General features: G+C 69.1%; 225 protein-coding genes, 6 tRNA genes and 2 pseudogenes (1 of these 233 running past the window's edge). 126 read left to right on the forward strand and 107 right to left on the reverse strand.

The annotated features are described in order from the left end of the window. Positions 1-30 precede the first annotated feature (30 nt). A complete protein-coding gene (locus tag Q0568_RS06550; protein ID WP_298864170.1) occupies positions 31-372 on the reverse strand; it encodes a DUF4238 domain-containing protein in 342 nt (113 codons plus the stop codon). Positions 373-513: 141 nt separating this feature from the next. On the opposite strand from Q0568_RS06550, the gene Q0568_RS06555 reads away from it, so the two are divergent. Further along, complete coding sequence (locus Q0568_RS06555; protein ID WP_298864173.1) at positions 514-966, forward strand: hypothetical protein; 453 nt, start codon at positions 514-516, stop codon at positions 964-966. On the opposite strand, the gene Q0568_RS06560 is transcribed toward Q0568_RS06555, so the two are convergent. Then, positions 963-1,409 (reverse strand): hypothetical protein, encoded by a 447-nt coding sequence (locus tag Q0568_RS06560; protein ID WP_298864176.1) that lies wholly within the window; start codon positions 1,407-1,409, stop codon positions 963-965. The genes Q0568_RS06555 and Q0568_RS06560 overlap by 4 nt on opposite strands. A gap of 288 nt (positions 1,410-1,697) precedes the next feature. Here Q0568_RS06560 and Q0568_RS06565 point away from each other — a divergent pair, with 288 nt between their 5' ends. From Q0568_RS06565 to Q0568_RS06575, 3 genes are all read left to right on the forward strand, one after another. After that, positions 1,698-2,150, forward strand: coding sequence for a hypothetical protein (locus Q0568_RS06565; protein ID WP_298864178.1), 453 nt, complete (start codon positions 1,698-1,700; stop codon positions 2,148-2,150). A gap of 106 nt (positions 2,151-2,256) precedes the next feature. Beyond that, on the forward strand, positions 2,257-2,997 hold the full coding sequence (locus tag Q0568_RS06570; RefSeq protein ID WP_298864180.1) for a DUF6414 family protein: 741 nt from the start codon (positions 2,257-2,259) through the stop codon (positions 2,995-2,997). Then, on the forward strand, positions 2,987-4,141 hold the full coding sequence (locus Q0568_RS06575; protein WP_298864183.1) for an AAA family ATPase: 1,155 nt from the start codon (positions 2,987-2,989) through the stop codon (positions 4,139-4,141). The genes Q0568_RS06570 and Q0568_RS06575 overlap by 11 nt, the downstream gene beginning before the upstream one ends. A 7-nt stretch (positions 4,142-4,148) precedes the next feature. Here Q0568_RS06575 and Q0568_RS06580 read toward each other — a convergent pair whose 3' ends face one another. Continuing rightward, positions 4,149-4,757, reverse strand: a complete 609-nt coding sequence (locus Q0568_RS06580) for a hypothetical protein (protein ID WP_298864186.1) — start codon at positions 4,755-4,757, stop codon at positions 4,149-4,151. A gap of 133 nt (positions 4,758-4,890) precedes the next feature. Between Q0568_RS06580 and Q0568_RS06585 the strand changes: the two genes are divergently transcribed. Beyond that, positions 4,891-5,859 carry a diacylglycerol kinase family protein gene (locus Q0568_RS06585; RefSeq protein ID WP_298864189.1) on the forward strand — a complete coding sequence of 323 codons (969 nt, stop codon included), beginning with the start codon at positions 4,891-4,893 and terminating at the stop codon, positions 5,857-5,859. Between the two features lie 6 nt (positions 5,860-5,865). Here Q0568_RS06585 and Q0568_RS06590 read toward each other — a convergent pair whose 3' ends face one another. Next, entirely contained in the window at positions 5,866-6,030 is a 165-nt protein-coding gene (locus Q0568_RS06590) for a hypothetical protein (RefSeq protein WP_298864192.1), read from the reverse strand. 121 nt (positions 6,031-6,151) lie between these two features. Between Q0568_RS06590 and Q0568_RS06595 the strand changes: the two genes are divergently transcribed. From Q0568_RS06595 to Q0568_RS06605, 3 genes and pseudogenes are all read left to right on the forward strand, one after another. After that, positions 6,152-6,400 (forward strand): hypothetical protein, encoded by a 249-nt coding sequence (locus Q0568_RS06595; protein WP_298864195.1) that lies wholly within the window; start codon positions 6,152-6,154, stop codon positions 6,398-6,400. 210 nt (positions 6,401-6,610) lie between these two features. Then, positions 6,611-7,129 (forward strand): hypothetical protein, encoded by a 519-nt coding sequence (locus Q0568_RS06600; RefSeq protein WP_298864200.1) that lies wholly within the window; start codon positions 6,611-6,613, stop codon positions 7,127-7,129. Between the two features lie 23 nt (positions 7,130-7,152). After that, positions 7,153-8,252, forward strand: a pseudogene (locus Q0568_RS06605) (acyl-CoA desaturase). An 87-nt stretch (positions 8,253-8,339) separates the two neighbouring features. Here Q0568_RS06605 and Q0568_RS06610 read toward each other — a convergent pair. Beyond that, the gene (locus Q0568_RS06610) at positions 8,340-8,879 is read right to left on the reverse strand and encodes a TIGR00730 family Rossman fold protein (protein WP_298864203.1); all 540 of its coding nucleotides are present in this window, start codon (positions 8,877-8,879) and stop codon (positions 8,340-8,342) included. Positions 8,880-8,945: 66 nt separating this feature from the next. On the opposite strand from Q0568_RS06610, the gene Q0568_RS06615 reads away from it, so the two are divergent. Further along, the gene (locus tag Q0568_RS06615) at positions 8,946-9,242 is read left to right on the forward strand and encodes an antibiotic biosynthesis monooxygenase (protein WP_298864205.1); all 297 of its coding nucleotides are present in this window, start codon (positions 8,946-8,948) and stop codon (positions 9,240-9,242) included. Between the two features lie 97 nt (positions 9,243-9,339). Here the strand turns inward: Q0568_RS06615 and Q0568_RS06620 are convergent, their stop codons facing one another. After that, complete coding sequence (locus tag Q0568_RS06620; protein WP_298864208.1) at positions 9,340-9,804, reverse strand: cupin domain-containing protein; 465 nt, start codon at positions 9,802-9,804, stop codon at positions 9,340-9,342. Between the two features lie 83 nt (positions 9,805-9,887). Here Q0568_RS06620 and Q0568_RS06625 point away from each other — a divergent pair, with 83 nt between their 5' ends. Then, positions 9,888-10,391: a MarR family transcriptional regulator gene (locus Q0568_RS06625; RefSeq protein WP_298864211.1), complete on the forward strand. Its 504-nt coding sequence runs from the start codon at positions 9,888-9,890 to the stop codon at positions 10,389-10,391. A 49-nt stretch (positions 10,392-10,440) separates the two neighbouring features. On the opposite strand, the gene Q0568_RS06630 is transcribed toward Q0568_RS06625, so the two are convergent. Beyond that, complete coding sequence (locus Q0568_RS06630) at positions 10,441-10,755, reverse strand: hypothetical protein (protein WP_298864214.1); 315 nt, start codon at positions 10,753-10,755, stop codon at positions 10,441-10,443. Positions 10,756-11,004: 249 nt separating this feature from the next. Between Q0568_RS06630 and Q0568_RS06635 the strand changes: the two genes are divergently transcribed. Further along, the gene (locus Q0568_RS06635; protein WP_298864217.1) at positions 11,005-11,547 is read left to right on the forward strand and encodes a HutD family protein; all 543 of its coding nucleotides are present in this window, start codon (positions 11,005-11,007) and stop codon (positions 11,545-11,547) included. A 57-nt stretch (positions 11,548-11,604) separates the two neighbouring features. On the opposite strand, the gene Q0568_RS06640 is transcribed toward Q0568_RS06635, so the two are convergent. Continuing rightward, positions 11,605-11,799 carry a hypothetical protein gene (locus Q0568_RS06640; protein ID WP_298864220.1) on the reverse strand — a complete coding sequence of 65 codons (195 nt, stop codon included), beginning with the start codon at positions 11,797-11,799 and terminating at the stop codon, positions 11,605-11,607. Positions 11,800-11,996: 197 nt separating this feature from the next. Here Q0568_RS06640 and Q0568_RS06645 point away from each other — a divergent pair, with 197 nt between their 5' ends. The 3 genes from Q0568_RS06645 to Q0568_RS06655 all read left to right on the forward strand — a co-directional run bounded on the left by Q0568_RS06645 (position 11,997) and on the right by Q0568_RS06655 (position 14,439). After that, on the forward strand, positions 11,997-12,437 hold the full coding sequence (locus Q0568_RS06645) for an Hsp20/alpha crystallin family protein (protein ID WP_298864223.1): 441 nt from the start codon (positions 11,997-11,999) through the stop codon (positions 12,435-12,437). A 520-nt stretch (positions 12,438-12,957) separates the two neighbouring features. Continuing rightward, entirely contained in the window at positions 12,958-13,422 is a 465-nt protein-coding gene (locus tag Q0568_RS06650) for a hypothetical protein (RefSeq protein ID WP_298864226.1), read from the forward strand. A gap of 21 nt (positions 13,423-13,443) precedes the next feature. Next, positions 13,444-14,439: a pirin family protein gene (locus Q0568_RS06655; RefSeq protein ID WP_298864229.1), complete on the forward strand. Its 996-nt coding sequence runs from the start codon at positions 13,444-13,446 to the stop codon at positions 14,437-14,439. Between the two features lie 13 nt (positions 14,440-14,452). Here the strand turns inward: Q0568_RS06655 and Q0568_RS06660 are convergent, their stop codons facing one another. After that, positions 14,453-14,929: a carboxymuconolactone decarboxylase family protein gene (locus Q0568_RS06660; RefSeq protein WP_298864232.1), complete on the reverse strand. Its 477-nt coding sequence runs from the start codon at positions 14,927-14,929 to the stop codon at positions 14,453-14,455. A gap of 133 nt (positions 14,930-15,062) precedes the next feature. On the opposite strand from Q0568_RS06660, the gene msrA reads away from it, so the two are divergent. From msrA to Q0568_RS06675, 3 genes are read left to right on the forward strand one after another with little or no spacing between them, the layout of a single operon-like run. Continuing rightward, positions 15,063-15,620 carry a peptide-methionine (S)-S-oxide reductase MsrA gene (gene msrA / locus Q0568_RS06665; protein ID WP_298864236.1) on the forward strand — a complete coding sequence of 186 codons (558 nt, stop codon included), beginning with the start codon at positions 15,063-15,065 and terminating at the stop codon, positions 15,618-15,620. Positions 15,621-15,624: 4 nt separating this feature from the next. Beyond that, positions 15,625-18,102, forward strand: a complete 2,478-nt coding sequence (locus Q0568_RS06670) for an excinuclease ABC subunit UvrA (RefSeq protein ID WP_298864239.1) — start codon at positions 15,625-15,627, stop codon at positions 18,100-18,102. 9 nt (positions 18,103-18,111) lie between these two features. After that, positions 18,112-18,624, forward strand: coding sequence for a hypothetical protein (locus Q0568_RS06675; protein ID WP_298864242.1), 513 nt, complete (start codon positions 18,112-18,114; stop codon positions 18,622-18,624). On the opposite strand, the gene Q0568_RS06680 is transcribed toward Q0568_RS06675, so the two are convergent. Further along, positions 18,621-19,106 (reverse strand): Lrp/AsnC family transcriptional regulator, encoded by a 486-nt coding sequence (locus Q0568_RS06680; protein ID WP_298864245.1) that lies wholly within the window; start codon positions 19,104-19,106, stop codon positions 18,621-18,623. The two genes, Q0568_RS06675 and Q0568_RS06680, sit on opposite strands and share 4 nt — an antisense overlap. A 113-nt stretch (positions 19,107-19,219) precedes the next feature. Here Q0568_RS06680 and Q0568_RS06685 point away from each other — a divergent pair, with 113 nt between their 5' ends. Together Q0568_RS06685 and pepN are read left to right on the forward strand one after the other, a co-directional pair. Then, positions 19,220-20,413 (forward strand): PLP-dependent aspartate aminotransferase family protein, encoded by a 1,194-nt coding sequence (locus Q0568_RS06685; RefSeq protein ID WP_298864250.1) that lies wholly within the window; start codon positions 19,220-19,222, stop codon positions 20,411-20,413. A gap of 53 nt (positions 20,414-20,466) precedes the next feature. Further along, a complete protein-coding gene (gene pepN / locus Q0568_RS06690; protein ID WP_298864253.1) occupies positions 20,467-22,983 on the forward strand; it encodes an aminopeptidase N in 2,517 nt (838 codons plus the stop codon). Positions 22,984-22,994: 11 nt separating this feature from the next. Here pepN and Q0568_RS06695 read toward each other — a convergent pair whose 3' ends face one another. Beyond that, on the reverse strand, positions 22,995-23,633 hold the full coding sequence (locus Q0568_RS06695) for an MBL fold metallo-hydrolase (RefSeq protein WP_298864256.1): 639 nt from the start codon (positions 23,631-23,633) through the stop codon (positions 22,995-22,997). Between the two features lie 146 nt (positions 23,634-23,779). Between Q0568_RS06695 and Q0568_RS06700 the strand changes: the two genes are divergently transcribed. From Q0568_RS06700 to Q0568_RS06710, 3 genes are all read left to right on the forward strand, one after another. Then, positions 23,780-23,852: transfer RNA gene (locus Q0568_RS06700), tRNA-Glu, on the forward strand. A gap of 98 nt (positions 23,853-23,950) precedes the next feature. Further along, complete coding sequence (locus Q0568_RS06705) at positions 23,951-24,979, forward strand: LLM class flavin-dependent oxidoreductase (RefSeq protein ID WP_298865235.1); 1,029 nt, start codon at positions 23,951-23,953, stop codon at positions 24,977-24,979. A gap of 84 nt (positions 24,980-25,063) precedes the next feature. Beyond that, a tRNA-Glu gene (locus tag Q0568_RS06710) sits at positions 25,064-25,136 on the forward strand. A gap of 82 nt (positions 25,137-25,218) precedes the next feature. Here Q0568_RS06710 and Q0568_RS06715 read toward each other — a convergent pair. From Q0568_RS06715 to Q0568_RS06725, 3 genes are all read right to left on the reverse strand, one after another. Beyond that, entirely contained in the window at positions 25,219-25,932 is a 714-nt protein-coding gene (locus Q0568_RS06715) for a phosphatase PAP2 family protein (protein ID WP_298864259.1), read from the reverse strand. A 90-nt stretch (positions 25,933-26,022) separates the two neighbouring features. Next, entirely contained in the window at positions 26,023-27,273 is a 1,251-nt protein-coding gene (locus Q0568_RS06720; protein ID WP_298864262.1) for an MFS transporter, read from the reverse strand. 1 nt (position 27,274) lies between these two features. Further along, positions 27,275-27,811, reverse strand: a complete 537-nt coding sequence (locus Q0568_RS06725) for a helix-turn-helix domain-containing protein (RefSeq protein ID WP_298864265.1) — start codon at positions 27,809-27,811, stop codon at positions 27,275-27,277. 250 nt (positions 27,812-28,061) lie between these two features. On the opposite strand from Q0568_RS06725, the gene Q0568_RS06730 reads away from it, so the two are divergent. From Q0568_RS06730 to Q0568_RS06760, 7 genes are all read left to right on the forward strand, one after another. Further along, on the forward strand, positions 28,062-29,051 hold the full coding sequence (locus Q0568_RS06730; protein ID WP_298864268.1) for a TerC/Alx family metal homeostasis membrane protein: 990 nt from the start codon (positions 28,062-28,064) through the stop codon (positions 29,049-29,051). A 139-nt stretch (positions 29,052-29,190) separates the two neighbouring features. Continuing rightward, positions 29,191-30,612 (forward strand): 3-isopropylmalate dehydratase large subunit, encoded by a 1,422-nt coding sequence (gene leuC / locus Q0568_RS06735; protein WP_298864271.1) that lies wholly within the window; start codon positions 29,191-29,193, stop codon positions 30,610-30,612. A gap of 5 nt (positions 30,613-30,617) precedes the next feature. Then, positions 30,618-31,214, forward strand: coding sequence for a 3-isopropylmalate dehydratase small subunit (gene leuD / locus Q0568_RS06740; RefSeq protein ID WP_298864274.1), 597 nt, complete (start codon positions 30,618-30,620; stop codon positions 31,212-31,214). Positions 31,215-31,323: 109 nt separating this feature from the next. Further along, a complete protein-coding gene (gene murA / locus Q0568_RS06745; RefSeq protein WP_298864277.1) occupies positions 31,324-32,688 on the forward strand; it encodes a UDP-N-acetylglucosamine 1-carboxyvinyltransferase in 1,365 nt (454 codons plus the stop codon). A gap of 4 nt (positions 32,689-32,692) precedes the next feature. Continuing rightward, on the forward strand, positions 32,693-33,442 hold the full coding sequence (locus Q0568_RS06750) for a 1-acyl-sn-glycerol-3-phosphate acyltransferase (protein WP_298864280.1): 750 nt from the start codon (positions 32,693-32,695) through the stop codon (positions 33,440-33,442). After that, the gene (locus tag Q0568_RS06755; protein WP_298864282.1) at positions 33,432-34,568 is read left to right on the forward strand and encodes an NAD(P)H-dependent glycerol-3-phosphate dehydrogenase; all 1,137 of its coding nucleotides are present in this window, start codon (positions 33,432-33,434) and stop codon (positions 34,566-34,568) included. Before Q0568_RS06750 ends, Q0568_RS06755 begins: the two co-directional genes overlap by 11 nt. Beyond that, positions 34,474-35,562, forward strand: a complete 1,089-nt coding sequence (locus tag Q0568_RS06760) for a D-alanine--D-alanine ligase family protein (RefSeq protein WP_298864287.1) — start codon at positions 34,474-34,476, stop codon at positions 35,560-35,562. Before Q0568_RS06755 ends, Q0568_RS06760 begins: the two co-directional genes overlap by 95 nt. 3 nt (positions 35,563-35,565) lie before the next feature. Here the strand turns inward: Q0568_RS06760 and Q0568_RS06765 are convergent, their stop codons facing one another. Next, positions 35,566-36,039 (reverse strand): DUF3515 family protein, encoded by a 474-nt coding sequence (locus Q0568_RS06765; RefSeq protein ID WP_298864289.1) that lies wholly within the window; start codon positions 36,037-36,039, stop codon positions 35,566-35,568. A gap of 23 nt (positions 36,040-36,062) precedes the next feature. Here Q0568_RS06765 and thiL point away from each other — a divergent pair, with 23 nt between their 5' ends. Beyond that, positions 36,063-37,076, forward strand: coding sequence for a thiamine-phosphate kinase (gene thiL / locus Q0568_RS06770; RefSeq protein ID WP_298864291.1), 1,014 nt, complete (start codon positions 36,063-36,065; stop codon positions 37,074-37,076). Here the strand turns inward: thiL and rsmD are convergent. Further along, the gene (rsmD, locus tag Q0568_RS06775; RefSeq protein ID WP_298864293.1) at positions 37,043-37,627 is read right to left on the reverse strand and encodes a 16S rRNA (guanine(966)-N(2))-methyltransferase RsmD; all 585 of its coding nucleotides are present in this window, start codon (positions 37,625-37,627) and stop codon (positions 37,043-37,045) included. The two genes, thiL and rsmD, sit on opposite strands and share 34 nt — an antisense overlap. Positions 37,628-37,692: 65 nt before the next feature. Between rsmD and Q0568_RS06780 the strand changes: the two genes are divergently transcribed. The 6 genes from Q0568_RS06780 to mutM all read left to right on the forward strand — a co-directional run bounded on the left by Q0568_RS06780 (position 37,693) and on the right by mutM (position 42,882). Further along, a complete protein-coding gene (locus tag Q0568_RS06780) occupies positions 37,693-39,867 on the forward strand; it encodes an ATP-dependent DNA helicase RecG (RefSeq protein ID WP_298864296.1) in 2,175 nt (724 codons plus the stop codon). Positions 39,868-39,956: 89 nt separating this feature from the next. Next, the gene (coaD, locus tag Q0568_RS06785) at positions 39,957-40,454 is read left to right on the forward strand and encodes a pantetheine-phosphate adenylyltransferase (protein ID WP_298864299.1); all 498 of its coding nucleotides are present in this window, start codon (positions 39,957-39,959) and stop codon (positions 40,452-40,454) included. A 113-nt stretch (positions 40,455-40,567) separates the two neighbouring features. Then, positions 40,568-41,062 (forward strand): DUF177 domain-containing protein, encoded by a 495-nt coding sequence (locus Q0568_RS06790; RefSeq protein WP_298864302.1) that lies wholly within the window; start codon positions 40,568-40,570, stop codon positions 41,060-41,062. 2 nt (positions 41,063-41,064) lie between these two features. After that, complete coding sequence (rpmF, locus tag Q0568_RS06795) at positions 41,065-41,274, forward strand: 50S ribosomal protein L32 (RefSeq protein ID WP_013586329.1); 210 nt, start codon at positions 41,065-41,067, stop codon at positions 41,272-41,274. Between the two features lie 11 nt (positions 41,275-41,285). Beyond that, entirely contained in the window at positions 41,286-41,996 is a 711-nt protein-coding gene (gene rnc / locus Q0568_RS06800) for a ribonuclease III (protein ID WP_298865238.1), read from the forward strand. Next, a complete protein-coding gene (mutM, locus tag Q0568_RS06805; protein WP_298864305.1) occupies positions 41,989-42,882 on the forward strand; it encodes a bifunctional DNA-formamidopyrimidine glycosylase/DNA-(apurinic or apyrimidinic site) lyase in 894 nt (297 codons plus the stop codon). Before rnc ends, mutM begins: the two co-directional genes overlap by 8 nt. Here the strand turns inward: mutM and Q0568_RS06810 are convergent. Continuing rightward, positions 42,833-43,240, reverse strand: coding sequence for a DUF6508 domain-containing protein (locus tag Q0568_RS06810; RefSeq protein WP_298864308.1), 408 nt, complete (start codon positions 43,238-43,240; stop codon positions 42,833-42,835). The genes mutM and Q0568_RS06810 overlap by 50 nt on opposite strands. 53 nt (positions 43,241-43,293) lie before the next feature. On the opposite strand from Q0568_RS06810, the gene Q0568_RS06815 reads away from it, so the two are divergent. Together Q0568_RS06815 and Q0568_RS06820 are read left to right on the forward strand one after the other, a co-directional pair. Then, positions 43,294-43,869 (forward strand): GNAT family N-acetyltransferase, encoded by a 576-nt coding sequence (locus tag Q0568_RS06815; RefSeq protein WP_298864311.1) that lies wholly within the window; start codon positions 43,294-43,296, stop codon positions 43,867-43,869. Then, complete coding sequence (locus Q0568_RS06820) at positions 43,866-44,552, forward strand: SDR family oxidoreductase (RefSeq protein ID WP_298864314.1); 687 nt, start codon at positions 43,866-43,868, stop codon at positions 44,550-44,552. Before Q0568_RS06815 ends, Q0568_RS06820 begins: the two co-directional genes overlap by 4 nt. Here Q0568_RS06820 and Q0568_RS06825 read toward each other — a convergent pair whose 3' ends face one another. The 3 genes from Q0568_RS06825 to Q0568_RS06835 are packed head-to-tail and all read right to left on the reverse strand — an operon-like array spanning position 44,553 to position 47,043. Continuing rightward, positions 44,553-45,638 (reverse strand): GNAT family N-acetyltransferase, encoded by a 1,086-nt coding sequence (locus Q0568_RS06825; protein ID WP_298864316.1) that lies wholly within the window; start codon positions 45,636-45,638, stop codon positions 44,553-44,555. After that, positions 45,635-46,750, reverse strand: coding sequence for a GNAT family N-acetyltransferase (locus Q0568_RS06830; protein ID WP_298864322.1), 1,116 nt, complete (start codon positions 46,748-46,750; stop codon positions 45,635-45,637). Before Q0568_RS06830 ends, Q0568_RS06825 begins: the two co-directional genes overlap by 4 nt. Continuing rightward, positions 46,747-47,043 carry a hypothetical protein gene (locus tag Q0568_RS06835; protein ID WP_298864325.1) on the reverse strand — a complete coding sequence of 99 codons (297 nt, stop codon included), beginning with the start codon at positions 47,041-47,043 and terminating at the stop codon, positions 46,747-46,749. Before Q0568_RS06835 ends, Q0568_RS06830 begins: the two co-directional genes overlap by 4 nt. 497 nt (positions 47,044-47,540) lie before the next feature. Between Q0568_RS06835 and smc the strand changes: the two genes are divergently transcribed. The 3 genes from smc (at position 47,541) to Q0568_RS06850 (ending at position 52,648) form a co-directional block, all read left to right on the forward strand. Then, entirely contained in the window at positions 47,541-51,053 is a 3,513-nt protein-coding gene (gene smc, locus Q0568_RS06840; RefSeq protein ID WP_298864330.1) for a chromosome segregation protein SMC, read from the forward strand. Between the two features lie 180 nt (positions 51,054-51,233). Continuing rightward, entirely contained in the window at positions 51,234-52,109 is an 876-nt protein-coding gene (gene ftsY / locus Q0568_RS06845; RefSeq protein WP_298864333.1) for a signal recognition particle-docking protein FtsY, read from the forward strand. A gap of 38 nt (positions 52,110-52,147) precedes the next feature. Continuing rightward, entirely contained in the window at positions 52,148-52,648 is a 501-nt protein-coding gene (locus Q0568_RS06850) for a DUF2004 domain-containing protein (protein WP_298864336.1), read from the forward strand. 18 nt (positions 52,649-52,666) lie between these two features. Here Q0568_RS06850 and Q0568_RS06855 read toward each other — a convergent pair whose 3' ends face one another. The 4 genes from Q0568_RS06855 to lipB form a co-directional block, all read right to left on the reverse strand. Next, the gene (locus Q0568_RS06855; protein WP_298864339.1) at positions 52,667-53,347 is read right to left on the reverse strand and encodes a GNAT family N-acetyltransferase; all 681 of its coding nucleotides are present in this window, start codon (positions 53,345-53,347) and stop codon (positions 52,667-52,669) included. Then, on the reverse strand, positions 53,344-55,722 hold the full coding sequence (locus Q0568_RS06860) for a hypothetical protein (RefSeq protein ID WP_298864340.1): 2,379 nt from the start codon (positions 55,720-55,722) through the stop codon (positions 53,344-53,346). The genes Q0568_RS06855 and Q0568_RS06860 overlap by 4 nt, the downstream gene beginning before the upstream one ends. Positions 55,723-55,806: 84 nt before the next feature. Beyond that, positions 55,807-56,799: a lipoyl synthase gene (gene lipA / locus Q0568_RS06865; RefSeq protein ID WP_298864343.1), complete on the reverse strand. Its 993-nt coding sequence runs from the start codon at positions 56,797-56,799 to the stop codon at positions 55,807-55,809. Continuing rightward, a complete protein-coding gene (lipB, locus tag Q0568_RS06870) occupies positions 56,796-57,440 on the reverse strand; it encodes a lipoyl(octanoyl) transferase LipB (RefSeq protein WP_298864346.1) in 645 nt (214 codons plus the stop codon). The genes lipA and lipB overlap by 4 nt, the downstream gene beginning before the upstream one ends. 103 nt (positions 57,441-57,543) lie before the next feature. On the opposite strand from lipB, the gene Q0568_RS06875 reads away from it, so the two are divergent. Together Q0568_RS06875 and ffh are read left to right on the forward strand one after the other, a co-directional pair. Beyond that, a complete protein-coding gene (locus tag Q0568_RS06875) occupies positions 57,544-58,128 on the forward strand; it encodes a TetR/AcrR family transcriptional regulator (protein WP_298864349.1) in 585 nt (194 codons plus the stop codon). Positions 58,129-58,188: 60 nt separating this feature from the next. Further along, positions 58,189-59,742 (forward strand): signal recognition particle protein, encoded by a 1,554-nt coding sequence (ffh, locus tag Q0568_RS06880; protein WP_298864354.1) that lies wholly within the window; start codon positions 58,189-58,191, stop codon positions 59,740-59,742. Between the two features lie 64 nt (positions 59,743-59,806). On the opposite strand, the gene Q0568_RS06885 is transcribed toward ffh, so the two are convergent. The 3 genes from Q0568_RS06885 to Q0568_RS06895 all read right to left on the reverse strand — a co-directional run bounded on the left by Q0568_RS06885 (position 59,807) and on the right by Q0568_RS06895 (position 65,077). Beyond that, complete coding sequence (locus Q0568_RS06885; RefSeq protein WP_298864357.1) at positions 59,807-61,654, reverse strand: alpha/beta hydrolase; 1,848 nt, start codon at positions 61,652-61,654, stop codon at positions 59,807-59,809. A gap of 139 nt (positions 61,655-61,793) precedes the next feature. Next, on the reverse strand, positions 61,794-63,314 hold the full coding sequence (gene glpK, locus Q0568_RS06890; protein WP_298864361.1) for a glycerol kinase GlpK: 1,521 nt from the start codon (positions 63,312-63,314) through the stop codon (positions 61,794-61,796). A gap of 50 nt (positions 63,315-63,364) precedes the next feature. Further along, positions 63,365-65,077, reverse strand: a complete 1,713-nt coding sequence (locus Q0568_RS06895) for a glycerol-3-phosphate dehydrogenase/oxidase (RefSeq protein ID WP_298864364.1) — start codon at positions 65,075-65,077, stop codon at positions 63,365-63,367. 94 nt (positions 65,078-65,171) lie between these two features. On the opposite strand from Q0568_RS06895, the gene Q0568_RS06900 reads away from it, so the two are divergent. Next, a complete protein-coding gene (locus tag Q0568_RS06900) occupies positions 65,172-66,143 on the forward strand; it encodes a sugar-binding transcriptional regulator (protein WP_298864367.1) in 972 nt (323 codons plus the stop codon). Position 66,144: 1 nt separating this feature from the next. Here Q0568_RS06900 and Q0568_RS06905 read toward each other — a convergent pair whose 3' ends face one another. After that, positions 66,145-67,299: a glutamate--cysteine ligase gene (locus tag Q0568_RS06905; protein WP_298864370.1), complete on the reverse strand. Its 1,155-nt coding sequence runs from the start codon at positions 67,297-67,299 to the stop codon at positions 66,145-66,147. A gap of 200 nt (positions 67,300-67,499) precedes the next feature. Between Q0568_RS06905 and rpsP the strand changes: the two genes are divergently transcribed. The 4 genes from rpsP to trmD are packed head-to-tail and all read left to right on the forward strand — an operon-like array spanning position 67,500 to position 69,454. Further along, on the forward strand, positions 67,500-67,928 hold the full coding sequence (rpsP, locus tag Q0568_RS06910) for a 30S ribosomal protein S16 (RefSeq protein ID WP_298864373.1): 429 nt from the start codon (positions 67,500-67,502) through the stop codon (positions 67,926-67,928). A 6-nt stretch (positions 67,929-67,934) separates the two neighbouring features. Further along, positions 67,935-68,165, forward strand: a complete 231-nt coding sequence (locus Q0568_RS06915; RefSeq protein ID WP_298864376.1) for an RNA-binding protein — start codon at positions 67,935-67,937, stop codon at positions 68,163-68,165. A gap of 1 nt (position 68,166) precedes the next feature. Further along, the gene (rimM, locus tag Q0568_RS06920; protein WP_298864379.1) at positions 68,167-68,721 is read left to right on the forward strand and encodes a ribosome maturation factor RimM; all 555 of its coding nucleotides are present in this window, start codon (positions 68,167-68,169) and stop codon (positions 68,719-68,721) included. Positions 68,722-68,734: 13 nt separating this feature from the next. Then, entirely contained in the window at positions 68,735-69,454 is a 720-nt protein-coding gene (gene trmD / locus Q0568_RS06925; protein WP_298864381.1) for a tRNA (guanosine(37)-N1)-methyltransferase TrmD, read from the forward strand. Positions 69,455-69,489: 35 nt separating this feature from the next. Here the strand turns inward: trmD and map are convergent, their stop codons facing one another. Continuing rightward, complete coding sequence (gene map / locus Q0568_RS06930; RefSeq protein ID WP_298864384.1) at positions 69,490-70,272, reverse strand: type I methionyl aminopeptidase; 783 nt, start codon at positions 70,270-70,272, stop codon at positions 69,490-69,492. A gap of 101 nt (positions 70,273-70,373) precedes the next feature. Between map and Q0568_RS06935 the strand changes: the two genes are divergently transcribed. From Q0568_RS06935 to Q0568_RS06975, 9 genes are all read left to right on the forward strand, one after another. Next, on the forward strand, positions 70,374-70,859 hold the full coding sequence (locus tag Q0568_RS06935) for an MFS transporter permease (RefSeq protein WP_298864387.1): 486 nt from the start codon (positions 70,374-70,376) through the stop codon (positions 70,857-70,859). Between the two features lie 167 nt (positions 70,860-71,026). Beyond that, positions 71,027-71,374, forward strand: a complete 348-nt coding sequence (gene rplS, locus Q0568_RS06940; protein WP_298864390.1) for a 50S ribosomal protein L19 — start codon at positions 71,027-71,029, stop codon at positions 71,372-71,374. A gap of 121 nt (positions 71,375-71,495) precedes the next feature. Beyond that, positions 71,496-72,233, forward strand: coding sequence for a signal peptidase I (lepB, locus tag Q0568_RS06945; protein ID WP_298864393.1), 738 nt, complete (start codon positions 71,496-71,498; stop codon positions 72,231-72,233). Then, complete coding sequence (locus Q0568_RS06950; RefSeq protein WP_298864396.1) at positions 72,230-72,892, forward strand: ribonuclease HII; 663 nt, start codon at positions 72,230-72,232, stop codon at positions 72,890-72,892. The genes lepB and Q0568_RS06950 overlap by 4 nt, the downstream gene beginning before the upstream one ends. Before the next feature lie 12 nt (positions 72,893-72,904). Next, a complete protein-coding gene (locus Q0568_RS06955; RefSeq protein ID WP_285632578.1) occupies positions 72,905-73,231 on the forward strand; it encodes a DUF2469 family protein in 327 nt (108 codons plus the stop codon). Positions 73,232-73,354: 123 nt separating this feature from the next. Further along, a complete protein-coding gene (locus Q0568_RS06960) occupies positions 73,355-73,717 on the forward strand; it encodes a YraN family protein (protein WP_298864407.1) in 363 nt (120 codons plus the stop codon). After that, positions 73,714-75,243, forward strand: coding sequence for a YifB family Mg chelatase-like AAA ATPase (locus tag Q0568_RS06965; protein WP_298864409.1), 1,530 nt, complete (start codon positions 73,714-73,716; stop codon positions 75,241-75,243). The genes Q0568_RS06960 and Q0568_RS06965 overlap by 4 nt, the downstream gene beginning before the upstream one ends. Before the next feature lie 20 nt (positions 75,244-75,263). After that, complete coding sequence (gene dprA / locus Q0568_RS06970; protein ID WP_298864411.1) at positions 75,264-76,418, forward strand: DNA-processing protein DprA; 1,155 nt, start codon at positions 75,264-75,266, stop codon at positions 76,416-76,418. Between the two features lie 124 nt (positions 76,419-76,542). After that, on the forward strand, positions 76,543-77,445 hold the full coding sequence (locus tag Q0568_RS06975) for a tyrosine recombinase XerC (protein ID WP_298864413.1): 903 nt from the start codon (positions 76,543-76,545) through the stop codon (positions 77,443-77,445). Between the two features lie 111 nt (positions 77,446-77,556). Here Q0568_RS06975 and Q0568_RS06980 read toward each other — a convergent pair whose 3' ends face one another. Beyond that, the gene (locus Q0568_RS06980; RefSeq protein ID WP_298864415.1) at positions 77,557-78,144 is read right to left on the reverse strand and encodes a M23 family metallopeptidase; all 588 of its coding nucleotides are present in this window, start codon (positions 78,142-78,144) and stop codon (positions 77,557-77,559) included. Positions 78,145-78,459: 315 nt separating this feature from the next. On the opposite strand from Q0568_RS06980, the gene rpsB reads away from it, so the two are divergent. The 9 genes from rpsB to Q0568_RS07025 all read left to right on the forward strand — a co-directional run bounded on the left by rpsB (position 78,460) and on the right by Q0568_RS07025 (position 85,066). Continuing rightward, on the forward strand, positions 78,460-79,347 hold the full coding sequence (rpsB, locus tag Q0568_RS06985; protein WP_298864417.1) for a 30S ribosomal protein S2: 888 nt from the start codon (positions 78,460-78,462) through the stop codon (positions 79,345-79,347). A 41-nt stretch (positions 79,348-79,388) separates the two neighbouring features. Further along, a complete protein-coding gene (gene tsf / locus Q0568_RS06990) occupies positions 79,389-80,216 on the forward strand; it encodes a translation elongation factor Ts (RefSeq protein ID WP_298864419.1) in 828 nt (275 codons plus the stop codon). A gap of 98 nt (positions 80,217-80,314) precedes the next feature. Further along, positions 80,315-81,031: a UMP kinase gene (pyrH, locus tag Q0568_RS06995; protein WP_298864422.1), complete on the forward strand. Its 717-nt coding sequence runs from the start codon at positions 80,315-80,317 to the stop codon at positions 81,029-81,031. A 73-nt stretch (positions 81,032-81,104) separates the two neighbouring features. Then, positions 81,105-81,659, forward strand: coding sequence for a ribosome recycling factor (gene frr, locus Q0568_RS07000; RefSeq protein ID WP_298864424.1), 555 nt, complete (start codon positions 81,105-81,107; stop codon positions 81,657-81,659). A 5-nt stretch (positions 81,660-81,664) separates the two neighbouring features. Continuing rightward, a complete protein-coding gene (locus tag Q0568_RS07005) occupies positions 81,665-82,747 on the forward strand; it encodes a phosphatidate cytidylyltransferase (RefSeq protein WP_298864426.1) in 1,083 nt (360 codons plus the stop codon). Then, a complete protein-coding gene (locus tag Q0568_RS07010; RefSeq protein ID WP_298864428.1) occupies positions 82,747-83,331 on the forward strand; it encodes a DivIVA domain-containing protein in 585 nt (194 codons plus the stop codon). Before Q0568_RS07005 ends, Q0568_RS07010 begins: the two co-directional genes overlap by 1 nt. A gap of 65 nt (positions 83,332-83,396) precedes the next feature. Further along, on the forward strand, positions 83,397-84,056 hold the full coding sequence (locus tag Q0568_RS07015; protein ID WP_298864430.1) for a transglycosylase SLT domain-containing protein: 660 nt from the start codon (positions 83,397-83,399) through the stop codon (positions 84,054-84,056). Between the two features lie 9 nt (positions 84,057-84,065). Beyond that, positions 84,066-84,353, forward strand: a complete 288-nt coding sequence (locus tag Q0568_RS07020) for a hypothetical protein (protein WP_298864432.1) — start codon at positions 84,066-84,068, stop codon at positions 84,351-84,353. After that, on the forward strand, positions 84,350-85,066 hold the full coding sequence (locus tag Q0568_RS07025) for an alpha/beta hydrolase (protein WP_298864434.1): 717 nt from the start codon (positions 84,350-84,352) through the stop codon (positions 85,064-85,066). Before Q0568_RS07020 ends, Q0568_RS07025 begins: the two co-directional genes overlap by 4 nt. Here the strand turns inward: Q0568_RS07025 and Q0568_RS07030 are convergent, their stop codons facing one another. After that, on the reverse strand, positions 85,067-86,146 hold the full coding sequence (locus Q0568_RS07030; protein ID WP_298864438.1) for an AI-2E family transporter: 1,080 nt from the start codon (positions 86,144-86,146) through the stop codon (positions 85,067-85,069). A gap of 161 nt (positions 86,147-86,307) precedes the next feature. Between Q0568_RS07030 and Q0568_RS07035 the strand changes: the two genes are divergently transcribed. Next, a complete protein-coding gene (locus tag Q0568_RS07035) occupies positions 86,308-88,101 on the forward strand; it encodes a glycosyl transferase (RefSeq protein WP_298864441.1) in 1,794 nt (597 codons plus the stop codon). Beyond that, positions 88,098-89,030: a tetratricopeptide repeat protein gene (locus Q0568_RS07040; protein ID WP_298864444.1), complete on the forward strand. Its 933-nt coding sequence runs from the start codon at positions 88,098-88,100 to the stop codon at positions 89,028-89,030. The genes Q0568_RS07035 and Q0568_RS07040 overlap by 4 nt, the downstream gene beginning before the upstream one ends. Positions 89,031-89,049: 19 nt before the next feature. Here Q0568_RS07040 and glgB read toward each other — a convergent pair whose 3' ends face one another. From glgB to glgX, 3 genes are all read right to left on the reverse strand, one after another. Further along, positions 89,050-91,257, reverse strand: coding sequence for a 1,4-alpha-glucan branching protein GlgB (gene glgB / locus Q0568_RS07045; protein ID WP_298864447.1), 2,208 nt, complete (start codon positions 91,255-91,257; stop codon positions 89,050-89,052). Beyond that, positions 91,254-93,233, reverse strand: coding sequence for an alpha-1,4-glucan--maltose-1-phosphate maltosyltransferase (locus Q0568_RS07050; protein ID WP_298865242.1), 1,980 nt, complete (start codon positions 93,231-93,233; stop codon positions 91,254-91,256). The genes glgB and Q0568_RS07050 overlap by 4 nt, the downstream gene beginning before the upstream one ends. 147 nt (positions 93,234-93,380) lie before the next feature. After that, positions 93,381-95,450 (reverse strand): glycogen debranching protein GlgX, encoded by a 2,070-nt coding sequence (gene glgX, locus Q0568_RS07055; protein WP_298864450.1) that lies wholly within the window; start codon positions 95,448-95,450, stop codon positions 93,381-93,383. A gap of 109 nt (positions 95,451-95,559) precedes the next feature. On the opposite strand from glgX, the gene Q0568_RS07060 reads away from it, so the two are divergent. From Q0568_RS07060 to Q0568_RS07080, 5 genes are all read left to right on the forward strand, one after another. Continuing rightward, the gene (locus Q0568_RS07060) at positions 95,560-96,744 is read left to right on the forward strand and encodes a cysteine desulfurase family protein (RefSeq protein ID WP_298864453.1); all 1,185 of its coding nucleotides are present in this window, start codon (positions 95,560-95,562) and stop codon (positions 96,742-96,744) included. Positions 96,745-96,838: 94 nt separating this feature from the next. Beyond that, positions 96,839-97,936, forward strand: coding sequence for a tRNA 2-thiouridine(34) synthase MnmA (mnmA, locus tag Q0568_RS07065; protein WP_298864458.1), 1,098 nt, complete (start codon positions 96,839-96,841; stop codon positions 97,934-97,936). 55 nt (positions 97,937-97,991) lie between these two features. Continuing rightward, complete coding sequence (gene ligA, locus Q0568_RS07070; protein WP_298864460.1) at positions 97,992-100,307, forward strand: NAD-dependent DNA ligase LigA; 2,316 nt, start codon at positions 97,992-97,994, stop codon at positions 100,305-100,307. A 25-nt stretch (positions 100,308-100,332) separates the two neighbouring features. After that, the gene (locus Q0568_RS07075) at positions 100,333-100,767 is read left to right on the forward strand and encodes a GNAT family N-acetyltransferase (protein ID WP_298864463.1); all 435 of its coding nucleotides are present in this window, start codon (positions 100,333-100,335) and stop codon (positions 100,765-100,767) included. A 131-nt stretch (positions 100,768-100,898) separates the two neighbouring features. Further along, entirely contained in the window at positions 100,899-101,648 is a 750-nt protein-coding gene (locus Q0568_RS07080) for an ABC transporter permease (protein ID WP_298864466.1), read from the forward strand. A 136-nt stretch (positions 101,649-101,784) separates the two neighbouring features. On the opposite strand, the gene Q0568_RS07085 is transcribed toward Q0568_RS07080, so the two are convergent. Together Q0568_RS07085 and Q0568_RS07090 are read right to left on the reverse strand one after the other, a co-directional pair. Further along, the gene (locus Q0568_RS07085; protein ID WP_298864469.1) at positions 101,785-103,695 is read right to left on the reverse strand and encodes a DEAD/DEAH box helicase; all 1,911 of its coding nucleotides are present in this window, start codon (positions 103,693-103,695) and stop codon (positions 101,785-101,787) included. A 63-nt stretch (positions 103,696-103,758) separates the two neighbouring features. Further along, a complete protein-coding gene (locus Q0568_RS07090) occupies positions 103,759-105,459 on the reverse strand; it encodes a long-chain-fatty-acid--CoA ligase (RefSeq protein WP_298864472.1) in 1,701 nt (566 codons plus the stop codon). Positions 105,460-105,518: 59 nt separating this feature from the next. On the opposite strand from Q0568_RS07090, the gene gatC reads away from it, so the two are divergent. Genes gatC through gatB form a run of 3 tightly spaced genes read left to right on the forward strand, consistent with a single transcriptional unit; the run spans position 105,519 to position 108,858 of the window. After that, positions 105,519-105,818, forward strand: a complete 300-nt coding sequence (gene gatC / locus Q0568_RS07095; protein WP_298864475.1) for an Asp-tRNA(Asn)/Glu-tRNA(Gln) amidotransferase subunit GatC — start codon at positions 105,519-105,521, stop codon at positions 105,816-105,818. Positions 105,819-105,832: 14 nt separating this feature from the next. Next, positions 105,833-107,347 (forward strand): Asp-tRNA(Asn)/Glu-tRNA(Gln) amidotransferase subunit GatA, encoded by a 1,515-nt coding sequence (gene gatA, locus Q0568_RS07100; RefSeq protein WP_298864479.1) that lies wholly within the window; start codon positions 105,833-105,835, stop codon positions 107,345-107,347. Further along, a complete protein-coding gene (gene gatB / locus Q0568_RS07105) occupies positions 107,347-108,858 on the forward strand; it encodes an Asp-tRNA(Asn)/Glu-tRNA(Gln) amidotransferase subunit GatB (RefSeq protein ID WP_298864482.1) in 1,512 nt (503 codons plus the stop codon). Before gatA ends, gatB begins: the two co-directional genes overlap by 1 nt. 44 nt (positions 108,859-108,902) lie before the next feature. On the opposite strand, the gene Q0568_RS07110 is transcribed toward gatB, so the two are convergent. Both Q0568_RS07110 and Q0568_RS07115 read right to left on the reverse strand, forming a co-directional pair. After that, a complete protein-coding gene (locus Q0568_RS07110; RefSeq protein ID WP_298864485.1) occupies positions 108,903-109,496 on the reverse strand; it encodes a TetR/AcrR family transcriptional regulator in 594 nt (197 codons plus the stop codon). 65 nt (positions 109,497-109,561) lie between these two features. After that, a complete protein-coding gene (locus Q0568_RS07115; RefSeq protein WP_298864488.1) occupies positions 109,562-109,936 on the reverse strand; it encodes an SPW repeat protein in 375 nt (124 codons plus the stop codon). 126 nt (positions 109,937-110,062) lie between these two features. On the opposite strand from Q0568_RS07115, the gene dinB reads away from it, so the two are divergent. The 3 genes from dinB to Q0568_RS07130 are packed head-to-tail and all read left to right on the forward strand — an operon-like array spanning position 110,063 to position 112,236. Further along, the gene (gene dinB, locus Q0568_RS07120) at positions 110,063-111,316 is read left to right on the forward strand and encodes a DNA polymerase IV (protein ID WP_298864491.1); all 1,254 of its coding nucleotides are present in this window, start codon (positions 110,063-110,065) and stop codon (positions 111,314-111,316) included. Positions 111,317-111,353: 37 nt separating this feature from the next. After that, positions 111,354-111,671 (forward strand): hypothetical protein, encoded by a 318-nt coding sequence (locus tag Q0568_RS07125; protein ID WP_298864493.1) that lies wholly within the window; start codon positions 111,354-111,356, stop codon positions 111,669-111,671. Beyond that, positions 111,655-112,236, forward strand: coding sequence for a hypothetical protein (locus Q0568_RS07130; RefSeq protein ID WP_298864496.1), 582 nt, complete (start codon positions 111,655-111,657; stop codon positions 112,234-112,236). The genes Q0568_RS07125 and Q0568_RS07130 overlap by 17 nt, the downstream gene beginning before the upstream one ends. A 2-nt stretch (positions 112,237-112,238) precedes the next feature. Here Q0568_RS07130 and Q0568_RS07135 read toward each other — a convergent pair whose 3' ends face one another. The 3 genes from Q0568_RS07135 to Q0568_RS07145 are packed head-to-tail and all read right to left on the reverse strand — an operon-like array spanning position 112,239 to position 113,346. Further along, positions 112,239-112,718, reverse strand: coding sequence for a DUF2017 family protein (locus Q0568_RS07135; RefSeq protein ID WP_298864499.1), 480 nt, complete (start codon positions 112,716-112,718; stop codon positions 112,239-112,241). Then, entirely contained in the window at positions 112,715-113,005 is a 291-nt protein-coding gene (clpS, locus tag Q0568_RS07140) for an ATP-dependent Clp protease adapter ClpS (RefSeq protein WP_298864502.1), read from the reverse strand. The genes Q0568_RS07135 and clpS overlap by 4 nt, the downstream gene beginning before the upstream one ends. Then, positions 113,002-113,346, reverse strand: coding sequence for a metallopeptidase family protein (locus tag Q0568_RS07145; RefSeq protein WP_298865245.1), 345 nt, complete (start codon positions 113,344-113,346; stop codon positions 113,002-113,004). The genes clpS and Q0568_RS07145 overlap by 4 nt, the downstream gene beginning before the upstream one ends. A 133-nt stretch (positions 113,347-113,479) precedes the next feature. Here Q0568_RS07145 and Q0568_RS07150 point away from each other — a divergent pair, with 133 nt between their 5' ends. Genes Q0568_RS07150 through Q0568_RS07160 form a run of 3 tightly spaced genes read left to right on the forward strand, consistent with a single transcriptional unit; the run spans position 113,480 to position 116,310 of the window. Beyond that, positions 113,480-115,039, forward strand: a complete 1,560-nt coding sequence (locus tag Q0568_RS07150) for a glycosyltransferase family 39 protein (RefSeq protein ID WP_298864505.1) — start codon at positions 113,480-113,482, stop codon at positions 115,037-115,039. Beyond that, entirely contained in the window at positions 115,032-115,793 is a 762-nt protein-coding gene (locus tag Q0568_RS07155; RefSeq protein ID WP_298864508.1) for a polyprenol monophosphomannose synthase, read from the forward strand. Before Q0568_RS07150 ends, Q0568_RS07155 begins: the two co-directional genes overlap by 8 nt. Then, the gene (locus Q0568_RS07160) at positions 115,774-116,310 is read left to right on the forward strand and encodes a GtrA family protein (RefSeq protein WP_298864511.1); all 537 of its coding nucleotides are present in this window, start codon (positions 115,774-115,776) and stop codon (positions 116,308-116,310) included. Before Q0568_RS07155 ends, Q0568_RS07160 begins: the two co-directional genes overlap by 20 nt. Here Q0568_RS07160 and Q0568_RS07165 read toward each other — a convergent pair. Together Q0568_RS07165 and Q0568_RS07170 are read right to left on the reverse strand one after the other, a co-directional pair. Continuing rightward, complete coding sequence (locus tag Q0568_RS07165; RefSeq protein WP_298864514.1) at positions 116,202-117,611, reverse strand: HAMP domain-containing sensor histidine kinase; 1,410 nt, start codon at positions 117,609-117,611, stop codon at positions 116,202-116,204. The two genes, Q0568_RS07160 and Q0568_RS07165, sit on opposite strands and share 109 nt — an antisense overlap. Then, positions 117,608-118,300, reverse strand: coding sequence for a response regulator transcription factor (locus tag Q0568_RS07170; RefSeq protein ID WP_298864517.1), 693 nt, complete (start codon positions 118,298-118,300; stop codon positions 117,608-117,610). Before Q0568_RS07170 ends, Q0568_RS07165 begins: the two co-directional genes overlap by 4 nt. 232 nt (positions 118,301-118,532) lie before the next feature. Here Q0568_RS07170 and Q0568_RS07175 point away from each other — a divergent pair, with 232 nt between their 5' ends. The 3 genes from Q0568_RS07175 (at position 118,533) to Q0568_RS07185 (ending at position 120,830) form a co-directional block, all read left to right on the forward strand. Continuing rightward, positions 118,533-118,862: a hypothetical protein gene (locus Q0568_RS07175; protein ID WP_036283758.1), complete on the forward strand. Its 330-nt coding sequence runs from the start codon at positions 118,533-118,535 to the stop codon at positions 118,860-118,862. 131 nt (positions 118,863-118,993) lie between these two features. Continuing rightward, positions 118,994-119,245 carry a hypothetical protein gene (locus tag Q0568_RS07180; RefSeq protein WP_298864523.1) on the forward strand — a complete coding sequence of 84 codons (252 nt, stop codon included), beginning with the start codon at positions 118,994-118,996 and terminating at the stop codon, positions 119,243-119,245. Between the two features lie 154 nt (positions 119,246-119,399). Next, positions 119,400-120,830 carry an ATP-binding protein gene (locus tag Q0568_RS07185; protein ID WP_016465073.1) on the forward strand — a complete coding sequence of 477 codons (1,431 nt, stop codon included), beginning with the start codon at positions 119,400-119,402 and terminating at the stop codon, positions 120,828-120,830. A gap of 40 nt (positions 120,831-120,870) precedes the next feature. Here the strand turns inward: Q0568_RS07185 and Q0568_RS07190 are convergent, their stop codons facing one another. From Q0568_RS07190 to Q0568_RS07200, 3 genes are all read right to left on the reverse strand, one after another. Then, positions 120,871-121,545: a response regulator transcription factor gene (locus Q0568_RS07190; protein WP_033107200.1), complete on the reverse strand. Its 675-nt coding sequence runs from the start codon at positions 121,543-121,545 to the stop codon at positions 120,871-120,873. A 40-nt stretch (positions 121,546-121,585) separates the two neighbouring features. Next, entirely contained in the window at positions 121,586-122,218 is a 633-nt protein-coding gene (locus Q0568_RS07195) for a VTT domain-containing protein (RefSeq protein WP_016465075.1), read from the reverse strand. Between the two features lie 85 nt (positions 122,219-122,303). Beyond that, the gene (locus Q0568_RS07200; RefSeq protein ID WP_016465076.1) at positions 122,304-122,822 is read right to left on the reverse strand and encodes a PepSY domain-containing protein; all 519 of its coding nucleotides are present in this window, start codon (positions 122,820-122,822) and stop codon (positions 122,304-122,306) included. A 197-nt stretch (positions 122,823-123,019) separates the two neighbouring features. Between Q0568_RS07200 and Q0568_RS17190 the strand changes: the two genes are divergently transcribed. After that, positions 123,020-123,358, forward strand: coding sequence for a hypothetical protein (locus Q0568_RS17190; RefSeq protein ID WP_366941372.1), 339 nt, complete (start codon positions 123,020-123,022; stop codon positions 123,356-123,358). Between the two features lie 24 nt (positions 123,359-123,382). Then, complete coding sequence (locus Q0568_RS17195) at positions 123,383-123,850, forward strand: phosphatase PAP2 family protein (RefSeq protein ID WP_366941377.1); 468 nt, start codon at positions 123,383-123,385, stop codon at positions 123,848-123,850. Positions 123,851-124,244: 394 nt separating this feature from the next. On the opposite strand, the gene Q0568_RS07210 is transcribed toward Q0568_RS17195, so the two are convergent. The 3 genes from Q0568_RS07210 to Q0568_RS07220 are packed head-to-tail and all read right to left on the reverse strand — an operon-like array spanning position 124,245 to position 126,440. Beyond that, the gene (locus tag Q0568_RS07210; RefSeq protein ID WP_123046344.1) at positions 124,245-125,705 is read right to left on the reverse strand and encodes a multicopper oxidase family protein; all 1,461 of its coding nucleotides are present in this window, start codon (positions 125,703-125,705) and stop codon (positions 124,245-124,247) included. After that, positions 125,705-125,995 carry an SHOCT domain-containing protein gene (locus Q0568_RS07215; RefSeq protein WP_016465079.1) on the reverse strand — a complete coding sequence of 97 codons (291 nt, stop codon included), beginning with the start codon at positions 125,993-125,995 and terminating at the stop codon, positions 125,705-125,707. Before Q0568_RS07215 ends, Q0568_RS07210 begins: the two co-directional genes overlap by 1 nt. Positions 125,996-126,038: 43 nt before the next feature. Next, positions 126,039-126,440, reverse strand: coding sequence for a DUF302 domain-containing protein (locus Q0568_RS07220; RefSeq protein WP_016465080.1), 402 nt, complete (start codon positions 126,438-126,440; stop codon positions 126,039-126,041). Between the two features lie 156 nt (positions 126,441-126,596). Here Q0568_RS07220 and Q0568_RS17200 point away from each other — a divergent pair, with 156 nt between their 5' ends. Both Q0568_RS17200 and Q0568_RS07225 read left to right on the forward strand, forming a co-directional pair. Continuing rightward, positions 126,597-127,214: a cytochrome c oxidase assembly protein gene (locus Q0568_RS17200; protein ID WP_359917869.1), complete on the forward strand. Its 618-nt coding sequence runs from the start codon at positions 126,597-126,599 to the stop codon at positions 127,212-127,214. 76 nt (positions 127,215-127,290) lie between these two features. After that, complete coding sequence (locus Q0568_RS07225; RefSeq protein WP_016465081.1) at positions 127,291-127,518, forward strand: hypothetical protein; 228 nt, start codon at positions 127,291-127,293, stop codon at positions 127,516-127,518. A 180-nt stretch (positions 127,519-127,698) separates the two neighbouring features. Here the strand turns inward: Q0568_RS07225 and Q0568_RS07230 are convergent, their stop codons facing one another. From Q0568_RS07230 to Q0568_RS07255, 6 genes are all read right to left on the reverse strand, one after another. Beyond that, positions 127,699-127,980: a YgaP-like transmembrane domain gene (locus tag Q0568_RS07230; RefSeq protein WP_016465082.1), complete on the reverse strand. Its 282-nt coding sequence runs from the start codon at positions 127,978-127,980 to the stop codon at positions 127,699-127,701. Then, positions 127,977-128,354, reverse strand: coding sequence for a thioredoxin domain-containing protein (locus tag Q0568_RS07235; RefSeq protein WP_016465083.1), 378 nt, complete (start codon positions 128,352-128,354; stop codon positions 127,977-127,979). The genes Q0568_RS07230 and Q0568_RS07235 overlap by 4 nt, the downstream gene beginning before the upstream one ends. Positions 128,355-128,399: 45 nt before the next feature. Further along, positions 128,400-128,765, reverse strand: coding sequence for a rhodanese-like domain-containing protein (locus tag Q0568_RS07240; RefSeq protein WP_016465084.1), 366 nt, complete (start codon positions 128,763-128,765; stop codon positions 128,400-128,402). A 25-nt stretch (positions 128,766-128,790) separates the two neighbouring features. After that, on the reverse strand, positions 128,791-129,564 hold the full coding sequence (locus Q0568_RS07245) for a sulfite exporter TauE/SafE family protein (protein WP_033107195.1): 774 nt from the start codon (positions 129,562-129,564) through the stop codon (positions 128,791-128,793). 22 nt (positions 129,565-129,586) lie between these two features. Continuing rightward, complete coding sequence (locus tag Q0568_RS07250) at positions 129,587-130,999, reverse strand: MBL fold metallo-hydrolase (RefSeq protein WP_033107194.1); 1,413 nt, start codon at positions 130,997-130,999, stop codon at positions 129,587-129,589. Between the two features lie 175 nt (positions 131,000-131,174). Continuing rightward, positions 131,175-131,360 carry a hypothetical protein gene (locus tag Q0568_RS07255; RefSeq protein ID WP_016465088.1) on the reverse strand — a complete coding sequence of 62 codons (186 nt, stop codon included), beginning with the start codon at positions 131,358-131,360 and terminating at the stop codon, positions 131,175-131,177. Between the two features lie 98 nt (positions 131,361-131,458). On the opposite strand from Q0568_RS07255, the gene Q0568_RS07260 reads away from it, so the two are divergent. Further along, a complete protein-coding gene (locus tag Q0568_RS07260; protein WP_016465089.1) occupies positions 131,459-131,743 on the forward strand; it encodes a metal-sensitive transcriptional regulator in 285 nt (94 codons plus the stop codon). Between the two features lie 162 nt (positions 131,744-131,905). Here Q0568_RS07260 and Q0568_RS07265 read toward each other — a convergent pair. Together Q0568_RS07265 and orn are read right to left on the reverse strand one after the other, a co-directional pair. Continuing rightward, positions 131,906-131,978, reverse strand: a tRNA-His gene (locus tag Q0568_RS07265). A gap of 36 nt (positions 131,979-132,014) precedes the next feature. Beyond that, a complete protein-coding gene (gene orn, locus Q0568_RS07270; RefSeq protein ID WP_298864594.1) occupies positions 132,015-132,641 on the reverse strand; it encodes an oligoribonuclease in 627 nt (208 codons plus the stop codon). 47 nt (positions 132,642-132,688) lie between these two features. Between orn and Q0568_RS07275 the strand changes: the two genes are divergently transcribed. Then, positions 132,689-132,760, forward strand: a tRNA-Arg gene (locus Q0568_RS07275). A 7-nt stretch (positions 132,761-132,767) separates the two neighbouring features. Here the strand turns inward: Q0568_RS07275 and Q0568_RS07280 are convergent. Then, positions 132,768-133,031 (reverse strand): hypothetical protein, encoded by a 264-nt coding sequence (locus Q0568_RS07280; protein ID WP_298864598.1) that lies wholly within the window; start codon positions 133,029-133,031, stop codon positions 132,768-132,770. A 67-nt stretch (positions 133,032-133,098) separates the two neighbouring features. On the opposite strand from Q0568_RS07280, the gene Q0568_RS07285 reads away from it, so the two are divergent. Further along, positions 133,099-134,001 (forward strand): alpha/beta hydrolase, encoded by a 903-nt coding sequence (locus tag Q0568_RS07285; RefSeq protein WP_298864600.1) that lies wholly within the window; start codon positions 133,099-133,101, stop codon positions 133,999-134,001. Here the strand turns inward: Q0568_RS07285 and Q0568_RS07290 are convergent. Beyond that, positions 133,973-134,446 carry an Lrp/AsnC family transcriptional regulator gene (locus Q0568_RS07290; RefSeq protein WP_298864602.1) on the reverse strand — a complete coding sequence of 158 codons (474 nt, stop codon included), beginning with the start codon at positions 134,444-134,446 and terminating at the stop codon, positions 133,973-133,975. The two genes, Q0568_RS07285 and Q0568_RS07290, sit on opposite strands and share 29 nt — an antisense overlap. 167 nt (positions 134,447-134,613) lie before the next feature. On the opposite strand from Q0568_RS07290, the gene pdhA reads away from it, so the two are divergent. From pdhA to Q0568_RS07305, 3 genes are read left to right on the forward strand one after another with little or no spacing between them, the layout of a single operon-like run. Continuing rightward, complete coding sequence (pdhA, locus tag Q0568_RS07295) at positions 134,614-135,726, forward strand: pyruvate dehydrogenase (acetyl-transferring) E1 component subunit alpha (protein WP_298864607.1); 1,113 nt, start codon at positions 134,614-134,616, stop codon at positions 135,724-135,726. Position 135,727: 1 nt separating this feature from the next. Then, positions 135,728-136,747 (forward strand): alpha-ketoacid dehydrogenase subunit beta, encoded by a 1,020-nt coding sequence (locus Q0568_RS07300; protein WP_298864610.1) that lies wholly within the window; start codon positions 135,728-135,730, stop codon positions 136,745-136,747. Next, positions 136,744-138,114 carry a dihydrolipoamide acetyltransferase family protein gene (locus Q0568_RS07305; RefSeq protein ID WP_298864613.1) on the forward strand — a complete coding sequence of 457 codons (1,371 nt, stop codon included), beginning with the start codon at positions 136,744-136,746 and terminating at the stop codon, positions 138,112-138,114. Before Q0568_RS07300 ends, Q0568_RS07305 begins: the two co-directional genes overlap by 4 nt. A 43-nt stretch (positions 138,115-138,157) precedes the next feature. Here the strand turns inward: Q0568_RS07305 and Q0568_RS07310 are convergent, their stop codons facing one another. Beyond that, the gene (locus Q0568_RS07310) at positions 138,158-138,751 is read right to left on the reverse strand and encodes a TetR/AcrR family transcriptional regulator (protein WP_298864616.1); all 594 of its coding nucleotides are present in this window, start codon (positions 138,749-138,751) and stop codon (positions 138,158-138,160) included. 97 nt (positions 138,752-138,848) lie between these two features. Here Q0568_RS07310 and Q0568_RS07315 point away from each other — a divergent pair, with 97 nt between their 5' ends. The 5 genes from Q0568_RS07315 to Q0568_RS07335 are packed head-to-tail and all read left to right on the forward strand — an operon-like array spanning position 138,849 to position 144,767. Continuing rightward, a complete protein-coding gene (locus Q0568_RS07315; protein WP_298864619.1) occupies positions 138,849-140,402 on the forward strand; it encodes a carboxyl transferase domain-containing protein in 1,554 nt (517 codons plus the stop codon). A 5-nt stretch (positions 140,403-140,407) separates the two neighbouring features. Next, positions 140,408-142,318, forward strand: coding sequence for a biotin carboxylase N-terminal domain-containing protein (locus Q0568_RS07320; protein WP_298864622.1), 1,911 nt, complete (start codon positions 140,408-140,410; stop codon positions 142,316-142,318). Beyond that, positions 142,315-143,478 carry an acyl-CoA dehydrogenase family protein gene (locus Q0568_RS07325; protein WP_298864625.1) on the forward strand — a complete coding sequence of 388 codons (1,164 nt, stop codon included), beginning with the start codon at positions 142,315-142,317 and terminating at the stop codon, positions 143,476-143,478. Before Q0568_RS07320 ends, Q0568_RS07325 begins: the two co-directional genes overlap by 4 nt. Before the next feature lie 9 nt (positions 143,479-143,487). Next, on the forward strand, positions 143,488-143,967 hold the full coding sequence (locus tag Q0568_RS07330) for a MaoC family dehydratase (protein WP_298864628.1): 480 nt from the start codon (positions 143,488-143,490) through the stop codon (positions 143,965-143,967). Next, positions 143,964-144,767: a CoA ester lyase gene (locus Q0568_RS07335; protein ID WP_298864630.1), complete on the forward strand. Its 804-nt coding sequence runs from the start codon at positions 143,964-143,966 to the stop codon at positions 144,765-144,767. The genes Q0568_RS07330 and Q0568_RS07335 overlap by 4 nt, the downstream gene beginning before the upstream one ends. Before the next feature lie 7 nt (positions 144,768-144,774). On the opposite strand, the gene Q0568_RS07340 is transcribed toward Q0568_RS07335, so the two are convergent. Together Q0568_RS07340 and Q0568_RS07345 are read right to left on the reverse strand one after the other, a co-directional pair. Next, positions 144,775-145,359 (reverse strand): histidine phosphatase family protein, encoded by a 585-nt coding sequence (locus Q0568_RS07340; protein ID WP_298864633.1) that lies wholly within the window; start codon positions 145,357-145,359, stop codon positions 144,775-144,777. A gap of 9 nt (positions 145,360-145,368) precedes the next feature. Further along, the gene (locus tag Q0568_RS07345) at positions 145,369-146,181 is read right to left on the reverse strand and encodes a Sir2 family NAD-dependent protein deacetylase (RefSeq protein ID WP_298864636.1); all 813 of its coding nucleotides are present in this window, start codon (positions 146,179-146,181) and stop codon (positions 145,369-145,371) included. A 106-nt stretch (positions 146,182-146,287) separates the two neighbouring features. On the opposite strand from Q0568_RS07345, the gene Q0568_RS07350 reads away from it, so the two are divergent. Then, on the forward strand, positions 146,288-147,094 hold the full coding sequence (locus Q0568_RS07350; protein WP_298864639.1) for an RNA methyltransferase: 807 nt from the start codon (positions 146,288-146,290) through the stop codon (positions 147,092-147,094). A 51-nt stretch (positions 147,095-147,145) separates the two neighbouring features. Here the strand turns inward: Q0568_RS07350 and Q0568_RS07355 are convergent, their stop codons facing one another. Both Q0568_RS07355 and Q0568_RS07360 read right to left on the reverse strand, forming a co-directional pair. Then, a complete protein-coding gene (locus tag Q0568_RS07355; RefSeq protein ID WP_298864642.1) occupies positions 147,146-147,523 on the reverse strand; it encodes a hypothetical protein in 378 nt (125 codons plus the stop codon). 199 nt (positions 147,524-147,722) lie between these two features. Further along, on the reverse strand, positions 147,723-148,553 hold the full coding sequence (locus tag Q0568_RS07360) for an SGNH/GDSL hydrolase family protein (protein WP_298864645.1): 831 nt from the start codon (positions 148,551-148,553) through the stop codon (positions 147,723-147,725). Between the two features lie 114 nt (positions 148,554-148,667). Here Q0568_RS07360 and Q0568_RS07365 point away from each other — a divergent pair, with 114 nt between their 5' ends. The 5 genes from Q0568_RS07365 (at position 148,668) to Q0568_RS07385 (ending at position 154,026) form a co-directional block, all read left to right on the forward strand. Beyond that, the gene (locus Q0568_RS07365) at positions 148,668-150,407 is read left to right on the forward strand and encodes a DEAD/DEAH box helicase (RefSeq protein ID WP_298864648.1); all 1,740 of its coding nucleotides are present in this window, start codon (positions 148,668-148,670) and stop codon (positions 150,405-150,407) included. A gap of 107 nt (positions 150,408-150,514) precedes the next feature. Further along, positions 150,515-151,603 carry a VIT1/CCC1 family protein gene (locus tag Q0568_RS07370; RefSeq protein WP_298864651.1) on the forward strand — a complete coding sequence of 363 codons (1,089 nt, stop codon included), beginning with the start codon at positions 150,515-150,517 and terminating at the stop codon, positions 151,601-151,603. Positions 151,604-151,701: 98 nt separating this feature from the next. Beyond that, positions 151,702-151,786, forward strand: a tRNA-Leu gene (locus Q0568_RS07375). 62 nt (positions 151,787-151,848) lie between these two features. Next, positions 151,849-153,144 (forward strand): M20/M25/M40 family metallo-hydrolase, encoded by a 1,296-nt coding sequence (locus Q0568_RS07380; protein ID WP_298864654.1) that lies wholly within the window; start codon positions 151,849-151,851, stop codon positions 153,142-153,144. A gap of 51 nt (positions 153,145-153,195) precedes the next feature. After that, complete coding sequence (locus tag Q0568_RS07385; protein ID WP_298864656.1) at positions 153,196-154,026, forward strand: undecaprenyl-diphosphate phosphatase; 831 nt, start codon at positions 153,196-153,198, stop codon at positions 154,024-154,026. 1 nt (position 154,027) lies between these two features. Here the strand turns inward: Q0568_RS07385 and Q0568_RS07390 are convergent, their stop codons facing one another. Continuing rightward, the gene (locus tag Q0568_RS07390) at positions 154,028-154,870 is read right to left on the reverse strand and encodes a PAC2 family protein (RefSeq protein ID WP_298864659.1); all 843 of its coding nucleotides are present in this window, start codon (positions 154,868-154,870) and stop codon (positions 154,028-154,030) included. 108 nt (positions 154,871-154,978) lie between these two features. On the opposite strand from Q0568_RS07390, the gene Q0568_RS07395 reads away from it, so the two are divergent. The 9 genes from Q0568_RS07395 to lnt are packed head-to-tail and all read left to right on the forward strand — an operon-like array spanning position 154,979 to position 164,661. Continuing rightward, the gene (locus Q0568_RS07395) at positions 154,979-155,650 is read left to right on the forward strand and encodes an HAD family phosphatase (RefSeq protein WP_298865247.1); all 672 of its coding nucleotides are present in this window, start codon (positions 154,979-154,981) and stop codon (positions 155,648-155,650) included. Then, positions 155,647-156,657 carry a tRNA (adenine-N1)-methyltransferase gene (locus tag Q0568_RS07400; protein ID WP_298864662.1) on the forward strand — a complete coding sequence of 337 codons (1,011 nt, stop codon included), beginning with the start codon at positions 155,647-155,649 and terminating at the stop codon, positions 156,655-156,657. Before Q0568_RS07395 ends, Q0568_RS07400 begins: the two co-directional genes overlap by 4 nt. 10 nt (positions 156,658-156,667) lie before the next feature. After that, complete coding sequence (locus Q0568_RS07405; RefSeq protein WP_298864665.1) at positions 156,668-157,573, forward strand: peptidylprolyl isomerase; 906 nt, start codon at positions 156,668-156,670, stop codon at positions 157,571-157,573. Positions 157,574-157,626: 53 nt separating this feature from the next. Further along, positions 157,627-158,565 (forward strand): WYL domain-containing protein, encoded by a 939-nt coding sequence (locus Q0568_RS07410; protein WP_298865250.1) that lies wholly within the window; start codon positions 157,627-157,629, stop codon positions 158,563-158,565. Continuing rightward, positions 158,562-159,548 carry a YafY family protein gene (locus Q0568_RS07415; protein ID WP_298864668.1) on the forward strand — a complete coding sequence of 329 codons (987 nt, stop codon included), beginning with the start codon at positions 158,562-158,564 and terminating at the stop codon, positions 159,546-159,548. Before Q0568_RS07410 ends, Q0568_RS07415 begins: the two co-directional genes overlap by 4 nt. Positions 159,549-159,578: 30 nt before the next feature. Beyond that, on the forward strand, positions 159,579-159,839 hold the full coding sequence (locus Q0568_RS07420) for a twin-arginine translocase TatA/TatE family subunit (RefSeq protein WP_298864672.1): 261 nt from the start codon (positions 159,579-159,581) through the stop codon (positions 159,837-159,839). A gap of 54 nt (positions 159,840-159,893) precedes the next feature. Continuing rightward, entirely contained in the window at positions 159,894-160,658 is a 765-nt protein-coding gene (gene tatC, locus Q0568_RS07425; protein WP_298864675.1) for a twin-arginine translocase subunit TatC, read from the forward strand. Continuing rightward, positions 160,655-163,129: a DEAD/DEAH box helicase gene (locus tag Q0568_RS07430; RefSeq protein ID WP_298864678.1), complete on the forward strand. Its 2,475-nt coding sequence runs from the start codon at positions 160,655-160,657 to the stop codon at positions 163,127-163,129. The genes tatC and Q0568_RS07430 overlap by 4 nt, the downstream gene beginning before the upstream one ends. Beyond that, positions 163,126-164,661 (forward strand): apolipoprotein N-acyltransferase, encoded by a 1,536-nt coding sequence (lnt, locus tag Q0568_RS07435; protein WP_298864683.1) that lies wholly within the window; start codon positions 163,126-163,128, stop codon positions 164,659-164,661. Before Q0568_RS07430 ends, lnt begins: the two co-directional genes overlap by 4 nt. 1 nt (position 164,662) lies before the next feature. Here the strand turns inward: lnt and Q0568_RS07440 are convergent, their stop codons facing one another. From Q0568_RS07440 to Q0568_RS07455, 4 genes are all read right to left on the reverse strand, one after another. Beyond that, complete coding sequence (locus Q0568_RS07440) at positions 164,663-165,046, reverse strand: RNA polymerase-binding protein RbpA (protein ID WP_298864686.1); 384 nt, start codon at positions 165,044-165,046, stop codon at positions 164,663-164,665. Between the two features lie 116 nt (positions 165,047-165,162). Continuing rightward, positions 165,163-165,927 carry a glycerophosphodiester phosphodiesterase family protein gene (locus tag Q0568_RS07445; RefSeq protein WP_298864689.1) on the reverse strand — a complete coding sequence of 255 codons (765 nt, stop codon included), beginning with the start codon at positions 165,925-165,927 and terminating at the stop codon, positions 165,163-165,165. Continuing rightward, positions 165,924-166,853, reverse strand: coding sequence for an SPFH domain-containing protein (locus Q0568_RS07450; protein WP_298864692.1), 930 nt, complete (start codon positions 166,851-166,853; stop codon positions 165,924-165,926). Before Q0568_RS07450 ends, Q0568_RS07445 begins: the two co-directional genes overlap by 4 nt. A gap of 8 nt (positions 166,854-166,861) precedes the next feature. Continuing rightward, complete coding sequence (locus Q0568_RS07455) at positions 166,862-167,323, reverse strand: NfeD family protein (protein WP_298864695.1); 462 nt, start codon at positions 167,321-167,323, stop codon at positions 166,862-166,864. An 89-nt stretch (positions 167,324-167,412) separates the two neighbouring features. On the opposite strand from Q0568_RS07455, the gene Q0568_RS07460 reads away from it, so the two are divergent. After that, complete coding sequence (locus Q0568_RS07460; RefSeq protein WP_298864698.1) at positions 167,413-168,177, forward strand: SDR family oxidoreductase; 765 nt, start codon at positions 167,413-167,415, stop codon at positions 168,175-168,177. A gap of 64 nt (positions 168,178-168,241) precedes the next feature. Here the strand turns inward: Q0568_RS07460 and Q0568_RS07465 are convergent, their stop codons facing one another. Beyond that, positions 168,242-168,829: an HdeD family acid-resistance protein gene (locus Q0568_RS07465; RefSeq protein WP_298864701.1), complete on the reverse strand. Its 588-nt coding sequence runs from the start codon at positions 168,827-168,829 to the stop codon at positions 168,242-168,244. Positions 168,830-168,896: 67 nt separating this feature from the next. Between Q0568_RS07465 and Q0568_RS07470 the strand changes: the two genes are divergently transcribed. The 6 genes from Q0568_RS07470 to Q0568_RS07495 all read left to right on the forward strand — a co-directional run bounded on the left by Q0568_RS07470 (position 168,897) and on the right by Q0568_RS07495 (position 176,772). Next, a complete protein-coding gene (locus tag Q0568_RS07470) occupies positions 168,897-169,340 on the forward strand; it encodes a helix-turn-helix transcriptional regulator (protein ID WP_298864704.1) in 444 nt (147 codons plus the stop codon). 10 nt (positions 169,341-169,350) lie between these two features. Continuing rightward, complete coding sequence (locus Q0568_RS07475; protein WP_298864707.1) at positions 169,351-169,761, forward strand: VOC family protein; 411 nt, start codon at positions 169,351-169,353, stop codon at positions 169,759-169,761. Positions 169,762-169,816: 55 nt separating this feature from the next. After that, positions 169,817-172,165 carry an excinuclease ABC subunit UvrA gene (locus Q0568_RS07480; RefSeq protein ID WP_298864710.1) on the forward strand — a complete coding sequence of 783 codons (2,349 nt, stop codon included), beginning with the start codon at positions 169,817-169,819 and terminating at the stop codon, positions 172,163-172,165. A 93-nt stretch (positions 172,166-172,258) separates the two neighbouring features. Further along, positions 172,259-173,710: a sugar porter family MFS transporter gene (locus tag Q0568_RS07485; RefSeq protein WP_298864713.1), complete on the forward strand. Its 1,452-nt coding sequence runs from the start codon at positions 172,259-172,261 to the stop codon at positions 173,708-173,710. A gap of 161 nt (positions 173,711-173,871) precedes the next feature. Continuing rightward, positions 173,872-174,741, forward strand: coding sequence for an alpha/beta hydrolase (locus tag Q0568_RS07490; RefSeq protein WP_298864716.1), 870 nt, complete (start codon positions 173,872-173,874; stop codon positions 174,739-174,741). A gap of 132 nt (positions 174,742-174,873) precedes the next feature. After that, a complete protein-coding gene (locus tag Q0568_RS07495; RefSeq protein WP_298864720.1) occupies positions 174,874-176,772 on the forward strand; it encodes an HNH endonuclease signature motif containing protein in 1,899 nt (632 codons plus the stop codon). Between the two features lie 174 nt (positions 176,773-176,946). Here the strand turns inward: Q0568_RS07495 and Q0568_RS07500 are convergent, their stop codons facing one another. Beyond that, complete coding sequence (locus Q0568_RS07500) at positions 176,947-177,360, reverse strand: GNAT family N-acetyltransferase (protein WP_298864723.1); 414 nt, start codon at positions 177,358-177,360, stop codon at positions 176,947-176,949. Between the two features lie 37 nt (positions 177,361-177,397). On the opposite strand from Q0568_RS07500, the pseudogene Q0568_RS17205 reads away from it, so the two are divergent. Continuing rightward, positions 177,398-177,953: pseudogene (locus tag Q0568_RS17205) on the forward strand (GNAT family N-acetyltransferase). Between the two features lie 9 nt (positions 177,954-177,962). Then, a complete protein-coding gene (locus Q0568_RS07510; protein ID WP_298864731.1) occupies positions 177,963-179,291 on the forward strand; it encodes a nitrate/nitrite transporter in 1,329 nt (442 codons plus the stop codon). 6 nt (positions 179,292-179,297) lie between these two features. On the opposite strand, the gene Q0568_RS07515 is transcribed toward Q0568_RS07510, so the two are convergent. The 5 genes from Q0568_RS07515 to polA form a co-directional block, all read right to left on the reverse strand. After that, on the reverse strand, positions 179,298-179,942 hold the full coding sequence (locus tag Q0568_RS07515) for a hypothetical protein (RefSeq protein ID WP_298864733.1): 645 nt from the start codon (positions 179,940-179,942) through the stop codon (positions 179,298-179,300). After that, positions 179,939-180,694, reverse strand: a complete 756-nt coding sequence (locus Q0568_RS07520; protein ID WP_298864735.1) for an SGNH/GDSL hydrolase family protein — start codon at positions 180,692-180,694, stop codon at positions 179,939-179,941. Before Q0568_RS07520 ends, Q0568_RS07515 begins: the two co-directional genes overlap by 4 nt. Before the next feature lie 40 nt (positions 180,695-180,734). Further along, on the reverse strand, positions 180,735-182,084 hold the full coding sequence (locus Q0568_RS07525; RefSeq protein WP_298864738.1) for an MFS transporter: 1,350 nt from the start codon (positions 182,082-182,084) through the stop codon (positions 180,735-180,737). A 67-nt stretch (positions 182,085-182,151) separates the two neighbouring features. Continuing rightward, positions 182,152-183,825, reverse strand: a complete 1,674-nt coding sequence (locus Q0568_RS07530; RefSeq protein ID WP_298864744.1) for a DUF885 domain-containing protein — start codon at positions 183,823-183,825, stop codon at positions 182,152-182,154. Between the two features lie 59 nt (positions 183,826-183,884). Beyond that, positions 183,885-186,524, reverse strand: a complete 2,640-nt coding sequence (gene polA, locus Q0568_RS07535; protein ID WP_298864747.1) for a DNA polymerase I — start codon at positions 186,522-186,524, stop codon at positions 183,885-183,887. Between the two features lie 45 nt (positions 186,525-186,569). On the opposite strand from polA, the gene Q0568_RS07540 reads away from it, so the two are divergent. Then, positions 186,570-187,010 (forward strand): hotdog fold thioesterase, encoded by a 441-nt coding sequence (locus Q0568_RS07540; RefSeq protein ID WP_298864750.1) that lies wholly within the window; start codon positions 186,570-186,572, stop codon positions 187,008-187,010. Positions 187,011-187,061: 51 nt separating this feature from the next. Here the strand turns inward: Q0568_RS07540 and Q0568_RS07545 are convergent, their stop codons facing one another. The 31 genes from Q0568_RS07545 to Q0568_RS07695 all read right to left on the reverse strand — a co-directional run bounded on the left by Q0568_RS07545 (position 187,062) and on the right by Q0568_RS07695 (position 223,775). Continuing rightward, complete coding sequence (locus Q0568_RS07545) at positions 187,062-187,679, reverse strand: response regulator (protein ID WP_298864753.1); 618 nt, start codon at positions 187,677-187,679, stop codon at positions 187,062-187,064. A 23-nt stretch (positions 187,680-187,702) separates the two neighbouring features. Continuing rightward, positions 187,703-187,786 (reverse strand) — tRNA-Leu (locus Q0568_RS07550). 62 nt (positions 187,787-187,848) lie between these two features. Beyond that, positions 187,849-189,297 (reverse strand): pyruvate kinase, encoded by a 1,449-nt coding sequence (gene pyk, locus Q0568_RS07555; protein ID WP_298864756.1) that lies wholly within the window; start codon positions 189,295-189,297, stop codon positions 187,849-187,851. Between the two features lie 56 nt (positions 189,298-189,353). Then, complete coding sequence (locus tag Q0568_RS07560) at positions 189,354-190,820, reverse strand: glutamate synthase subunit beta (protein ID WP_298864759.1); 1,467 nt, start codon at positions 190,818-190,820, stop codon at positions 189,354-189,356. After that, complete coding sequence (gene gltB, locus Q0568_RS07565; RefSeq protein ID WP_298865253.1) at positions 190,813-195,318, reverse strand: glutamate synthase large subunit; 4,506 nt, start codon at positions 195,316-195,318, stop codon at positions 190,813-190,815. The genes Q0568_RS07560 and gltB overlap by 8 nt, the downstream gene beginning before the upstream one ends. Before the next feature lie 161 nt (positions 195,319-195,479). After that, positions 195,480-196,478, reverse strand: coding sequence for a prolipoprotein diacylglyceryl transferase (gene lgt, locus Q0568_RS07570; protein ID WP_298864762.1), 999 nt, complete (start codon positions 196,476-196,478; stop codon positions 195,480-195,482). Between the two features lie 10 nt (positions 196,479-196,488). Next, a complete protein-coding gene (gene trpA / locus Q0568_RS07575; protein WP_298864765.1) occupies positions 196,489-197,292 on the reverse strand; it encodes a tryptophan synthase subunit alpha in 804 nt (267 codons plus the stop codon). Beyond that, complete coding sequence (trpB, locus tag Q0568_RS07580; protein ID WP_298864768.1) at positions 197,289-198,497, reverse strand: tryptophan synthase subunit beta; 1,209 nt, start codon at positions 198,495-198,497, stop codon at positions 197,289-197,291. Before trpB ends, trpA begins: the two co-directional genes overlap by 4 nt. 1 nt (position 198,498) lies before the next feature. After that, positions 198,499-199,299 carry an indole-3-glycerol phosphate synthase TrpC gene (trpC, locus tag Q0568_RS07585; RefSeq protein WP_298865256.1) on the reverse strand — a complete coding sequence of 267 codons (801 nt, stop codon included), beginning with the start codon at positions 199,297-199,299 and terminating at the stop codon, positions 198,499-198,501. A gap of 2 nt (positions 199,300-199,301) precedes the next feature. Then, positions 199,302-199,532 carry an HGxxPAAW family protein gene (locus Q0568_RS07590; protein ID WP_298864771.1) on the reverse strand — a complete coding sequence of 77 codons (231 nt, stop codon included), beginning with the start codon at positions 199,530-199,532 and terminating at the stop codon, positions 199,302-199,304. Between the two features lie 34 nt (positions 199,533-199,566). Next, positions 199,567-200,166 (reverse strand): Trp biosynthesis-associated membrane protein, encoded by a 600-nt coding sequence (locus Q0568_RS07595; protein WP_298864776.1) that lies wholly within the window; start codon positions 200,164-200,166, stop codon positions 199,567-199,569. Beyond that, the gene (hisI, locus tag Q0568_RS07600) at positions 200,163-200,516 is read right to left on the reverse strand and encodes a phosphoribosyl-AMP cyclohydrolase (protein ID WP_298864780.1); all 354 of its coding nucleotides are present in this window, start codon (positions 200,514-200,516) and stop codon (positions 200,163-200,165) included. The genes Q0568_RS07595 and hisI overlap by 4 nt, the downstream gene beginning before the upstream one ends. Further along, positions 200,513-201,274 (reverse strand): imidazole glycerol phosphate synthase subunit HisF, encoded by a 762-nt coding sequence (gene hisF, locus Q0568_RS07605; protein WP_298864783.1) that lies wholly within the window; start codon positions 201,272-201,274, stop codon positions 200,513-200,515. The genes hisI and hisF overlap by 4 nt, the downstream gene beginning before the upstream one ends. Next, a complete protein-coding gene (gene hisG, locus Q0568_RS07610; protein WP_298864786.1) occupies positions 201,274-202,116 on the reverse strand; it encodes an ATP phosphoribosyltransferase in 843 nt (280 codons plus the stop codon). Before hisG ends, hisF begins: the two co-directional genes overlap by 1 nt. 39 nt (positions 202,117-202,155) lie before the next feature. Beyond that, positions 202,156-202,419 (reverse strand): phosphoribosyl-ATP diphosphatase, encoded by a 264-nt coding sequence (locus Q0568_RS07615; protein WP_298864789.1) that lies wholly within the window; start codon positions 202,417-202,419, stop codon positions 202,156-202,158. Beyond that, positions 202,416-203,096 (reverse strand): ribulose-phosphate 3-epimerase, encoded by a 681-nt coding sequence (gene rpe, locus Q0568_RS07620; protein ID WP_298864792.1) that lies wholly within the window; start codon positions 203,094-203,096, stop codon positions 202,416-202,418. Before rpe ends, Q0568_RS07615 begins: the two co-directional genes overlap by 4 nt. Positions 203,097-203,099: 3 nt before the next feature. Further along, complete coding sequence (locus Q0568_RS07625; RefSeq protein ID WP_298864795.1) at positions 203,100-204,488, reverse strand: transcription antitermination factor NusB; 1,389 nt, start codon at positions 204,486-204,488, stop codon at positions 203,100-203,102. Beyond that, the gene (gene fmt / locus Q0568_RS07630; protein WP_298864797.1) at positions 204,485-205,405 is read right to left on the reverse strand and encodes a methionyl-tRNA formyltransferase; all 921 of its coding nucleotides are present in this window, start codon (positions 205,403-205,405) and stop codon (positions 204,485-204,487) included. Before fmt ends, Q0568_RS07625 begins: the two co-directional genes overlap by 4 nt. 36 nt (positions 205,406-205,441) lie before the next feature. After that, positions 205,442-207,358 (reverse strand): primosomal protein N', encoded by a 1,917-nt coding sequence (locus Q0568_RS07635; RefSeq protein ID WP_298864801.1) that lies wholly within the window; start codon positions 207,356-207,358, stop codon positions 205,442-205,444. Between the two features lie 67 nt (positions 207,359-207,425). Beyond that, positions 207,426-208,622 (reverse strand): methionine adenosyltransferase, encoded by a 1,197-nt coding sequence (gene metK, locus Q0568_RS07640; protein WP_298864804.1) that lies wholly within the window; start codon positions 208,620-208,622, stop codon positions 207,426-207,428. Between the two features lie 114 nt (positions 208,623-208,736). Next, positions 208,737-208,991, reverse strand: coding sequence for a DNA-directed RNA polymerase subunit omega (gene rpoZ, locus Q0568_RS07645; protein ID WP_298864808.1), 255 nt, complete (start codon positions 208,989-208,991; stop codon positions 208,737-208,739). Between the two features lie 75 nt (positions 208,992-209,066). Then, positions 209,067-209,975 carry a guanylate kinase gene (gene gmk, locus Q0568_RS07650; protein WP_298864811.1) on the reverse strand — a complete coding sequence of 303 codons (909 nt, stop codon included), beginning with the start codon at positions 209,973-209,975 and terminating at the stop codon, positions 209,067-209,069. Further along, positions 209,968-210,828 (reverse strand): orotidine-5'-phosphate decarboxylase, encoded by an 861-nt coding sequence (gene pyrF / locus Q0568_RS07655; RefSeq protein WP_298864813.1) that lies wholly within the window; start codon positions 210,826-210,828, stop codon positions 209,968-209,970. Before pyrF ends, gmk begins: the two co-directional genes overlap by 8 nt. Next, positions 210,825-214,112 (reverse strand): carbamoyl-phosphate synthase large subunit, encoded by a 3,288-nt coding sequence (gene carB / locus Q0568_RS07660; protein ID WP_298864816.1) that lies wholly within the window; start codon positions 214,110-214,112, stop codon positions 210,825-210,827. Before carB ends, pyrF begins: the two co-directional genes overlap by 4 nt. Then, complete coding sequence (gene carA, locus Q0568_RS07665) at positions 214,112-215,284, reverse strand: glutamine-hydrolyzing carbamoyl-phosphate synthase small subunit (protein WP_298864819.1); 1,173 nt, start codon at positions 215,282-215,284, stop codon at positions 214,112-214,114. The genes carB and carA overlap by 1 nt, the downstream gene beginning before the upstream one ends. Beyond that, positions 215,281-215,787: a hypothetical protein gene (locus Q0568_RS07670; RefSeq protein ID WP_298864822.1), complete on the reverse strand. Its 507-nt coding sequence runs from the start codon at positions 215,785-215,787 to the stop codon at positions 215,281-215,283. The genes carA and Q0568_RS07670 overlap by 4 nt, the downstream gene beginning before the upstream one ends. Continuing rightward, positions 215,784-217,085 carry a dihydroorotase gene (locus tag Q0568_RS07675; RefSeq protein WP_298864827.1) on the reverse strand — a complete coding sequence of 434 codons (1,302 nt, stop codon included), beginning with the start codon at positions 217,083-217,085 and terminating at the stop codon, positions 215,784-215,786. Before Q0568_RS07675 ends, Q0568_RS07670 begins: the two co-directional genes overlap by 4 nt. After that, positions 217,082-218,047 (reverse strand): aspartate carbamoyltransferase catalytic subunit, encoded by a 966-nt coding sequence (locus Q0568_RS07680; RefSeq protein ID WP_298864830.1) that lies wholly within the window; start codon positions 218,045-218,047, stop codon positions 217,082-217,084. Before Q0568_RS07680 ends, Q0568_RS07675 begins: the two co-directional genes overlap by 4 nt. After that, a complete protein-coding gene (pyrR, locus tag Q0568_RS07685; RefSeq protein ID WP_298864833.1) occupies positions 218,044-218,574 on the reverse strand; it encodes a bifunctional pyr operon transcriptional regulator/uracil phosphoribosyltransferase PyrR in 531 nt (176 codons plus the stop codon). Before pyrR ends, Q0568_RS07680 begins: the two co-directional genes overlap by 4 nt. Positions 218,575-218,839: 265 nt before the next feature. After that, entirely contained in the window at positions 218,840-220,414 is a 1,575-nt protein-coding gene (locus tag Q0568_RS07690; RefSeq protein ID WP_298864836.1) for a Rieske 2Fe-2S domain-containing protein, read from the reverse strand. Positions 220,415-220,505: 91 nt separating this feature from the next. Beyond that, positions 220,506-223,775, reverse strand: coding sequence for an SNF2-related protein (locus tag Q0568_RS07695; protein WP_298864839.1), 3,270 nt, complete (start codon positions 223,773-223,775; stop codon positions 220,506-220,508). A 108-nt stretch (positions 223,776-223,883) separates the two neighbouring features. Here Q0568_RS07695 and Q0568_RS07700 point away from each other — a divergent pair, with 108 nt between their 5' ends. Continuing rightward, positions 223,884-224,519, forward strand: the 5' portion of a protein-coding gene (locus Q0568_RS07700; protein ID WP_298864843.1) for a DUF4349 domain-containing protein. It continues 315 nt past the right edge of the window; only the first 636 of its 951 coding nucleotides appear in the window; it begins with the start codon at positions 223,884-223,886; the stop codon falls past the right edge of the window.

Below are 224,519 nucleotides of genomic sequence, written 5' to 3' on the forward strand. Positions count from 1 at the left end.
CTACTCGAAGCCGGAGGATTCAGACCCCACCTACACCCTTGATTCCGAAGAGCCCTGAATGACCGCAATCTTTGACGGAGTGCGAAGATACTGAAACCCGACGAGTTCTGCGATAGCATTTCGTTCTGATTGGGTCGGATTTTTTGACTTTTCTAGCTTCTTCAGAGCTTGGCTCGCCGCGTCCTCGATCTTCCCGAAGGCTCGTTCGAGCGCGTAGCGCTCATCTCCTGCCACTGCCGAGAATGTATAAGTATGACGCGCGTGGGCGATGCCATAGGTCGTTCGTTCCTCGTACGAGTTTTGCTCGCGGGAATACCACCACAGCTTTTCCTTCCCCTTCTCCAGAAAGTTGCGCTGGATGGTCTGCGCCAAGTGATGGTGTCGTTTTGGGCTATTGCTCATAGTTACTTCTCAATATGGACTATTAGCGTTGCTTCGTAAAGATGTGTCATGTGTTGCTCATGCTTGCAATCGCGGGGGATTGGTTCATAGTAAGCACCTACTATGCCGCGATTGACCTCAAAGGACTACCTCGCTCAGCGCCGACTCCTCATCGAGGAGTGGTACGAGCATGACGCGATCGCCTTCGCCGAAGTGCCTCTCCGGGGGCAGCACGATCTCCACGACTTCTACGCTCCCACCGAACCGCTCAGCGATGCTGATGTGCTGAAGCACCGTGCCGCCATGACCAAAGCCTTCCCTTCCTTGCCGCAGAAAGCTGGTCGTGCACTGCAAGCGCTACTGCTCGGGCGGGAGGTCCACCTGCAACGCGTCGCGGTTCGACAAGTTGCGTCCACTCCTCCGAAGCGGACGTCGAGGACGAGTGGCGTACGCATCGCTGCTGTCGTGCGGCCGAAGACTGATCTCCGCCTTCTAGCGAAGGCGCTCGTTGAGTTGTCTGTCAGTGACACAGATGGATCGCTCCTTCGTGAACTGCAGCAGAAGCAGCGGCAGAGACATCTTTAGCGAGTTCGCGGTGCTTTCGCTCGCATATCTACTCCACTCTTGTGCAAACTCCGAAGTACAGCGCCATGCGATAGCCCGTGCCTTGCCTCGAGCTCGCGCACCGTCAGGCCGGCCTCGTACTCCTCCGCGAGCTGCCGAGCGGTCGCGTCACTCACCTGCTGTTTCCGAATCGTGACGCCCTGTGCACGCAACATCCGGGTCAGTGCGGAGTTGGCGACGCCAAGCTCATTGGCCAGCGACCGGGCGCTCTCACCTGCCTGTGCGCGGCGTACCAACTCCGCCACCTTTGCTTCACCCAGTCGCTTCGACAACTCCTGTGGTCGGTACGAAACTTGCTTGTTCAAACCATCGGAGCGCTGCCGAGAAAGGGCCAGTTTTCGCAGACCATCAGGGGTAAAGCTGCCGCGCGCAATGTTTGAACAGAGGTCGAGAGTGCCAGCCATAGACGCACTTATGTTTCAAAAATAGCCCCTCAACAGGGGTTATTTTTAGTTTGAACGGTACGCTCGGATTTGGCCCGTGCTGACCGATTTGCCCGCTGACCCCTGTTTTTCATGGTTCGAGTCCGGAATGGGGTTTGGTTATCGGTACACTTTCTTGTTCAAACCGTCACCTCTGTCGGATGTACCGATGGTGTTGTACGGATTGCAACGTAATCCACTCCGATTCCAAGCTTCTTGCTTCTGCTCACGCTTGCAATCCCAAGTGAGCGGTTCATAGTGAGTAGCAACATGCCGCGCCTGACCTCCAAGGACTATCTCGCTCAGCGCCGTCTCCTTATTGAGGAGTGGTTCGATCGTGATGCGATCGGCTTCGGAGACGTGCCCCTCCAGGCTCAGCACGATCTCCACGACTTCTACGCGCCGACCGAGTCGTTTACTGACGTCGATGCTTTGGAGCACCGCTTCGCCATGACTAAAGCCTTCCCTTCTCTGCCGCAGAAAGCCGGCCGTGCCCTGGAAGCGCTCCTGCTTGGTCAGGAGCTCCGCGAGCAGCGTCTCGCGGCTGCTCGCAAGATAGCGAGCCAACCTTCACCTCGGACCGCCAAGTCCCGTGGGGTTCGTATCGCCGCAGTCGTTCGACCCAAGCCGGACCTTCGTCTGCTCGCCAAGGCGATCGTTGAGCTGTCGATTAGCGACACGGACGGATCACTCCTGCGCGAACTGCAGGAGAAGCAGCGCTGACAGTCATCGTGCTTGCGCTTGACGTGTCGGAGGCGGCTGTCATAATCAGGGGCACTATGGGGAGTAAGAACTGATGGCTGCATCTAAGAGCGAACATTCAAAGAGGATGACGAAGGTCGTCTACTTCGACGAGGAGTCGGCGTCTGACTACCTCGACATCACAGCTGGCGGCCGAGAGACTGCCACCACTGAGAAGATCAAGGAACGTGCGAAGTCTGCGCATACTGACGTCGAAGCAAAGTTGGTCGCCAAGCTCAGCTGGCTGCCGTTTCTTGGAGGGTCTGCAGAAGCTGGAGCGGGAGTCGGCCTCTCCGCTGCTGGGCGCAGCATTCTGAGCAAGACGCTCTCCAATACGATTCTGACCGACTATCTCGAGAGGTCCCGGGACGACAAGAGTATCCAGCAGCTACGGGGTCTGCGAGTGACTGCGCCTAACGTTTCGATGGCGTTCCTGAAGATGTATGCGCCGTACATGATCGCGCTGAAGACTGAGGATGCCGTTGTCGATCTCTCGCGTCTCGACGAAGCTCTCGCTGGCGCCAAGGGCTACTACGAACTCATTGGTGAAGCCAAAGAGTCGGGCACGAAGTGCGTCCTCCGCTTCAACATTCGAGCGTTTCGCAACAACTACGGTCTTACCGACTTGAGTCGCATGGAACTGGTCTTCCACGGTGTTCGCGTCGGTAAAGCCAGCGAGGGCGGCCTCGACATGCAGGCGGAGATGTCTCAGGTGTCGGGCGCTGAATCGCTCTCTGCGAAGGACATTCTTGACGGTACTTCTACCACCGAGGATGCGCTTCTCGATGTCTACGACATCGTCCTTGCAGGGGTCGAGCATGAAGGGTGACGTGCAGGTCACCATCTACTACGGACCGCTCTCATGGTTCAAGGCGCAGCTGCCGAAGGGCAAGAATCACAAGAGTCTGCTTGAGATCGTCATCGAACGAGATGAGGCTAGCCGTCTCCACCGGCACCGCATGGAGGGGCAAGAGATCCCCGAGCCTGAAGCAGCCAAACGTCCCAAATATGTCGTTGCCGAGTCAAGCGACTACGCCAGCTTGAACGAGCACGTCATCACCAACTTTGCAGGACAGGTTCGCGCGATCAATCCGGAACACCTTTATCTCCACAACCCGCCTGTCGCCGTCCAGACCCAGATGCAGCGCGTCTTCGGACTCAAGAAGGACGACATCAAGCGCTACGAGTATCCCGTAGTGACACGCAAGACATTGGTTGAGGTCCACGATGGCTTCGCAAGCCATCTGATCGGTCAGGAGTCGGTCAAGGAGCAACTCCTCGCAGCGCTCTATCCACTCACTTCGGCAGGGCGAAAGAAGCCCGTTGTACTCATGTTCTATGGGCCGTCTGGAGTTGGCAAGACGGAGACGGCACAGTTTGTGAACGGACTTCTCGGTGAGCAGAACGAACTCATGAGAAAGCAGTTCTCGATGTTTCAGAACGACCGATTTGCGTCGTATCTGTTCGGGGGACATCACAACGAAGCCTCCTTTGCCCATGACCTCCTCGATCGAGAGTCAGGCGTCATACTCATCGACGAGTTTGACAAGGCCAATCCCATCTTCCACAGCGCGTTCTATCAACTGTTCGACGAAGGCGTGTTTGAGGATCGCAACTACCGGCTAGAAATCGGCCCCGCGCTCATCATCTGTACGTCCAACTACGGATCCGAGAACCAGATCCGACAGACATTGGGCGACGCGCTTTACTCACGCTTCGACGCCCTCATCCGCTACGAAGAGCTCAAGCCAGCGCAGATTGTGCAGATCATCGACAAGCTCTTCGATCGCAGACTGTCCCAGCTGGATGACGAAGAGCGTGGTCAACTCGATGAGGATGTGCTTCGAGGGGGCTTGCATCGCTTGGCCGCAAACGTGGGCAACGTTCGGAAGCTCGGTAAGCAGGTCGACGAGGTTGTCTCGCTGCAGCTGGTCCGATCAGTTCTTGCCGAAGAGCGTTCTGAGACGGCTTAGGGAGTATCTACCGCCTCCGAGGGGCACTTGCGCGCATCGTGACACCGCTGCGATGCAGACTGCGCAGCACCGCGCCATGCGACAGCCCGTACTTTTCCTCGAGTTCGGCCATCGTGGCGCCAGCCGCATACTCGCTCGCCAAGTTGGCTGCTTCGTCCTCGCTCACCTTCCGCTTCGTGATGGAGGCGCCCTGGGCGCGCAGCATCCGGGTCAAGGCCGAGTTCGCGACGCCAAGCTCCTGGGCCAATGATCTGACGCTCTCACCGTCATTGACTCGGCGCACTAACTCCTCAACTTTCTCTGCGCCAAGCCGCTTCGACAACTCCTGTGGTCGGTACGAAACTTGCTTGTTCAAACCGTCCGGACGCTGCCGAGGAATGGCCAATTTCCGCAGTCCATCAGGGGTAAAGCTGCCGTGCGCAATGTTTGAACAGAGGTCGAGAGTGCCAGCCAGACGGTTCTCACTCGAACCAAGGTCAAATGAACCAGTTTTTGACTTCTCTGAACTCCCTGCCTTCGGGCGGGGAGTTCTTGTTCTCCGCTCCTCGATTGCGCGCTGCCTCTGAGGTTCGCGGAGCTGGCGGTCGGCCTGGTCGCGCTCGATCGTGATCTGCACGCGATCGCCTTCTAGGCGGATGATCGGGCTTCGCGATCGGAAGAGTGCCGGTGGCGGCGCGCTCTGGTTCGTCCTTTGATTGAATTTCAGGTCGGCTCCTGATCGGTCCTGTCTGCGCGCGTACGCTCGGGGGATGCGGACACAGCGTGCGGCGGTCGTGTACAACCCGGTCAAAGTGCGCCTTGACCAGGTCCGCCGCGCTGTTGGCGAGCAGGAGCGTGCGCACGGCTGGGAGTCGTCTCGCTGGTATGAGACGAGCAGCGAGGATTCGGGGGTTCGTGCCGCCGAGGACGCGCTCGCCGGCGACCCGACGTTGGTGATCGTCGCCGGTGGAGACGGCACGGTGCGGACGGTCGCCGAGGTCGTGCACGGGACTGGTGCGCCGATGGCGCTGCTGCCCGCCGGAACCGGGAATCTCCTGGCCCGAAACCTCGGACTACCGTTGAATGACGTCGATGACGCGGTCGCTACGGCGTTCTCGGGAGCGACCAGAGCGATAGACGTGGGCGTGGCCGAGCTCGAGAACGAGACCGGAGAGCGGCGCACGCACCTGTTCCTGGTCATGGCCGGCATCGGACTCGATGCGGAGATGGCTGAGAACACGACCGTGCTGGCGAAGAAGCGCCTGGGATGGATGGCGTATGTGGCGCCGATCGCGCGATCGGTCATCGCGAACCGTCTGTTCCATCTGGACTATCGCGTCGACGCAGGGCATGTGCGGTCGACGCGTGCGCACACGGTGATCGTCGGCAACTGCGGGACTCTTACGGGCAACATGCTGTTGATCCCGAATGCGAAGGTCGACGACGGACTGCTGGATGTGGTGATGTTCCGTCCGAAGGGTCGACTGGGATGGGCGGGGATCGGGACCCGCCTGACCCTTCACGGCCTCGCGGGCCGGTCTCGGTTCGGTCGGAACGTGCTCGGCCTCGCACCGGACCTGAAAGCGCTGGGGTACGCGCAGGGCACGAGGTTCGACGCCCGGTTCGACACTCCGCGCGGGATCGAACTGGACGGAGATGGTTTCGGGCTGGTCACGCGCGCGCGGATCACCGTCAGAGCAGCAGCTCTCGACATCTGCACCCGGGCGGATGCTGCCTGACGAGACTCAGGCTGCCGTGCGCTTGGCCCGGTGACGGAGGATTCCGAAGATGAGCGTGCCGATGAAGAGCACGATTCCGATGATGGCCAGCCACAGCAGACCCTGGAATACGAATCCGACGACTGACAGCACCACCCATGCCACAAGCAGGATCACGAGTACTGTCCACATAGTCCTCACCGTACGCGTCATTGCAGGCAGACGGCCAGAACGGGACAGATTCACAGCAAGACGGTCTCCGACCGTCTCGAACCTGTGAGCGCATACATGTCGGACGCGTACGGTCCGGCAGATGAACAGTGAGAGTCTGCCCGAAGAGGATGCCGACCGCGAAGCGACCACACCGGCGAGCGACGGCGGAGTCACGCGCCGTCCGCGCGCCCCGGGCGAGGGGGAGACCAGCTGGGATCGTGCCGTGGGGCTGCACTGGCATCCGTACTCGGCAACCGCGGAGACTGCGGCGCGTGCGGATCTCGAGGATCGCGTACGGGCGTCGAAACCGAAACCCATCGACTCGCAGAGCCCTGACGAGGGCGGCTGAGAGGAAGACTGTCGGCGAAGCAGCGACCGGTGTGGTCTCGCGACTGAGCCACCGATTCTCGCGAGGAACTGGTGGCTCATCGTGGGGTGAGGGCTCTCACCGTGATGACGGTCGATGGGGACACGCGCGATCCGGTGGGGGCTCTTCGACATGTCCCACCGGGCGATGCTGCCTGTGAGCGCACACATGTTCGAGGCGTACCGTCGGTTCATGAACACACAAGTGAAGATCGCAGGGAACGACCCTGGACTGCTGGGACTGGGATCCGTCCTCGTCGGCTCGCTTCCCGCGACGCTTCTGACGGCTGAGGCGCCGGACCGCTACACCGTGGAAGCGGTGTTCACACGCAAGACGGATCGCGACGAGGTCACGGCGATCCAGGGAAGCCAGACGCGCGCGTACCTGTCGGCGAACGGATTCCCGACCGTCGAACTGCACGTCGCTGATCGGCGACTGGAGATCGCGAATACGAACCTGGAAGAACTCCGGGACGGGCTCGGCGCGGTGCTCGCCACTCTGCTCGCCGAGATCAGCGCCGGCCTTCAAGCCGAGCGGATGATCGCAGCGCACCGGTACCAGGACGCCTCGGACCGAGAACAGCAGCGTGCGGCATCCGTCGCCGCCCTCGCCGATTCCGTCACCTTCGTCCGTCGTCCGGTCGAGACTCCGTCCGATGACGATGCGCGCATCGCCGATTGGTTCGACGAAGGAGGCGCCGTCCGCATGTAGGACGACGCCGGAGAGAAGCCATCATGGACGGCGTCCGTCCGACGATCCGCACGCGGCCCCGCGAAAGCGGGACGCACGGGTCCAGCACATTCACCGAACTGGCCCAGCAGGTCCGCGACCGCGGGCTGCTGCGCCGCCGGTACGGGGCTACTACTGGTCGAAGCTCGTCGGCGCACCTCTCGTGCTGGCCGTCTGCCTCGGAGCCTTCGTGTGGATCGGGGACAGCTGGTGGCAGCTCTTCACCGCCGCGGTCCTCGCCATCGTCTTCACGCAGATCGCATTCCTCGGCCATGATGCCGCGCATCGGCAGATCTTCATCTCCGGCAGATGGAACGACTGGATCAGCCTGGTCCTCGGCGACCTGCTGGTCGGCATGAGCTATGGATGGTGGCAGCACAAGCACACGCGACATCACGCGAACCCGAACAAGCTCGGCTCCGATCCCGACATCGAACTGCCGGTCATCGCTGTCACTGCCGAGACGGCGGCCCAGCAGCACAACCCGCTGATCACCTGGATGCGCGCGCACCAGGGGGTGCTGTTCTTCCCGATCCTGTTTCTCGAAGGGATCTCCCTGCACGCGTCGAGCGTGCGGCGCGTCTTCGCCCGCGGACGCCTGGAGCGGCGCTGGGTGGAGATCACGTTCCTCGCGCTGCGGATGGTCGGGTACCTGGCGCTGGTGTTCATCGTGCTCTCGCCGGGAATCGCGTTCGTCTTCCTGTCGGTGCAGCTGGGGCTGTTCGGGTTCTACATGGGAGTGTCCTTCGCGCCCAACCACAAAGGAATGCCCGTCGTGCCACGTGAGATGAAGCTGGATTTCCTGCGGCGGCAGGTGATGATGAGCAGGAACATCCGAGGCGCCCGGTTCCTCGACATCGCCATGGGCGGGCTGAACTACCAGATCGAGCATCATCTGTTCCCCTCGATGCCCCGCCCGCACCTGCGCCGCGCCGCGCCGATCATCGCGGACTACTGCCGCGCGCATGACGTGCCGTACACCGAGACCGGACTGTTCGCCTCCTATGCGATCGTCATCAGATACATCAACCACGTCGGACTCGGAGAACGGGACGTCTTCACCTGCCCGCTGATAGAACAGCGCGCACACCTCACCGCGAACTGATCGAGTTCCTTCCCGCGGTTCGAGCAGGGCCCCTTATATCAGCGAGGTGGAAGCCCCCGCGATTCTGTTTCCTGAGGGATGCCGCGATCAGACGCCGGCCTGTTCGATCACGGCGAGCGCATCCGCCGGCTGCTCGACGAACGTGCAGAACTGGTCGAGGGGGATCGGCAGGAAGCCCTCCTCGTCCATGCGCACGAACTGCTGCTTCAGGCCGTCGTAGAAGCCGTCGGTGTTGAGCACGACGACCGGTTTGGAGTACAGGCCGTGCTTGCGCAGCTCGAGCACATCGGTCGCCTCGTCGAGGGTTCCGCTGCCTCCGACCATCACCACCACGGCGTCGCTGCGCATGAGCAGAGTCGCCTTGCGCTCGGCGAGGTCGGGGGCGATCGCCAACTCGTTCGGCGCCTGCAGCGCGCGGGCCCTGTCAGCGAGGAATTCCACCGAGATGCCGATCAGCCGGCCGCCGGCGTCGTCGACGGCATCCGCCAGCACCTTCATGAGTCCTGACTCGCTCGCGCCCCAGACCAGAGTGTGCCCGCGCCCGGCGATCAGCCGGCCCAGTTCACGCGCGGCGCTGGTGTAGCGCTCGTCGAGATCGGATGCGGACAGGAAGACGCAGATGTTCACGCTTCCAGCTTAGGAAGCCGTGCCAGGCTGGAAGCGCAACCCCTGCCCGTAGAAGGAGGTTCACCCGTGTCCGTGGTGAAGATCAATGTCCTCAGTGTTCCCGCCGGTGCCGGCCCGGAGCTCGAAGCCCGCTTCGCGGCACGCAAGCACTCGGTCGATCAGGAGCCCGGCTTCGAGGGCTTCCAACTGCTGCGGCCTGCGGGCAGCGGGGATCGCTACTTCGTGCTGACGACCTGGGCGACCGAGGAGGACTTCCAGACCTGGCGGGCCAAGCGCACACCGCACGCTCCGGCCGGACCGAACAGCCCGACGCTCTCGACAGCGGCGGATCTGCTCGAGTTCGAGATCGTCGACCTGGGCTGAACCGGCCAGGAGTCCGCAGGCCAGGACTCCCTGATGGCCGGCGCGTCATCGAGACGTGCTCCGGCTTCCCGGGATCTCGACGGCCCTCGGAACGCCGCTACCGGCTGGAGACAGCGCCGAGCACGCGCACCAGCATCCGTGCGGCGGCCGAGCTGGGGACCATCACGTCGGAGTGCCGGCGCAGGACAGCGGCCTGAGCGGCAAGGCTCGCCTTCCCGCGTCGGTGCAGCTCATCCAGGCAGCGGAAGAGCGACTCGACCCGTCCCGCGGGCGTGCTGATCCAGCGCACCGTAGCTGGCTCATCACCGGCGTTCCACATGTGATGAGCGATGCCTGCGCCGATGTCGAACGACTCGCCCGCGGTGTAATCGTGCTCGCTGTCCGCCAGACCGACCCTGAGAGTCCCGGTCAGCACGGTGAACTGCTCGGAGTGATTCGGATGCAGGTGCATCGGCGGCCGCGCACCGTGCGGGGCGTACGTGGCCTCGACCTCGAAGCGGTCCGGCGTGCTCTCGACGACGACGATCTGCTCGGAGCCGCTGAGCGTCAGCGTTTCGTTCATGAAGTCCTGCAGAAAGCTCGTGTCCAAGTTACTTCGGATAAAGTTAGTTGAGGAGCAACTCGTGTGCAAGCTAATATTCGAGCGTGGATGACAACGAGAGGATCGACACCGTGGTGGGGCAGTGGGCTGCGGAGCGGCCCGATGTCGACCTCGCGGCGATGACGCTGATGGCTCGCCTCAGTCACGCCGCGGACCTCGTGAACGCGCGCATCGAGCGCCTCGCGAAGGAGTATGGCGTGAGCCGTGCCGACGGTGATGTCGTGCTCACGCTGCGTCGCTCCGGCGAGCCGTACCGGCTCTCTCCGACGGCCATCGCCCGATCGCTGCTGATGACGACCGGCACCATGACGGGCCGGCTCGATCGACTCGAGAAGCTGGGTCTCATCGCGCGGGTGCCTAACGACACCGATCGTCGCGGTGTCGACATCCAGCTCACGCCGGAGGGCCTGCGTCAGTCGGACATCGCCATCACCAGGCACAACGACCTACTGAAGGAGATCTCGGGCCTGCTCACTCCCGCCGATCGCATCGAGCTCGATCAGCTGACGCGGCAGCTGGTCTCAGGGATCGGTGCGCTGGAACCGTGAGCGCACCTGAGGCTGTCGCGCATGCTGGCGTGTGCGGGTGCTGACGCCCTCATGGGCGCACTGACGTCCACACGATCGTGACGCAGACCATCAGCCCGACCAGCGCGACGACGGCCATGGCGAGCATGCATGCCGCCAGCAGGCGCAGACGGCTCTGCTGGGAGGCGACGGCGAAGCGCACCGCGAACATGGCCGCGAGCAGGCACACCAGCAGCGCCACCGCGACGATCGCAACGGGCGCCGGTGCGCCGCCCGTCACGATGACGCCGACGAGAGGGATCAGGCACACGACGACGAAGACGCACGAGCACACCAGCCAGATCGTGCCGGGCGAGCTGCGCAGCGCAGGCTGGTTCGTCACCATGGTCGGATCCGATCGCGAACCGGGAACAGGAGGCTGCCGTTCCCGGCGCAGAGACTCTTTCTCACTCATGCGAGGCAGTATCCGGCCGGAGTGTCCGACTGCGCCACGGGCTGGACAATGAAGCCGATCCATGTCACGGGTGGCACTGGCGTTCTGCACGCGTCAGTTCTGTCAGCCGCCACCGGAACGGCGCGATGCGACACGGAAGCCGCGGGTGCGAAGCCGTCGGATGCGGAAGACTGGGCCATCATGAGCGCGCCCGTCATCGTCCGGTACTCCGACATCGTCCCCACCCCGTGGAAGAACGGCCGCGGCATCACCCGCAACCTCTTCGACGACGCCGACGCCGCGGGGGAGTGGACATGGCGCGTCAGCATCGCCGAGATCACCGGGACCCAGCCGTACAGCCCCTACCCGGGCGTGCGCCGAGGGCAGGTCGCGCTGGGGCCCGGCGCCGTCGATCTGCGCATCGGCGGACGTGAGAGAGTGCTCGAGGAGGAGGCCGTCATCTTCTTCGACGGGGAGGATGCCGTGGATGCCACGCCTCGGGCATCCGGATTCCTCGATCTCAATGTGATGGCCCGCCGTGACCGTTGGACGGGCGCCGTCGAGATCGTCGACGGGCTGGGACGTGTCAGCGCGGATGCCGGGATCGTCGTGCTCGTCGCCCTCGGCGACACGGCATCCGTCGACGGCGACGGCCTGCGCCGTCTCGACGGCGTGATGCTCGAGCCGACCGTATCCGCCACGCTGACGGGGCGGTTCGTCGTCGCTGCGCTCGCGCGCAACTGACATGATCGGGGCGCCGGATGCCGCAGTATCCGACGCCCCGCCAGAGATCGCGTTGGCTCAGACCATCTCGCGGTCCTGGGCGATGATCCCCAAGTCGGCGGGCGCGTCGACCTTCAGGGCGGACTGCTCCAGCCCGATGATGCCCACGAGATCGAGCCCGGCTTCCAGCAGTTCGATGACCCGGCGGACGACCGACAGATCGTCCTCGCTGCAGCGGCGTGTCCCGCACGGAGTGCGGCTCAGCTCCAGCAATCCCCTGCGCTCGTGCAGCCGCGGCGGTGATGCCGTACACGCCGCGTGAACTCTCGCTCGCCGCTCGTGACTCCTCGGTCAAGATCTGCGACCACCGACTTGCTTTTTCTGTGATCAGTGATGTATAAAATCTGTATCACTCGTCACAGATAAGCGAGTGATCCGCAACCGACCAGTGAGATGGAGGAGTTTCAGAGATGCTGTTGCAACACGACCCATTCCGCGACCTCGACCGGCTCACTCAGCAGGTGTTCGGCACCGCCACCCGGCCGTCGAGCATGCCGCTGGACGCATGGCGCGACGGAGACGAGTTCGTCGTCGAGCTGGATCTTCCCGGGGTCGATCCGGACAAGCTGGATATCGACGTGGAGCGAAACGTCCTGACGATCAGAGCCGAGCGCCTCAGCCATGTGCCGGACGCCGCAGACGCGGTGGCCACCGAGCGCTCCTGGGGCGTCTTCAGCCGCCAGCTGGTGCTCGGTGATGCGCTGGACACCGACAAGGTCGACGCCGACTACACGGCCGGTGTCCTGCGCCTGCGGATTCCCATCGCCGAGCGCGCCAAGCCACGCAGGATCAGCATCAGCAGCGGCGACAGCGCCAGCGGTCAGGAGAAGCAGAAGAGCATCAGCGCCTGACGGACGCATCCGGCGAAGCGGAGAGAATCCGCTCGGCAACGGAGAGCCCGCTCGGCAACGGAGAGCCCGCTCTGCAACGGAGAGCCCGCTCTGCAACGGAGAGCCTGCTCTGCAACGGAGAGGAGGTGCAGACATGATCCTCGACGCCGGAACGAGGTGCGCGGATGATCCGACAGCGGTGAAGTCGGCCGACCTCGAGGTGCTGCTGCAGGATCCCGATTGGGTCGCGACGCAGTTCGCGGCGATCATCGAGGGTGCGGGATGGGACGATCGCGCCATGGCTGTCGGGGCCGCGCACGCGCCGGACACCGGCTGGCGAGGGCGGGGCGGCGACGGTTCACGACGCAGACCCGCCGCGGCGAGTCGGCGAACGCGGATCACGGAGAGGGTGCGCTCGCCCCCGCTCACGCCCCGCACGTGCACGAGAGGTCGCCCGGAGCCCCGCTGGAGGGCTCCGGGCAGTGCCGGCCTCCGGCCCTCGGCACGGCTCGTCCCTAGGAGCCGCGCGTAGATTCGAGGGGTGAGCACGTCAGCATCCGTCAGTCCCTCGCAGGCATTCCGCGTCGTCGGCGCCATCGCGATCATCGCGGGCGGCATGCTCGCCGCCGTCACCGGCCCGCTGCAGCTGGAGGCGGGCAGCTGGGCCGCGGCGTACCTCGTGCTGGTCGCCGGCGTCGCGCAGTACGTGATGGGCATCGCCGTGCAGCACTGGCACCGCACCGGACCCGCGCAGAACTGGTGGTGGTTCGCACTGTGGAACCTGGGGCACATCGGCGTGGTCGGCGGTACGGTCGTGCACTCGACGATCCTCGTCTTCGTCGCCTCCGGCACCCTCGTCGCAGCTCTCGTGCTGGCGTTCCTGGCGACGATCCGCACCTCCGACGTCGCGCACCGGATGCTGCTGATCGGCTACCGCATCCTGCTGGTGCTGCTGGCGATCAGCATCCCCGTCGGAATGGTGATCTCCGCGATCCGGAACGCCTGAGCTGCGGTTACGCTGTCAGGCATGAGCAACCAGGAGCCGAATCCGGCCGAGCGCGTCCTGGAGTCGGGCCAGCTGTGCACGGATGTCGAGGTGCTCACCCCCCGCGAGGTGCCGCTGGGCGGCATCCGCGCCATGACGGTGTACCGCACACTGCCGCAGAAGCAGCGCTCGCTGGTGGGCGCCTGGTGCTTCCTCGATCACTACGGACCAGACGACGTCGCGCAGACCGGCGGCATGGAGGTGCCCCGCCACCCGCACACCGGGCTGGCGACCGTGTCGTGGCTGTTCACGGGCCGCATCGACCACCTCGACTCGCACGGCGTCGAGGCCGCCGTGCTGCCCGGCGAGCTGAACCTCATGATCGCGGGGCAGGGCATCACCCACCAGGAGATCAGCACCCCCGACACCACCGTGCTGCACGGCGTGCAGCTCTGGTACGCGCTGCCGGAGTCCACCCGATTCTCCGCGCACGACTTCGCGCACTACGCGCCCGAGCCCGTCGCACTGCCGGGCGCGAGCCTGCGGGTGTTCATCGGATCCCTGGCCGGTTCCACCTCGCCGGTCGACACCCGCACCCCTGATCTGCTGGGTGCCGAGCTGATGCTCGAGCCGGGTGCCGAGGTGATCCTCGACGTCCGCAGCGACTTCGAGCACGCGGCGCTTGCCGAGTCCGGCACGATCACGCTCAATGGCACGGAGCTGCGGCACCGCGAACTGGGCTACACGCCGACCGGCGCCGACACCGTGCGCCTCGCGGCCGGACCCGAGGGCGCGCGCGTGATCCTGCTGGGTGGAGTGCCGCTGGGGGAGCGGATCGTGATGTGGTGGAACTTCATCGGTCGCAGCCACGACGAGATCGTCGAATTCCGCCGCCGATACCAGGCCGAGCTGGGCTTCGAGGCGGCCGATCCGCGGGATGCCGGCAAGCCCGAGCTGTTCGGCCCGTACGCGGAGGGCCAGCTGGCACCGCTGCCCGCGCCGCCGCTGCCGACCGTGCAGCTGCGACCGCGCGGCTAGCGGATGCCGCGGCTCAACCCGGCAGCACGGACCCATCGGCCCCGCGCGGGCGCACCGGGTGCTCGCTGAGGATCGAGAGCCGGTTGAACGAGTTGATCGTCAGCGCGACCCACTCCGCGGCGGCGAACGCAGCCTCTCCCAGCACGGCGAGCGCACCGGACAGATCTGCCTTGGACTCCTCGCTCAGCGGCATCCGGGTCGCCGCCTCTGCGACCGCCAGCACCGCCTTCTCGCGCTCCGTGTAGAGCGCGCTCTCCCGCCACGCCGGCAGCAGATCGAGCTTCTGCTGCACGATCCCTGCCTCGCGGGCGTCTCGGGAGTGCACGTCGAGGCAGAACGCACAAGCATTGATCTGCGATGCTCGCACCTTGATGAGCTCGGACTCCTGCGCGGACAGGCCGCTCAGCTCCGCGTGCTGCTTGACGGACGCGGAGAACGCGCCGATGGCCTTCCAAACCTCCGGCGCGGACTTGTCCAGGTACGGACGCATGACTCTCCTCGAATGCCTCGGGCGGGCGTGGACACCCGCGTTCTCCCACCAACCTAGAGCGGATCGCCCGCATTCCCCAGAACGAGAGGAGAATGGAAGCCGATCCCGACGAACCGACCCAGGAGCACAGCAAATGACCAGCGGCCTCAACGACACAGGAACCATCACCCGCCAGGAGGGTGCCGAGACGGCGGTGCTCGCCGGCGGATGCTTCTGGGGCATGGAGGACCTGGTGCGCCGCCAGCCCGGTGTGCTCTCCACCCGCGTCGGCTACACCGGCGGCCAGAACGACCACGCCACCTACCGGAACCACCCCGGTCACGCCGAGGCGCTGGAGATCGTCTACGACCCTGCGAAGACTACGTATCGCGACATCCTGGCGTTCTTCTTCCAGATCCACGACCCGTCCACGCTGAACCGCCAGGGCAACGACATCGGCTCCAGCTACCGCTCCGCGATCTTTCCCCTGGATGCCGAGCAGGAGCGCGTGGCGCGCGAGACCATCGCCGACGTCGACGCCTCAGGCCTGTGGCCGGGCAAGGCGGTCACCGCCATCGAGCAGCCAGGCCCGTTCTGGGAGGCCGAGCCCGAGCACCAGGACTACCTCGAGCGCTACCCGGACGGCTACACCTGCCACTTCCCGCGCACCGGCTGGGTGCTGCCCAAGCGCGGCGCCGCGGCGAACGCCTGAACGCGTGACGGGGGAGGACCAGCCGGAGCACATCGCCGTCCGCGGCGCGCGCGTGCACAACCTGTGCGGTGTGGATGTCGACATCCCGTTGCGTCAGCTGGTGGGCATCGCCGGCGTGTCGGGATCGGGCAAGTCGTCGCTGGCGCTGGGCGTGCTGTACGCCGAGGGCTCGCGACGCTACCTGGAGGCGCTGTCCACCTACACCCGCCGGCGGATGGCGCAGGCGCCGCACGCCGCCGTCGACTCCGTCGAGCACGTACCCGCCGCCCTCGCGCTGCGCCAGCGCCCCGGGGTGCCGGGGATGCGGTCGACGTTCGGCACCTCCACCGAGCTGCTGAACGTGCTGCGCCTGATGTTCTCGCGCCTGGCCTCGCACGTGTGTCCCAACGGGCACTACGTGCCGCCGACCCTCGACGTCGCGGCTGAGACGCCGTTCTCCTGCCCCGAGTGCGGGGAGCGTGTGCACGCACCCGGCGCTGAGAGCCTGGCGTTCAACTCCGAGGGTGCGTGTCCGACCTGTCAGGGCACCGGAGTGGTGCGCACCGTAGACGACGCCACGCTCGTGCCGGACCCCTCCAAGACGCTGGACGGCGGGGCTGTCGCTCCCTGGCGGATGTTCGGCTTCAACGTGCAGCCCGACATCGCCCGCGAGTTCGGCGTGCGCACCGACGTGCCCTGGTCGGATCTCTCGGATGCCGATCGCGAGATCGTGCTGAGCGGCCCCGAGGAGAAGAAGCACATCACGGTCACGAGCCGCAAGGGCGTGCACGAGCTGGACTTCACGTTCCGCAACGCCCGGCTCACCGTGACCGAAGAGCTCAAGCGCGCTGTCGACGAGAAGCGCCTCGCCCGCGTGAGCAGGTTCCTCGCTGAGAGCGTCTGCCCCGACTGCGACGGCACGCGGCTGAGCCCGGCCGCCCGAGCGCCGCGGATCGGCGACCTGGGCCTGGCTGATGTCACCGCCATGACGCTCGACGAGCTGCTGGCCTGGGCGCCCGGCATCGCCGACGGACTGCCGCAGGAGATGCAGTCCCTGGCATCCGACCTCATCGACACGCTGCTGGCCATGGCGCAGCGGCTGGTCGAGTTGGGCCTCGGCTACCTCTCCCTGGACCGCGCCGGCGCCACGCTCTCCACCGGCGAGCGGCAGCGCGCACAGTTGGCCCGAGCCGTGCGCAACCGCACCACCGGGGTGCTCTACGTGCTCGACGAGCCGTCCATCGGCCTGCATCCGGCCAACGTCGAGGGGTTGATCGGCGTCATGCGCGATCTGCTCTCCGACGGCAATTCGGTCGTGTTCGTCGACCACGATGTCCAGATCCTCCGCGAGGCGGACTGGCTGGTCGAGATCGGCCCGGGTTCGGGAGCGCTCGGCGGGCGGGTGATCGCCGAGGGCGCTCCGGATGCCCTGGGGACGGCGTCCCGGCTGGCAGGCTTCCTCACCGGTGCCGAGCCGGTGGTGATGCGGGAGCGCAGCGCAGCAGATGCCGTCTTCGCACACGGCTCCATCGAGATCGCGACGGATGCCATCCACACGGTTCATCCGCTGCAGGCGGCATTCCCCATCGGCCGGCTCACCGCCGTCACCGGTGTCTCCGGCTCCGGCAAGACCACGCTCGTGCTGGATTCCCTGGTGCCGGCGCTGAAGGCGGGCGGCGCCCGGATGCCTGCGCACGTGCGGACTTTCACCGGTCCCGAGCACCTGAAGGTGCATGTCGTGGATGCCACGCCCATCGGCATCAACGTGCGCTCGACCGTCGCGACCTACTCCGGTGTGATGGACGAACTGCGCAAGGCCTACGCCGCGACGGATGCCGCCGCGCAGGCGGGACTTTCGGCATCCGACTTCTCGTACAACACCGGCTCGCTGTCCTGCCCGCGCTGCGAGGGCACCGGCGAGATCTCGCTGGATGTGCAGTTCCTGCCCGACGTCGACATCGTGTGCCCGGAGTGCGAGGGCAGCCGCTTCGCACCGGCGGCCGACGCGATCACTCGTGGGGGCATCTCGCTGCCCGCACTGCTGCGGCTGACCATCGGCGAGGCGCTCGCGCACACGTCGGACCTGCCGCGCGTGCACAAGCGGCTGAAGGCGTTCGACGAGCTGGGCCTCGGATATCTGACGCTCGGCGAGTCCACGCCCGCGCTGTCCGGGGGAGAGGCGCAGCGACTGAAACTCGTCAGCCAGATGCACCGCGATCAGACGGATGCCGTGTTCGTGCTCGATGAGCCCAGCGTTGGTCTGCATCCGCTGGACGTGCGGACGCTCCTGGCGGTCTTCGACCGACTGGTCGCCCGCGGCGCGACGGTCATCGTCATCGAGCACGACCTGGATCTGATCGCCAACGCCGATCACGTGATCGACATGGGCCCGGGAGGCGGCGCGGAGGGAGGCAGGATCGTCGTGACCGGCACGCCCGAGCATATCGCCGCCGACCCGGCATCCGTCACCGGCGCTCATCTCGCTCATCACCTGCGGGGCTAGCATTCCGTCGTGACTCTCGAACCCCTGCTGCGCCGCCTCGACCGGATCGCCGGGGGACGGCACGCCGACCTCGAGGTGCCCGTCGAGATGCTCGAGCATCGCAAGACCAAGCGGGCGTTCACCTGGATCACCTGGCTGCTGGCCGTCGAGGTCCTGCTCGGCTTCGCCGCCGTGATCGTCGCCGTCGTCATCGCGCTGAACCATGGGCAGGTGCCGTTCGCGGTCTGGATGCGCAGCGTGGTCGTGCTCGGCATGACCGTGACGCTGTTCTACTTCTCGTGGCGGGCTTCGCGGGGCTGGTACTGGGCCTACCAGCGACTGCGCCTGTTCGCGCAGATCTTCCCGATCATCACCCTGGTGATGGCGGCCATCCCGAACCTCTATCCGGCGTGGATGGTCACCGAGCAGATCATCTTCAGCCTCATCATGATCGGCGTCGCCGACATCCTCATCGGCGACCACATGCGCACGGCGTTCCGCAGGCCCGACCGGCCGCAGGCGCGCGACGCGGCGACGGCTTAACGCGACAGCGACGCGAGGATGCCCGCACCCTGGCGGCGTTCGAACACCAGTTGCGTCTCGGTGGCGCGCACAACGTCGTGCACGGTGATGTGCTCCAGCACGATGTCGCGCAGCGCCACAGCGTCGGGGACGGCGACGTGGACGATGAAGTCGTCGGCGCCGGCGATGTGGAACACCTGCAGCACGCCCGGCGTGGCCGTGAGGGCGTCGAACAGGGCATCCACGCCGCTCTTGCTGTGGCTGGCCAACCGGACCCGGATCATCGCCTGGACGGCGGCGCCCAGAGCTGCCGGGTCCAGCTCCACCCGCAGACCCTCGATCACTCCGCGCGATCGCAGCGACCGCAGTCGGAACGCGCAGGTGGATGCCGGGATGCCGAGGGTCGCGGCCAGCTGCTTCACCGGCGCCTCCGGCCTCGCCGACAGCGCGGCCAGGACTCGCAGATCGAGCTCGTCCACTCCCGGGGGATGCGGTGCTGTCAACTCTCGCTCCTTCGTGGCCTCATCTGTTGCTCTGCCGACAACGCTAGCCGCTGATTCCGACATGCACGACAAGGATGCTGGAAACCGATCGTTCCGCGGCGCATCCTGGTCTCATGTCCGATCTGCCGCTGCATCCTGACACCGTCGCCGTCCACGCCGGGCGAGGTGATTTCGCCGCACTGGGCGTGCACGCCGCGCCCATCGACCTGTCATCGACCAACCCGCTGCCGGACATCCTGCACGGCGGCGACTCCTACGAGTCGATGGCGACGGGCGGGCATCCGCTGCCCGAGGGCGGCAACGTGTACGCGCGCCTGTGGAATCCCACGGTGGCGCGCTTCGAGGAGGCCCTGGCCGAACTGGAGCACGCGGAGGCGGCTGTGGCGTTCAGCTCGGGCATGGCGGCGACCACTGCCGCGATCCTGTCTCACACCACCGCGGCAGGCAAGCACCACGTCGTGGCCGTCCGGCCGCTCTACGGCGGCACCGATCATCTGCTGGACTCGGGGCTGCTGGGCGCCGAGGTCACCTTCTGCCACGAGGCGGAGGTGGGCGCGAGCCTCCGCGAGGACACCGGGCTGATCGTGCTGGAGACCCCCGCCAACCCGACGCTGGACCTCGTCGACATCGCAGCCGTCGTCGCGCAGGCACAGGGCGTGCCGGTGATGGTCGACAACACGTTCGCGACCCCGCTGCTGCAGAACCCGCTCGACCTGGGAGCGGCCATGTCGCTGCACAGCGCCACCAAGTACATCGGCGGACACGGAGACGTGATCGCCGGCGTCATCGCCTGCTCCGAGGAGACCGCCCGCGCTCTGCGCAGCGTGCGCGCCATCACCGGCGCACTGCTGCACCCGCTGGGCGCCTACCTCCTGCACCGCGGGCTCGCGACGCTGCCCGTGCGCATGCAGGCGCAGCAGGCAGCCGCGCACGAGCTCGCCCTGCGGCTGCAGCAGAACCCCGCCGTGGCCGAGGTCTTCTACCCCGGCTTCGACGACGCCCGCGGGATCGTCGGAGGGCAGATGCGCGGCGGCGGCGCCATGGTCTCGATCCGCCTCGCCGGAGGCTACGCCGCCGCTGAGGCGCTGACCGGCGCCGTGCGGCTGTTCACGCACGCGGTCTCGCTGGGCGGCGTGGACTCGCTGCTGCAGCATCCCGCCGCGCTCACCCACCGCCCGGTGGCGCCGGAGGCGCGCCCCGGGGCGGACATCGTGCGGTTGTCGATCGGGCTGGAGAACGTCGAGGATCTCGCCGCGGATCTCGAACAGGCACTGGCGAAGGCGGCATCCGTCGCTGCGATGGCCTGAGCACGGATCCGGGCGAGCCCGCGCGGCTGCGGTCGACGTGCCACGATGGAGCAATGAGTTCTGCGAACGTGACAGCCAACCTCAGCCGTGAAGAGACCGCCGATCGCGCATCGCACATCACGGTGCACGACATCCGGGTGGAGCTGGATCTCAGCGGCGCGCCGGAGCAGGCGCGCACCGGCTTCCCGTCGGTCACCACGCTGAGCTTCGACGCCGACGTCGATGCGACCTGGATCGACTTCATCGGCGAGACGGTCGCCGCGGTGACGGTCAACGGTGCGCAGCAGGACGTGGACTACGACGGTGCGAGGATCCGCGTCACGGGACTCGCGGAGCACAACGAGGTGCGTGTCGAGGCCGTGGCCGCCTACAGCCGCTCGGGAGAGGGGATGCACCGCTTCGTCGACCCCGTCGACGGCGAGACCTACCTGTACACGCAGTACGAGCCTGCGGACTCCCGCCGCGTGATGGCGTGCTTCGAGCAGCCCGACATGAAGGCCGCCTACACGTTCGAGATCACCGCGCCGGCCGGCTGGCATGTGCTGTCCAACCAGTCGCCGGTTCGCGTGTATGACGGCATCGGCGTGCAGTGCGTGGAGTTCGCGCCCACGCTGCCGATCTCCAGCTACATCACGGCTGTGGCCGCCGGGCCTTACGCGCGCATCGACGGCGAGTGGACGCGCGGCGAGCAGCGCATCGCCCTCGGCGTGCTGTGCCGCACGTCGCTGGCCGAGCATCTCGAGGCCGACGAGATCATCGAGGTGACGCGGCAGGGGCTGGACTTCTTCAGCGACGCGTTCGCCTACGCGTACCCGTGGGGCAAGTACGACCAGATCTTCGTGCCGGAGTACAACCTCGGCGCCATGGAGAACCCGGGGCTGGTGACCTTCACCGAGGCGTACATCAGCCGCGGCGCCGCCACCGACGCTCAGCGCGGGGCCCGTGCCAACACGATCCTGCACGAGATGGCCCACATGTGGTTCGGCGACCTGGTGACCATGAAGTGGTGGGACGACCTGTGGCTGAAGGAGTCGTTCGCCGACTACATGGGTGCGCACGCATCCGCTGCCGCCACGCGTTTCACCGACGCCTGGGCGCGGTTCGCCAACGGGCGCAAGGCGTGGGCGTACCGGCAGGACCAGCTCCCGACCACGCATCCGATCGTGGCCGACATCCCCGACCTCGAGGCCGCCAAGCTCAACTTCGACGGCATCACGTACGCCAAGGGCGCCTCCGTGCTCAAGCAGCTGGTGGCCTACGTCGGCGAGGACGCGTTCTTCGAGGGCGCCCGCCGCTACTTCGCCGCTCACGCCTTCGGCAACACCACCCTGGACGACCTGCTCTCCGAGCTCGAGGCGGTCTCCGGCGAGGACATGCACGCCTGGTCGCGCGCATGGCTTCAGACCAGCGGCGTCGCGGCCCTGTGGCTGGAGACGGATGCCGAGGGGCGCCGGTTCCTCGTGCAGGACGGTGGCGTGGCGGGGCCCCGCCCGCACCGCCTGCGCATCGGCGTGTACGACCTGAACGAGGGGCGCCTGGCGCTGCGCGAGCGCATCGAGCTCGGCATCCAGGGCGAGCGCACCGAGGTGGAGCTGCCGGATGCCGATCTCGTGCTGCTCAACGACGACGACCTGACCTACGCGAAGGTGCGGCTGGACGAGCGCTCGCTGGCGACGGTCTCCGATTCGCTCTCGACGCTCGAGGACGACCTCGTGCGCGGCCTGGTGTGGTCTTCGCTGTGGAACGCCACGCGTGACGGGGAGCTGAGCGCGGAGCGCTACCTCGACATCGTCCGCCGGCACGCTCCGGCGGAGCCGAACGTCGCTCTGCTGGGCGCCGTGCTGGCGAACGCGGCAGCCGCCGTCCGGCACTACGTCGCCGACGACGCGCGCGAGGGCCAGAGCCGGGCGTGGGTGGATTCGACGTGGACCTCACTGCAGTCGGCGGATGCGGGCAGCGACGCGCAGCTGGCCTGGGCGCGGGCGTTCGCCGCGGCATCCGCCTACGACGCCGGCCACAGGGATGCCGTGCGCGGCATCCTGAACGGCGACACCCCGCAGGGTCTCCCTGTCGACGCGGACCTGCGCTGGCTCATGCTGACGGCACTGGCGACCACCGGCGACGCCACGGCCGCTGAGATCAGCACCGAGCGCGCCACCGACGACACCGCCGCGGGCAGGACAGCGGAGATCCGCGCGCTGGCCTCGCTGCCGGATGCCGAGACGCGGGCCGCCGCATGGGAGTCCGCCTGGAACGACCGGACTCTCAGCAACGATCACCTCTCCGCGACGATCGCGGGCTTCCGTGCCGGCGGACGGCGTGACCTGATCGCCTCGTTCGACGAGGAGTACTTCTCGCGCATCCGCGAGGCGTGGGAGACCCGGTCGATCGAACTGGCCAAGCGACTGGTCGTCGGACTGTTTCCGGACACGACCGGCACCGAGCTCGTCGACGCGTGGCTGGAGCAGAACGCGGACGCTCCCGGCGCGCTGCGCCGTCTGGTGATCGAGGCGCGCGACGACCTGGCTCGCGATCTGCGCGTGCGGGCCGCGCAGCCCGGTCTCAGCTGAGGGCAGCCGTCTCAGACGTCCAGGACGTCGCCCGGGTTCAACGCGAGGAACTGCCCGCCATAGCCGTCGACGGCGCGCTGCAGGTGACCGCGGTGCATGCTGCGGCCGATGTCGGACAGCGGGATGTCGTGCGTGCCGAAGACTCGTCGGGCGTGGACCGCGGTGACGAAGTCGAAGGCGTCGCCGATGCGCAGCCACGGGGCGCTCAGCGGTGCGGCCAGCACGTCGACGTCGACTCCGCCCGGGACGGCGTACGAGTCGCCCGGGTAGTACACGGCGTCGTTCACCAGCACTCCGACGTTGTCCACCACGGGCAGTGAGGAGTGGATGACCTCGTGCGTGCCGCCGAAGAAGCGCAGGGAGAACGGCCCGGCGCTGACGGCATCCCCGGGGGAGACGACGGTGATGTCGTAGTCGCCGGCGGCGGCCGCCACGCCTGCGGGTGCGAAGATCTTCGCATTCGGCGCGGACGTCAGTACGGCATCCAGGTGCGCGGGCGTCCAGTGGTCGGCGTGCTCGTGCGTGATGACCACGGCGACGACCCGGTCGAGCCCGTCGATCGGCGCGGTGAACGAGCCGGGATCGATCAGCAGGCTGGCATCCTGCTCGTCGATGCGGAGGGCGGCATGCTCGAACTTGGTGATGCGCATGCCTCCGAGTCAACCGCACCTCCGCCCGTGGCGGCAAGCGGATGCTGCGACACGCCCGCCCGCGCGGAGGAAGCCGCGTGATTTGGATTCGGTCGATCGCTCATGACAGACTTGTGAGGTTGCCAGGACGTCCTCCGGGACGGATCGGCCCCATCGTATAGCGGCCTAGTACGCCGCCCTCTCACGGCGGTAACGCGGGTTCGAATCCCGCTGGGGTCACAGCGACACGAAGGCCCTCCGAGCGATCGGAGGGCCTTCGGCATATCCACCCGATTTCTATTCAACGGAATGAAACCCTCGAGGCGGAGGTTGTGCCCATCGTGACTGACATCGAATTCGGCCTGGACACCTTCGGCGGCGTGACGCACGACGCGAGCGGCGCGCTCGTGCCGCACCCGCAGGTGGTGCGCGACATCATCGACGAGGCCGTGCTGGCCGACAGCGTCGGCCTGGACTTCTTCGGGGTGGGGGAGCACCACCGCCCCGACTTCGCGGTCTCCGCTCCGGAGGTCGTGCTCTCGGCCGTGGCATCGCGCACCGAGCGCATCCGCGTCGGGTCGGCCGTGACGGTGCTGAGCTCGGATGATCCCGTGCGGGTGTTCGAGCGCTTCGCGACGCTGGATGCCGTCTCCGACGGCCGCGCCGAGATCGTCGCCGGCCGCGGGTCCTTCATCGAGTCGTTCCCGCTGTTCGGCTTCGACCTGCGCCAGTACGAGGAGCTCTTCGAGGAGCGCCTGGATCTGCTCTCGCAGCTGCTGAAGGAGGAGCCCGTCACCTGGCAGGGGAACACGCGTGCGGCGCTGGAGGACCAGCGGGTCTTCCCGACCACGGCGAACGGCCTGCGCACCTGGGTGGGCGTCGGCGGCAGCCCCGATTCCGTGGTGCGCACCGCGCGTTACAACTTCGGCCTGTTCCTGGCCATCATCGGCGGACCGGCCAAGCGGTTCGCGCCCTACATCGACCTGTTCGAGCGCGCGCAGGATCAGTTCGGCGTGGAGCGCAAGCCCGTCGCCGTGCACTCGCCCGGGCTGGTGGCGGAGACCGACGAGCAGGCTCGTGCGCTGACGTACGACGGATGGCTGGCCATGCGCACCCGGATGGGCCAGGAGCGCGGCTGGGCTCCGCCGGCAGTGGGGGACTTCGAGCGCGAGATCGAGAGCGGAGCGCTGTACATCGGCTCGCCCGAGACCGTCGCCCGCAAGGTCGTGGAGACGTTGAAGACGCTGCCCGTGAACCGGTTCGACTTCAAGTACGACCAGAGCCAGATCACCCATCAGACGATGATGGACTCCATCGGACTGTACGGCGAGAAGGTCGTGCCGATGGTCAAGGACATGCTCGGCTGAGAGTCATCCGGCTCGGCTTCGGCGGCGTCCGGCTCGATTTGGCGGGGCCGGATCGTCATGGCATACTTGAACGGTTGCAGTGACGGCCCCATCGTATAGCGGCCTAGTACGCCGCCCTCTCACGGCGGTAACGCGGGTTCGAATCCCGCTGGGGTCACTGACATGAAGAAGGTCCTCCGGGTCATCCCGGAGGACCTTCTTGCTTCTCGGAGCGGCCTGTCTCGTCCGTCCGGTGCGGTTCAGCGGCGCGCGGTCCTGGTGCGCACGGGAGTCCTGTCGGATGCCAGCGTCGGGGCGGGAACCGTCAACCGGCGCGCGATGACGTCGAACACAGCGAACGCGAGGACGACGCCGCAGACCGCGCAGCCGGCACCGGCGATCACGTCGATCGGGTAGTGCACGACGACGTACATCCGGGCGAAGGCGGTGATCACGACCAGGGTCGAACCACCGACGAGGGCCCACCAGCGGGCTCGTGTGCGCCATGCCAGCAGCACGATCGTCACGACGAGCGCGGTCGCGAACGCTGTGTGCCCGCTGGGGTACGAGCCATCGGTCTCCGGCGCGACGACCTGATGCACGGCATCCGTCCACACCGGCCGAGGGCGGTCGATCACGATCTTCAGCACTCCTGTGCACAACCACCCGATCGCGACCGCGGCGCCCGCCGCGAGGCCGGGCAGCACGCGACGCAACCGCACGGCCACGATGACAGCCAGCGCAGCACCGATCACCACCGCCGAAGTCGGCTGGAATCCCACCGCGACCGCCCGCGCGATCGCATCCCACGCGGGGGAGTGCAGCGAGTTCAACCACAGGTCGAACCCGATGCCGGCATCCGATCCGTGCACCGCGACGCCGACGACGACCGCGGCGGCGAGGCCGATCAGGGAGGCGATCACCGCGATGCGCAGTGATCTGCGCGTCCCCGGCCAACTCGGCAGTGCGTCCATGAGCATCCTCTCCGGCGCCCGCGATGAACCCCGCTTCATCCACCGTAGGAACGCGGGAACCACGGATTGTGAGAGGAGGCTGTGACGGGACTATGCATCGGCAGAAGCGCCGCCGCGCAGACGGATCGAGCGGATGCCGGGGTTGCGCAGCGGCATGATCATGAGCAGCGCCATCGCCCCGCCGTACAGGGCGAACGGCGCCCACAACGGCAGGATGCCTGCCAGCAGCCCGAACAGCGCCATGGCCGCGGGCATCAGGCAGTCATCGCCCAGCCGAAGGATCGATCCCAGCCGACCCAGGTAGTCCGGTGCGGCCGTCGCGGCGAACGTCGAGCTCAGCAGCGCCGACGCGAAACCGGCGGTGAAGCCGATGGTCAGGCAGCCTGCACCGACCACCACCGACGACCCGATCCCCAGAGCGATGATCCCCGCACCCTGCACCACCAGCGCGGCGAAGCCGCCGATGGCCTCCCGCTGCGGGCGCCGGCGCACCACGACCAGCGCGCCGATCATGGCGCCGCCGCCCACCAGCGCCTCGAACACGCCGACCGCCCCCGCTCCCCATCCTCGTGCGGTGGCCTGCAGGGGCAGCCCGATCGAGATGGCCGGACTCACCGCGAGGTTCAGCCCCGACAGGGCGATCACCAGCGTGCGCGTGGCCCGCTCCCGCCCCAGGTGCCGGAACCCGTCGGCCACCCCGCGCAGCACGCTCTGCTCGGCGGATGCCCGGGGGAGCGCGAAGCGCGGACGCAGCCACAGCACGATGAACACGATGACCACGACATAGGTCACGGTGTTGAGTGCGGCGCTGCCGGAGAGCCCGAACGCCGCCACCAGGAAGCCGCCCGCGGCGGATCCGGCCATGGTCCCGAGCCTGGACAGCGTCTGGCTGAGCGCCGAGTACGCCGGCAGATCCGCCGGTGCGACCAGCTGCCTCGGCATCGTGCCGGCGGCCGGCTCGAAGAACGCATCGCACAGCCCGAACGCGATCGACGCGATCAGCAGCAGCGCCACCGTCGGCGGCTCCGCCAGGCACCAGATCGCCACGGTCACCAGCACACCGACGCGCAGCACGTTGAACACGACCATGAGGCGGCGTGCATCCTTGCGGTCGGCGTACGCCCCGCCCACCAGCAGCACGATCGCGCGCGGCACGGTGCCCGCGGCGACCACGATCCCGGCCACCGCCGGCGAGGCGATCTGCACGGCCGTCCAGGCGAACGCGATCGTGAAGATGGCGTCACCGGCATCCGACAGCGCCTTGATCACGAGCCACGCCTGCACCAGGCGGTCTCGACGGAACGCCGGCGGTTCGCGCAACAGCGTGGGTTCAGCAGTCATCTCACGCCTCCGTCGGGAAGCCATGCGCGAAGAAGAACACCGGCATCCGCTCCTGGCCGTCCTCGCGGTCGATGCCGGACTTCCAGTCGTCCATCAGCGCGTTCACCCTGGCGTGCAGGTCGTTCAGCTCGCCCTGGGTGGCCCACGCCAGCGAATCCGTGCTGAAGCCATCGTGATCGCCGTGCGGCGACGACCGATGCCACCGCTGCAGCAGATCCAGCTGGTGCCGCACGTTCACGCGCATCGCCTCGCGGACCAGCAGTGCTTCGGAGGGGGAGTCGTAGTCACCGGTGGACCAGGTGAACGAGGTGCGGGCCAGCTGCCACCAGCTTGTGCGCCCGTCGCCGTCGGGCGCGTCGACCTGCTCGACCATGCCGGCCTTCTTCAGCATCCGCAGGTGATGGCTGATGCTGCCGACCTGTGCGTCCAGCGCGCGGGCGAGCGTGCCGACCTGTGTCGCGCCGTGCAGCAGCAGATGGTCGATCATGCGTCGCCGCAGAGGGTGCGCGATGGCGGTGATGACGGAGATGTGTTCCACGTGGGAAACGCTATGCGCGGGGATCAGAGCTCACAAGAGTTCTTGTATACCCCGGAAAGACGCGGATCTACCGATCGGTTGGGTCAGGGCGTCGGCAATCCGGTAGCATTGCCCGAGCGAGAGGGAGTATCCCGACATCGCGCAGATCGTCATCACGAGCACCATCAAAGCTGCTCCGGTCGCGCGACGCACCTCAGGGTGCGGGGAGAGACTTTCGGACTTCCGTCATCCCTCGAAAGGTCCTCCGCTCTTGGTCATCCCCATCTGGTTCGAGATCACCGCGATGATCGTGCTCACCGTGATCCTGCTCGGCGATCTGCTGCTGATCCTCAAGCGACCGCACATCCCCAGCACCAGGGAGTCCGCTCTCTGGGTGGTGTTCTACGTCGTGCTCGCACTCATCTTCGCGGGCGTGCTGTTCTTCGTCGGCGGCGCGAAGATCTCCCTCGACTTCCTCACCGGATGGGCGATGGAGTACAGCCTCTCCATCGACAACCTGTTCGTGTTCATCCTGATCATGACCCAGTTCTCGGTGCCACGCCGCTATCAGCAGGAAGCGCTGATGGCGGGCATCCTGATCGCGCTGGTGCTGCGAGGGATCTTCATCATCATCGTCGGCGCCGCCGTCGAGCATCTCAGCCCGATCTTCTACGTCTTCGGCGCGTTCCTGCTGTTCACCGCCATCCGGCAGGCGATGCCGGAGAAGGAGGCGGAGGATGCCCAGACCGAGAACTTCATCGTGCGGCAGATCCGCCGCGTGGTGCCGATCACCGAGGAGTACCACGGATCCAAACTGCGAGTGAAGGTCGACGGCAAGAAGATCTTCACCCCCATGCTGATCGTCTTCGTGTCGCTCGGCGTGACCGACCTGATGTTCGCGGTCGACTCGATCCCCGCCATCTTCGGCATCACCACGTACCCGTTCATCGTGTTCACCGCGAACGTGTTCGCGCTGATGGGCCTGCGGCAGCTGTACTTCCTGCTCGGCGACCTGCTCGAGAAGCTCAAGTACCTGCACTACGGGGTGGCCTTCATCCTGGGCTTCATCGGCGTGAAGCTCGTGCTGCACGCCATGCACGAGAACGAGCTGCCGTTCATCAACGGCGGGCAGCCCATCGAGTGGGCGCCGGACATCAACAACTGGGTGTCCCTGGGCGTGATCTTCGGCTCGATGGCCGTGGCCACCATCGCCAGCCTGGTCTCGTCGGCTCGCGAGAAGCGCGCTGCAACACGGGCCTGAGCGCTTCCGGTGCGCGGTAGACTGGCCCGCATGCGGCAGGTGGTTCTTCTCCTTAGCAGCCGCGGCGGGACCTCGATCTAGGCCTTCCTCGTCGCGGAGTCCATCGTGGGCCGACTCATCGAGCCATAAGGAAGACCGCATGACCATCAGCACGTCACCGCGCACCCTCGCCGAGAAGGTGTGGGACGACCACCTCGTCGTCAAGGGCGAAGCCGGCGAGCCCGACCTCATCTACATCGACCTGCACCTGATCCACGAGGTCACCAGCCCGCAGGCGTTCGACGGCCTGCGCGCAGAAGGGCGCCCGCTGCGCCGCGTCGATCTCACCATCGGCACCGAGGACCACAACACCCCGACGCTGAACATCGACAAGCCCATCGCCGACCTCACGAGCCGCACCCAGATCGAGACGCTGCGCCGCAACGCCGCCGAATTCGGCGTGCGGCTGCACTCGCTGGGCGACGTCGAGCAGGGAATCGTGCACGTCGTCGGCCCCCAGCTGGGCCTGACCATGCCCGGCATCACGGTGGTCTGCGGCGACTCGCACACCTCCACGCACGGCGCCTTCGGCGCCATGGCGTTCGGCATCGGCACCAGTGAGGTCGAGCACGTCATGGCCACGCAGACGCTGCCGCTGAAGCCCTTCAAGACCATGGCCATCAACGTCGAGGGCGAGCTGCGCCCCGGCGTGACCGCCAAGGACATCATCCTGGCCGTGATCGCGAAGATCGGCACCGGCGGGGGACAGGGCTACGTGCTCGAGTACCGCGGCAGCGCCATCCGCGCCCTCTCCATGGAGGGCAGGATGACCATCTGCAACATGTCGATCGAGGCCGGCGCCCGCGCCGGCATGGTCGCGCCCGACGAGACCACCTTCGCCTACCTGAAGGGGCGCCCGCACGCCCCTGCCGGGCAGGACTGGGAGGATGCCGTCGCGTACTGGCGCACGCTCCCCACCGATGCGGATGCCGTGTTCGACGCCGAGGTGGACATCGACGCGGCCGAGCTGGAGCCCTTCGTCACCTGGGGCACCAACCCCGGTCAGGGCAGTTCGCTGTCGGCATCCGTCCCCGACCCCGCCGACATCGCCGACGCCAATGCGCGAGCCGCCGCCGAACGGGCGCTGAAGTACATGGACCTCGCCCCCGGCACGCCGCTGAAGGATGTGAAGGTCGATGCCGTGTTCATGGGCTCCTGCACCAACAGCCGCATCGAGGATCTGCGCGCGTTCGCGTCGGTCATCAAGGGCAAGAAGAAGGCCGACGGCGTGCGCGTGATGGTCGTTCCGGGTTCGGCCCGTGTGCGGCTGGAGGCCGAGGCGGAGGGGATCGACAAGATCGTCGAGGACTTCGGCGCGGAATGGCGCTTCGCAGGCTGCTCGATGTGCCTGGGCATGAACCCCGACCAGCTGGCACCCGGTGAGCGCTGCGCATCCACCTCGAACCGCAATTTCGAGGGCCGGCAGGGCAAGGGCGGCCGGACGCACCTCGTCTCGCCCCTGGTTGCGGCGGCCACCGCCATCCGCGGCACCCTGTCCAGCCCGAGCGACCTGGAGGCCTGAGCACCATGGAGAAGTTCACCACCCACACCGGCGTCGCAGCCCCGCTGAAGCGCTCGAACGTCGACACCGACCAGATCATCCCCGCCGTCTTCCTCAAGCGCGTCACCAAGACGGGCTTCGAGGACGCGCTCTTCCACGAATGGCGCAAGGACCCGGAATTCGTGCTCAACCAGGCGCCGTTCCAGCACGCATCCGTCCTCGTCGCCGGCCCCGACTTCGGCACCGGCTCCAGCCGTGAGCACGCCGTCTGGGCGCTGCGCGACTACGGCTTCCGGGTGGTGCTGAGCCCCCGCTTCGCCGACATCTTCCGCGGCAACTCCGGCAAGCAGGGCCTGCTGGCCGCCACCGTCGACGAGGCCGACATCGAGCGCATCTGGGCGCTCATCGACGAGGAGCCCGGTCGTGAGATCACGGTCGACCTCGAGGCGCGCACCGCCACCGTCGCCGACTTCCAGGTCGGGATCGGGATCGACGATTACACTAGGTGGCGGCTCCTCGAGGGGCTCGATGACATCGGGCTCACCCTGCGCAACGAAGACAAGATCGCGCAGTTCGAGGCCCGCCGCGAGTCGTGGCGGCCGCGCACGCTTCCTGTTCGCTAGGACGAGACGTGCGGTGGGCCGGGGGCCAGAAGCCCCCGCGGCGCCAGCCGTGATTGGATGAGAGATCTGCGGCCACCGCCGCGTCTGTCCTGATGAAGAAGAGGCCCGAATGACGACACCGCTCCGCGATGCTGCAGTTGACGAGGCTCCGGTTCCCACCGGATCCGTGCTCGCGATCCGCGGAGGCCGGCCGCTGAGTGGCCGCGTCGACGTGAAGGGCGCGAAGAACCTGGCCACGAAGGCCATGGTCGCCGCTCTCCTGGGCGAGGACACCAGCACGCTGCGCGATGTGCCGGACCTCAGCGATGTCGCCGTCGTGCGCTCGCTGCTCGAGGTGCACGGAGTCCGCGTCACCCCCGGTGACGAGGAGGGCTCGCTGGTCTTCGACCCGCGCGATGTCGAATCCGCCCACTACGAGGAGATCGATGCCCACGCCGGCGCCTCCCGCATCCCGATCCTGTTCTGCGGTCCGCTGCTGCACAAGCTCGGCCAGGCGTTCATCCCCGACCTCGGCGGGTGCCGCATCGGCGACCGCCCCATCGACTTCCACCTCGACGCCCTGCGCAAGTTCGGCGCCATCGTGGAGAAGCAGCCCAGCGGCATCCGCCTCTCCGCACCGCACGGGCTCAAGGGCGCGAACATCCACCTGCCCTACCCGAGCGTCGGCGCCACCGAACAGGTGCTGCTGACGGCCGTGCGCGCCCAGGGCACCACCGAGCTGCGCAACGCCGCCATCGAGCCCGAGATCATGGATCTGATCGCCGTGCTGCAGAAGATGGGCGCCATCATCTCCTACGAGCCCAACCGCGTGATCCTCATCGAGGGTGTGGAGACGCTGCGGGGCTACGACCACCGGTGCATCTTCGACCGCAACGAGGCCGCCTCGTGGGCGTGCGCGGCGCTGGCGACCGATGGCGAGATCTTCGTCGGCGGCGCCAAGCAGCAGGAGATGCTCACCTTCCTCAACGTCTTCCGCAAGGCCGGCGGCTGGTTCGACATCAAGGAGGACGGGATCCTCTTCCGTCGCGCAGGCGAGCTGAAGCCGGTCGTCGTCGAGACCGACGTGCACCCCGGCTTCATGACCGACTGGCAGCAGCCGCTGATCGTCGCGCTGACCCAGGCCCACGGGCGCTCGACCGTGCACGAGACCGTGTACGAGAACCGGTTCGGCTTCACGCAGGCGCTGGTCAAGATGGGCGCCGACATCGTCGTGCACCCGCACGGACTGCAGGACGGGCCCCGTCGCGTCCCGCGCCGCGAACTGGAGCAGGCCGCGGTCATCACCGGTCCCACGCCGCTGCACGGCGCCGACATCGTCGTGCCCGACCTGCGCGGCGGGTACAGCCACGTGATCGCGGCGCTGACCGCGGAGGGCGAGTCGGTCGTCTCCGGTGTCGACATCCTCAGCCGCGGCTACGAGAAGTTCCTCGACAAGCTGCGGGCGCTGGGCGCCGACTTCGACGTCGTCCGGTGATCTGATGGCTGCTTCCGAGCGGAGCCGGCCGAGCCTGTTCTGGCCGCTGGCGGTGATCGTCATCCCGCTGGTGTCGATCCTGGCGAAGATCACGACGACGGATGCCCACAAGCTGCCCCGCGAGGGCGCGTTCGTGCTGGCACCCAACCACTACTCCGAGTTCGACCCGCTGGTGGTGGCCATCTCCGTGTTCCGCACGGGGCGGTTGCCGCGGTTCATGGCGAAGGAGAGCCTGTTCCATGTTCCCGTGGTGGGGTGGGTCCTGAAGAGGACCGGCATGATCCCGGTGGCGCGAGCGTCGTCGGCATCCGCCGCCAAGCAGACCATGAAGCAGTCCCGCGAGCTCGTCGAGCACGGGCGCGGCGTGATCGTGTACCCGGAGGGCACGCTCACCCGCGACCCCCAGCTGTGGCCGATGCGCGGGAAGTCCGGCGCGGTGCGCCTGGCGCTGGCCGGCGACATCCCCCTGATCCCGATGGCGCAGTGGGGCACCCAGCACATCATGGGCAGGTACCAGAAGGGACTGAGCCTGTGGCCGCTGCGCAAGCGCGTGCGGGTGCTGGTGGGAGACCCCGTCGATCTGTCGGACCTGAGGGGCCGGGCGGGCGAGCAGGCCGCCATCAACGAGGCGAACGACCGGCTGATGTCCGCGATCACCGCTCTGCTGGAGCAGCTGCGTGACGAGAAGGCGCCCGCGAAGCGGTGGAATCCCGCCGAGCACGGGCAGAGGGAGACGGGTCGCCTTGACTCCTAAACGCGTGCCGGCCGCGTCCGGCACGAGGGCGACCGTCGTCGGAGCAGGCAGCTGGGGGACCACCTTCGGCAAGATCCTCGCCGACGGCGGCGCGCAGGTCACCATGTGGGCGCGGCGCCCCGAGCTCGCCCAGGAGATCTCCGAGGCCAAGCGCAATTCGCGCTACCTTCCCGGCATCAACCTGCCGCGCACCATCACCGCCACGCACGAGCTGTCCCGGGCGCTCGACGGCGCGGAGCAGGTCTACCTGTGCGTGCCCAGCCAGACGCTCCGCGAGAACCTCAAGGCGCTGCGCCCGCTGCTGGCCGACGGCGAGCAGCCCATCGTCAGCCTCATGAAGGGCGTGGAGCGCTCCTCTGGCCTGCGCATGAGTCAGGTCATCGAGCAGGAGATGCGCTGCGACCCGCTGCGCATCGCCGTGGCCTCCGGCCCGAACCTGGCGCTGGAGATCGCCCGTGAGCAGCCCACCGCGGCCGTCATCGCGTCGCGCAGCCAGGAGACCGCGGATGCCGTGGCCCGCACCGTGCGCAACCGGTACTTCCGCTCGTTCGTGAACACCGACGTGATCGGCACCGAGTTCGGCGGAGTGCTGAAGAACCTCATCGCGGTGGCGATCGGCATCGTCGACGGCGTCGGGTACGGCGAGAACACGAAGGCGTCGATCATCACGCGCGGACTCGTGGAGATGACCGACTTCGCGGTCGCGAACGGCGCCCAGCCCGAGACCCTGCAGGGCCTGGCGGGCCTGGGAGACCTGATCGCGACCTGCCAGTCGCCGCTGAGCCGCAACAACACCGCGGGGCGCCTACTGGGCCAGGGCTACGGCTTCCAGGACGTGATCAAGCAGATGAACCAGACCGCAGAGGGCCTGGCATCCGTCGCCCCGATCCTGCAGCTCGCGCACGAGGCGGACGTCTTCATGCCCATCGTGGAACAGGTGAAGATGGTGCTCGACGGCAAGATGGATCCCCGCGACATCGCGCCGCACCTGACCACCGACGACGACACTCCGCAGGAGGAGAGAACCAATCATGGACAAGCAGACGGTGGCGGTGCTCTTCGGCGGGCGTTCCAGCGAGCACTCGATCAGTTCCGCAACGGCGGGCGGAGTGCTGGCGGCCATTGACCGCGACCGCTACGACGTGATCCCCGTCGGGATCACCCGCGACGGAGCCTTCGTCCTCGAGCAGGACGACCCCGCGCGCTTCGCGCTGGATCCCGAGCACATGCCCGAGGTCGTCGACAACGGCACCCGCATCCGCTGGCCGCAGCCCAGCGGCGATCGCACGCTGCGCGCGGTGCTCGCCGACGGCTCGTCGGTCGATCTCGGCGAGATCGACGTGGTCCTGCCGCTGCTGCACGGCCTGCACGGCGAGGACGGCGCCATCCAGGGATTCTTCGACGTGCTGGACGTGCCGTACGCCGGCGGCGGCATCCTGGACTCCGCGGTCTGCCTGGACAAGCACTTCACCAAGCTGGCGCTGTCGGCGGCCGGCATCTCGGTCGCGCCGGGCATCACCGTGCGCCAGGCGGAGTGGGATGCCGATCCCGAGAGCATCCGCGAGAAGGTGCGCGCGCTGGGTGAGACCGCGTTCGTCAAGCCTGCCAGCGCCGGTTCCAGCGTCGGCGTCTCGCGGGTCGACGGGGGAGAGGGGATCGACGAGGCCTTCCGCATCGCGTTCGACGAGGACGCCAAGGTGCTCGTGGAGTCCCGGGTGGCAGGACGCGAGATCGAGGTGGGCGTGCTGGCCGGTCGCGGCAGTGAGCGGGCACGGGCGTCGCTCCCCGGCGAGGTGGTGCTGACCACCCGCAGCTTCTACGACTTCGAGGGCAAGTACCTCGGCGGCGAGGGCGTGGACATCGTCTGCCCGGCCGAACTCGACGACGACCTCATCGCACGACTGCGGGAGACCGCCGTGCGCGCGTTCGAGGCCGTGGACGGCACCGGTCTGGCGCGCGTGGACTTCTTCGTCACTCCCGACGGCGAACTGGTCGTCAACGAGCTGAACACCATGCCGGGGTTCACCCCGATCTCGATGTTCCCGAAGTGCTGGATCGCCTCGGGCATGACCTACTCCGAGCTGATCACCGAGCTCATCGAGGCCGGCCTCAGCAAGTAGGGCCTACTTCGGCAGTCCCTCCGGCGCGATGCACGCGCTGGTCGCCTTGATGGTGCGGATGCCGCTGACGAGGCCGCTGTTGGAGAGCACCTCGTTGGCGCCGATCAGCTTGGTGTCCACGAACACCTGCACGGCGGGGTCGCGGCCGTAGGTGGTCATGCGCATCTTCGGCGCCTGGGAGTCGTCGACGAGCCAGTCGACGCCGTCCAGCGTGACGCACTGCAGATCGGCGGTCGGCCCCGGAACCGCGACGCCGCAGGCGACGATCACGGCTGTCGGCTCGCCGTAGGCGCCGGTGGCCTGGGCATCGGTCCAGCGCCGCTGCATGTCGCCGATGGTGTTGGGAAGCCGCACCGTCACCTCGGCGCAGGCGGGATTGTCGGCGTCCGGAGCGGGTTTCAGTGCGACCGTGCTCGAGCATCCGGTGAGGGCGAGAAGGGTCAGCGCCCCGGCTACCAGGGCGAGACGTCGAAGCATGATTCCAGGCTACCGTTGACAGCATGGCATCCGACCCAGACGGCGACCCTCGCATCGGCGACATCTCGGAGGGGACCGTGCTGCGGACCATCCTCGCCCGGACGTCGACGGCCGCGCACGCGCTGCTGGGACCGGGCGATGATGCGGCCGTGATCGCCGCTCCGTCGGCGTCGGTCGTCGCCACCACCGACACGCTCGTCGATGGCCCGGACTTCCGGACGGCGTGGTCCAGCGGCTACGACCTGGGCTGGAAGGCCGCGGCGGTCAACCTCGCCGACGTCGCCGCCATGGGTGCGGCACCCACGGCACTGCTGGTGGCGCTGGCGGTTCCCCGTGACGTCCGGCTGTCCTTCGTCGCGGCGATGGCCGACGGCTTCCGCGAGGCCTGCGACGCGCTGGCGCCCGGGTGCGCGGTCGTGGGCGGCGATCTCACGGTCTCCGAGCTGCTGATGATCGCCGTGACCGCGCTCGGAGACCTGGGCGGTCGTTCCGCCGTCACGCGCTCCGGCGCACGACCTGGCGATGTCGTCGCCCTCGCCGGCGAGTTGGGTGCGGCCGCCGCGGGTCTGGAGACTCTTTTCGGGGTGTTCCGCGACGGCGAGACGCCGATCGCCGTCGACCCGGATGCCCTGGACGAGGCCTCGCGCCGCGGGCTGGAGCGTCAGCTGCGCCCGCTGCCGCCGATCGCGCTCGGACCCGTCGCGGCGGATGCCGGTGCCACCGCCATGATGGATGTCTCGGACGGGCTGTCCATCGACGCCGGCCGGATGGCGGATGCCTCGGGGGTGTGCATCGACTTCGACGGCGCCGCGCTGGACGAGCTGTCCTTCGGCGGGAACCGCTCACGCGCACTGGCCGGGGGAGAGGACCACGGCCTGCTGGCGGCCTTTCCCGCGGATCGCCCGTTGCCTGCGGGCTTCCACCGCATCGGCACGGTCATCGCGCGCGGCGAGCACGGGCTGCTGCTGGACGGCACCCCGATTCCCCCCTCGGGCTGGGACCCCTACCGCGACTGGGACGGCGTGACTGCCGGCTGAGCCCACCAGACCGCGGTGTCGCCGTAGGTCTTCTCGCGCAGCAGGGTCAACCCCGCGGCATCCAGCTCTGGTGCGTTCGAGCGCTTGGCCCGCTCGATGACCACGACGGCGTCCTCGGACAGCAGCGGCGCGAGCGCCGCCAGGTCGGCGGTCATGGCCGCGTCGTCGAGGTCGTACGGCGGGTCGGTGAACACCAGGTCGAAGGGTCCGCTCGCGCGACCCAGGAACGTCCGGACGGCGCTCTGGTGCACCTTCGCCGCACCCGCGGCTCCCAGCGACTTCGCGACGGCGTTGACATTGCGACCGACGACGGATGCCGCCGGCCGTGAGCGCTCCACCAGGTCGACGTGCGCCGCGCCGCGGCTCCAGGCCTCCAGCCCCAGCGCGCCGCTGCCCGCGTACAGGTCCAGCACGCGGGCCCCGTCGATGGCATCCATCGACTCGAGCGCGCCGAAGACCGACTCCCGAACGCGGTCGCTGGTGGGGCGGGTGCCGGCGTCGGGCACGTCGAGTCGGATGCCGCGCGCGGCACCCGCGATGATCCTGGTCACGCGATCACGATACCGGCACGCCGGTTGCGCGGGCCGACGTCGGCGGCCCTCCCTAGACTCGGAGCATGTCCTTCTCGCTCGAGACGCCGCTGAGCACGGCCCTCGGCGCATCCACGGCCAAGACCCTGGATCGCGCCTTCGGCATGACGACGGTGGGCGAGCTGCTCGGGCACTACCCGCGCCGCTACGCGGACCGCGGAGAGCTGACGCCCATCGAGCACCTGCCCATCGGCGAGACCGTCACGATCGTGGCCGAGGTGCTCTCCACCAATCCGCGCATGATGAAGAACCGCCGTGGGGCCATGCTCGAAGTCATGATCGGCGACGGCGTCGGTCAGATGTCCCTGACGTTCTTCGCCAAGAACCTCGGCCAGGCGGAGTGGCGGGCGAAGGAGCTGCGCGTCGGTCGGCGCGGCATCTTCTCGGGCAAGGTCAGCGTCTTCAACAAGAGGGTGCAGTTCGCGCACCCCGACTACCAGCTCTTCGACGACGACGAGTCGGCTCACCGTCAGGCCGACGCGCTGCAGGACGTGCCGATCCCCATCTATCCGGCGACCTCCGCCATGCAGAGCTGGCAGATCGCGAAGGTCGTGGGTGTCGTGCTCGACCAGTTGGGCGACGTGCACGATCCGCTCTCCGATGACCTCCGCAAGCGGGAGGGGCTGCTGACCGCGCGTGAGGCGCTGATGAGCATCCATCGCCCGCACCGCAGGGCCGACATCGAACCCGCCGTGCGCACCCTGCGCATGCATGAGGCGCTGGTGCTGCAGACCGCGCTGCTGCAGCAGCGCAATCTGATCCGCTCGCTGGTCGCCACTCCTCGCGCGGCGGCAGCCGGCGGGCTGCTGGAGCGGTTCGACGCGTCGCTGCCGTTCACGCTCACGGCCGATCAGCAGCGTGTCGGCTCCGAGATCGCCGCCGACCTCGCGGCGTCCCGGCCGATGAACAGGCTCATCCAGGGCGAGGTCGGCTCGGGCAAGACCCTCGTGGCGCTGCGCGCCATGCTGCAGGTCGCCGAGTCCGGCGGGCAGTCCGCGCTCATCGCCCCGACCGAGGTGCTGGCCGCCCAGCATCTGCGCTCGATCACGCGGATGCTGGGCCCCGATGCCTCGGCCGAACTGATCCCCACGCTGCTGACCGGGCAGATGTCGGCTCCCGAACGCCGCCGGGCGGCTCTGCGCGTGGCATCCGGTCAGTCGCTGATCGTGATCGGCACGCACGCCCTGCTGTCCGAGAAGACCACTTTCGCCGACCTGGCGCTGGTGGTGGTCGACGAGCAGCACCGCTTCGGCGTCGAGCAGCGCGAGATGCTGCGTGCCAAGGGCACCGCTCCGCACGCCATCGTCCTCACCGCCACGCCCATCCCGCGCACGGTCGCGATGACGGTCTTCGGTGACCTGGACACCTCCGTCATCCAGACGATGCCCGCGGGACGCGCGGGCATCAGCACGTTCGTGGCGCCGCTGGCCGAGCATCCGGAGTGGTTCCAGCGGGTGTGGGACAGATCGGGCGAGGAGATCGCGCAGGGCAGGCAGGTGTTCGTCGTGTGCGCGGCCATCGACACGGCATCCGACTCGGTCGAGGCCGACGATGCGCCGCCGCCGGAGGATGTCGAGGGCAGGGGGCCTCGCTGGGGCGTGGTGCAGCTCGACCAGCTGCTGGCCACGCATCCCGTGCTGGGTTCCGTCCGTCGCGCCATCCTGCACGGCAAGATGCCGTCCGACGAGAAGGATGCCATCATGCGGGCATTCGCGCGCGGCGAGATCGACATGCTGGTGGCGACCACGGTCATCGAGGTCGGCGTCGACGTGCCCAACGCCTCGACCATGGTCGTGATGGATGCCGATCGCTTCGGCGTGTCGCAGCTGCACCAGCTGCGCGGTCGCGTCGGTCGCGGGGGAGTACCGGGGCTGTGCCTGCTGGTCACCGAGGCCGAAGCGGGAACTCCCGCGCGTGAGCGGGTGGAGGCCGTCGCTGCGACGCTGGACGGCTTCGAGCTGGCGGAGGTCGACCTCGAGCTGCGCGGGGAGGGCGATGTGCTGGGCGCCGCCCAGGCGGGAGCGAAGTCGTCGCTGCGTCTGCTGCGCGTGGTGAAGGATGCCGGACTCATCGCCTACGCGCGCGACATCGCCGCCGACATCCTGCGCGACGACCCGATGCTCACCGGGCATCCCGGGCTGCGCGTGGCCATCCAGGAGCGCGTCAGCGACGAGGACCGGGCGGCTCTCAGCAAGAACTGAGGGCGGCAGGGCCTAGGCTGGCGGTGTGCTTGTACTGAGCGAACGGAGAGAGTCGAAGTGCCTGTACTGAGCGAACGGAGAGAGTCGAAGTGAACAGCCGGATCGCCGTCGTCCCTGGTTCCTTCGACCCGCCCACACTCGGTCACCTCGATGTGATCCGTCGTGCGGCGCGGCTGTACGACGAACTGCATGTGCTGGTGGTGCACAACCCCGGCAAGGCGGCCATGCTGCCCATCGCCCAGCGGTTGAGCCTGCTCGAGCAGTCCATCGCTGAGGCCGGCGTGGAGGGGCATATCATCGTGGGCTCCTGGAGCATGGGCCTGCTCGTCGACTACGCGCGCGATGTCGACGCCGGGGTGCTCGTCAAGGGCATCCGCTCTCAGGTCGATGTGGCCTACGAGTCGCCGATGGCCATCGTGAACCGCCACCTCGCCGACATCGAGACGGTGTTCCTGCTGCCCGACCCCGCGCACGCGATGGTCTCCAGCTCGCTTGTGCGCCAGGTGGCATCCCTCGGCGGAGACGTCACGCCGTTCGTGCCGCCCGTGGTGGCGACCTTCCTCGACACCGGCGCTCGCGGACTCTGACGCACCGCTCCGGCGCCTCTCAGCCGGAGTGCCGGTAGTATTGCGGGGTGAGAAACCGCGTCAACGGACCATTCGTGCTGCCTGTCCGCGACATCGTCCGCCAGCCCGGCGAGATGCGCGAGCACCGCTTCTCGGTGACCCTCGAAGACAAGTGGGGCGAGGGGATCGTGGCCGTCGAGGCCGGCGAGACCGTCGACCTCGACGTGCGTCTCGAGTCGGTGCACGAGGGCATCCTGGTCTCTGGAACCGCGGATTCCGACTACGCCGGAGTGTGCGGACGGTGCCTCACTGACATCACCGCGCCTGTCGAAGTCGAGTTCCAGGAGCTTTTCGCGTATCCTGGAGACGAGGAAGCTGACTTCGAAGTTCAAGACGACCACGTGGATCTTGAAACTCTGGTCAGGGATGCGGTTGTATTGTCGCTTCCGTTCCAGCCGGTGTGTCAGCCGGATTGCCCGGGTCTCGATCCGAACACGGGTGAGAAGCTGGCCGTGAGCACCGACGCAGAGAGCCCCGCTCCTATCGATCCTCGATGGAGTGCGCTCCGACAGATCACAGACCAGGACGCCCCGGCAGGAAGCCGCGGCGCCGAGAAAGAAGAGAGCTAGTCATGGCCGGTAACCCCCCGAAGCGCAAGGTCTCCCGTTCCAACACCCGCAGCCGTCGCGCGCAGTGGAAGGCCGAAGCCCCCGCTCTGGTGAAGACCATCGAGAACGGCAAGGTCGTCTACAGCCGCCCGCACCAGGCGAAGGTCGTCACCGACTCGCAGGGCACCGAGCTGTTCCTGGAGTACAAGGGCCGCAAGGTCGCTGACGTCTGATCAGCATGATCATGGCGGAGGATTCCGCGGGAGCTCAGGCTCTCATTCAGAAGCTGGGCGTCGACATCGACGCCCAGCTTCTTGAACGAGCGCTGACGCATCGCTCGTACGCGTATGAGCACGGCGGCATCCCGCACAATGAACGACTCGAGTTCCTCGGGGACTCGGTGCTGGGCATCGCGGTCACCGTGATGCTGTTCACCGGCAACCCCGATCTTCCCGAGGGCCAGCTGGCGAAGCGGCGCGCGAGCGTCGTCTCCACGGTCGCACTGGCCGAGGTCGCCCGCAGCATCGGACTGGGCGCGTTCCTGCGCCTGGGGCGCGGCGAGGAGCAGACCGGCGGACGCGACAAGGACTCGATCCTGGCCGACACCATGGAGGCCGTCTTCGGCGCCACCTACCTGTCGGCGGGTCCGGATGCCGCGGAGGAACTGGTGCTGCGCCTGACCGAACCGCTGCTGGCCGACCCCGAGCGCTATGGCGCGGCGATGGACCCGAAGACCAGCCTGCAGGAGCTGGCCGCACGCCTGGGCAGGCCGGCACCGGTGTACTCGGTCGCCTCGTCGGGCCCGGATCACAACCGCAGCTTCACAGCCACCGTCACGGTGGGCGACTACACGAGCACCGGTACGGGATCGAGCAAGAAGACCTCCGAGATGGCGGCAGCTCTGACGGCCTGCCGCGAGCTCAGCGACCGCACCGCCGAGACCACGGTTGCCTGAGCTTCCCGAGGTCGAGGTCGTCCGCGCGGGTCTTGCGCCCGCCGTGGTCGGCGCGCTCGTCACGGCCGTCGACGTGCTCGACGAGCGCGCACTCACCCGGCATCCGCGGGGAGCGAGCGACTTCGTCGCTCGGCTGGAGGGCCGCACGGTCACCGCGGCCGCGCGCCGCGGCAAGTTCCTCTGGCTGCCGCTGGACGGAGATGCGGATGCCGTGGTCGCACACCTCGGCATGAGCGGGCAGCTGCTGCTCCGAACTCCGGACGCCACTGCCGAGCGCCACGAGCGCATCCGGCTGCACATCGAGCATCCGCAGCACGGCCGGTTGGCGATCGTGTTCGCCGACCAGCGCACCTTCGGGTCACTGGCCCTGGACGAGCTGCAGGACACACCGGACGGCGCGCCGGCAGGGCTCGGCACCGATGCGGCGCGCGTGCCCTCGCAGGTCGCGCACATCGCGAGGGATGCCCTGGACCCGGCGTTCGACGACGCCGCGTTCGTGGTGGCCGTGCGCCGGCGCGCCAGCGCGATCAAGCGCATCCTGCTGGATCAGACCCTGGTCAGCGGCATCGGCAACATCTACGCCGACGAGTCGCTGTGGGCCGCTCGCATCCACCCCGAGACCCAGGGCCGTGCGCTGTCCGCACAGGCGGTGCGCCGGCTCCTGGCCGAGGTTCGGCTGGTGCTGCAGAAGGCGCTGGCCGAAGGCGGCACGAGCTTCGACGCGCAGTACGTCAACGTCAACGGGCAGGCGGGTTACTTCGCGCACTCCCTGAACGCCTACGGTCGCGGGGGAGAGCCCTGCCCGCGGTGCGGCGGCCCCATTCGCCGCGAGGCGTTCATGAACCGCTCGAGCCACTACTGCCCGCGCTGCCAGCGGCGGCGCTGAGTTCGAGGAGCCGTTCGAGCATCGCCTGCAGCTGGCCGGACCGGATGAATCCTTCGATGTGTCCGTCGCTGAACCGCTCGCCGCGGAACAGGTAGGTGAACCAGGTGGCGAGATCGCTCGAGGATGCAGAAGCGATCGGCGTCCGGCGCACGGCCTCGATGTGCTCGAGATACTCGAAGTCGGAGCCGGTGACCTCGAGCGCCGCCATCAGCGCGACCATCACAGGCTGCGGGTACTTCGGCCATGCGAGCGTCCGGGAACCGTCTGCCTGCAGCACGGACGGCTGCCACTCCGGCATTCCCCGCCCATCGCGGAGCACAGTGAGCCCTCTGCCGATCGTCACGAGTTCTCTGCGCATCGCATCCATTCTCCCGCGCCCGGCGCGCAGGTCAGTCCGCATAGGCTGGTGCGGTGAGCGAGAAGTCCGGCATCCCCCTGGCAATCGACATCTTCGCGACGGCGGATGCCGCGGACGAGATCGTCTCCGTGATGCACCGCGCCTTCGCGGAGTACACCGCGAAGGGCGAGACGTCCGGTGCGATGCTGGAGACCCCGCAGACCCTGCGCGAGGAGCTCGCCGCGGGAACGCGCATCGCCGTGATGCGTGAGCACGGCGAGATCATCGCATCCGTCAAGCATGCGCCGGCGGGTGACGGCACGCTGTACTTCAGCCGTCTGGCCGTGGATCCTGCGCACCGGGGGCACGGCGTGGCGAGAGAGCTCGTCCGCGCGCTGCGCGCCCAGGCACAGGCGGAGAGCCTGCAGGGCCTGTCCTGCACCGTGCGCGCGGGTGAGGCGGGCAACATCGCCCTCTACGAGCACCTCGGCATGCGGATCACGTCGCAGGGGACCCGCGTCAGCCGGACGGGCGCGACCCTCGCCGTCGTGACGATGCGCGATGGAGACGGCAACTCGTCGGTCGGCGCCACGAGTCTGCACGGCGAATCCGCCACCGTCGTGCGCACCGCGGAGGTGCTGGGGCGATGACCCGGCACGCACTCATCACGGGCGCTGCGGGAGGCATCGGCCGCGCCATCGCCACAGCGCTCGCACCCACGCATCACATCCACCTCGTCGGCCGCAGCCGCGACCCGCTCGAGCACCTCGCCGCAGCCCTGCCCTCGGCATCCGTTCATGTCGCCGACCTCGGCGATGCGGCGCAGATCGCCGAGCTCGCTTCCGGCATCGCCACTCTGGATGTCCTCGTGCACAGTGCCGGAGTGCTGCACATGGGGACGACCGAGGAGCTCACTCCCGAGCAGTGGCGGGAGAGCCTGGAGATCAACGTGCTGGCTCCCGTCGAGCTGACCCGGGCGCTGCTGCCCGCCCTGCGTCGCGCGGCGGGTCAGGTGCTGCTCATCAACTCCGGCCTCGGGCACCGCACGATGCCGGGCGGCGGGGCGTACAGCGCCAGCAAGTTCGCGCTGCGCGCCTTCGCCGACACGCTCCGGCAGGAGGAGTCGCCGCACGGCATCCGCATCACCTCGGTCCACCCCGGCCGGGTCGCCACTCCCATGCAGGAGCAGCTGCGTGCCTGGGAGGGGCAGCCGTACGACGGCGAGGCGTGGATCCGGCCCGAGCAGGTGGCGGATGCCGCACGGACGATCGTGAACCTCGATCGCAACGCGGACATCACCACCCTCGACATCACTCCGGCGCCTCGTCGCTGATCAGTCCAGCCGCTTCTGCCAGGCGCCGCTGTACGCCTGGGGCACGAAGCCCATCCGCTCGTTGATGTCGAGCATCGGCCGGTTCTCCTCGGCGTTGAACGTGGTGATCTTCGGCGAGCGCGGTGCGATCTCCTGCTGGCGCAGGATTCCTGCGCACTTCACCACCGTGCCGAGGCGGTGACCGCGGTGCTCGCGCAGCACCAGCGTGCAGTACTGGTGCGTGACACCGGTGGGATCGGCGCCGATCACCAGCTCGTTGAACGCGGCGAGCGCGCCGGTGGGGACGTGCTGCACGGCGACGACCGACACGGTCTGCCCACCGTCGACGAACTGCGCGTCGCGACGGGAGATCCGGTCGGCATCCCAGATCTCCTCGTCCACGTCCAGACCGCCGCTCGGCACGTCGGTCGACATCCGCGACAGCGCCCACGCATACCCGTCGCGCCACTCCGGCGGCGTCGGCAGCGTCCACTCCACGACGCGATAGTCGTCCCCGGCGATGGCCAGCGCCTCCGCCAGCATCCGGCTGATCGGCGCGAGATCGGCGTGCAGATCGAAGGCACTGCTGCGCTCCACCTGCTCCAGCTCGAAACCGTTCTCTGCGAGCAGTCGCGCATGCGGGCTGTTCGACACCGACCCCCAGCCGGTCCTCGGCATCAGCGGATCGACGCCCGGATCCGTCTCGTGCAGCGTCCACGCCTGCATCACCCGACGCCCCAGCGCGCGCACCTCCTGCTCGGCGTGATCCAACAGCGCCTGCTCCACGCCGTGGCCCCAGTGCTCCGGCAGCACCATGATGTCGACCTCCGCACTGGTCGGCTCGGCCAGCGCGTGGCGGACGCGCACTGCCCCGACGATCTCGCCGTGGATGCGCGCGATGAAGATGCGATTGATGCTGTCCGTGCGGTCCTGCCACATCGGCAGCAGCTGCTCAGGCGTGTACGCGAAGTCGTCCAGGCCCGTGTCGCTGCGGCACACCGCGTTGTTCAGCCCGGTGACAGCGTGGAAGTCCGCGGCGTCGACGCTGTCCACCAGCGCGGGCACGGTCATCTCGGTGATGACCGGCCCCATGAGCGTCCTCGTCATGCGATCTCCTTCTTCCAGGCGCCCTCGTAGGCGAAGGGCGTGAAGCCGATGGCCTCGTTGATGTCGAGCATCGGCCGGTTCTGCTCGGCGTTGTACGTGATGATGCGACCGGAGGCGGGGAACCGCTCATGCCACGACAGCAGGCCCGCGGTCTTCACGAGCATCCCGAGCCGGTTGCCGCGGTGCTCGGCCAGCACGAGCGTGTCGTACTGGTGCCCGGTGCCGGCATGATCCGGTCCGATCGCGAGCTCGTTGAAGGCGCACAGTTCGCCGGTGTCCACGCTCTCGGCCGCCGTCACCCGCACGGACCAGCCGCGCTCGGCGAACCGGCCGTCCTGCTCGGCCACGCGTGCGGCATCCCAGATCTCCACGGGAAGATCCAGGTCGCCCTCGGGCACGTCGGTCGACATCCGCGACTTGAGCCATGCATAGCCGTCCACCCGCTCTGCGGGGGTCGGCAGCATCCACTGCACGATCCGATATCCGGCGGCGAGCTCCGCGGCCCGGGCGCGCAGCGCCTCCAGGCCGCGGAGACCCGCGGGAGTGAATATGAACTCGCTGCCGCGGTCCACCTGCTCCACGCGATAGCCGTGGCGCAGCAGGAACCGGGCGGTGCGGTCCGCGGGAACCTCGCCCACGCCCATCGGCGACGGGATGGGGGCGGCGCCCGTGCCGTCGTCGTGGTGCTCGGCCCAGTGCAGCAGCGTGCGCACGCCGTGGGAGCGCAGCTCGGTCTCGACGTGAGCATGGACTGCCGACCCGATGCCGGCGCCCCATGCGGACTTCAGGAGCGCGATGACGACCATGGCCGTCGTGGCCCCGTCGTCCTGCGGGATCGTGCGGGCCGCGCAGCCGATGACTCGACCGTCGCGCTCGATGGCCCACTGCCGGCGGTCTGCGGTCGCCGAGGAGCGCAGCACCGTCAGCAACTGCTCGGCATCGAGTGCGTCGTCGTCGCGGCCGGTGGTCTCCAGGATGGAGCGGTTGCGCACGTCGGCGTACTCGCGGATGAGCGGGGTGGGCCCCGCGTCCGCTCGGGCGGGAAGCTCGAGCGGACGCAGGGTGGCTCCTGCAGGCAGGCTCACGGCCTCGGTCGCGGCAGTGGTGCTCATCGCAGTCCTCTCTGCAGGTCGTAGGCGAGCAGGGTGATGGCCTCGTGCTCGCTGATGGCCTGCTCTCGGGCGAGAAGCGGCCGGTAGGTGGACGCGTGCCGCGTCCGCGGCCGCTGCGTGTGCAGTCCGCGCTCGAGCAACCAGAGCCCGAGACGCAGGCTCAGCCGATCGGCGAGCGGGAGGTGCCGCCGTGCCGTGTGGTCGGGGATGGTGAGGATCTGACGATCCTCGATATCCGGTGGATGGATGGACGTGGTGTGCCGCCGGTCGTCGGTCAGCAGAGTGGTGCTCACGATGTGTGCGCTTTCTGATCGGTGTTCTCGGGAACGGAGCGGATGCCGCAGCCGCACGCGCAGGCGTGGCGGGGAGCATCCGCGGCACGCGGGCGAGCGTGCCGGATGGTGCCCTGATGGGGCGGGAGGCCGACCGCGGAATGCGGGGCGACGATCAACGACCGGACGCGGGCGTCAGACGTGTCGTGAGAGAAGACGGAGCGGTGCTATGAGACCGTGCGTGCGAAGGCCACCGAAGTGCCGGGCTTGTGCGCCGCAGCGATGAATCCGCCTGGGATGTTCGTGATCATCATCGGTGACCTCCTCTCTTGTGATCGGTGAGTCACGCTAGTGGCTGGCTTCCAGGAATGTCAAGCATCCGGGCGTGTCATCGGCGTGTCGTGTCCCGCGGATGCAGCGCCGGCAGCGCGGTATCCCAGGTGTGGCGCGGGATTCCGGTAGCGTATGGGCGTGCCCGCCCCGATCGATGATGCGCCCCTGGTGCCAGGAGTGCGCGCATGCATCTGAAGAGCCTGACGCTCAAGGGATTCAAGTCGTTCGCGCAGCCGACCTCGTTCGTGTTCGAGCCCGGCGTGACCTGCATCGTCGGTCCCAACGGCTCCGGCAAATCCAACGTCGTCGACGCGCTCGCGTGGGTGATGGGGGAGCAGGGCGCCAAGACGCTGCGCGGCGGCAAGATGGAGGACGTCATCTTCGCCGGCACCTCCACGCGCGGCCCGCTGGGGCGTGCCGAGGTGCAGCTGACCATCGACAACAGCGACGGGGCGCTGCCCATCGAGTACGCCGAGGTCACGATCAGCCGCACGCTGTTCCGGAACGGCTCCAGCGACTACGCGATCAACGGCTCCAGCTGTCGCCTGCTCGATGTGCAGGAGCTGCTGAGCGACTCCGGACTCGGGCGCGAGATGCACGTGATCGTCGGCCAGGGGCGGCTGGACACCGTGCTGCAGGCCTCACCCGAGGATCGCCGAGGCTTCATCGAGGAGGCGGCGGGCATCCTCAAGCACCGTCGTCGCAAGGAGAAGACCCTCCGCAAGCTCGACGCGATGGAGACCAACCTCACGCGGCTCAGCGACCTGGCGGGGGAGATCCGCCGTCAGCTGAAGCCCCTGGGCAGGCAGGCCGAGATCGCCCGCGAGGCCGCCGGGATCGCCGCCATCGTGCGGGATGCCAAGGCGCGCATCTTCGCCGACGACGTGGTGGCGCTGCGCACCGCGCTGGCCGATCACACCCGCACCGAGCAGGAGCGTCACACCGAGCGCATCGTGCTTTCGGATCAGCTCGACACCGTGCGCATCGGAATCCAGCGGCTGGAGGCCGAGCAGAACTCCGCCGCCGTCGACGAGGCCCGTCGCGTCGCGTTCGGGCTGGAACAGGCACAGGAGCGGATGCGGAGCCTGTTCGCCCTCGCCAACCAGCGCCTCGCACTGCTGGGCGCCGACGAGGACACGGTCACGGCGATCACGGTCACCCAGGACACCATCGACGAGGCGAAGGACGAGATCACCCGCATCTCCGACGGCCTCGGAGATGCGCAGGATGCGGCGGCGCGCGCCAGCCGCGACGTGGTCGATGCACGCGCCGAACTGGACACGCTCGACGTCGACATCGCCGAGCAGAGTGCGCTGGTCTCGCAGTACGACATGCGGCTGACCGCCCTTCGCGGAAACGCGGATGCCGCGGCATCCGCCCTCGCCGCCGTCCGCGGCGCGGTGCTGCGCCAGGAGAACGCGCTCGAGGCCGCGCATATCCGCCGACGCGAGGCAGCGGAGGCCCTGGAGGCCCTTGCAGACGCCGAGGCTCCCGACGGCTCGGCGGCGGAGTACACCGCCGCCTACGATCAGGCGCAGAAGCAGGTCGCGGCTGCCGAAGCCGCGCGGGATGCGCTGCGCGAGAAGCTGCACGAGGCCGAGCGCGAGGCGGATGCGCTGATGGCGAAGGCGGCGGCCCTCGGGAGCGCGCTGGCGCTGTCGGGCGGGGCGGCGGAGATCGTGGCATCCGGGGCTTCCGGGGTGCAGGGGCTCGTGGGCGATGCCGTGCAGGTGCAGACCGGGTACGAGGCCGCCGTCGCCTCCGTGCTGGGGCCGCTGACCGAGGGCGTGCTGGTCGACGGCGTCGACGACGCCTTCGCGCTGGTCTCCTCGGGCGGCGCCCGCGGAGCCGTGGACTTCGTCATCGCCGAGAGCGCCGTGCAGGTCTCCGCCGTCTCGTCGGTGCCCGGAACCGTGTCGGCGGCCGATGTCGTCGATGCGCCTGCGGGAGTGCGCGGCATCCTGTCGTCGGTGCTGATCGCCGACGACCTGGACGCCGCTCGCGCGGCGCGAGCCGCGCTGGACGTGCTCTCAGACACCCGCACGACCATCGTCACGCGCACCGGTGAGGTCATCACCGCGCACACCATGCGCGCCGGGACGGGGGAGACCTCGCGTCTGGAGCTGGCAGCGGAGCGGGATGCCGCCACCGAGCGCCTGGTCGAGGTGCAGGTGGCCGTCGCGGAGTTGCGCGACGAACGCGAAGGATCCTCCGAAGCCGTCGAGGAGGCGCGCCGTCGGGCGAAGGACGCGCTGCACGCCCTGCGCGAGCATGATGCGGCGCTGGCGACATACGCCGAGCAGGCCAACCGCGTGACCGTGCAGCACGAGGCCGCTGTGGCCGAGTGTGAACGGCTCGAGGCCGGGCTCGCACAGGTGCAGGGCACCGTGGCGGATGCCGAGGCCGGCGCCGCACGCGCGAAGGCCGAGGTGGAAGCCGCCGAGTCGGAGCCGAGGCCGGTGCTGGATGCGTCCGCCCGGGACGGACTGCTGGAGACGCTCGAGGCCGCCCGCGAGGCGGAGGTGCGCGCGCGGCTGGAGGTCGAGACGCTCCGCGAGCGCGTGCGCGCCGCGCAGGCCAGGGTCGCCGGACTCGAACGCCAGCGCGAGCAGGAGCGCGAGGCGGCGGCCGAGGCCGCCAGGCGCGCCGTCATCCGCCGGGCGCAGCGAGAGGCCGCATCCGCCGTCGCCGAGGAGGTCCCGCGCGTGCTGGACTCGGTCTCGCGCTCGGTCACCGAGGCGCACGTCGCGCTGGCCGCAGCCGAGGCCGAGCGCTCGGCGCACAACGAGGAGCTCACCGCGCTGCGCACCCAGGAGGGCTCTCTGCGCGAACGCCTGGCAGGTCTGACCGAGAGCGTGCACGGGCTCGAGCTGCAGATCCACGAGAAGAAGCTGCACCTGACCGGCCTGTTGGAGCGCGTGGCATCCGAGCTCGCCCTGGATGAAGATATTCTCATTGCGGAATATGGACCGGATCAGCCGGTTCCCCGCGATCCTGGTGCTGAGGAGCAGGACGAGGATGCCGCCATCCCGTTCGACCGCCGCATCCAGGAGCGACGGCTGAAGGATGCCGAGCGCAAGCTCGCGCAGCTGGGGCGGGTCAACCCGCTGGCGCTGGAGGAGTTCGCCGCGCTCGAGCAGCGGCACGCCTTCCTCACCGAGCAGTTGGCGGATCTCACCAAGACCAGGCAGGACCTGCTGGCCATCATCACCGACCTCGACGAGCGGATGCAGGTGATCTTCGCGGAGGCGTTCGAGGACACCAGGCAGGCCTTCGGCGAGGTGTTCCCGCTGCTCTTCCCCGGCGGATCGGGAAGCATCTCGCTGACGAACCCCGACGACATGCTCACCACCGGCATCGAAGTGGCGGTACGCCCCGTCGGCAAGAAGATCGAGCGGCTCTCGCTGCTCTCCGGCGGGGAGCGGTCGCTGGCGGCGGTGGCGCTGCTGGTGGCGATCTTCAAGGCGCGCCCCAGCCCCTTCTACATCCTCGACGAGGTGGAGGCCGCGCTCGACGACGCCAACCTGGGCCGCCTGCTGACGGTCTTCGAACAGCTGCGCGAGAACTCCCAGCTGCTGGTCATCACGCACCAGAAGCGCACCATGGAGATCGCCGACGCCCTCTACGGGGTCTCGATGCGCCAGGACGGCGTCTCCGCCGTCGTCGGCCAGCGCGTCGGCGACCGGGCATCCGTCTGATCAGTTCCGGACCGGTGTCCGATCACTGACGCTCGGACGTGAGACCGGCGTGTCGCAGCTCGACACGCCGTGGAGCGCGGCGCCCGTCAGTGATTCGTCACGAGATCGGCCTCGATTCCGGCGGGACTCCCACGCGCCACGCTATCCGATCGCTCAGGGCGGGCGAACTAGGCTGGAGGCATGGCGGAGAAGTCCTGGTCCCTCGGTCGCGCGCTGCGCGGCATGTTCGTCAAACCCACCATCGACGAGACGACGTGGGACGACCTGGAGACCGCGCTGATCACCGCGGACTTCGGCCCGGACATCACCGAGCAGCTGATCGATGAGCTGCACGAGAAGGTCGACCGCTACCGCACCACCGACCCGAAGGATCTGCAGCGCATGCTGCGCGAGACCCTCGAGGAGCGATTCGCCAAGTTCGACACCACCCTCAAACTCACCGAGCGCCCGGCCGTGGTGCTGGTCGTCGGTGTGAACGGGGTGGGGAAGACCACCACCATCGGCAAGTTCACCAAGTTCCTGCGCGGGTTCGAGCGCAGCGTGGTGGTCGGCGGCGCCGACACGTTCCGAGCCGCAGCGGTCGAGCAGCTGGCCACGTGGGCGCAGCGCGGGGGAGCGGCCATCGTCCGCCCCCAGCACGAGGGGCAGGATCCGGCATCCGTCGCCTACCAGACCGTCGAGTACGCCCAGCAGCACGGCACTGAGATCGCGATCATCGACACGGCGGGCCGGCTGCACACCAAAGGCGGGCTGATGGACGAGCTGTCCAAGGTGCGTCGGGTCGTCGAGAAGCTCGCTCCGATCAGCGAGGTGCTGCTGGTGCTGGATGCCACCACGGGCCAGAACGGCGTGCTGCAGGCCGAGGCGTTCCTCGAGCACGCCGGCGTAACCGGACTGGTCATCACCAAGCTCGACGGCTCCGCGAAGGGCGGATTCATCCTGGCCGTGCAGGAGCGCACCGGCATCCCGGTGAAGCTGCTCGGACAGGGCGAGGGCATCGACGATCTCACCGGGTTCACGCCGCACGTGTTCGTGCAGTCCCTGGTCGGCGCGTAGGACTACCGGACGGGCGCAGAGGCTGGTTTCATAGCGATATGGCGATCGAACACGACTACTTCGGAGTCCTCTCCGCGGGACCCGACGGGGCCATCTTCTGGAGTGAGCGGATCGAGTTCGGCGACCAGTCCCTGACCGTGGACCTCACGGCTCCCGACCAGGACGACGTCTCGCAGGAAGCACTCGATGTGGCGGCGGGGCTGATCTCCGGCATCGAGAATCTGGATGCCGTGGTGCGGCGCGCCATGCTGGCCGAGGTCGACGATCGCACCAGCGAGGTGACGGAGTACATCCTGCAGCAGCAGGAGGCCTACGGCGATGAACTCGAAGAGGTGCTGGTCGATGTCAGCGGCGACGCCGCGGTCGACATCATCCGCTCGCTCAGCCTGATGAGCATGACGATCCTCGCCGACGAGCATGGCGGCACCGATCCGTTCGCCGTCATGGAGTACGCGCTGGATGCGGACGCCACCGATGACGTGCTGCTGGTCAACCTCGGATCCGACGGCTCGGTGCTGTCGGTCATGAGCGCGGACTGACCTCCGGCGCGGCTGAGGTCAGAGCGGGGAGCGCGCGATCTCGGGATAGCGGTCCAGTTCGAGTGCGCGCAGCCGGTCACGCGCGGCGGCGGCGCGCAGTCGGCGTGCGTCGGGGTCGTCCGCCGACTCGAGGATCTCATCCAGGTAGTGCCGCACGGCGCTCTGCTGACGCGCATCCAGCGCACCGCGATCGGAGATCGCTCCGTCCTGGTCGAAGACCGCCAGAAGCATCCCGTGCTCCCGGTCCGCACCCGCTGCCACGGGCGGCTGGAAGTACGGCAGGTCGAGCGCCAGCGCCCCGAAACGCGCGTAGAAGCGCAGCCGCGCCGTGGGGTCGCCGTGCACCGGATGCACCGGCTGCACGTCCGGACGGTCGAACTCCGCCAGTAGCACGGTGGCCGATGCTCCGCAGCCGGAGAGGACCGCGGACATCAGTCCGGAGCCGACGCCCTGCCCGCGAGCTTCAGGAGCAGTGACCAGGTACTCCAGCAGCACGGCACCGCCGTAATGCTCGATGATGGCGGCGCCCAGCATCGGACCGTCCTGATCGTGCGCGAGCACCGCTTGCGCACCGTGATCGAACTGGGTGATGAGATCGTCTTCGGACACCAGCTCACCCGGTCGGAACGACGGCGCCATCAGGGATCGGTGCACGGCCCGCAGCACCGGTGCATCAGAGCACGGCTCGAACGAGATCATCGGCGGGCTCCGTGCCGCTGGTGATGGCGACTGCCCGCACGGCGCGACATCACGAGCATGACCACCCCGGTCGACACGGCGATCGTCAGGATCGCTACGACGAACCACCACGTGATGCCGCCCCGCAGGTCGAGTCCCTCCTGCAGCAGTGAGGCTATGCCGGAGATGCCGATGACGGCGAGGATGACGCCGAGCACGCGCTCGACCCGCTCGGTGCGACGCTCGCGCTCGGCCTGCCTGTCGTCGAGGATGCGGCCGAGGCGGCGGTGGCAGACATCCAGCAGCGGCTGCAGGCGCGAGCCGAGCACATCCCGCACTGCCCGCTCGAAGCCTTCTCGGAGCAGGTCGTAGCGGTTCGAGGCGAGCACCGTGTCGAGGTCCACGCGCAGCGCCGGCGATGACACGATCGCGGGTGCCTCGATGAACAGCATGATGGCGTGCTTGGACTGCACGAAGGACTGCAGCTCCAGCTCGGCGCGCTCGATGACTCGGATGAGCTCGCCGAGCTGATCGGTCACCTCTCGCTGCGTCGCATAGTCGTCATCGGCGTTCGAGGCGTCCGCCGCTGCGAGCTGCCGTTCCACGTCGGTGAGCAGTTCGGAGATGCGCTCGGCGTGATCCCGCACGCGCACCTGCCAGGACTCGTACATGCCGTGCATGCTGTGCGCGAAGGTGAGGAAGCTCTCGATCTCGCTCACCGCGTAGTCGGGGGAGCGGAAGCTGGCGAGCAGCGTCACGTTCGAATTCGCGGCGAGCAGCTCGTCGTTGAGGTGCAGCAGTTCGAAGCGGTGCACCGCGTCGACGTCGTACATCGCCCAGTCCGCCACGCCGGAGGCGCCCGCGGGGAGCGGATGCAGCAGAGGCTGAGCTCCCCAGAGGCCCGCGATCTCCCGGGCCGACAGCAGCGACGTTCGCACCCCTGTGACGTCCCGTGATGCGCGTTCGATGGTCACGTGCACGCCGAACGAGCCTGATCGTGCGGAGATCGGATCCGCCGGTGCGTCGGGCGCGTCACCCGAGGGGTCGAGTCCCGGCTGCAGGAGCACGCGCAGGTCGTCCAGGATGGCCGCGGTCACGTCAGACAGCCGCGAGAGGTGCGTGCCAGGGGCCGCGCGCGGATGCAGGTGCAGCGCCTGCGGGATCTCGGTGAGGTCGCCGAACACCGGGGTTGCAAGATTGACGATCCTGGCGACCTCGAAGGCGGGCGCATCCACCAGGTCGACGTCGAACAGCACGGCATGATTGCCCAGTTCGGAGAGCTGGACCCGGGTGCGGATCCTCAGCGGCTCGGCATCCGTCCCCGGAACAGCGAGCAGCATGTCCTCCAGCTGGAAGGTCGAGCCGCGGTAGCGGCGGCCGAGGCTGTCCGAGCCCTGCCAGACATCGCTCAGGGTGAGCCGGCGCAGCACCTTCGCCACGCGCAGCGGGCCGAGCCGCCCGCGCTTCTCGCCGGCATCGGCGAGAAGGCGCACGGCATCGTGGTCGGCGGACAGCTCGTCGGCTCCGGGGCGCAGGATGCCGAACCCGTACACGATGCGCATGCGGCCCTCGTCCACATGCAGCCACGGCTGTGCGGCGGCGTCGTGCACGGCCTGCAGCGAGGCCAGATGGCCGCGCAGCTCGCTGGCGTCATTGGGCCGGAACCCGCCGCGGTCGATCAGGGTGGTGATCCGGGCGAGGTCCACATCGGCGGGGGTGCTGCGGCGGGTGAGCAGCTCCGAGGTCGCGACCGCGATGTCGTGGATGGCCCGGTAGTAGCGGTGCTCGGAGCGCGTCTCGGCGATCAGCCGGAGCCGACCCGGGTGCGCGGGGAGGTCGCCGGCGGACTGCCGGACCGCAGCGATCCGCGCCACGGCCTCCGCCGTCACGAGGACGACGGCGCGCAGATCACCGGTGAGAAGAGCGGTCTCGACGTCGAACTCCTGGTTCATGAAGCGCAGCAGATCCCAGGCGACCGCTTCGGCGCCATCGGGTGCCAGCGAATCCGCGGTGTCGACGGCCGCGTTGACGGCGGCGCGGATCAGCGAATGGTCCCAGTTGAGCTCCCAGGCCTCGTTCACGAGATTCCTGAGGTACATCGCCAGCACCACGCCGCCGAGCGGGAACGCGGATGCTGCTCGCACGGCGGCGGGCAGCAGGTTCCCCAGCCGGATTCCGTGGGCAGCATGGCCGTCGTCCGCGCCGTCGGCGACGGCGCTCTGCCACCAGTCCAGGCTGAGGACCTCCCGGATGTCCTCCTGCTGCTCGCTGGTCAGCGCGTACTCGGATCCCTCGCCGCGCTGCGCGATGAACGCCGCGGAGAGCCAGGCGCGAGCATCCTCGGCATCCTCGTTGGCCAGCGCGAAGATGTTCGCGTACTCCTCGTCCGTTCCCACGGCTGCCCCCAGACTGCGCGGTGTCCCGCGGTGAGTCCGATTGTGCACGAGATCACCGTGCGAGCGCCATGCCCCGGCGCGAACTCACACCGCCTGAGCGAAGCCCTTGTCGGCGCCCTCGGCGATGTGCGCGAGGTGTGCGGGGATCTCGCGGCCCTTGGAGATCATCGACTGCGCCCACAGCCGGCCGGCGCGGTACGACGACCGCACCAGGGGGCCCGCCAGCACGCCGAGGAATCCGATGCGCTCGGCCTCCTCCTTGAACTCGACGAACTCGCTGGGCTTGACCCAGCGATCCACCGGGTGGTGCCGGGGCGTCGGGCGCAGGTACTGCGTGATGGTGATGATGTCGCAGCCGGCGTCGTGCAGGTCCCGCAGCGCCTGCACGACCTCCTCGGGCTCCTCGCCCATGCCGAGGATGAGGTTGGACTTGGTGATGAGCCCCGCCTCGTGTCCCTGCGTGATGACGCCCAGCGAGCGCTCGTAGGTGAACGCCGGACGGATGCGGCGGAAGATGCGGGGCACGGTCTCGACGTTGTGCGCGAACACCTCGGGGCGCGCCTCGAAGATCTGGCCCAGGAACTCCGGCTTGCCGCTGTGGTCGTTGGCCAGCAGCTCCACGCCCGTGTTGGGGTTCTTCGCGTGGATCTGACGCACGGTCTCGGCGTTCAGCCACGCGCCCGTGTCGGGCAGGTCGTCGCGGGCGACGCTGGTGACGGTCGCGTACCGCAGGCCCATGCGCTGCACGCTCTCGGCCACGCGGCGCGGCTCGTCGGTGTCGTAGGCGGCGGGCTTGCCGGTGTCGATCTGGCAGAAGTCGCAACGGCGCGTGCACTGCGAGCCGCCGATCAGGAAGGTGGCCTCCTTGTCCTCCCAGCACTCGTAGATGTTGGGGCAGCCGGCCTCCTGGCACACGGTGTGCAGGCCCTCGTCCTTCACCAGCGAGTGCAGGGCGCGGTACTCCGGGCCCATCTTCGCCTTGGTCTTGATCCACTCCGGCTTGCGCTCGATGGGGGTCTCCGCGTTGCGGACCTCCAGGCGCAGCAGCTTGCGTCCGTCGGGGTGCGCGGCGCTCATGCCAGGGCTCCTTCCGTGGCGTACTCGGCGGCGAAGGCGTCGGAGACGGCCTTGACCATGTCGTCGGGGGACACGTCGGCCCCGATGACCTCGCTGATGGTGGTGACGCCGGCATCCGTGATGCCGCAGGGGATGATGCCGCCGAAGCCCGCCAGTGTGTTGTCGCAGTTCAGCGCGAAGCCGTGCATGGTCACGCCCTGCTGCACCCGCACGCCGATCGCGGCGATCTTGTCCTCGGACAGCGGGCGGCGCACCCACACGCCGCTCCGGCCGGCGACCTGGTAGCCGTCGACGCCGAGCGGCTTCAGGATGCCGATCAGCAGGCGCTCCAGCCGGCGCACGTGTGCGACCACGTCCATCGGCTCCGGCAGACGCACGATCGGATAGCCGACCAGCTGCCCCGGCCCGTGCCAGGTGATCTTGCCGCCGCGGTCCACGTCGACGACGGGCGTGCCGTCCTGCGGCCGCTCCTGCGGCTCGGTGCGCTTGCCTGCGGTGTAGACGGCCTCGTGCTCGAGCAGGAGGAGGGTGTCGGGTCGGTCGCCCGACACGACCTCGCGGTGGATGCTGCGCTGCAGTTCCCACCCGTCCATGTAGGGCACGAAGTCCGGTGCGAGTCCGGCGATGCGGATGTCGAGCATGTGCGCTCTCCCCAGGTTGTTGGATGCGGTGCAAGAATGCCGCGGGGTTCAGCATACGCCCTTCGTCGGTGAAGGCGCGAGGCCATGCCGGTACGCTGGCGGCATGGCATCCGAATCCCGTGCAGGCAGGCCTCGCGCCTCATCGCGGGAGACACTGGCCGAAGCAGCCTGCGAGCTGTTCCTGGAGAAGGGCTACGAGGCGACCTCGGTCGTGGACATCGCGCAGCGCGCCGGTGTGAGCCGGTCGAGCTTCTTCAACTACTTCGCGTCCAAGAGCGACGTGCTGTGGTCGGGGCTGGATGCCAGGATCGCAGCGGCCTCGGTCGCGCTGGCAGCCCTCGGGCGGGATGCCGACGGTCCGTCCGTGCGCGCGGCGGTGGAGCCCATCGTGCACGGCTTTGCGCCAGATCCACTGGCGCTCGCGCTGCGCAATGCCGCGGTGATGGGGTTGGAGCAGGAGCTGCTGCGCGACACCGGGCTGCGCCATGCGCGCATCGCCTCCGCCGTGGCCGGCGCCGCCCGCAGCGCGGGGATCGATGAGATCCGCGCCGACATCCTGGGCGCGGCTCTCGCGACGGCCGTGCTGTCGTCTCTGCGGGTGTGGGCTGAGCACGGCGCCGGACAGGCGTCGCTGGAGGCGCAGTTCGATCAGGCGCTGCGCAGCATCCACGATCTGCCCTGGGGCTGAGCGGAGCAGCTGCGGGCGGTGCTCGGAGTGGAGGCTTCGCTCCCGTAGAATCGAGGCACCATGGCTACATTTGGCACGCTCTCCGATCGGCTCACCGAGACCTTCCGCAATCTGCGCACGAAGGGAAAGCTGAGCCCGGCCGACGTCGACGGCACCGTCCGCGAGATCCGTCGCGCTCTGCTCGACGCCGACGTGGCTCTCCCGGTCGTCAAGGATTTCACCGCGAAGGTGCGCGAACGCGCGCTGGGCGACGAGGTCAACAAGGCGCTGAACCCGGCCCAGCAGGTCGTGCAGATCGTCAACGAGGAGCTCATCGCGATCCTCGGCGGCGAGCAGCGGCGCCTGGAGTTCGCCAAGACACCGCCGACCGTGATCATGCTCGCCGGCCTGCAGGGATCCGGCAAGACCACATTCGCGGGCAAGCTGGCCCGCCAGCTGCAGGGCGAGGGGCACACGCCGCTGCTGGTCGCCGCCGACCTGCAGCGTCCGAACGCCGTCACCCAGCTGCAGGTCGTCGCCGAGCGCGCCGGCGCCACGATCTTCGCACCCGAGCCCGGCAACGGCGTCGGCGATCCGGTGAAGGTCTCGAGGGCCGGCGTGGACTTCGCCCGCCGCCAGCAGCACGACGTGGTCATCATCGACACCGCCGGTCGACTGGGCGTCGACGCCGAGCTCATGAAGCAGGCGTCCGACATCCGCAAGGCCACCGACCCCGACGAGGTGCTGTTCGTCATCGACGCGATGATCGGACAGGATGCCGTCAACACGGCCAAGGCGTTCCAGGAGGGCGTCGACTTCACGGGAGTCGTGCTGTCCAAGCTCGACGGTGATGCCCGCGGTGGTGCGGCGCTGTCGGTGGCATCCGTCACAGGCCGCCCGATCATCTTCGCCTCCACCGGCGAGAACCTCGAGGACCTCGAGCCCTTCCATCCCGACCGTATGGCGAGCCGCATCCTCGACCTCGGCGACATTCTGACCCTCATCGAGCAGGCCCAGGCGGCCTTCGACGAGGAAGAGGCCATGAAGATGGCCGAGAAGCTCGCCAACGAAGCCTTCACGCTCGAGGACTTCCTCGACCAGATGCAGCAGATGCGCAAGATGGGCTCGATGAAGAAAATGCTCGGCATGCTGCCGGGCATGGGCCAGATGAAGCAGCAGCTCGACAACTTCGACGAGCGCGAGATCGACCGCACGGAAGCCATCATCCGCTCGATGACCCCGGCCGAGCGCCGCAACACCAAGATCCTCAACGGCTCACGCCGACTGCGCATCGCGAAAGGCTCGGGAATGACGGTCACCGACGTCAATCAGCTCGTGCAACGCTTCGAGCAGGCCGCGAAGATGATGAAGACCGTCGCCCGTGGCGGCACCCCGCAGATCCCCGGCATGGGCCCGATGGGCAAGCCCGGCGCGTCGGCCAAACGAGGCAAGAAGGGCACCAAGGGCAAGGGCGCTTCGCGTTCTGGCAACCCGGCCAAGCGCGCCGCCGAGAACGCGGGTCTCGCCACCTCGAGTGCTCCGGCCACCGGCTCGGGCTTCGGTCTGAGCGGAGCCAAGGGCGCGCCGACCGAGGCCGACCTGGCCGAGATCCAGAAGCTCTTCGGCAAGGGCTGAGTCCCTGCACGAAAGAAGGAGCGCCCCGGCTGAGCCGGGGCGCTCCTTCTTTGAGGGGAACCGGTCAGTATGTGACCACCAGCGAGTTGGACACCGACATCAGAACCACGACCGCAGCATTGAGCACACCAGCGATGTACGGGTTGTTCGTGGCGCGGTAGATCTTCCGGGAGATCACCGCGGTGACGGCCAGGATCAGAACGATGGGGAACAGCCAGATGCTGTAGATCCCTCCGAATCCTGGGATCAGCTCACCGGACGCGGCGAAGGTGATGTACTGAGCCAGCACGAGCACGATGGGTCCGAGCGAGTTGAACAGCGCAAGGGCTGCGGTGTTGAGCCACTCGCGCCCGCCGAGCGTGAACCGGTTGAACACATTGATCGCGACGGAGTTGGCGACGAAGTAGATCAGGAACAGCGGAAGTACGAAGAACCCGTACCAGATCTTGTCCTGGGGGAACCACTTGACCGCTACGACCCAGAGTCGGAAGTCCGTCTTGAAGAAGTAGTCTGCGATGAACACCAGCCCGAATGCTGCAGCGGTGACCAGGAACGCGAGCGCCACGCTCTGGAGCAGCTTGAACCAGCCGGGGAAAATCCCGAGGTCGCGGAGCCGGACACCGTTCTTCCTGCCGAACAAGTAGTAGGAGAGCACCATGATGATGATCGCCACGACGCCATTGAACGCCGCCCAGACTCCGATGAAGAACACCGAGCCGGTAGGGATAGGGCTGGGAATGGCGTTGTGGGTCAGCCCGGCGAGCCATGCCTGCTGGCTGAGCCAGATGTAGGACCATGCCGACACGATTGCCGAGACGATCATGCCTCCCCAGAACCATGCCGCACCTCGACGCCCGGCAGGACGTGCAGGTGTGATCTCGGTTGCGCGCAATCCAGCGAAGGCACGGGTGCCCAGCAGCAAACGAGTGAACGGCACCAGGAATATTCCGAAGCCGAGCAGACCGAGAGCTGTGAACGCCTCCTTGATCTGCCAGACCTGGGACGTCCCCTTCATGCTGTGCGGAGCATCCAGTGTGGTGTCGAAGAAGTCCACGAGGTTTGCGACCGTGTATTTGGAGATGGTCCCCCACGGATGCGTCTGCGCCGGAGTGTGCAGCACGCGGATCGCGTCGTGTCCGTCGATGGACTCGGTGTAGACCGTGTCGACCTTGCGCTTCTCGCTGCTGGCCGGGTCAGCGCCGAAATTCAGGAACGACTGCGCATTGTCGGTCTTGATGAAGTCGCGCGGGGCGGTCAGCGGCACGCCCTCGGCGCTGTAGCTGCGGAAGAAGAACTCGTCGTACTGGTCGGCGACCAGACCCACATCGCGCGTCCCGTAGAGGTTTGAGTACGTGCCCTCCGAGTCGCGGTACATCGCCTCGTTGTCCACCAGGAACACGGAAGAGATCAGAGGCTTGTCGGCAGCATTGTCGAGCGCGACGGAGAAGTTCGCGGCGCGTGCGCCATTCGAGTGACCGGTGACGCCGATTCTGGTGGAATCGACGTAAGGCAGGTCCGCGATCAGCTTGACGCCGTCGTACATGCCCGTTCCACCGACCTCCAGCTCGGCCGCGGGAAGCGGATCGGAGTTGCCGTGTCCGTACATGTCGATCGAGAGCACCACGAAACCGCGACGCGCCAGTTCTACGTAGTTGGCGTCCTGCATCTCCCGGTTGTTCCACCAGCCGTGGCTGACCACGACGGCCGGCGCGGGGTGCGCTGCTGTCGCGTCGTCGGGGACGAACAGCAGTGCATTGAGCATCCGTCCGGACGACGTCTCCCATTTCAGGTCCTTCACCGCGACCGAACCGGCCGCCGTCTGAACGACATGTGCGCCGATCGCAGAGATCAGGCAGAGCAGCAGCGACAGCGCAAGCCAGAAGCCGTTCCTCCGCACGAGTGGTTGATTCATCGTTCTCTCCTCAATGAAAGTGATTCACGACCGCGGGTGTCGGGAGCGCCCGGGTCTCTGGCGACACTATTGGCTGAATGAATGCTGAGAACGCCAGTGCGGGCAATTCTGCACATATGTGCACGGAGGGGTGCGACACTCAGAGCCTGCGCACGTCGTCGTCGACCCAGTCCATCGACTTGGTGACGGCCTTGCGCCACAGGCGCAGCTGACGCTCGCGCTCCGCGGTGTCCATCGCAGGCTCCCAGCGACGATCCTCCCGCCAGTTCGTCGACAGCTGATCCAGATCCTTCCAGAAGCCCACCGCCAGCCCTGCTGCGTACGCCGCACCCAGGGCTGTCGTCTCCGCGACGATGGGACGCACCACGGGAACGCCCAGCACATCGGCCTGGAACTGCATGAGCGCGTCGTTGGCCACCATGCCGCCGTCCACCTTCAGCTCGCCCAGTGTCAGATCGGCGTCGGCGTTGACAGCATCCAGCACATCCGCCGTCTGGAACGCGACCGCCTCGAGAGCTGCCCGTGCGATGTGGTTGCGGTTCGCGAACCGGGTGAGACCAACGATCGCTCCGCGCGCATCCGGGCGCCAATAAGGAGTGAACAGCCCCGAGAAGGCCGGCACGATGTAGACGCCGCCGTTGTCCTCCACCTGCGCGGCGAGCTCCTCCACCTCGGGCGCGGACGAGATCAGCCCCAGCTGGTCGCGCAGCCACTGGATCAGCGAGCCCGCCACGGCGATCGAACCCTCCAGCGCGTAGTGCGCAGGCTCGTCGCCGAGCTTGTAGCCCACCGTCGTGAGCAGCCCGTTCTTGGAGTGGACGATCTCATCGCCGGTGTTGAAGATCAGGAAGCAGCCCGTGCCATAGGTGTTCTTGCTCTCGCCCGCCTGGAACGCGGCCTGTCCGAATGTGGCGGCCTGCTGGTCGCCGAGGATGCCCGCGATCGGGGTCTCCCGCAGCAGCGACGAGCTCTCGGCGTGCCCGTACACCTCGGACGAGGAGCGGATATCGGGCATCATCGAGCGAGGAACGCCGAAGAGATCAAGGATGTCGTCGCGCCAGTCCAGTGTCTGCAGGTCCATGAACATCGTGCGCGATGCGTTGGTGACGTCCGTCGCGTGCACGCCTCCGTCCGTGCCGCCGGTGAGGTTCCAGAGCACCCAGCTGTCGGTCGTGCCGAACAGCAGCTCACCGGCGTCCGCCCTCTCTCTGGCGCCTTCGACGTTCTCCAGGATCCAGGCGATCTTGGTCCCGGCGAAGTAGGTCGCCAGCGGCAGTCCCACCACCGGCTTGAAGCGATCGATGCCGCCATCCGCGGCCAGGCGGTCGACCATGTCCTGCGTGCGGGTGTCCTGCCACACGATCGCGTTGTACACCGGTTCGCCCGTCCTCCGATCCCACACGACGGTGGTCTCGCGCTGATTCGTGATGCCGATGGCAGCGATGTCGTGTCGCGTCAGGTCGGCACGACTAAGCGCAAGACCGATGACCTCCTGCACGTTCCGCCAGATCTCTGCGGCGTCGTGCTCCACCCAGCCGGCGCGGGGGAGGATCTGCTCGTGCTCCTTCTGACCGGATGCCACGAGCCGACCTGCGCGATCGAAGATGATCGCCCTGCTCGAGGTGGTGCCCTGATCAATGGAAAGAACGTACTCGGCCATGCGGCCCTCCTTCGGCGGATCGTCGGCGACCCGCGTCGTAACAAGTCTGGTCAGCTGCGTGCGGGCACCGCGAGGGACAGGCCGTGCGCGTCGTTCAGCAGCTGCACGGTCGCCTCGATCTCGGCATCCCGCCGCTCGTCGTCCCATCCCATCAGAGGAGCCAACGCGGTTGCCAACTCGATGAGCAGGTCGCCGGTCACCTCGCCGATGAAGGCGATGTTCGAGCGGCGCAGCACGACATCCGCGAGCCTGACCACGAGCTCGTGCTCGACCATCCACTCCAGCTCACGCACGGACAGCGCGCCGTCGGCGAGCGGGCGGTCGTCCTCCTGCTCGATGTGCGACCACACCTCTGCGGCTCGGGTGCCGTAGCGCGTCAGCAGCGCATCGCCGCGCGCGGGTTCCGCGCCGGCGAGATTGGTGTTCTTCCAGGCGGCGCGTGCGCGGGTGGTTCGCGGGAAGCCGTGCCCGCCGCCGATCGGCAGGCCGCCGGTGGACACCGATCGGGTGCGTCCGAGCAGCTCGAGCACGCGGTTCGCCAGATGCTCGCCCAGCGCCCGGAACGTGGTCCACTTGCCGCCCACCAGACTGAGCACCGGGGTCGACCCGCTCTCGTCGAGTTCGATGCGGTAGTCGCGCGAGACGAAGCCGGGCGCGGTGTCCTCGTGACGGGGGAGAGGACGGATGCCCGAGAACCGGTACACGATCTGCTCGCGATCCACCTGGATCGTGGGGAACACATGGTGGATCAGGTCGAAGAAGTAGTCGATCTCCTCCTCCGTGCAGTGCGCCGGCTCGCGGGGGTCCGCGTCGATGTCTGTCGTCCCCACCATGACGCGACCCTTGATCGGGTAGATCAGCACGATGCGTCCGTCGGAGTGCTCGAAGAAGATCTCCCGGCCCGCTGTCGCGGCGAGCAGCTCGGGGTGATCGAGCACGATGTGCGAGCCCTTGGTGCCGCCGATGAACCGGGTGCTGTCGCCGAGCGCATCATTGGTGAGGTCTGTCCAGGGACCGGAGGCGTTCACGATCACGTCTGCCTGCACCGTGAACTCCTCTGCGCTCTCGCGATCGCGCAGCACGACCGCATCACCGTCGCGTCCGACTGCCTCGACGTAGTTCAGCGCGTGCGAGCCGGGATTCGCCGACCTGCCGTCCTGCAGCACGTCCAGTGCCAGGCGCTCGGGGTCGTGCATCGACGCGTCGTAATAGGTGGCGGTGTACTTCACCTTCGGGTCGAGCCGGGGCAGCTCGGCCAGCGACGAGGTGCGCCCCAGGAAGCGGTGGCGGGGCACCGCGCCGCCGTCGCGGGAGAAGAGGTCGTAGATGGTCAGGCCCAGCTTGATCAGCACGGCGCCGCGCTCCTGCGGCTTGCCGCTGCGGTGGGTCAGGAAGCGCAACGGCGCGGAGAGGATGCCCGAGAATGTCGAGTAGATCGGGATCGTGGTCTCCAGCGGCTTGACGTAGTGCGGCGCGACGCGCAGGAGACCGTTGCGCTCCTGGACGGATTCGCGCACGAGCCGGAACTCCCCGTTCTCGAGGTAGCGGATGCCACCGTGAATCATGTGGCTGGATGCGGAGGACGCGCCCCCCGCGAAGTCGCCGCGATCGACGATCACGGCATCCACGCCCTGAAGTGAGAGATCACGGAACAATGAGATGCCGTTGATCCCCGCCCCGACGATGAGCACAGTTGTCCGGCCGGCATCGCGGACAGCGGCCAGTTCATCCTGGCGTCGTGAGTTCCGGGTTCTCTGCAGCATGATCTCTCCTTCGGACTGACTCCAGCATCCGTCGTGTGGCAGGATCTTGCAAACCACTTGCACCTATGTGCAACGCTAGTGTCGGAGGTCAAACATGGTCGCTGGCTCGTCTCGAAAGGACACGAAGACCACTGCCGCGCTGACTGCGGCGAAGCTGTACTACTTGCAGGACATGACGATGGATGCGATCGCCGGCGAGCTTTCGACGTCGCGATCATCCGTGTCGCGACTGCTGTCGCACGCGAGAGAGACGGGTCTGGTCGACATTCGTATCAACTCGCCGTTCGAGCGGGTCGGGCGCATAGAGGACCATCTCCGGGAACGGCTGCGCGTCAATGCGCACATCGTGCCGATGCCGAGCACCGTGAACGACGTCGAGCGGCTGGAACGCGTGGCGCTGACCGCCGGACGCCTGCTGTCGCAGTTCATCGAGTCGAACATGGTCGTCGGCGTCGCCTGGGGTTCGACGATCAGCATGGTGAGCCGCTCGCTCGTGCAGAAGGAGGTGCACTCCAGCACATTTGTGCAACTCAACGGCGCCGGCAACACGCAGACCAGCGGCTTGGAGTACTCGAGCGACATCCTGCAGCGGTTCGGTGCGGCGTTCGGTGCCAGGGTCGAGCAGTTCCCCGTGCCCGCGTTCTTCGACAACCCGGCGACGCGCGAAGCGATGTGGCGCGAGCGGAGCACCAGACGCGTGCTGGCCTTCCAATCCACGATGGACATCGCCGTGTTCGGGCTGGGTTCTCCGCAGGCCGAGGTCCCCAGCCGTGTGTACGTCGGCGGCTACCTCAGCCGTGATGATTACCGCAGCCTCAGAGAGGACGGGGTGATCGGCGATGTCGCCACGGTGTTCTTCCGCGCAGACGGCAGCTGGAAGGACATCAGACTCAATGCTCGGTCTACGGGGCCAGGACTGGATCGACTTCGCCGCGTGCCGCGACGAATCTGCGTGGTCTCCGGCGCAGCGAAGCTGGGCTCGCTGCGTGCGGCGATAGCGGCCGGGATCGTCACCGATGTCGTGCTCGATGAATCGCTCGCGCGGTTGCTGGTCGACGCGGCCTGAGTCAGTCGACCGTCCCGTGCTCAGGGCCCTCGCGGAACTCTCGGATCAGGTGCTGGACAACCTCTCGCAGGTCGCCGCCGGCAGCATCCGCTGCCGTCAGCTGACGCGCGTAGCTGGCCCCGCCCCGCAGGATCGCACGCACACCGTCGAGCTCCCGTTCGCATGCCAGGTCGGCGGCGATGGGGCGCAGGTCGTCCACCACGGCGTCGAGGTGGTCCCGCACGGGAACCTGCGACCCCGCGGAGTCGACGATGACGCGCGCGTCCAGCCCGTAGCGGGCCGTGCGCCACTTGTTCTCGCGATGGAACCACGGCTGCAGTCCCGGCAGCGGGATGCCGACGTCCAGCTGCCGGGAGAAGTGCTCCACCAGGCACTGCGTGAGCGCGGCCACCGAGGCCAGCTCCGTGAGCGTCGACATGCCGTCGCAGGCGCGGATCTCGATGGTGCCCCAGCGCGGCGCAGGGCGGATGTCCCACCGCACCTCCGAGGCGTCGCGCATGACACCGGTGCGGATCATGTCGTCGAGATAGTTCTCGAAGTCCTCCCAGGTGCGGATCGGCCAGGGGAGTCCTGCTGTGGGCAGCTGCTGGAACACCAGGGAGCGGTTGGACGCGTAGCCGGTGCGCTCTCCGGCCCAGAACGGGCTGGACGCGGAGAGCGCCTGCAGATGCGGGAGGAACGCCGAGAGGGCGCTGATGATCGGCATGACCTTGCGTCGTTCCTCCACGCCGACGTGCACGTGGATGCCCCAGATCATCATGTTGCGGCCCCACCACTGGGTGCGCTCGATCATCTTCCGGTAGCGGGTCTTCTCCGTCACCCGCTGGTTGAACCACTGCGCGAACGGATGGCTGCCTGCCGAGAGCAGCTCGATGCCCGCGGGATCGGTGGCGCGCCGCACGGCTCCGATGGCCGCGGCGATGTCGTCCACGGCATCCTTCACGGTGCCGCCGACGCCGCTGGTGACCTCGATCGTGTTGGTGAGCAGCTCCCCGGTGACGGTGTGCCGCTCGTGGGCGCTCTGCGCCTCGAGCACATGCAGCAGCTCGGGCGCCCTGCCCACCAGATCGCCGCTGTCCGGATCGGCCAGCATGATCTCCCATTCCAGCCCGACTGTGGAGCGGGCGGAGGACGCGAATTCGGTCGGCACGCGCAAAGTCTGGCACGCGGGGTCCTCGCCGCGCACACGCCGTGTCGCACGGTTTCGCGCGCGGCCCCAGGATCTGGCAGAATAGAGGGTCGGACGGCTGCTCGACCCTCTATCCAGCTTTCGTCCCCCATCCAGAGCCTCCGCCGGGTTGTGCACCCCACTCTCCAGGCGTCGTTCATCTTCCTTTCCACACATTCAGGAGAATCGTGGCTGTCAAGATCCGTCTCAAGCGCTTCGGCAAGATCCGCGCGCCCTACTACCGCATCGTCGTCGCCGACTCGCGCACCAAGCGCGACGGTCGCGTGATCGAGGAGATCGGCAAGTACCACCCCACCGAGCAGCCCTCGTTCATCGAGGTCGACTCCGAGCGCGCGCAGTACTGGCTGTCCGTCGGCGCCCAGCCGAGCGAGCAGGTCACCGCGCTGCTGAAGCTCACCGGCGACTGGGGCAAGTTCAAGGGCGACAAGGACGCGAAGTCCACCGTCCAGGTCGCCGAGGCCAAGGCTGCATTCGAGATCGACTCGTCCAAGAAGTCGGTCATCAAGCCCAAGGTCGAGAAGAAGACCGAAGAGCCCGCCGCGGCTCCCGCCGCTGACGCGGAGGCCGCTGAGGCTCCCGCCGCAGACGCAGAGTAATCCGCTGTGCTCGCCGCCGCGCTCGAACACGTCGTCAAGGGGATCGTCGATCACCCGGAAGACGTCCGCATCACCGCATCCGCGTCGCCCCGTGGCGACCTGCTCGAGGTGCATGTGCACCCGGATGACCGTGGTCGCGTGATCGGGCGCGGCGGCCGCACCGCCAAGGCGCTGCGCACGCTCATCTCCGCCCTCGCCGACGGACGCCGTGTCCGCGTCGACGTCGCGGACGACTGACGTGGCGGGCGAGAAGAACCAGCTCCGCGTCGGCCGTCTGCTCAAGGCTCACGGCCTCAAGGGCGCGTTGAAGCTCGAGCTGTACACCGACAATCCCGAACGCCGTTTCGTGCCGGGCGCGGAGTTCACCCTGCAGGTGCCCGAGTCATCCGAGTGGCACGGCAAGACCGTCACCATCCGCGACTACCGCGTGATGAACGGCAGCTCCGTCGTCTTCCTGCACGGCGTCGAGGACCGCACCGCCGCCGAATCCCTCGTCAAGGCCATCCTGTGGATGGACGAGGACGACGAGGTCGAGGTCGATGCCTGGTACGCGCACCAGCTGGTGGGCCTGGACGTGGTCCGCGACGACACCGTCATCGGCCGCGTGCTGCGGGTCGATCACCTGCCGGCGCAGGATCTGCTGATCGTGAAGACGGCGGATGCCGAGGTCATGGTCCCGTTCGTCGAGGCGATCGTCCCCAGCGTGGACATCCCCGGCCACCGGATCGTCGTGACTCCGCCGGCCGGCCTCTTCGAGGAGCTTCCGTCCGCGGACGACTCCGCCTCGGAGTGATCCCGGGATCGTCATGCGCATCGACGTCGTCTCGATCTTCCCGTCGTACTTCGACGGTCTGACCCTCTCCCTGCTGGGGAAGGCACAGGAGACCGGCATCCTGGACCTTCGCGTGCACGATCTGCGCGACTGGACGCACGACCGGCACCGCACGGTCGACGACACACCCTACGGCGGCGGCGCCGGCATGGTCATGAAGCCGGAGCCCTGGGGCGAGGCGCTCGACGCCTTGGTTTCGGCCCCGGTCGTCAGGCGAGCGCAGCGAGACGGAACGCGGGCGAAGCCGACCATCATCTTCCCCTCGCCGGCCGGCGAGGTGTTCACTCAGGCCACGGCCCGCGATCTCGCGACCCGTGAGCACCTGATCTTCGGCTGCGGGCGCTACGAGGGCATCGACGAGCGCGTGTTCGAGTACGCCGCCGAGCTGGGCGAGGTGCGACTGATCAGCCTCGGCGACTACGTCCTGAACGGGGGAGAGGTCGCCGTCATGGCGATGACCGAGGCCATCGGCCGGCTCATCCCTGGCGTGGTCGGCAACCCGGAGAGCCTGGTCGAGGAGTCCCACGAGGACGGCCTGCTCGAGTACGGCTCCTACACCAAGCCGTCGGTGTGGCGGGACCTGGAGGTTCCGCCGATCCTGCTCAGCGGCAACCACGGAGCCATCGCCGCCTGGCGGCGCGAGCAGCAGCTCGAGCGCACCCGCGCACGGCGCCCCGACCTGCTCGAGGGCTGACCCCCGCCGCATCCGCTGAAGCGGCCGGGACCGCGTCAGTCGACGCCGAGGAAGCCGCGGTCGGTGAGGATGATCGGGCCGTCCTTGGTGACGGCGACCGTGTGTTCGGAGTGCGAGCCGCGCGAGCCGTCCGCACTGCGCAGCGTCCAGCCGTCGGGGTCGGTGATGAGCTCGTCGGTGGTGGCCAGCAGCCAGGGCTCCAGGGCGAAGACCAGGCCCTCACGCAAGGGGAAACCGCGTCCGGCGCGGCCGTCGTTGGGCACGTGCGGGTCGCCGTGCATGATGCGGCCCACGCCGTGACCGCCGAAGTCGGTGTTGATGGAGTAGCCCTCGCCGTGCGCGACGGCGGCGATGGCCGCGGAGATGTCGCCGATGCGGTTGCCGACCGTCGCGGTCGCGATCGCGGCATCCAGTGCACGGTTCGTGGTGTCGATCAGGCGCAGGTCCTCGTCGCGCGGTGTGCCGACCACGAACGACACGGCGGAATCGGCCACCCAGCCGTCGACCGAGACGGCGAAGTCCAGCGAGACCAGGTCGCCGTCGCGCAGCTGGTAGTCGTGGGGGAGGCCGTGCAGCACGGCATCGTTGACGGAGGTGCAGATGACCTTGCCGAACGGCCCGTTCCCGAAGGACGGGGCGTAGTCGATGTAGCACGACTCGGCGCCCGCCTTGCGGATGAGGTCGTGGGCGTGGCGATCGATGGAGAGCAGATTCGTGCCCACCTTGGTCTCCGCGCGCAGCGTGGCCAGCGTCTCCGCGACGAAGCGGCCCGCGGCTCGCATCTCGTCGATCTCGGCCGGCGTGCGCAGTTCGATCATGGGAAATCCTCTCGTCGGCATCCATTCTTCCAGTTCTCCGCCATCGCAAGCTCACAGCGAAAACCCGTGGTCCGGGATGCGGATGCACGTACCATCGGAGCATGTGGTTGCGTGAGGCGTTCTTCCGCTGGCTCCTCCCGGCGGCGTTCCTGCTGCCACTGTGGCTGGTCGTCGGCTGGATCATCTTCGGCCGCAGCGGGTGGAGCCTGCTGTGGGTGCTGCTGATGGCGGCGCCCGCAGTGTTCGCCGGCCAGCTGATCCTCACGCTGCTCACCAGGTCGCGCCCGTCGGTGCGGGCCGAGCGCGCGCTGTCGTGGTGGGATGTGCTGGGCTTCACTGTCTGGCATGTGCTGACCGTCTCGGTCGGCCTGTTCGTCGACGGTGCCTTCGGATGGCTGCTGACCGGCGCGATCGTCGCCGCCGCCGGGCTGTTCTGGCTGCAGTTGTGGCAGCTGTGGAACGAGGCTCGCGGCAGCGGTCTGCGCATCCGCGAGACGATGAGCTGGAGCGGGCCGCGCGAGGATCCTCCTGCGGAACGCGCGCAGCCCGATGTCGTCGTCATCGAGGAGCGTCCGCGCAGGGACTGACTCCGGTTTTGCCTGGTGTGCGGTTCATGGCAGAATGGATGCTTGTGCCGTGATCCGGTTCTGCCCCAGGGGAACCCGCGGACGCCTCGCGCGCCGCTCGGCACACACCCGTTCTTATTCCTTTGAATCATGCATCCGACCTGAGGCGAGTGCAGAGAGAGACGATCATGCAGATCCTCGACGCCGTCGATGCGGCTTCGCTCCGTTCCGACATCCCTGTCTTCAACCCCGGTGACACCGTCAAGGTGCACGTGAACATCACCGAGGGTTCGCGTTCGCGCATCCAGGTGTTCCAGGGCGTCGTCATCGGCCGCCAGGGCGATGGCGTGCGCGAGACCTTCACCGTGCGCAAGATCAGCTTCCAGGTGGGCGTGGAGCGCGTGTTCCCGGTGCACTCGCCGGTCATCGACCACATCGAGGTCGTCACTCGCGGTGATGTCCGTCGCGCCAAGCTGTACTACCTGCGCAACCTGCGCGGCAAGAAGGCGAAGATCAAGGAGAAGCGCGACAACTGACGCGCTTGAGCCTGTGCGGAACCCCGAGACACGATCGTCTCGGGGTTCCGTCGTCTGGGCATCCGTGTGCGACCCTTGTAGATGCCGCGTCGACGCGGTGCATGAGAAGAAGAGAGATCAGATGAGCCCGGATGCCGTCGAGCCTGCGGAGAAGTCCCCACGGCGGCGCAGCCTTCTGACCTTCCTGCGCGATGTGCTGGTGATCATCCTCATCGCCGCCCTGGTCTCGTTCGTCGTGAAGACCTTCGTGCTGCGCTCGTTCTACATCCCGTCCGGATCCATGGAGCGCACGCTGCTCATCAACGACCGCATCCTGGTCGACGAGCTGACCCCGCAGTGGACCGGATACGACCACGGCGACGTCGTGGTGTTCAAGGATCCGGGCGGGTGGCTGCCCCCGGTCCCGCAGGCTCCGGCCAGGCCGTTCCTCGTCGAGGCCGTCGACTGGGTTCTTACCTTCGTCGGCCTGTCGACCACGGATGCCCAGGATCATCTGGTGAAGCGGGTGATCGGCCTGCCGGGCGATCACGTGGTCTGCTGCAACGCCCTCGGGCAGATCACCATCAACGGCTCGCCCATCGACGAGATGTCCTACCTCGACCTGCCCGCCGGCGACACGGCGGCCTCCGATGTCGACTTCGATGTCACCGTCCCCGCAGATCGACTGTGGGTGATGGGCGACAACCGAGACCACTCGCAGGACTCCCGCGCGCATCAGGAGCTGCCCGGTGGCGGCTTCGTGCCACTCGAGAACGTCGTGGGGCGTGCGTTCCTGACCACCTGGCCGCTCGATCGGTTCGGACTCATCGACACCCATGACGAGGTGTTCCGCTCGGTGCCGGCGGCGAAGAGCAAGTGACCGTCGTCGCGCCCACGCTGCGCCTGGAACGGCAGCTGCTGAAGGACGAGTTCGACATCGTCATCGCACTCGACGAGGTCGGTCGGGGAGCGCTGGCGGGTCCCGTCGCCGTCGGCGCCGCCGTGATGGATGCCTCCGGCTCGCGCCGACGCGTGCCCGAGGGGCTGCGCGACTCCAAGCTGATCACCGAGCGTCGGCGTCCGCCGATGGCGCAGCGCGCGGCCGCATGGGTGCAGGCCTCCGCCGTCGGCTGGGCGAGCGCCGCGGAGATCGACGAGGTCGGCATCATGCGTGCACTGGGGCTCGCGGCTTCCCGGGCTGTGCAGGGTGTCGTGGATCTCGGCGCATCGCTGGACCGCGCCCTGGTGCTGCTGGACGGGAATCACGACTATGTCTCCCGCGTGCACCCCGTGGCGCTGACCGTGCGCACGGTGATCAACGCCGATCGGGACTGCGCGTCGGTGTCCGCGGCATCCGTGATCGCCAAGGTCGCGAGGGATGACTGGATGATCGAGCAGCATCCCCAGCATCCGGCGTATCAGTGGGATCGCAACAAGGGCTACGCGAGTGCCGAGCATCGTCGGGCGATCCGAGAGCTGGGACTGTCGCCGCTGCACCGCGCGTCCTGGGCGATCGCCGATGCCCCGACGCTCTTCTAGGATGGAGTCATCATGGATGAGGATGCCTTCGACGATTACGACCGCGAACTCGAGCTCGCGCTGTTCCGGGAGTACCGCGACGTCGTCGCGCAGTTCCAGTACGTCGTGGAGACCGAGAGGCGCTTCTATCTCGCCAACGAGGTGAACGTCGTCCGTCGCGACACCGAGAACGACTTCTACTTCGAGATCTCGATGACCGACGTCTGGGTCTGGGACATCTACCGGGCCGACCGGTTCGTCAAGGCGGTTCGCGTGCTGACGTTCAAGGACGTCAACGTCGAGGAGCTGCAGCGCCGGGAGTTCGAACTGCCGGACGAGCTGTCACTCGACGGCAAGTAGGTCGCTCCTCCCACAGTCCGCTCGGTGGCGACTTCTTTCCACAGTCTCTCGGTTCTGAGAAGTTCTGCACAGCGAGTGGGTTAATGGTGATCCGGCGTCGGTGCACCGCGTCAGGCTGTCCTCATGGCAGCGAAAGACGAGTTGGGGCGCGCGGGCGAGGAGCGCGCGGCGAGGCACCTGCGTGCGCAGGGATACATCATCCTCGACCGCAACTGGCGGTGCCGGCAGGGCGAGATAGACATCGTCGCTCAGCGCGACGACGTTCTGTGCGTCGTCGAGGTCAAGACCCGCAGGTCGGTGCGGTACGGGCATCCGTTCGAGGCCATCGACGAGCGCAAGCGCCGTCGACTCTGGCGGCTGGCATACGCGTGGACGGCTGCGCATCCCGATGCCGCACGCCGGCGTGAGATCCGCCTGGAGGCCATCGGCCTGATCGGAGCGGATGCCGACACCGCACAGCTCGAGCATCTGGTGGACCTGCTGTGAGCACCGCGCGCACCTGGGCGGTCGCACTGACCGGCGTGGACGGGCACCTGGTGGAGATCGAGGCGGACTTCTCGGCGCAGACGCCGGAGTTCACCATCATCGGACTGCCCGACAAGGCGCTCGGCGAGGCCGTGCAGCGGGTGCGCAACGCCTGCACCAATTCCGGGCTGGACATCCCGCGGCGCCGGCTCACCGTCAATCTTTCGCCGGCGAGCCTGCCCAAGCACGGCTCCGGCTTCGACCTCGGCATCGCCGTCGCGACGGCCGCTGCCGGGGGAATGCTGTCCGCCCGAGCCGTTCGCGGGACCGTGCACATCGGGGAGCTGGGGCTCGACGGGCGCGTGCGACCGGTGGCCGGTGTGCTCCCTGCGGTCTACGCGGCCGCGAGGGCGGGCTTCGAGCGGGTGATCGTGCCGCACGCCAACGCCGCGGAGGCCGCATTGGTGCCGGGCATCGAGGTGCACGCCGCAGCTTCGCTGGCGGAGGTGGCGGCGCTGCACGGTGCTGACGTGGAGGTGCCCGACGTCGACGCGGTGGAGCTGGCCGCGCCCGACGAGCCGGAGACACTGCCGCTGGATCTGGCGGACGTCATCGGTCAGGAGGAGGCCGTGGACGCGCTGATCATCGCTGCAGCAGGCGGTCATCACATGATGCTCAGCGGACCGCCGGGCGCGGGAAAGACGATGCTGGCGCGACGGCTCCCCGGCATCCTCCCGCTGCTGCTCGACGACGAAGCGCTGGAGGTCGCCGCGATACGTTCGCTGGTCGGGGAGCCGGTGATGAAACTGGATCCGGTCGTGCCGTTCGTCGCACCGCATCACAGCGCCTCGATGGCGGCTCTCGTCGGCGGCGGAACGCGCATGGCGCGGCCGGGCGCGATCGTACGGGCGCACCGGGGAGTGCTGTTCCTCGATGAGACTCCGGAGTTCCAGAGGGCGGCGCTGGATGCGCTGCGGCAACCGCTGGAATCCGGGCGCATCGAGGTGCACCGAGCGGGGTTCACCGCCAGCTATCCGGCTCGTTTCCAGTTGGTGCTGGCCATGAATCCCTGTCCGTGCGGCAACTACGGGGTGCGCGGCGCCGAATGCGCGTGTCCGCCGATGTCCATTCGCCGTTACGCCTCCAAGCTGTCGGGGCCGCTGCGGGACCGCATCGACATCGACCTGCAGGTCGCACGCGTGGCCGCGGCCAGGGCGACATCCGGCGAGCGCTCGCGGGTGACATCCGCGAGCGCGAGGGAACGGGTGGTGGCAGCCCGCGGCGCGGCCTCCGATCGCCTGCGCGGCACACCCTGGCGCGTGAACGGGGAGGTGCCGGGTGAGCGGCTCCGGCTCGGCGTGCTGCGTCTGCCGGCGACCGTCAGAGCGCCTCTGGACCGTGCGTTGGAACGTGGAACGGTCACGCTGCGCGCGTACGACAGGGTGCTGCGCCTGGCGTGGACGATCGCCGATCTGGCCGGTGCGAACTCGCCCGGCATCGATGAACTGGGCCGTGCCCTGTTCCTGAAGAAGGGCCTGCTGGCATGAGGACGACGACGAGGATCAGGATGCTGGACGATGCACGACTGCTGCCGCTGGCCGAGCGGCTGCGTCCGGGCGGGGATCCTGTGGAGACCCTGACGCGCGTCGCATGGTCGGTCCTCGTGGAACCGGGCGATGGGACAGCCGGAGCGCTGGTCGACGCTCACGGTGCGCAGGAGGCACTGGAGATCGCCTGCCGGGACGACGGCCTGTTGACGCCGGGCATCGTGACACCCGCAGCCCTCGCCGAGGCGCGCACGCGCTGGCGTCCGCGCGCACAGGCACAGGCGGTGATGGAGGCGATGACGTCGTGCCTGGACGTCGGCGGGCACCTGATGCTCCCGGGGGATGACGGATGGCCCGCGGGGCTGCAGGATCTGGGGCCGCATGCGCCGCTCGTGCTGTGGGCGCGCGGTGATCTCACCTCGTTCACCGCGGGTCCGGCGGTGGCGATGGTGGGCGCCAGGGCGGCATCCCCGTACGGCGAATCCGTCGCGGCCGACATCGCCGGTGACCTGGCGGGGGCAGGCGCGGTCGTCGTGTCCGGCGGGGCGTACGGCATCGACGGCGCCTCGCATCGCGCGGCACTGGGCGTGGGCGGCGTGACGGTCGCCTTTCTGGCCGGGGGAGTGGATCGCGCGTATCCGGTCGGGCACCATCAGCTGTTCGAGCGCATCCGCAAGGGCGGTCTGGTGGTGAGCGAGGTGCCCTGCGGCGGCGCGCCCACCAAATGGCGCTTCCTGCAGAGGAACCGACTCATCGCCGCCGCGAGCCTCGCGACGGTGGTCGTGGAGGCCGGGTGGCGCAGCGGCACGCTCAACACCGCAGGACACGCGGCCGCCCTGGGGCGGCCGATCGGCGCGGTGCCTGGACCGGTGACCAGCGCGGCCTCGGCCGGATGCCATCGGCTCCTGCGCGAGTTCGACGCGATCTGCGTCACCAACGCCCAGGAGGTGCGAGAGCTCTGGGACGACCGTGCGCTCGACGCGCCATCGCAGCCCCGCGTCGACCCGGACCGGGTCCGCCTGCTGGATGCGATGAGCACGCGAACGCCGCGGGATGCCCATGACCTGGCGCGCCGGTGCGGCCTGAGCGTGGACCGGGTGCGCAGTCTGCTCGGACTGCTGGCGCTCGACGTCGTCGTCGTGCAGACACCGGAGGGATGGCGCCGCGTGGGGTGAGTGAGCCCGCGTCGGAGCGCGTGCGCAGGCAACCGTCGGCGACCCGAGCCCGGCGACGGCAGGAGGACCGGCAGGATCGGCGCGGGAACCCACCGCCGGTTCACGTGGGCGGCATGCTGGAGGGATGGAGTACGCAGCGGCCGTTGAGGCGTTCGCGGTGCATCTGGCGCAGGTTCGCCGGCTGTCGCCCGCCACTGTGCGCGCGTACCGCGCCGATCTCGCCGACCTCGGCCGCACACTGCACGACGACGCGCTGGCATCCGTCGACCTCGAAGTCCTGCGCGAATGGCTGTGGCAGGCCACGCAGCGCGGGGACGCGCGCTCTACGCTCGCACGGCGCGCCGCTGCCGTCCGGTCGTTCTTCGGCTGGGCGCACGAGACGGAACTGATCGATGCCGACCCCAGCCTTCGACTGGTGGCGCCGCACAGATCGAAGGCCCTGCCCGTCGTCGCCTCCGCCGACGGCATGCGCGACCTGCTGGAGGCCCAGCGCATCGCTGCGGAGTCCGGCGACCCCATCCTGCTGCGCGACCACGCCATCCTCGAGCTGCTGTACGCTGCTGGCATCCGCGTCTCGGAGCTGTGCGGCGCCGACGTCGACGATCTGGATCTGCGCAGGCGCACGATCCGCGTGCTGGGCAAGGGGTCGAAGGAGCGCGTGGTGCCCTTCGGCGGCCCCGCCGCGGCCGCGCTGGGCGCCTTCCTCACACGCGCAAGGCCCGTACTGCTCGCGCGCGCCGCTGAACCCACGGCTGCGTTCTTCCTGGGCGCTCGTGGCGGACGCATCGGCCCGCGCACCGTCTACGCGCTGGTGTCCCGGGTGCTGGGGCCGGTGGTGGGTTCCGAGCATGTCGGCCCGCATGCGCTGCGGCACTCCGCCGCCACCCACCTGCTGGACGGCGGTGCCGATCTGCGCGCCGTGCAGGAGCTGCTCGGGCACGCGAGTCTCGGCACCACCCAGATCTACACGCACGTGTCCGCGGAGCGACTCACCGCCGCGTATCGCCTCGCGCACCCGCGGGCCTGACCCGGATCCGTTCGCCGCCCGCGTTCGCCTGGAGACGTCGAGGACATGCGCCCACCGGCCCAGTTCGGCGACCCGTCCGGACGCCCGGACCGCGGCACGCGAGGCGGGAGCTCAGCCTGCGCAGCACGGCAGCAGGATGGCACGCGGCATCCTGCCGAACAGGCCGCGCGGGTTCACGTACCGCCCGTCCGCGCGCACGCCGACATGCAGCGTTCCGCGCGCGGCATGCCCGCCCGCGGCCGTCGTCCCCACGTCATCTCCGGCGGCCACCACGGTGCCCGGCGTCAGCGTCGACGCGATGGGTTCGAGGGTCGTGACATATCCGCCGCCGTGATCGATCGTGATCAGCGGCCGGCCCGCCACATCGCCACGGAACGCCACCACGCCGGCCGCCGGTGCGTGCACGACGCCTTCGGGTGCGGCAGCCACGTCCATGCCGCGGTGTCCGGGGCCGTATTCATGTGCCGGGGCGCGGAACGCCTGCGTCACGGTGTGCGCGCCCTCGACCGGCCACGTCCAGGGGTAGCCCGGCGCGGCATCCGCGGCGCTCTCGGCCCCCGTCAGTCTGGTGCTGCCGCTCGCGCCCGCCGCCGGAGCCGGTGCGAGCACGAACATCGCGAGTACGAACAGCGCGACCAGCAGCGCCGCCGCGTGCACATGCAGGCGGTGGCGTCGCGCTTCGGTGCGGATCCCGGTCATGCCCCCACTCTCGCACCGCTCCGCGACGCCCAACCGCTCGATTCGCACTGCCGGTGGACAACTCCGCGCACTCGCAGGATGTGCAGGATGAATGGACCGGCTGAGGCCCGGCAGCGGCTGCCGCATCCTGTACACTGGAGGGGCATCCCGAAATCGGGGTGACTACGCGTGCCCAGAGCGACTTCGTCGCGGCATCCACTCCCACAGGTCCTTCTCCTCGAGAGGGCGGGTGTGCGCCGGGTACCAGGATCGTCGATCGCGAGATCGACGGGAAAAACCTCAACGGCGCGAGAGCGCCAGAAACAGGAGACGACCATGGCTGTGGTCACCATCCGTCAGCTGCTCGACAGCGGCGTGCACTTCGGACACCAGACCCGTCGGTGGAACCCGAAGGTGAAGCGCTTCATCCTCACCGAGCGCAGCGGCATCCACATCATCGACCTGCAGCAGTCGCTGGCGTACATCGACCGCGCCTACGACTTCGTCAAGGAGACTGTCGCCCGCGGCGGCACGATCCTCTTCGTCGGCACCAAGAAGCAGGCGCAGGAGGTCCTCGCGGAGCAGGCCGCCCGTGTCGGACAGCCCTTCGTCAACCAGCGCTGGCTGGGTGGTCTGCTGACCAACTTCTCGACCATCGCCAAGCGCCTCGCCCGTATGAAGGAGCTCGAGGAGCTCGACTACGAGAACCCGGCCGCGTCGGGCTTCACCAAGAAGGAGCTGCTGCTCAAGAAGCGCGAGCTCGACAAGCTGCACAAGTCGCTGGGCGGCATCCGCAACCTGTCGAAGACCCCGTCGGCCCTGTGGGTCGTCGACGCCAAGCGCGAGCACCTCGCCATCGACGAGGCCAAGAAGCTCGGCATCCCGGTGATCGGCATCCTCGACACCAACGCCGACCCGGACGACTTCCAGTACCCGATCCCCGGCAACGACGACGCGATCCGCTCCGTCTCGCTGCTGACGCGCATCATCGCCGACGCCGCGGCCGAGGGCCTGCAGCAGAAGCACAACCCCGAGGGCGACGCCGAGCCGCTCGCCGAGTGGGAGCAGGAGCTCCTGCAGGGCGACGCCGCCGAGGCACCCGCCGCTGAGGTCGCTGCCGAGGCCCCCGCTGCCGAGGCCACTGAGGTTCCCGCCGAGGCCCCCGCCGCCGAGGCCGTCGAGGCTGCTGCTGAGGCGCCCGCCGCCGACGCAGACGCCAAGTAATCCGCATACCCGCACAGATACGAAGCAAGGAGCCACCACACATGGCCAACTTCACCATCGCCGACATCAAGGCGCTGCGCGAGCAGCTCGGAACCGGAATGGTCGACACCAAGAAGGCGCTCGAGGAGGCCGACGGAGACGTCGAGAAGGCCACCGAAATCCTGCGCCTGAAGGGTGCCAAGGGCAACGCCAAGCGCGCTGACCGCTCCACCAGCGAGGGCCTGGTCGCCGCTCGCGAGACCGACGGCGCCGTGACGCTGATCGAGCTCGCCTGCGAGACCGACTTCGTCGCCAAGAACGAGCGCTTCATCGCTCTGGCCGACAAGGTGGCCGACGCGGTCGCCGCTGCCGGCGCCGACTCGCTGGAGGACGCGCTGGCCGCATCCGCCGGTGACAAGACCGTCGCCGACCTCATCTCCGAGGAGGCGGCGATCATCGGCGAGAAGGTCGAGCTGCGTCGCGTGCGCACCGTCAAGGGCGAGTCCCTGTCGGTGTACCTGCACCACACCAGCAAGGACCTGCCGCCGCAGATCGGCGTCGTCGTGGCCTACACCGGCAGCGACGCGGAGACCGCTCGCAGCATCGCGCAGCACATCTCGTTCGCGAACCCCTCCTACCTCAGCCGCGAGGACGTCCCCGCAGCCGACGTGGAGAAGGAGCGCGAGATCGTCACCGAGATCTCCCGCAACGAGGGCAAGCCCGAGGCAGCCCTGCCGAAGATCGTCGAGGGCCGCGTGACCGCGTACTTCAAGCAGGTCGCGCTTCTCGAGCAGGACTACGCCAGGGACAACAAGAAGTCTGTGGAGCAGGTGCTGAAGGAGGCGGGTCTCACCGTCACCGACTTCGCCCGCTTCAAGGTCGGCGCGTAACACCTCGAAGGGGTTCGGATCAACCGCGATCCGAACCCCTTCTGCATGCCCGGAACAGCCCGAGGCACTATCTTGAAACCGGACGAGAGGACCCACCCATGACTGAACGCACCGGACGCCGTCGCGTCCTTCTCAAACTCTCCGGCGAGGCCTTCGGCGGGGGCTCCCTGGGGGTGAACCCCGATGTGGTCAGCGGCATCGCCCGTGACATCGCCGCAGCCGTGGATCGCGTCGAGATCGCGGTGGTCGTCGGCGGCGGCAACTTCTTCCGCGGTGCGGAGCTCAGCCAGCGAGGCATGGACCGCGGACGCGCCGACTACATGGGCATGCTGGGCACCGTGATGAACGCCCTCGCCCTCCAGGACTTCCTCGAGCAGGCGGGCGCACCCACGCGCGTGCAGTCCGCCATCCAGATGACCCAGGTCGCCGAGCCGTACATCCCGCTGCGCGCGGAGCGCCACATGGAGAAGGGCCGCGTCGTGATCTTCGGCGCAGGCGCCGGCCTGCCGTACTTCTCCACGGACACCGTCGCCGCACAGCGAGCACTGGAGATCGGCGCCCAGGAGGTGCTGGTCGCCAAGAACGGCGTGGACGCCATCTACACGGCCGACCCCAACAAGGACCCGAACGCGCAGCGCATCGAGCGCGTGACCTACCGCGACGCCCTGCAGCGCGGTCTGAAGGTCGTCGACTCCACGGCGTTCAGCCTGTGCATGGACAACGCCATGGACATGCGCGTGTTCGGTATGGAGCCGGCCGGCAACGTCACCCGTGCGCTGCTCGGCGAGCCGATCGGCACGCTGGTCACCGCCTGAGCGCACTCACCTCCACAGTCCGGCGGAGCGCGCCGGATAGAATCATCTGAAACCCCTGAAGCAAGGAGCCCTCGTGATCGCGGATGTCCTCTCCGAAACCACTGTGCGCATGACGCGTGCCGTCGATGCCGCCAAGGAGGACTTCGCCACGGTCCGCACTGGGCGCGCCAACCCTCAGCTGTTCCAGAAGGTGCTGGTCGACTACTACGGCTCACCGACACCGCTCGCGCAACTCGCATCGCTGGCCAACCCGGAGGCGCGCTCGCTGATCGTCACGCCCTACGACAAGTCGGCGCTGAAGGCCATCGAGCAGGCCATCCGCGATATGCCGAACCTGGGCGCGAACCCGACCAACGACGGCAACATCATCCGCATCACCATGCCCGAGCTCACGCAGGAGCGCCGCAAGGAGTACGTCAAGCTCGTCCGCACCAAGGGCGAGGACGCGAAGGTCCGCATCCGCGGCATCCGCCGCAAGGCGAAGGACGAGATGGACGCACTCAAGAGCGAGGTCGGCGAGGACGAGATCGCGCGCGGCGAGAAGGAGCTGGATGCCCTGACCCGCCAGTACGTCGAGGCCATCGACGATGCCCTCAAGCGCAAAGAGGCTGAGCTCCTCGAGGTCTAAGCACGATGTCCGGTGAGAACGACGGGGAGGAGCGGCGTCCTCCCGAGCAGGGGGCGGCCGTACCGTCTCCCGCCTTCGACGCATCCCAGGTGCCGCCGCGTCCTCCGCTGCCGCCCCGTCCCGCCGACCCGCTGTCCACGGGCGAGCACAATGCGATACGCGAGCAGTGGCGCGCCCGCAAGGGCGAGATCGAGACGCACGTCTCGCAGGCCAGGGACCACTTCGATCAGGCCAATGAGCGCATCAAGCAGCGCACCGGACGCGACCTGATCCTGGCGATCATCATCGGGGTGGCCTTCGGCGGAGCGCTGATCGCATCGCTGCTGTTCATCAAGTGGCTGTTCGTGCCCATCGCCCTCGCCGCGGGACTGCTGGGCACCTATGAGCTCGCCAGGGCGCTGCGAGCCGGCGGCCGCCGGGTGGACGTCGTCGCCCAGCTCATCGCCGCCGCCGGCGTGCTCCTGGCAGGGGCATCCGGTCAGTTCTGGCTGAGCTGGGTCGTGCTGATCGTCGCGGTGTCCTTCATCGCCGTGTGGCGGATGGTGGCCCAGATGGTCGTCAAGGACGGTCGGATGTACGGCGACGTGCTCTCCGACGTCGTGGTGGGCGCCTTCGTGCAGGTGTACGTGCCATTCCTCACCTCCGTCGCGATCATGCTGCTGCTGCAGGAACGAGGGCAGTGGTGGGTGCTGTCCTTCGTGACGGTCGCCGTCGCGGCCGACACCTGCGCGTACGTCGCGGGCCTGTCGTTCGGGAAGCATCCCATGGCACCGCGGATCAGCCCCAAGAAGACGTGGGAGGGTTTCGCCGGCGCCGTCGTCGGCTCCCTCGCCGTGGGCGTGCTGCTGGCGGTCTACCTGCTCGAGCTGCGATGGTGGTGCGGTCTCATCCTCGGCGCTGTCATCCTGCTCTCTGCGACACTCGGCGACCTCGGCGAATCGATGCTCAAGCGCGACCTCGGCATCAAGGACATGAGCTCCTGGCTGCCCGGCCATGGCGGGCTGCTCGATCGACTGGACAGCATCCTGCCGTCGACGATCCCGGCGCTGGCCCTGTACTTCCTCCTCTCCCCATGGGTGGTGTCGTGATGGTTGATGAAGATCTGGACGTGTTCGACGAGAAGGAGGAGACGCCCGCGGCGTTCCCCCTCACCGCAGGACGGCATCGCGGCTACCACCGCGCTGCCGTCGACACCTTCCTCGAAGCCGCCCGCGCCGCGTTCGAGGACGGGCGCGACGACTTCGGCGCGGAGGACGTGCGCAGTGCCTCGTTCCCGCTGGTCAGGCACGGCTATGCGATCGCCGACGTCGACGCGGCACTCGGCCGCGTCGAGGACGCATTCGCCTCGCGCGCGCGCGAGCAAGCGGTCCGGTCGATGGGAGTGGCCGGATGGGTGGCGAAGGCCCGGAAGGACGCGCAGAGCGTGCTCGACCACCTCGCGCGCCCCGCGAAGCACCGGTTCGCCCGGACGAACCGGCTCGCGTTCGGCTATCGGATCGGCGAGGTCGACCATGTCGCCGATCGGATCTCCGCGTTCCTGCGCGACGGAGATGCGCTGAGCGTGGAGCAGGTGCGCGGTGCGGCGTTCCGCATGCAACGGGGCGGCTACCGCGAAGAGCAGGTGGATGCCCTGCTGGATGCGACCGTGGAGGTCATGCTCGCGGTGCGTTGAATCTCGCGCCACACGGGAGACTCTCATGGACGTTCCAGGGTCTACTGCGTAGACTGACACCCATCGTGACTCCCGATAACGAATTGATATCGACGCCGGTGCGCCCGAACGCATCCCCGTCGAAGCTGAAGCATCCGTGGCGACGTCGCCTCAGTGCGGTCGGCGCCGGCCTCGCCGTCATCGGCTTCTCGGCGGCGCTGCTCGCTCCGACAGGCAGCGCGTCGGCCGAACCCTCGGGCCCTGCGACCGCATCGGTGACCACCTTCGATCTCGCCGCCAAGGACACACAGAACATCACGGTGACCGTCCAGGGCGCGAAGATCGAGCCGATCGTCCGCGGCGGCTTCGAGGTGTATGTGAAGCCCAAGCCGAAGCCCGCACCGAAGCCCGAGACGGCCTCGACGAACTCCAAGTCCAGCGGCAGCTCCATCCCGAAGTACACCGGCGGTGGCAGCAAGGAGGAGTGGATGGCCGCGGCGGGCATCTCCGCCGGCGACTACCCCTACGTCGACTACATCGTCTCCCGTGAGAGCGGCTGGAATCCCAACGCCACGAACAGGTCCTCCGGCGCGTGCGGCCTGGTGCAGGCGCTGCCGTGCAGCAAGGTGCCCGGCAACGGGTACAACCCCGTCGACAACCTGCGCTGGGGGACCGGGTACGCCACCGGCCGCTACGGCAGCTGGGCGGGCGCGTACAACTTCTGGCGGACCCACCACTGGTGGTAGACCGAAGGCATGGCGCGATCTCACAGACGGCGGACTGACTCCACCCGAGCGGATGAGTCCTTCGAGCAACTGCTCGCGGGGTGGAAGCGCACCGAGACGCGCCGTGGCCGGGAGTGGATCGTGCAGCCGGTCGCGGGAGCGAAGTCGGTGAAGGAGTACACCTGCCCCGGATGCGGCGGGAGCATCCTGCCCGGTGTCGCGCACCTGGTCGCCTGGCGTGCAGACGGTGTGATGGGGGAGTCCGCCGACCTCGCCGCGCGCCGGCACTGGCACACGCACTGCTGGCGCATCGGATGACGCTGCAGATCCGCGGGCCGATGCTGCTGCCCGCGCAGCGCACCGACGTCGAACTCGTCACGGCAGACGGCCTGACCCTCGTCGGCGAACTCGCCGTCCCCGAGGAGCGCGAGCCGGTCGCCACGCTCATCGCCCTGCATCCGCTTCCGACGGCCGGCGGCAACATGGACACCCACGTGCTGCGCAAGGCCGCCGCTCGCCTGCCCGCTCAGGCGGATCTGGCCGTGCTGCGGTTCAACACCCGCGGCACGGCCTCACCGCGCGGCGTCAGCGGCGGCTCGTTCGACGGGGGAGGGCTCGAACGGTACGACGTCGCCGCCGCTGTCGACTTCGTCTACGAGCGGGGACTCCCCGAACCGTGGCTCGTGGGGTGGTCGTTCGGCACGGAGCTCGCTCTCAAATACGGTCGCGATCACGACATCCGCGGCGGCATCCTGCTCTCACCGCCCCTGCATCGGACCACGGATGCCGAACTCGAGGCCTGGAAGGACGATGCGCGGGAGCTCGTCGCCGTCATCCCGGAACTCGACGACTACCTGCGGCCGGACGAAGCCGTCCGGCGCTTCGCCTGCGTGCCTCACGCGAGGGTGATCGCCGTTGCCGGCGGACGGCACCTGTGGGTCGGAGAGACGCAGACACGGCGCGTGCTCACCGAGATCGTCGCAGCGGTCAACCCTGCGGCGCTGCCGCTGGCCACGACCTGGGACGGGTGATCAGCGCGCGTCCATGCGCGGACGCAGCACCTGCCGGTAGATGATCAGGATGCTGGCGGCCACCGGGATCGCGATGAGAGCGCCCAGCAGCCCCAGCAGCGCGCCGCCGGACAGTGCGGCGATGACGACCACCGCACCGGGCACGGCGACGGCGCGGCTCATGATGCGCGGCGCGATGAAGTACGCCTCGACCTGCATGTAGATCAGGTACCAGATGGCAGCGGCCAGTGCCGTGCCGGGGGAGCCGACCCCGGGGATCAGGCACGCCAGCACGATGATCGTCGATCCCGTCAGTGTGCCGACCAACGGGATGAGCGAGAAGAAGAACGCGACCACGGCCAGCACGGCCGTGAAGGGCGCATGGATGATCGACAGGTAGATCGAGCTGAGAACGCCGTTGATCACGCCCAGCGTGACCTGCCCCATCACGTAGTGTCCGACGGAGTCGGTGATCTGATCGGCGATGTCGATGAAGCGGTCGCGCCTGGAGGCGGGGACCAGGTGATAGACAGCTCTCTTGAGCGACGGCGTCGAGGCCGTCAGGTAGATCGTCAGCACCAGCACGATGAACGCGCCGAACATGCCGGTGAGCACGGCGCCGCCGACCACCAGCACGCCCTGCCCGATCGACCCGCCCCATTCCGCCACGTTCTTGGCCCAGTCCTCGGTGGCCAGCCAGTTCTCCACGTAGGCGAACACGTCGTCCACCCGCAGGTTGGGGAAGGTGTCGGCCATCCAGTCCTTGAGATTCTGGACGGTCTGATCGCCGTTGACGATGAGGTCGGTGACCTTGGTCACCAGCTGCGAGATCTGCTCGATGACGACCGGGAGCACGATCAGCACGACGGCGGTGAAGGCGCCCAGCACCGCGACGATGGTGGTCAGCACAGCCGCCCACCGGGGCAGCCCGCGACGCGTGAGGAACGACACCAGCGGATCCAGGCCCAGGCTGAGGAAGAGCGCAGTGCCGAGATAAAGCAGCACGGTGGAGAGCATCTGAACGCTGGTGAGCAGCATGATGCCCAGGCCGACGCCGAGCGTCGCCACCAGAGCGGTGCGGAAAGGACTGTGGATCTTCATCGTTCTCCTGATCGGATGCCGCAAGCCTAATCGCCCGCGGCGGCACTGCCCGGCAGGACGTGCGGCGCGCGCTCGTGGGCAATGCACAGCCGCTTTCGATAGTCTGGAACGTCGAGCGGAGACCGCCGGGAAGCATCCGGTGGCACGTAAGGAGCTGATTCGTGCGATTCGTATGGGCCGTCGTGGCCTTCGTGCTGGCCACGGTTCTCATCGGTCTGGGGATCGCCCAGCGCACCGTCTTCATGGGGCCCTCCGAGCAGCGCATGACGCTGACCATCGATGACTCGTCCCCGTACGTGATGGTGGATGCCGACGTGCTCCGCGCTCACCCCGGGCTCCAGACGCTGATGGTGCGGGACAAGGGCGACATCTTCGTCGCCTACGCCCGCACCGAGGACATGACGGCCTGGCTCTCCGACACGGCGTACGACCACGTGTCGCTCACGAAGTCGCACAAGCCGAAGACCGAGCGCGTCGAGGCGAAGCAGCAGCCCGCCGACGGCGGCGAGACCTCCGGCCGATCGCCGGTCGGCTCCGACCTGTGGCTGGACTCGTTCGCCGACAAGGACGCCCTGGTCGCCGAGATGCAGCTCACGAAGGGCAACAGCGTCCTGATCGCCAAGGACGGCGTGAAGGATGCTCCGACGGACATCCTCGTGTCGTGGCCGCTGGACACGCGCACGCCGTGGGCGGGTCCGCTGATCAGCCTCGGCGGGCTGCTGCTGGCCATCGGCATCGTGCTTTACATCCTCGGCATCAGGCACCAGCGTCGTGGACGCGGGCCCCGCCGCAAGGGACCGGGGCCGCTGCCCGAGACGCAGCCGATCACCATGCCCGAGCGGGCCGAGATCGAACAGGGCACGGTCGAGAGCCGCGCCGCGCGCCACACGCCGCGGCGGCTCGCCATCGCCATCCCCGCGCTGGCCGTGACCGCGCTGCTCGCGACCGGCTGCACGGCGGACTCCTGGCCGCAGTTCTCGGCGGGAACGCCGACGCCGACCCCGACCCCCACCGTCATCAAGCCGGACAGCCAGAAGCCGCCGGCGATCACTGAGAAGCAGGGGCAGCGCATCGTCGGCGACATCGCGAAGACGCTGGCCAAGGCGGACACGGACCTCGACGCAACTCTCGCAGAGACCAGGCTGACCGGTGCTGCGCTGGCGGGTCGACAGACCGAATACGCGCTGCGCAGCAAGATCGCGGATCGGAAGGCGACCGCACTGCTGTCGCCTGCGGGCGCGGTCAAGATCCTGCTGCCCGAAGCCACCGACAGCTGGCCTCGCACGGCGCTCGCTCTCACGGTGGCGGAGAACGACGCCAAGAAGCCTCCCGTGCTGCTGACCATGACGCAGGCCGACCCGTGGGCGAACTACCGGGTCACGGCCATGGCCGACATGCCGGCCTCGAGCTCATTCCCCGACGTCGCTCCGGCCTGGCTCGGCACGACCAGAGTTCCGGCGGAGTCGGCATTCCTGTCCCTCCCGCCGTCGGAGCTCGCCGGTGCGTTCTCGAACTTCGTGGACGCCGGGGACAAGAGCGAGTTCGTCGGCCGCTTCGACGAACTCAGCCAGAAGCTGGCCAAGGCGGTTCGAGACAGTCGCGCCGACATCGTGTCGAGGGCGGCGGCGTCGGGCGCTGCGAGCACCTCCACGGCCGTCTTCAAGATGGTTCCCTCCGACAACGAACCCGTGTCACTCGCGACGCTGGGGAGCGGCGCGGTGGTGTCGGTGAGCGTGCTCGACACGCAGACGATCACGCCCACGAATCCCGACGCGGTGATCAAGATCACCGATGAGCCGTCCAGGGTCCTCACCGGCGTGTCCGAGGCGTCGAAGGGCTACACGACGACCTACGGCATCCAGCTCTTCTTCGTCGTTCCCGCGCAGGGCTCCAACGAGCAGATCCGTCTGCTGGCCTACCATCAGGACCTCCTCAGTGTGAAGGTGATCAAGTGACCGAGATCTCTGCCGCCGCTCTTCGCGGCGCCGTCGACCTGTCATCCCTGCGGGGGCGTCCCGTGCAGCCCGCCGCGCAGGACGGCGCGACATCCGAGGCGCCCTCCGGCCTCGTCGTCGACGTCACCGACGCGAGCTTCGCCCAGATCCTCGAGCTGTCCCGCTCCGTACCGGTGGTCGTGGACCTGTGGGCCGAGTGGTGCGGGCCGTGCAAGCAGCTCAGCCCCATCATCGAGAAGGTCACCCGCGAGCTGGCGGGCCGGGTCGTGCTGGCGAAGGTCGACGTCGACGCCAACCCGCAGATCGCCCAGGCGTTCCGCGCCCAGTCGATCCCGCTGGTGGTCGCGCTCATCGGCGGCCAGCCGGTGCCGATGTTCACCGGAGCGGTGCCCGAGGAGCAGGTGCGCGAGGTCTTCTCGAAGCTGCTGGAGGTCGCCGCGCAGAACGGCGTGACCGGTACCGTGCCGGCTGACGGCGCAGAAGCCCCGGCGACCGAGGAGCCCGAGGAGAAGCCCCTGCCGCCGCTGCACGCCGAGGCCTTCGCGGCCATCGAGGCCGGCGACTACGCGCGTGCGATCACCGCCTACCAGCACGCGCTCGCGGAGAACCCTCGCGACGAGGACGCCAGGGCGGGCCTCGGCCAGGTGCGCCTGCTGGACCGGGTCCAGGGACTGGACCTGCAGGAGGCGCGCGCCGCCGCCGCTGCCGCGCCGGCCGACGTGGAGGCGCAGTTCCGCGTCGCCGACCTGGACATCGCGGGCGGGCATGTGGAGGACGCGTTCGGACGCCTCCTCGACCTGTTCGCCGCCGTCGACGACGATCAGCGGACGCCGGTGCGCGAGCGCCTCGTGGAGCTGTTCGAGCTGATCGGGGCGGCGGACCCGCGCGTGGCATCTGCGCGGACCCGCCTGGCGTCGCTGCTGTTCTGAGTCCCGCTCGGCTCCTCGATCAGCCCTTGCCGATCGAGGGGATGTGCGGGTCGTTCTGGTATCGGAACCAGATCGTCGACAGTGCCGGAAGCGTCGCGATCGCGATGGCCGGCGAGTCGTAGTCCTCGCAGTGCGCCTCGACGAACCCCATGTTGCCCGCGCCCGCACCGCCGTACTCCACGGCGTCCGAGTTGAGGACCTCCTGCCAGGAGCCCTCCTTGGGCAGCTGCAGACGGTAGCCGGAGAGCGTCGCACCGGAGAAGTTCGTCACCACGGCCAGATGACCGCCGTGCGCATCGCGGCGCTCGAACGCCACCACGTTGGGGTCCCAGGTCGGGCCTCCCAGCCGGGTGAACGCCGAGGACTCGTTGTCGCGCTCCCACAGCGGGGCCTGGCGCCGGTACACGGCGTTCAGGGCGCCGACGAAGTGCTCCAACTGCGTGTGGGCGGGCTGGTCCAGCAGCCACCAGTCCAGCTCCCTGTCGACGGACCACTCGCCGATCTGGCCGAACTCCTGTCCCATGAACAGCAGCTTCTTGCCCGGGTGACCCCACATGTACGCCAGGTAGGCGCGGACGTTGGCGAGCTTGTGGGCGTGGTCTCCCGGCATCCGCGAGACGAGGGTGCCCTTGCCGTGCACGACCTCGTCGTGGCTGATCGGGAGGACGTAGTTCTCGCCGAACGCGTACACGAGCGAGAACGTGATCTCGCCCTCGTGGTGCGAGCGGTACATGGGGTCGCGCTTCATGTACTCCAGCGAGTCGTTCATCCACCCCATGTTCCACTTGAAGCCGAACCCGAGGCCGGCGGCGGAGGTCGGTGCGGTCACGCCGGGGAAGGCGGTGGACTCCTCGGCGATCATGACGATTCCCGGGTGCAGGCGGTACGCCGTGGCGTTGACCTCCTGCAGGAAGCGGATCGCCTCGAGGTTCTCGCGCCCGCCGTGCACGTTGGGCTCCCACTCGCCGTCCTTGCGCGAGTAGTCCAGGTACAGCATGGAGGCGACGGCGTCGACGCGCAGCCCGTCGACGTGGAATTCGCTGAGCCAGTACAGCGCGTTGGCCACGAGGAAGTTGCGCACCTCGTTGCGGCCGTAGTCGAAGATCAGCGTGCCCCAGTCCTGGTGCTCGCCGCGGCGCGGATCCGGATGCTCGTACAGCGGGCGCCCGTCGAACCGTGCCAGGGCGAAGTCGTCCTTGGGGAAGTGACCGGGCACCCAGTCCATGAGCACGCCGATGCCCGCCTGGTGCAGGCGGTCGATGAGATAGCGCAGATCGTCGGGGGAGCCGTAGCGGCTGGTGGGCGCGTAGTAGCCGCTGATCTGGTAGCCCCAGGAGCCCCCGAAGGGGTGCTCGGCCAGCGGCATGAACTCCACGTGCGTGAAGCCCGTGGCGGTGACATGCTCGATGAGCGGGTCGGCGATGGAACGGTAGTCGAGCCCCTCGCGCCACGAACCCAGGTGCAGTTCGTAGATCGACATGGGTTGCGCGACGGCGTGCCGTGCGGCCCGGCGGGTCATCCACGCGCCATCGGCCCAGGTGTACGCGCTGAGCGTGACGACGGATGCCGTGGCCGGCGGCACCTCCGCCTGCTGCGCCATCGGGTCGGCCTTGAGGATCCACTTGCCGGCGGGGGTGAGGATCTCGTACTTGTACCTGCTGCCCACCGAGATGTCGGGGACGAAGAGCTCCCACACGCCGCTCGCGCCCATGGAGCGCATGGCGTGGCCTTCGCCGTTCCAGCTGTTCCAATCGCCGCAGACGCGCACGGCCTGGGCATCCGGCGCCCAGACGGCGAAGTCGACGCCGGTCTCGCCGTCGAGCGCACGAGGGTGGGAGCCCAGCACCTGCCACAGCCGCTCGTGCCGGCCCTCGCCGATCAGATGCAGATCCATCTCGCCCAGTGCAGGCAGGTGACGGTACGGGTCGCCGGCGAGCTTCTCGTTCTGCCCGGCGTAGACGGTGGCGATGCGGTACGCCGACGGAGGACCGGCATGCCTGCCCTCCCAGATGCCATGCGCCACATGCTCCAGCGGAAGCCGGTCGCCGTCCAGGAAGACGGCGGTGACCGACTCCGCGAGCGGACGGCGCGTGCGGATGACCGTGATGGTCCGGCCCGCGGCATCCGTGGTCGGATGCGCGCCGAGAAGCATATGGGGGTTGTGATGGGCGCCGACGGCGGCCTTCTCCCACTCCTCGGAAACGGAGACGTCCTCGATGTAGCTCATGATCGCTCCTTCACCCTCAGGATGTGCACCGGCTCGGCGAAGGCGTCGAGCCGTACGTAGTTGTGATCGTTCCACGTCCACGCGGCTCCTGTGATCAGATCCTCCACCTCGAACCCATCACCGGGCTGAACGCCCCAGATGCGCGTGTCGAGATGCACGGTCGTCTCGCGGACGGAGTGCGGGTCGAGGTTCGCCACGACGATCAGCGTGTCGGCGCGGCCGGTGCCGGTGAACGCCGCGTCGAGGTGCTTGGAGTACACCAGGATCGCGTCGTCGTCGCTCCAGTGGAACGAGATGTTGCGCAGCTGCCTCAGTGCGGGATGTGCGGCGCGGATCGCGTTCAGCCTGCGCAGCAGCGGCGCCAGCGACTCGCCGCGATCCTCGGCGCCCGACCAGTCGCGGAACTTGAACTCGTACTTCTCGTTGTCGATGTTCTCCTCGGAACCGGGCCGCGCCACGTTCTCGATGAGCTCGTACCCCGCATACACGCCCCAGGTCGGAGCCGCCGTCGCTGCGATGCAGGCGCGGATGCGATACGCGGCGCGGCCGCCGAACTGCAGGTACTCGGTGAGGATGTCGTGGGTGTTCACGAACAGGTTCGGCCGCATGTAGTCGCTGGTCTCCTGCGACACGCTGGTGAGGAACTCCTCCAGCTCGGCCTTGGTGTTGCGCCAGGTGAAGTACGAGTAGCTCTGCTGGAAGCCGACCGCGGCAAGCGCCCGCATGACCGCAGGGCGCGTGAACGCCTCGGCCAGGAACACCACGCCGGGCTGCGCGGCGTTCACCTGCGAGATCAGCCACTCCCAGAACTGCAGCGGCTTGGTGTGCGGGTTGTCGACGCGGAAGATCCGCACGCCCAGACCCACCCAGTGCATGACCACCCGCAGCATCTCCGCGTAGATGCCCTCGGGGTCGTTGTCGAAGTTCAGCGGGTAGATGTCCTGGTACTTCTTCGGCGGATTCTCCGCGTAGGCGATGGTGCCGTCGGGCAGCGTCGTGAACCACTCGGGATGCTCGCTGACCCAGGGGTGGTCGGGGGAGGCCTGCAGCGCCAGGTCGAGCGCGACCTCGAGCCCCTCCTTCTGCGCGGCGCGCAGCAGGGCCTTGAAGTCCTTCTCGGTGCCGAGCTCGGAGTGGATGGCGTCGTGGCCGCCCTCGGCGGAGCCGATCGCGTAGGGCGAGCCGGGGTCGCCGGGCTCGGTGGTCAGCGAGTTGTTGCGGCCCTTGCGGTTGGTCGTGCCGATCGGATGCACGGGCACGAGGTACAGGATGTCGAAGCCCATGCCTGCGACACCCGGCAGACGCTTGATGGCGGACCGGAACGTGCCGCTCTTCACCGTGCCGTTCTTCCGGCGCACGGCACCCTCGGAGCGCGGGAAGAACTCGTACCAGGCGCCGACGCCGGCGGCCCGGCGCTCGACGCGCAGCGGCAGCCAGTCGGCGACCGACCCCAGCGCCGCATGCGGGCGCGCGGCGAACGCCGCCGCCAGGGCGGGGTCGGTGGACACGGCGGTCAGCTCTCCGGCATCCGCCGGCCGGAGCCGTGCGGCTGCGGCCCGCAGCATCCGCTTCTCGGCCGCCGGACGATCCTTCTCGGATGCCGCAGCGGTCAGCAGAGAGACGCCCAGCGCGGACATCACCTCGATGTCGACGCCCGCCACGGCCTTGACCTCGCTCGCGTGCGCCCACGTGGCGAAGTCGTCGGCGAAGGCCTCGAAGCGGTACTGCCAGTCTCCGACGGCGTCGAGCGCGATCTGCGCGCGCCACCGGTCGGTGCCGTCCTCCAGCGCATCCAGCCGGTGCAGGGTCTCGTCGCCGGAGGGATCCCGCAGCCGCACGTGCACGCCGATGCGGTCGTGCCCCTCGCGGAAGGAGACCACGCCGAAGGGGACGACCTCGCCGGCGAATGCCTTGGGCGGGTACCCCTGCGGGACGTGCGGGGTGGGGGACAGCAGCGGGATCCGACCCGCGCGCACCCCCTCCGGGGACTCGGTCTCGGCGGCGGGCCGCAGAGGAATCCGGGCGGGGCTTCTCAGCGCCGCGGGTTCTCGAGCGGTACGTGCTGGCACACCTTGAATGTACCGCTCAACGGGGTTTGCGCCATCCCCGCGGAGGGCTCGTCGTCACTCCACTCGGAAAAGCCGCATCGAGGTGCCCGGAATGGGCAGCACCTCGCCCGGCGCATGCCTCTTCTGCTCGTGGGACGGGCTCTCATCGGCGCTGGACCAGAGCTCGACGAACGCCGTCGCCCCCTCGATGGAATCCGGCAATCGCACGTCGATGGGCGCCTCGGTGCCGTGCACGATCAGCAGGATGCGATTGGACGCGCCGTTCTCCGGCACGCTGGCGGCCACGTACTGCAGGGTGCGGTTGCGGGGGTCGTTCCACTGCTCGACCTCCATGGTGTCGCCGTTCTGGTCGAACCAGTCCATGACGCTGGAGTCCGGCACGTGCTCGCCCAGCACGGCGAACCTGCTCGGGCGCAGGGCGGGGTTCTCCGCACGCAGGCGCGTGAGCAGGGCGACATGGGCGGTGAGGTCCTTCTGCCAGTCCTCGTGCTCCCAGTTCAGCCAGCTCAGGGCGGAGTCCTGGCAGTACGCGTTGTTGTTGCCGCGCTGGGTGCGCCCGAACTCGTCGCCGGCGGTGATCATCGGGATGCCGGCCGACAGCAGCAGCGTGCCCATCAGATTGCGCATGGCCTTGCGGCGCTGAGCCAGGATGCCGGGATCGTCGGTGGGACCTTCGATGCCGTGGTTGAAGGACCGGTTCATGTCCGCGCCGTCGCGGTTGTCCTCGCCGTTGGCCTCGTTGTGCTTGACGTCGTAGGCGACCAGATCGTGCAGAGTGAACCCGTCGTGCGCGGTGACGAAGTTGATGCTGGCCAGCGGACCGCGCTCGTCGCTGTAGGTGTTGGCCGAGCCCGCCAGACGATTGGCGAACCCGCCGATCCCGACCGGCGCCGAGGCGCGTCGTGCGTAGTCGATGTCGCTGAGCCAGAAGTTGCGGGCGCGGTCGCGGTAGCGGTCGTTCCACTCGCTCCAGCCGTCGGGGAAGTTGCCGGTCTGCCAACCGCCCATCCCGATGTCCCAGGGCTCGGCGATGATCTTCACGTCCTGCAGGGCGGGGTCTTCGCGGATGGCGGTGAGCAGCGGATGCTCGCGGTCGTATTCGTGCTCGGCGTTGCGGGCGAGGGCGGTGGCGAGGTCGAACCGGAAGCCGTCGATCTGCATCTCGGTGGCCCAGTAGCGCAGCGAGTCCAGCACCAGGTGCGCAGCGGCATCGGTGGCGGTGTTGAGGGTGTTCCCCACGCCGGTGGTGTCGATGTAGGTGCCGTCCGGCTGCTGCCGGTAGTACGAGGCGTTGTCGATGCCCCGCAGGCTGGAGCGCGGACCGCCGATGCCCTCCTCGCTGGTGTGGTTGTAGACCACGTCGAGGATCACCTCGATGCCGGCCTGGTGCAGCAGCTTGACCATGCCCTTGAACTCGCTCAGCACGGTCTCCGGGCCGCCCTTGCGCGCGGATTCGCTGGCGTAGGCGTGGTGCGGGGTGAAGAAGTTCAGGGTGTTGTAGCCCCAGTAGTTGGTCAGGCCCCGATCGAGCAGGCGCGGCTCGGTCATGAACGCGTGCACGGGCAGCAGCTCGACGGCAGTGACACCCAGGCTCTTGAAGTAGTCGATCATGGCCGGGTGCGCGAGTCCCGCGTAGGTGCCGTGCAGGGCCGGTGTCACGCCCGGGTGGCGCTTGGTGAGGCCCTTGACGTGCCCCTCATAGATGACCGTCCGGTCCATCGGGATGCTGGGCTTGCGGACGTCGCCCCAGTCGAAACCGTCCTCGATCACGACCGAGCGCCACTCCTCGTAGCCGTCGCCCTGGGCGAGTCCCCGGCCGTAGGGGTCCAGGAGCAGCGTCTCGGAATTGAAGACGTGTCCGGGGCCGTGCGGGCCATCCACGCGCAGCGCGTAGCGGGTGCCGGGCTGCAGCAGGTCGGTGGTGACCTCCCAGACGCCGCCGGGGCGGCGCTCGAGAGGAGCCTGGGCGGTCTCCCAGTCGAGGTCATCAGCATCGAAGACGACCAGCTCGATCGACGAGGCGTTCTGCGACCAGACGCGCAGGGTCCCGACGCCGTCGTGCAGACGGACGCCGAGATCATCGAGAGCGGAGCCTCCCGGAGGAGGCGTGGTGGTCGCAGGCATGGGAAACAGCCTAAACGCGCGCGGCGTGTGCACGTGAATCCCGGTGCCGCGGTTCACGAACCTCGGTCTCGCCGCCTCCCCGGTGCGTTGGACGGACGACAATGGGAGCATGCGGTTCTACCTGGATCATGCGGCCACGTCCCCCCTCCGTTCGGAGGCACGGGATGCCTGGTTGGCGGCGACCGAGGTGGTCGGCAACGCCTCGTCCACGCACGGCGCCGGTCAGGACGCACGGCGGCTGCTGGAGGAGTCGCGCGAGCGGGCGGCGGCCGTGCTGGGCTGCGATCCCATCGAAGTCGTGCTCACCTCCGGCGGCACCGAGTCCATCAACACCGCGCTGAACGGCCTGTGGCGTGCGCGTGCCGCGGGGGCGGATGCCGTGGTGCTGCCGGATGCCGAGCATCACGCCACCATGGACACCGTCGCGGCCCTCGCGAAGGAGGGCGCGTGCGTGCGCGCCGTGCCGGTGTCGGCGCAGGCACGGATCGATCTGGAGGCGTTCCGCGCGGCGCTGCCCGGCGCGGCGCTGGCGACTGCCCTGGTGGCCAACAACGAGGCCGGCACGATCAACGACGCGTCCGCGCTCTCGCGTGCGGCGGCGGATGCCGGTGTGCCGCTGCACCTGGATGCCGTGGCGGCCTGGGGGCACGTGCGCCTGTCGTTCCGCGAGCTGCGCGGCGACGCGCCTGCGGCGGCGGGCCTGGTCGCGATGAGCGTGGCCGGGCACAAGATCGGCGCGCCGGTGGGCACGGGGGCGCTCGTGGTGGCGCGCTCCGCGCGGATCGAGCCGCTGCTGCACGGCGGGGCGCAGCAGCGAGGGCTGCGCGCGGGCACGCAGGACGTCGCGGGCGCCGCGGCGTTCGCGGCGGCGCTGGAGGCGACCGAGGCCGAGCGGGAATCCGAGTCCGCGAGGCTGTCCGGACTGCGTGATCGGCTGGTCGCTGGCATCCGCTCCGCCGTTCCGCAGGCGCAACTGCTCGGCGACCCGGTGAAGCGGCTGCCGGGCAACGCCCACCTGCTGTTCCCGGGAGCGGTGGGGGAGAGTCTGCTGTTCCTGCTCGATGCCGCCGGCATCGCGGCATCCACCGGCTCTGCGTGCCAGGCCGGAGTCGCCGAGCCCTCGCACGTCGTCATGGCGATGGGACGCGACGAGCACGACGCACGCAGCGCGCTGCGGTTCACGCTGGGGCGCGCCTCGGCCGATGCCGACGTGGATGCCGTACTCGCTGTCATCCAGGACGTCTACGCTCGCGCATCCGCATCCGCATCCGCATCCGCATCCGCATCCCGCTGACCGCCTCGCGGGTCCCGTCTTGCTGCCTCCCGGGAACTGAGGCCGCCATTCGGGCCCCGCGACGGGGGTCGTCGCGCGCCGTAGACTTGAACCCATGCGTATTCTGGCGGCGATGAGCGGTGGCGTGGACTCGGCGGTGGCGGCGGCCCGCGCCGTCGAAGCCGGGCATGACGTCGTCGGGGTGCATCTGGCGCTCTCGCGCGCCGGCGGCACCCTGCGCACGGGCAGCCGCGGATGCTGCACGGTCGAGGACGCGCTGGATGCCCGTCGCGTGGCAGATCTGCTGGGCATCCCGTTCTACGTGTGGGACTTCTCGGAGCGCTTCCGCGACGAGGTCATCGACGACTTCATCTCCGAGTACAAGGCCGGCCGCACGCCGAATCCGTGCCTGCGCTGCAACGAGAAGATCAAGTTCGCGGCGCTCCTGGAGCGTGCCATCGAGTTGGGCTTCGACGCGGTGTGCACGGGCCACTACGCGACCCTCGTCGACGGGCCGAACGGGCTTGAGCTGCACCGCGCGTCCGACAATGCGAAGGATCAGTCCTACGTGCTGGGCGTGCTGAACGCGCAGCAGCTCGCGCACACGTACTTCCCATTGGGGTCCACACCGTCGAAGGCCATCGTGCGCGCCGAAGCCGCTGAGCGCGGCATCAGCGTGGCGCAGAAGCCCGACAGCCACGACATCTGCTTCATCCCCGACGGCGACACCCGCGGCTGGCTCGCCGAGAAGGTCGGTGCCGAGCAGGGCGACGTCGTCGACCGCTCCGGCGCCGTGATCGGCACGCACGAGGGTGCGCACGCGTTCACCGTCGGTCAGCGCCGCGGCCTGCACCTCGGCGTGCCCGCCCCCGACGGCAAGCCCCGGTTCGTGCTGGAGGTGCGCCCGGTGACCAACACGGTCGTCGTCGGCCCCAAGGAGGCGCTGGCGATCGCCGAGATCTCGGGCGAGAAGCACTCCTGGGCGGGCGCAGCGCCCGCGGCGTCGGAGTTCGCGTGCGAGGTGCAGATCCGCGCCCACGCCGACCCGGTGCCCGCGACGGCGTTCGTGACGGATGTCGGCGTGCGGGTCGTGCCCGAGCATCCGCTCGACGGCGTGGCACCCGGCCAGAGCGCCGTGATCTACGTCGGCACGCACGTGCTGGGGCAGTTCACGATCGACACCACGGTGTCGGCCGTGCCGGTCGGAGCTTGACCGCTTGAGCGGATGCCGGCCGATGGATGTCCGTGCCCGCTCGTAGACTCGAGTGGTGCCGGAGAACATCTCACTGGAAGCCGCCCGAGCCGAGGCCGAGGAGCTGACCACCCGCATCCTCGACGCGAAGGACGCGTACTACGGCCGTGACACGTCGCTGGTCGACGACGCCACCTACGACGGGTGGATGCACCGGCTCGAGGAGCTCGAGCGGCTGCATCCGGAGCTTCAGGGCCAGGACTCGCCCACGCAGATGGTGGGCGCGGCCGAATCCACCGGACTGGACACGATTCAGCACGCCGAGCGGATGCTGAGCCTGGACAACGTGTTCTCCCTCGACGAGCTGCGCGAGTGGGAGGCCAAGACCCGGGCCGCTGCGGGCCGCGAGGTGGCCTGGCTCACCGAGTTGAAGATCGACGGGCTCGCCATCAACCTGCGGTACGAGAACGGCATCCTCACCTCGGCTGCCACGCGTGGTGACGGGCGGGTCGGCGAGATCGTCACGGAGAACGCGCTGCGGCTGAGCGACATCCCTGAACGGCTGAGCGGCGAGGGGCATCCGGAGATCGTGGAGATCCGCGGCGAGGTCTTCATCCCGGTGGCCGCGTTCGAACGGCTCAATGCCGCACAGGCGTCGTTCCGCGAGCGCGCCTACGCCGGCTACCTCGAGCGCTGGCAGGCCCGGTCCAGCGGCAGACCGTTCGACGAGGAGAAGGCCAGGGCCGCCGCCGCGCGGCGCTTCCCGTCGTTCGCCAACCCGCGCAACGCCGCCAGCGGCGGGCTGCGTCAGCAGTTGGACAAGAAGCACGGACTCGAGCTCGAGGCGGCACTGCTGCGCACCGAGTCGCTGTCGCTGTACGTGCACGGCATCGGCGCGTGGCCGGACCCGCCGGTGGCGGCGCAGAGCGAGATCTACGACCTGGTGTCGTCGTGGGGGCTGCCCACCAGCCCGCACACGAAGGTCTGCCACTCCGCCGACGAGGTGGCCGCGTTCGTGGAGCACTTCGGCGAGCATCGCCACGACATCGAGCACGAGCTCGACGGGATCGTCGTGAAGGTCGACGAGCTGGCGCTGCACGCCGAGCTCGGCGAGACCAGCCGTGCGCCGCGCTGGGCCATCGCCTACAAGTACCCGCCCGAGGAGGTGCAGACCAAGCTGCTCGACATCGTCGTCTCGGTCGGCCGCACCGGTCGCGCCACACCGTTCGCCGTGATGGAGCCCGCGCATGTGGCGGGTTCGGTCGTGCGCCAGGCCACCCTGCACAACAAGGACGTCGTCAAGGCCAAGGGCGTGCTGATCGGCGACACCGTCGTGCTGCGCAAGGCCGGCGATGTGATCCCCGAGGTGCTGGGGCCCGTGGTCGAGCGCCGCGACGGCACCGAGCGGGAGTTCGTGATGCCCGAGCGATGCCCGGAGTGCGGTACGCCGCTGCGCCCCATGAAGGAGGGCGACATCGACCTGCGCTGCCCGAACGCGCGCTCCTGCCCCGCGCAGGTCCGCGGCCGCGTGGAGCACATCGGATCCCGCGGGGCGCTGGACGTCGAGGCCCTGGGCGAGGTGACCGCGGCGGCGCTCACGCAGCCCAGCCATCCGGCCGTGCCACCGCTGGACACCGAGGCGGGGCTGTTCTCGCTGGTGCTGGAGGATCTCGTGCCGATCTCGGTGATCGTGCGCGACTCCGAGACCGGCCTGCCCAAGGAGGACGAGGAGGGGGTGGTGAAGACCCGCTCGCCGTTCCGTCGCAACCCGACGGCGACGGAGAAGAAGGCGGGCATCACCGAGCCGCAGCCGTCGTCCGCGGCCGTCAAGCTGCTGGCCGAGCTGGAGAAGGCCAAGACCAAGGAGCTGTGGCGTCTACTGGTCTCACTGAACATCCGCCACGTCGGCCCCGTCGCGGCACGTGCGCTCGCGCAGTGGTTCGGGTCGCTGGATGCCATCCGCTCCGCTTCGTTGGAGGAGCTGGCCGCGGTCGAGGGCGTCGGAGAGATCATCGCCGGGTCCCTGCAGCGCTGGTTCGCGGTGGACTGGCACGTCGAGATCATCGATCAGTGGACGGCCGCCGGTGTGCAGTGGTCGACGCCGGGGCACCCGGGCCCCGGCGGCGCCGTCAGCGAGGGCGGGGTGCTGGACGGCCTGACCGTCGTCGCCACCGGCACGCTGGACGGCTACACGCGCGAGGGCGCGCAGGAGGCCATCATCCAGGCCGGTGGCAAAGCGGCATCCTCAGTCTCGAAGAAGACGGATTTCGTCGCCGCGGGCCCGGGTGCGGGCTCCAAACTCGCGAAGGCCGAGGCTCTCGGCATCCGCGTGCTGGACGCCGCGCAGTTCCACCTGCTGGTCACGCAAGGGCCGGATGCCCTGGATGCCTGATCGGCTGATCGTCGAAGGAGATGCTGTGACGGATGACGTGACCCTGGTGGACCTGGCGCCCGGAGACCCGCGCTGGGAGAGCGCACTGCCCGTGCTGCAGGAGCTGCGCCCGCACCTCACCGAGCAGCTGCTGGCACAGGTGCTGCGGGAAGGCGCGCCGCAAGGGCTGCGATTCACGGCGGTGTTCGCGGGGGAACGGTGCGTGGCCGTCGCCGGCTGGCGGATCATCGCCAACACCAGCGCCATCCGCAAGCTCTATGTCGACGACCTCTCCACGGCGGCATCCGAGCGCTCCCAGGGTTACGGTCGGATGCTGCTGAACGAGCTGCGCGAACGCGCGATCGCCGCCGGATGCACGGCGCTGTCGCTCGACTCCGGCGTGCAGCGCTTCGACGCGCACCGGTTCTACCTGCGCGAGCGCATGAACATCACCGCGCATCACTTCGATCAGAAGCTCTGAGCCGCGGTGCGTCGTTCGTTTCGCGCGGAGAAGTGCGGCCGACGCGGACGGATTCGCGGGCCGCGTCCGCGTGAAGCGCACATCTTCGCGTCAGGTGCGCGTGCGCGACCGACGAGGCTAGGCTCGCGAGAGTGAACACGGCCACGAGTCTGATCCCGACGCTGATCGGAGTGGGGATCCTTGTCGCCGTGGCGACGGCCGCGCTGCTGCTGTTCCGCGTGCATGCGGCCTGGTCGCCGGCCGCGGCCATCGCACGCGGCGTGATTCAACTGGCCGCAATCAGCCTGATCCTCGGCGGGATCATCACGAATCCGCTCTGGATCGCGCTGGCGCTGCTGGTCATGCTGACGGTCGCCGTCTCGGTCGCAACCCGGCGGATCGGCTGGGGCGGGCGATCGGCGCTGGTGATGTCGACCTCCATCGCCGCAGGCATCGCTGTCGCCGCGACGACGGTGTTCGCCACCGGGGCGCTGGAGCCGACGCCGCGCTACGCGCTGGCGATCGGGGCGATCATCATCGGCAACACCATGAACATCGCCACACTGACAGGACGCCTGTTCGCGGCATCCGTCGCCGATCACTGGGACGAGGTGGAGGGATGGCTGGCGCTGGGCGCCACACCGCGTCAGTCCACCCTGTATCTGGCGCGCCGCGCCGTGCGCGAGGCGCTGATCCCGTCAGTGGACCAGACCAAGACCACCGGGCTCGTGGTGCTCCCCGGCGCCTTCGTGGGCGCGATCTTCGGCGGACTTTCACCGTTGGAGGCCGGTCGCTTCCAGATCATCGTCCTGGCCGCGATCATGGCCGCGGGATCCGTCTGCGCGGTGCTGGTCGCGCTCTGGCAGGGCGCCGTGGCCACCCGCGTCAACGCCCCAGCCTGATCGCCGCCGCGCATTTCCCACCTCCCTGACGTCGAGAGCACGACATCTCGCCGAGTGCACGGGATGTTCGCGTGAACGAGCCGTGCGCTCGGCGAGGTCCCGTGCTCTCGACGGGAGGATCAGGCAGGGAGGCGGGTCAGTTCTTGTGGCGGGGGTTGCGGGCGGGGCGGTCGTCGCGGGAGTAGCCCCGGTCGTCTCGGTGACCCCGGTCGTCTCGGGAGTGGGCCCGGTCGTCGCGGGAGTGGCCCCGGTCATCCCGGGAGTGGCCCCGGTCGTGGCCGCGGCCACGGTCGTCGCGCGGCGCACGACGGTTCGGCACGCCGCGGTCGGGCTTGATCTCGATGAGACGACCGGAGATGCGGGTGTCGCGCAGCTTGTCCAGCACCGCCGGATCCATGTTCACGGGCAGCTCCACGATCGAGAACTCCGGCTTGATGGCGATGGCGCCGAAGTCGTCGCGGCCCAGGCCGCCCTCGTTCGCCAGCGCGCCGACGATCTGGCGCGGTTCCACGCGGTGACGACGGCCGACCTCGATGCGGTATGCGGTGTAGTCGCCGCGGCTGCGGCGCTCGCGCGGTCCGCGGTCGGGACGGTCGCTGCGCTCGCGCGGAGGACGGTTGTCGCGCTGCACGGCGCGGGACAGCTCGTCGTGCTCGGGGTCCAGCAGCAACGGGGTCTCGCCCTGCGCGACCACGGCGAGGGCTGCGGCGACATCGGCCTCCGGCACGTCGTGGTGGTTCACGTAGTGCGCGATGATGTCGCGGAACGCCTCGATGCGACCGGTCTCCTCCAGAGCCTGGGTGATGGCGTCGTCGAACCGGGTCAGGCGCGTGGTGTTCACGTCCTCGGTGGTCGGCAGCTGCATCTGGGTCGGCTGCTGACGGGTCGCCTTCTCGATGTGCTTCAGCAGGTAGCGCTCGCGCGGCGTGATGAAGCTGATCGCATCGCCCTTGCGTCCGGCACGGCCGGTGCGCCCGATGCGGTGCACGTACGACTCGGTGTCGGTGGGGATGTCGAAGTTGATGACGTGGCTGATGCGCTCCACGTCCAGGCCACGGGCTGCCACATCGGTGGCGACCAGGATGTCGAGCCTGCCGTCGCGCAGGTGCCCGACCGAGCGCTCGCGCTGCACCTGCGGCACGTCGCCGTTGATGGCGGCGGCGGAGTAGCCGCGGGCGCGGAGCTTCTCGGCGACCGTCTCGGTCTCGTTCTTCGTGCGGACGAACACGATCATGCCGTCGAAGTTCTCCACCTCGAGGATGCGCGTCAGCGCATCCACCTTCTGCGCGTAGGAGACGACCAGGTAGCGCTGAGCGATGTTCTGATTGGTCGCGGTCTTCCCCTTGATCGCGATCTCCTCGGGCGCGTTGAGGTACTTCTGCGCGAGGCGGCGGATCGCGGAGGGCATCGTGGCCGAGAACAGCGCCACCTGCTTGCTCTCCGGCGTGTCGGCGAGGATCTGCTCGACATCCTCGGCGAAGCCCATCTTCAGCATCTCATCGGCCTCGTCCAGCACGAGGTACTTCAGCTCGGAGAGGTCGAGGGTGCCCTTGGCCTGGTGGTCCATGATGCGACCGGGCGTGCCGACGACGATGTGCACGCCGCGGCGCAGCGCCGACAGCTGTACGCCGTAGCCCTGCCCGCCGTAGACGGGCAGCACGCGCACGTCCTTCATGTGCGAGGAGTACGACTCGAACGCCTCGCACACCTGCAGCGCCAGTTCGCGGGTCGGAGCCAGCACCAGCGCCTGCGGCGTCTTCTGCGACATGTCCAGGTGCTCCAGCACCGGCAGCGCGAACGCGGCGGTCTTGCCGGTACCGGTCTGCGCGGTGCCCAGCACGTCGCGCCCCTCCAGCAGCAGCGGGATGGTGGCCGCCTGAATGGGGGAGGGCGTCTCGTAGCCGAGGTCCTTGATGGCCTTCAGCACGGGGCCGGTGATGCCGAGCTCCTCGAAGCCCGGCTTCGATGCCTCCTGCGCGGAGTCCTCGGCGGTCTCGGGAGCGGAATCGGTCGCGGGCTCGCCGGAGGCGATATCGTCAGCAGTCACCTGCCCACGATAGTGCCTGCGCCTGAACGGCCGCAGGACGAGATCGCGGAGCGGATGCCGGGCTCAGGCCCCGGTGGTCAGCTCGGTCAGCTTCTGCTTGACCTGTCGGCGCAGCACCTTGCCGATCAGCGATTTCGGCAGCTCATCGACGACGAAGACACGGCGCGGGACCTTGTACGGCGTGAGGATGCCGCGGGCGAACTCCCGGATGGCCTCCACGTCGACGTCCTTGGATCCCTCGACGACGATGGCGGCGACGACCTCCTCGCCGGAATGGTCGCTGGGCAGGCCCACGACGGCGGCATCCACGACATCCGGATGCTGGCGCAACGCCACCTCGACCTCGGTCGGCGCCACGTTGAACCCGCCGGTGATGATGAGCTCCTTGATGCGGTCCACGATGCGCACGAAGCCGGCCTCGTCGATGGTGACCACGTCGCCGGTGCGGAACCAGCCGTCCACGAACACGGCCTCGGTCTCCTCGGGCTTGCCGTAGTAGCCGGAGAACACCTGCGGTCCGCGCACGATCAGCTCGCCGGCCGAGCCTGCGGGCACGTCGACGGTGGGATTCTCGGGGTCGACGACGCGGCACTCGGTGCCGGGCAACGGCAGCCCCACGGTGCCGGCGACGCGGTTCTCGGCGACGGGGTTGGCCATCAGCACGGGGGAGCACTCGCTGAGCCCGTAGCCCTCGACGAGATACCCGCCGGTCGCCTCCTCGAAGGGCACGACCAGCTCGTGTGCCAGCGCCATGGCTCCGGAGATCGCGACCTCGGTGCCCGCAAGCGACACGCCCTTCTCCTTCGCGGCCTTCAGCAGGCGCTCGGCGATCGGCGGCACCAGCGGCAGGAACGTGGCAGGGTGCTTCTTCGTGACCTCGAGCACCAGGTCCGGGTCGAACTTCGGGAACAGCACCAGCCGAGCGCCCATCGACATCGCGAAGGTCAGACACAGCGTCAGGCCGTAGGCGTGGAACATCGGCAGCACCGCGTACACGACGCAGCCGTTCCCGCGGGTGATCGAGGGCACCCACGCCTGTGCCTGCGCGGCGTTTGCCAGCAGATTGCGGTGCGTGAGCGAGGCGCCCTTGGGTGTGCCGGTGGTGCCGGACGTGTACTGGATGATCGCCAGATCGTCGGTCTGAGGACGCGGATGCGTGGCGGACAGGGGAGCGGATGCCAGCAGCGACTCCCACACGACGGTGCCGCGCACCCTCGCGGTCAGCGCCTCGCGCGACTCGCGCGCCTTCGCGATGGGCAGCTTCAGCATCAGCTGCGTGAGGAACGGCATCCCCTTCGTGATGTCGACGGAGATGAGCGTCGAGACCGCGAGGTCGTCGGGGAAGTCCTGCACGGTGGCGACGACCTTGTTCCACACGATGGCGTGCGTGGCGCCGTGATCCTCGAACTGCTTGCGCAGCTCGCGGGGCGTGTACAGCGGGTTGTGCTCGACGACCACCGCGCCCAGGCGCAGCACCGCGTAGAACGCGATGATGTGCTGCGGCGAGTTCGGCAGCACGATGGCCACAGGGTCGCCCGGCTTCACACCGAGGTCGCGCAGGCCCATGGCCGCGCGGTCGATGGCATCCTGCATCTGCCGATAGGTGGTCTCGGCGCCGAAGAACTGCAGCGCCGGGGCATCCGGGTAGTCCCGCGCGGAGGCCTCCACGATGTCGACCAGCGAGCCGGTGACCTCGGCGAGATCCTCAGGCACGCCTTCGGCGTAGCTGGCGGTCCAGGGGCGAGGAGGTACGAACGTCGTCACCCGCTCAGCCTATGCCGCTCGAGGCGGGTGAACCCGTCTCGCCCTCGTAGACTGGGGTGGTGTCTGAAATCACCCCTGATCTTGTGCGCCATCTCGGCGTGCTCGCGCGCATCCAGCTCTCCGACGACGAGGTGACGCAGCTGACCGGTCAGCTCGACGCCATCGTCGACAACATCGCGAAGGTGTCGGAGGTGGCGACTGAGGACGTCGTCGCCACCAGCCACCCCATCGCGATGAGCAACGTCTTCCGCCCCGATGAGGTCGGGCAGTCGCTCACGCACGAGCAGGCGATGCAGAACGCGCCGGATGCCGATGAGGGGCGCTTCCGCGTGACCGCGATCCTGGGAGAAGAGCAGTGACGGAGCGAGGAGCAGTGAGCGACATCATCCGCCTGACCGCCGCAGAGCTCGGCGAGAAGCTCGCCACCGGTGAGATCTCCAGCGTCGAGGCCACGCAGGCGCACCTGGACCGCATCGCCGCCGTCGACGGCGACGTGCACGCCTTCCTGCACGTCCACGAGGGTGCCCTCCGCGCCGCGGCGGACATCGACGCGCGTCGGGCGGCAGGCGAGCAGCTCGGCCCGATCGCCGGCGTGCCGCTGGCCGTCAAGGACGTGCTGGTAACGAACGATCAGCCCTCGACGAGCGGTTCGAAGATCCTCGAGGGGTACCTCTCGCCCTACGACGCCACCGTCGTCGCCCGCTCCCGCGCAGCCGGACTCGTCCCGCTGGGCAAGACCAACATGGACGAGTTCGCGATGGGCTCCTCCACCGAGCACTCCGCCTACGGCCCGACGCACAACCCCTGGGATCTGGAGCGCATCCCCGGCGGCTCCGGCGGTGGTTCGGCCGCGGCCGTCGCCGCCTTCGAGGCGCCGCTGGCGCTGGGCTCGGACACCGGCGGATCGATCCGCCAGCCCGCGCACGTCACCGGCACCGTGGGCGTCAAGCCCACCTACGGCGGCGTGAGCCGCTACGGCTCCATCGCCCTGGCCTCGAGCCTGGACCAGGTCGGTCCCGTCACCCGCACGGTGCTGGATGCCGGCCTGCTGCACGACGTGATCGGCGGTCACGATCCGAAGGACTCCACCTCCCTGCCGCAGGAGTGGCCGTCGTTCGCCGCAGCCGCCCGCGAGGGGGCCACCGGTCAGGTGCTCAAGGGCCTGAAGGTGGGTGTCGTCAAGGAGCTGCCGGACTCGGGTTTCCAGACCGGCGTCGCCTCGTCCTTCCACGCCTCGCTCGAGCTGATGGCGGCGCAGGGTGCGGAGATCGTGGAGATCTCGGCCCCGCACTTCGAGTACGCGGTGGCCGCGTACTACCTGATCCTCCCGGCGGAGGCCTCCAGCAACCTGGCCAGGTTCGACTCAGTGCGCTTCGGCCTGCGTGTCACGCCGCAGGGCGGTGGCACCGTCGAGGACGTCATGTCGCTCACCCGAGAGGTCGGCTTCGGCCCCGAGGTCAAGCGCCGCATCATCCTGGGCACCTACGCGCTCTCGGCGGGCTACTACGACGCCTACTACGGCAGCGCGCAGAAGGTCCGCACGCTCATCCAGCGCGACTTCGACGCCGCGTTCGCGCAGGTCGACGTCATCGCGACGCCCACCGCCCCCACCACGGCGTTCAAACTCGGCGAGCAGATCGACGACCCGCTGCAGATGTATCTGAACGACCTCACGACGATCCCGGCGAACCTCGCCGGCATCCCCGGGATCTCGATCCCGTCGGGCCTGGCGCCCGAGGACGGCCTGCCCGTCGGCATCCAGTTCCTCGCCCCCGCCCGCGAGGACGCGCGCCTGTACCGCGTCGGTGCGGCGCTGGAGGCGCTGCTGCTGGACGAGTGGGGCGCACCGCTGCTGGAGAAGGCACCCACCCTGGGAGGAGCACGCTGATGGCCGCCGTCAAGCTGATGGATTACGACAAGGCTCTCGAGCTGTTCGAGCCGGTGCTCGGCTTCGAGGTGCACGTCGAGCTGAACACCCGCACGAAGATGTTCTCCGATGCGCCGAACCCCGCCAACGAGGAGTACCACAGCGCCGAGCCCAACACGCTCATCGCGCCCGTCGACCTGGGGCTGCCCGGCTCGCTGCCGGTGGTCAACGCCACGGCCATCCGCTCCTCGATCAGCCTGGGCCTGATGCTGGGCTGCTCGATCGCGGAGTCCTGCCGCTTCGCCCGGAAGAACTACTTCTACCCGGACATGGGCAAGAACTACCAGATCTCGCAGTACGACGAGCCCATCGCCTACGAGGGCTCGGTCGAGATCGAGCTCGAGGACGGCACGCTGGTGTCCATCCCCGTCGAGCGCGCGCACATGGAGGAGGATGCCGGCAAGCTCACGCACATGGGTTCGACCGGCCGCATCCAGGGCGCCGACTACTCCCTGGTGGACTACAACCGCGCAGGTGTGCCGCTGGTCGAGATCGTCACCAAGCCGATCTTCGGCGCCGGGCACCGCGCGCCGGAATACGCCAAGGCGTACATCGAGGCCATCCGCGACATCGCGAAGGTCCTGGGCATCTCGGAGGCGCGGCTGGAGCGCGGCAACCTGCGCTGCGACGCCAACGTGTCGCTGCGTCCCCGCGGTCAGGAGAAGCTGGGCACCCGCACCGAGACGAAGAACGTCAACTCGATGCGCTCCGTGGAGCGCGCCGTGCGCTACGAGATCCAGCGCCAGGCCGCCATCCTCGCCGACGGCGGCACCATCACGCAGGAGACGCGGCATTGGCACGAGGACACCGGCGTCACCTCGCCGGGGCGCCCGAAGTCGGATGCCGATGACTACCGCTACTTCCCGGAGCCCGACCTGGTGCCCGTGCAGCCCTCTCGCGAGCTGGTCGAGGAGCTCCGCGCGGCGCTGCCCGAGCAGCCCGTCGCCCGTCGCCGCCGGCTGAAGGCCGAGTGGGGCTTCACAGACCAGGAGTACCAGGACGTGCGCAACGGTGGTCTGGTCGAAGTCGTGGAGGCCACCGTCGCCGCGGGCGCGTCTCCGGCATCCGCCCGCAAGTGGTGGACGGGTGAGATCACCCGTATCGCCAACGCGACCGAGCGCGAGGCCACCGAGCTCGTCACGCCCGCAGGCGTCGCGGCCCTGCAGCAGCTGGTGGACGCCGGCACGCTGACCGACAAGCTGGCCCGTCAGGTGCTCGACGGCATGATCGCCGGTGAGGGCACCCCGCAGGAGGTCGTGGATGCGCGCGGCCTGGCCGTGGTCTCCGACGACGGCGCGCTGATCGCGGCCATCGATGACGCGCTGGCCGCTCAGCCCGACGTGATGGCCAAGATCAAGGACGGCAAGGTGCAGGCCGCCGGCGCCATCATCGGCGCCGTGATGGAGGCCATGCGCGGCCAGGCCGATGCGGCCCGCGTGCGCGAGCTGATCCTGGAGCGCGCCGCTCAGTAGGTGCAGGGGTCACTGAGCCTGTCGAAGCGTCGTCGCGCTGCTGTTCAGGACGCCATCGTCGTGGACAGCAGCCCGACGCTCAGCAGCCGCGCGATGGCGCGGAGACTGGCGGCCTCGTGCAGGTGGCGACGGTCGGCGGATGACGGTTCCAGCGGCCTCGCGGTGATGGTGGCCGACCAGGCCGCGGCTGCGGCGCGCAGCGCGTGCACGTCGACCGTGCCGGGCAGGCTGGCCCGCAGCGCGCGCTCGATCGCGTCGTGCAGTGCGTGCCGGTAGCGCGTGAGGACCTCCCGCACTTCGGGCCGGATGTGCGCCTCGTGCCAGACCACCTCGCGCAGCACGGCGGACGCCGCGCGGTCGCCGAGCACCCGGTCCGCGACGTTGACGAGAGTCTTCACGGGATCACCGGGTGCGATCAGCGTCTCCGGATCCAGCGCCGTGCTCAGGCGCTCCGCGAGAAGCGCCGTGAGGATGTCCTGCTTGGTGCGGAAGTAGTAGAACAGCAGCCCCTTCGGCACGCCGGCGGCGTGGGCGAGGCGTGCCGTGGACGTGCCGTCGAACCCGTGCCTGGCGAACAGCACCTCGGCGGCGTCCAGGATGCGACTTCGCGCGTGAAGGCGGTCGGTGTCGTCGGCCATCGGGACCCTCCCAAGATGCGGGGCGGCGGTCTCCCGTCGCCCCGGCTTCTGATTCGCTGAGCAGTTCAGGCGTGCGCGGCGCGGTGCCCACCGGGCATCGCGTGGTGCGCCTTCTCCGCGGGCGCGAGGGCCCACAGGCCGGCGATCACTCCGACGGCACCGCAGATCCAGGCGGTCCAGGCGGGACCCGCCGAGCCCGCGAACGATCCGAACCATGGCGACAGGAACAGCAGCGCGCCGATGACGGCGACAGCCCATTCCATGGACACCATGCCCGGCATCGCCAGGCTCCACACTCCAGCGGCGATCATCAGGATGCCCAGCACGACCATCATCGAGATCGTCGCGCCCGTGCGCGGCGTCGTCCAGCTGCTCGCCAGGGCGGCGTACAGTCCGGCGGCGACGGCCACCCAGTCCTGCCAGCGTGTCCACCTCTTCATTGAACTCATCCTCCTTGCAGAAAGAATGGCTCCCGAATCGGGGGTCGATGCCAGTGTACGTCGAGTTTTGACCGATCGGTCAAGAATCTGCGAACGGATGTCGGCGGCCTCGACGAGAATGGGGGGATGGGACGCGGTGACGGATCGGGGCGCATCGTCTCGCGCGAGGGTGCGGACGACACCGGCACGGGCATCCTGCACGTCGACATGGACGCGTTCTACGCGTCGGTCGAGGTGCTGTACGACCCGTCACTGCGCGGCCTGCCGCTGATCATCGGGGCGCCCGACGGCCGCTCGGTGGTCTCCAGCGCCTCGTACGAGGCGCGCCGGTACGGCGTGCGCAGCGCCATGCCCGTGTCGCAGGCTGTCCGGCTGTGCCCGCAGGCCCGCATCGTGCCGCCGGACTTCACCAAGTACCGTGCCGTCTCCGAGGCCGTGATGGACGTGTTCCGCAGTGTCACCCCGCTGGTGGAGCAGCTGTCCATCGACGAGGCCTTCCTCGACGTGCGGGGCGTGCGTCGGCTGTGGGGGAGTCCGGGCGAGATCGCCGTGCTGCTGCGTCGTCGCGTGCGCGACGAGGTGGGCATCACCTGCAGTGTCGGAGTCGCCGCCACCAAGCATGTGGCGAAGATGGCCTCCACGATCTCCAAGCCCGACGGGATGCTCATCGTGCCCGCCGCGCGCACGCAGGAGTTCCTCGACCCGCGGCCGGTCGGCGCCATCTGGGGCGTGGGGCCGAAGACCGTCGAGACGCTGCAGCGCCGCGGCATCCGACTCATCCGCGATGTGCGCGAGACGCCGCTGGAGTCGTTGTCGCGCGCCGTCGGACCCGCTCTCGCGCTGCGGATGCAGCAACTGGCCCGCGGCGAGGACGCCCGCGCTGTGCAGACCGCGCGCATCGAGAAGAGCGTCGGTCACGAGGAGACGTTCGAGGTGGATGTCACGGATGCCGCCGTGCTGCGCGCAGAGCTGCTGCGGCTGTCGGATCGCGTGGGTGCACGCCTGCGGTCATCAGGCTGGCAGGCGGGTGCGGTGGCCATCAAGATCCGGTTCGCGGACTTCTCGACTCTCACCCGCACCACCTCGCTTCCCGAGCCGACCGAGGTCGGCCAGCGCATCGGCGACACCGCGGTGGGTCTGTTCGATCAGCTGGAGCGTCGTGACCCTGTGCGCCTGGTAGGCGTGCGCGCCGAGAAGCTGCGCGAGTCGGCGGGCGGGGCACTGGCCCTGTGGGACGACGACGAGGATCAGCGCCGGCTGGAGGGCGCGCTCGACGACGCCAGAGCGAGGTTCGGTGCGGGCATGATCACGCGCGCGCGGCATCTTGGCCGTGCGGGAGATCGCGGCAGTGACCAGCCGCGTCCGTTCGGACGGGAGTGAACCGCGCACGGGCCGCCGCCTGGACTAGCGTTGAGGGATGCCGAACATCGCACTGGAGTTGGGAAAGCAGTCCGTGGCCTCCGGAATCGGACGCGCCTACGGCGACGCCATCGACGTGGACGGCGTGAGCGTCACGCCGGTCGCGCTCACGATCAGCGGCTTCGCCGGGGGCAAGGCGGATGCCGGAGAGGGCGGCACGGGCGGCGGTGCCGCGATCCCGCTGGGCGTCTACGTGCGGCGCGAGGAGGGGCTGCGGTTCGAGCCGAACATCGTCACTCTGCTGGCGGTGGCCATTCCGTTCGTGTGCGTGACCGGTCGAGCGCTGACCCGCATCATCCGTGCCCTCAAGAAGTAGCGACCCGTTCGGCGAGGTGCTCGCCGCGGCCATCGAGCGCATCTGCGCGGCCGTCGTCGCCACTTCGACGTCGAACCCGGTCGTGATCATCGACGGGCGCAGCGGTGCGGGCAAGACCAGCCTCACGGAGCGCCTGATCCGCGCCTGGCCGCTGCGCACGCCCGTCCAGCTCGTGGCACTGGACTCGGTGTATCCCGGGTGGGACGGGCTCGAACGGGGCGCCGAGACGGTGCGGCAGTCCGTGCTGATCCCGCATGCCCGGGGGGAGCTGGGCATCTGGCGGCGATGGGACTGGGAGCGCGGTGAAGAGGCCGAGGCTCACGCCGTCGACCCGGCTCTGGGTCTGGTGGTCGAGGGCTGCGGTGCGCTGACCGCGACCCCCGCTCGCCTGGGCGACGTGACGGTCTGGGTCGACGGCCCGAGCGACTCGCGGCGCAGGCGTGCGCTGGCACGCGACGGCGACGGATTCCGTCCCTATTGGGACATGTGGGCCGAGCAGGAGGAGGCGCATATCGCGCAGCACCGCCCGCAGGAGCTCGCCGACGTCGTCGTGCGCACGCCGTAGTCTCAGGCGTCGTGGCGGTCGGCCAGCTGCACCAGCAGCTCGAGCCGATAGCCGAGCCAGTCGTAGGTGCCGAAGCGCGGATCCTCCTGGTCGTGCGCGTCGTGCCGGCCGATTCCCAGACGGGTGGCCAGCACCAGGCGGATGCCGGACAGCGTGCGCAGCCACGGATCCAGGTCGGCCGCGGAGATCTCGATCGTGCGGGTCTCCAGATCCGCGCCGGCGGGGCTCTCGAAGCCCTCCAGCGCGGTGCGCACGGAGAGCGCCTCGGCCAGGCGAGTGTCCAGCAGGTCCTCGCGGGTGCTGGTCCGGTACTCGTCGGCGGCGTCGCGGTCATCGGGGTACGGGTCGGGCGCGAGCCGGTTCACACCGGCATCCTTCGCATCGCGCGGGCCATCGAGCAGGGCGACGTACTCGTCCACGATGGCGAGCAGGTGACGGCCCTCGACCTCGGCGAAGTCGATCGACAGGGGAGCACCGCTCACTGATCCGCCCTCCGCACGGTCGCCCACAGCCCGAACCCGTGCATGGCCTGCGCATGCATCTCCATGGTCTCGCGCGGCCCGGTCGCCACGATCGCGTGACCCTCGTTGTGCACGGCCAGCATGAGTCGCTCGGCCTTCTCCTTCGGATACCCGAAGTAAGTGCGGAAGATGCGTGCCACGTAGCTCATCAGGTTCACCGGGTCATCCCACACCACCAGCTGCCACGGCACCAGGGGAGCCGCGGTGAGCTGCTGGTCGATGACCGGTGTCGCACGGGGCGTGCTCATGCCCACCCCAGCTCGTGCAGCTGCGCGTCGTCGATGCCGTAGAAGTGGGCGATCTCGTGCACGAGGGTGGTGTGCACCTCATCGCGCAGCTCGTCCTCGTCGGCGCACGCCGCGAGATGCGCACGGCGATAGACCACGATGCGGTCCGGGAGCTCTCCCAGGCCGTACTGATCCCGCTCGGTGAGCGACGTGCCCTCGTACAGGCCGAAGAGATCCTCGCCGTCCTCCGGCTCGTCCTCCACCACGAACACGACGTTCTCCAGGCCGTCGACCATCTCATCGGGGAGCCGGTCGAGCTCATCGATCACCAGCTGTTCAAACGCCTCGGCGTCGAGCTGCATGCCCGTTTCCCGTTCGATGTCCACGTCTCGATGCTATCCACGTGCGGGTTCGCCCGGCGTTCGTGTGAGGACTCTCATATGCGCGGCGCCGATTTCATAGCATCCGCTGAACGTGCCCGGCTTGGCTCGTCTCATGGTCATCACACAGCAGCGCCCGATGGGCGGCAGCGACACGGTTCCACGGGGCCGCGCGGGGATGCGGCGGTTCGCCGTCCCCGTGGGGGTCGGTGCGGCCGTCGCGCTCGTCGACTACATCGGCGCGGGCATCCCCTCGTACTGGGGGGACGAGGCCGCCAGCGTCATGTCCGGACAGCGTTCGCTGCCCAGCCTGCTGCAGGAGCTCAGCGCCGTGGACGCCGTGCACGGGCTGTACTACATGCTGCTGCACGTGTGGATGTGGGCGTTCGGCACGGGGGAGTGGGCGACCAGAGCGCTCAGCGCCATCGCGATCGGCGCCCTCGCCGCCGGTGTCATCACCCTGGGATCGAGGTGGTTCGACCGCCGCACTGCCATCATCGCGGGCGTGCTGGTCGCCGTCATCCCGCGCGCCAGCTCGCTGGCCATCGAGACCCGCGGGTACGCCATCACGGCGGCTGCCGTGGTCTGGCTGACGGTGCTGTTCACGCATCTGCTGCGCAGCGATGCCTCGCGCAGACGCTGGATGCTGTTCGGCCTGGCAGCCGGGGTGCTCGCGTGGTTCTTCCTGTACCTGCTGCTGGTTCCGCTCGCCCTGTGCGGCCTGCTGCTGCTGTTCCCGCGTCTCGCATCGCGACAGGCGCGGAGGACGGATGCCGCCGAGCTGCGCCGGCGCATGGCCGTCGCCGCGGGCGGAGCACTCGTCGGGGCTCTCCCCATCATCACGCTGGCCGCACTCCAGCGGAACCAGGTGAGCTTCCTCGCTCACCGCGGCTACGTGTCACCCAAAGGCATCCTGATCACGCCGTGGTTCTCGAGCCTTCCGGTCGCCGTCGTCCTGTGGGCGCTGATCGTGATCGGAGCGGTCGTCGCGCTGCGGGCGGCCGGTCAGCGCGCGACCGCGCTGCTGGCTCTCACCTGGCTGGTGGCACCCGCCCTCGCGCTCCTCGCCGTGGACGTGCTGATCTCGCCGACCTACAACCCCCGGTACCTGGCCGTGAGCCTGGGCGCTGTGACACTGCTGGCCGCGCGGGGCTTCACCGGCATCCTCGATGGCGTCGCGAAGCGCGGACGTGCACTGGTGCCCGTCGCCGGGCTCCTCCTGACCGCGCTCGTGCTGGGCGTCACGATGCCGCAGTACCTGCACGAGCGCACGCCCTACGCGAAGGACGGCGGCGCCGACTTCCGATTCGCCGCCGAGGCGATCGGGCAGCACGCACAGGTCGGCGACACCGTGCTGTTCGGAGAGGGCCCGCGCCCGTCCCGCACCGCGCGGCTGAGCTTCCGGCTCTATCCGCAGGACTTCGCAGGTCTCCAGGATCCGCAGCTCGTCACGTCGTACGACCAGCGCGCGGGACTCTGGGACCAGCTGGCATCCGTCTCCACGATCGCGCCGGAGCTGCACGAGAACACCGTGTGGCTGCTCGAGTCGAAGGGCGCGAGCACGGCATCCGCTGATCAGCGCGCCCTGCGCAGCAGCGGCTACACCCTCTCGTCGACGCAGCTCGTGCACCGCATCACCATCTACGAATTCACCAAGGGAGCTCACCATGAGTGACAAGACCGTCGTCATCCTGCCGACCTACAACGAGGCCGAGACCCTCCCGGGCATGATCGATCGACTGCGCGCAGCCGCCCCCGAGGCCGATCTGCTGGTGGTGGACGACTCCTCTCCCGACGGGACCGGCGCGCTCGCGGATGCGATCTCGTACGCCGACCCCGCCGTGCACGTGCTGCACCGCACGCTCAAGCAGGGTCTTGGGCCCGCCTACCTCGCCGGATTCAGCTGGGCGCTGCGGCATGAGTACGACGTCGTGGTGCAGAGCGATGCCGACGGTTCGCACCGTCCCGAGGACCTTCCCGCGCTGCTCGCCGCGAGTCGGGATGCAGACCTCGTGATCGGCTCGCGCTGGGTGTCGGGCGGCTCCGCTCCGGGCTGGGCATGGCAGCGGCTGCTGCTGTCGCGCGCGGGCAGCGCCTACGCCGGCATCATGCTCGGGCTCACGCAGCACGACATCACCGGCGGCTATCGGGTGTTCCGTGCGGATGCACTGGATCGCATCATCCGGGCGGGCATCAGCAGCAAGGGGTACTGCTTCCAGATCGAGATGCTGGATCGCGCGGTCGCGGAGGGCGCGCGCGTGGTCGAGGTCCCCATCACCTTCGATGTCCGCGGGGGCGGGGAGTCGAAGATGTCGGGGCGGATCATCGTCGAGGCGATGCGCCAGGTCACGGCCTGGGGCTTCGCCCGGCTGCTGCACCGGCGCCCGGCGGTGTTCGAGGAGGCACCCCGTGAGCACGCTCACGCCTGAGCGTCCCGCGCTCCGGGAGCGCGGACGTGCGCTGATGACCCAGCTGGTGCGCTTCGGCGTCGTCGGCGGGATGGGCTTCATCGTGGACGTCGGCGTCTTCAACCTGCTGCGTGCGCACACACCCTTCGGCTGGGCCTGGTGGCCGGTGGCTGCCAAGGCGATCTCGACGGTGCTGGCGATCGCCGTGAACTGGATCGGCAACCGCTCGTGGACGTTCAAGGAGCACCGCCGCTCGGACACCGGCCGGGAGGCCGCCGAGTTCCTCATCGCCAGCCTGATCGGCGGGGGAGTGTCGCTGCTGTGCCTGGTCGTCTCCCGCGACGTGCTGGGGCTCACCAGCGCGCTGGACGACAACATCTCCGCGAACGTCGTGGGTCTGCTGCTGGGATCGGCGGTGCGGTTCTGCGCCTACCGCTGGTGGGTGTTCGGCGATCGGCGATCGGATGCCGGGCGTGAGACGGGCACCCGGATGCCGACCTCGGCACCGCGCGACGGCGCGGAGGAGATCGTCGCCTGACCGCCGGCGAGCTGCGCCACCCTGGCGACGATGGCCAGGCCCAGCCCGCCCCCGGCGTAGTCGGATGTCTCGCTGCGGGTGAACCGCTCGAACGCGCGGTCCGTGATGAGCGGATCGAATCCGGGGCCGTCGTCGGACACCAGCAGTTCGAGTCCGTCCTGCTCCTGTCGCAGTGCGACTCGCACATGCACCGGTTCGCCGGCGGCGGCGGCGCGCAGCGCGTTGTCGACGAGGTTGTCGACGACGTGGCCGATGCCGGCGGCATCCAGGCTCGCCGTGGCGTCCGGCGTGAGCAGGGCGATGTCGAGGTCGATCTCGCCGCGGAGCTCGGAGGAGGGCTCGGCGAGGTGCCAGCGGAGGCGATCGACGCGCTCCGTGACCTCCTCGGCGAGCACGCGCAGCGACGTCCGCTCCGGGGCGGATCCCGCTTCGATGCGCGAGAGTTCGAGCATGGCCTGCGCGAGACGGATCAGCCTGTTCAGAGTGGCGCGCGCCTGCCCGAGCAGCTCGCGATCGGCATCCGGATCGGCGCCGTCCACGAGCTCCAGCTGCGCGCGCAGCACGGCCATCGGATTGCGCAGCTCGTGGCTGGCATCCGCCACCATCTGCTGCTCACGAGCGCTGGCGGCGCGGACGTCCTCGATCAGCCCGTTCAACGTGCGCGCCAGCGCATCGATCTCGTCGCCGGTGCCGCTGACCGGCAGCAGACCCGTCTCCCCGCGCTGCAGGGCGAGGTGCTCGGCGCTGCGGCGCAGGTGCTCCACCGGACGCAGCGCCGCCGTCGCGACCGCCCAGGCGCCCGCGGCGAACAGCACGGCACTGGCGATGAACAGGGTCCACAGCAGGGCGCTGACGCCGGAGACGATCCCGGCGGCGATGTCGCTCTCCCGCGTGACGAGCACCTTCCACGAGCCCTGCGGTGTGTCGACGACATCGACGTAGACGTAATAGGTCTCGCCGAACCGGAACTCGCGCAGCGTTGGCCCCGGCTCGGTGAGCTCGTCCAGGTGCTCGGCGAGGTCCTTCGGCAGGGTATCCATGCGCACCGCCCCGTCGGGTGCGATGATCGCGACATGCTGGTCGACCCCTGGCTTCTCGAACGGCTCAGCGGGATCCTCCTTGATGATCCCGCGATAGACCTCGGCGATGCCGTGCAGCACGGCCTTCTCGCGCGACACCGCGATGCTGGAGATCTGGGCGTACACGGCCGTCCCCGCCGCCAGCACGAGGACGATGACGACGGCGGTGGAGCCGATGATGATGCGCGCGCGGATGGAGAGCCGGCGCAGCATCCGCATCATCGGTTCTCCTCGGTGTCGGCACCGGTCGCCAGCACGAAACCGACGCCGCGGACGGTCTCGATGCGCACGCCCGATCCGGCGTCGGCGAGCTTGCGCCGGACGTAGCCGACGTACTGGTCCACGACGTTCGAGGCGAAGTGCGGGGAGCCCCACACCTCGGTCAGGATCCACTCGCGCGTGAGCGTCTCATCGGGGCGCTCGAGGAAGGCGCGCAGCAGGTCGAACTCACGTCGGCTGAGCGGCACGTCGGTCCCGCCCACCTGCGCGGCGGCACCGTCCACCGCCACCGTGATGTCCCCGACTTCGAGCAGTCTGCTCTCCAGATGATCGCGGCGGCGCAGGGCGCGGAGGCGTGCGAACAGCTCCGGGAACTCGAACGGCTTGATGAGGTAGTCGTCCGCGCCCGAGTCCAGCCCCCGCACCCGGTCTCCCACCGCGTCCCGGGCGGTGAGCAGCAGGATGCCGGTGCGGGGATCGTCGGCGCGCAATCGCGTCGCGAGCTCGAATCCGTTCATCCCCGGCAGATTGACGTCGAGGACGGCGAGGTGGAACTCCTCGGTGCGTGCGGTCAGCAGGGCGGCGATGCCGTCTCCCACCGCCGTGACCTCGTACCCCTCCCGGCGCAGATGACGCGCGATGAGCTCGGCGAGCTGGGGCTCGTCATCCACGACCAGAACACGCGTGACCACAGGGCGAGTCTAGATGCGAGAAGCCCCGGCATCCGGATGCCGGGGCTTCTCGTCTCATCGACCTCGCGAGTCGAACGGACTCGATCGCTGGTCTTCCTTGGGGTGCCTGGATAGCACGTTCGGCAACTCCGCCCCCAAGACGAAGACCCTCGTCACCCGCATGAATCGTGGGGTCTACGAGGTCTCGCGGCGTCCCCCGCTCAGCGCTCCGAGGGACGATCGGGGGCCAGTCGTGAGGACTGTCGAGACGGCTCAAACTTTTCTGACCGCTGCTGAGGTCGACGCTCTCATCGGCGACTACCTGGGCGGGATGGGCGTCAAGCAGCTCGCGGAGCGGTACGGAATCCATCGTGCCACGGTGTTCTCCCACCTCCGCCGCCGGAACGTGCCGAGTCGTCGGCCGGGGCTGGGCCTCGACGAGAAGGCGGAGGCCGTGCGGCTTGCGCGAGCGGGAGTCTCGATGCGGGCGATCGGTCGCCGGATGGGTGTCGACCGCAAGGCCGTGCGAGCGGCGCTGGTCGAGGCTGGGCTCATCGTGGACGACGCCAGCGACGGTGCATAGCGCACCTCCGCGCCGCTGATCCACCGGGGTTGCCGGCGCACCTCGTCGGTGACGAACGCCGAGAGGAACCGGCGAGGCCGAGCTTGAGTGAACTGGCGACCGACGAACAAACCGCGCGAATGGTGCTGTCTATGCTCGTCGAACCCAACGATCCGGACGGGCCACATCCTGGCTCCCCCGGAGCTGCCGAGACGCTCTGGCTCGCCGAGTGCGATGGAGCGGTGGTGAGCCTCAGCGCCGTGGATGCGCAGGTCTGGCGCGCCCGTTTCAGCGCACCGGAGGCGAAGGACGTGGCTATGAGCATCGCCCAGGTTCAGCAGTCTGACGTCCGAGCGCCGTCTCGATCGTCGACGCCGATTCGGGACCGGATGAGCTGGACCTAGCCGCAACCGACTACGAGGTGCCCGCGTCCATTGGCTGAGCGGCACGGCGGACCGCTGCCGATCCGGGCCGACCTGGCCACCTGAGAGCGCTCTCAGGCGCGAGCACACCGCTGAATCGGCTGGGATATCGTTCGGCCATGGCAAGGGCGGAGCGATGAATCACGGCACCAGCACGAGCTCGTCTCGCGCGCCGGAGCCGCTGCGCGGCGTCATCGGGGTTCGAGCCCGAGCAGCGCTGGCCGCCACCATCATCGTCGCCGTCGCGCTCGCGCTGGGTTCGGCGGCGCTCGTACTGCTGCTGCGGCGCTCGTTGAGCGCGAGTGTCGAGGCGTCGGTGCAGGACCGCGTCGAGGAGGTCTTCGTCGAGCTCGAGGCGATCCCGGCTGGAACGAGCGCCGACGCGCTGGCGCGGTCGCTAGGGTCGACCGCGCAGAGCGCGTCGCGCCAGGGCACGGTCGTGCAGATCCTCACCGCCGACGGCGACGTGGCGAGCCAGTCGGCCGACCTGGAAGGTGAGCCTGCGCTCGGCCAGCCCCTCGACCCCGCCGACGGGATCGTCTGGGACGATGCGACGCTGCCGGTGGAGGAGGAAGAGGCGTACCGAGTCGCGCGCGCCGCCATCGGGACGCCGACCGGGACGTACACCGTCCTCGTCGCGCAGTCGCTCGAGTCGGTGGACGAGAGCACGGCCGCAGTGCTGCCGCTGCTGGCGATCGGCTACCCCATCCTTGTGCTCGTCGTCGCTGTCTCGACGTACTGGCTCGTTGGTCGCTCGCTGCAGCCGGTGGAGGCCATCCGTGCGAAGGTGGCCGCGATCGGCGGACGGCAGTTGACCGAGCGCGTGCCCGTCCCCGCGGCGCAGGACGAGATCGGCCGGCTGGCCGTGACGATGAATGGGATGCTGGGGCGGCTGGAGGCGGCTCAGCTCTCGCAGCGGCGGTTCGTCGCCGACGCCAGCCACGAGCTGCGCAGCCCGATCGCCACGATCAAGGCGATGGGGGAGACGGTCGTCGCCCATCCCGACGGGGCGCTCTCTGGGACCGCCGCGGAGGCTTTCGTCGAGGAGGCGACACGGATGGAGCGGCTCGTGAACGGGCTGCTGCTGCTCGCCCGAGCTGACGAGCGGGGGCTCGCCCGAGAGCAGCATGACGTCGACCTCGACGATCTGCTCGCGGCCGAGCGCGACCGCATCCGCTCCACCACCGCCTTGACGGTCGAGGCGAGGATCGAGGCGGTGCGCGTCTCTGGGTCGTCGCCTCAGCTGGCCCAGGCCGTCCGGAACCTCGTCGACAATGCCGTGCGGCACGCGCGCGAGGTGGTGGCGCTGAGTGTGCGAGCCGAGGCCGGCATTGCCGTCATCGAAGTGCGCGACGACGGGCCGGGCATCCCCGCCGCCGACCGGGAGCGCGTGTTCGACCGCTTCGTGCGGCTGGACGAGAGCAGGGCCCGCGACGAGGGCGGCACCGGACTCGGCCTCGCGATCGTCAAGGAGATCGTGCTCGCTCACGGCGGCAAGGTCGAGGTCGTCGACAGCGGCACCGGAGCTGCGCTGCGCGTCACGCTGCCGCGGCAGCGCGAGGCGTGACGCCGGGCGTGACGACGCGGACGGACCCGGACTCGAGAGGTCAGTCCCGAGCTATGAGTCGATAGCCGACACCGCGCACCGTCCTGATCGATGTGCGTCCGAACGGCTGGTCAATCTTCTTCCTTAGGTAGCCGATGTAGACCTCCACCACGTTGTGGTCGCCCTCGTAGGCCGCGTCCCAGACCGCCTCCACGATCTGCGTCTTCGTGGCGACCTCGCCGGGGTGCCGCATCAAGAACTCGAGCAGCCCGAACTCCCGCGGCGTGAGCGCGATCTCCGTCCCGCCGCGCTCGACGCGGTGGCGCACCGGATCCAGCGAAAGGTCGCCCACGCTGAGCGCGACCGGCCGCTCCGGCGCGCCGCGGCGCACGAGCGCTCGCAGCCTCGCGACGAGCACGATGAACGAGCACGGCTTGATCAGGTAGTCGTCGGCACCCAGGTCGAAGGCATCCGCCTGGTCGTATTCTCCGTCCTTCGCCGTCAGCATCAGCACGGGCGTCCAGATGCCGGCTGCGCGCATGCCCTCGCACACCTTGTAGCCGTTGAGGCCCGGCAGCATGATGTCCAGCACCACGACGTCGTACTGCTGCTCCTTGGCCTTCCACAGTCCGTCGATGCCGTTGTCGGCCCAGTCGACGCTGAACGCCTCGGCGATCAGCCCGTGTCGGACCGCCTCGGCCAGCCGTCGTTCGTCCTCCACAAGCAGCACCCGCATGCGTTCCATTGTGACTGCCGCGCTCCACTCCCGTGGTCGTTCAGTCCGCGTCGCGCAGGCGTGCCGCTCGGCGAGCGCGCACCACCTCGATCACCAGCGGGACGACAGAGATCGCGACGACCGCAAGGGCGATGGCGTCGACGTTGTGCGCGACCCGCGGCACGCCGCCGAGCCACCGCCCGGCGAGCACGGCGATCGCGACCCACGCGACCGCCCCGAGCACGTTCCAGAGGACGAAGGTGCGGTACGGCAGGCGGGACATTCCCACGACCGGTGGAACGAAGGTGCGCGCGATCGGCACGAAGCGAGCCAGCACGAGCGCTCTCGCGCCGTGCTTGAGGAAGAACGCGTCCGCCTGCTCGAGATATGAGGACTTGAGGATCCTCGCGTCAGGCGAGAACAGCCGCCGACCGTAGCGCCGACCCAGCAGGTAGCCGATCTGATCGCCGGCAATGGCTGCGGCCGCCGCGACGACCAGCACGAGCGGGATGGGAAGGCCGAGCTGCGGGCTCAGCAGTCCGGCGGCGAACAGCAGGCTGTCGCCCGGCAGGAAGGGGAACAGCAGTCCCGTCTCGACGAAGATGATGGCGGCGAGGGCGAGCAGCACCCACGGCCCTGCTCCGGTGAGGAGCGAGACCGGGTCGAGCAGGCCTGCGAGGAAGACGTCGGGCACGTGTGATTCTCCTGATTCATCGGACTGACGCTGAGCGTGCGACAGCGCCGGCGGAGCGCGTTGCTCCGCCGGCGGTGGTCGGGGGTCAGGTGTTGGGGTCTTCGGCGCCGTTCTCGCCCGTCTCGTCCTGCTGCTCGGTGCCGTTCTCGGTGGCCTCGTCGGTGCACTCGGGCTCGTCAGCCTCCTGCGCGAGCACGCTCGCGTCGCCGGCGTCGACCTTGACCTCGATCACGGAGCCGTCGGCCGCGGTCACCTGGACCTCGTAGACGACGTAGCCGTTCTCGTCCTCGAGCGTCGCGTCGCCGGCGGTGCCGGGCACCGCTGCGAGCGCTGCTGCCGTCGCCTCCTCGGGCGTGACCGTGGCGAGGCTCTGCAGGCTCGCGGCCTCGTCGGCCTCGGACAGCTCCGTGTCGGTGCCGTCGGGGGAGGTCGCGTCCTGCGGCGCCTGCACGGTGCCCGTGTACGACGGTTCCTGCTCGTCGGTCGCCGAGGACGACGGCTGCGTGCTGTCGGGGTTCGCCGCCATGGCGAGGCCGGCTCCACCGAAGGCGAGCGTCGTGGCGATGATGCCGGTCACGGCTGCCTTCTTCTTGAGGTTCTTCATGGTGCGCTCCTGTTCGGTTTCCGAACCCTTGCCGGTCCGGGCCGACCCGGTGATCGAGTCGATGTGATGAGACTCCCGGTCCGGCACTGTGGCGACTCTGAGACCACCTGAGAGCGCTCTCAGGTGCGAGCGCCGCAGGCGTGCTCGATCGGGAACGCCGTGCCAGGATCGCTCCAGGCCGGCGGACAGGAGCATCGATGCAGCGGGATCGCGAGGACCCGAAGCAGACGGGTCCCGACGCGGAAGTCGAGGTCGAGCGCCACCTGGGCACGAAGGATCTGACCCGTTGGCCGTCGCGCGCCGGCCGGGTCGGCGCTTTGATGGTCCACCGCCTGAGCGAGCTGCTCGGGCCTCACGCGGCTCTCGTCCTCATCCTGGCGGTCGGCGCGGTGGTCGCAGCGCTCGCGACGCTCGCGGCGGCCTGGGTCTACGACGCGGTGACAGAATCCGACGGCGTCGCAGGCTTGGACCGTCCGGTGCTCGCGGCGTTCGTGACGGTTAGGTCGCCGTGGCTCGATACGGCGGTGACGTGGTAAACGAACATCGGCGGCGTGATCGTGATGCCGATCATCGCCGTGCTCGCCATCGTCGTGCTGACGCTGCGTCGCCGCAACTGGGCGCCGGTTCTGATCATCGGGGCCGCGGGCGTGGGATCGCTGCTGATGACGGTCGTCGGCAAGGGACTCGTCGCGCGGGTGCGGCCGGGGTTCAACGACGCCGTGCCACCGTTCGAGCATTCGCCCTCGTTCCCAAGTGGGCACACGCTCAACGCCACAGCGATTGCGGGCGCGATCGCCTACATGCTGCTCCTGCGGCAGTCGAGCCGTGTCGTCCAGGTCGCGACCATCGCCGTGGCCGTGGTGTTCGCCGTCAGCATCGGCATCAGCCGCATCTACCTCGGCCACCACTGGTTCACCGACGTGCTCGTCGCATGGATGTTGGGAGTGGGCTGGCTCGCGGTCGTCATCACCGCGCACCGGCTCTATCTCACCGCGCGGCATCGACAGCAGACAGCCCTTGCGACGTAGCGCTCGCGCACCCGTTCGGCCTGCTCGGGCGTCAGCTTGCAGGGGATGTGTGCTGAAGTGCCCGCGTCCGTCGTCGGGTAACGAAGAAGGCGCGGATTGCGCGCCCGTCGTCATCGTGGCCGAGTTGTGCAGCCAGTTCGGCGGGGGGTCATGGGCATGGCATGCGCTGAGGGTACCCCGCGAAGGGCTGCACGCTCGAGAGCTGGCCTCGGTGCCCTGTAAGCGTGCTGGGCAGGCGCTGATGAGGGAGCCCACGCAAGTGACTGATTGGAGAGTGGGGACGGAAATAGGTCCGTCGCCCACCGGACTTGAACTGGTCGAACGCTCCGGCTATCGATCGACTCGTCGTCTTCGGTGAGGTAGCGAACCTCGGTGTCCAGCAGCTGGCCGCCGCTCATGCAGCCTTGACCGTTCCCATCATCCCTAGGTCCTCGTGATCGAGGATGTGGCAGTGGTAGACCGTGAGGCCCGTGAACCGTGCGAAGTCGATGCGCACCACGACCGAGCCCTGAGCCGGGACGTTCACGACGTCCCGCCACTGGGTGCCGTCGATCGCCGATCCGTTCACCTGGATCAGCTGCATCGGCCAGACGTGCAGGTGGAACGGATGATCCATCGGCGTGGGGTTGCGGATCGTCCACTCCTCCACGGTCTCCGCGCCGACGCGCTGATCGATGCGCCCCGCGTCGAATGCGCGCCCGTCGAAACCCAGGGCCATCATCCCGCCCTGCTGCGGCATGCCCATCCCCATGGTCATGGTGAAGGAGATCTCGCGCAGCGCGTCGGGAGTGCGGGAGCGCAGGTCGGCGTCGGGCGCGCGCGGGGGCACGGCGGGCAGCACCGCGGCGTCGGGCCCGCGAACTTCGACGAAGGCGAGCAGCGCCGGGCCGGAGGAGCTGCCCCCGCCGGCCATCATCCCGCCCATCATGGCGGCGCCCCGGTCGTAGCCGAGTGTGCGCAGCTGGGCACTTCCGGCCTGCATCGTCACCAGGAGATCCGCCCTGTTGCCGGGAGCCAGCAGGACCTCATCGACGGCGCGGGGCCGCGGTTCGTGCCCGGAGTCGATGCCCAGGAGCTCCAGCCGCTGACCAGGCAGCGCGAGTCGGAGGTAGCGCGCCGTGCAGGCATTGACGATCCGCCAGCGCTCCCGCTCCCGCGGCCGCGCGACGATCTCGGGCAGCAGTTGACCGTTGACCATCAGGAAGTCGCCCTCCCGGCCCATCATGCGATCTGCCTCCGAAGCGGCAGCGACGGCTCCGCCGGCGAACGAGATGTCCGAGATCACGAGCACCCGCTCGCGGGCGACCGGGAGCGCGTCGCCTTCGACCACGATGGCACCGAAGAGGCCGCCGAAGATCTGATCGGCGACGTTGCCGTGGTGGTGGGGGTGATACCAGAACACGCCGCTGGGGTGGTCGGGAGGAAGGTCGAAGCGGTAGTCGAACACCTCGCCGGGTGCGAGGCTGATGAGGGGATTGTCTCCGTTCCCTGTCGGGGAGACGTGGAGCCCATGCGTGTGGAGATTGGTCGGCTCGCGAAGACGGTTCTCGAGGCGGACCTCGATGCGGTCGCCCGGGCGCACGCGCCACGTCGAGGCCGGGACGCTGCCGTTGTAGCCGAGCACGAGCGCCCTGCGGCCGGCTATCTCGTTCTCGTGCTCCGCGGCGACCAGCTCGGTGCGGAGCACGCCCCCGCGGCTTCGCAGCGAGCTCGGCTCGGCCAGCGGCCCGGAGGGCGTTGCATCGGGCGAGGTCCAGGGCAGACCCGTGCTGCTGAGCCCGAGCCCACCGACTACCACGCCCGCGGCGCCGCAGGCGCCCAGCAGCAGAGCCTGGCGGCGGGTGATCGGCTCCATCAAGGAGCGTCGCGCAGGCGTGCGACTCGCTCGTCGTACTCAGCGTGGTCGATCTCGCCACGCGCGTAGCGCTCGTCGAGAATGGCGCGCGCCGATCCGCCTCGCGGCTCCGGTGGCCGGTGGCCTCCGCGGTTCAGACCGCCGGTCGCGAGCCGCACCGTCAGGACGACGAGCGCCGCGATGCCCGCGATCATCAAGAGCAGGAACACCCACCCCATTCCGGGGCCCATGCCGCCCCAGTTGCCCATGCCGCTCCAGTTGCCCATGCCGCTCCAGTTGCCCATCAACATGCTTCGACCTCCCCGTTCTCGTGCTTAAGGCGCAGTCGCGCCGTCACTCGTTGCCGCTGCCGACTTCGGCCAGCGCTGCGCCCAGGCGGTCCGCCGCTTCGTCTGCGACCGCTCGCAGCGCCTCGTTCCCGGTGACGCCGACCATGACCTTCGGGTCGAGCGCCTCGACGACCGACGTACCGTCGCCGGCGTCGCGCACCGTGACGTTGCAGGGGAGTAGCAGTCCGATGGACTCCTCCGCCTGGAGCGCGCGGAGCGCGAGCGGAGGATTGCACGCGCCCAGGATCACCTGCGGGGGCATGTCGACATCGAGCTTCGCCTTGAGCGTCGCCGCCATGTCGATCTCGGTCAGCACGCCGAATCCCTGCGTGGCGAGCGCCGCGCGGATCGCGGTGACCGTTTCGTCGAAGGGGAGGGCGACTGTCGTGGTGATGCCGTAGCTCATGACTTGCTCCAAGCGACTCGGGGCGGGCGGGAGTCGGCCGAAGGCTTGTGCCGGCACGATCCGCGGTCCCCGCTGATGCATCCAACTATACCCCCAGGAGTATTCGAGAACAAGAGTGGATGAGCGAGGGCGGCGCCCGCCGACCCGCGTCTGTCCATCCAGGCGAGAGGCGACACGCGAGCCGTCACCGCAGCGTGTCTCAATGCCGGCGGACTGTGGCAGATCTATTCGACACCCCTGGTCGGCTGGATGCAGTCCGGTTCGCTGGTGCACGTGGCGGTCCACGCCCACCTGCTCCTCGCGGGCTACCTCCTGACGACCGCGGCCATCGGCCTCGACTCGACACCGCATCGAGCGCCTCACCTCATCACCGCAGTCGCACCCCTCGCCACGATGGCGTCGCACAGCATCCTCGCCAAGACGCTCTTCGCCACTCCTCCCGACCTGTATGCCGTCGGTGACGTGCAGCCGGCGCGCAGCTCACGTACTACGCGGGCAGCTGATCGAGGCCGCGATCGTGGCGCTCTTCTGCGCGCGCTGGTACCGAGAAGCCGGACGTCATGCGTCCCGCCGGCGGCCCGGCGGCGTGGCGGTAAGCCAAGTGCGCTGAGCTCCCCGGCGGAGGGAGCCGTCACCGGAGCGGCAGGACGCCGCGGCCCGGACCGGCGATCGAGTCGCTTCAAAGAGACCGCGTCGTACCGGCGCATGCCGCGCCATCGCTCTCCGATTCGCGGTGGAGCGTCTTGGACGTGGTGTCGGAGCCGGGAGTGTTAAGGACGTCCGGACGAGCGCAGAATGCCTCGGGCGCCATGGGGATCTGAGCGTCCGCCGATAGCCAGGATCCGTACCCGTGCAACCCTGGGCGCATGTCGATGCCGTCCCCCATTGCATGCCGCGCGCCGCGCGAGCCGAGGCGGGGGAGCTGCTGCCGTATGACGTCGCGTGGAATGCCGCCGGCGGGCTACTGCTCCTCGCCGGCGTCGCCTGGACGATCGCGCTGGTGCGCCGCGGACACCGCGCAGCATCCGCACCGCCAGCCGGAGCGGATGCGGTGACGGCATCGGATCGTGGCCGATGAACTGATCCTGCTCGGCCGCGCTGGCGGGCCGATCTGCACGCGAGCTCGCCGCGGCGTTGGCGCGAGTGCGTCTCGGCGCACTGCGCCGGAGCCCTCGTCATCGGAACCGACGGCCCACGACACGTCCTCGACGACTAGCAATCGGCGAGGCAGCACGAGGGGGCGGCTGAAGCCTGCGCTCTAGCGGGGGCCTCGCTGGTCGAGCGGCTGGCGGGCTTCGGGGATGCCAAGCGTGTTGTGCTCTGCGGCGGTGGCACTGACTCGCGCGAGCAGCGATGCCGGGCACCAGCCGCGGACTGCGCCGGTGAGGAGGAGCGCAGCGCCGAGCGTGGCGGCGATGGCGAGCGGCGCGTCGTGCAGGTTGCTGAGCGCGAACGCGCCGGTCAGCGCGCCGACAGCGGCCTGCACGACGCGTTCGATGCTTCCCGGAGCGCAGACCGGGGCGCGGCGGCGGGAAGTCACGGCGCCTCGGCGGCTGCGCGCTGCTCGGCGACCTGGCGGCGCACGTCGTCCATGTCGAGCGCGCGGACGCCGGCGATGAGGCTGTCGAGCTGGGCCTGGCCCAGCGCGCCGGGCTGCGAGAAGACGAGGATCCCGTCGCGGAAGGCCATGAGCGTCGGGATGGACGTGATGCGGAACGCCGCGGCCAGCTGCTGCTGGTCCTCGGTGTCGACCTTACCGAACACGATGTCGGTGTTCGACGCGGCAGCTCGGTCGAAGACGGGCGCGAAGCTGCGGCAGGGGCCGCACCATGCCGCCCAGAAGTCGAGGAGCACCATGCCGTCGCCGGCGATGGTCGAGTCGATCGTTTCGATGGTGATGTCACGCGTGGTCATGTTCGGGGTTGCTCCCTGGATCGGTGATGGTCGGATGGGCCGGCGTCAGCGCCCGATTGCGAGGCCGGTCGCCGCTGACGCGCTCTTGAGCGCGCCGAGGTCGGTGACGTCCGCGAAGCCGGCCTCGCGCATGAGCGCGACCGCCTGTGCTGACCGGCTGCCGGACCTGCAGTGGACGAAGTAGGGCGCATCAGGGTCGAGCGAGGGCAGTGCCGCGGCGAGGTCGCCGTTCGACACGTCGAGGAGGACCGCGCCGTCGAGGTGACCGGATGCCAACTCGGGCGCGGTGCGCACGTCGATGACGACGGCGTCCGCTGGAGCTGCGACGCTGCCAGGGGGCGTCGATGCGCAGCCTGTCGTGACGGCGGCGAGCGCGAGGCCGGCGAGGCCGGCGAGCTGGGTTCTGGTCATGGTGTTCTCCGGTGAGCGGTGTCGTTCAGGTGAGCGGGAGGTGGAGCGCGAGCTGCTGCACGAGCAGCGCGACGGCCACGCTGAGCACGAGCACCGCGAATCCGGTGCGCAGTGCCCGTTCGGGGATGCGGCCGGTGAGCGCCGAGCCGAGGAAGGAGCCCGCCACGGCGATTGCGGTGAACGGCAGCACCAGCGCCCAGGGGATGTCGGGGAGTGCTGGTTGGGCCGCGAGCCCGGCGAGCGATTGCATCGCGATGACGAGCAAGGATGTGCCGATCGCGGCCGACGCGGGCAGGCCGGCGAGCAGGATCAGCGCGGGGACGATGAGGAAGCCGCCCCCCGCGCCGACCAGCCCGGCGAGTGAGCCGACAACCGTTCCGAGCACGAGGACGAGGGCGATGCGCGGCCGAGCGGGCTCCGCCCGGTCGTGACGCGGGCGCCGGCGAAGCATCGCCACCGCGGCGGCGATCATCGTGCCGGCGAGCAGCACCATGAGCACGCCTGGGGGCAGCGTGCGGCCGAGCAGCCCGCCGACGAGCGCGCCGACGACACCGGCCGCTCCGAAGACTACCCCGACACGCCAGCGCACGCGGCCCGCGCGAGCGTGCTGCAGCAGTCCGAGGGCGCTCGTCGTGCCGACGATGAGCAGTGACGACGCGATGGCGGCTCGCGGCTCCACGCCGCCGACGGCGGTCAGGATGGGCACGGCGAGGATCGAGCCGCCGCCGCCCAGCAGGCCGAGGCTGATGCCGACCAGCAGGGCGAGCGCAAGAACGGCGATGGTGGCGGTCGGCGTCATCGGGCGCCTCGATCCTCGGCGGTCAGCTGGTCGCCGGCTCGCGCCCGGTTGTCTGGAGCCACCCGAGGTAGGAGCCGTCGAGCTCGACGACGTCGACGCCGGCCCGGCGCAGTGCGCTGGCGACGACGCTGTTGCGCACGCCGCTCTGGCAGTACGTCACGACGGTGCCGTCCGCGGGCAACTCGTCGAGGTGCCACAGCGCGCGGCCGCCGCTGAGGTGCGCGGAGCCGGGGATGTGCCCGTCGGCGTGCTCGGAGCTGCCGCGCACGTCGACCAGGTTCACGTCGGCGAGGCCGTCGAGCTCCTCCGGCTGCAGCAGTCGGGGCTGCACCAGCTCGAGCCCGTCGAGGGAGCGGATGAAACCGTCGACGGCGTCGATGCCGACCCGCACGAGGTGGTCGCGCATCCGCTCCGCCTCCTCGCGGTCGTCCGCGAGGAGAACGAGCGGCCGGTGCTCCGCCTCCGGATCGTAGACCCACGCCCCGTAGGTCGCGGCCTTCGCTGCGCCCGGGATGTTGAGGGAACCGACCACGGTGCCGTCGTGCACCTGCCGGCGGTCCCGAGTGTCCACCAGGATCGCGAGGTCGCGCTCCAGGAGGTGCTGCACCTCCGCAGTGGACCGCTCGGGGAGCGGTGCGCGGGGGTGGAGCACCGCGGGGCCGGTGCGGTTCTGGGACTTCATTCGGGCGAAGTACGCGTGGGCGTCGGGCTGGCCGGAGAGTAGCTCGTCGACGAAGCCTTGCTCGTCGTCGGCGGCGAGGTAGGGAGCCCACCACGAGAAGGCGCGCTCGTAGCCGACGGTCGTCGCCGCGATCGCGCCGAGCGACTTGCCGCACGCGCTGCCGGCACCGTGCGCTGGCAGCACCTGGACGTAGTCGGGCAGTGTCAGGAAGCGGTCGCGCAGGCTCGCGAAGAGTTGGTGAGCGCCCTCGAAGCGGGTGTCGACGCCGCCGGCCGCCTCGTCGAGCAGGTCCGGTCGGCCGACGTCGCCGACGAACACGAAGTCGCCGGTGAGCATGAAGCCCGGCTCCTGGGCCTGCGCGCCGTCGGTCACGAGGAACGACAGGTGTTCGGGCGTGTGGCCGGGGGTGTGCACCGCTCGCAGCGTCACGTTGCCGACGACGATCTCGTCGCCGTCGTGCATCCGGTCGGCGTCGTCGAAGCCGGTGCCGTAGGTCCAGTCGGGTCCGCCCTCGTCGGAGACGTGCATGCGGGCACCGGTGCGCGCCGCGAACTCGCGGGTGCCTGAGAGGTAGTCGGCGTGGATATGGGTCTCGGTGACGTGCGCGATGCGCAGGCCGTGCTTGTCGGCCAGTCGCATGTACTCGTCGACGTCGCGGCGGGGGTCGATCACGATCGCCTCGCCGGTCGCCTGGCAACCGATGACGTAACTCGCCTGTGCGAGGTCCTCGTCGTAGATGCGCTCCAGCAGCATGATGCTCTCCTTGTTCGTCGTCGTCGTCGTTGTAGTCGTCAGCAGTGGCAGCGGTCGGCCGCCGGGACGCCCCCGAGGGCCTCCTCGACGTGCTGGCCGCATCCGGCCCAGCTCGGCTTGCCGCAGCGGTCGCAGGTGATGCGTGCGCACATGGTGATGTCCTCTCGTCAGTGGATCAGCGGCCGAACAGGCGCGCGAGGAAGCCGGGTCGCGAGGCCTTCGCCTCATCGATGTCGCGCTGCGTGTGCCGGCCGGGGCACCAGTCGGATGCCGGGACCGTGCGGCGCACGTCGTTCACGTGCTGGCCGCAGCCAGCCCAGGTCGTCTTCCCGCAGATGTTGCACTTCGCGGCTCTGCACATCTCGCCCTCCTGGCGGTGTCGATGAAGATTGAATACCCCGGGGGGTATCCAAACTATACCCTGGGGAGTATGGTGGATGTCAACCCAGGAGGAATCCGATGAGCATCAGCCCAGACATCGTCGCGGCGCACGACCCGGAGGCGAAGCGCAAGATCGTGAATCGGCTGCGGCGCGCGCACGGCCAGCTGGCAGCCGTCATCGCTGCGGTCGAGGACGAGGCCCACTGCCGCGACGTCGTGCAGCAGCTCTCCGCAGTGTCGAAGGCCGTCGACCGGGCTGGCTTCCTGGTGGTCGCCGGTGCCCTGAAGGAGTGCCTAGCCGAGGAGCCGGGCGACGGCGAGCGCATCGACGAGCTGGAGAAGCTCTTCCTCTCGCTCGCTTAGAGATTCCGGCGGGCGTCTCCGTGCCTCGGTAAGCACGCCGAGCAAGTGTGGCCCTCGCCATGCTTTTCCCTGGTGGGCCGCCGAGGCAAAGAAATAGGGCCAGGTGCGAACTTCCTCCAAGGGTGGTCCCTTGGTCGAAAGTTCACACCTGACCCGTCTGTGGGTGGCTAACGGGGCTTGAACCCGCGACCCCCGCGACCACAACGCGGTGCTCTACCAACTGAGCTATAGCCACCATGTGCCTGCCGGAGCAGGCAACCCCACGAGTCTATTACATGTTGGGGGCGAACTCTGACACGGTGCGCACCGCGATATCCCGAGCCGCGTCAGAAGAGGGACCGGGCTCGGCCACGAAGACCGCCTGACGGTAGTACTGCAGCTCGCGGATCGACTCCAGGATGTCTGCCAGCGCGCGGTGTCCGCCATGCTTCTCAGGAGTCTGGAAGAACACCCGCGGGTACCAGCGGCGGGACAGCTCCTTGATGCTGGAGACGTCGACATTGCGGTAGTGCAGGTGCTCGTCGACGCGCTTCATGTACTTCGCGATGAACATGCGGTCGGTGCCGATGGTGTTGCCGGCGAGCGGCGCCTTGTGCTCGAGCGGGACGAACCGCCTGATGTACTCGAGCGTGCGGTCCTCGGCCTCGGCCAGTGGCACGCCGTTCGGGATCTCCTCGCTGAGTCCCGAGGTCTGATGCATGTTCGTGACGAAGTCGTTCATGTGCGCCAGGGCCGCGTCGCTCGGCTTGATGACGATCTGGAAACCGGGGTCCAGCGGCCGCAGTTCGAAGTCGGTGATGACCACGGCGACTTCGACGAGCTCGTCGATCGCCGGATCGAGGCCGGTCATCTCGCAGTCGATCCAGACGAGCCGATCGTTCTCAGACGCAGAAACCATGCCTCGATCTTATCGACGGCGACCGACACGGTATTCTGGGGAGCCACGCCTCCTTAGCTCAGAGGAAGAGCATCGGCTTTCTAATCCGTTGGTCGCAGGTTCGAATCCTGCAGGGGGCACTCGCGCTCAGAACCGCAGCGCGGCCACCGCGTCGTTCGCGTCCCAGAACTCGCCGACGAGGCGGAATGCGCCGGATGCCAGCTGCAGACGCTCCGCACGGTAGCGGACGCCCAGCGGGTCGGCGACGACGCGCAGGTGCCCTCGGATGGCGTCGTGCGCGTCCAGGACGCGCCACAGCCGCTCGCCGGCGCGCTCCAGGTGCTCCGCGGGGGAGCTCAGCGTGGGGGTCGCCCAGACCAGAGCGGGTGCGGGATCGGTGAGTGTGCTCATGTCGGCTCCTTTCCTTCCTTCGAACATAAGGACGGCCACCGACATTCGTTCCCGTAGACTCTCGGGCATGCCCGCAGCCTCGCCGTACGCAGCCCGTCTCGCGACGATCCCCGTGCAGCGGCGCGAGGTGCAGGTGCTCGGATCGACCGCCGCGTACTGGGCCTACGGGCCCGAGGGCGGCGACGTCCCGACCGTCATCGCCGTGCACGGCTTCCGCGGCGAGCATCACGGCCTCGAGCCGGTGGTCGCCTACCTGCCCGGCGTCCGCGTGATCTCTCCCGATCTGCCCGGCTTCGGTGAGACGCCGCCCGTGCCCGGTCGCGAGCACGATCTGAGCCTCTACTCCGGCTGGCTCGCCGAGTTCGCCAGGACCGTCGCACCGGATGCCGTGATCCTCGGCCACTCCTTCGGCTCGATCGTCTCGTCCGCTGCCGTGGCCGGCGGGCTCGCGACTCCGCAATTGATCCTGATCAACCCGATCGGGGCGCCGGCGCTCGAGGGACCGAAGGGCGTTCTCACCCGGCTGGCGGTGCTGTACTACTCACTGGGCGCGAGGCTGCCCGAACGCATCGGCACGGCGCTGCTGCGGCATCCGCTGATCGTGCGCATCATGAGCACCGCGATGGCCAAGACGAAGGATCCCGCGCTGCGCCGGTTCATCCACGATCAGCACGACACCTACTTCTCCCGCTTCGCTGACCGCGACGTGCTGCACGATGCGTTCGTCACCAGCGTGTCGCACGACGTGCGCGCGTTCGCGGGCGTGATCGACGTGCCCACGCTGCTGATCGCGGCGCAGCGCGACGACATCACGCCCATCGAGGCCGAGCGCCGCCTGGCGACGATGTTCCCGGACGCGGAGCTGGTGGAGATCGCCGACGTGGGGCACCTCATCCACTACGAGACGCCCGCCGAGGCGGCGGGGGCGATCCGGCGCTTCCTCAGGCTTCCCGTCGAGCGAGGCCGATGAGGCCGGCCACGCGGAACGGGATGACCTCGCCCATGGCCAGCGAGGTCTCGGTGCGCTCGACGCCCTCGATCGAGAGGATGCGCGCATCGGTGTCGAACAGGTGGCGGGCGTCGCGGCATGCCACGCGCGCCAGCAGATCGATCGAACCGCTGAGGCCGTGCGCCTGCACGACCTCGGGCACGCGCGCCAACTCCGCGATGATCCGGGGCAGCTCGGTCTGCCGCAGACCGATGCTGATGAAGGCCTGCAGCGGGAACCCCAGCACCTCCGTGGAGAACGAGCGCTCGTAGGACTCGAACACGCCTGTGGCGTCCAACCGGGCCATGCGCGCCTGGATGGTGTTGCGCGACAGGCGCAGCCTCTCGGCGAGCGCCACGACGGTGGTGCGGGGGTCTTCGGCGAGGGCGGTGAGCAGTTCGAGATCGACACGATCAAGGGCGGGCATACTGCCACACGCTATCAGGCTCATAGCACCGGGTTCTGCGCAACATGCTCAAGGGTCGCAGACATGCTTGAGCGAGGTGTCAGGTCGACGTACCCTTTCAGGTAACCCGACGGAGCCGTCGGGAGGCCGTGCACGCCCCACAAGGGCCCCACGTCAGGAGGACGCCGATGTCACCGCACAACACACCCATCGCCGACACAGAGAGCGATCTCGAGCTCACCGAGCGAATCATCGCGCCGGACGGCACCAGGGTGCCGAATCCGCAGCTCGACCCGTTCGTCAAGGACGTGGACTTCCAGACACTGCGCGATCTGCATCGCGACATGGTCGTGCTGCGCCGCATCGACGCTGAGGGCGTCGCGCTCCAGCGCCAGGGACAGCTCGGCCTGTGGGCGCCCTGCAACGGCCAGGAGGCCGCGCAGATCGGCACGGGCCGCGCCCTCCAGCGGCGCGACTTCGTGTTCCCCAGCTACCGGGAGACCGGTGTCATGTACAGCCGGGGCGCCCAGCCCGGAGACTACGTGCGGATGTGGCGCGGCGAGGAGGGGGCGGCCTACGACCCGGCCGACCTGGGCATCGCTCCGCTGCAGATCATCATCGGCGCGCAGACGCTGCACGCGGTCGGCTATGCCCTCGGCATCCAGCACGACGGCGCCGACGAGGTGGCCGTGACGTACTTCGGCGACGGGGCGACCAGCCAGGGCGACGTGAACGAGGCCATGGTCTTCGCCGCGTCCTACCGCGCGCCCGTCGTGTTCGTCTGCCAGAACAACCACTGGGCGATCTCCGAGCCCGTCGGGCTGCAGTCGCAGTTCCCGCTGGCCGGTCGCGCCCCCGGGTTCGGCATCCCCAGCCTGCGCGTGGACGGAAACGACGTGCTGGCCTGCATGGCGGCCATGCGCTGGGCTCTCGAGCACGCGCGCTCCGGAAAGGGTCCCGCCTACCTCGAGGCCGTGACCTACCGGATGGGTCCGCACACCACGGCCGACGACCCCAAGCGCTACCGCAGCGACGCCGAGCTGGAGCAGTGGCGCCGTCGTGACCCCATCGCGCGGCTCGAGGCGCATCTGCGTGCAGCGGGCGAGCTTCCTGCGGAGCACCTGGACGCCGTGCAGGCGCAGGCCGACGAGATGGCGCGCGAGATGCGTGCCGCGTGCCTGGGCCTGGTGACGCGTCCGGCCATGGCGGTCTTCGATCGCGTGTACGCCGAGCCGCATTCCGGCCTCGAGCGCGAGCGCGACGAGTACGCCGCCTACCTCGCGACGTTCGAGGAGGCCTGAGATGACCACGATGACCCTGGGCAAGGCCCTCAACGCCGGACTGCGCCGTGCCATGAAGGACGACGACCGGGTCGTGCTTCTCGGCGAGGACATCGGCACTCTCGGCGGCGTGTTCCGCATCACCGACGGACTGCTCGACGAGTTCGGCGCCAAGCGCGTGATCGACACGCCGCTGGCGGAGTCCGGCATCGTCGGCACCGCCGTGGGCCTCGCGTTCCGCGGCTACCGTCCGGTGGTCGAGATCCAGTTCGACGGGTTCATCTACCCGGCCTTCGACCAGATCGTGTCGCAGGTCGCCAAGCTGCACTACCGCACGCAGGGCAAGGTGCGGATGCCGATCACGATCCGCGTGCCGTGGGCCGGCGGCATCGGCGCGGCCGAGCACCACTCCGAGTCGCCCGAGGCGTATTTCGTGCACACCGCCGGGCTCCGGGTGATCGCCGTGTCCGACCCGCAGGACGCCTATCGCTGCCTGCGGCAGGCCATCGCCTGCGACGACCCGGTGCTGTTCTTCGAGCCCAAGCGGCTGTACCACCACAAGGGAGAGGTCGATCTGGACGCGCCGCTGGCGGATGCCCCGCCGATGGGGCTGGCCAAGGTCGTGCGAGCGGGCACGGACGCCACGCTCATCACGTACGGCGCCATGGTGCGCACGGCTCTGGATGCCGCTGCCGCGGCCGAGGACGAGGGGATCTCGCTCGAGGTCATCGACCTGCGCTCGCTCTCGCCGGTGGACTACGAGACCGTCACCGCGTCGGTGCGTCGCACCGGACGCGTGGTGGTCGCGCACGAGGCCTCCCGCGAGGCCGGCGTCGCAGCGGAGGTCATCGCCAGCATCACGGAGTTCTGCTTCGAGTACCTGGAGTCCGCCCCCGTGCGGGTCACCGGTCACGACATCCCGTACCCGCCCGCCAAGCTGGAGAAGTTCCACCTTCCCGACCTCGATCGGATCCTGGACGCCGTCGACCGCGTGCTCGACCGGCCCAGCAGCATCAGCGGCATGAAGGGGGCGAACCTGTGATCGCCGAATTCCATCTGCCCGACCTGGGTGAGGGCCTGACCGAGGCGGAGATCGTCCAGTGGATGGTGAGCCCCGGCGATACCGTCGCGCTGAACCAGACGCTCGCCGAGGTCGAGACGGCCAAGGCCGTCGTCGAGCTGCCCTCGCCCTACGAGGGCACCGTCTCCACGCTGCACGCCGAAGCCGGCGACACCGTCGCTGTCGGATCGCCGCTGATCGCGTTCGACGTCGCGGGCGCCGCGACCGAGGAGAAGACGCAGGCACCGGATGCCGAGGAGAAGGCGCAGCCGAACCTCGTCGGCTACGGAGCCGCCCCCGCCTCGTCGGGTCGCCCGGCGCGGCGCGCGCGCCGCGGCGCATCTTCGGCGGCCACGGCTGCCGCTGCCGAGGCGGCAGTGATCGAGGCCGCGCCGCACGACGCCCTGCCGCCGGCGCCGGCCGAACCCGTGCTGGGGGAGCGCCCGCGCTCGACCCCGCCGGTGCGCGCGTACGCCAAGCGTCGCGGTCTGGACCTGGTGCTGATCGCCGCCGAGGTCGGCGACCGCGTGATCACACGCGAGGACGTGGACGCCTACGCTGATCGCGTCGGAGCAGCGGAGGCCTCGCCTGTGGCATCCGCTCCCGTCGTGACCGCGCCCGCGTCCCCGCCCGCCGCCCCTCGGGGCGAGCGTGCGCAGACCCGCACGCCCATCAAGGGCGTGCGCAAGGCCACAGCTGCCGCGATGGTGAGCAGCGCCTTCACCGCGCCGCACGTGACGTGCTTCCACACGGTCGACGTGACCGCCACGATGGAGCTCATCGACCAGCTGCGCGCCGACAGGTCGCTCTCCGAGCATCGCATCGGCCTGCTGGTGCTGGTGGCCAAGGCCGTCTGCCTGGCGCTCGGCCGCAACCCCTCGCTCAACGCGACGTGGGATGAGCCCGCGCAGGAGATCATCTCCAACCACTATGTGGACCTCGGCATCGCCGCCGCCACGGATCGCGGGCTCATCGTGCCGATCATCCGCGACGCCGAGCAGCTGTCGCTGACCGGCATGGCCGATGCTCTCACGCAGCTCACGCAGGTCGCGCGCTCCGGGAAGACCAGTCCGGCCGACCTGGTGGGAGGCAACTTCTCCATCACCAACATCGGTGTGTTCGGGATCGACGCCGGCACCCCGATCCTGCCGCCCGGGCAGTCCGGCATCCTCGCCGTCGGAGCAGTGCGCCGTCAGCCGGCCGAGTACAAGGGTGAGATCGCTCTGCGCCAGATGCTGACGCTGAGCGTGTCCTTCGATCATCGCCTCGTCGACGGCGCCGAGGGCTCGAGGTTCCTCAAGGACGTGGCTGACCTGCTGGAGCAGCCCGGCCGCGCCATGCTGTTCTGAACGGATGCTGGGGAGCAGCCACCCGCGTGCTCCCCGGCGCCGCTCAGTCCACGGCCAGCAGGGCGGCCAGCGCCATCGCCGTCAGCAGGTGCGTGGTGTCGTCGTGCGCACGCTGCGTGGAGCTCGTGCTGTGCGGCGTGGAGTTCAGCAGCCCGAAGCAGGCCTGCACGCGCAGCCGCAGTGCATCCCTTCCCTCGTCGACGAGCGCTCCGAGCGCGTCGATCCACAGTTCGATGTAGGAGCGCTGCAGGCGTCGCACGTCGGCGCGGCCCTCATCGCCGAGGTAGGGGAGATCCCGGTCCTGCACGCGGATCACGTCGGCGTTGCCGATGGCGAACGCGGCATGGAACTCCACGAGGGCGCGCATCCGCTCCATGCCGGGATCCGTGCCGGATGCCACGTCGAGTCCGCCGGAGACCAGGCGTTCGCTCACCCCGATCAGCAGCGCGCCCAGCAGCGCCTGCTTGCCCGCGAAGTGGCGGTAGACCGCGGGTCCGGACACCCCCACGGCGGTGCCGATGTCCTCCAGGCTCACCCCGGAATAGCCGCGCGCGGCGAACTGCTCCGCGGCGGCGGAGAGGATCGCATCGGTGCGTTCGGCTTTGGCTCGGTCTCGGGCAGTACCAGGCGTTGTCATTTCGGTTAATCCTCGCTAACCTGAATTATCCGGTTAGTGAACACTAACCAATTCAGTGCGAAATATCAGTACTGATGTGAGTCGAGGAGGACCCACGATGGCTCTCACCCAGCAGGAACTGGCGGGCGAGCTGCGCGAGCGGATCGCCGAGGCTGCGCTCGGCGGACCCGAGCGATCGCGCGAGCGGCACGTGTCGCGCGGCAAGATGCTGCCGCGGGATCGGGTGGCGCGGCTGCTGGATGAGGGGAGCCCGTTCATCGAGATCGCGCCCCTCGCGGCGAACGGCATGTACGACGGCGCGGCCCCCGGCGCCGGTGTGATCGCCGGCATCGGGCTCGTGCACGGACGCCACGTGATGGTGGTCTGCAACGACCCCACGGTCAAGGGCGGCACGTACTTCCCCCTCACCGTCAAGAAGCACCTGCGGGCGCAGGAGATCGCGCTGGAGAACCGGCTGCCCTGCCTGTACCTGGTCGACTCCGGCGGCGCGTTCCTGCCCAAGCAGGACGAGGTGTTCCCGGACCGCGACCACTTCGGCCGGATCTTCTTCAACCAGGCGCGCATGTCGGCGGAGGGCATCCCGCAGCTGGCCGCGGTGCTGGGCTCCTGCACGGCAGGCGGCGCATACGTCCCCGCCATGAGCGATGAGACGGTGATCGTCCGCAACCAGGGCACGATCTTCCTCGGCGGCCCGCCGCTGGTGAAGGCCGCCATCGGCGAGGTCGTCACAGCGGAGGAGCTCGGCGGCGGCGAGCTGCATGCCCGTCGCTCTGGAGTCGTCGATCACCTGGCCGAGGACGACGAGCACGCGCTGGAGATCCTGCGCGACATCGTGGCCACACTGCCGAAGCCCGCGGCTCCCGCGTGGGACGTGGTCGCGTCGAAGCCCGCCGCTCAGACCGGCAGCCTGTACGACGTCGTCCCCGTCGACGTGAATGCGGCCTACGACGTGCACGAGGTCATCGACCGCCTCGTCGACGCGGACAGCTTCACGGAGTTCAAGCCCGAGTACGGCACCACGCTCGTCACGGGTTTCGCCGTCCTGCACGGACACCCGCTCGGGATCGTCGCCAACAGCGGTGTGCTGTTCGGCGAGTCCGCGCTGAAGGGCGCGCACTTCATCGAGCTCTGCGACCAGCGCGGCATCCCGCTGCTGTTCCTGCAGAACATCACCGGCTTCATGGTCGGCCGCGACGCCGAGGCCGGTGGCATCGCGAAGGACGGCGCCAAGATGGTGACCGCCGTCGCGACCACCCGCGTGCCCAAGCTCACCGTCATCATCGGCGGATCGTTCGGCGCCGGCAACTACTCGATGTGCGGGCGGGCGTACTCTCCGCGGTTCCTGTGGAGCTGGCCCGCCAGCCGCATCTCCGTGATGGGCGGTCCGCAGGCGGCATCCGTCCTCGCCACCGTCAAGGAGGAGCAGCTGGAGCGCCGCGGGGAGCCGTGGACGCCGGAGCAGCGCACCGAATTCGAGGCGCCGATCCGCCAGCAGTACGAGGATCAGGGCGAGCCGTACTACGCCACCGCCCGCCTGTGGGACGACGGCATCGTCGACCCCGACCAGACGCGCGATCTGCTGGGCCTCGCCCTCGACGTCGTGTCCCGAGCCCCGCTGCCCGAACCCCGCTTCGGCCTCTTCCGGATGTGATGCAGATGAATACATGGGTCCCTGAGCCCGCCCGCGGGTTCGACACCGTCCTGGTCGCCAACCGCGGCGAGATCGCCCGCCGCGTCATCCGCACGCTGCGCGAACTCGGAATCCGCAGCGTCGCCGTCTACAGTGACGCGGATGCCGGTGCCCCGCCCGTGCGCGAGGCGGATGACGCCGTGCGCATCGGCGCCTCGCCTGCCGCCGAGTCCTATCTGCGGGTGGATGCCATCATCGCCGCCGCTCGCGAGAGCGGCGCACAGGCCATCCACCCCGGGTACGGCTTCCTCTCCGAGAGCGCCGACCTGGCGCAGGCCTGCGCGGATGCCGGCATCGTCTTCATCGGACCCGGTGTGCAGGCGCTCGAGATCATGGGCGACAAGGCCCGCGCGCGCGACCACGTCGCGGCTGCCGGCGTGCCCATCGTCCCCGGCTTCAACGCCGACGGCATGGACGACGAGCAGATCCGCGCCCATGCCGACGAGGTCGGCTACCCGCTGCTGGTCAAGCCCAGCGCGGGCGGTGGAGGCAAGGGCATGGAGGTCGTGAACGCCGGGGACGAACTCGCCGGCGCACTGGCCACCGCGCGGCGCGTGGCGAAGGCCGCGTTCGGTGACGACTCGATGGTGCTGGAGCGCCTTGTGCAGCGCCCGCGCCACATCGAGGTTCAGATCTTCGGCGACACCCACGGCACCGTCATCGCGCTGGGGGAGCGGGAGTGCACTCTGCAGCGCCGCCACCAGAAGGTCATCGAGGAGGCGCCGGCGGCGCACCTTCCGGATGCTGTGAGACAGCGCCTGTTCGCGGCGGCCGTCGCTGCAGGCCAGAGCGTGAACTATGTCGGCGCGGGCACCGTGGAGTTCCTCGTCGAGGCCGACAACGTCGACGACGTCTTCTTCATCGAGATGAACACCCGCCTGCAGGTCGAGCATCCGGTGACCGAGGAGGTCACACGGCTGGACCTGGTGGCCCTGCAGCTGCTGGTCGCCGCAGGCGGAGAGCTCCCCGAGCCGCCCGAGGTGCGCGGTCACGCCGTGGAGGCCCGTGTGTACGCGGAGTCACCGGAGCGGGGCTTCCTGCCGTCGACGGGCCATGTGCTGCGATTCGACGCGCCGCGCGGCGTGCGCGTGGACGCGGCCGTGGAGACCGGCTCCGAGGTCACCGGGTTCTACGACCCGATGATCGCCAAGGTCATCGCCACAGGCCCCGATCGGGAGACGGCGCTGCGGCGGTTGGATGCCGCGCTGGGACGCACGGTGGTCCTGGGTGTGGAGACCAACATCGCCTTCCTCCGCGCCCTGGTCACGCACGAGCGCGTGGTCGCGGGCGACCTGGACACCGGGCTCATCGAGACGATGATGCCGCTGGCTGCGCAGCAGCCCACCGATCGGATGCTGGCATCCGCCGCGGCCGCCGTGCCCGCCTCGGCCTCCCGCGTCGGCGAACTGTGGCGTACCGCACCCGGCTGGCGTCTGAACGCGCCGGCCGTCGAAGCGCAGCCGCAGTTCCTCACCGACGACGACGAGATCGTGACGGCCCCGGATGCCGAGGGTGCAGCCGCAAGCGCGATCGACGCCGACGGTGCGGTGTGGGTGTCCGAGAACGGCATCACCCTGCGGTTGCGTCCGCTCTCGCGCCGGGAGCGCATGCAGCGCCGGTTGGCGGAGAGCGAGCGCGCCGCAGGACCCCGTGATCCCGAGGGCCGCGCGCCCATGCCGGGATCCGTGGTGGCCGTGCTCGTCACCGAGGGTCAGCAGGTCCACGAGGGCGACCCGCTCGTCTCGATCGAGGCGATGAAGATGGAGCATCCGGTGCTCGCGCCGCACGACGGCACGGTGCATCTGCTGGTCGCCGTCGGCGATCAGGTGCGGCGCGACCAGCCGGTCGCCCGCGTCAGCGAACAGGAGACAGCATGACCGACGACCTCAGCTCCACCGGGCTCAATGAGGAGCAGCGCGAACTGGCCGCCATGGTGCGCGACTTCGCCGAGCAGGTGGTGGCGCCGCAGGCCTACGAGGCCGACCGCACCCACACCCTCAACCTCGACGTCGTGCGCCAGATGGGCGAGATGGGCCTGTTCGGGCTGCCGTTCTCCGAGGAGTACGGCGGCCAGGGCGGCGACTACATGGCCCTCGGCCTGGCCATCGAGGGTCTGGCCCGGGTGGACCAGTCCATCGCGATCACACTCGAGGCCGGCGTGAGCCTGGGCGCCATGCCGATCTACCGCTTCGGCACCGAGGAGCAGAAGCAGGAGTACCTGCCCTCGCTGCTCACGGCCGAGCACCTCGCCGGCTTCGGCCTCACGGAGCCGGAGGCCGGCAGCGACGCCGGCGCCACGCGCACCCGTGCGCGTCTGGAGGGCGGCGAGTGGGTGATCGACGGCTCCAAGCAGTTCATCACCAACTCCGGCACCGACATCACGCGCTTCGTCACCGTCACGGCCGTCACCGGAGAGAACGACGGGCGCAAGGAGATCTCGACGATCATCGTGCCCAACGGCACGCCCGGGTTCACCGTCGAGCCCGCCTACGACAAGGTCGGCTGGCACGCGTCCGACACGCATCCTCTGACGCTGGACGGCGTGCGCGTGCCGGAGGGCAACCTGCTCGGCGAGCGGGGCCGAGGCTTCAAGAACTTCCTCAGCATCCTCGATGAGGGGCGCATCGCCATCGCCGCGCTCTCCACCGGGGCGGCGGAGGGATGCCTGGAGGCGGCCGTCGACTACGCCAAGAAGCGCACCATCTTCGGCGCGGCGCTCAGCACCCGCCAGAACGCGCAGTTCACCCTGGCCCGCATGCGCGCCCGCGTGCACACCGCCCGCCTGGCCTGGCACCACGCCGCGCGCCTGCGCGATGCGGGACTGCCGTTCGGCGAAGAGGCAGCCATCGCCAAACTCGTCTCCGGTGACGCCGCCATGGACAATGCCCGCGACGCGACGCAGATCTTCGGCGGCAACGGCTTCATGAACGAGTATTCGGTCGCCAGGCACTACCGCGACTCGAAGATCCTCGAGATCGGCGAGGGCACCACCGAGGTGCAGCTGCTGGTGATCGCCCGCTCTCTGGGCCTGGCATAAGGTGCGATCATGACAGACATCGTCCAGCGCGGGCTGTACTACGAGGAGTTCGAGCTCGGCGCCCGCTATCTGCATCGACCGGGACGCACCGCCACCGAAGCCGACAACGTGCTGTTCACGACGCTGACCATGAACACGCAGTCGCTCCATCTGGATGCCGCGTTCTCCGATGCGCAGCAGCCGTTCGGGCAGCGTCTGATGAACTCGATGTGGACGCTGTCGACCATGGTCGGCGCCTCCGTCGCGCAGCTGACGCAGGGCACCCTGGTGGCGCAACTGGGACTCAGCGACATCAGCTTCCCGCATCCGGTGTTCCACGGCGACACGCTGTACACCGAGAGCCTGATCACCGAGAAGCGCCTGTCGGCCTCGCGCCCGGGCCAGGGCATCGTCACGATCGCGCACACCGGCCGCAACCAGGACGGGGTGGTGGTGGCGACCGCCACCAGGATCGCGCTCATGCACTGCCTGCCGGAGGGGGAGAAGTGACCTTCGATCTCGGCCCCGCCCTGCTGTTCTGCCCGGCGGACCGCCCGGAGCGCTTCGCCGGGGCACTGGCCAAGGCGGATGCCGTGATTCTCGACCTCGAGGACGCGGTGCTGCCGGATGCCAAGGCCCAGGCCCGCGAGAACCTGCTCGCTGCGGACGTGGACCCGGCTCGAGTCATCGTGCGGGTCAACGACCCGGCATCCGCGTTCTTCTCAGCCGATCTCGAGGCTGTGAGTCGCACGCCGTTCCGCACGGTGATGGTCGCCAAGGTCGAGGACCCGGCGGCGCTCGACGCGTTCGACGAGACGTTCTCACTCCTGGCGCTGTGCGAGACGGCTGCCGGCGTGCAGCGCGCAGGCGAGATCGCCGCTCATCCGCGCGTGGCGGCGCTGATGTGGGGCGCCGAGGATCTGGTGGCCTCGATCGGCGGCTCGTCGAGCAGGTTCCCCGACGGCCGCTACCGCGAGGTGGCGCGCCACGCCCGTTCGACGGTGCTGATCGCGGCTGCCGCACACGGCAAGGCCGCGATCGACGCCGTGCACCTGGACATCGACGACCTCGACGGTCTGGCTGCGGAGGCTGCGGATGCCGTGGCCTCCGGATTCCGCGCCACCGCCTGCATCCACCCGAAGCAGGTCGCTGCGATCCGCGACGCGTATCGTCCGGATCCCGCCGCGGTGGAGTGGGCGCGCGCGGTGCTGGCCGCCGCCGAGGGGGAGCACGGCGTGTTCCGCTTCGACGGCCGCATGGTCGACGAGCCCGTGCTGCGGCATGCCAGGGCGGTGCTCAGCCGGGTCTGACCCGACGTCAGCCCGCGATGGGCTCCAGGAACCGGAGCGCGCCGCGCTCCGCGACGAAGCGGTGCACCGAGCCGTTGCGCAGTGCGTCGCCCTCACGGGGCAGCGTGCCGCCGGAGACGTGCATGAGCAGAGCGCGGATGACCCCGCCGTGCGTGACGACGATGAGCGACTCGGCTGTGGGAGCTGAGCGGCGCCTGGCGGCTCGCGCGATGCGGTCCAGCGAGTCCATCGCGCGCTCGCACACGGCATCCAGCGTCTCGGCGCCTGGAACCTCGGCGCTCCAGCCGCCGTACCGGGCGATGTAGTCCGCCACCTCGGTACCCTCGGCCACGCCGAACTCGCGCTCGCGCATGCCCTTCGTCAGTGCTGGCTCGGCGAGCCCCAGCTGACCGGCGATGATCTGCGCCGTCTCCCGTGCGCGCACCAGCGGACTGGTGTAGATGGCGTCATAGTCGCCACCCTGCAGCGTCTGCGCTGCGGCCAGCGCATCCGCGCGTCCGGTGTCGTTCAGGGGGATGTCGGTGGCGCCCTGGATGCGTCGCTGAAGGTTCCAGTCGGTCTGCCCGTGGCGCACGAGGGTGAGAAGAGTCACCCCTCGACCCTACGCGAGGGCATCTGCGAGAGCGCTCAGCACCGGCGACGTGCCGCCCGAGATCACGACGTCCGCCCACGCATCCGCCCTGGTCGGCTCGCGATTGACGATCACCAGCGGGATGCCGCGGCGGCGAGCGCGCTCGATGATGCGGATGCCGGAGTTCACCGTCAGCGAGGTGCCGGCCACCAGCAGCGCATCCGCCGCATTGACGACCGACTCGGCGGCGCGGAAGCGCGCCGGCGGGACGAACTCGCCGAAGAATACCACCTCGGGCTTGAGCATCCCGCCGCACACCGTGCACGGCGGGATCACGAAGCCCTCCGTGCTCTCGGGTGTCACGTCGCCGTCGGGGTTCAGCTCGATGTTCTCGGGTTTGCGCACCCACGGGTTCAGGGTCTCCAGCTGCTCGGCGACGGCCCGACGATCGAACACCTGCCCGCAGTCCAGGCACAGCGTGCGGTGCATGGTGCCGTGGATCTCCACGACCCGGGTGCTGCCGGCGCGCAGATGCAGCCCGTCGACGTTCTGCGTGACGATGCCGCTGACCGTGCCCGCACGCTCCATCCGCGCCAGCGCGAGGTGCCCCTCGTTGGGGTCTGGCGCGGTGAACGCCAGCCAGCCCAGGTGCCCGCCCAGCCAGTAGCGGCGGCGCGCCGCCTCATCGGCCAGATACGTCTGGATGGTCATCGGGTTCGCGCGGGTCCTGGCTCCGACGCCGCGATACGCGGGTATGCCGGAGTCGGTGGAGATGCCCGCGCCGGTGAGCACTGCCACGCGGCGATCCCTCAGCAGCTCGACCGCGTTCTCGATGCCCGTCACTCTCCGAAGTCTACGAGCCTGCCGGAATCCGGGTCGCTGAGCCTGTCGCTTGTACTGAGCGGACGCAGTGAGTCGAAGTGAAGCGTCGCCCTGCCAGAGTTGAACCATGCGCGTCATCCCGATCTCCACGGCATCCGATCCTCGTCTGGACGACTACCGTTCGCTCACCGATGTCGCCCTGCGTCGCGTGCACGAGCCCGCCGGAGGGCTGTACATGGCCGAGTCCGCGAAGGTGATCACGCGCGCCGTCCAGGCCGGACATCGGCCGCGGTCGGTGCTGACGCAGGAGAAGTGGCTGGATGCCGTCGCCGACGCGCTCGGTGACGCGGATGCTCCGGTGTACGTCGCGCCCGCCGACGTCGCCGAGCAGGTCACGGGTTTCGCGATCCACCGCGGACCGCTGGCCGCCATGCACCGTCCGTCGCTGCCTGCCGTCGCCGAGCTGCTGCGAGTCGTGCCCGCGCGCGCCCGCATCGCCGTGCTGGAGGGCCTCGCCGATCACACCAACGTCGGCGCCGTGTTCCGCTCGGCCGCGGCCCTCGGGCTGGATGCCGTGCTGGTCACCCCGCGCTGCGCGGACCCGCTGTACCGCCGCTCCGTGCGGGTGTCGATGGGCACGGTGTTCCAGGTGCCGTGGACGCGACTGGAGAGCTGGCCCGACGGCATCCGCGAACTGCAGGATGCCGACTTCGTCGTCGCGGGCATGACGCTGGGGGAGGGCGCCGTCGCCCTCGATGAATTCGTTGCTGAAGCTCACGACCGGATTGCGTTCGTGTTCGGCACCGAGGGGCCCGGGCTGTCGCCCGAGACGGATGCCGTGCTCGATCGGCGGGTGACGATTCCGATGATGAGTGGTGTCGACTCGCTCAACGTCGCGTCGGCTGCGGCTATTGCGTTCTACATGACGAGGTAACGGGAGCGGCCTGAGTCCTGACTGTGCCGAGGCTCACCGAAGCGGAGATGGCTATTGTTCGCCTGCGGGCGTGGAGATCTGTCCGACCACCCAGAGATCATCCGCGCCGCAGTCCTTGTTGCTCCAATCGTCATTCAACCCGCCGATGCTTCCTCCGCCGATGCTGACATCGACTCCAGAGCTGGCCACCGGGACGCCTTCGGAATCGTGCACGGTGAATGAATCCGGGTCCCCGCTGACGGAGTAACCGGCTGGCCAGACGAGTGCGACGATGCCACCGGCGGTTCGTGCAAAGACGCAGCCATCGTCCCCGGATTCAAGGCTCGCGACGAGCAGCGCTTCCATGCCGCTGGGTTCGGGCTGCGTGTTCGTGATGATCCGTAGAGAAGACGTGCTGCATGCGGTGAGTGTCATTGCGAGCAGAGCCACGACGAGTACCCCACCGAGCGCGTGCCCCACCTGCCTTGACCCCAACATCCGCCGGATTATGCCATCCGGTCATGGGGCATCGCTGGAGACGGATCGGATGCTGAGCCGCCGCACACCATCCCGATGCCAGGCGGCGTCGTCGCGCCGAACGTCGCGGTCGCGTCTGCCGTAACCTTCGACGTCCCGGTGACGCGGCCCGTCAGGCATCCGGCCCGGGTGCGCGCACCGGCGCGGGGATCGGGCGCTTCGCCTCGATGTGATCGCCTGAGGACTGGTGGCGCAGTCGGCGCAGCACCCACGGCGCCAGGTGCTCGCGAGCCCAGCCGATGTCCTCGCGACGGGCCTCGCGCCAGGTGCGCTGCGGGATCGGATCCGGCTGCATGGCCTGCAGGTCGTTGGGCACGTTCAGGGCGCGAAGCACCATGCGAGCCACCTCGTGGTGCCCCAGTGCGTTGTAGTGCAGCCGGTCGTCGTCGAAGAACCGCGAGTCCTGCACGACCTTCAGCGACCACTGGTCGGCGACGATGCAGTCGTGACGATCCGCGATGGCGCGCACGTTCTCGTTGTAGATCGCGACCTTGCCGCGGAACGGCCGGAACACCGGCGTGAATGCCGTGTCGATGCCGGTGAAGAGCACCACCGCGGCGCCCGTCGAGGAGAGTCTGGCCACGGCATCCTCCAGCTGCACGGCGATCTCGTCAGGGTCGGTTCCCGGTCGGATGACGTCGTTGCCTCCGGCGCAGATCGAGATCAGGTCGGGGTTCAGCGCGATGGCCGGCTCGATCTGGTCGGCCACGATCTGCGCGATGAGCTTGCCGCGCACGGCCAGGTTCGCGTAGGCGAAGTCGTCGACGTCCTGCGCGAGCACCTCGGCGACGCGGTCGGCCCAGCCGCGCAGCCCGCCGGGCAGGTCGGGAGCGGGATCGCCGACGCCCTCGGTGAAGGAGTCGCCCACGGCCACGAACCGGCGCCACGGGTGCGGGCCCTCGTTGACCACGAACGGGGTGCGGGACGATTCCTGGTCGACCATCGGGTTCTCCTTCGGCATTCCGGGTGCCCGGGGTGCGGGCGCCTGAGAGAGCCTACTCGCGGATCTGCGCTCGGACGCCGGCCGATGTCGGCAGGCTGGATTATCGTTGAACCGATGCTCTCTCCGTCCTTCCCCCAGCGCGCCCCGTGGGGGACGGCGGACAAGCTGAGGGCATGGCAGCGCGAGGCGCTGGAGGCGTACAACCTGGCCGACAAGCGCGACTTCCTCGTGGCGGCGACCCCCGGCGCGGGCAAGACGACTTTCGCCCTGACGCTGGCCGTCGAACTGATGCGCATGGGAGAGGTGAACCGCATCATCGTCGTCGCTCCCACCGAGCACCTGAAGACGCAGTGGGCCGACGCGGCGGCGCGTGTCAGCATCCGTCTGGACCCCCGCTTCCGCAACAGTCACTGGGCGCCGTCCCGCCAGTACCACGGCGTGGTCGTCACCTATGCGCAGGTCGCCGCGCGCTCCAGCGTGCACCGTCACCTCACCGAGAATGCGAACACCCTGGTCATCCTCGACGAGGTGCACCACGGCGGTGACGCGCTCAGCTGGGGCGATGCCATCCGCGATGCCTACGCCCCCGCCAAGCGCCGGCTGCTGCTCTCGGGCACGCCGTTCCGCAGCGACACCGCACCCATCCCGTTCGTCGAGTACCTGCCCGACGAGTCGGGCGCCCGCGTCTCCAGCACCGACTACAGCTACGGCTACGGCCGCGCCCTGGCCGACGGTGTGGTCCGCCCGGTGCTGTTCCACATGTACTCCGGCAAGATGCGGTGGCGCACCAGCGCGGGAGACGAGCTCGAGGCGCACCTCGGACAGGACAACACCAAGGACGTCACCTCGCAGGCCTGGCGCACGGCGCTGGACCCGGAGGGGGAGTGGATGCCTGCAGTGCTCTCTGCGGCCGACCGTCGGCTCACCGAGATCCGCCACCACATCCCGGATGCCGGCGGGCTGGTGCTGGCGACGGATCAGACCGTGGCCCGCGCCTATGCGAAGATCCTGCACAGTCTGACGGGGGAGCAGGCCACCGTCGTGCTCTCCGACGACGCGTCGGCATCCGAGCGCATCGACAGGTTCAGCGGCAGCACACGCCGGTGGATGGTGGCCGTGCGCATGGTGTCCGAAGGCGTGGACGTGCCGCGGCTGGCGGTCGGGGTGTACGCCACCTCATCGTCGACTCCGCTGTTCTTCGCACAGGCCATCGGGCGCTTCGTCCGTGCCAGGCGCCGCGGCGAGGCCGCCAGTGTGTTCCTGCCCAACGTGCCCGTGCTGATGACCCTTGCGAACGAGCTGGAGAAGCAGCGCGATCACGCGCTGGATCGGCAGGGCAAGGACGAGGACGGTCTCGAGGACTCGCTGCTGGATGCCGCCAACCGCGAGGAGGAGGCCTCCGACGCCCTCACTCAGGAATTCAGCTACAAGGCCATCTCATCGCTGGCGCACTTCGACCGCGTCGTGTTCGAAGGCCAGGAGTTCGGCCAGCTCGCCGAACCCGGCACGCCCGAGGAGGAGGAGTTCATCGGGTTCCCAGGGCTCCTCGAGCCCGAGCACGTGCACGAGCTGCTCATGCAGCGCCAGGCCAGGCAGTCCAAGCTCCGCCAGGCCCGGGAAGCCGCCACGCCCACCGCGACCACCACGCTCCCCGCGCCTCTGCACCGCACGCTGCGCGAGCAGCGGCAGCTGCTGAACAGCCTGGTCGGGCTCTACGCCCGCCAGAGCGGCGAGCCGCACGGCGCCGTGCACGCCGAGCTGCGCCGACTGTGCGGCGGACCTGCTGTGGCACAGGCCACGGTCGCGCAGCTGCAGGCGCGCATCGACCTGCTTCGCAAGCGCGTCCGCGCCTGACCCGGGCTCCCGTTAGGGCATCCGAAATCCTGTCAATCCGCGTTCTGACGCGGGTTTGAGCGCGCGCTCTCGATAGCGTTGGACGTTGATCTACTCACGGAGGATGCATGACGACCCCCGCCCATCACACTGCTGCGGACCGCAGGCAGTGGGCTCGCTATCTGGTCGAGGAACGCGCAGAGGGAGCCGTGTACTCGCGTCTCGCCGCGCGTCGCGGGGGAGAGGAGCGCGACATCCTGCTCTCTCTCGCCGAGGCCGAGAAGAGGCACGAGCAGCACTGGCTCGACCTGTTGGGCGGTGAGGAGCCCGCGAAGCTGCCGAAGGCGGGTCTGCGCTCCCGGATGCTGGGCTGGATGGCCGGCCGGTTCGGCTCGATCTTCGTGCTCGCGCTCGCGCAGAGCGCCGAGGCGAGATCGCCCTACGATGCGGAGAAGTTCGCCACGCCCGCTATGCGCGCCGACGAGAAGGTGCATCACGAGGTGGTCCGCGGACTCGCCGCCCGGGGTCGTCGACGACTGTCGGGGTCCTTCCGCGCGGCCGTGTTCGGCGCGAACGACGGCCTGGTCTCCAATCTCGCCCTGGTGCTCGGGATCGGCGCGACCGGGGTCAGCTCCGGGCTCGTGCTGTTCAGCGGCATCGCGGGTCTCCTGGCCGGCGCGCTCTCGATGGGCGCCGGGGAGTTCGTCTCGGTCCGGTCGCAGCGCGAGCTGCTGGCGGCCACCGAGGAGAGCACCGACGCGGACGAGACCGCCGGCGACCTGGACATAGACGCCAACGAGTTGGCGCTGGTCTACCGCGCCCGCGGCATGAGCGAGGCCGAGTCGCTGGCGCGCGCGGGCCGCGTGGTGCGAGCCGCGCAGGCGGGCATCCGCCGTACGGCCACCGGCCCGATCGGCGTTCCCGACGATCACGAGATCGTCGGCAGCGACTGGACCGCCGCCATCTCCAGCTTCCTCCTCTTCGCCTCCGGTGCCATCGTGCCCGTGCTGCCCTGGATCTTCGGCCTCACCGGCATCACCGCCATCGTCGTGGCCCTGATCCTCGTGGGCATCGCCCTGCTGAGCACGGGCGCCATGGTCGGCATCCTGTCCGGCGGCCCACCGCTGAAGCGCGCGCTGCGGCAGCTGGTGATCGGCTTCGGCGCCGCCGCCATCACGTACGTGCTGGGCCTGGTGTTCGGAGGCGGTGCGGTCTGATCGCAAGGCATGCCACGCCCGGGGCGCAGGGCGGTTCGTGGCGCACTCCACGCCGTGCTAGAGTCATTCTTCGGTCGGCAACGATCATCCAACACTCTGCGCGGGTGGCGGAATAGGTAGACGCGCTAGCTTGAGGTGCTAGTGCCCGCATAGGGCGTGGGGGTTCAAGTCCCCCCTCGCGCACAGAACGACGAAGGCCCCGGATCCGAGATCCGGGGCCTTCGTCGTGTCGATAGCCTGGAGTCATGTCCGATGAGTCCCTGCCCGAGGTCGCGCGGATCGCGCGCGACCTGATCCGCATCGACACCTCCAACTACGGGGGTGGCAGGGCCAACGGCGAGCGCGAGGCCGCCGAGTACGTCGGCGACAAGCTGGCATCGCTCGGTCTGAAGCCCGAGTTCTACGAACCCGTCCCGCGGCGCACCAATGTCATCGCGCGGGTGCCCGGTCGCAATCCCGATCGGCCCGCACTGGTCGTGCACGGCCACCTGGACGTGGTCCCGGCCATGGCGGAGGACTGGAGCGTCGACCCGTTCGAGGGCGTCGTCCGCGACGGGATGCTGTGGGGCCGCGGCGCCGTGGACATGAAGAACATGGACGCCATGATCCTGACCGCGGTCGCCGACCTGCAGAGGTCGGGCAGGCAGCCCGAGCGCGACCTGATCCTGACATTCTTCGCCGACGAGGAGAACGGCGGCGTCGAGGGCTCGACTCTGGTGGTCCGGGACCGGCCGGAGTGGTTCGCGGGCGCCACCGAGGCCATCAGCGAGGTCGGCGGCTACTCGATCACCGTGGACGACCACCGCGCCTACCTGCTGCAGGTGGGGGAGAAGGCCCTGATGTGGCTGAGACTGGTCGCGAAGGGGCGTGCGGGGCACGGCAGCCGATACCACGAGGACAACGCCATCACCCGGCTCTCCGAGGCCGTGGCGGCCATCGGCCGCACGCGCTGGCCCATCCGGCTCACGCCCACCACACGGGCGCTGCTGCAGGGCCTCGGCGACCTCACCGGCCGTCCTGTCGATGACCCGGATGCCCTGGCCGCAGCCGCCGGCCCCGCCGAAGCCTTCCTGCGCTCCACGTTCCGCACCACGGCCAACCCGACGATGCTGAACGCGGGCTACAAGCACAACGTCATCCCCGGGACGGCCGAGGCGATCATCGATGTGCGCGTGATCCCCGGCACGGAGGACGACGTGCTGGCCGAGCTGCAGCGCATCGCGGGCGACGGCATCGGAATCGAGACGGTCGTGCGCGACATCGGCATGGAGACGCCGTTCGAAGGGGACCTGGTGGACGCCATGGTGTCCTTGCTCGGCCGGCACGATCCCGGTGTTCCGGTCATTCCGTACCTGCTGGGCGCGGGCACGGACAACAAGGCGCTGGCCTCGATCGGCATCACCGGCTACGGGTTCGCCCCGCTGCGGCTGCCGGCCGATCTGGACTTCACGGGGATGTTCCACGGAGTCGACGAGCGCGTCCCGATAGAATCACTTGTCTTCGGCCAGCGCGTGCTGGCCGATCTGCTGAGCACCTGCTGACAGTCATCCGACGCCGACGCAGGTCCGCTCCACACTCTCAGAAAGCACCGCATGAACCTGCTCGAAGCGCTCTTCCTCGGCGTCATCCAGGGACTCACGGAGTTCCTGCCGATCTCCTCCAGTGCGCACCTGCGCATCGTGGGCGCGCTGCTGCCCTCGGGCGAGGACCCGGGAGCTGCCTTCACCGCCATCACCCAGATCGGCACCGAGGCCGCCGTGGTCGTGTTCTTCTGGCGCGACATCGTGCGCATCATCGGGCAGTGGTTCCGCTCGCTCACCGGCAAGGCGCCCCGCAACGACCCCGACGCGAAGATGGGCTGGCTGATCATCATCGGCAGCATCCCCATCGTCGTCCTCGGACTCCTGTTCCAGGACAAGATCGAGACCACGCTGCGGTCGCTGTGGATCGTCGCGATCATGCTGATCGGCTTCGGCCTGCTGCTGGGCATCGCCGACTACGTCGGTGCGAAGCGTCGCAAGCTCGACGAGCTCACCTACCCGCACGGCATCGCCTACGGCGTGGCGCAGGCCTTCGCCCTGGTGCCGGGCGTGTCCCGGTCCGGCGGCACGATCACCATGGGGCTGCTCCTCGGCTACTCCCGCGAAGCGGCAGCGCGCTACGCGTTCCTGCTGGCCATCCCGGCGGTCTTCGGCAGCGGCTTCTACCAGTTGTTCAAGCACGGGCGGGATGCCGGGCAGTACTTCAGCCTGGGTGAGACCTTCGCCGCCACCGGCATCGCGTTCGTGGTCGCACTGGGCGTGATCGCGTTCTTCATGAACTGGATCTCGAAGCGCAGCTTCCTGCCGTTCGTGATCTACCGCGTGCTGCTCGGCGCTGCACTGATCGTGCTGCTGTCGATGGGCGTGCTCTCGCCGCGCTGACCTACTTCTTGTCCGGACCGTCGCCGCGGCGGCGCAGGTAGCGCTCGAAGGCCTGCGCGATGGCGTCGCCGGAGGCGTCGGGGGAGTCCCAGGTGTCGCGCGTGCGCTCCAGCTGGCGGATGTACTCGGTCATGTCCTCGTCGTCCGCGGCGGCTGCGTCGATGGACGCCTCCCAGGCCGCGGCCTCGGTGCGCAGGTGCTCCCTGGCCGGGCCCACGCCGGTCAGCTCCTCGAGCCGGTCCAGCAGGGCCAGCGTTGCCTTGGGCGAGGGCGCGGCGGTGGCCACGTAGTGCGGGACGCTGGCCCACAGACTGGCGGTGGGGATGCCCGCCTGCTCCGCGAAGTGCTCGAACACGCTGAGAATGCCGACGGGGCCCTCGTAGGTCGATTTCTCCAGCCCGTGCGCGGCGCGCATGCGATCGTTCTGGCTCGCCGCGAAAATCGAGATCGGCCGGGTGTGCGGCACGTCCGAGAGCATCGCCCCGATCGTGATGAATCCGGTGATGTCCTCGCGCAGCGCCACATCGATGAACTCGGTGGCGAAGGCCTGCCAGGCACGCGCGGGCTCCGACCCTGTCAGCAGCCAGAGCTCTGGGCCCTCTGCGGCGTTCAGCGGCCGCCACAGCGTGGCATCCGGCCATTTCAGGATCCGGCGACCCTCGGCATCCACGCGCGAGGACGGACGCGTGTACTGGTAGTCGAAATACAGCTCGGGGTCGACCGCGTGCACCGCCTCGTAATCGCCGGCATCTCGGAGCGCGCTGATGGCGCCGCTGGCGGCCTCGCCGGCGTCGTTCCAGCCGTCGAAAGCGGCGACGATGATTCGTGAGCCGAGAACGTCCACCGTTCCCCTTCCTGTGCGCCCGCGAGCGGATGCCGCGAGGTCATCCCTCCAGGCTAGCGCCCGGGACGGTGCCCGCGTCGGCGTCCCGGCTAGCATGGTCGGGTGAGCATGAAGCCCAGCGCAGTCCTGTGGGACATGGACGGAACACTCGTCGACACCGAGCCGTACTGGATGCACGTGGAGACGCTGCTGGTGGAGTCGTACGGCGGGACCTGGACGCATGAGGACGCGCTGCAGCTGGTCGGCAACGGCCTGATCGACAGTGCGCTCGTGCTCCAGCGGTACGGCGTCGACATGGAGGCCCAGGCCATCGTGGACCACCTCACCGATGCCGTGGCCCACCGTCTGCGCACCGACGGGGTGCCCTTCCGCCCGGGTGCACGCGAACTGCTCGCGGACCTCCGCGCCGCCGGCATCCGCACTGCCCTGGTCACCATGTCCATGCGGCGGATGGCGATGGAGGTGGTGGATCTCATCGACTTCGCCGCGTTCGACCTCGTCGTCGCCGGCGACGACGTGGCGCGTCCGAAGCCGTTCCCGGACGCCTATCTGCGCGCGGCGGAGCTGCTGAGCGTCGACATCGCGGACGCCGTGGTGATCGAGGACTCGCCGACGGGCATCGCCGCCGGCCGCGCCGCCGGGGCGGTCGTCCTGGGCGTGCCCCACATCGTCTCGCTGGACGACGCCGATGCGCACGACCTGTGGCCGACTCTGGCGGGCCGCACGGCCACGGACATCATCGATCTGCATGCGCGCCTCGCGAAGGAGGTCACCCGATGACCGCCCAGCGACCCAGTGGACCGTTCCGCGTCGGCGACCGAGTGCAGCTGACCGATTCCAAGGGGCGGATGCACACCATCACGCTCCGCGACGGCGGCGAACTGCACACGCAGCACGGGGTTCTCAGGCACAGCGAGCTCGTCGGCAGTCCCGACGGCTCCGTCGTCGTGAACAGCCTCGGACACGACTACCTCGCGCTGCGGCCTCTGCTGCGCGACTTCGCCATGTCGATGCCGCGGGGAGCCGCGATCGTTTATCCCAAGGACTCCGCGCAGATCGTGATGCAGGCCGACGTCTTCCCCGGCGCGGTCGTCGTCGAGGCCGGTGTCGGGTCGGGAGCGCTCTCGCTCGCACTGCTGCGCGCGATCGGCCCGGACGGGCGCCTGACCTCTTTCGAGCGCCGGGAGGACTTCGCCGACGTGGCGAAGGCCAACGTGGAGACCTTCTTCGGCGAAGTCCCCGACAGCTGGAACGTGGTGGTGGGCGATCTCGCAGAGCAGCTGCCCGCGCAGTTCGAGCCCGGTACCGTCGACAGAGCGGTGCTGGACATGCTGGCACCCTGGGAGTGTCTGGACGTCGTGGCCGATGCGCTCACCGCGGGCGGCGTGGTGATCTGCTATGTCGCGACGGCCACCCAGCTCTCGCGCGTCGCGGAGTACCTGCGTGCGACGGGTCTGTTCACTGAGCCGGACGCGTCCGAGACGATGGTGCGCGGCTGGCACGTCGAGGGCCTGGCCGTGCGGCCGGATCACCGGATGGTCGCGCACACCGGTTTCCTCATCACCGCGCGCCGACTGGCGCCCGGTGCGGTGCCTCCCGAGGTGCGCCGCCGCGCGTCCAAGACCAGTTACACGGATGCCGACGTCGAGCTGTGGACCCCCGGAGCGGTCGGCGATCGCGAGATCACGGACAAGAACCTGCGCAAGCGGGTGCGAGACGCGCAGAAGGCCGCCGCCGGTGCCCGGGAAGCGGCCACGTCGCGCGAGGGGGACGCGGCATCGGAATAGACTGGGGCGCGTGCGTAAAACGACCGCAGCCATCTCGGCCCTCGCCCTGTCCGCCATCGCCCTGACCGGGTGCTCCACCGCGCCGGGGTCCAGTGCGGGATGCGAGCGCGGCGACTCGGCGCTGCTGACGAATGCGATGAAGGTCACCGGTGATCTGGGCGCGGCGAAGGTCTCGCTCACCACGCCGGTGCGCACCTCGAAGATCCTCTCGGACGACCTCATCACGGGTCACGGGCTGGCCGTCACCGAATCCGAGCAGAATGCGGTCGGAACGATCACGTTCCTCAACGGCGCCACCGGCCAGGTGCTGCAGAACGGCGCCGGAGTCTGGTCGCCGAAGAACCTCGACCAGCAGTTCGCGGGCCTCGGCGACGCCCTCCAGTGCGCGACCCAGGGCAGCCGCATCGCCTTCGCCGTTCCCGCCAAGAGCCTCCCGCAGGGCCTCGCCGATCAGGTGGGCATGAGCGGTGACGACAGCCTGGTCGGCATCATCGATCTGCAGGAGGTCCTGCTGCCCAAGGCCACCGGCACTGACGTGTTCAACGATGCCCAGGGGCTGCCCAGCGTCGTGCGGGCGCCGGGCGGACAGCCCGGCATCATCATCCCCGACGGCGCGGCTCCGACCAAGACCGTCACGCAGACGCTGATCAGGGGCGAGGGCGCGAAGGTCGGCGACGGTCTCGCGATGTTCCAGTACACGTCGGTCGGCTGGGCCGATCGCAAGGAGATCGACTCGTCCTGGACGAAGGGCGTGGTGACCGACACGACGACGCTCCCCAAGGAGGTCATGGCCCAGGTGCAGAAGGCCACCGTCGGATCGCAGCTGATGGTCGTCGTCCCCGGCAAGTCCGGCGATGCGACGGTCTACGTGGTCGACGTGCTCGGCATCGTTCCCCCGGAGTTGACGGGCAAGTGACGCCGGCACAGATCCCCGCGGAGGAGCGCCTGACGAATCTCGTCGTGGCGCTGATGGCCACGGAGATCGGCCTGACCAAGCAGCAGATCCTCGACAACGTCTCCGGCTACCGTCAGCGGATCGAGGCGGGTGCCAAGCCCGACTCGCTGGAGAAGATGTTCGAGCGCGACAAGGACGAGCTGCGCGCGCTCGGGATGCCGGTGGAGACCATCGGGGATCCGCTCGACCCGCAGGATCTGCGCGAGGCGCGCTACCGCATCCCGCAGACGGAGTACGACCTGCCGGCGGACATCGAGTTCTCGGATGCGGAGCTCGCCGTGCTGCGCCTGGCGGGCAGCGTGTGGAGCAGCGAATCCGTGTCGGCGGACGCGCAGTCGGGGGTGCGCAAGATCCGCGCACTGGGCATCGACGGCGACGAGCCGATCATCGGCTTCGCGCCGCGGATCGCCGTCCGCGACGCGGCGTTCCCCGCCCTGCAGGAGGGCATCGAGCGCAACCGTGTGGTCGTGTTCGAATACCTCAAGCCCGGCGAGGACGCACCGACCCGCCGCCGCGTGCGCCCGCTCGCGCAGGTCGAGTACGAGGCACGGTGGCATCTGTTCGGCATCGACCTGGATGCCGACGGCGAGCGCACCTTCCTGCTCAGCCGGATCGTCGGAGACGTGAAGGTGACGGGTCAGACGTTCGACTCCGCGCTGCGCGACGGCGCGGCCGAGCGCGCCCTGGCCGGGCTCGCAGCGGTCGCCGCATCGCAGCATGCGCTGCTGGAGATCACTCCCGGTACCGAGGCCGCGCTGCGGCTGAGCAGGCGCGGCGCGCCGGCCGTGCAGGGGATCCTCGTGCCCTACGTCGACAAGCACATCTTCGCCGACGAGCTCGCCACCTACGGTCCGGAGGTGCGGGTGGTCGAGCCCGCCGACCTGCGGCATGCCGTGATCGAGCGGCTGCGGGCCATCGTCGCCGCGCACGGGGGAGGGGTCGAGGCATCATGAGCTCCGCACCGCTGCTGGCGGCGGACCGCGTCCGCCTCTACCTCACGCTCGTGCCCTACCTGCTCGAGCGCGGCCAGGTCACTCTCGAAGAGGCGGCCGCCGAGTTCGGAGTGACCACTGCGCAGATGCGCGCGATGGTGGAGAAGCTCACGGTGATCGGTCTGCCCGGCGACTCCGGCTACTGGCAGCTGCCCCAGGAGATGTTCGACATCGACTGGGATCTGCTCGAACAACACGGTGTGATCGAGATCACCAACGATGTCGCGTTGCGCCGGGTGCCGCGGTTCACCGCGCGCGAGGCCGCTGCCCTGCTGGCGGGGCTGCAGCTGGTGGCTGCCGTGCCGGCTGTGGCCGATTCGGGCCTCGTGCACGGGCTGATGGCCAAGCTGTCGCGAGGATCTTCGGATGCCCCGCTTGACCTGCTGGTCGCGCCCGTCGACGTCACCGAGGTGCAGCAGGTCGTCTCGCGCGCCCTGCACGACGGCGTGGCGGTCGCGTTCCGCTATCAGGCGCCGGATGCCGCACCCACGACGCGGACCGTGGACCCACGTCAGATCCTGATGGCAGACGGGCAGTGGTACCTGCAGGGGTGGTGCCACCTCCGGCAGGCCATGCGCACCTTCCACCTCGACCGGGTCAGCGAGGCTCGCCTGACGGAGATCCCGATCACGCACGGCGACGCACCTGTCTCCGCTTCCTTCGGGGGAGCGACGGATGTCGGTCACGTGACGGTGCGGCTGCCCGAGCGCCTGCTGTCGCTGCTGGGCGCGTTCCCGCACGAGGAGATCGATCGGGCGGATGGGGTGGTCACGGTTCGTCTGAGCATGGCGGACCCCCGGGGCATCAAGCGGATCGCCGGCCGGTTCGGGGGTGCGCTCGAGGTGCTGGAGCCGTCGGTGGCGCACGTCGCCACGCGTGACTGGGCATCCGCCGCGCTCGACCTGTACAACGTCCCCGAGTCCCGTTCTGCACGGGTAGACTGAACCAACCCAGACCCACTAGAGGAGAACTCCATGGGCAATCTTTTCGCAGGGCCGCACCTGTGGATCATCCTGATCATCATCCTGCTGCTGTTCGGCGCGGCGAAGCTGCCTGCTCTGGCGAAGAGTCTCGGACAGTCCGCCCGCGTGTTCAAGGGCGAGATGAAGGCGATGAAGGAAGACGGTGCGGCCGAGACGCCCGCCGACGGCTCGGCATCGACGCAGACCGGCACCGCAGCATCCTCCGCGCCTGAGCGTCCTGCCGACCAGGACACGCCACCTCGCGCCTCGTAGGCCGTGACGGAACTGAGCGTCGACGCGCCTTCCGAGGGAAGCCACGATCGGCGGATGTCGCTCGGTGAGCACCTTCGTGAGGCTCGTCGGCGCCTGATCATCGCGGTGATCGGTTTCGTCATCGGCATGGTCATCGCGGCCATCGTCACCACGCCGGTGATCAATTTCCTCACGGAGCCGATCAACGCCATCAACGCGCAGCGCGGAGCGCACTTCGCGGAACTGGTCTTCGCCAAGATCTCCTCGGGTTTCAATCTGCGCCTGCGCATGGCGATGTCCATCGGCCTGCTGCTGTCCGCACCGGTGTGGCTGTGGCAGATCTGGGCGTTCATCATGCCCGGGCTCACGAAGAAGGAGATCAAGTACACGATCGGGTTCGTGTGCGCGGCCATCCCGCTGTTCTTCGCCGGCGGCTACGTCGCCGTCCTCGTCGCACCTCACGTCATCGAGGTCATGAGCAACTTCGTCCCGGATGTCGGCAAGAACTTCCTCGACTCCGACTACTACTACGACTTCATCCTCAAGTTCGTGCTGGTCATCGGGATATCCTTCGTGCTGCCGGTCTTCATGGTGGCTCTGAACCTCGCGGGGATCATGACCGGCAAGGCCATGGTCAAGGGCTGGCGCGTCGCGGTCCTCGTCGCCGCGCTGTTCGCCGCGATCGCCACGCCGGCCGCCGACATCGGCTCGATGTTCCTGCTGGGCGGCATCCTCATCGTGCTGTACTTCGCCGCGGCGTTCCTGTCGCTGTTCTTCGATCGTCGCAAGCGCAAGCGACAGGTCTCCGAAGGCCTCGACCCCGACGCAGACGCCGTATGAGCTCGCCGTCCGACCGCTACGCGGCCGCGCAACTGGCATCGCAGCATCCGCAGACCACAGCCTTCGCCGCGGCCCAGCGCTTCGAACTGGATCCGTTCCAGGTGGAGGCGTGCCAGGCTCTGGAACGCGGTCGAAGCGTGCTGGTGGCCGCTCCCACCGGCGCGGGCAAGACCATCGTGGGCGAGTTCGCCATCCACCTCGCCATGCAGACGGCGAACGACAAGGCGTTCTACACGACGCCCATGAAGGCGCTGTCGAACCAGAAGTTCCGCGAGCTGGTCGACGTCTACGGCGCGGACGAGGTCGGCCTGCTCACCGGTGACACCAACATCAACGGCAATGCCCGCATCGTGGTGATGACCACCGAGGTGCTGCGCAACATGCTGTACGCCGGGTCGGACGCGCTCCGCGGCCTGCGCTACGTCGTCATGGACGAGGTCCACTATCTGGCCGACCGCTTCCGCGGTGCGGTGTGGGAGGAGGTCATCCTGCATCTCGCGCAGGATGTGCGCCTCATCTCGCTGAGCGCCACGGTCTCCAACGCCGAGGAGTTCGGCGACTGGCTGGACACCGTGCGCGGGGACACCGACGTGATCGTGTCGGAGATCCGCCCGGTGCCGCTGGAGCAGCACGTGCTCGTGCGCGACGACCTGCTGCCGCTGTTCGACGACCGTGCCGGCTTCGCCACCGCGCAGGTCAACCAGGAGCTGTTCCGCATCCGCTCGGCCGGCGGGCCTCGCTATGAGAGCAACCGCCGTGCGCAGGAGTACCGCGGCAGCCGGCATGCCGGCAGGGAGGCCAAGCGGCCGCCGCGCGGTGGGAGGCGCCCGGTGCGCAACGGCAACATGCACCGCATCGAGCGGATGGACCGCGCCGAGGTCGTGCGACTGCTGGAGCGCTCCAGCCTGCTCCCGGCCATCTTCTTCATCTTCAGCCGTGTGGGCTGCGACGCCGCGGTGCAGCAGATCCGGCGCGCCGGCATCCGACTCACCACGCACGAGGAGCGGACCGAGATCCGCGAGATCGTGAACGACCGCACCCGCTCGCTGCAGGACGAGGATCTCGATGTCCTGGGCTTCTGGGAGTGGCGCGACAACCTCGAACGCGGTGTCGCCGCGCACCATGCGGGTCTTCTGCCGGCGTTCAAGGAGGTGGTCGAGGAGCTCTTCCAGCGCAAGCTGGTGAAGGCGGTCTTCGCCACCGAGACGCTGGCGCTGGGCATCAACATGCCCGCCCGCACCGTGGTGCTGGAGAAGATGGAGAAGTTCAACGGCGAAGCGCGCGTGGCCATCACCTCCGGCGAGTACACGCAGCTCACCGGGCGTGCCGGCCGCCGCGGCATCGACGTCGAGGGGCACGCCGTCGTGCAGTGGACCCAGGGCATGGACCCGCAGGCCGTCGCAGCCCTGGCATCCCGCCGCACCTACCCGCTGAACTCCAGCTTCCGCCCCACGTACAACATGGCGGTCAACCTCATCGACCGCTTCGGGCGCGCGCGTGCGCGCGAGATCCTGGAATCGTCCTTCGCGCAGTTCCAGGCCGACCGGGCCGTCGTGGGGCTCGCCCGCAAGGTCAAGGATGCCGAGGGGTCGCTGGCGGGCTATGAGAAGGCCATGACCTGCGAGCACGGCGACTTCATGGAGTACGCCGCCATCCGGCGAGAGCTCAGCGACCTCGAGAAGAAGAACCGGCGGGATGCCGCGGGCCCGCGCGCGGCGCGCGACAAGCGGATGAAGAAGATCCAGTCGCTGCGCACGCGCATGCAACGGCATCCCTGCCACGGATGCCCGGATCGCGAAGCGCACGCTCGCTGGGCGGAGCGCTATTTCAGCCTGAAGCGCGACACCGACCGCATCCGCCGTCAGATCGAGAACCGCACCGGTTCGGTCGCGCGGACCTTCGACCGTGTGATCGACGTGCTGCGCACGGTCGAGTACCTCGAGGGCGACGGTGACCGGGTCGTGCTGACCGAGGCGGGCAGCACCATGAAGCGCATCTACGGCGAGCGGGACCTGCTGGTGGCCGAGTCCCTGCGACTCGGACTGTGGCGCAATCTGGATGCTCCCTCGCTGGCGGCCATGGCGTGCTGCCTGGTCTACGAGCCGCGGCGCGACGAGCAGAACGCGGGGGAGCGGGGGCTGCCCCGCGGCGCGTTCCGGATCGCCTACGACGCCACGACGAAACTGTGGGCCGACCTCGACGACCTCGAGCACGACTACTCCCTGCCCCGTACCGAGCCGCTGGCTCCGGGCCTTGCCGCCGCGATGCACGCCTGGGCGAGAGGCGGCTCTCTGGATCGCGTGCTCATCGATGCCGACATGGCCGCAGGCGACTTCGTGCGCTGGGCCAAGCAGACCATCGACCTGCTGGACCAGCTGTCGATCGTCGCCGAGGACGGCGAGCTCGCACGCACCGCGCGACGGGCGCTCGACGGCGTGCGACGCGGCATCGTCGCCTACGCGGGGGTGTGAGCGCCGTGGGGAAGAAGCACTCACCGGCATCGGTGCGCCCGCCGGTGCCGCTGTGGATCGCCGTCTGGATGTCCGCCGTGGCCGGTCTCCTGATGAGCCTCGCCTTCCCCTCGTTCGGGATCTGGCCGCTGGCGCTGGTCGCGATCGCCATGATGCTGGTCTGCCTGGACGGTCGGCGCGTGTGGTCGGCGCTGTTGGTGGGCAGCGTGTACGGCATCGCCTTCTTCTCGCTGCTGGTGTCGTGGACGGCCCGTTACCTCGGCCCTGTGCCCTGGATCGCCCTGACGGTCGTGGAGGGCGTGCTGACCGGGGTGGCACTGCTGCTGGTGTCCCTGGCGCACCGCTGGGTTCCGCGCGCCTGGCCTCGCGCGAGGCCGGTGCTGCTGCCGGTGGTCGTGGCGGCGCTGTGGACCGTGCACGAGCTGTTCCTCGGCAACTGGCCGTACGGCGGGTTCCCCTGGGCTCGGCTGGGCATGACGCAGGCCGACGGGCCGTTCGCGCAGGTGTCGTCATGGATCGGCGTCAGCGGGCTGAGCTTCCTGCTGGTGCTCGTGGTAGCGCTGCTGGCGGAGGCCGTGCGGCTGCGATTCTGGCGTCGTCCTGCGGTGTTGGTGCTCCCGGTGGTCACCGCGCTGGTGCTGCTCCTGCTGCCGCAGTTCCCGACGACGCATTCCGGCAGCATGCGCATCGCGGCCGTGCAGGGCAATGGACCCACCGGTTACTTCGACACCCGCGAGCAGTACAGCGTGATCGACGCACAGCTGAAGGCCACCGAACCGCTGGAGGGCGAGAAGGCCGACCTGGTCGTCTGGCCGGAGGGCGGTGTCGACTACGATCCGTTCCAGGATGCGTTGACGGCCCGCCGCCTGACCCGGGTGGTCTCCTGGCTGGATGCCCCGCTGCTGGCCAACACCGCCACAGAACGCGGGAAGGACATCTTCAACACCTCGTTCCTGTGGACGGACGAGGGCACGGCCACGCAGCTCAGCGACAAGCGGCATCCGGTGCCGTTCGGCGAGTACGTGCCCGACCGCGCGTTCTTCAATGCCCTGGCACCCGATCTGATCGGGCTGATCGGCAGGGAGTACACGCCTGGTACCAATCCGCCCTACGTGAAGGTCGGCGACGTGGGGGTGGGGCTCGCGATCTGCTTCGACGTGATCTACGACGAGGTCATCCGCGAAGGCATCCAGGACGGCGCGCAGGTGCTGGTGTTCCAGACCAACAACGCCGACTTCCGCGGCACCGACGAGAACCTGCAGCAGCTGGCGTTCGCGCGGATGCGTGCGATCGAGACCGGGCGCAGCGTCGTGAACATCTCCACGGTGGGCACCAGCCAGATCATGCGGCCGGACGGCAGCACGACAGCGACGCTGAACGCAGATGAGGCCGGAGCGCTGCTCGAGGATGTCGAACTGCGTTCCGGCCTCACGGCTGGTGTGCTGCTGGGGCCGTGGATCCAGCTGGCGCTGGTGGTCTTCGGCCTCGGAGCACTGGTCGCCGCCGGCGCGATGGCGCGGCGGCGACGCTGAATCAGGCCCCGATGCGCTCCCGCGTCGGGTCGTCGCCCGCACCGCGGCGCGCGCGGATGAAGGCGAGTCGATCCTCGAGAAGCTCCTCGAGCTCCTTGATCGTGCGGCGCTCCAGGAGCATGTCCCAGTGCGTGCGAGCCGCCTTCCCATCGGTCTCCTCGAGCTTCACGGAAGCTCCGTCGACCTGCAGCACGGCCTCGGCGCCGCAGCTGCGGCACTCCCAGGTCTGCGGCGGCTCCGCCTCGGCGGAGAACATCAGCGTGGTCTCGTGGCCGCACGTCTCGCACTTGTAGGTGGTGGCGCGGCGCTCCATGAACACGACGCCCTCTTCACTCTGAAGGCTCTGGGCACCCAACCGGATGCCGCGAAGGCTGCGATCTGCCATTGTGTGGTCCTCTCGTCGCTGTCAGGTATAACGGTCGCGCCTGTGCGCTTCATCCACAGTCCCGGCATCCCGGCGGAACTCACAGGGGAATCCCAGGGCGTTCCGGCGCTGCGATCTCAGAGCACGGCGAGCGCGAGGTCGGCCCGGTCGGTGACGATCCCGTCGACACCTGCGGCGACGAGCCGAGCCATGTCGTCGGGGTCGTTGACGGTCCACACATGCACCTCGGTGCCGCACTCATGCGCTGCGCGGATCAGCGCGGGCGTGACGATCCGGATGCCGCGATGCCGCTCGGGGATCTGCACGGCGTCGATGCCGGCGAGTACGCGCGCGGGGGAGAGGCGCAGCGCCGACAGCGCTCTCAGCCGGAGGATGATCGCGCTTCCCCCGGAGGTGGCGGGACGGATGCTCGCGCCGGCCCGCATGACGGATGCCAGTGCCGCTCGTCGATTCGACTCCGAGAAGCTCGTGAGCAGCACGCGGTGCGCGTGCGGGGCGATCATCGCGCCGACGGGCACGGCGGCGGCCGCGGTCTTCACGTCGATGTTGAAGCGGGTGTCGGGGAAGGCATCCAGGGCCTCTGTGACGGTCATCAGGCCGCCGTGCTCGGCGAACAGCGCGGTCAGTTCGCGTGTGCTCACCTCCGAGACGGCACGCGGGTCGCCGGTGAGCCGCTCGAGCGTGGAGTCGTGGAACAGCACCACGTCGCCGTCGGCCGTGACCTGGCAGTCGGATTCGATGTACTCGGCACCCGCGGCGTGCGCGGCGGCGAATGCTCCGGCGGTGTTCTCCCACAGCGACGAGTCCTCGCCGGCCGCGGTCAATCCGCGGTGGGCGAGGACTCGAGGGTGCCGGGCGCCGGCGAGGTACGGGTGCGTCACGCGCCGGGCTGCGAGCCGTCGGTCCCGTTGCCGGGACGCGGCATGAAGCCCGCTCCGATGGTCTTCAGCGCCTCGGTGAGCTCGCTGGGGATGATCCACAGCTTGCTGGATGCGCTCTCGCTGATCTTCGGAAGGATCTGCAGGTACTGGTAGGCCAGCAGCTTGTCATCCGGACGGCCTTCGTGAATCGACGCGAACACGTTCTGGATGGCCTCCGCCTCACCCTGCGCGCGCAGGACCGCGGCCTGCTTGTCACCCTCGGCCATGAGGATGGCCGCCTGCCGCTGACCCTCGGCCTCGAGGATCTGCGACTGCTTGGAGCCCTCGGCGGTCAGGATCGCGGCGCGGCGATCGCGCTCCGCGCGCATCTGCTTCTCCATGGAGTCCTGGATGGACACCGGCGGGTCGATGGCCTTCAGCTCCACGCGCGAGACGCGGATGCCCCACTTGCCGGTGGCCTCGTCGAGGACCACGCGCAGTTGGCCGTTGATCTCGTCGCGGCTGGTCAGCGCCTCTTCGAGGTTCAGACCGCCGACCACGTTGCGCAGGGTCGTGGTCGTGAGCTGCTCGACGGCACCCAGGTAGTTCGCGATCTCATAGGTCGCGGCCCTGGCATCCGTCACCTGGAAGTAGACGACCGTGTCGATCGAGACGACGAGGTTGTCCTCGGTGATCACCGGCTGCGGCGGGAACGAGACGACCTGCTCGCGCATGTCGATGAGCGGTCGCAGGCGGTCGATGAACGGCACCAGCAGGTTCAGTCCGGGCTCGAGGGTCTTGTGATAGCGCCCGAGGCGCTCGACGATCCCCGCGGTGGCCTGCGGGATGATCCGGATGGACCGGGCGATCGTGACCAGCACGAAGATGATGACCGCGATCGCGAGGATCCATGCGATCGCGCTGGGAATGAACGAGGAGTCGCTCATCAGTGCTCCTATTCGGTGACGGGGCGGACGATGGCGGTGGCGCCGCTGATCTCCGAGACGGCCACGCGGCTGCCCTGGATGATCGGCGTGCCGTCGAGACTGCGTGCGGTCCAGGTGTCGCCGTTGCTGAGCTTGACCTGGCCGGAGACCTTGGTGACGTCCTGGATCGCGGTGCCGCGCAGGTCGATGAGTGCGGCGACGTTGGAGGGGGTGGGATCCTCGCCGCGCCGCAGCCTGTGCAGCAGCGGCGGTCGCAGGAAGAAGATGAACAGTGCGGCTGCGGCGGCGGCGATGATGACCTGGGCCCAGACGGGCAGGCCCACCAGGTCGGACACCAGGCCCAGCACGCTGCCGAAGGACAGCATCAGGAAGGTGAAGTCCAGGGTCATCATCTCGATGACCAGGAACAGGGCGATCAGGACCAGCCAGCCGATCCAGGCCCACTGCTCGATACCCGCGATGAAGTCCATGCGCCCTCCTGCGGTCAACCTATCACGCAGGTTATAGGGTTGGGAGGTCGCCGTACGGGCGATTTCCCGCGCATCACGAGGAGTCAGAAATGACCCAGGTCCTTCCGGCCGGATCCCTCGACGGCAAGGTGGCGCTCGTCACCGGATCGTCCCGTGGCATCGGCGCCGACACCGTCCGCTACTTCGCCGAGGCCGGCGCGGACGTCGTCATCAACTACCGCAATAAGGCATCCCGCGCAGAGAAGCTCGCGGCGCAGCTGCGCGAGCTGGGCCGGCGCGTGCTGGTCGTGGGTGCGGACCTCACCGACCCGGAGTCCGTCGACGGGATGTTCGCGCAGGTGCGCGAGGAGTTCGGCCGCCTGGACATCCTGGTTCTGAACGCCTCCGGAGGCATGGAGTCCGGCATGGCCGAGGACTACGCGCTGAAGCTCAACCGCGATGCGCAGGTCGGCGTGCTGCGGGCCGCCGAGCCGCTGCTGGGCGACGGATCGCGCGTGGTGTTCGTCACCAGCCACCAGGCGCATTTCATCCGCACCACGCCCACCATGCCGGAGTACGAGCCGGTGGCGCGCTCCAAGCGGGCCGGCGAGGACGCCCTGCGCGAACTCATCCCCGGCCTCGCCGAGAAGGGCATCGGGTTCACGGTGGTCTCCGGCGACATGATCGAGGGCACGATCACGGCCACACTGCTGAACCGGTTGAACCCCGAGGCCATCGCCGAGCGCCGTGAGTCGGCCGGCAAGCTGTACAACGTCGCGGAGTTCGCCGCGGAGATCGCGCAGGCGGCGCTGGACCCGGTTCCCGCGGACAACACCAGGCTCGTGGGGGACACCTCGGACTTCGCCGCCGAGTAGTCCCACTGTCGCGCACGAAGTCCCCGTCCGCTGGACGGGGACTTCGTGCGTGCGGATGCTGTGCTCAGCCGGCCTGGACCGCATCGGCCAGAGCTGCGGCATCCTTCTTGAGAGTGATCGCGCGGACGATCTGCAGGATGCCGAGCACGACCAGCGAGATGCCGAGGACCGTCCACAGCACTGCGGCGAGGAACAGCGGAGCGAACAGCACCAGGACTCCGGCGATGAGGCTGAGGATGGCGTAGACCACCGTCAGGCCCTTGGACTTCGAAACGCTGAGAAGGCTCAGCGACACGACGCCGTCGACGATCCAGGAGATGCCGATGAAGATGCCGACGATCAGCGCGAGCGAGACGGTGGTCGCCGCGAGGTTCGAGAACGCGATGACGCCGGCGACGATGTACAGCAGGCCCAGCAGCGCATGGCCGAGGCGGGACCAGCCGGTCTTCTCCTTGGAGAAGACGGAGAGCGCGAGGTACACGAGGCCGCCGATGATGAGATAGCTCGCGAAGATCGCCGTCACGATGAAGGCGGACTTGATCGGCCATACCAGCAGCACGATCCCGGCGATGAGGGTGATGACGCCCGAGACGGCGAGCGTGGTGCGGACAGCGGAGAAGAAGCCCCTCTCCTCGGATGACACGTCAGACATGAGATCTCCCGTTCTGAGCATTACCTGTGGGCACTGCCGTCATGCTAACTCGTGCAACCATCGACAGGTGGATCAGAACCAGACGCACGCCGAGGAGCGCCTCGGTGAGCTCGTCACCCTGCGCCGCGTTCGCGACCGCATCGACCGCGACTACGCGCAGCCGTTGGATGTCGAGGCACTGGCGCGCGGAGCGCATATGTCGGCGGGGCATCTGAGCCGGCGGTTCAAGCAGGTCTTCGGGGAGTCGCCTTACTCCTATCTCATGACTCGGCGCATCGAGCGCGCGATGGCGCTGCTGCGCCGGGGCGACCTGTCCGTCACCGATGTGTGCTTCCAGGTGGGGTTCTCGTCGCTGGGCACGTTCAGCACGCGATTCGCCGAGCTCGTGGGGATGCCGCCGAGCGCGTACCGTGCCGACCACGGTCACGGTCCCGGCATCCCGACCTTCCTGGAGAAGCAGGCGCTGAGACCGATCAGGAATCGAGAAGCGCGCCCGGATGCCGATCAGTAGCGTCAATGGCATGAACATCACCATCCACGCCAGCTTCATTCCGCACCTGGATGCCGAGGCGTCCGCCGTCTTCTACCGCGACGTCCTGGGCTTCGAGATCCGCATGGACGTCGGAGGCGGGCGGATGCGCTGGATCACTGTCGGGCCCGAGGGGCAGCCCGACACCGCCATCGTGCTCACCCCGCCTGCGGTGGATCCCGGCATCAGCGAGGACGAGCGCGCCACCATCCTCGAGCTGATGGCCAAGGGCAGCTTCGGCGGCATCGTGCTGTCCACCCCCGACGTCGACGCGGCCTTCGCGGAGATCGAGGGGAGGGGAGCGGATGTCGTGCAGGAGCCGATCGATCAGCCCTACGGCATCCGGGACTGCGCCTTCCGCGATCCGGCAGGCAATATGATCCGACTGCAGCAGATCGCCTGACCGACCGCACCGCCTGACCGACCGCACCGCCTGACCGACCGCGAAGGAGACGCCGATGGCCCACCCCGCCGACGCGCACGACAGCATCCGCATCGAGGGAGCGCGCGAGAACAATCTCAAGAACGTCAGTGTGGTGCTGCCCAAGCGCCGACTGACGGTGTTCACGGGCGTGTCCGGCTCCGGCAAGAGCTCGCTGGTGTTCGACACGATCGCCGCCGAGTCCAGGCGGATGATCGACGAGACCTACAGTGCGTTCGTGCAGGGCTTCATGCCCTCCGTGCCCCGCCCCGATGTCGACGTGCTCGAGGGGCTGACAACGGCCATCATCGTCGACCAGGAGCGGCTCGGCGCCAACCCGCGGTCGACGGTCGGCACGGTCACGGATGCCAACGCGATGCTGCGCATCCTGTTCTCCAAGCTCGGCACGCCGTACATCGGCGGACCCACCGCCTTCTCGTTCAACATCCCCACGCAGAAGGCCAGTGGTGTGATGACGGGGCCGGGTGGCGAGAAGAAGATCGTGAAGGATGCCATCTACCTGGGCGGCATGTGCCCGCGGTGCGAGGGCAGGGGATCGGTGTCGGACCTGGATCTGGCGCAGATCGTCGACGAGTCGAAGTCGCTGCGGGACGGCGCCATCCAGGTGCCGGGGTACACGGCCGACGGCTGGATGGTGAAGCAGTTCGCGGAGTCGGGGTTCTATCCGGGCGACAAGCCCGTCGAAGACTTCACGGAGAAGCAGCGGCAGCTGTTCCTCTACGGCGAGGTGACCAAGGTGAAGATCAACGGGATCAACATCACCTACGAGGGGCTGATCCCGAAGATCACCAAGTCGATCCTCTCCAAGGACCTCGATCGACTGCAGCCGCACATGCGCAGGTTCGTCGAGCAGGTAGCGACTTTCGCGGTGTGCCCGGAATGCGACGGCACGCGACTGACAGAGGGCGCACGGTCCTCGAAGATCGAGGGCGTCAGCATCGCCGACGCCTGCAGGATGCAGGTGACGGATCTCGCCGACTGGGTTCGAGGCCTCTCTCTGCCGGGCGCGGGGCCGCTGCTCGCGGCGCTCAGTGCCAACCTGGACTCGTTCGTCGCGTTGGGGCTGGGGTATCTGAGCCTGGACCGCCCCTCGGGAACGCTGAGCGGGGGAGAGGCGCAGCGCATCAAGCTGCTGCGGCACCTCGGGTCGTCTCTGACGGATGTCACCTACGTGTTCGATGAGCCGACCATCGGCCTGCATCCGCATGACATCCAGCGCATGAACTCGCTGCTGCAGGAGTTGCGGGACAAGGGCAACACGGTGCTGGTGGTCGAGCACAAGCCGGAGACCATCGAGATCGCCGACCACGTCGTCGACCTGGGTCCCGGCGCGGGCACCGGCGGCGGTGAGATCTGCTTCGAGGGCACCGTGGACGAGCTGCGCGCCAGTGGCACTCTGACCGGACGGCACCTCGATGACCGGGCTTCTCTGAAGCCGGCCGTGCGCGTGCGCACCGGTGCCATCGAAGTGCGCGGCGCGAGCGCCAACAACCTCAAGGACGTCGACGTCGACATCCCCACCGGCGTGCTGACGGTCGTCACGGGGGTGGCCGGCTCGGGCAAGAGCTCGCTGATCCACGGCTCGGTCTCGCCGCGCGAGGGCGTGGTCTCGATCGACCAGAGCGCCATCAAGGGGTCCCGTCGCAGCAACCCCGCCACCTACACCGGGATGCTCGACCCGATCCGCAAGGCGTTCGCGAAGGCCAACGACGTCAAGCCCGCGCTGTTCAGCGCCAACAGCGAGGGCGCCTGCCCCAGATGCAAGGGCTCGGGCGTGATCGTCACCGAGCTCGGGTTCATGGACACCATCGAGACGCCGTGCGAGGACTGCGGCGGCAAGCGCTTCCAGGCGACCGTGCTGGACTACAAGCTGGGCGGGCTGGACATCACCGAAGTGCTGGAACTGCCGGTGTCGGCCGCGCGCGAGTTCTTCACGGCATCCGACACGAAGATCCCCGCCGTGGCGGCCGTGCTCTCACGGCTCGAGGACGTCGGTCTCGGGTATCTGACGCTCGGCCAGCCTCTGTCCACGCTGTCGGGTGGCGAGCGTCAGCGCGTGAAGCTGGCCATCCAGATGGGGGAGAAGGGCGACGTCTACGTGCTCGACGAGCCCACGACCGGCCTGCACTTGGCCGACGTGCAGCAGATCCTGGGGCTGCTGGACAGGCTGGTGGATGCCGGCAAGACCGTCATCGTGATCGAGCACCACCAGGCCGTGATGGCCCACGCCGACTGGATCATCGACATCGGACCGGGGGCGGGTCACGACGGCGGGCAGATCGTGTTCGAGGGGACGCCGGCGGAGCTGGTGGCGGAGAGGTCGACGCTGACAGGTGAGCACCTCGCGAGGTACGTCGGGGTCTGACGACTGGTAGCGTCGCCGTCGCGCGCGTGCCCGGCTGATCCCGACCGCGAATCCCACTGTCGGACAGGTCGCGGCAGGCGTAGCGTCCGGAATATGGAGAACACGAAGGCCGGGCTCCTCGAGACGCTCGACACACGCGACATCGGCCGGTTCTACATCTACCTGGCGGTGCTGGCCACCATCGGCGGGTTCCTGTTCGGATTCGACTCATCCAACATCGGCTCGGCGCTGGTGTTCCTGCCGTTCGAGCTGGGGCCGCTGGCCATCGGCATCATCGTCGGCGGGGCATCCCTCGGCTCGTTCGTCGGAGCACTCGCGGCGGGGCCGCTGACCGACAGATTCGGGCGCAAATCGCTGCTGCTGGCGGACTCGGCCCTGTTCGCCGTCGGGTCGCTGGTCTCGGCGCTGGCCTTCGAACCGACGACGCTGACGATCGGACGCCTGATCATCGGCATCGCGATCGGAGCCGACTCGGCGATCGCGACCGCGTACATCTCGGAGTTCGCACCGAAGAAGCGGCGTGGTTCGCTGGCCATCATCCAGCAGTGGATGATCACCATCGGCATCCTCGCCGCCTACGTCATCGCGGTGATCGTGCTGAGCATCGCTCCGGGCGCAGCGAAGACCGTCGACTGGCGCATCCTGCTCGGCATCGGCTTCATCCCGGCGATCATCTCGCTGCTGATGCGCGCGCGGATGCCGGAGTCCCCGCGCTGGCTCCTCGAGCACGGCAAGGAGGACAAGGCGCTGAAGGCCTTCCGCACGCTGGGCCTGGAGGCCACGGCAGACCAGGTGCGTGCGGAGGCCGAGCTGGTCCGGATCCAGAACCAGCAGGCGGCGGCCAGGACGCAGTGGACGCGGCCGGTGAAGCGGGCCCTCGTCATCGTCTGCGTCTTCTTCATCCTGCAGCAGATCACCGGCATCAACGTCGCGTTCTACTACGGTCCGCATCTTCTCGAGCCGTATTTCGCGGGCCCGGGGACGACCGCCGTGCAGGCGGAGATCTACGGCGTGTTCGCCGCAGGAATCCTCGCCGTGGTCAACGTGGTGGCGACGTACTTCGCCTATCGCTTCATCGACAGCATCGGCCGGCGCAGGCTCGCGATCAGCGCATACGTCGGCATGACGGTGTTCCTGCTGGTGGGCGCGTATGGAGCATCCTTCATGGATGGCATCCCGCAGCTGATCGTCATCATGGTCGGGTTCTCGCTGTTCATCGCCTGCTTCGCCATCGGCATCGGCGGCACCGGCTGGCTGCTGCAGGGCGAGGTGTTCCCGACGGCGGTGCGCGGCCGGGCATCCGGCATCGGAGCGGCCGTGGACTGGCTGGCCAACTACGGCCTGGTGCTGGCGTTCCCGATCCTGCAGGTCGGCATCGGCCTGGGCTGGGTGATGATCCTGTTCGCGATCCTGTGCGTCATCGGCGTGATCTTCGTCTACTTCTTCGTCCCCGAGACGAAGGGGAAGTCGGTCGAGGAGATCGGTCGGCTGTTCGAGGGACCGGTGAACAGGAAGGATCCGTCACAGCCGTCAGCGGTTCGCTGAGCGCAGGGGCTGTGGTCGTGCCGCGAGAACTCACGGAGGCACGCCGATAATGCACATTATGTCAGTTACCCGAATCGCAGGGCGATACTCCGCTCCCCAGTTCGTCGTGCGCGAAGTGCGCCACCGCTGCCGCTATGACCCAGCGTGCCAGAGTGGAGCACATGGCCATCGACGAGCTGGATCTCCCCTTTGCCGTGACTCAGATCGGCGCCGGGGACGGAGAACCCGTCATCGTCCTGCCTGGCGGTCCCTGCCGTGGAGTCGAGTACCTGGGCGACCTCGCGGGCCTGACCGATAGGTGCAACCTGGTGGTGCTCCATCCACGCGGCACTCCCCTGTCGGGCGGACTTTCACGCGGCTGGTGGGCGGATGCCGATGATGTGGTGGCGCTCGCAGACGCACTGGGGCTGGAGCGAGTGAGAGCGGTCGCGCATTCAGCGGCCACGCGGCTTGCGCTGGCCATGGCCGTGCGTTTCCCCGACCGTGTGCAGTCCCTGGCGCTCGTGACCCCTCCCGCATCCTGGCTGACCGGCACGATCGAGGATGCCGGGGTGATCGAGCTCGATCGTGACGACCCAGAGGTGGCTGACGCACTCGAAGCTCTGGAGCTCGAGGACCCTGATACCGACGAGGCCTTCGTCAGACTGTTCCGTCGGCAAGCAGCCGCCACGTATGCGCACTGGACTCGTCGCGAGCGGGCGCATGCGAGGCTCGGCAGGATGAATCTGGCTGCCGCGTCGGCATGGTTCGCCAACATTCCCGTCGATGTCGTCTCACGGATCCGCGTCGCTGTCATGCCGCCGACGCTCGTGATCGGCGGCGGCAATGATGTGTTGACCGGTAGGCAGGCCGTCGTCGACTACGCCCGCGCACTTCATGCGCACCTTGAGGTGATCGATGACTGCGGCCACTACCCGTGGGTCGAGCAGCCTGAAGCCTTCTACCGGATCGTGGACGGTTGGCTGGATGCTGGGGCCGCTCATTCCCGACCGACGGCTCGCAGCGCAGTCGGCGCGGCATTGCCTGATTGAAGCTCGCCTGGAAAGTGGTGGCCACTCCCCTATCCTTCGCCAGGCGGACGAATTCGGGAGAATCCAGTTCACTGGTGGAAAAGATCGTTTGATTCTCTTCTCATATTCGAACATGTGTACTACACTGGAGGCATGGTTCCCGACGTCGAGGCTCTCCTCCAGCAGCGCATCGCGCTGCTGGAGGCGTGGGTGTCGAAGCAGCGTGAGATCGCCCGGTTGCAGGCCGAGGCTACTGGTCTGCTGGCGGAACGGTGGGTGCTGTTCGAAGAGGAAACCCGGGTGGAGCCCGGACACTCGCAGTCGATCGAGAAGTCGATGATCGCGGAGTACGCGGCCGCCGGACACGTCTCGCAGGGGTCGATGGTGTTCGCGTTCACGGATGCGCGGATGATGGCACAGTTCCCCGCCGTGCACGCCGCGTTCCGTGATGGGCGAGTCACAGGCTCGCATGTGCGGGAGATTCTGCGGGAGTCCCAGCCTGTGCGCGAGGCTGTCGATGCCGGTGAGGTCGCCCCGAACACGCTGGGACTGTTCGAGCAGGCGTGCCTGGAAGTCGCCGAACGCGACACCGCCCCGCGCACGAAGACCCACGCCCGGCGGGTCGCCGCAGCCCTGGCAGGGCTGACCGTGACCCGGCAGCACGAGAACGCGTTCGAAGAGCGGTCCGTGACGGTCAGGTCCGTCGGGGACGGGCTCGCGCTGCTGCAGGCCGTTCTCCCCGAGCACCTGGCAGTCGCGATCCATGACCGGCTGACCCGGATGGCCCAGCACCTGGCCGGGCATCCCGAAGACCGCGACACCCCACCCTCGGAACCCTCGGGGGCGGAATGGGAGGCGTGGGAAGCCGAGTGGGACGCCGCCGACCGCGCCGAGCAGGCCCTGTATGAGCGCATCATGCGCGATGCCGCCGCACGCCACGCAGCGCAGACCGCGGCCACGCAGACCGCTGCCCCGGCCGGCGCGGACGCTGCAGAGGCCGCGGACGCTGCAGAGGCCGCGGACGGGCAGACGCTGGGCGGGCAGACTTCGATGCGCGACGAGCCCGCAGACGCAGACGGCACCAGCACCACCGACACCGCTTCCGCCAGTGACGCCAGCGCGAACGCGAGCGCCGATCTCGACGACGCGAACTCCGGCACCAACAGCGACGCAAACATGAGCGCCGCTGCGGCCACCGCTACCACTGAGGCTGAGGCGAGCGTCGAGGCTCAATATCGGGAGTTGATCGCCCGTCATCTGGATGCGGACGGGTTCTGGATCGACGACGACACCGAACCGGAACCGCCCGGTCCTCCGCGGGAAGTGGATCTGACGTATTGGACGGACCCGCAGATCGACCCGCTCAGTCCGTGCATCATCCACCTGCCCGACGAGGCCCGCACCTTCGATCAGCTGCGCGCGGATCTGCTGTCCGACCTGCTCCTGACCTGCAGCCCGTCTGACGCGCACGGGACCGGACTGGTCGGCATCCGTCCGACCATCCAGGTGACCGTGTCCGCGACCACGCTTCTCGGCGCTGACGACCGGCCCGCCGAACTCGACGGGCACGGCCCGATCCGTGCCGGCGTCGCCCGCGCCCTCGCCGGAAGCACGAAGGGCTGGACCCGGCTGTTCCTGGACCCGAAAGGGTTCCTCACCCGCACCGACACCTACACGCCCACCGAGGGCATGGTCCGGTACCTGAAAGCCCGCGACCAGCACTGCCGGTTCCCCGGCTGCCGCCGCCCCGTGCACCGGTGCGAACACGACCACAACCGAGACTGGGCCCAAGGCGGCGAAACCAGCATCGACAACCTCGAGTACTTCTGCAAGACCCACCACGACCTCAAACACCCCACCGTGCCCGACACCTCCCGCTGGACCGCCCGGCAGACCCCCGACCGGGCCGTGCAATGGACCAGCCCCACCGGCCGCACCTACCCCGACCATGAGCAGCCGCGCGTCATGTTCATGCCATCCGACACCCTCCGCACGTCGATCACCTGGCCCGACACACCGCTCACCGCCCAACAAGCCGGAACACCCTTCTGAACCAGCCAGCGCTCCCGGGTGCCCGCCACTCCCCCGACAACGATTCTCTGTCCGCGGGCGGATATGCGCCCTAGCATCGCGATATGAGTGACGGCACAGCCCAGATCGAAGGGGGCCGTGTGCTGCGGAGCCGTGTGCTGGATCGCACCGCGATGACGGCGATGGAGCCGGACGTCAGCCGGCGATCAGCGCCATGAACTTCACCGGCTCGGCGATCGGCTCGAAACCGAACTGGGCGTACAACTCGTGTGCGTCCCCAGTGGACAGCAGCATCCGCCTCAGCCTCATAGATCGAGTCACCTCGACGACCGCAGCCACCAGCGCCTTTCCCGCGCCCAGACCTCGCACTGCTGGATCCACGAAAACATCGCACAGCCACGCGAACGTCACCTGATCGCTCCCGACGCGCGCGTAGCCGACGAGCCTGCCCTCGGCATCCACAGCGCCGAAGTTGAGCGAAGCCCGCGCGGCCTTCTCCACGACGTCACGCGATCTGCCCCGTGCCCAGTACGAGTGCTCCGAGAGCCACCGATGCACGAAGTCGAGGTCGATGTCGGCGAGGTCCATCGTCACGCGCACGTCGGGCATGCCGTGATCCTACGGACTGATCCGTCAAGATGGAGACATGCCGTTCTTCCCCGACGTGGCGCTCGAAGCACCTCTCAGCCTCACGATCGACGCGCTGACGGCCGCCGACGCCCCGGCGCTCGTCGACGCATTCTCGGACGAGCGACTGCGCAGATGGCTGCCGCTCCCCTCTCCTTACACGCTGGAGACCGCGACGCGGTGGTGCACGACGTCGAGCCACGAGATGCGTCAATCCGGCCGCGGGTTCGTGCTCGGCATCCGGCATGCCGGCCGCGGTCCGGCGGGTCGCCGAGTGGATGCTGACCGACCAGGCCTTCGAGCGCATCGAACTGCGCATCGCCCCGGTCAACTCAGCTTCTCAGCGCGTCGCGGAGAAGGCCGGCTTCCAGAGGGAGGGCACGGCTCGCAACGCCGGATTCACAGACGCGAGTCGCGTCGACCTCGTCGTCTTCTCGCTGATCCCGACCGACCTCGACAGCGTAGAGCGCGGCTTCGCCCAGGAGGAGCATATGAGTGACCCGATCTTCCCGCCGAACGAGCACGCACGGCAGGTGCTGGAGTGGCTCGCGCGGCATCCGCTCGACGCCGACTAACCTGGGACGGTGACAGCCGCTCCCCTCCCCCGTCTGAGTCCGGGCTGGCGCGCCTGGCTGATCTGGACCGTCGCCGTCGCCGCATACGTCCTCGCGATCGTCAACCGCAGCTCCCTGAGTGCGGTCGGCGTCGACACCGCAGAGCGGTTCCATGCGGATGCCGCGACGCTGTCGCTGTTCGCCGTGGTGCAACTGGCCGTGTACGGAGGGATGCAGATCCCGATCGGCATCCTGCTCGACAAGTACGGCTCCCGTCCGATCATGGTGATCGGGATGCTGCTGATGAGCGTCGGCCAGTTCGTCATGGCCATCTCCCCCTCGATCGGCGTCGCCATCATCGCACGCGTCCTTCTCGGCGCCGGCGACGCCGCGATCTTCCCGGCCGTGATCCGGCTCATCGCCACCTGGTTCCCCGCGCAGCGGGCGCCCATCATGGTGCAGATGACCGGCATCGCGGGGCAGTGCGGGCAGCTCGTCGCACTTCTCCCCCTCGCAGCTCTCCTGCACTCCACCACCTGGACCATCACGTTCGGCAGCGTCGCCGGCCTGGGCGTGCTGTTCGCGGTGCTGCTGTGGGCCATCGTGCGCAACCGCCCCGCGCACCGCGACGAGGACGTGTCCGTCAACACCGAGACCGGTGTCATCCGCGTGGTCACCTCCGCCATCGACACCGGCGTCGGCATCCGCGCAGCCTGGGCGCACCCGGGCACGCGACTGGCCTTCTGGACGCACTTCACCACACCGTTCGCCGGCACAGCGTTCCTGCTGCTGTGGGGCATGCCGTATCTCACCGAGGGCGAGGGCCTGTCGAAGGCCGCGGCGGCGGGGCTGCTCTCGCTGAACGTCATCGTCGCGATGGTGCTGGGGCCCATCCTGGGCGAGCTGTCCCGGCGCGTCCCCACCCGCCGTTCACTGGCACTCGTGCTGCCGAGCATCGGCGTGCAGGTCGTCGCCTGGATCGCCGTCGCCGTCTGGCCGGGTCCCGCGCCGGTGTGGCTGCTGGCCGTGCTGGTGGTGTGCCTGGGTGCGGGAGGCCCGGCATCCATGATCGCGTTCGATCACGCGCGCACCCACAATCCGGTGCACCGCCTCAGCACCGCCACCGGCGTGACCAACTCGGGCGGGTTCCTTGCGGCACTCACCGCGATCTTCCTCATCGGACTCACCCTCGACCTGCAGGGCGCCGGCACGCCGGCCACCTACGCGCTGGAGCCGTTCCGCTGGGCGTTCATCACCCAGCTCCCGCTGTGGATCCTGGGCATCACGATGATCGTGGTCGAGCGCAAGCACACCCGCATCCGCATGGGACTCGACCCGGAGCGCAACAGCCGCAGCTGAACCTGCTCACCCCTCCACGGCGTCGGTGCGCGGCTGGAGCGGCTTCTCCCCCTGCGGCACCACGTCGAAGATGCGCATGAAGTACTGGCACAGCGGTCCCACCAGCAGCGCGAAGGCGACGGTCCCGATGCCCACGTTGCCGCCCAGCAGCCAGCCGATCGCGACCACGGTCACCTCCAGCGCCGTGCGGACCACCCAGATGGGGCGTCCTGTCACCCGGTGCAGTCCGGTCATCAGACCATCGCGCGGACCGGGCCCGAAGCGCGCGCCGATGTACAGCCCCGTCGCCGCGCCGACGGCGGTGAGCCCGAGAGCGAAGTAGATCACGCGGATCCACAGCACGTCGGTGACCGGGATGATCAGGAACCCGACGTCGGCAGAGGGCCCGACCAGCAGCGCATTGAGGATCGTGCCGATGCCCATCCGCTGCCGCAGCGGGATCCACATCAGCAGCACGATGCCACTGACGATGACCGTGATCGTGCCGAAGGTGAGCGGGATGTGCGTGGCCAGTCCCTGCGAGAGGACGTCCCACGGGGCGGCGCCGATGATCCCGCGGATCATCAGCGCGATGCCGAGGCCGTACAGGAACAGGCCGATCATCAGCTGCGGGATGCGACGCCACAGCCGCCTGCCCGACAGGTCCCTCACCGCGGGTCCCGCTGCGACCAGGTGCCGAACTTGGCGGTGCGGCCATCTCCCGACGACGTGCCGGTGAGGCGTCGCTTGATCCAGGGGCCGACGAACTGCCGGTAGTAGGCGTAGCCGCTGGGCCCCATCGGCGGCGTCCGCAGCGGTTCCCACCATTCCTGCGGAGGCATATATCCCAGTGCGTCCAGCACGCGGGCCGCCACGCGGTGATGGCCGTGCGCGTTCATGTGCAGCCGGTCCTCGGACCAGTACGGGGCGCGCGACAGCTCGGTGTCGGGCCAGTTCAGGGCGCGCAGCACGTCGGGGCGGTCCTCGATGCGCCGCATCACGGCGGCGGAGAGCTCGTCGCCGCGGCGCTGCACCATCCGTCCCATCGGCAGGCGGCCGCTGGGGTTCGCGCCGGAGAGCACGATCAGTGTCACGCCTTCCTCATCACAGCGTCGAAGGACGCGGGTGAACGAGTCGGCGATGTGCTCGATGTCGGCGTTCGGGCGCAGCATGTCGTTGCCGCCGGCGTTGAACGACAGATGCGTGGGTTTCAGTGCGAGCGCGGGCTCCAGCTGCTGCTCGACGATGGGCCAGGCCAGCTTGCCGCGGATCGCGAGATTCGCATACTGGATGCTGTCGCCCGAGGCATCCGCCCAGCCCTGCGCGGCGATGTCGGCCCAGCCTCGGACGCTGCCGTCCGGCAGCTCGTCGCCCACGCCCTCGGTGAACGAGTCACCGATCGCCACGAAACGCACTTCTGCCATCACACCAGCCTAGAACCCAGCGGATGCCGCAGGCGCCGCGTCACCGGTCGTCCAGAGCGGCCCCGCGGCGGTCCACCAAGCCCCACGCGGCCGCCGTGGCGATGGCGAAGAACACCGAGAACACGACGAAGGCCAGCAGCGCGCCGCCCTTCGCGAGCATCACCGGGACGAGCAGAGGTGCGATGATCGAGGCGATGCGCCCGATCCCGGCTGCCCATCCCGCGCCGGTTCCGCGGAGCGAGGTCGGGTAGATCTCCGGCGTGACGGCGTACAGCGCGCCCCAGGCGCCGAGGTTGAAGAACGACAGCGCCATGCCTGCGCCGATCACCATGGCCTGCGAGTCCGCCAAGCCGAAGACGATCGCCGAGATCGCCGACCCTGCCAGGAACACCGACAGGGTGACCCTCCTCCCCCACACCTCGATGAGCCACGCCGCCGCCGCGTAGCCCGGCAACTGCGCGAGCGTGATCAGCAGAGTGAACCCGAACGAGCGAATCAGGTCGTACCCGGCCGCGACGAGGATCGACGGGATCCAGATGAACGCACCGTAATAGGCGAAGTTCACGCAGAACCACACCGTCCACACGCTCAGCGTGCGCAGGCGGAACTCCGGCGCCCACAGCATCCCGATCCGCCCGCGACCGACGACGAGTGCCACCTGCGCGGGGTCCTTGCGGATGGCCGACGTGCGCTGCAGCGCGGCATCCGTCTCCAGCTTCGAGACGATCCGGTCGGCCTCTCCGGCGCGACCGCGCGAAGCCAGCCAGCGCGGCGACTCCGGCAGGCCCCAGCGGATGAACAGGGCGTAGGCAGCGGGGATCGCACCCAGTGCGAACGCCCACCGCCACCCGTTCTCGGACGCGGGGATCACGAAGTAGCCGATCAGGGCGGATGCCGTCCAGCCGACAGCCCAGAACGCCTCGAGGATCACGATCAGGCGTCCGCGGATCCTGGCGGGCGCGAATTCGCTGACATAGGTCGACGCGACCGGCAGCTCGGCGCCGAGTCCGAGCCCGACGAAGAAGCGCAGCACCAGCAGCAGCGCCACGCCGCCGACGAGCGCGCTGGCGCCGGTGGCGACGCCGTAGATCAGCAGCGTGATGGCGAACACGTACCTGCGGCCCAGTCGGTCCGCCAGCAGCCCTCCCACGCTCGCGCCGACGGCCATGCCGATGAACCCCACCGACGCGATCCAGCCGGCAGTTGCAGGGCTGAGCGACCACTGGTCGGCCAGCACCGCGATGATGAAGGAGATCAGGCCGACGTCCATCGCGTCCAGCGCCCAGCCCACGCCCGATCCGGTCAGCACGCGCAGGTGCGAGCGGGTGAACGGGAGCGCATCCAGGCGCGCGGACAGGGAGGAGCGGGTCGTCGATGAGGGTTCGGGCATGCTCTCATCGTAGGGGGTGTGGTCATCATGACCACACCATTGCGCCGCTGAGAGTCGTGCGCCGCGATCAGCCGAGGAACACCGAGCGCAGGGTGTCCAGACCCACGCCGCCCAGGTCGAGGGCGCGCTTGTGGAAGTCCTTGAACGAGAACGCCTCGCCCTGCTGCTCGCGCACGGCGTCGCGCACCTGCTCCCAGATGCGCTGTCCGACCTTGTACGAGGGCGCCTGACCCGGCCATCCCAGGTAGCGGTTCACCTCGAACTGGCGGAACTCGTCGGGCATGTTCACGTTGCGGCGCATCATGTCCAACGCGTAGTCGTGGTCCCAGACGCCGTCGCCGTCCAGACGCGGCTTGCCCAGGTGCACGCCGATGTCCAGCACCACGCGCAGCGCGCGCATGCGCTGGCCGTCCAGCATCCCGAGCCGATCGGCCGGGTCGTCCAGGTAGCCCAACTGCTCCATGAGGCGTTCGGCGTACAGCGCCCATCCCTCGGCGTGGCCCGAGGTCCCCGCCAGCACGCGCCGCCAGGTGTTCAGCTCGGCGCGGTTGTAGGTGGCCTGCGCGATCTGCAGATGGTGGCCGGGAACGCCCTCGTGGTAGACCGTGGTCAGCTCGCGCCAGGTGTCGAACTCGGTCACGCCCTCGGGCACGGACCACCACATGCGTCCAGGGCGGGAGAAGTCGTCGGTGGGGCCGGTGTAGTAGATCCCGCCCTCCTGCGTGGGGGCGATCATGCACTCCAGTTCGCGGATCTGCTCCGGGATGTCGAAGTGGCTGGCGCCCAGGTCGGCGATGGCCTTGTCGCTGGTCTCCTGCATCCAGCGCTGCAGTGCCTCGGTGCCGTGCAGCTTGCGCGACGTGTCGGCCTCGAGATGTGCGACGGCTTCCTCGACGCTCGCGCCGGGGAGGATCTCATTCGCGATCGACTCCTGCTCCGCGATCATGCGGGCCAGCTCCTCACGGCCCCACTCGTATGTCTCGTCAAGATCGATCGTGGCGCCCAGGAAGCGTCGTGAGTTCAGCGCGTACAGCTCGCGGCCCACAGCATCCTGCTCGGATGCGGCAGGCGCCAGCTCACCGGTGAGGAAATCGCGCAGCTCGTCGTACGCCACCCGCGCCGCGCCGGAGCGGTCGGCGAGCTCCTTCGCGAGGGATGCCGGCAGCTGGCCCTCCTCGGGAGCGGCGTCGGCGACGAACGAGGCGAAGAAGCCGTCGTCGGCGGTGTAGCGGGCGATCTGCGTGGCGACCTCGGTGACCTGGCGCCGGGCGGGCACGACGCCCTGGCGGATGCCCTCGCGCAGTGTCTGCGTGTAGCCCTTCAGCGCCGCGGGGATCGCCGACAACCGCTCGGCGACGACGCTCCAGTCGTCGACGCTCGCGGTCGGCATGAGGTCGAACGCCTGGCGGAAGTCCTGCGGTGCGGAGGCGATGACATTGAGCTCGCGCAGGTGCCAGTTCGCCTCATGCAACTCGATCTGCAGCCGCAGCTCGGCCGACAGGTCGGTCTTGGTCACGCGGTCGATCTCGTCCGCCGGCTCCAGCGCGTCCAGCTCTGCGAGGGCCGCACGGGCGGCGTCGACCGAGCGCTCCTGACCCTCCAGGCTGAGATCGTCGAGCCTTCCGTTCGCCTCGTTGCGGCCGATGTAGGTCGCCAGCGTCGGAGACAGATCGACGAGGGTGTCCACCCAGCGCTCGGCGACCTGGTCGATCGCGGAGGGGGTGCGGCGTTCAGCAGTCATGGACTCGAGCCTAGCGCCGCGCCCTTCGACGAGCCCAGAGACCCAGGCAGAGGATCGGCTCAGTGCGCCGCCTCGTTCCAATCGCGCCCGCGGCCGACCTGCACGTCCAGCGGCACCGTGAGATCCGCCGCACCGGACATCCGATCGCGGACGATGCGCTCGGTGGCATCCCACTCCCCCGGCGCGATCTCGACGACCAGCTCGTCGTGGATCTGCAGCAGCACGCGTGATCGGAGACCCGCCTCGCGCAGGTCGGAGTGGATGCGGAACAGAGCGATCTTCATGATGTCTGCGGCGCTGCCCTGTATGGGGGCGTTCAGCGCCGCACGCTCGGCGTTCTCCCGCAGCACGCGGTTGGGGCTGGTGAGGTCGGGGAACGGACGGCGGCGGCCGAAGATGGTCTCGGTGTAGCCGTCCTCCTTGGCCTGCAGCACCGAGGCGCGCAGGTAGTCGCGCACGGCACCGAAGCGGGCGAAGTACTCGACCATGAGCTGCTTGGCCTCGGACTGCTCGATGCGCAGCTGCTTGGACAGGCCGAACGCCGACAGTCCGTAGACCAGGCCGTACGACATCGCCTTGACCTTGGTGCGCATGTGAGCGGTGACCTCGGACGGCTCGACGCCGAACACGCGGGAACCCACGAAGCGGTGCAGGTCCTCACCGGTGTTGAACGCCTCGATCAGGCCCTCATCACCCGACAGGTGCGCCATGATGCGCATCTCGATCTGCGAGTAGTCGGCGGTCAGGAGGGTCTCGTACCCCTCGCCCACCTGGAACGCGCTGCGGATGCGGCGGGACTCCTCGGTGCGCACGGGGATGTTCTGCAGGTTCGGGTCGGTGCTGGACAGGCGCCCCGTCTGGCTGCCGGTCTGCACGTAGGTGGTGTGGATCCGCCCCTCCGCGCCGATCGCGACGTCCAGCGATTCGATGATCTGACGCAGCTTGGTGGCCTCGCGATGCTGCGAGAGCAGCTCGAGGAACGGATGCGGGTCCGCGGACTTCTCCTGCAGGTCGGCGAGGGATGCCGCGTCCGTGGAGTACCCGGTCTTGGTCTTGCGGGTCTTCGGCAGCTGCAGGTCCTCGAACAGCACCTCCTGGAGCTGCTTCGGCGAGCCCATGTTGAACTCGCGCCCGACGAGCTGGAACGAGGCGGCGGCGAGAGCATCGGCGCGCGCGAGCAGCTCGCCCGAGAAGCCGGTGAGCACCTCGTGCGAGACGGCCACGCCCGCCACCTCCATGTCGGCGAGGGCCGCCAGGGTCGGGAGCTCGATGTCGACCAGCACCCCCGCCACCGGCTCGGGCATGGCGTCGCGGATGGCAGCGGCGGTGCGGAGGGTGAACCACGACTCCTGAGCGGGCGTGGCGCCGTCGTGCTCGGGGACCAGCTGTGTCGGGTCGGCCTCGGGGAGCTTCTCGTCGAGGTAGCGGGTCACCAGGTGCGCGAGCGTCTTGTCGGGGAAGCTCGGGCGGATCAGCCAGCCGGCCAGCAGCGTGTCATAGGCCAGGCCGCCCAGGCGGATGCCGGCGTGCAGCAGCGCCTTCACCTGCGGTTTGGCGTCGTTGAGCACCTTGGCAGCATCCGACTCCAGCCAGGGTCGCAGTGCCGCGGCCATCTCATCGTTCCAGTCGCCCTCCCGCAGCTCGGCGACGGTGGCGGCGCCCACGCGTGTGATCGCGTTTCCGTTGCGCACCAGCGTGAGACCGACCTCGCCGGCCTGCGCGGCCAGCCACGCGGCCAGTTCGGATGCGGCCGACTCGACGGCATCCGGCAGTGCGACGGCGGGCTCATCGTGCACGGGCTCGTCACCGGCGCCCACAGCGTCGAACACGCGCGGCAGGAGCGTGCGGAACTCCAGGCGCGCGAAGATGTCGCGCACGGCCTGCGCATCGATGGGGGCGACGGCCAGGTCGGCGGGTCCGACGGGAAGCTCGACATCGGTGAGCAGGCGGTTCAGGCGCCGGTTGCGCCTGACATCCTCGATGTGCTCGCGGAGGTTGCCGCCGACGACGCCCTTGATCTCGTCGGCGCGCTCCAGCAGCTCGTCGAGCGTGCCGAACTGGGTGAGCCACTTCACGGCGGTCTTCTCGCCCACCTTCGGCACCCCGGGGAGGTTGTCACTGGTCTCGCCGACGAGCGCGGCGACGTCGGGGTACTGCGCGGGCTGCACGCCATAGCGCTCCTGCACCGCGGCGGGGTCGTAGCGCTTGAGCTGGGAGACGCCCTGCACCGAGGGGTACAGCAGCGTGACCTCGTCGTTGACCAGCTGGATCGAGTCGCGGTCGCCGGAGACGACCAGCACGTCGAACCCCTGCGCGGCGCCCTGAGACGACAGTGTCGCGAGGATGTCGTCGGCCTCGATGCCCTCCTTCGTGAGCACGGGGATCGACATGGCGGCCAGGCACTCCTGCAGCAGCGGGATCTGGCCGCGGAACTCCTGCGGGGTCTCCGACCGGGTGCCCTTGTACTCGGGGTACTCATCGGTGCGGAACGAGTGCCGCGACGTGTCGAACGCGATGGCCATATGAGTGGGCTTCTCGGCCTTGATGAGATTGACCAGCATGGACAGGAAGCCGTAGATGGCGTTGGTGTGCTGATCGTCCCTGGTCGTGAAGTTCTCGACCGGAAGGGCGAAGAACGCCCGGTACGCGAGCGAGTGGCCGTCGACGACCATGAGGGTAGGCTTTGCGGAGTCCGTCACCCTGCCAGCCTAACGAGCACGACGGACACTCGCCGAGGAGGACGCATGACGGACCAGGCCCAGAGCACGGACCAGGCTCAGATGACCAGCATGGAGTGGGCCACGCAGCGCGGAATGGGCGCGCTGGCCTCGAAGATGGGCATCGTCTTCACCGAGCTCTCGGTCGAGCGGTGCGTGGGCACCATGCCCGTCGAGGGCAACACCCAGCCGGTCGGGCTGCTGCACGGCGGCGCCTACGTGGTGCTGGGCGAGTCGCTGGGCTCCACCGCCGCGAGTCTGCACGCCGGTGCGGGGCGGCTGGCGGTGGGCGTGGACATCAACGCCACGCACACCCGTTCCGCCACCTCCGGCATCGTCACCGCGGTGTGCACGCCGATCCACCTCGGCCGCACCATGACCGTGCACGAGATCGCCGTCAGCGACGATCAGGGGCGTCGCTGCTCGACGATCCGCATCACGAACCTCATCAAGACTCTTCCGGCCTGAACGGAGAAGGCCCTGCCGCGTGGCAGGGCCTTCCAGGTCAGTGGATCGCGCTCACTTCTTGGGCGCGAGCTGCTCGATGATCGCCTTGGCGACATCCTGCATGGTCAGGCGGCGGTCCATCGACGCCTTCTGGATCCAGCGGAACGCCTCGGGCTCGGACAGGCCCATCTTCTCGTTCAGCAGCCCCTTGGCGCGGTCGACGAGCTTGCGGGTCTCGAAGCGCTCGACCATGTCGGCGACCTCGGCCTCCAGCGTGATGATCTGCTCGTGACGGGCCAGTGCGATCTCGATCGCGGGCAGCAGGTCATTGGGCGTGAACGGCTTGACCACGTACGCCAGGGCGCCGGCCTCGCTGGCGCGCTCGACGAGCTCCTTCTGGCTGAACGCGGTCAGGAGCACCACGGGCGCGATGTTGGCCTTGTGCAGCTTCTCGGCGGCGCTGATGCCGTCCAGCTGGGGCATCTTCACGTCCATGACGACCAGGTCGGGGCGCAGTTCGGTGGCCAGCTGCACGGCGGTCTCGCCGTCGCCGGCCTCGCCGACGACATCGAAGCCGTTGTCGCGGAGGATCTCGACGATGTCGAGGCGGATCAGCGACTCATCCTCGGCGACGACGACGCGTCGCGGAGCGGATGCCGTGGGCTGTTCAGGCTGTTCTACGTCAGTCACGGGATAAATCCTATCTGTTCACCTGGTGCCGGCGGCGGGACTCGAACCCGCACGTCTTTCGACAAAGCATTTTGAGTGCTCCGCGTCTGCCATTCCGCCACGCCGGCCCGGATCGACTTTAGCGCACGCGAAAGGGGCGAGCCCGCAGGCCCGCCCCTTTCCGAACGTCTCAGGCGCGGGTCTTGTAAACCGGCGCCGCTCCGCCGACGGCATCCCCGACCTTGTGGACGCGGATGTCGTTGGTGGAGCCGACGATCCCGGGAGGGGAACCCGAGATCACGACGACCTTGTCGCCTTCTGCGGCGAGGCCCGTCCCGAGCAGGTAGTCGTCCACCTGGTGGAACATCGAGTCGGTGTGCTGCACCATCTCGACCAGCGTCGAGCGGATGCCCCAGGTCAGCGCCATGCGGCGCTGGATGCCGGGCTCGGGCGTGAACGCCAGCATCGGGATGCGCGAGCGCAGCCGCGACAGGCGCCGAGCCGAGTCGCCGGACTGGGTGAACACGCAGAGGAACTTCGCGTCCACGAACTCGGCGACCTCGAGGGCCGCGAGAGTGATGGCGCCGCCCTGCGTGCGGGGCTTGTTCTTCAGCGGTGCGATGCGCTCGAGTCCGTGCTCCTCCGTGGACTCGATGATGCGCGCCATGGTCTCCACGACCACCACCGGGTACTCCCCCACGCTGGTCTCGCCGGAGAGCATCACGGCGTCGGCGCCGTCGAGGACGGCGTTGGCGACATCCGAGGTCTCGGCGCGCGTGGGGACCGGGCTGGAGATCATCGACTCGAGCATCTGCGTGGCGACGATGACAGGCTTGGCGTTGCGGCGGGCCAGCTCGATCGCGCGCTTCTGCACGATCGGCACGGCCTCCAGCGGCAGCTCCACGCCCAGGTCGCCGCGGGCGACCATGATCGCGTCGAACGCGTTCACGATCTCCTCGAGCGCGTCGACGGCCTGCGGCTTCTCGACCTTGGCGATCACGGGGACGCGCACGCCCTCCTCAGCCATGATCTCGTGCACACGGTCGACATCGGCGGCGTTGCGCACGAACGACAGCGCGATCAGGTCGGCGCCGGCGCGCAGGCCCCAGCGCAGGTCGGCCTCGTCCTTCTCACTGAGCGCCGGGACGTTGACCGCGACGCCGGGCAGGTTGATGCCCTTGTTGTTGGAGACGGCGCCGGCGACGACGACCCTCGTGGTCACGACGGTGCCGTCGGTGGACACCACCTCCACGCGCACCTTGCCGTCGTCGATCAGGAGGAAGTCGCCGGGCTTGACGTCCTGCGGCAGGCCCTTGAACGTCGTGCCGGAGATCTCCTTGTTGCCGAGGATCTCCTCGGTGGTGATCTTGAAGATGTCGCCGACGGCCAGCTCGTACGGCCCGTTCTCGAACTTGCCCAGACGGATCTTCGGCCCCTGCAGGTCGACCAGCACGGCCACCGCGCGTCCGGCATCCTCCGCCGCTCTGCGCACGTTGGCGTAGTTGGTCTCGTGCACGGAGTAGTCCCCGTGGCTGAGGTTGAGTCGCGCGACGTCGACTCCGGCCTCGATCAGTGCACGGACCGTTTCATAGGTCGAGGTTGCAGGCCCGAGGGTGGCCACGATTTTGGCGCGTCTCAACGGCATCTCCAGGGTGAGAGGAACAGGGGGATCATGGCGACGTTGCCGCGCTCAGCCTACGCGGGCTGGACACGGAGCGCGACATCCGTTGCACTCACGGGTGTCGGCAGCGCGGTGTCGCCCATCAGGTCGTGGTCGATCGATGCGGCCGCGGCGCGGCCCTCGGCGATCGCCCACACGATGAGGGACTGTCCGCGTCCGGCGTCGCCGGCGATGTACACGCCGGGCTCCGAGGTCGCGAACCGGCCGTCACGGCGCAGTCGGCCGCCCGCACTGACGTGAGCGGCGCCCTCGTGGGCGATCGTGCCGGTCTCCGGTCCCGTGAAGCCCATCGCCAGCAGCACGAGCTCGGCGGGGATCTCCCGCTCCGTCCCGCTCTGCGGCACGCGGCGGCCGTCGACGAATGCCGTCTCCGCCACGCGCAGGGCGCGCAGCGCACCGTGCTCATCGGAGAGGAATTCGACCGTGGACGCCAGGTAGGTGCGCTCCCCGCCCTCCTCGTGCGAGGACTGCACCTCGAACAGTGTCGGCTGGGTGGGCCACGGCTGGTCGTCGCTGCGCTCATCGCCCGGGCGCCTGCCGATGGCGAGGCTGGTGACGCTCAGGGCGCCCTGGCGGTGCGCGGTGCCGATGCAGTCGGATCCGGTGTCGCCGCCGCCGATGACGACGACGTGCTTGCCCTCGGCGGTGAGCTGATCCGGGACCGCATCTCCGGCGACGGCGCGATTGGACTGCACCAGGTAGTCCATGGCGAAGTGCACGCCGGGGAGGTCGCGGCCCGGGATGGGCAGGTCGCGCGGCACCGTCGCACCCGTGGCGATCAGCACGGCGTCATAGCGGGCGCGCAGGTCGCTCCACGACAGGTCGACGCCGATCTCCACGCCGGGGCGGAAGCGCGTGCCCTCCGCCTCCAGCTGCGCCACGCGGCGGTCGACGAGGTGCTTCTCCATCTTGAAGTCGGGGATGCCGTAGCGCAGCAGTCCGCCGATGCGGTCGTCCCGCTCGTACACCACCACGGTGTGCCCCGCCCGGGTCAGCTGCTGGGCGGCGGCGAGTCCGGCGGGACCGGACCCGACCACGGCGACGGTCCTGCCGGTCAGCCGCTGCGGGGGCTGCGGGGTGATCCAGCCGTTCTCGAAGGCGTAGTCGGCGATGGACTGCTCGATGTGCTTGATCGTCACCGGCGGCTGATTGATCCCCAGCACGCAGGCGCTCTCGCAGGGAGCGGGGCACAGCCGCCCGGTGAACTCCGGGAAGTTGTTCGTGGAGTGCAGCCGCTCGATGGCGGCCTCCCCCTCGTCGCGCCAGGTGAGGTCGTTCCACTCCGGGATCAGGTTGTGCAGCGGGCACCCGGAGTGGCAGAACGGCACACCGCAGTCCATGCAGCGGCTCGCCTGCCGGCGCAGCACCGTGCGGTCGGTGTCCTCGTAGACCTCTTTCCAGTCCATGATCCGGACGGGAACGGGTCGGCGAGCCGGAAGCTCGCGCTGGGTGGTCTTCAGAAAACCCCTCGGGTCAGCCACGGGTCACCTCCAGGATCCGGGTCCAGATCTCCTCGCCGTCGGGGTTCTCCCCGGCGGTGCGCGCATCGCTGCGCAACTGCTGCACGGCCGCGTAGTCGCGAGGCAGCAGCTTGACGAACGCGGTGCTCATTCCGTCGGCATCCGCGAGCAGAGCGGATGCCAGAGCCGACCCGGTCCGCTCGGCGTGCTCGGTGAGCAGGTGGGTGAGCAGCTCCACGTCCTCGGCATCCGGCGCAGACAGCAGCAGCTCCCCGCTCGCCAGCGCCGCCGTGTTCAGCTGCGACTCCTGCAGGTTCCGCACGTAGGCCACGCCACCGGACATCCCGGCGCCGATGTTGCGCCCGCTGGTGCCGAGGATCACCGCGACGCCGCCGGTCATGTACTCCAGCGCGTGGTCGCCCACGCCCTCGACGACGGCGGTGGCGCCGGAGTTGCGCACCAGGAAGCGCTCCCCCACGACGCCGGAGATGAACAGCGAGCCGCTGGTCGCGCCGTAGCCGATGACATTCCCCGCGATGACGTTGGACTCCGGCTCGAAGACGGCATCCCGCGGCGGCCGGATCACGATGTCACCTCCGGAGAGGCCCTTGCCCACGTAGTCGTTCGCGTCGCCTTCCAGGCGCAGCGTGATACCGGCGGGCAGGAAGGCGCCCAACGACTGCCCCGCGGTGCCGCGCAGCGTGATGTCGATGGTCTCCGACGGCAGGCCGGCTCCCCCGTACCGGGCGGTCACGTGATGCCCGAGCATGGTTCCCACCGCGCGTTCGGTGTTGTGGATGGGCAGGTCGATGCGCACCGGGTCGCCGTGCTCGAGCGCGTCGCCGCTGAGGGCGATGAGCTGAGTGTCGAAGTGCCGGTGCAGCTCGTGATCCTGGGCGCGGCCGCTCTTGCGGGGCTCACCGGCGGGGAACGCCGGTCCCTCGAGGATGGGCGACAGGTCCAGGCCGCTCGCCTTGCCGTGCCGGATGGCCGCATCCGCGCGCAGCAGCTCGGTGTGCCCGATGATCTCGTCCAGAGAGCGGAATCCGAGAGCCGCGAGATGCTCGCGCACCTCCTCGGCGATGAACTCCATGAAGTTGACCACGAACTCCGGCTTGCCGGTGAAGCGGGAGCGCAGCAGCGGATTCTGCGTGGCGACGCCCACCGGGCAGGTGTCCAGGTGGCAGGCGCGCATCATGATGCAGCCTGAGACCACCAGGGGCGCCGTCGCGAAACCGAACTCCTCCGCGCCCAGCAACGCGCCGATGATCACGTCGCGGCCGGTCTTCAGCTGCCCGTCGACCTGCACCACCACGCGGTCGCGCATGCCGTTGAGCATGAGCGTCTGCTGGGTCTCGGCCAGCCCCAGCTCCCACGGCGTGCCGGCGTGCTTGAGCGAGTTCAGCGGGCTCGCGCCGGTGCCGCCGTCGTGCCCGGCGACGAGGATGACGTCGCTGAGGGCCTTGGCCACACCGGCCGCCACCGCACCGATGCCGGACTGGCTCACCAGCTTCGTGTGGATCCTGGCGGCGGGATTGGCGCGCTTGAGGTCGTAGATGAGCTGCTTGAGGTCCTCGATCGAGTAGATGTCGTGGTGCGGCGGCGGGGAGATGAGACCCACTCCGGGCGTCGCGTGCCGGGTCTGGGCGATCCACGGGTACACCTTCTGCGGCGGCAGCTGCCCGCCCTCGCCGGGTTTGGCCCCCTGTGCGAGCTTGATCTGCAGGTCGGTCGCCTCGGTGAGGTACTGGCTGGTGACGCCGAACCTGCCGGAGGCGACCTGCTTGATGGCGCTGCGGCGCTCGGGGTCGACCAGGCGGTCGGGATCCTCGCCGCCCTCCCCGGTGTTGGACTTGCCACCCAGGCGGTTCATCGCGATGGCGAGGGTCTCGTGGGCCTCCTGGGAGATCGAGCCGTAGCTCATCGCCCCGGTCGAGAACCGCTTGACGATCGCGCTGACGGGTTCGACCTCGTCGAGGGGCACGGCGGGCCGCTCCCCCGTGCGCAGCTCGAACAGACCGCGGATGGTCTTCAGCTCATGCGACTGGTCGTCGACGAGCTTCGTGTACTCGCGGAAGATGTCGTAGCGGCGCGTGCGCGTGGAATGCTGCAGGCGGAACACCGTCTCGGGGTTGAACAGGTGCGGTGAGCCGTCTTGGCGCCACTGGTACTCGCCGCCCGTCCACAGCCGTTCGTGGGCGCGCGGAGCGGAGTCCTCGGGATAGGCGAAGTCGTGCCGCGCCTGGTTCTCGGCGAACACGTCCTCGATCCCGATGCCGCCGAGCTTGGTCTCGGTGCCGGTGAAGTAGGTGTCGACGAGCTCCTGGCTGAGGCCGAGCGCCTCGAACACCTGGGCGCCCGCATAGGAGGACACCGTGGAGATGCCCATCTTCGACATGATCTTCAGCACGCCCTTGCCCAGCGCGTGGATGACGTTGTGCACGGCCTGCTCGGGCGTGATGCCGGTGATGTAGCCGGTGCGCACCAGGTGCTCCACGGTCTCCATCGCCAGGTACGGATTCACCGCGGAGGCGCCGTAGCCGATGAGGGTTGCCACGTGGTGCACCTCGCGCACATCGCCGGCTTCGACGATGAGTCCCACCTTCATGCGGTTCTCGCGACGGATCAGGTGGTGGTGGACGGCGGCGACCATGAGCAGCGACGGGATCGGGACCAGGTCCTTGTTGGAGTCCCGGTCGGAGAGGATCAGCAGTTCTGCACCGCGCGCGATGGCGGCATCCGCCTCGGCGCACATCTGATCGAGCCGCTCCGCGAGCGTCTGCGGGCCGGCGTCGAAGTGGTAGAGACCGCGGATGACCGCACTGGAACGGCCGGGCAGCGCCCGGTCGATGTGGCGGATCTTGGCGAGCTCGTCGTTGTCGATGACCGGGAAGTCCAGGCTCACCGTCCGCGCGTGGTCCGGCCCCCACTCCAGCAGGTTGCGCTCCGGGCCGAGGCCCAGGCGCAGGCTGGTGACGACCTCCTCGCGGATGGCGTCCAACGGCGGGTTGGTGACCTGCGCGAACTGCTGCACGAAGTAGTCGAACAGGAGCCGCGGACGGTCGGCGAGAGCGGCGATCGGCGTGTCGGTGCCCATCGCGCCGAGGGGCTCGGCGCCGTTCTGGCCCATCGGCGTGAGAAGGATGCGCACCTCCTCCTCGGTGTAGCCGAAGGTGCGCTGACGGCGGGTGATGGATGCCGCCGGATGCACGATGTGCTCGCGCTCGGGCAGATCCGCCAGGCGCACGGCGCCCTCGTCGAGCCATTCCTGCCACGGGTGCAGGGCGGCTAGATCGCGCTTGATCTCGGCGTCCTCGACGATGCGGTGCTGCTCCATGTCGACGAGGAACATGTGGCCGGGGCGCAGCCGGCCGCGGCGCTTGATGCGCTCGGGGGCGAACTCCAGCACCCCGGTCTCGCTGCCGATCACGACGAGTCCATCGGTGGTCTCGGTCCAGCGCCCGGGGCGCAGGCCGTTGCGGTCGAGGGTGGCGCCCACTTGCGTGCCGTCGGTGAAGATGAGCGCCGCGGGGCCGTCCCACGGCTCCATCTGACCTGCGTGGTACTCGTAGAACGCACGCAGGTCGGGGTCGAGGCCGGTCTGCTTCTCCCAGGCCTCCGGCACCATCATCATGACGGCGTGCGGCAGGCTGCGCCCGGTGAGCGTCAGCAGCTCGAGCACCTCATCGAAGGAGGCCGAGTCGCTCTCGCCCTCGGTGCAGATCGGCAGCAGCGGAGCGATCTCGCCGAGCAGCTCCGAACCCAGCTGGGACTGCCGGGCGCGCATCCAATTGCGGTTGCCGCCGATCGTGTTGATCTCGCCGTTGTGCGCCAGCAGACGCAGCGGCTGCGCGAGCGGCCAGGACGGGAACGTGTTGGTCGAGTAGCGCGAGTGCACGACGGCCAGCTCCGAGGCGAACAGCTCGTCCTGCAGATCGGGGTAGAACGGCTCCAGCTGCAGCGTGGTGACCATGCCCTTGTACCCGAGAGTGCGCGAGGACAGCGAGACGAAGTAGGCGTCGAGCTCGTGGGCCGCACGCTTGCGCAGCCGGTAGGCGACGCGGTCCAGCGCCAGACCGGACAGATGGCCGGGCGCGGTCAGGAACAGCTGCTCGAAGGCGGGGCGCGCCTCGTCGGCCAGCTTGCCCAGGTGCTCGTTGACGGTGGGCACCTCGCGCCAGCCGAGGACCGTGATGCCCTCGTCGGCGGCGATGCGCTCGATGCCGGCCTTCTGCTCGCGGCGTGCGCTCGACTCCCTGGGGAGGAACGCGAGGCCCGCGGCGTACTCGCCGAGCGGGGGGAGCTCGAAATCTGTGACCGAGCGGAGGAACTCGTCCGGCATCTGGGTGAGGATGCCGGCTCCGTCGCCGGTGCCGGCGTCAGAGCCGATCGCACCGCGGTGCTCCAGGTTGCGCAGCGCCTGAAGCGCCAGCGCGATGATGTCGTGGCCTGGTTCCCCGCGGAGCGTCGCGACCATGGCCAGGCCGCAGGCGTCCTTCTCGAACGCGGGGTTGTACATCCCCTGCTTCGGGGGGTAAGCGCCGGAGGCGCCGTAGGGAGGCTGGAAGTACACCAGTCACCGTCCTCAGTGTCGAGTGAAACCGGGGACAGCGCTGGCCCGCTCGTTCAGTGTGAAGTGATCACACGCTGCGAGGTGACGTGTCGCGTGACGCGCCCGCCTCAGGGAGCCGTGCTTGTGGCGGGTGCTCCTGCGTCGATCTCGTCGGTCGGAGGCTCACTCAGATCGACGTAATCGTTCGAATCGTGATCAGAGTCTACAACCGCATCCGGGCTCTTCCGACCATCTGTGTACGGCGAGGGCTCCAGGCCGGGGTGACGACGCGTCTGGACGATCAGGATGACGATTCCGACGAGCACGCCGATGATGGCGGCCCACACGTTGCTGCGCAGTCCCAGGAAGACCTCGCTGGGATCGATGCGGATGCTCTCCCACACGATGCGGCCGGCGCTGTACCAGATCAGGTAGCAGGCGAACAGCTTGCCCCACTGCAGGCCCAGACGGCGGCCGAGCCACAGGAGCACCAGCACGCCGAGGCTGTTCCAGATGACCTCGTACAGGAAGGTGGGGTGGAACAGCGTCCCGTCGGGCAGTCCCGCGGGGAATGCCGGGTTGCTGGACTCGATCTGCAGGCCCCACGGCAGGTCGGTCGGCAGACCGAACAGCTCGTGGTTGAACCAGTTGCCGAAGCGGCCCATGGCCTGCGCCAGCAGCAGCCCCGGTGCGAGGGCGTCGGCGAAGCTCCAGAACCGGATGCCCGTCCACCGGCAGCCCAGGTAGGCGCCGATGGCGCCGCCGATGAGCGCGCCGAAGATGGCGATGCCGCCCTCCCAGATCGCCCAGACGGAGCCGGGCTCGAAGGGGTTCCAGGTGTTCTTGCCCGGACCGAAGTAGAAGTTGAAATGCGTGAGCACGTGGAAGATGCGCGCGCCGATGATGGCCAGCGGCACCGCGATGATGGCGATGTCGATGACGACCCACTTCTCCGCACCGCGCCGGGTGAGGCGGTGGTTGGTGATCAGCGTGGCGGCGATGATGCCCGCGATGATGCACAGCGCGTAGTAGTGGATCGTGATCCCGAAGATCTGGAACGTGCTGACCGGGGGGCTCGGGATGCTGACGGGCACACTCGAGGCAAGGCTGTGAAGCGCAAGGGACATGAGAGAGAGTCTAGCTTCCTGTCGAGAATCGCGCCGACGGCGTGCCGCCGACAAGGGCTCGGGTGGTCTCGGCGAGCTGCTCGAGCCCGCCGTCGCGGAGGGCCTTCACCAGCGCCGTGCCGACGATGGCGCCGTCGGCGTAGTCCACGACCACGGCGACCTGCTCGGGGTTGGAGATCCCGATGCCGACGCAGGCGTAGCCCGCGCCGTGCTCGCGGAGCCGCCCGACGAGGGTGCGGGCGGCGCGGTCGAGTGCGGCGCGCTCCCCCGTGATGCCCATGGTGGAGACGGTGTACACGAAACCGGTGGATGCGCTCGTCACGAGCTCCAGCCGGGTGTCCGTGGACGTCGGGGCGGCGAGGAAGATGCGGTCCAGCCCGGTACGGGTGCTGGCCGCGATCCACTCCGCGGCGGAATCGGGGGTGATGTCGGGGGTGATGAGCCCCGCACCGCCGGCGGCCAGCAGGTCGTCCGCGTACTGCCCCACCCCGTGCTGCAGCACGGGGTTCCAGTACGTCATGACGACGACGGGCACGTCGGTGCGGGAGGTGATCTCCTTCAGCACCGTGAACAGGTCGCGGGTGCGGTAGCCGTTCGCCAGCGCCAGCTGCGTGGCCTGCTGGATGACCTCGCCGTCCATGACCGGGTCGGAGTAGGGCGGGCCCAGCTCGATGACGTCGACGCCGTTGTCCGCCAGCGTCAGCGCTGCGTCGATGCTGGTCTGCAGATCGGGGAATCCGATGGGCAGGTAGCCGATGAATGCGCCACGACCGGCATCGTGCGCCTTGCGGATGGCATCCTCGACGCGGCTCACGATGCGTCCTCCCGGTCGTACAGGTCGAAGTACCGTGCGGCGGTGTCCATGTCCTTGTCGCCGCGGCCGGACAGCGAGACGGCGATGATGGCGTCCGGCCCCAGCTCGCGGCCGAGGCGGAGTGCACCGGCGAGGGCGTGCGCGGACTCGATGGCCGGGATGATGCCCTCGGTGCGGCTCAGCAGGCGCAGCGCCTGCATGGCCTCGTCGTCGGTGGCGGGGACGTACGTCGCGCGCCCGATGTCGCTGAGCCAGGCATGCTCGGGCCCGACGCCCGGGTAGTCGAGGCCGGCGGAGATGGAGTGCGACTCGATGGTCTGGCCGTCCTCGTCCTGCAGCACGTACGTCTTCGCGCCATGGAGCACGCCGGGCCGACCGCGCTCGATGGACGCCGCATGCTTGGGCGTGTCGACGCCGTCGCCGGCGGCTTCCACGCCGTAGAGCCTCACGCCCTCGTCATCCAGGAACGCGTCGAACATGCCGATGGCGTTCGACCCGCCGCCGACGCAGGCGACGACCGCATCCGGGAGTCGGCCGGCCTGCGCGAGCAGCTGCTCGCGCGCCTCTTCGCCGATGATCTTCTGGAAGTCGCGCACCATGGCGGGGAACGGATGCGGCCCCGCGGCGGTGCCGAAGATGTAGTTGGTGGTCTCTACCGTGGCCACCCAGTCGCGGTACGCGTCGTTGATCGCGTCCTTCAGGGTGCGCGAACCCGTCTTCACCGGCACGACCTCGGCGCCCAGCAGGCGCATGCGCGCGACGTTGAGGGCCTGGCGCGCGGTGTCGACCTCGCCCATGTAGATGGTGCAGTCCAGACCGAACAGCGCAGCGGCGGTGGCGGTCGCCACGCCGTGCTGCCCGGCACCGGTCTCCGCGATGACGCGTGTCTTGCCCAGGCGCCTGGTCAGCAGCGCCTGCCCCAGCACGTTGTTGATCTTGTGCGAGCCGGTGTGGTTGAGATCCTCGCGCTTGAGGAACACCCTGGCACCGCCGGCGTGCTCGGCGAACCGGGGCACCTCGGTGATGGGCGACGGCCTTCCGGCATAGGAGTGCAGCAGCCTCGCCAGCTCGGCCTGGAAGGCCGGGTCGACGATGGCGGCCTCGTACGCCTCGGTGAGCTCGTCGATGGCGGCGATGAGCGACTCGGGCATGTACCGGCCGCCGTACTCGCCGAAGAACGGACCGTGCTGGTCGCGGAGTCCCATCTCAGCCTCTCCCCTGCCGGACCGGCATGTCGCCGGCCTGCAGGAACGCGTTCAGTGTGGCGACGGGGTCGCCGGTGACCAGCGCCTCGCCGATGAGCACGACATCCGCACCCGCCTCGCGGTAGTGCCGGACGTCGTCGGGCGCGAGGACCGCCGACTCGGCGACGCGGATGGCGGTGTCGGGGATGCGCTCGGAGAGCCGGCCGAACAGGTCGCGGTCCAGCTCCAAGGTCTTCAGGTTGCGGGCGTTGATGCCGATGAGCTCGGCACCGAGTTCGAGCGCCACGTCGAGCTCTTCGGCGGTGTGCGTCTCGATGAGCGGAGTCATGCCCAGCTCGCGGACCAGCGCGTAGAGCTCGTCCAGCACGGTGCGGTCCAGGCCCGCGACGATGAGCAGGGCGAGGTCGGCGCCCGCGGCGCGCGCCTCGAAGACCTGGTACGGCGTGGCGAGGAAGTCCTTGCGCAGCACGGGCAGGTCCACTCGCGACGTGACGGCCTCGAGGTCGGCCAGGCTGCCGCCGAAGCGGCGCTCCTCGGTCAGGACGCTGATCGCGGAGGCTCCGCCCTGCTCGTACAGCGAGGCCTGCAACGCCGGGTCGGGGATCTCCGCCAGGGCCCCGCGCGAAGGGCTCGCACGCTTGACCTCGGCGATGATCTTCACCCGGTCGGCGGGGGCCAGGGCTGCCAGTGCGTCGCGGGCGGCAGGGCGTGCGAGAGCGTCGCGCTCCACATCGGCCAGCGGTCGCGACAGCGCGCGGCGCTCGGCGTCCTCGACAGCGCCGGCCGTGAGGTCGGCGAGGATCATCAGTGCGCCTTGGGCGTGTACTTCGGGCCCTTCACGCCCCAACCGGCCTTGGAGAGCACCCAGCCGGTGATGACGCCGATGATGATGATGGCCACGCCGACGTAGACGCCGACCGGCAGACCGGCGCAGAAGAAGACGGTGCCGGTGGCGAAGCCGAGGAGCATGATCACGACCATCGTCCAGGCTGCAGGCGAGTGTCCGTGGCCGGGGTCGGCGATCGGGTTGGTCATGTTCTCCTCCGGGAGGGTCGGCGATGTGATCATTCTATCGGGAAGGGCCGGTGGGATCCGTGCCATGGGACAGCTCGTCCCAGGAATCGACGGCATCCAGCGGCCCGGCGTCCGTGTGGTGGCCGTCGGAGATCTGCTCGTACCGGCGGCTGCCGGCCTTCCAGCGGCGCGCGGTGGCCAGCACGAAGACACAGGCGAGCGCCAGCAGCACCCACGCGCACAGCGCGGCGATCGGCCATCCGCCGGTGTGGAGCGCGCTCACCATGGCGTGCAGGGTCTTGTCCCCGCTGAGCCCGGTGGCCTTGGTCAGTGCGGGGGCCACCACGCTCAGCGGCGGATCGAGCACGATGGGCAGAGTCCCGAGGAACAGGACGATCGCACCGGCGAGGCCCAGCACGGCGAAGGCGTAGCGCAGCGCCACTCCGGCGATCGACAGCGCCGCGCCCAGCGCGAGCACGGCCAGTGACAGCGGCGCCAGCAGCGCCATGGCGTCGGCACCCGACACCGGCAGCGGCTCTGCGGCATCCGTTCTCGTGGCGGTGATCCAGGTCTGCGTGGACGAGATGATGCCGATGCCGCCCGCGAGGAGGAAGGCGAGAACCGAGTACATGCGTGCGCGTGCGAGCACGATCACTCCCCCGCTTCTGTCGACAGCGTCAGCTCGCGGCCGTCGAAGCACGTGCGCGTGCCGGTGTGGCAGGCGGGCCCGTGCTGGTCGACGGTGAGCAGGATCGTGTCGGCGTCGCAGTCGACGGCCACGGCGTGCACTCTCTGCGTGTTGCCGGAGGTGTCGCCCTTGCGCCAGTACTCCTGACGGGAGCGCGACCAGTACACCGCGCGGCCGCCGGTGAGCGTGCGACGCAATGCCTCGGCATCCATCCACGCCAGCATGAGCACCTCGCGGGAGTCGAACTGCTGCACGACCACCGGGGCGAGCCCGTCGGCGTTCCAGCTGACCCGGGCGATGTCGGTCTCGACGGTCATCGGACCACCACTCCTTCCGCGCGCAGTGCGTCCTTCACATCGCCGACGGTCAGCCGACCACTGTGGAACACGCTGGCCGCGAGCACGGCATCCGCTCCTGCCTCGATGGCGGGTGGGAAGTCGGCTGCCGACCCTGCGCCGCCGGAGGCGATGACGGGGACGGCAGCGACTTCGCGCATGAGCCGGACCAGTTCCAGGTCGAAGCCGTCCTCGGTGCCGTCGGCGTCGATGGAGTTGACCAGCAGCTCGCCCGCGCCGCGTTCGATGGCCTCGCGCGCCCAGTCCAGCGCGTCCAGCGTGGTCTGGGTGCGTCCGCCGTGGGTGGTGACGACGAAGCCGGATGCCGTGGTCGGCGCGCGCGTGACGTCGAGCGAGAGCACCAGCACCTGCGCGCCGAAGCGGTCGGCGATCTCATCGATGAGGGCGGGACGGGCGATGGCGGCGGAGTTCACGCCGATCTTGTCCGCTCCGACGGCCAGCAGTCGCGCCACGTCCTCGACGCTGCGCACCCCGCCGCCCACGGTCAGCGGCACGAACACCTGCTCGGCGGTGCGCTGCACCACCTCGTACGTGGTGGAGCGGTCATCGACCGTCGCCGTGACATCGAGGAACGTGATCTCGTCGGCGCCCTGCGCGGCGTAGTGCGCGGCCAGCTCGACGGGATCACCCATGTCGCGGAGATCCTTGAAGTTGACGCCCTTGACGACGCGCCCGGCCGCCACGTCCAGGCACGGGATGACGCGCGCGGCGAGCGTCATCACAGCCTCGCGGCGTGGATCGCGGTGACGAGGATGGCGCGGGCGCCCAGCGCGTAGAGGTCGTCCATCAGCTGGTTCATGCCCTTGCGCGGGATCATCACCCGCACGGCCACCCACTCGGGGTCGCGCAGCGGCGAGATGGTCGGCGACTCGCGCCCGGGTGAGAGCGCGGTGGCCTTGTCCACCATGTTCGCCGGAAGGTCGTAGTCCAGCAGCACGTAGCGGCGGGCGACCATCACGCCGCGCAGGCGGCGCAGCAGGCGCGCCGTACCGGGCACATCGCCGGGGCGGCTGATCAGCACGGCCTCCGACTCGATGATCACGGGACCGAAGATCTCCAGGCCCGCCTGCCGCAGCGTGGTGCCGGTCTCCACGACGTCGGCGATCACGTCGGCGACACCGAGCTGCACGGCCGACTCCACGGCGCCGTCCAGCGGCACCAGCGTGGCGTTCACACCGTGCTCGCGCAGGAAGTCGTCCACGAGCCCCGGGTAGGCGGACGCCACCCGGACGCCCTCCAGCTGCTCGATCGAGGAGTACTTCCCGGGAGGGGCCGCGAAGCGGAACGTGGAGCGGGCGAAGCCCAGCTGCTCGATCTCGCGGGCGTCGTGCTGACGCACGTCCAACAGCAGGTCGCGGCCGGTGATGCCGACGTCCAGTGCGCCGGAGGCCACGTAGGTGGCGATGTCGCGGGGCCGGAGGTAGAACAGTTCGACGTCGCTGTCGGCGTCGATGACGTGCAGGGTCTTGGCGTCGCGGCGGCCGGTGTATCCGGCCTCCGCGAGCATCTCGGCGGCTGTCTCGGACAGCGAGCCCTTGTTGGGTACGGCGATGCGCAGCATGGATGTCCTTCTGTGTGAGCGAGAGGTCTTCAGACGCGCTCACAGATGTCGGTAGACGTCCTCCAGTGTGAGGCCCTTGGCGATCATCATCACCTGCAGGTGGTACAGCAGCTGGGAGATCTCCTCCGCCGCGTTGTCCAGCGTCTCGTACTCAGCGGCCATCCACACCTCGGCGGCCTCTTCGACGATCTTCTTGCCGATCGCGTGCACGCCCCGGTCCAGCTCTGCCACGGTGCCCGATCCCTCGGGGCGGGTCGCGACGGTGTGCTGGAGCTCGGCGAACAGCTCGTCGAATGTCTTCACTGTTCCAGGCTAGCCGCTCGAGCGAGCTCGCGAAGCCGGGTGACGGCCGCAGCGACGTCATCCGCGCCGTACACGGCGGAACCCGCGACGAAGGTGTCGGCCCCGGCCTCGGCGGCCTGCGCGATGGTGGCGTCGGAGATGCCGCCGTCGACCTGGAACCACACATCCGACCCGCGCCGGCGCGCTTCGTCGTGCAGTGCGCGCAGCTTGGGCATGGTCTCGGCCATGAAGCCCTGCCCGCCGAAGCCGGGTTCGACCGTCATCACGAGGATCTGGTCGAACTCGTCGAGGATGTCGTACAGCGACTCCCCCGCCGTGCCGGGCTTGATGGCCACGCCGGCCCGCGCGCCGATGCTCCGCAGCCGGCGCGCGAGAGCCACGGGGTCGGCGGCGGCCTCGAGGTGGAAGGTGACGCTGGCCGCCCCCAGCTCGGCGTAGCCGGGCGCCCAGCGATCAGGGTCGGAGATCATCAGGTGCACGTCCAGCGGGATGGGACTGGTCTCCTGGATGCGCTGGACCATCTGCGGCCCGAACGTGAGGTTGGGCACGAAGTGGTTGTCCATGACGTCGACGTGCGCGAAGTCGGCCGTCGCGATGCGCGCGAGATCGGACTGCATGTTGACGAAGTCGGCGGCGAGGATGCTGGGGTTGATGCGCGGTGCGTCGGGGAGGTTCATGGGTCATCCTTGCTTGTCGTTGCGCTGGATCAGCGCGAGGAACATGGCGTCGGTGCCGTGCCGATGCGGCCACAGCTGCACCTGCTCGGGACCGGCATCGGAGCGGAGGTCGATGGGCGACGCGGAGACCGCGGTCACCACGGCGCGGGTGTCCAGCCGTGCGACGTCGGAGCGCCCGCGCAGCACCTCTTCGACGACCCCGCCGGTCTCGGCCAGATGCGGCGAGCAGGTGACGTAGGCGACGATGCCTCCGGGCGCGAGCGCGTCGATGGCGGCATCCAGCAGCTGCGTCTGCAGCGCGACCAGGTCGGCGACGTCGGCGGGCGTCTTGCGCCAGCGCGCCTCGGGACGGCGGCGCAGTGCGCCGAGGCCCGTGCACGGCGCGTCGACGAGGATGCGGTCGAAGGTCGACGGATGCCGGGCGGCGAACTCCCTGCCGTCCTCCTCGTGCACGGGCACGTCGACCGGCAGCGGCTTCAGCGCATGGCGGACGAGCCCCGCGCGGGCGTGCACGACCTCATTGGCCTCCAGCCGCGCGCCGTCGCGGTGGGCGACGGCGGCCAGCAGGGCGGTCTTGCCGCCGGGGCCTGCGCACAGGTCCAGCCAGCGCTCCCCCGCGCGCACGGGGGCGGCCGCGGCCAGCGCGAGCGCGACCAGCTGCGAGCCCTCGTCCTGCACGCGGATGCGTCCTGCGGCATCCGCGATGGCGGCATGCGGGTCGCCGCCGGGCGAGGCGAACGCCGTGGGCGCGTAGGGGCGAGCGGGCTCGCCGCGCTCCGCGAGGCCCGGCAGGGCGACCAGGGTGACCTCGGGCGAGGCGTTGTCGGCTTCCAGCAGGGCGTCGAGTTCGTCGGCGCGTCCCTCGGCAGCCAGCGCGCGCCGCAGCGCGCGGATCACCCACACCGGGTGCGCCGTGCGCAGCGACAGCCGCTCATCGTCAGAGCGCGCCCCGTCCTCGATGCGCTGCTGCCAGGTCTCGGCGTCGTCGCGGCTGATGCGACGCAGCACGGCGTTCGTGAACCCGGCGGCGCCGCGGCCCACCTCGGCGGCGACGAGGTTGACCGACTCGTTCACCGCCGCATGCGGGGCGACACGCGTGGCCAGCAGCTGGTGGACGCCCAGGCGCAGGGCATCCAGCACCGCGGGGTCGATGGTGTCGATCCTGCGGCCCGCGGCGCTCGCGATGACGGCGTCGTAGGTGCCGAGACGGCGCAGCGTGCCGTAGGCCAGCTCGGTGGCCAGGGCCGCATCCTGGGTGTCCAGGCCGGCGTCGGAGATCAGGCGTGGAAGCAGCAGGTTCGCGTACGCGTCGTCCTGCGAGACCGCTCGCAGCACGTCGTAGGCCACCCAACGGGCGGGCTGGATGCCGGGCTTCCGCTGTGCACCGCTCATGCGCCCACCCGCAGATCGTGCTCGGCATGCAGCCCGCGCCACCAGTCCCCCGCGTTCATGGCGCCCTTGCCTGCGGGCTGCACGCGCGTGACTTCGAGCGCGCCGTCGGCTGTGCCGATGAGCACCGAGGTCTTCGTTCCGTGCAGCGTGCCGGGCTCCAGAGCGGGAGCATCCGAGGCGGGAACGGCGGTCAGGATCTTCAGCCGTGCGCCGTCGAGTGTGCTGTGCGCGCCGGGTTCGGGAGTCACGCCGCGATAGCGCGCGAAGACCGCGTCGGTCGGCTGCGTGAAGTCCAGCAGTCCGTCGGCCAGCGTCAGCTTGGGTGCAAGGCTGGGCTCCCCCACCTGTGGGACGGCGGATGCCGTTCCTGCGGCGATCCCCGCGACCACCTCACGAGTGAGGTCGGCGCCGTCGGCGGCGAGCACGTCGAGGGCGACCTCGGCGGTCGCCCCGTCCGGCAGCGCGACGGCGCGCATGGCGAACACGTCGCCGGCATCCAGCGCCGGCACCAGCTGGAAGACGCTGACGCCCAGTTCCGCATCGCCGGCGATCAGCGCGCGCTGCACGGGAGCAGCTCCGCGCCAGGCCGGCAGCAGCGAGAAGTGCAGGTTGATCCAGCCGTGCGCGGGCGCCGAGAGCAGGGGCTCCCGAACGATGCCGCCATAGGCGACGATCACGCCCAGTTCGGCATCGAGGGCGGTGATCTGCGCGGTGGCGTCCTCGTCCAGGCGCGCCGTCTTCATGACGGACAGACCCAGGTCGTCGGCTGCGGCAGCCACCGGGGAGGGCGTGAGCACGCGTTTGCGGCCCAGCGGGGCGTCGGGCCGGGTCACGACGCCGACGATCTCGTGCTCGGCGGCGAGAGCGTGCAGGGTCGGCACGGCGACGGCGGGTGTTCCCGCGAAGACGAGGCGCATGAAGGTTCTCCGGATGGATGACGATCCGACGGTCCGTCAGATCTCTGGTTCGAGGATATCGAGGTGCACCGAGAGCAGGACACGAGCTCTGCCGCGGCCACGGCGGCTCTGTGCGGCATCCGCCACGACCACCCCGCGCAGTGCCGCGGCCACCGCCTGCCCCGAGGCGTAGCTGAACCGCACCAGGGTGCGCACCCGCCCGTCGTCGTCGACCGGCAACGGGCCCAGCACGGACTCCCCCGAGATCCCCAGTGGCACCAGCGCATCCAGGGCGCGGCGCACGGAGGGTGCGAGGCCCTCGATCTGCGCGACGCGCGCCGTCGGCGGCATCTTCAACGGCATCCGCGCCTCCAGCTCGCTGCGGGCGTACGCGGCGGGCGTCCAGGTGGCCAGCGCCCGCGCTACGGGGCCGTCCACGCCGACGAGATGGATGGGCGCGCCGGGGGCGGCAAGGGCTGCGGCGTTCGTCCACCAGCGCAGGCAGGACTCGCCGATGCGCAGCTCGGGTGCCTGCAGCATGCGGGCGCCGTCCAGCAGGATGACCGCCCGGTACCCCCCTGCCGCGACGGGTTCCGCGCCGCGCGTCGCGACGACCAGCGCAGGCTTGTCGTCGACGTGCTGCACCGGGTGGGTGCCGTCCGACACGATGACACGAACGCCGGGGAACGCGCGTCCGAGCTCGTCGGCGGTGCGCTCGGTGCCGGAAGATGCCAGACGCACCTGATCCGAGGAGCAGTGCGAGCAGTGCCAGGAGTTCGCCGCTCGCCCGCACCAGCCGCACACCGGCACCGCGCCCCGGCGGCGGGCGCCCAGCGGTCCTCCGCAGTGCAGGCAGCGGGCGGGCGCACGGCAGCTCGCGCAGACGAGGGTCGGGGCGAACCCCGGCCGTGCCACCTGGATGAGCACAGGTCCTTCGGCACTCGCCGTCCGGGCCGTCGCGAACGCGCTGGACGGCACGCGCTGCCGACCGAGCTGCTCGAGCTCCTGCGGAGTGCTCAGTCGCACCTGCGGCGTGATCCGGCGCGCGGCGGTGATGTCGGCCATCCAGCCGCGCTCCACCAGACGCTGCGCGTCGGTGGAGCGGGTGTGCCCTGCCAGCAGCAGCGTGCTGCCCTCGTCCTCGTGGCGCAGCAGGGCGGCATCCCGCGCGTGCACGTACGGGGCGAGCGGCTCCGACAGCAGCGGATCCCCGTCGTCCCACAGCGCGACGAGGCCGGCGCGGACCGGCGCGTACACGGTGGAGCGGTTGCCGACCACGACGCAGGGAGCGTCGTCGAGCGTGCGCAGGAACGCGCGGTAGCGGTCGGGATTGCTCTGCCTGGCGTCGCTGCGCACCACGGCCTCATCGGGCAGCAGCAGCGCCAGCGCCTGGAGCAGCAGCTCCTGGTCGCGGTAGTCCGGTACGACGAGGATGCTGGAGCGCCCTTCGGCCAGCTGCACGGTGGCGGCGGAGGCCAGCAGCAGGGCCCATCCGGGCACGCCGTCCTGCGGCACCGGAATGGCCTCCACAGCGGCGCGGCCGGCATCGCGGAGGACGTCCGCCAGCCCCCGGTACTCGTCGATGACGGCGCGCGCCCTGGCCACGGCGTCCGAGTCGACCTCGGGCACGGACTCGGGAGCGTGCCAGGACTTCTCCACGCGCACCTGCCGCTTGGGGACGGCAAGGCGCAGGATGTCGGACGCTGAGCCCGCAGCCCTGTCTGCGGCCCTCCGCGCGAGACGGTACAGCCGGTCGGGTAGGACCTGGACGGGTGAGACGACGCTCTCCACCTCGGACAACGCGCGGGCGTCGTCCGGCTCGAAGGCGACCTCGACGACGAAGCCATCGACCACTCGTCCGGCGGTGCGCAGCGGGGCCTTGACGCGCACCCCCGGCACCACCTCTCCGAGTTCGGCCGGCAGGGCGTAGTCGAACAGCCGATCCAGCTGCGGAAGCGGCGAGTCGATGAGCACGCGCGCGATGCGCCGCCCGCCCCCGTTCCCGGGTGGCGCTGGTTCGGGAACCGGCGTCACGATGGCCTCAGACTCCGGCGGCGCGGCGCAGCTCCTCTGCGCGGTCGGTGCGCTCCCAGGTGAACTCCGGCAGCTCCCGGCCGAAGTGGCCGTAGGCCGCGGTCTGCGCGTAGATGGGGCGCAGCAGGTCGAGCTCCTCGATGATGGCCTGCGGACGCAGGTCGAACACGCTGTCGATGGCCCGGGTGACCACGTCGTCGGAGACGGTGCCGGTACCGAAGGTCTCGACGTACAGGCCCACCGGGCGGGCCACGCCGATCGCATACGCGACCTGCACCTCGGCGCGCTGCGCGAGCCCTGCGGCGACGACGTTCTTGGCCACCCAGCGCATCGCGTAGGCGCCGGAGCGGTCGACCTTGGACGGGTCCTTGCCGCTGAACGCCCCACCGCCGTGGCGGGCCGCCCCGCCGTAGGTGTCGATGATGATCTTGCGGCCGGTGAGACCGGCATCGCCCTTGGGCCCGCCGGTGACGAAAGGGCCGGCCGGGTTGATGTAGTACTTCAGGTCGGCGGGCAGGTCGAGCCCGGTCTGCGCGAGCACCGGGTCGATGACGTGCGCCTTCACGAGCGCCTTGAGCTCGTCCTGCGAGATGTCGGGGTGATGCTGAGTGGAGAGGACCACGGCATCCACCGTCTTGGGCGTGTACCCGTCGTAGCCCAGCGTCACCTGGGTCTTGCCGTCGGGGCGCAGGAACGGCAGCTCGCCGGAGCGGCGCACCTCGGTGAGGCGCTCCGCGATGCGGTGCGCGGTCCACGCCGCCATCGGCATGAGCTGAGGGGTCTCGTCGGTCGCGAAGCCGAACATGATGCCCTGATCGCCGGCGCCGAGTTCGTCGCGTGGGTCGGTGGAGCCCCCGTCGCGGTGCTCCTGCGCGTTGTCGACTCCGTGGGCGATGTCCATGGACTGCTCGCCCACCGACACGGTCACGCCGCACGAGGAGCCGTCGAACCCGGTCTCGCTGGAGGTGTAGCCGATGCGGTTGACGACATCGCGCACGATCGTGGGGATGTCCACGTACCCGTCGGTGCGGATCTCCCCCGCCACGTGCACGAGGCCGGTCGTCACCAGCGTCTCCACGGCCACGCGGGAGCCGGTGTCGACGCTCAGCAGCGCGTCGAGCACGCTGTCGGAGATCTGATCGCAGATCTTGTCCGGGTGGCCTTCCGTGACGGATTCCGACGTGAACAGGCGCAGCGCGCTCATCTGTGCTCCAAAGCGGGGTTGAAATGCGGTGCCGTTGCCGGCTCCACGCCATTCTGCATGGAGCCGCCGACATCCGGATGCGGACGTCGGCGGCTCACAGGGTCTGGAAGAGGGTCACTCGGCGTGACGGATGCGGAGCTTGTCCTCGTGGATCTCGTGCAGCGCGATGGTGAGCGGCTTGTCCTCCACGGACGAGTCCACCAGCGGGCCCACGTTGTCGAAGAGGTTGCCCTCGTGCAGGTCGGAGTAGTAGTCGTTGATCTGGCGCGCGCGCTTGGATGCGTAGATCACCAGCTCGTACTTCGACTCGACGCGCTCCAGAAGGCTGTCGATGGGCGGGTCGATGATGCCCTTGTTCTCTGCGGCCATGGTGGACCTCCTGCTCAGGCGGCGGTCATCGGATGATGGCATGCCGCGAAGACGTTTATAGGCGCGCGCGAACGCTCAGCGCACAAGCCCTGTCGACAATTCTACGACCTCCCGCGCCGCGGTCGCGACGTCGGCGTTCACGACGAGGTAATCGAACTCGTTCTGCGCCGCCAGTTCGGTGCGCGCGGTGCGCAGCCGGCGGGCCTGCTCCTCGGCGTCCTCGGTGCCGCGGCCGATCAGTCGGTGGACCAGCTCGTCCCAGGACGGCGGCAGCAGGAACACCAGCGTCGCGGACGGATCGGCGGTGCGCACCTGCCTGGCGCCCTGCAGGTCGATCTCCAGCAGCACCGTGCGCCCCTCGGCCAGTGCCGCATCGACGGGGCCGCGCGGAGTGCCGTAGCGGTGCCTGTTGTGCACGGTGGCGTGTTCGAGAAGCTCGCCGGCGGCGATCATCCGGTCGAACTCGGCGTCGTCGACGAAGTAGTAGTGCACGCCGTCGACCTCGCCGGGGCGCGGCGCGCGCGTGGTGGCCGAGACCGACAGGTGGATGTCGGGGTGGTTCTCCCGGATGTGCGCCGCGACCGTGCCCTTGCCCACGGCCGTGGGGCCCGCCAGCACCAGCAGACGGCTGCGCCCTGCACGTGCGCGGTGCGGCGGGAACCGTCCGTCCAGCCACTCCGACAGCGCCGCCAGCTGCCGCACGCCGAGGCCGCCGAGCCGCTTGACCGGCGAGATGTGCAGCTCCTCGAGGATGCGGTCGCGCTTGCCCGCGCCGATGGCGGGCAGCGCCATCAGGAAGTCCGTGATGCGCATGGTCGCGGCATCCGAGTCGCTGTCGGCCACCGCACGGCGCACGATCTCCTGCGGGGCGGTGACGCGGGTGGTCAGGTCGCGTTTCAGCGATGCCCGGCCCCGTCGGCGCGCCAGCGCGCGCTGCGACGCCGCGAAGCGATCGACCTCGGGGACGACACGACCTTCAACCACGGAGAACCTCCAGATACCGAGCGGCGTGCTCATCGATGGCCGCCGCGATGCCGTCCGGCCCGGCGCGCAGGATGCTGCGGCTCTCGCTCGCCAGCACCTGCGGCGCCACAGCGCCGAAACGGGTGACCAGGTCCGCGGCCACCGCACCCTGCGCCCCGAAACCGGGAGCGAGGATGGGCGTGCCGACGAGCACGTCGTCGCCGAGGCCCAGGTCACTCCTGTCCACGGTAGCGCCGATCACCAGGCCGACCGGTCCGAGTCCCCCGGAGAACGCCGGCGAGCCGTTGGCCCAGGTCACGTCGCGCGCGACGCGCTGAGCGACGGTCTGGTCATCGGATGCTGCGACATCGACCGTGCGCGCGGTCTGCAGGGATGGCGCCTCGGGGTTGCTCGTCGCCGCCAGGACGAACACGCCCTTGTCGGCGCGGATCGCCGTGGTGATCGTCTCGCGCAGCGACTCCGGCCCCAGGTACGGGCTGACGGTGACGGCATCCGACTCCAGCGGAGAACCCGGCTCGAGCCAGGCCGACGCGTAGCCGGCCATGGTGGAGCCGATGTCACCGCGCTTCGCGTCCGCGAGCACCAGCAGACCCGCCGCCCGTGCAGCCACCATCACATCCTCGAGCGCGGCGAAGCCCTTCGAGCCGAAGCGCTCGAAGAACGCCACCTGCGGCTTGACGACGCCGACGCGCCCTGCCGCCGCCTCGACGACGGCCAGGCCGAAGGCGCGAAGGCCGTCGGCATCCTGATTCAGACCCCACTGCTCGAGGAGCGCCGCGTGCGGGTCGATGCCCACGCACAGTGGCCCGTGCGCATCCATGGCCGCACGCAGGCGCGCCCCGAACGAGGTCACTTCGCGGCCTGCCGGTCCAGCTCGTACTCCTGCAGGCTGCGCACCGAGAAGCCCTCGCCGGCGGCATCCATCCCGCTCACGGCCGCGCCCAGCACAGCCATGGTCGTGAACAGCGCCTTGTCGGCCGCGACGGCCGCCGCGCGGATCTCGTAGCCGTCGACGCGGGCCGCTCCCCCGCCGGGGGTGTTGACGATGATGTCGATCTCGCCGTCGTTGATCATGTCGACGATGTTCCGCTCGCCGGACTCAGCCGTCTCGCTGAACTTGGACGCCAGCGCCACCTTGATGCCGTTGCGGGCGAGGATCTCGGCGGTGCCCTCGGTCGCGATGAGCGAGAAGCCCAGCTGCGCGAGGCGGTGCGCGGGCAGGATCACGTCGCGCTTGTCGGCGTCGGCCACCGAGATGAACACGGTCCCCGAGGTCGGCATCCCGCCGTAGGCCGCGGCCTGGCTCTTGGCGAACGCCGTCGGGAAGTCCGCGGCGATGCCCATGACCTCACCGGTGGAGCGCATCTCCGGGCCGAGCACGGAGTCGACGACCTTGCCCAGGTGCGTGCGGAACCGCTTGAACGGCAGCACGGCCTCCTTGACGGCGATCGGCGCGCTCAGCGGCACCCTCGAGCCGTCCTGCTCGGGGAGCATGCCCTCGGCCTTCAGCTCGGCGATGGTGGCGCCGGCCATGATGCGGCTGGCGGCCTTGGCCATCGGCACGCCGAGGGCCTTGGACACGAACGGCACGGTGCGGCTGGCGCGGGGGTTGGCTTCGATGACGTACAGCACGCCGGCGCTGATCGCGAACTGCACGTTCAGCAGGCCGCGCACGCCCACGCCCTCGGCGATGGCGAGTGTGGCCGTGCGGACGCGGTCGATCTCATTGCGCCCCAGCGAGATCGGCGGCAGGGTGCAGCTGGAGTCGCCGGAGTGGATGCCGGCCTCCTCCAGGTGCTCCATGATGCCGCCGATGTACATGTCGGTGCCGTCGTAGAGCGCGTCGACGTCCAGCTCGATGGCGTCGTCGAGGAAGCGGTCCACCAGCAGCGGCTTGCCCTCCTCGATGATCACGTTGCCGGCGGTGCGCACGAAGTAGTCCCGCAGCGACGGGGTGTCGTACACGATCTCCATGCCGCGGCCGCCGAGCACGAAGCTCGGGCGCACCAGCACCGGGTAGCCGATCTCCTCGGCGATGCGGACCGCGCCCTCCACGTCGATGGCCGTGCCGTTGCGCGGTGCGACCAGGCCTGCGTCGTCGAGCAGGCGCGAGAACAGCTCCCGCTCCTCGGCCAGGTCGATGGCGGCAGGGCTCGTGCCCAGCACCGTGTAGCCGGCCGCCTCGATGCCCTTGGCCAGGCCCAGCGGCGTCTGGCCGCCGAGCTGGCACACCACGCCGAGGATCTTCCCGCTGCGGGCCTCGGCGTCCAGCACCTCCAGCACGTCCTCGAGCGTGAGCGGCTCGAAGTACAGCCGGTCGGAGGTGTCGTAGTCGGTGGAGACCGTCTCGGGGTTGCAGTTCACCATGATGGTCTCGTATCCGGCATCCGACAGCGCGAACGACGCGTGCACGCAGGAGTAGTCGAACTCGACTCCCTGCCCGATGCGGTTCGGGCCCGAGCCGATGATGACCACCTTGGTGCGCTCCGAGGGGGCGACCTCGGTCTCGAAGTCGTAGCTCGAGTAGTGGTACGGCGTGAGCGCCGGGAACTCCCCCGCGCAGGTGTCCACGGTCTTGTAGACCGGGCGCACGTCGAGGGCATGGCGGATGCTGCGCACCTCGGCTTCCGTGATGCCGCGCAGCTGCGCGATCTGCACGTCGGAGAAGCCGTGCTCCTTCGCGTGCCGCAGCACGGACGCGTCGAGCTCAGGCGCCTCGGCGACGGCCTCGGCGACCTCGTTGATCAGCACGATCTGGTCAAGGAACCACGGGTCCATCGCGGTGGCCTCGAAGGCCTGCTCGATGGTGGCGCCCTTGCGCAGCGCCTGCTGCAGCACGACGATCCGGCCGTCGGTCGGCGTCTTCGCGATCTCCAGCAGCTCCGCGGCGGAGCGCTCCTCGGGACCCCAGTGGAAGGACGAACCGCGCTGCTCCAGCGACCGCAGCGCCTTCTGCAGCGCCGTGGTGTAGTTGCGGCCGATGGCCATGGCCTCACCCACCGACTTCATGGTGGTGGTGAGCGTGGTGTCGGCGGCCGGGAACTTCTCGAACGCGAAACGCGGGACCTTCACGACCACGTAGTCCAGCGTCGGCTCGAAGCTGGCCGGCGTCACGCCCGTGATGTCGTTGGGGATCTCATCGAGCCGGTAGCCCAGCGCGAGCTTGGCGGCGAGCTTGGCGATCGGGAAGCCGGTGGCCTTGGACGCCAGCGCCGACGAGCGCGAGACGCGCGGGTTCATCTCGATGACGATGATGCGGCCGTTGGTCGGGTCCACGGCGAACTGGATGTTGCAGCCGCCGGTGTCCACACCCACGGCGCGGATGATGTCGATCGAGATGTCGCGCATCTTCTGGTACTCGCGGTCGGTCAGTGTGAGCGCCGGTGCGACGGTGATGGAGTCGCCGGTGTGCACGCCGACCGGGTCGACGTTCTCGATGGAGCACACCACGACCGTGTTGTCGGCCGTGTCGCGCATGAGCTCGAGCTCGTACTCCTTCCAGCCCAGGATCGACTCCTCCAGCAGCACCTCGTGCGTGGGCGAGTCGTGCAGGCCGGCACCGGCGATGCGACGCAGATCCTCCTCGTCGTACGCGAAGCCGGAGCCCAGCCCGCCCATCGTGAACGAGGGGCGCACCACCAGCGGGTAGCCGAGCTTCTCGGCCCCGGCAAGGATCTCGTCCATGGTGTGGCAGATGACGGATGCTGCGACGTCGGCGCCGCACTCGATGACCAGCTCCTTGAAGATCTGGCGATCCTCGCCCTTGCGGATGGCGTCCACCTTGGCGCCGATGAGCTCGACGTCGTACTTCTCGAGGATGCCGCGCTCGTGCAGCGCCATGGCCGCGTTCAGCGCGGTCTGACCGCCGAGGGTCGGCAGGATGGCATCCGGCTTCTCCTTGGCGATGATCGTCTCGATGACCTCGGGGGTGATCGGCTCGATGTAGGTCGCGTCGGCGAAGTCGGGGTCGGTCATGATCGTGGCCGGGTTGGAGTTCACCAGGATGACGCGGATGCCCTCCTCGCGCAGCACCCGGCACGCCTGGGTGCCGGAGTAGTCGAACTCGCAGGCCTGGCCGATGACGATCGGGCCGGAGCCGATGACCAGAACGGATGTGATGTCGTCGCGCTTCGGCATTACTCAGCGTCCTTTCCAGCGATGTCGGCGAGGACCAGGTCGCGGAACCTGGTGAAGAGGTAGTGGGCGTCGTGCGGGCCGGCGGCGGCCTCGGGGTGGTATTGCACGGAGAAGGCCGGGATGTCGTGGGCCCGCAGGCCCTCGACCACCTGGTCGTTGAGATCCACGTGGCTGACCTCGATCGCACCGTAGCCGTTGGGGCTCTGGAAGATGCCCTCCAGCGGGGCCTCGACGGCGAAGCCGTGGTTGTGGGCGGTGATCTCCACGCGGCCTGTGGCCTTGTCGAGGACCGGCTGGTTGATGCCGCGATGGCCGAAGGTGAGCTTGTAGGTGCCCAGGCCCAGGGCGCGGCCGAACAGCTGGTTGCCGAAGCAGATGCCGAAGTACGGCAGCTTCGCGTCGAGCACCTGGCGCAGCACGGCGACCTGCTCGCCGGAGGCCGCCGGGTCACCCGGGCCGTTGGAGTAGAACACGCCCACGGGGTCCACGGCCTGGATGTCGGCGAAGCTCGCCGACTGCGGCAGCACGTGCACGTCGAAGCCCAGGTTCGCGAGGTTGTCCAGCGAGGACTGCTTGACGCCCAGGTCGAGCACGGCGAGGTTGCCGATCCGCTCCCCCTGCGCGGGCAGCACGCGCGGTTCGGTCACGGAGACCTCGGCGGACAGGTTCAGCCCCGACATCTCGGGTGCCGCGGTGACGCGGTTGAGCTGCTCGTCGGCGTCCAGCGCGGCATCCGCACCGGAGAAGATGCCGCCGCGCATGGATCCCTCCGAGCGGATGCGGCGGGTGAGCGCCCGCGTGTCGATGCCGCTGATGCCGACGATGCCGTCGCGGATCAGCGCGTCGTCGAGGGATTCCTCGGCACGCCAGTTGGAGACACGGCGGGCGGGGTCGCGGACGATGTACCCGGCGACCCAGATGCGGCTGGACTCGTCGTCCTCGCTGTTCATGCCGGTGTTGCCGATGTGCGGCGCGGTCTGCAGCACGATCTGCCCGGCGTAGGACGGGTCGGTGAGCGTCTCCTGGTAGCCGGACATGCCGGTGGCGAAGACGACCTCGCCGAGGGTGGTCCCGGTGGCGCCGTAGGCGCGACCGGTGAATCGGGTGCCGTCCTCGAGGACGAGCACGGCGGACTTCTCCAGAGCGGATGCCCCGGTGGTGGAACTGGTCAAAGCTGTTCTCCGTTCTCCGAGCCCGCGCACAGCGCTTCGAGCTCGGGGAGGATCTGCTGCGGTCCGCCGGAGGCGTGACGCAGGAAGGTGTCTACAAGGAGGTCGTCGGTGATCCGCCATACCAGGCGGATCAGCCCGTTCGGCTCTACGACGCGGTCGATGGCGACCGTCGCGAGGTCGGCTGTCACCAGCCGTGACGAGGCGATGAACACGGTGGGCGATCCGTCCAGGCTGAGGGCGGCGCCGCGGTCCGTGACCACCAGCTCACCACGAGCGCGGTAGGCCAGCGGTGTGATCGCGAGGCGCTCCAGCGGCTGATCGTGCTGGGTGGTCGCGACATACAGGATCTCGTGTCGCGCAGTGACTTCGGCATGCTCGGGCACGCCGAGTGGCGCGCTGAGGCCGGAGTCCCTGCGCAGCCTTCGTCGCCATCCGAGGTACATCGCCACGAGGATCATCACCGCGATGGCCGCGGTGATGAGCACGGCGCCCTCGCGGCTCACTTCTGCAGCTCCGTGACGAGACGGCCGTCCTCGACGGTCGTGATGCCGCCGTGGATCGTCCACTGCACGCGGCCCGGCAGCTCCCTGCCCAGGTAGGGCGAGTTGTGGCTGCGCCCGTGCAGATCCGCCTCCGTGAACACGCCCGGTGCGCTCGGATCGTACAGCGTGACATGAGCCGGTGAGCCGACTGCCAGCGAGCCGAAGCCCTCCAACTGCCCGATCCGTGCGGGAGCCGTGCTCATGACGCGGGCGACGTCGTCCCACTCGAGCAGGCCGGTCTGCACCATCGCCTGGTGCACCACGCGCAGCGCGCTCTCCAGCCCGACCATGCCGTTGGACGCGGCCTGCCACTCGCAGGCCTTGTTCTCGGCAGGGTGCGGGGCGTGATCGGTGGCGACGATGTCGATCGTGCCGTCGGCGAGGCCCTCGCACACGGCCTGCACATCCTCCGCGGTGCGCAGCGGCGGGTTGACCTTGTAGCGCGCGTCGTAGTCGCGCACCAGCTCGTCGGTCAGCAGCAGGTGGTGCGGGGTGACCTCGGCGGTCACCTGCACGCCGCGCTTCTTGGCCCAGCGGATCAGGTCCACGGAGCCCGCGGTGGACAGGTGGCAGACGTGCAGACGCGATCCGACATGCTCGGCCAGCAGCACGTCGCGGGCGATGATGGACTCCTCGGCGACGGCGGGCCAGCCGGCCAGGCCCAGTTCGGCGGACACGACGCCCTCGTTCATCTGGGCGTCCTGCGTGAGGCGCGGGTCCTGCGCGTGCTGCGCGATGACGCCGTCGAAGGACTTCACGTACTCCAGGGCGCGGCGCATGATCAGCGGGTCCCACACGCAGGAGCCGTCGTCGCTGAACACGCGGACGCGGGCGCGGGAGGCCGCCATGGCGCCGAGCTCGGCGAGGCGCTCGCCCTTCTGACCGATGGTGACGGCGCCGATGGGCTGCACCGTGGCGTAGCCGGAGGCCTCGCCGAGGGCGAGCTCCTGCTCCACCACGCCGGCGGTGTCGGCGACGGGCTGGGTGTTGGGCATCGCGAACACGGCGGTGAATCCGCCGGCTGCGGCGGCCCTGGTGCCGCTGAGCACGGTCTCGGACGTCTCGAAGCCCGGCTCGCGCAGGTGCGTGTGCAGGTCGACCAGGCCGGGAAGCGCGATCAGGCCGGCCGCATCGATGCTGCGCGCGCCGCTGCGGCTCAGGCCGGTGCCGATCTCGGCGATGACGCCGTTCTCGATCACGATGTCGGCGCTGTCGCCGCCGAGCAGCCGGGCGCCGCTGATGACGAGCGTCTCGGTCACTGTGCTTCTCCTCGTTCGTCGTTCCGCTCCCCTGCCAGCAGCAGGTACAGCACCGCCATGCGCACGGAGACTCCGTTGGTGACCTGCTCCAGCACGGTCGAGCGTGCGGAGTCGGCGGCTTCGGAGGAGATCTCCAGGCCGCGGTTCATGGGTCCGGGGTGCATCACGATGCTACTCTCCGGCAGCGCCGCCGCCCGCACTGCGTCAAGACCCCAGAGGCGGGAATACTCCCGCTCAGTGGGGAAGAACGCCGCGTGCATGCGCTCCATCTGGATGCGGAGCATCATGACGGCATCCGGCGCCTCGGCGAGGGCCTGGTCCAGGTCGTAAACCACCCGCACTGGCCACTGCGACACATTCTGCGGAATCAGCGTGGGCGGAGTCACCAGCGTCACCTCGGCGCCCAGCGTGGACAGCAGCCAGACGTTGGAGCGCGCGACGCGGGAGTGCAGGATGTCGCCCACGATCACAACGCGGAGGCCGTACAAGTCGCGGCCTCGGCTGTCAGCGCCGTACCGGCGCTTGCGGATCGTGTAGGCGTCCAGCAGTGCCTGCGTGGGGTGCTCATGCGTGCCGTCGCCCGCGTTCACGACGCCGGCCGAGATCCAGCCGCTGGTCGCGAGCGTGCGCGGGGCGCCGGATGCCGAGTGGCGGATCACCACGGCATCCGCTCCCATCGCCTGCAGGGTCTGCGCGGTGTCCTTCAGGCTCTCGCCCTTGGAGACGCTGGATCCCTTGGCTGAGAAGTTGATGACGTCGGCGGAGAGCCGCTTGGCGGCCGCCTCGAACGAGATTCGGGTACGGGTGGAGTCCTCGAAGAAGAGGTTCACGACCGTCTTGCCCAGCAGGGTCGGCAGCTTCTTGACCTGTCGGTACTGGGTGTCGGCCATGTCCTCGGCCACGTCGAGGATGCGCAACGCGTCCTCGCGGGACAGATTGCGGGTGTCGAGCAGGTGCCTCATGATTCGATCGTCACCTCGTCGGCGCCGTCCAGCTCCGCAAGGCGCACGTTGACGTGCTCGGTGCGGGAGGAGGGGATGTTCTTGCCGACGAAGTCGGGCCGGATGGGCAGCTCGCGGTGGCCGCGATCGACGAGGATCGCCAGCCGGACGACGGCGGGGCGTCCGATGGACTGGATGGCGTCGAGCGCCGCGCGGATGCTGCGGCCGGAGAAGAGCACGTCGTCGACGAGGACCACGGTCCTCCCGTCGATGCCGCCCTCGGGGATCGCGGTGCGCTTGGGCGAGCGGGTGGGGTGCTGGGACAGGTCGTCGCGGAAGAGCGTGATGTCCAGGGAGCCCACCGGGATCTCGGTGCCGGCGATGCCGGAGATGATGGGGCCCAGCCGATCGGCGAGCGTCACCCCGCGAGTCGGGATGCCGAGCAGGATGAGTCCCTCGGCGCCGCGGTTGGATTCGAGGATCTCATGGGCGATTCGCGTCAGCGCGCGTGCGATGTCGGCTTCCTGCAGCACTGTGCGTGCAGACAATGGCCACTTCCCTTCTCCGCCTCACAGGACGGGATTAAAGGACGGGTGATGCTTAGATTCTAATCGGTCGGTGAGCGGTGCGCTGGTATACCAGGGAGGCCCTCGACTCCGAGGAGAGCAAGCTGGCGCACCAGCTCTTGTTCCGGTTGTCCCGACCACTCCTCGGGTGACTGATCACTGACGCACGGAGCATTCGTCGGCGTGTCGGGCACGCGACGCGCCGACGTCGACCGCGGGCGTCAGTGATTCGTCACGCGATTCGCGCTCACGCGTCCGCGCGCAGCGCGGCATCCGTCAGCGGGCACTGCGAGACGCGGATGGGGTGCCCGGTGGTGGTCAGGCACTTGCCGGTCTTCAGATCCCACTTCCAGTCGTGCATGCTGCACGTCAGCACGCCGTCCTCATCGATCTTGCCGGTGCGGGTGAGATCCGCGCGCAGGTGCGGGCAGCGACGCTGCACGACCCAGTCGCCGATCTCGGCATCCTCGGTCTGGTCGGTCTGCTCCTGGTACCAGTTCTCGACGTACTCGATGCGGTCCACCGACAGGCACTTCAGGAACGTGGTGAGGAACTCGTTGAACTTGCCGCTGCGCCCCACGGAGAACTGCATGGACAGGAAGATCGAGTTCGACCAGTCGATCTCGTGGTCGCGGATGTTGGTGGAGACCAGGTCTGCGGGGATCGTGTACCAGTAGATGCACTCCTCCCCCGCGTACTCGCGCACCTTGGCGCGCGGGAAGTCGACGACCATGTCCAGCTCGCCGATCTTGAAGCGCACGTGCCCGCCCACGCCGAGGCGGATCGTGCGGGACTTCTTGATCAGCGGCTCCCACCACTCCTTGATGGCGCCCAGCATCTCCGCGGGCGGCAGCACCTCGGCTCGCGTCGCCTCCTCGTCGCGCAGCTCCTGCTGGCGCGAGGCGCGCTGCTCCTCGAGGTACTCCCACTTCTCGTCGAAGATGTGGTGGATCTCAGCATCCGTGTACAGGCTCTGCGAGACGGTCATCTCGCCGCCGTTCAGCTCCACGACCGTGCCCGGCACGAACAGCTGCCCGTCGTACTGCGGAGCCTTCTCCTTCAGGTGCGCCAGGAACTCCTTCTGATCCGTGAAGATGGCATCCCCGTCGCGACCGGTGCCGTTGTACTTGAAGATGTCGTCGCGCAGGAACATCGGCGGGCCGGCCATCGGGAAGACGTGCGGGGCGTCGACCTTCTCGATGTAGTACATGGCGCGCTTGTTCTGTGCCTCGCGCTTGAGCTTCGCGAAGTTCACCTTCGCATCCTGCGGCAGGTCGTAGACCATCGGCCACCAGATCGCGCCGGAGACCTGCGTGAAGTACGCCTCGGGCTTGCCGAACGACAGCAGCGCCTCCAGATCCAGCGGGTGCGAGTCGTTCTGGTTGAGGATGGATGCCGTGCCGTCGTCGATGCTCAGCGAGGAGTCGCCGATGGGTCCGTCGCTGGGGGCGCGCAGCGGCGTGATCATGAACTTGAGGTCACCGCGCTGGTCGACCTGGCCGGCCTGCGTGTACGTGATGTTGGTGTAGCCGAGCTTCCGGATGTCGTTCTCGAGGTCGTCGGTGACGTACTCGGGCAGCAGCACCTCAATGTCCTTGCGGATGTACTTCTCCAGCGCACGCGGGTCGAAGTGGTCGCGGTGCCGGTGCGAGATGTACAGGAAATCGGCCTCGCGGCCGTAGCGCTCCCAGTCGAGTCCTCGGTTGTCGGGGAACGGGAACCAGGAGCCGAAGAAGGAGGGTCCGAGCACGGGGTCGCAGATGAAGTTCCCGCCGACCGTCTCGATGAACATCCCGGCGTGGCCGAGTCCCGTGATCCGCATAACGCTCCTTCTGTGTGGACCTGTCGATTCTATCGAGCGGATGCTGTGCCCGGCCGCTGTCCGGCCGTCGATAAGCTCCCGCCGAGCCTGGTCAGGTCTCCAGCAGACCGCGGATGTCGTCGGCGGTGAGCGCCTTGGAGAACAGCTCGTCGTCGTCCATGACGGCCGTGAACAGCCGGGCCTTGCGCTGCTGCAGCGCGAGCACCTTCTCCTCGATGGTGCCGGAGGCGATCAGACGGTACACGAACACGCGGCGGGTCTGTCCGATGCGGTGCGTGCGGTCGATGGCCTGCGCCTCGGCTGCGGGATTCCACCAGGGGTCCAGCAGGAACACGTAGTCGGCCTCGGTGAGCGTGAGCCCGAACCCGCCGGCCTTCAGGCTGATCAGGAACACCGGCTGCTCGCCGTCCTTGAACGAGTCGATCACCTCGGTGCGGTGGCGCGTGGAGCCGTCCAGGTGCACGTGCTGGATCCCTGCGGCATCCAGCCGCTGCGCGGCCAGATCGAGGAAGCTCGTGAACTGGCTGAACACCAGGGCGCGGTGCCCCTCGGCACGCAGCTCCTGCACCTGCTCGATGAGGACGTCCAGCTTGCTGGAGGGGATGCCGGCGTCGGCCGGATCGATGAGCCCGGGCGCCAGCGCCAGCATCCGAAGCATGGTCAGCGACCGGAAGACGATGAACCTGTTGCGATCCAAATCGGCAAGCAGGCCCAGCAGCTTCTGCCGTTCGCGCTGCAGCACGGTGTCGTATCGCGCACGATGCGCGGGCGAGAGGTCGACGAAGACCTCCTGCACCTGCTTCTCGGGCAGGTCGGCGGCGACGAGCTCCTTGGTGCGGCGCAGCATGAGCGGGCGGATGCGGCGGCGCAGCCGCTCCAGCCTGCGGCGCCGGTACTCGCCGCCCTCCTCGTTCTCGGGCACCTTGCCCTTCTCTATCGGCTGCACGTACTCCTCGCGAAACTTCCGAGCGGACGGGAACAGGCCGGGAGCGGTGAGCGAGAACAGCGCCCACAGGTCGGTGAGGCTGTTCTCCAGCGGCGTGCCGGTCACGGCGATCTTCACCCGGGAGCGGAGGGCTGCGATGGCCTTGTGCGCCTTGGTCGCCGGGTTCTTCGCGAACTGCGCCTCGTCGAGGATCACGCCCGCCCACTCCAGGTGCGCGTACTCCTCGTCGTCGAGCCGCAGCAGCGTGTACGAGGTCACGATCACGTCGGCGTGCTCCACGGCAACCGCCAGCGAGTCGTCGCGACGCGAGGCCGTGCCCTCGATGATGCGCACGCGCAGGTCCGGCGCGAAGCGCGCGGCCTCGTTGCGCCAGGTGCCGAGAACGGATGTGGGCGCCACGACGAGGAACGGCTTGCGCTCCCCCGTCTCGCTGACGTGAACCATCAGCGACAGCAGCTGCAGGGTCTTGCCGAGGCCCATGTCGTCGGCGAGGATGCCGCCCAGCCCGTGCTCCCACAGGAACACCAGCCAGTCGAAGCCCTTCTTCTGGTAGGGCCGGAGCTGTGCGTTCAACCCTGCGGGCAGGAATGCCTCCGGCACGTTCTGCACATCGCGCAGCCCCTCGGCGAGGGCGCGCCAGGAGACCGCCGCCTCGGACTGGTCCGCCAGGTCCTCGAAGTCCTCCCACAGCGCCACCTGATGGCGGCTGATCCGCGGCCCGGTCTCCCATTCGGCCAGCGAAGCCGCCTCGTCGATGAGGTCCCGCAGCGTCTGCAGCGCAGGGTGCGCGAGTGAGAAGTAGCTGCCGTCGACCAGCATCAGCTTTGTGCGGCGCATGCTGAGGGCCTTGAACAGCGGGGTGAACGGGATCGAGACGCCGTCGATCTTCACGATCACGCCCAGGTCGAACCAGTCGGGGTCGGGCGAATCGACGGTCGACACGCTGATCTCGGGTGTGCCGGTGAGTTCACGGTACTTCTTGCGCCGCCCGGTGACGACAACGCGCACATCGCTGTCTTCGAACACCGGCAGCACCGTGGTCGCCCACTCCGCGGTGGCGACGCCGATGTGGGCCGCAGTCGCCTCGAACGGCAGGTCGGTGGCTGAAGCCCAGAGCCGCTCCAACTCGCGCAGCGCGAGGCGCTCGGCCTCGGCGTCCCGGAACGGGTGATCCGCGGGGATCGGCTCCCCCATCAGCAGCGGCACCGTGCCGTGCCCGGCGTACTCCCACTCGAAGCGGTGCTCCACGCGGTCGGCGGCGCCGAACCGCACCCGCATCACGGGCTCCGGCCGCACCGGTGCAGGCAGCTCGATGCCGGCAGGCGCGGTGACGGCCGACCGCCGCGCGATCGCGGGGTACGCCTCGTGGAGGAACAGCTCCCGATCCTCGGCCGAGACCTGGATCGGTTCGGTCGCCGTCAGCGCAGCCCGGACGGGCGCGCTCAGTGTGACCTGAGCGAGCGCCACCTCGATGGTCGTCCCCACGACCGCCCAGGTGTAGACGCCGGTGGTTCCGATCGGGCTGACGGACGCCGTCGGCACGCTCACCCCGTCGACGCGGACGTCAGCGTCGACCAGCAGTCCGCCGTCATCACCGGCGTCGATCCGGATGCCCGCCGTGGCCTGGTCCGCGAGCCGCACGATGGTGTGCTTCTGCGCGGCCACCAACGGGATGCCGAGCGCGGGAAGCGCGCGCAACTGCTGCCAGAGCAGCGGGGACTCGACACGGTCCAGCGGGATCCAGTCGGTCGCCATGCCCGAGAGCAGCGAGTCGCGCGCGATGGCGAGGAAGTCAGTGAACCACCGGGACTGGTCGGGGTCGAAGCGGAAGCCGGCGCGGCGCACGCCGTCCCAGGTGGCATCCCCCTGGATCCACTTCGACGTGGTCTCACTGCGCATCAGCGGACGGACGCTCAGCTGCACCTCGCCGTGTTCCCGGGTGAGCTCTCGGGGCGCAGCGGTCTTGGCGTGCGCGGCACCCCAACGATCGTGGGCGCGCGACGGGCGCACGCGCAGCTCGACGCCGAGCGCCAGTGGCGTGAGACTGCGAGAAGGAGCCACGCCCGGCATCAGCCGACGCCAGGACGCCCGCTGCGCGTCGATCCGACGCTCGGTCTCCACGCGCATCCGCGTCTCGCGCTCGGGGGCGACGAGCATCGCGGCCACCACGTGCTTGCACCCGCGCTGGACGGGGCACGAGCACGAGGTGCTGAGGATCTCGCCGCCGCGGAACCGCACACGGCATCGGTACGGTGATGGCTCGCTGCCGTACACCTCGGCCGACAGCGTCTCGGACGCGGCATCCCACGACGTCTGCTCCACGCGGCCGCGGCGCGCGTAGTCGAGGCCGCGCTGGTAGCCGCCGTCGCCCGCAAGACGTCGCAGCTGCTGGGCGCTGGGACGGGGAACAGTCATCTCAGCATCCTCTCGCAGGCCGCGGACATCCACAGCGATGCCCGTTCGTTACGCAATGCTTGTCGGATCGTGACCCCATCACCGCGCCCCCTTGCCTAGCCTGGGCGCATGAAGACCCTTGCCAGGCGCGCGACGGTCGCGCTGACTCTCTCCGCGGTACTCGCGCTGCTGGCCGGATGCTCGGCCGGCGGCGGGGGAAGCGTCCAGTCCGACAGCTCGGTGTCCCACGCCGGCGGCTCGGCGCCGGAGCAGGCGGTCGCACCGGACGACGCGCCGGATGCTGCGGTGGTGGTCACCGGCCGGATGACGCTCGAAGCCGACGACCCGATCGCCGTCGCCGACAAGGCGACCGCCCTGGTGAAGGATGCCGGCGGCCGCGTGGACGGCCGGACCGAGCAGGCGGCATCCGGGGCTGTCGCAGCGCGCGCCGAACTGGTGCTGCGCATCCCCTCGTCCGCTCTGGACGACACGCTGCTCGCGGTGCGCGAGCTCGGCACTCTGCGGGAGTCGTCGATGCAGACCAAGAAGGTCGATGCCGCGCAGCGCGACCTGGATGCCAGGATCGCCGCCCTGCGCACCTCGATCTCCCGCTACAGCGCGTGGCTCGCGGGAGCCTCGAAGACCCAGGACCTCATCGAGCTGGAGAAGTCGTTGTCCGACCGACAGAGCCAGCTCGAGAGCCTCGAGGCCGAGCAGCGCTCCCTGAGCGACCAGGTGGCGATGGCGACGATCACCACGGCGTTC

Source organism: uncultured Microbacterium sp., assembly GCF_937927635.1.
Lineage (GTDB): Bacteria > Actinomycetota > Actinomycetes > Actinomycetales > Microbacteriaceae > Microbacterium.

Bases quoted from the DNA above. Each gene is read 5' to 3' on its own strand.
- Q0568_RS07540 (WP_298864750.1), top strand. From the start codon at position 186,570: ATGACGGACCAGGCCCAGAGCACGGACCAGGCTCAGATGACCAGCATG.
- Q0568_RS06715 (WP_298864259.1), bottom strand. From the start codon at position 25,932: ATGGACGCACTGCCGAGTTGGCCGGGGACGCGCAGATCACTGCGCATC.
- map (WP_298864384.1), bottom strand. From the start codon at position 70,272: ATGATCGAACTGCGCACGCCGGCCGAGATCGACGAGATGCGAGCCGCG.
- Q0568_RS06655 (WP_298864229.1), top strand. From the start codon at position 13,444: ATGAGCAACCAGGAGCCGAATCCGGCCGAGCGCGTCCTGGAGTCGGGC.
- Q0568_RS07300 (WP_298864610.1), top strand. From the start codon at position 135,728: ATGACCACGATGACCCTGGGCAAGGCCCTCAACGCCGGACTGCGCCGT.
- Q0568_RS07290 (WP_298864602.1), bottom strand. From the start codon at position 134,446: ATGCCCGCCCTTGATCGTGTCGATCTCGAACTGCTCACCGCCCTCGCC.
- Q0568_RS06635 (WP_298864217.1), top strand. From the start codon at position 11,005: ATGAGCGCGCCCGTCATCGTCCGGTACTCCGACATCGTCCCCACCCCG.
- Q0568_RS07455 (WP_298864695.1), bottom strand. From the start codon at position 167,323: ATGGACTTCATCGCGGGTATCGAGCAGTGGGCCTGGATCGGCTGGCTG.
- Q0568_RS06900 (WP_298864367.1), top strand. From the start codon at position 65,172: ATGGTCGCTGGCTCGTCTCGAAAGGACACGAAGACCACTGCCGCGCTG.
- rpe (WP_298864792.1), bottom strand. From the start codon at position 203,096: ATGAACCTCCCCGACGCACCGCGCATCAACCCCAGCATCCTCGCCGCC.
- Q0568_RS07370 (WP_298864651.1), top strand. From the start codon at position 150,515: ATGACGACCCCCGCCCATCACACTGCTGCGGACCGCAGGCAGTGGGCT.
- Q0568_RS07215 (WP_016465079.1), bottom strand. From the start codon at position 125,995: ATGTTGATGGGCAACTGGAGCGGCATGGGCAACTGGAGCGGCATGGGC.
- Q0568_RS06720 (WP_298864262.1), bottom strand. From the start codon at position 27,273: ATGACTGCTGAACCCACGCTGTTGCGCGAACCGCCGGCGTTCCGTCGA.
- leuD (WP_298864274.1), top strand. From the start codon at position 30,618: ATGGAGAAGTTCACCACCCACACCGGCGTCGCAGCCCCGCTGAAGCGC.
- lepB (WP_298864393.1), top strand. From the start codon at position 71,496: ATGAGCCCGGATGCCGTCGAGCCTGCGGAGAAGTCCCCACGGCGGCGC.
- Q0568_RS07415 (WP_298864668.1), top strand. From the start codon at position 158,562: ATGAGCTCCGCACCGCTGCTGGCGGCGGACCGCGTCCGCCTCTACCTC.
- Q0568_RS07220 (WP_016465080.1), bottom strand. From the start codon at position 126,440: ATGAGCTACGGCATCACCACGACAGTCGCCCTCCCCTTCGACGAAACG.
- Q0568_RS07495 (WP_298864720.1), top strand. From the start codon at position 174,874: ATGGTTCCCGACGTCGAGGCTCTCCTCCAGCAGCGCATCGCGCTGCTG.
- Q0568_RS06955 (WP_285632578.1), top strand. From the start codon at position 72,905: ATGGATGAGGATGCCTTCGACGATTACGACCGCGAACTCGAGCTCGCG.
- gatB (WP_298864482.1), top strand. From the start codon at position 107,347: ATGGCCGCCGTCAAGCTGATGGATTACGACAAGGCTCTCGAGCTGTTC.
- Q0568_RS07450 (WP_298864692.1), bottom strand. From the start codon at position 166,853: ATGAGCGACTCCTCGTTCATTCCCAGCGCGATCGCATGGATCCTCGCG.
- Q0568_RS07475 (WP_298864707.1), top strand. From the start codon at position 169,351: ATGAACATCACCATCCACGCCAGCTTCATTCCGCACCTGGATGCCGAG.
- Q0568_RS07190 (WP_033107200.1), bottom strand. From the start codon at position 121,545: ATGCGGGTGCTGCTTGTGGAGGACGAACGACGGCTGGCCGAGGCGGTC.
- Q0568_RS07520 (WP_298864735.1), bottom strand. From the start codon at position 180,694: ATGGCAGAAGTGCGTTTCGTGGCGATCGGTGACTCGTTCACCGAGGGC.
- Q0568_RS06825 (WP_298864316.1), bottom strand. From the start codon at position 45,638: ATGACGAGGACGCTCATGGGGCCGGTCATCACCGAGATGACCGTGCCC.
- Q0568_RS07590 (WP_298864771.1), bottom strand. From the start codon at position 199,532: ATGACCAACCCGATCGCCGACCCCGGCCACGGACACTCGCCTGCAGCC.
- pyrH (WP_298864422.1), top strand. From the start codon at position 80,315: ATGACTGAACGCACCGGACGCCGTCGCGTCCTTCTCAAACTCTCCGGC.
- Q0568_RS07200 (WP_016465076.1), bottom strand. From the start codon at position 122,822: ATGAAGAACCTCAAGAAGAAGGCAGCCGTGACCGGCATCATCGCCACG.
- Q0568_RS06575 (WP_298864183.1), top strand. From the start codon at position 2,987: ATGAAGGGTGACGTGCAGGTCACCATCTACTACGGACCGCTCTCATGG.
- Q0568_RS07690 (WP_298864836.1), bottom strand. From the start codon at position 220,414: ATGCGGATCACGGGACTCGGCCACGCCGGGATGTTCATCGAGACGGTC.
- Q0568_RS07285 (WP_298864600.1), top strand. From the start codon at position 133,099: ATGCCCGCAGCCTCGCCGTACGCAGCCCGTCTCGCGACGATCCCCGTG.
- dinB (WP_298864491.1), top strand. From the start codon at position 110,063: ATGGGACGCGGTGACGGATCGGGGCGCATCGTCTCGCGCGAGGGTGCG.
- Q0568_RS06765 (WP_298864289.1), bottom strand. From the start codon at position 36,039: ATGCTTCGACGTCTCGCCCTGGTAGCCGGGGCGCTGACCCTTCTCGCC.
- Q0568_RS07365 (WP_298864648.1), top strand. From the start codon at position 148,668: ATGCTCTCTCCGTCCTTCCCCCAGCGCGCCCCGTGGGGGACGGCGGAC.
- Q0568_RS07525 (WP_298864738.1), bottom strand. From the start codon at position 182,084: ATGCCCGAACCCTCATCGACGACCCGCTCCTCCCTGTCCGCGCGCCTG.
- clpS (WP_298864502.1), bottom strand. From the start codon at position 113,005: ATGAGCACGCCCCGTGCGACACCGGTCATCGACCAGCAGCTCACCGCG.
- Q0568_RS07235 (WP_016465083.1), bottom strand. From the start codon at position 128,354: ATGACCACGCGTGACATCACCATCGAAACGATCGACTCGACCATCGCC.
- Q0568_RS07680 (WP_298864830.1), bottom strand. From the start codon at position 218,047: ATGAGGCACCTGCTCGACACCCGCAATCTGTCCCGCGAGGACGCGTTG.
- trpB (WP_298864768.1), bottom strand. From the start codon at position 198,497: ATGGGACTCCGCGACCAGCACGGTCCGTTCTTCGGCGAGTACGGCGGC.
- rpmF (WP_013586329.1), top strand. From the start codon at position 41,065: ATGGCCGGTAACCCCCCGAAGCGCAAGGTCTCCCGTTCCAACACCCGC.
- Q0568_RS06895 (WP_298864364.1), bottom strand. From the start codon at position 65,077: ATGCTGCAGAGAACCCGGAACTCACGACGCCAGGATGAACTGGCCGCT.
- Q0568_RS07430 (WP_298864678.1), top strand. From the start codon at position 160,655: ATGAGCTCGCCGTCCGACCGCTACGCGGCCGCGCAACTGGCATCGCAG.
- Q0568_RS07115 (WP_298864488.1), bottom strand. From the start codon at position 109,936: ATGAAGAGGTGGACACGCTGGCAGGACTGGGTGGCCGTCGCCGCCGGA.
- Q0568_RS07320 (WP_298864622.1), top strand. From the start codon at position 140,408: ATGAATACATGGGTCCCTGAGCCCGCCCGCGGGTTCGACACCGTCCTG.
- Q0568_RS07395 (WP_298865247.1), top strand. From the start codon at position 154,979: ATGAAGCCCAGCGCAGTCCTGTGGGACATGGACGGAACACTCGTCGAC.
- Q0568_RS07310 (WP_298864616.1), bottom strand. From the start codon at position 138,751: ATGACAACGCCTGGTACTGCCCGAGACCGAGCCAAAGCCGAACGCACC.
- Q0568_RS06645 (WP_298864223.1), top strand. From the start codon at position 11,997: ATGCTGTTGCAACACGACCCATTCCGCGACCTCGACCGGCTCACTCAG.
- rpoZ (WP_298864808.1), bottom strand. From the start codon at position 208,991: ATGGCCGCAGAGAACAAGGGCATCATCGACCCGCCCATCGACAGCCTT.
- Q0568_RS06820 (WP_298864314.1), top strand. From the start codon at position 43,866: ATGACCCGGCACGCACTCATCACGGGCGCTGCGGGAGGCATCGGCCGC.
- Q0568_RS07255 (WP_016465088.1), bottom strand. From the start codon at position 131,360: ATGTGCAGAGCCGCGAAGTGCAACATCTGCGGGAAGACGACCTGGGCT.
- Q0568_RS07155 (WP_298864508.1), top strand. From the start codon at position 115,032: ATGAGTGACAAGACCGTCGTCATCCTGCCGACCTACAACGAGGCCGAG.
- Q0568_RS06975 (WP_298864413.1), top strand. From the start codon at position 76,543: ATGGAGTACGCAGCGGCCGTTGAGGCGTTCGCGGTGCATCTGGCGCAG.
- lipB (WP_298864346.1), bottom strand. From the start codon at position 57,440: ATGCTCGACATCCGCATCGCCGGACTCGCACCGGACTTCGTGCCCTAC.
- glgX (WP_298864450.1), bottom strand. From the start codon at position 95,450: ATGCCTGCGACCACCACGCCTCCTCCGGGAGGCTCCGCTCTCGATGAT.
- hisF (WP_298864783.1), bottom strand. From the start codon at position 201,274: ATGACGCTCGCCGCGCGCGTCATCCCGTGCCTGGACGTGGCGGCCGGG.
- Q0568_RS07530 (WP_298864744.1), bottom strand. From the start codon at position 183,825: ATGACTGCTGAACGCCGCACCCCCTCCGCGATCGACCAGGTCGCCGAG.
- Q0568_RS06660 (WP_298864232.1), bottom strand. From the start codon at position 14,929: ATGCGTCCGTACCTGGACAAGTCCGCGCCGGAGGTTTGGAAGGCCATC.
- fmt (WP_298864797.1), bottom strand. From the start codon at position 205,405: ATGCGCCTCGTCTTCGCGGGAACACCCGCCGTCGCCGTGCCGACCCTG.
- hisI (WP_298864780.1), bottom strand. From the start codon at position 200,516: ATGACCGTCGAGACCGACATCGCCCGGGTCAGCTGGAACGCCGACGGG.
- Q0568_RS07480 (WP_298864710.1), top strand. From the start codon at position 169,817: ATGGCCCACCCCGCCGACGCGCACGACAGCATCCGCATCGAGGGAGCG.
- carB (WP_298864816.1), bottom strand. From the start codon at position 214,112: ATGCCGAAGCGCGACGACATCACATCCGTTCTGGTCATCGGCTCCGGC.
- Q0568_RS07465 (WP_298864701.1), bottom strand. From the start codon at position 168,829: ATGTCTGACGTGTCATCCGAGGAGAGGGGCTTCTTCTCCGCTGTCCGC.
- Q0568_RS06790 (WP_298864302.1), top strand. From the start codon at position 40,568: ATGCGCGAGCACCGCTTCTCGGTGACCCTCGAAGACAAGTGGGGCGAG.
- Q0568_RS07260 (WP_016465089.1), top strand. From the start codon at position 131,459: ATGAGCATCAGCCCAGACATCGTCGCGGCGCACGACCCGGAGGCGAAG.
- orn (WP_298864594.1), bottom strand. From the start codon at position 132,641: ATGGTTTCTGCGTCTGAGAACGATCGGCTCGTCTGGATCGACTGCGAG.
- Q0568_RS07060 (WP_298864453.1), top strand. From the start codon at position 95,560: ATGCGGTTCTACCTGGATCATGCGGCCACGTCCCCCCTCCGTTCGGAG.
- Q0568_RS06695 (WP_298864256.1), bottom strand. From the start codon at position 23,633: ATGCGCATCACCAAGTTCGAGCATGCCGCCCTCCGCATCGACGAGCAG.
- Q0568_RS06570 (WP_298864180.1), top strand. From the start codon at position 2,257: ATGACGAAGGTCGTCTACTTCGACGAGGAGTCGGCGTCTGACTACCTC.
- tsf (WP_298864419.1), top strand. From the start codon at position 79,389: ATGGCCAACTTCACCATCGCCGACATCAAGGCGCTGCGCGAGCAGCTC.
- Q0568_RS06760 (WP_298864287.1), top strand. From the start codon at position 34,474: ATGGACAAGCAGACGGTGGCGGTGCTCTTCGGCGGGCGTTCCAGCGAG.
- rplS (WP_298864390.1), top strand. From the start codon at position 71,027: ATGCAGATCCTCGACGCCGTCGATGCGGCTTCGCTCCGTTCCGACATC.
- gltB (WP_298865253.1), bottom strand. From the start codon at position 195,318: ATGTACAACCCCGCGTTCGAGAAGGACGCCTGCGGCCTGGCCATGGTC.
- Q0568_RS07020 (WP_298864432.1), top strand. From the start codon at position 84,066: ATGGCGCGATCTCACAGACGGCGGACTGACTCCACCCGAGCGGATGAG.
- Q0568_RS06630 (WP_298864214.1), bottom strand. From the start codon at position 10,755: ATGGTGACGAACCAGCCTGCGCTGCGCAGCTCGCCCGGCACGATCTGG.
- Q0568_RS07625 (WP_298864795.1), bottom strand. From the start codon at position 204,488: ATGAGCGGTGCACAGCGGAAGCCCGGCATCCAGCCCGCCCGTTGGGTG.
- mnmA (WP_298864458.1), top strand. From the start codon at position 96,839: ATGCGTATTCTGGCGGCGATGAGCGGTGGCGTGGACTCGGCGGTGGCG.
- Q0568_RS07030 (WP_298864438.1), bottom strand. From the start codon at position 86,146: ATGAAGATCCACAGTCCTTTCCGCACCGCTCTGGTGGCGACGCTCGGC.
- Q0568_RS17195 (WP_366941377.1), top strand. From the start codon at position 123,383: ATGCCGATCATCGCCGTGCTCGCCATCGTCGTGCTGACGCTGCGTCGC.
- Q0568_RS07005 (WP_298864426.1), top strand. From the start codon at position 81,665: ATGTCCGGTGAGAACGACGGGGAGGAGCGGCGTCCTCCCGAGCAGGGG.
- Q0568_RS07485 (WP_298864713.1), top strand. From the start codon at position 172,259: ATGGAGAACACGAAGGCCGGGCTCCTCGAGACGCTCGACACACGCGAC.
- lipA (WP_298864343.1), bottom strand. From the start codon at position 56,799: ATGAGCGCCGCGCACCCCGACGGACGCAAGCTGCTGCGCCTGGAGGTC.
- tatC (WP_298864675.1), top strand. From the start codon at position 159,894: ATGTCGCTCGGTGAGCACCTTCGTGAGGCTCGTCGGCGCCTGATCATC.
- Q0568_RS07150 (WP_298864505.1), top strand. From the start codon at position 113,480: ATGGTCATCACACAGCAGCGCCCGATGGGCGGCAGCGACACGGTTCCA.
- Q0568_RS07165 (WP_298864514.1), bottom strand. From the start codon at position 117,611: ATGATGCGGATGCTGCGCCGGCTCTCCATCCGCGCGCGCATCATCATC.
- Q0568_RS07325 (WP_298864625.1), top strand. From the start codon at position 142,315: ATGACCGACGACCTCAGCTCCACCGGGCTCAATGAGGAGCAGCGCGAA.
- Q0568_RS07210 (WP_123046344.1), bottom strand. From the start codon at position 125,705: ATGGAGCCGATCACCCGCCGCCAGGCTCTGCTGCTGGGCGCCTGCGGC.
- Q0568_RS07500 (WP_298864723.1), bottom strand. From the start codon at position 177,360: ATGCCCGACGTGCGCGTGACGATGGACCTCGCCGACATCGACCTCGAC.
- hisG (WP_298864786.1), bottom strand. From the start codon at position 202,116: ATGCTGCGCATCGCCGTACCCAACAAGGGCTCGCTGTCCGAGACAGCC.
- Q0568_RS06810 (WP_298864308.1), bottom strand. From the start codon at position 43,240: ATGCGCAGAGAACTCGTGACGATCGGCAGAGGGCTCACTGTGCTCCGC.
- Q0568_RS06590 (WP_298864192.1), bottom strand. From the start codon at position 6,030: ATGTGGACAGTACTCGTGATCCTGCTTGTGGCATGGGTGGTGCTGTCA.
- ffh (WP_298864354.1), top strand. From the start codon at position 58,189: ATGGCTACATTTGGCACGCTCTCCGATCGGCTCACCGAGACCTTCCGC.
- metK (WP_298864804.1), bottom strand. From the start codon at position 208,622: ATGAGCGCGCTGCGCCTGTTCACGTCGGAATCCGTCACGGAAGGCCAC.
- Q0568_RS07010 (WP_298864428.1), top strand. From the start codon at position 82,747: ATGGTTGATGAAGATCTGGACGTGTTCGACGAGAAGGAGGAGACGCCC.
- Q0568_RS07245 (WP_033107195.1), bottom strand. From the start codon at position 129,564: ATGACGCCGACCGCCACCATCGCCGTTCTTGCGCTCGCCCTGCTGGTC.
- Q0568_RS06980 (WP_298864415.1), bottom strand. From the start codon at position 78,144: ATGACCGGGATCCGCACCGAAGCGCGACGCCACCGCCTGCATGTGCAC.
- smc (WP_298864330.1), top strand. From the start codon at position 47,541: ATGCATCTGAAGAGCCTGACGCTCAAGGGATTCAAGTCGTTCGCGCAG.
- Q0568_RS07025 (WP_298864434.1), top strand. From the start codon at position 84,350: ATGACGCTGCAGATCCGCGGGCCGATGCTGCTGCCCGCGCAGCGCACC.
- Q0568_RS07360 (WP_298864645.1), bottom strand. From the start codon at position 148,553: ATGGTCGACCAGGAATCGTCCCGCACCCCGTTCGTGGTCAACGAGGGC.
- Q0568_RS07420 (WP_298864672.1), top strand. From the start codon at position 159,579: ATGGGCAATCTTTTCGCAGGGCCGCACCTGTGGATCATCCTGATCATC.
- Q0568_RS06780 (WP_298864296.1), top strand. From the start codon at position 37,693: ATGTCCTTCTCGCTCGAGACGCCGCTGAGCACGGCCCTCGGCGCATCC.
- Q0568_RS07695 (WP_298864839.1), bottom strand. From the start codon at position 223,775: ATGACTGTTCCCCGTCCCAGCGCCCAGCAGCTGCGACGTCTTGCGGGC.
- Q0568_RS06565 (WP_298864178.1), top strand. From the start codon at position 1,698: ATGCCGCGCCTGACCTCCAAGGACTATCTCGCTCAGCGCCGTCTCCTT.
- Q0568_RS07380 (WP_298864654.1), top strand. From the start codon at position 151,849: ATGTCCGATGAGTCCCTGCCCGAGGTCGCGCGGATCGCGCGCGACCTG.
- Q0568_RS06600 (WP_298864200.1), top strand. From the start codon at position 6,611: ATGAACACACAAGTGAAGATCGCAGGGAACGACCCTGGACTGCTGGGA.
- Q0568_RS07145 (WP_298865245.1), bottom strand. From the start codon at position 113,346: ATGCAGCTCGACGCCGAGGCGTTTGAACAGCTGGTGATCGATGAGCTC.
- Q0568_RS06935 (WP_298864387.1), top strand. From the start codon at position 70,374: ATGTGGTTGCGTGAGGCGTTCTTCCGCTGGCTCCTCCCGGCGGCGTTC.
- Q0568_RS17190 (WP_366941372.1), top strand. From the start codon at position 123,020: ATGCAGCGGGATCGCGAGGACCCGAAGCAGACGGGTCCCGACGCGGAA.
- Q0568_RS06960 (WP_298864407.1), top strand. From the start codon at position 73,355: ATGGCAGCGAAAGACGAGTTGGGGCGCGCGGGCGAGGAGCGCGCGGCG.
- Q0568_RS07180 (WP_298864523.1), top strand. From the start codon at position 118,994: ATGCTCGTCGAACCCAACGATCCGGACGGGCCACATCCTGGCTCCCCC.
- Q0568_RS07400 (WP_298864662.1), top strand. From the start codon at position 155,647: ATGACCGCCCAGCGACCCAGTGGACCGTTCCGCGTCGGCGACCGAGTG.
- rnc (WP_298865238.1), top strand. From the start codon at position 41,286: ATGGCGGAGGATTCCGCGGGAGCTCAGGCTCTCATTCAGAAGCTGGGC.
- Q0568_RS06875 (WP_298864349.1), top strand. From the start codon at position 57,544: ATGGCATCCGAATCCCGTGCAGGCAGGCCTCGCGCCTCATCGCGGGAG.
- Q0568_RS07490 (WP_298864716.1), top strand. From the start codon at position 173,872: ATGGCCATCGACGAGCTGGATCTCCCCTTTGCCGTGACTCAGATCGGC.
- Q0568_RS07440 (WP_298864686.1), bottom strand. From the start codon at position 165,046: ATGGCAGATCGCAGCCTTCGCGGCATCCGGTTGGGTGCCCAGAGCCTT.
- Q0568_RS06595 (WP_298864195.1), top strand. From the start codon at position 6,152: ATGAACAGTGAGAGTCTGCCCGAAGAGGATGCCGACCGCGAAGCGACC.
- glgB (WP_298864447.1), bottom strand. From the start codon at position 91,257: ATGAGCTACATCGAGGACGTCTCCGTTTCCGAGGAGTGGGAGAAGGCC.
- lgt (WP_298864762.1), bottom strand. From the start codon at position 196,478: ATGTCCCTTGCGCTTCACAGCCTTGCCTCGAGTGTGCCCGTCAGCATC.
- glpK (WP_298864361.1), bottom strand. From the start codon at position 63,314: ATGGCCGAGTACGTTCTTTCCATTGATCAGGGCACCACCTCGAGCAGG.
- murA (WP_298864277.1), top strand. From the start codon at position 31,324: ATGACGACACCGCTCCGCGATGCTGCAGTTGACGAGGCTCCGGTTCCC.
- thiL (WP_298864291.1), top strand. From the start codon at position 36,063: ATGGCATCCGACCCAGACGGCGACCCTCGCATCGGCGACATCTCGGAG.
- dprA (WP_298864411.1), top strand. From the start codon at position 75,264: ATGCTGGACGATGCACGACTGCTGCCGCTGGCCGAGCGGCTGCGTCCG.
- Q0568_RS07315 (WP_298864619.1), top strand. From the start codon at position 138,849: ATGGCTCTCACCCAGCAGGAACTGGCGGGCGAGCTGCGCGAGCGGATC.
- Q0568_RS06685 (WP_298864250.1), top strand. From the start codon at position 19,220: ATGTCCGATCTGCCGCTGCATCCTGACACCGTCGCCGTCCACGCCGGG.
- Q0568_RS07110 (WP_298864485.1), bottom strand. From the start codon at position 109,496: ATGGCCGACGACACCGACCGCCTTCACGCGCGAAGTCGCATCCTGGAC.
- Q0568_RS06560 (WP_298864176.1), bottom strand. From the start codon at position 1,409: ATGGCTGGCACTCTCGACCTCTGTTCAAACATTGCGCGCGGCAGCTTT.
- pepN (WP_298864253.1), top strand. From the start codon at position 20,467: ATGAGTTCTGCGAACGTGACAGCCAACCTCAGCCGTGAAGAGACCGCC.
- Q0568_RS07250 (WP_033107194.1), bottom strand. From the start codon at position 130,999: ATGCTGCTGGAGCGCATCTACGACGAGGACCTCGCACAGGCGAGTTAC.
- Q0568_RS07385 (WP_298864656.1), top strand. From the start codon at position 153,196: ATGAACCTGCTCGAAGCGCTCTTCCTCGGCGTCATCCAGGGACTCACG.
- trmD (WP_298864381.1), top strand. From the start codon at position 68,735: ATGCGCATCGACGTCGTCTCGATCTTCCCGTCGTACTTCGACGGTCTG.
- leuC (WP_298864271.1), top strand. From the start codon at position 29,191: ATGACCATCAGCACGTCACCGCGCACCCTCGCCGAGAAGGTGTGGGAC.
- Q0568_RS06885 (WP_298864357.1), bottom strand. From the start codon at position 61,654: ATGAATCAACCACTCGTGCGGAGGAACGGCTTCTGGCTTGCGCTGTCG.
- Q0568_RS06620 (WP_298864208.1), bottom strand. From the start codon at position 9,804: ATGAACGAAACGCTGACGCTCAGCGGCTCCGAGCAGATCGTCGTCGTC.
- msrA (WP_298864236.1), top strand. From the start codon at position 15,063: ATGACCAGCGGCCTCAACGACACAGGAACCATCACCCGCCAGGAGGGT.
- Q0568_RS07330 (WP_298864628.1), top strand. From the start codon at position 143,488: ATGACAGACATCGTCCAGCGCGGGCTGTACTACGAGGAGTTCGAGCTC.
- Q0568_RS07240 (WP_016465084.1), bottom strand. From the start codon at position 128,765: ATGACCAGAACCCAGCTCGCCGGCCTCGCCGGCCTCGCGCTCGCCGCC.
- rpsB (WP_298864417.1), top strand. From the start codon at position 78,460: ATGGCTGTGGTCACCATCCGTCAGCTGCTCGACAGCGGCGTGCACTTC.
- Q0568_RS06855 (WP_298864339.1), bottom strand. From the start codon at position 53,347: ATGATCTCGTTCGAGCCGTGCTCTGATGCACCGGTGCTGCGGGCCGTG.
- Q0568_RS07185 (WP_016465073.1), top strand. From the start codon at position 119,400: ATGAATCACGGCACCAGCACGAGCTCGTCTCGCGCGCCGGAGCCGCTG.
- Q0568_RS06830 (WP_298864322.1), bottom strand. From the start codon at position 46,750: ATGAGCACCACTGCCGCGACCGAGGCCGTGAGCCTGCCTGCAGGAGCC.
- Q0568_RS07460 (WP_298864698.1), top strand. From the start codon at position 167,413: ATGACCCAGGTCCTTCCGGCCGGATCCCTCGACGGCAAGGTGGCGCTC.
- Q0568_RS07350 (WP_298864639.1), top strand. From the start codon at position 146,288: ATGCGCGTCATCCCGATCTCCACGGCATCCGATCCTCGTCTGGACGAC.
- Q0568_RS06850 (WP_298864336.1), top strand. From the start codon at position 52,148: ATGGCGATCGAACACGACTACTTCGGAGTCCTCTCCGCGGGACCCGAC.
- ftsY (WP_298864333.1), top strand. From the start codon at position 51,234: ATGGCGGAGAAGTCCTGGTCCCTCGGTCGCGCGCTGCGCGGCATGTTC.
- Q0568_RS07280 (WP_298864598.1), bottom strand. From the start codon at position 133,031: ATGAGCACACTCACCGATCCCGCACCCGCTCTGGTCTGGGCGACCCCC.
- Q0568_RS07410 (WP_298865250.1), top strand. From the start codon at position 157,627: ATGGCCACGGAGATCGGCCTGACCAAGCAGCAGATCCTCGACAACGTC.
- Q0568_RS07125 (WP_298864493.1), top strand. From the start codon at position 111,354: ATGCCGAACATCGCACTGGAGTTGGGAAAGCAGTCCGTGGCCTCCGGA.
- pdhA (WP_298864607.1), top strand. From the start codon at position 134,614: ATGTCACCGCACAACACACCCATCGCCGACACAGAGAGCGATCTCGAG.
- Q0568_RS06750 (WP_298864280.1), top strand. From the start codon at position 32,693: ATGGCTGCTTCCGAGCGGAGCCGGCCGAGCCTGTTCTGGCCGCTGGCG.
- Q0568_RS06585 (WP_298864189.1), top strand. From the start codon at position 4,891: ATGCGGACACAGCGTGCGGCGGTCGTGTACAACCCGGTCAAAGTGCGC.